This is a genomic window from Echinicola soli (genome assembly GCF_006575665.1).
In the GTDB taxonomy this organism is placed as follows: domain Bacteria; phylum Bacteroidota; class Bacteroidia; order Cytophagales; family Cyclobacteriaceae; genus Echinicola; species Echinicola soli.
The window spans coordinates 4,509,531-4,740,216 of sequence record NZ_CP041253.1; the positions used below are offsets into that span (position 1 = coordinate 4,509,531).

The 230,686-nt window shown below is 43.6% G+C and carries 164 protein-coding genes and 1 riboswitch (2 of these 165 only partly in view); of the genes, 74 read left to right on the forward strand and 90 right to left on the reverse strand.

The window, feature by feature from the left end:
* A protein-coding gene (locus FKX85_RS17690) for a hybrid sensor histidine kinase/response regulator transcription factor (protein WP_229239669.1) crosses the window boundary here: on the reverse strand, positions 1-79 show its beginning. 4,052 nt of this gene lie to the left of the window's left edge; the window shows 79 of its 4,131 coding nt (coding positions 1-79); the start codon lies at positions 77-79; the stop codon falls past the left edge of the window.
* 672 nt (positions 80-751) lie between these two features.
* A riboswitch (cobalamin riboswitch) is annotated at positions 752-949 on the forward strand.
* Positions 950-1,131: 182 nt separating this feature from the next.
* Between FKX85_RS17690 and FKX85_RS17695 the strand changes: the two genes are divergently transcribed.
* The 8 genes from FKX85_RS17695 (at position 1,132) to FKX85_RS17730 (ending at position 10,673) form a co-directional block, all read left to right on the forward strand.
* A complete protein-coding gene (locus tag FKX85_RS17695) occupies positions 1,132-3,039 on the forward strand; it encodes a TonB-dependent receptor plug domain-containing protein (protein WP_141615994.1) in 1,908 nt (635 codons plus the stop codon).
* 576 nt (positions 3,040-3,615) lie between these two features.
* On the forward strand, positions 3,616-3,966 hold the full coding sequence (locus FKX85_RS17700; protein WP_141615995.1) for a DUF5522 domain-containing protein: 351 nt from the start codon (positions 3,616-3,618) through the stop codon (positions 3,964-3,966).
* 167 nt (positions 3,967-4,133) lie between these two features.
* Positions 4,134-4,643, forward strand: coding sequence for a bifunctional adenosylcobinamide kinase/adenosylcobinamide-phosphate guanylyltransferase (locus FKX85_RS17705; protein ID WP_141615996.1), 510 nt, complete (start codon positions 4,134-4,136; stop codon positions 4,641-4,643).
* Between the two features lie 172 nt (positions 4,644-4,815).
* Positions 4,816-5,550 carry a Dph6-related ATP pyrophosphatase gene (locus tag FKX85_RS17710; RefSeq protein WP_141615997.1) on the forward strand — a complete coding sequence of 245 codons (735 nt, stop codon included), beginning with the start codon at positions 4,816-4,818 and terminating at the stop codon, positions 5,548-5,550.
* A complete protein-coding gene (gene cobT / locus FKX85_RS17715) occupies positions 5,547-6,596 on the forward strand; it encodes a nicotinate-nucleotide--dimethylbenzimidazole phosphoribosyltransferase (RefSeq protein WP_141615998.1) in 1,050 nt (349 codons plus the stop codon). Before FKX85_RS17710 ends, cobT begins: the two co-directional genes overlap by 4 nt.
* 26 nt (positions 6,597-6,622) lie before the next feature.
* Entirely contained in the window at positions 6,623-7,429 is an 807-nt protein-coding gene (locus tag FKX85_RS17720; RefSeq protein ID WP_141615999.1) for an adenosylcobinamide-GDP ribazoletransferase, read from the forward strand.
* Positions 7,414-7,947 carry an alpha-ribazole phosphatase gene (gene cobC / locus FKX85_RS17725; RefSeq protein ID WP_141616000.1) on the forward strand — a complete coding sequence of 178 codons (534 nt, stop codon included), beginning with the start codon at positions 7,414-7,416 and terminating at the stop codon, positions 7,945-7,947. Before FKX85_RS17720 ends, cobC begins: the two co-directional genes overlap by 16 nt.
* Before the next feature lie 356 nt (positions 7,948-8,303).
* The gene (locus tag FKX85_RS17730; protein WP_141616001.1) at positions 8,304-10,673 is read left to right on the forward strand and encodes a TlpA family protein disulfide reductase; all 2,370 of its coding nucleotides are present in this window, start codon (positions 8,304-8,306) and stop codon (positions 10,671-10,673) included.
* 699 nt (positions 10,674-11,372) lie between these two features.
* On the opposite strand, the gene FKX85_RS17735 is transcribed toward FKX85_RS17730, so the two are convergent.
* The 5 genes from FKX85_RS17735 to FKX85_RS17755 all read right to left on the reverse strand — a co-directional run bounded on the left by FKX85_RS17735 (position 11,373) and on the right by FKX85_RS17755 (position 16,736).
* Complete coding sequence (locus FKX85_RS17735) at positions 11,373-12,404, reverse strand: SMP-30/gluconolactonase/LRE family protein (protein WP_141616002.1); 1,032 nt, start codon at positions 12,402-12,404, stop codon at positions 11,373-11,375.
* A gap of 3 nt (positions 12,405-12,407) precedes the next feature.
* Positions 12,408-13,730: a GntP family permease gene (locus FKX85_RS17740; RefSeq protein ID WP_141616003.1), complete on the reverse strand. Its 1,323-nt coding sequence runs from the start codon at positions 13,728-13,730 to the stop codon at positions 12,408-12,410.
* A gap of 474 nt (positions 13,731-14,204) precedes the next feature.
* Positions 14,205-15,365: a galactonate dehydratase gene (gene dgoD, locus FKX85_RS17745; protein ID WP_141616004.1), complete on the reverse strand. Its 1,161-nt coding sequence runs from the start codon at positions 15,363-15,365 to the stop codon at positions 14,205-14,207.
* Entirely contained in the window at positions 15,358-15,993 is a 636-nt protein-coding gene (locus FKX85_RS17750; protein WP_229239670.1) for a bifunctional 4-hydroxy-2-oxoglutarate aldolase/2-dehydro-3-deoxy-phosphogluconate aldolase, read from the reverse strand. The genes dgoD and FKX85_RS17750 overlap by 8 nt, the downstream gene beginning before the upstream one ends.
* Before the next feature lie 2 nt (positions 15,994-15,995).
* Positions 15,996-16,736, reverse strand: coding sequence for a FadR/GntR family transcriptional regulator (locus tag FKX85_RS17755; RefSeq protein ID WP_141616006.1), 741 nt, complete (start codon positions 16,734-16,736; stop codon positions 15,996-15,998).
* 493 nt (positions 16,737-17,229) lie between these two features.
* Here FKX85_RS17755 and FKX85_RS17760 point away from each other — a divergent pair, with 493 nt between their 5' ends.
* The gene (locus FKX85_RS17760; protein ID WP_141616007.1) at positions 17,230-20,064 is read left to right on the forward strand and encodes a glycoside hydrolase family 2 protein; all 2,835 of its coding nucleotides are present in this window, start codon (positions 17,230-17,232) and stop codon (positions 20,062-20,064) included.
* 326 nt (positions 20,065-20,390) lie between these two features.
* Entirely contained in the window at positions 20,391-21,017 is a 627-nt protein-coding gene (locus tag FKX85_RS17765; RefSeq protein WP_141616008.1) for an HPP family protein, read from the forward strand.
* Between the two features lie 341 nt (positions 21,018-21,358).
* On the opposite strand, the gene FKX85_RS17770 is transcribed toward FKX85_RS17765, so the two are convergent.
* From FKX85_RS17770 to FKX85_RS17890, 25 genes are all read right to left on the reverse strand, one after another.
* Positions 21,359-22,873 (reverse strand): sulfatase, encoded by a 1,515-nt coding sequence (locus tag FKX85_RS17770; RefSeq protein WP_141616009.1) that lies wholly within the window; start codon positions 22,871-22,873, stop codon positions 21,359-21,361.
* Positions 22,874-23,083: 210 nt separating this feature from the next.
* Positions 23,084-24,217: a family 43 glycosylhydrolase gene (locus tag FKX85_RS17775; protein ID WP_141616835.1), complete on the reverse strand. Its 1,134-nt coding sequence runs from the start codon at positions 24,215-24,217 to the stop codon at positions 23,084-23,086.
* Complete coding sequence (locus FKX85_RS17780) at positions 24,207-25,517, reverse strand: sulfatase family protein (protein WP_229239671.1); 1,311 nt, start codon at positions 25,515-25,517, stop codon at positions 24,207-24,209. Before FKX85_RS17780 ends, FKX85_RS17775 begins: the two co-directional genes overlap by 11 nt.
* A 747-nt stretch (positions 25,518-26,264) precedes the next feature.
* Positions 26,265-27,728: a RagB/SusD family nutrient uptake outer membrane protein gene (locus FKX85_RS17785; RefSeq protein WP_141616011.1), complete on the reverse strand. Its 1,464-nt coding sequence runs from the start codon at positions 27,726-27,728 to the stop codon at positions 26,265-26,267.
* A 12-nt stretch (positions 27,729-27,740) separates the two neighbouring features.
* Complete coding sequence (locus FKX85_RS17790) at positions 27,741-31,085, reverse strand: SusC/RagA family TonB-linked outer membrane protein (RefSeq protein ID WP_229239672.1); 3,345 nt, start codon at positions 31,083-31,085, stop codon at positions 27,741-27,743.
* A 339-nt stretch (positions 31,086-31,424) separates the two neighbouring features.
* Positions 31,425-32,489, reverse strand: coding sequence for a FecR family protein (locus FKX85_RS17795; RefSeq protein WP_141616013.1), 1,065 nt, complete (start codon positions 32,487-32,489; stop codon positions 31,425-31,427).
* 9 nt (positions 32,490-32,498) lie between these two features.
* On the reverse strand, positions 32,499-33,119 hold the full coding sequence (locus FKX85_RS17800) for an RNA polymerase sigma factor (RefSeq protein ID WP_141616014.1): 621 nt from the start codon (positions 33,117-33,119) through the stop codon (positions 32,499-32,501).
* 296 nt (positions 33,120-33,415) lie between these two features.
* On the reverse strand, positions 33,416-35,116 hold the full coding sequence (locus FKX85_RS17805; protein WP_141616015.1) for a capsule assembly Wzi family protein: 1,701 nt from the start codon (positions 35,114-35,116) through the stop codon (positions 33,416-33,418).
* A 32-nt stretch (positions 35,117-35,148) separates the two neighbouring features.
* Positions 35,149-35,817, reverse strand: a complete 669-nt coding sequence (locus FKX85_RS17810) for a hypothetical protein (RefSeq protein WP_141616016.1) — start codon at positions 35,815-35,817, stop codon at positions 35,149-35,151.
* Between the two features lie 14 nt (positions 35,818-35,831).
* Positions 35,832-37,340, reverse strand: coding sequence for a DUF4301 family protein (locus FKX85_RS17815; protein WP_141616017.1), 1,509 nt, complete (start codon positions 37,338-37,340; stop codon positions 35,832-35,834).
* A 148-nt stretch (positions 37,341-37,488) separates the two neighbouring features.
* Positions 37,489-38,886 carry a UDP-glucose 6-dehydrogenase gene (locus FKX85_RS17820; RefSeq protein ID WP_141616018.1) on the reverse strand — a complete coding sequence of 466 codons (1,398 nt, stop codon included), beginning with the start codon at positions 38,884-38,886 and terminating at the stop codon, positions 37,489-37,491.
* 562 nt (positions 38,887-39,448) lie between these two features.
* On the reverse strand, positions 39,449-41,296 hold the full coding sequence (locus FKX85_RS17825) for a heparinase II/III domain-containing protein (RefSeq protein ID WP_141616019.1): 1,848 nt from the start codon (positions 41,294-41,296) through the stop codon (positions 39,449-39,451).
* A 49-nt stretch (positions 41,297-41,345) separates the two neighbouring features.
* Positions 41,346-42,236, reverse strand: a complete 891-nt coding sequence (locus FKX85_RS17830) for a hypothetical protein (RefSeq protein ID WP_141616020.1) — start codon at positions 42,234-42,236, stop codon at positions 41,346-41,348.
* A gap of 6 nt (positions 42,237-42,242) precedes the next feature.
* Positions 42,243-43,685 (reverse strand): MBOAT family O-acyltransferase, encoded by a 1,443-nt coding sequence (locus tag FKX85_RS17835; protein WP_141616021.1) that lies wholly within the window; start codon positions 43,683-43,685, stop codon positions 42,243-42,245.
* A gap of 84 nt (positions 43,686-43,769) precedes the next feature.
* Positions 43,770-44,540 carry a WecB/TagA/CpsF family glycosyltransferase gene (locus FKX85_RS17840; protein WP_141616022.1) on the reverse strand — a complete coding sequence of 257 codons (771 nt, stop codon included), beginning with the start codon at positions 44,538-44,540 and terminating at the stop codon, positions 43,770-43,772.
* A gap of 1 nt (position 44,541) precedes the next feature.
* Positions 44,542-45,708 (reverse strand): glycosyltransferase family 4 protein, encoded by a 1,167-nt coding sequence (locus tag FKX85_RS17845; protein WP_141616023.1) that lies wholly within the window; start codon positions 45,706-45,708, stop codon positions 44,542-44,544.
* A gap of 136 nt (positions 45,709-45,844) precedes the next feature.
* On the reverse strand, positions 45,845-46,969 hold the full coding sequence (locus FKX85_RS17850; protein WP_141616024.1) for a polysaccharide pyruvyl transferase family protein: 1,125 nt from the start codon (positions 46,967-46,969) through the stop codon (positions 45,845-45,847).
* Between the two features lie 33 nt (positions 46,970-47,002).
* Positions 47,003-47,995: a glycosyltransferase family protein gene (locus FKX85_RS17855; protein ID WP_141616025.1), complete on the reverse strand. Its 993-nt coding sequence runs from the start codon at positions 47,993-47,995 to the stop codon at positions 47,003-47,005.
* A 39-nt stretch (positions 47,996-48,034) separates the two neighbouring features.
* Positions 48,035-49,453: an O-antigen ligase family protein gene (locus FKX85_RS17860; protein ID WP_141616026.1), complete on the reverse strand. Its 1,419-nt coding sequence runs from the start codon at positions 49,451-49,453 to the stop codon at positions 48,035-48,037.
* 26 nt (positions 49,454-49,479) lie between these two features.
* Complete coding sequence (locus FKX85_RS17865; protein WP_141616027.1) at positions 49,480-50,385, reverse strand: polysaccharide pyruvyl transferase; 906 nt, start codon at positions 50,383-50,385, stop codon at positions 49,480-49,482.
* Positions 50,386-50,388: 3 nt separating this feature from the next.
* Complete coding sequence (locus tag FKX85_RS17870; RefSeq protein ID WP_141616028.1) at positions 50,389-51,939, reverse strand: MATE family efflux transporter; 1,551 nt, start codon at positions 51,937-51,939, stop codon at positions 50,389-50,391.
* A 47-nt stretch (positions 51,940-51,986) separates the two neighbouring features.
* Entirely contained in the window at positions 51,987-52,988 is a 1,002-nt protein-coding gene (locus FKX85_RS17875; RefSeq protein WP_141616029.1) for a mannose-1-phosphate guanylyltransferase, read from the reverse strand.
* Positions 52,985-53,929, reverse strand: a complete 945-nt coding sequence (locus tag FKX85_RS17880) for a UDP-glucuronic acid decarboxylase family protein (RefSeq protein WP_141616030.1) — start codon at positions 53,927-53,929, stop codon at positions 52,985-52,987. The genes FKX85_RS17875 and FKX85_RS17880 overlap by 4 nt, the downstream gene beginning before the upstream one ends.
* A gap of 467 nt (positions 53,930-54,396) precedes the next feature.
* Positions 54,397-56,823 carry a GumC family protein gene (locus tag FKX85_RS17885; RefSeq protein WP_141616031.1) on the reverse strand — a complete coding sequence of 809 codons (2,427 nt, stop codon included), beginning with the start codon at positions 56,821-56,823 and terminating at the stop codon, positions 54,397-54,399.
* A 7-nt stretch (positions 56,824-56,830) separates the two neighbouring features.
* Positions 56,831-57,652 (reverse strand): polysaccharide biosynthesis/export family protein, encoded by an 822-nt coding sequence (locus FKX85_RS17890; protein ID WP_141616032.1) that lies wholly within the window; start codon positions 57,650-57,652, stop codon positions 56,831-56,833.
* A gap of 1,926 nt (positions 57,653-59,578) precedes the next feature.
* Here FKX85_RS17890 and FKX85_RS17895 point away from each other — a divergent pair.
* On the forward strand, positions 59,579-60,295 hold the full coding sequence (locus FKX85_RS17895; protein ID WP_141616033.1) for a LytR/AlgR family response regulator transcription factor: 717 nt from the start codon (positions 59,579-59,581) through the stop codon (positions 60,293-60,295).
* Between the two features lie 187 nt (positions 60,296-60,482).
* On the opposite strand, the gene FKX85_RS17900 is transcribed toward FKX85_RS17895, so the two are convergent.
* The 3 genes from FKX85_RS17900 to FKX85_RS17910 all read right to left on the reverse strand — a co-directional run bounded on the left by FKX85_RS17900 (position 60,483) and on the right by FKX85_RS17910 (position 64,381).
* The gene (locus FKX85_RS17900; protein WP_141616034.1) at positions 60,483-61,550 is read right to left on the reverse strand and encodes an NAD-dependent epimerase; all 1,068 of its coding nucleotides are present in this window, start codon (positions 61,548-61,550) and stop codon (positions 60,483-60,485) included.
* A 91-nt stretch (positions 61,551-61,641) separates the two neighbouring features.
* Positions 61,642-62,358, reverse strand: a complete 717-nt coding sequence (locus FKX85_RS17905) for a sugar transferase (RefSeq protein WP_141616035.1) — start codon at positions 62,356-62,358, stop codon at positions 61,642-61,644.
* Positions 62,359-62,653: 295 nt separating this feature from the next.
* The gene (locus tag FKX85_RS17910; protein WP_168196288.1) at positions 62,654-64,381 is read right to left on the reverse strand and encodes a capsule assembly Wzi family protein; all 1,728 of its coding nucleotides are present in this window, start codon (positions 64,379-64,381) and stop codon (positions 62,654-62,656) included.
* Between the two features lie 387 nt (positions 64,382-64,768).
* Here FKX85_RS17910 and FKX85_RS17915 point away from each other — a divergent pair, with 387 nt between their 5' ends.
* The 3 genes from FKX85_RS17915 (at position 64,769) to FKX85_RS17925 (ending at position 69,386) form a co-directional block, all read left to right on the forward strand.
* Entirely contained in the window at positions 64,769-65,668 is a 900-nt protein-coding gene (locus FKX85_RS17915) for an NAD(P)/FAD-dependent oxidoreductase (protein WP_141616037.1), read from the forward strand.
* 339 nt (positions 65,669-66,007) lie between these two features.
* On the forward strand, positions 66,008-68,350 hold the full coding sequence (locus FKX85_RS17920; RefSeq protein WP_141616038.1) for a type IA DNA topoisomerase: 2,343 nt from the start codon (positions 66,008-66,010) through the stop codon (positions 68,348-68,350).
* A gap of 640 nt (positions 68,351-68,990) precedes the next feature.
* Entirely contained in the window at positions 68,991-69,386 is a 396-nt protein-coding gene (locus FKX85_RS17925; RefSeq protein ID WP_141616039.1) for a response regulator, read from the forward strand.
* A gap of 427 nt (positions 69,387-69,813) precedes the next feature.
* On the opposite strand, the gene FKX85_RS17930 is transcribed toward FKX85_RS17925, so the two are convergent.
* Both FKX85_RS17930 and FKX85_RS17935 read right to left on the reverse strand, forming a co-directional pair.
* Positions 69,814-70,305: a VOC family protein gene (locus FKX85_RS17930; RefSeq protein ID WP_141616040.1), complete on the reverse strand. Its 492-nt coding sequence runs from the start codon at positions 70,303-70,305 to the stop codon at positions 69,814-69,816.
* A gap of 56 nt (positions 70,306-70,361) precedes the next feature.
* A complete protein-coding gene (locus FKX85_RS17935; RefSeq protein WP_141616041.1) occupies positions 70,362-70,784 on the reverse strand; it encodes an SRPBCC family protein in 423 nt (140 codons plus the stop codon).
* A 364-nt stretch (positions 70,785-71,148) separates the two neighbouring features.
* Here FKX85_RS17935 and FKX85_RS17940 point away from each other — a divergent pair, with 364 nt between their 5' ends.
* Positions 71,149-72,234 carry a phosphatidylinositol-specific phospholipase C1-like protein gene (locus FKX85_RS17940; RefSeq protein ID WP_141616042.1) on the forward strand — a complete coding sequence of 362 codons (1,086 nt, stop codon included), beginning with the start codon at positions 71,149-71,151 and terminating at the stop codon, positions 72,232-72,234.
* Positions 72,235-72,380: 146 nt separating this feature from the next.
* Positions 72,381-74,057, forward strand: a complete 1,677-nt coding sequence (locus FKX85_RS17945; RefSeq protein ID WP_141616043.1) for a S41 family peptidase — start codon at positions 72,381-72,383, stop codon at positions 74,055-74,057.
* A 93-nt stretch (positions 74,058-74,150) separates the two neighbouring features.
* Here the strand turns inward: FKX85_RS17945 and FKX85_RS17950 are convergent, their stop codons facing one another.
* A complete protein-coding gene (locus FKX85_RS17950; RefSeq protein ID WP_141616044.1) occupies positions 74,151-75,725 on the reverse strand; it encodes a sulfatase family protein in 1,575 nt (524 codons plus the stop codon).
* A gap of 459 nt (positions 75,726-76,184) precedes the next feature.
* Between FKX85_RS17950 and FKX85_RS17955 the strand changes: the two genes are divergently transcribed.
* Positions 76,185-76,991: a 3'-5' exonuclease gene (locus FKX85_RS17955; RefSeq protein ID WP_141616045.1), complete on the forward strand. Its 807-nt coding sequence runs from the start codon at positions 76,185-76,187 to the stop codon at positions 76,989-76,991.
* A gap of 172 nt (positions 76,992-77,163) precedes the next feature.
* On the opposite strand, the gene FKX85_RS17960 is transcribed toward FKX85_RS17955, so the two are convergent.
* Both FKX85_RS17960 and FKX85_RS17965 read right to left on the reverse strand, forming a co-directional pair.
* The gene (locus tag FKX85_RS17960) at positions 77,164-77,898 is read right to left on the reverse strand and encodes an EcsC family protein (protein ID WP_141616046.1); all 735 of its coding nucleotides are present in this window, start codon (positions 77,896-77,898) and stop codon (positions 77,164-77,166) included.
* A 129-nt stretch (positions 77,899-78,027) separates the two neighbouring features.
* Positions 78,028-78,531, reverse strand: coding sequence for a metallophosphoesterase family protein (locus FKX85_RS17965; RefSeq protein ID WP_141616047.1), 504 nt, complete (start codon positions 78,529-78,531; stop codon positions 78,028-78,030).
* A 177-nt stretch (positions 78,532-78,708) separates the two neighbouring features.
* On the opposite strand from FKX85_RS17965, the gene FKX85_RS17970 reads away from it, so the two are divergent.
* The 4 genes from FKX85_RS17970 to FKX85_RS17985 all read left to right on the forward strand — a co-directional run bounded on the left by FKX85_RS17970 (position 78,709) and on the right by FKX85_RS17985 (position 84,062).
* Positions 78,709-79,575: a DUF808 domain-containing protein gene (locus FKX85_RS17970; RefSeq protein ID WP_141616048.1), complete on the forward strand. Its 867-nt coding sequence runs from the start codon at positions 78,709-78,711 to the stop codon at positions 79,573-79,575.
* Between the two features lie 198 nt (positions 79,576-79,773).
* Positions 79,774-81,135, forward strand: a complete 1,362-nt coding sequence (locus tag FKX85_RS17975) for an NAD-dependent succinate-semialdehyde dehydrogenase (protein WP_141616049.1) — start codon at positions 79,774-79,776, stop codon at positions 81,133-81,135.
* A 726-nt stretch (positions 81,136-81,861) separates the two neighbouring features.
* Positions 81,862-82,140: a hypothetical protein gene (locus FKX85_RS17980; protein WP_141616050.1), complete on the forward strand. Its 279-nt coding sequence runs from the start codon at positions 81,862-81,864 to the stop codon at positions 82,138-82,140.
* Between the two features lie 941 nt (positions 82,141-83,081).
* On the forward strand, positions 83,082-84,062 hold the full coding sequence (locus FKX85_RS17985; protein WP_141616051.1) for a pyruvate dehydrogenase complex E1 component subunit beta: 981 nt from the start codon (positions 83,082-83,084) through the stop codon (positions 84,060-84,062).
* A gap of 93 nt (positions 84,063-84,155) precedes the next feature.
* Here the strand turns inward: FKX85_RS17985 and FKX85_RS17990 are convergent, their stop codons facing one another.
* From FKX85_RS17990 to FKX85_RS18000, 3 genes are all read right to left on the reverse strand, one after another.
* Positions 84,156-84,839 (reverse strand): hypothetical protein, encoded by a 684-nt coding sequence (locus FKX85_RS17990; RefSeq protein ID WP_141616052.1) that lies wholly within the window; start codon positions 84,837-84,839, stop codon positions 84,156-84,158.
* 731 nt (positions 84,840-85,570) lie between these two features.
* Positions 85,571-86,821 (reverse strand): acyloxyacyl hydrolase, encoded by a 1,251-nt coding sequence (locus FKX85_RS17995; RefSeq protein ID WP_141616053.1) that lies wholly within the window; start codon positions 86,819-86,821, stop codon positions 85,571-85,573.
* A 244-nt stretch (positions 86,822-87,065) separates the two neighbouring features.
* On the reverse strand, positions 87,066-89,582 hold the full coding sequence (locus FKX85_RS18000; protein ID WP_141616054.1) for a TonB-dependent receptor domain-containing protein: 2,517 nt from the start codon (positions 89,580-89,582) through the stop codon (positions 87,066-87,068).
* Positions 89,583-89,882: 300 nt separating this feature from the next.
* Between FKX85_RS18000 and FKX85_RS18005 the strand changes: the two genes are divergently transcribed.
* From FKX85_RS18005 to FKX85_RS18020, 4 genes are all read left to right on the forward strand, one after another.
* Positions 89,883-90,959, forward strand: a complete 1,077-nt coding sequence (locus FKX85_RS18005; RefSeq protein WP_141616055.1) for a sensor histidine kinase — start codon at positions 89,883-89,885, stop codon at positions 90,957-90,959.
* A complete protein-coding gene (locus FKX85_RS18010) occupies positions 90,956-91,687 on the forward strand; it encodes a LytR/AlgR family response regulator transcription factor (protein ID WP_141616056.1) in 732 nt (243 codons plus the stop codon). The genes FKX85_RS18005 and FKX85_RS18010 overlap by 4 nt, the downstream gene beginning before the upstream one ends.
* Positions 91,688-91,839: 152 nt before the next feature.
* Entirely contained in the window at positions 91,840-92,316 is a 477-nt protein-coding gene (locus FKX85_RS18015) for a nucleoside deaminase (protein WP_141616057.1), read from the forward strand.
* Between the two features lie 55 nt (positions 92,317-92,371).
* A complete protein-coding gene (locus tag FKX85_RS18020; protein WP_141616058.1) occupies positions 92,372-93,784 on the forward strand; it encodes a pyridoxal phosphate-dependent decarboxylase family protein in 1,413 nt (470 codons plus the stop codon).
* 121 nt (positions 93,785-93,905) lie between these two features.
* Here FKX85_RS18020 and FKX85_RS18025 read toward each other — a convergent pair whose 3' ends face one another.
* Positions 93,906-94,583, reverse strand: coding sequence for a hypothetical protein (locus tag FKX85_RS18025; RefSeq protein ID WP_141616059.1), 678 nt, complete (start codon positions 94,581-94,583; stop codon positions 93,906-93,908).
* A 275-nt stretch (positions 94,584-94,858) separates the two neighbouring features.
* Positions 94,859-96,415, reverse strand: coding sequence for a hypothetical protein (locus tag FKX85_RS18030; RefSeq protein ID WP_141616060.1), 1,557 nt, complete (start codon positions 96,413-96,415; stop codon positions 94,859-94,861).
* A gap of 143 nt (positions 96,416-96,558) precedes the next feature.
* Between FKX85_RS18030 and FKX85_RS18035 the strand changes: the two genes are divergently transcribed.
* The gene (locus FKX85_RS18035; protein WP_141616061.1) at positions 96,559-97,731 is read left to right on the forward strand and encodes a 2-isopropylmalate synthase; all 1,173 of its coding nucleotides are present in this window, start codon (positions 96,559-96,561) and stop codon (positions 97,729-97,731) included.
* Between the two features lie 85 nt (positions 97,732-97,816).
* Here FKX85_RS18035 and ffh read toward each other — a convergent pair whose 3' ends face one another.
* Positions 97,817-99,157: a signal recognition particle protein gene (ffh, locus tag FKX85_RS18040; RefSeq protein WP_141616062.1), complete on the reverse strand. Its 1,341-nt coding sequence runs from the start codon at positions 99,155-99,157 to the stop codon at positions 97,817-97,819.
* Positions 99,158-99,784: 627 nt separating this feature from the next.
* On the opposite strand from ffh, the gene FKX85_RS21935 reads away from it, so the two are divergent.
* Positions 99,785-99,976 (forward strand): GIY-YIG nuclease family protein, encoded by a 192-nt coding sequence (locus FKX85_RS21935; RefSeq protein ID WP_394345021.1) that lies wholly within the window; start codon positions 99,785-99,787, stop codon positions 99,974-99,976.
* Here FKX85_RS21935 and FKX85_RS18050 read toward each other — a convergent pair.
* Positions 99,973-100,503 carry an MscL family protein gene (locus FKX85_RS18050; RefSeq protein WP_141616063.1) on the reverse strand — a complete coding sequence of 177 codons (531 nt, stop codon included), beginning with the start codon at positions 100,501-100,503 and terminating at the stop codon, positions 99,973-99,975. The two genes, FKX85_RS21935 and FKX85_RS18050, sit on opposite strands and share 4 nt — an antisense overlap.
* 689 nt (positions 100,504-101,192) lie before the next feature.
* Here FKX85_RS18050 and smc point away from each other — a divergent pair.
* The gene (gene smc, locus FKX85_RS18055; protein WP_141616064.1) at positions 101,193-104,747 is read left to right on the forward strand and encodes a chromosome segregation protein SMC; all 3,555 of its coding nucleotides are present in this window, start codon (positions 101,193-101,195) and stop codon (positions 104,745-104,747) included.
* 222 nt (positions 104,748-104,969) lie between these two features.
* Here smc and FKX85_RS18060 read toward each other — a convergent pair whose 3' ends face one another.
* From FKX85_RS18060 to FKX85_RS18070, 3 genes are all read right to left on the reverse strand, one after another.
* The gene (locus tag FKX85_RS18060; RefSeq protein ID WP_141616065.1) at positions 104,970-107,144 is read right to left on the reverse strand and encodes a B12-binding domain-containing radical SAM protein; all 2,175 of its coding nucleotides are present in this window, start codon (positions 107,142-107,144) and stop codon (positions 104,970-104,972) included.
* A gap of 64 nt (positions 107,145-107,208) precedes the next feature.
* Positions 107,209-107,919 (reverse strand): DsbA family oxidoreductase, encoded by a 711-nt coding sequence (locus FKX85_RS18065; protein ID WP_141616066.1) that lies wholly within the window; start codon positions 107,917-107,919, stop codon positions 107,209-107,211.
* Between the two features lie 493 nt (positions 107,920-108,412).
* Positions 108,413-109,483 carry a Fic family protein gene (locus tag FKX85_RS18070; protein ID WP_141616067.1) on the reverse strand — a complete coding sequence of 357 codons (1,071 nt, stop codon included), beginning with the start codon at positions 109,481-109,483 and terminating at the stop codon, positions 108,413-108,415.
* A gap of 675 nt (positions 109,484-110,158) precedes the next feature.
* Here FKX85_RS18070 and FKX85_RS18075 point away from each other — a divergent pair.
* The 11 genes from FKX85_RS18075 (at position 110,159) to dprA (ending at position 121,518) form a co-directional block, all read left to right on the forward strand.
* On the forward strand, positions 110,159-110,833 hold the full coding sequence (locus FKX85_RS18075) for a GNAT family N-acetyltransferase (protein ID WP_141616068.1): 675 nt from the start codon (positions 110,159-110,161) through the stop codon (positions 110,831-110,833).
* 9 nt (positions 110,834-110,842) lie between these two features.
* Entirely contained in the window at positions 110,843-112,042 is a 1,200-nt protein-coding gene (gene argG, locus FKX85_RS18080; RefSeq protein WP_141616069.1) for an argininosuccinate synthase, read from the forward strand.
* Entirely contained in the window at positions 112,035-113,003 is a 969-nt protein-coding gene (gene argC / locus FKX85_RS18085; RefSeq protein WP_141616070.1) for an N-acetyl-gamma-glutamyl-phosphate reductase, read from the forward strand. Before argG ends, argC begins: the two co-directional genes overlap by 8 nt.
* A gap of 232 nt (positions 113,004-113,235) precedes the next feature.
* The gene (locus FKX85_RS18090; protein WP_141616071.1) at positions 113,236-114,378 is read left to right on the forward strand and encodes an aspartate aminotransferase family protein; all 1,143 of its coding nucleotides are present in this window, start codon (positions 113,236-113,238) and stop codon (positions 114,376-114,378) included.
* Positions 114,379-114,529: 151 nt separating this feature from the next.
* Positions 114,530-115,471 (forward strand): N-acetylornithine carbamoyltransferase, encoded by a 942-nt coding sequence (locus FKX85_RS18095; RefSeq protein ID WP_141616072.1) that lies wholly within the window; start codon positions 114,530-114,532, stop codon positions 115,469-115,471.
* A gap of 30 nt (positions 115,472-115,501) precedes the next feature.
* Positions 115,502-116,302 carry an acetylglutamate kinase gene (argB, locus tag FKX85_RS18100; protein ID WP_141616073.1) on the forward strand — a complete coding sequence of 267 codons (801 nt, stop codon included), beginning with the start codon at positions 115,502-115,504 and terminating at the stop codon, positions 116,300-116,302.
* Between the two features lie 183 nt (positions 116,303-116,485).
* Positions 116,486-117,562, forward strand: a complete 1,077-nt coding sequence (locus FKX85_RS18105; RefSeq protein ID WP_141616074.1) for a M20 family metallo-hydrolase — start codon at positions 116,486-116,488, stop codon at positions 117,560-117,562.
* Positions 117,563-117,685: 123 nt separating this feature from the next.
* Positions 117,686-117,928 (forward strand): four helix bundle protein, encoded by a 243-nt coding sequence (locus tag FKX85_RS21685; RefSeq protein ID WP_229239674.1) that lies wholly within the window; start codon positions 117,686-117,688, stop codon positions 117,926-117,928.
* A 257-nt stretch (positions 117,929-118,185) separates the two neighbouring features.
* Complete coding sequence (argH, locus tag FKX85_RS18115; protein WP_141616075.1) at positions 118,186-119,520, forward strand: argininosuccinate lyase; 1,335 nt, start codon at positions 118,186-118,188, stop codon at positions 119,518-119,520.
* Positions 119,521-120,062: 542 nt separating this feature from the next.
* Complete coding sequence (locus FKX85_RS18120; protein ID WP_141616076.1) at positions 120,063-120,416, forward strand: MerR family transcriptional regulator; 354 nt, start codon at positions 120,063-120,065, stop codon at positions 120,414-120,416.
* Positions 120,397-121,518 carry a DNA-processing protein DprA gene (dprA, locus tag FKX85_RS18125; RefSeq protein ID WP_141616077.1) on the forward strand — a complete coding sequence of 374 codons (1,122 nt, stop codon included), beginning with the start codon at positions 120,397-120,399 and terminating at the stop codon, positions 121,516-121,518. Before FKX85_RS18120 ends, dprA begins: the two co-directional genes overlap by 20 nt.
* A gap of 79 nt (positions 121,519-121,597) precedes the next feature.
* On the opposite strand, the gene FKX85_RS18130 is transcribed toward dprA, so the two are convergent.
* Positions 121,598-122,443 (reverse strand): hydroxymethylglutaryl-CoA lyase, encoded by an 846-nt coding sequence (locus tag FKX85_RS18130; protein WP_141616078.1) that lies wholly within the window; start codon positions 122,441-122,443, stop codon positions 121,598-121,600.
* A gap of 1,298 nt (positions 122,444-123,741) precedes the next feature.
* Between FKX85_RS18130 and FKX85_RS18135 the strand changes: the two genes are divergently transcribed.
* The 5 genes from FKX85_RS18135 to FKX85_RS18155 are packed head-to-tail and all read left to right on the forward strand — an operon-like array spanning position 123,742 to position 130,012.
* On the forward strand, positions 123,742-126,177 hold the full coding sequence (locus FKX85_RS18135; protein WP_141616079.1) for a YfhO family protein: 2,436 nt from the start codon (positions 123,742-123,744) through the stop codon (positions 126,175-126,177).
* Complete coding sequence (locus tag FKX85_RS18140) at positions 126,161-126,871, forward strand: class I SAM-dependent methyltransferase (protein WP_141616080.1); 711 nt, start codon at positions 126,161-126,163, stop codon at positions 126,869-126,871. The genes FKX85_RS18135 and FKX85_RS18140 overlap by 17 nt, the downstream gene beginning before the upstream one ends.
* Positions 126,872-126,892: 21 nt before the next feature.
* Positions 126,893-127,750 carry a glycosyltransferase family 2 protein gene (locus tag FKX85_RS18145; protein ID WP_141616081.1) on the forward strand — a complete coding sequence of 286 codons (858 nt, stop codon included), beginning with the start codon at positions 126,893-126,895 and terminating at the stop codon, positions 127,748-127,750.
* A gap of 51 nt (positions 127,751-127,801) precedes the next feature.
* Positions 127,802-128,518: a class I SAM-dependent methyltransferase gene (locus FKX85_RS18150; protein WP_141616082.1), complete on the forward strand. Its 717-nt coding sequence runs from the start codon at positions 127,802-127,804 to the stop codon at positions 128,516-128,518.
* A gap of 3 nt (positions 128,519-128,521) precedes the next feature.
* The gene (locus FKX85_RS18155) at positions 128,522-130,012 is read left to right on the forward strand and encodes a lipopolysaccharide biosynthesis protein (RefSeq protein WP_141616083.1); all 1,491 of its coding nucleotides are present in this window, start codon (positions 128,522-128,524) and stop codon (positions 130,010-130,012) included.
* 59 nt (positions 130,013-130,071) lie between these two features.
* Here the strand turns inward: FKX85_RS18155 and FKX85_RS18160 are convergent, their stop codons facing one another.
* The 9 genes from FKX85_RS18160 to FKX85_RS18205 all read right to left on the reverse strand — a co-directional run bounded on the left by FKX85_RS18160 (position 130,072) and on the right by FKX85_RS18205 (position 141,185).
* Positions 130,072-131,178 (reverse strand): DegT/DnrJ/EryC1/StrS family aminotransferase, encoded by a 1,107-nt coding sequence (locus FKX85_RS18160; RefSeq protein ID WP_141616084.1) that lies wholly within the window; start codon positions 131,176-131,178, stop codon positions 130,072-130,074.
* Complete coding sequence (locus FKX85_RS18165; RefSeq protein WP_141616085.1) at positions 131,153-132,463, reverse strand: glycosyltransferase family 4 protein; 1,311 nt, start codon at positions 132,461-132,463, stop codon at positions 131,153-131,155. Before FKX85_RS18165 ends, FKX85_RS18160 begins: the two co-directional genes overlap by 26 nt.
* 98 nt (positions 132,464-132,561) lie before the next feature.
* Positions 132,562-133,716, reverse strand: a complete 1,155-nt coding sequence (locus FKX85_RS18170; RefSeq protein ID WP_141616086.1) for a glycosyltransferase family 4 protein — start codon at positions 133,714-133,716, stop codon at positions 132,562-132,564.
* Between the two features lie 266 nt (positions 133,717-133,982).
* Positions 133,983-136,931: an FAD-binding and (Fe-S)-binding domain-containing protein gene (locus FKX85_RS18175; protein ID WP_141616087.1), complete on the reverse strand. Its 2,949-nt coding sequence runs from the start codon at positions 136,929-136,931 to the stop codon at positions 133,983-133,985.
* A 137-nt stretch (positions 136,932-137,068) separates the two neighbouring features.
* Positions 137,069-137,803 carry a class I SAM-dependent methyltransferase gene (locus tag FKX85_RS18180; protein ID WP_141616088.1) on the reverse strand — a complete coding sequence of 245 codons (735 nt, stop codon included), beginning with the start codon at positions 137,801-137,803 and terminating at the stop codon, positions 137,069-137,071.
* On the reverse strand, positions 137,793-139,139 hold the full coding sequence (locus FKX85_RS18185) for a DUF2254 domain-containing protein (RefSeq protein ID WP_141616089.1): 1,347 nt from the start codon (positions 139,137-139,139) through the stop codon (positions 137,793-137,795). Before FKX85_RS18185 ends, FKX85_RS18180 begins: the two co-directional genes overlap by 11 nt.
* Positions 139,140-139,200: 61 nt before the next feature.
* A complete protein-coding gene (locus FKX85_RS18190) occupies positions 139,201-139,584 on the reverse strand; it encodes a VOC family protein (protein WP_141616090.1) in 384 nt (127 codons plus the stop codon).
* A gap of 542 nt (positions 139,585-140,126) precedes the next feature.
* The gene (locus FKX85_RS18200; protein WP_229239675.1) at positions 140,127-140,756 is read right to left on the reverse strand and encodes a cation transporter; all 630 of its coding nucleotides are present in this window, start codon (positions 140,754-140,756) and stop codon (positions 140,127-140,129) included.
* 57 nt (positions 140,757-140,813) lie between these two features.
* On the reverse strand, positions 140,814-141,185 hold the full coding sequence (locus FKX85_RS18205) for a hypothetical protein (protein WP_141616092.1): 372 nt from the start codon (positions 141,183-141,185) through the stop codon (positions 140,814-140,816).
* A gap of 393 nt (positions 141,186-141,578) precedes the next feature.
* Here FKX85_RS18205 and FKX85_RS18210 point away from each other — a divergent pair, with 393 nt between their 5' ends.
* Together FKX85_RS18210 and FKX85_RS21790 are read left to right on the forward strand one after the other, a co-directional pair.
* Positions 141,579-141,932: a single-stranded DNA-binding protein gene (locus tag FKX85_RS18210; protein ID WP_141616093.1), complete on the forward strand. Its 354-nt coding sequence runs from the start codon at positions 141,579-141,581 to the stop codon at positions 141,930-141,932.
* A gap of 98 nt (positions 141,933-142,030) precedes the next feature.
* Positions 142,031-142,162: a hypothetical protein gene (locus FKX85_RS21790; RefSeq protein WP_262711613.1), complete on the forward strand. Its 132-nt coding sequence runs from the start codon at positions 142,031-142,033 to the stop codon at positions 142,160-142,162.
* Positions 142,163-142,492: 330 nt separating this feature from the next.
* Here the strand turns inward: FKX85_RS21790 and FKX85_RS18215 are convergent, their stop codons facing one another.
* The 5 genes from FKX85_RS18215 to FKX85_RS18235 all read right to left on the reverse strand — a co-directional run bounded on the left by FKX85_RS18215 (position 142,493) and on the right by FKX85_RS18235 (position 147,957).
* The gene (locus FKX85_RS18215) at positions 142,493-143,125 is read right to left on the reverse strand and encodes a carbonic anhydrase family protein (protein WP_141616094.1); all 633 of its coding nucleotides are present in this window, start codon (positions 143,123-143,125) and stop codon (positions 142,493-142,495) included.
* 223 nt (positions 143,126-143,348) lie between these two features.
* The gene (locus FKX85_RS18220; RefSeq protein WP_141616095.1) at positions 143,349-144,995 is read right to left on the reverse strand and encodes a SulP family inorganic anion transporter; all 1,647 of its coding nucleotides are present in this window, start codon (positions 144,993-144,995) and stop codon (positions 143,349-143,351) included.
* 133 nt (positions 144,996-145,128) lie between these two features.
* A complete protein-coding gene (locus FKX85_RS18225) occupies positions 145,129-145,446 on the reverse strand; it encodes a hypothetical protein (RefSeq protein WP_229239676.1) in 318 nt (105 codons plus the stop codon).
* Between the two features lie 611 nt (positions 145,447-146,057).
* Positions 146,058-146,954 (reverse strand): aldo/keto reductase, encoded by an 897-nt coding sequence (locus tag FKX85_RS18230; protein WP_141616096.1) that lies wholly within the window; start codon positions 146,952-146,954, stop codon positions 146,058-146,060.
* Between the two features lie 16 nt (positions 146,955-146,970).
* Positions 146,971-147,957, reverse strand: coding sequence for an aldo/keto reductase (locus FKX85_RS18235; protein WP_141616097.1), 987 nt, complete (start codon positions 147,955-147,957; stop codon positions 146,971-146,973).
* Between the two features lie 175 nt (positions 147,958-148,132).
* On the opposite strand from FKX85_RS18235, the gene FKX85_RS18240 reads away from it, so the two are divergent.
* Together FKX85_RS18240 and FKX85_RS18245 are read left to right on the forward strand one after the other, a co-directional pair.
* Positions 148,133-148,525: a Dabb family protein gene (locus FKX85_RS18240; protein WP_141616098.1), complete on the forward strand. Its 393-nt coding sequence runs from the start codon at positions 148,133-148,135 to the stop codon at positions 148,523-148,525.
* A 52-nt stretch (positions 148,526-148,577) separates the two neighbouring features.
* A complete protein-coding gene (locus FKX85_RS18245) occupies positions 148,578-151,301 on the forward strand; it encodes a tetratricopeptide repeat-containing hybrid sensor histidine kinase/response regulator (RefSeq protein ID WP_141616099.1) in 2,724 nt (907 codons plus the stop codon).
* A gap of 211 nt (positions 151,302-151,512) precedes the next feature.
* On the opposite strand, the gene hslV is transcribed toward FKX85_RS18245, so the two are convergent.
* A complete protein-coding gene (gene hslV, locus FKX85_RS18250; protein WP_141616100.1) occupies positions 151,513-152,055 on the reverse strand; it encodes an ATP-dependent protease subunit HslV in 543 nt (180 codons plus the stop codon).
* Between the two features lie 327 nt (positions 152,056-152,382).
* Entirely contained in the window at positions 152,383-154,047 is a 1,665-nt protein-coding gene (locus FKX85_RS18255) for a pyruvate dehydrogenase complex dihydrolipoamide acetyltransferase (RefSeq protein WP_141616101.1), read from the reverse strand.
* A 123-nt stretch (positions 154,048-154,170) separates the two neighbouring features.
* Here FKX85_RS18255 and FKX85_RS18260 point away from each other — a divergent pair, with 123 nt between their 5' ends.
* The 10 genes from FKX85_RS18260 to FKX85_RS18305 all read left to right on the forward strand — a co-directional run bounded on the left by FKX85_RS18260 (position 154,171) and on the right by FKX85_RS18305 (position 169,587).
* Positions 154,171-155,130: a YheT family hydrolase gene (locus FKX85_RS18260; protein ID WP_141616837.1), complete on the forward strand. Its 960-nt coding sequence runs from the start codon at positions 154,171-154,173 to the stop codon at positions 155,128-155,130.
* A gap of 26 nt (positions 155,131-155,156) precedes the next feature.
* A complete protein-coding gene (locus FKX85_RS18265; RefSeq protein ID WP_141616102.1) occupies positions 155,157-155,855 on the forward strand; it encodes an SOS response-associated peptidase in 699 nt (232 codons plus the stop codon).
* A 203-nt stretch (positions 155,856-156,058) separates the two neighbouring features.
* A complete protein-coding gene (locus FKX85_RS18270; protein ID WP_141616103.1) occupies positions 156,059-157,057 on the forward strand; it encodes a 3-oxoacyl-ACP synthase III family protein in 999 nt (332 codons plus the stop codon).
* Between the two features lie 10 nt (positions 157,058-157,067).
* Positions 157,068-157,637: a hypothetical protein gene (locus FKX85_RS18275; RefSeq protein ID WP_141616104.1), complete on the forward strand. Its 570-nt coding sequence runs from the start codon at positions 157,068-157,070 to the stop codon at positions 157,635-157,637.
* 100 nt (positions 157,638-157,737) lie between these two features.
* Positions 157,738-159,324, forward strand: coding sequence for a toxin-antitoxin system YwqK family antitoxin (locus FKX85_RS18280; RefSeq protein ID WP_141616105.1), 1,587 nt, complete (start codon positions 157,738-157,740; stop codon positions 159,322-159,324).
* A 482-nt stretch (positions 159,325-159,806) separates the two neighbouring features.
* Positions 159,807-161,045 (forward strand): ROK family transcriptional regulator, encoded by a 1,239-nt coding sequence (locus FKX85_RS18285; protein WP_141616106.1) that lies wholly within the window; start codon positions 159,807-159,809, stop codon positions 161,043-161,045.
* 72 nt (positions 161,046-161,117) lie between these two features.
* On the forward strand, positions 161,118-163,445 hold the full coding sequence (locus tag FKX85_RS18290; RefSeq protein ID WP_141616107.1) for a PIG-L family deacetylase: 2,328 nt from the start codon (positions 161,118-161,120) through the stop codon (positions 163,443-163,445).
* A 90-nt stretch (positions 163,446-163,535) separates the two neighbouring features.
* Positions 163,536-164,411, forward strand: a complete 876-nt coding sequence (locus FKX85_RS18295) for an ROK family protein (RefSeq protein ID WP_141616108.1) — start codon at positions 163,536-163,538, stop codon at positions 164,409-164,411.
* Positions 164,412-164,930: 519 nt separating this feature from the next.
* Complete coding sequence (locus tag FKX85_RS18300) at positions 164,931-168,236, forward strand: VCBS repeat-containing protein (RefSeq protein WP_141616109.1); 3,306 nt, start codon at positions 164,931-164,933, stop codon at positions 168,234-168,236.
* 7 nt (positions 168,237-168,243) lie between these two features.
* Complete coding sequence (locus FKX85_RS18305) at positions 168,244-169,587, forward strand: vanadium-dependent haloperoxidase (RefSeq protein ID WP_141616110.1); 1,344 nt, start codon at positions 168,244-168,246, stop codon at positions 169,585-169,587.
* A 109-nt stretch (positions 169,588-169,696) separates the two neighbouring features.
* Here the strand turns inward: FKX85_RS18305 and FKX85_RS18310 are convergent, their stop codons facing one another.
* The 10 genes from FKX85_RS18310 to FKX85_RS18355 all read right to left on the reverse strand — a co-directional run bounded on the left by FKX85_RS18310 (position 169,697) and on the right by FKX85_RS18355 (position 189,542).
* Positions 169,697-170,209 (reverse strand): cupin domain-containing protein, encoded by a 513-nt coding sequence (locus FKX85_RS18310; protein WP_015267655.1) that lies wholly within the window; start codon positions 170,207-170,209, stop codon positions 169,697-169,699.
* 51 nt (positions 170,210-170,260) lie between these two features.
* Positions 170,261-172,567 (reverse strand): GH92 family glycosyl hydrolase, encoded by a 2,307-nt coding sequence (locus tag FKX85_RS18315; protein ID WP_141616111.1) that lies wholly within the window; start codon positions 172,565-172,567, stop codon positions 170,261-170,263.
* 89 nt (positions 172,568-172,656) lie between these two features.
* Positions 172,657-174,069, reverse strand: a complete 1,413-nt coding sequence (locus FKX85_RS18320; protein ID WP_141616112.1) for a sugar MFS transporter — start codon at positions 174,067-174,069, stop codon at positions 172,657-172,659.
* 152 nt (positions 174,070-174,221) lie between these two features.
* Positions 174,222-175,121 carry an ROK family protein gene (locus FKX85_RS18325; protein WP_141616113.1) on the reverse strand — a complete coding sequence of 300 codons (900 nt, stop codon included), beginning with the start codon at positions 175,119-175,121 and terminating at the stop codon, positions 174,222-174,224.
* A 32-nt stretch (positions 175,122-175,153) separates the two neighbouring features.
* Positions 175,154-177,448, reverse strand: a complete 2,295-nt coding sequence (locus FKX85_RS18330) for a GH92 family glycosyl hydrolase (protein ID WP_141616114.1) — start codon at positions 177,446-177,448, stop codon at positions 175,154-175,156.
* A gap of 543 nt (positions 177,449-177,991) precedes the next feature.
* Positions 177,992-179,620: a RagB/SusD family nutrient uptake outer membrane protein gene (locus tag FKX85_RS18335; protein ID WP_141616115.1), complete on the reverse strand. Its 1,629-nt coding sequence runs from the start codon at positions 179,618-179,620 to the stop codon at positions 177,992-177,994.
* 12 nt (positions 179,621-179,632) lie between these two features.
* Positions 179,633-182,701, reverse strand: coding sequence for a SusC/RagA family TonB-linked outer membrane protein (locus FKX85_RS18340; RefSeq protein ID WP_141616116.1), 3,069 nt, complete (start codon positions 182,699-182,701; stop codon positions 179,633-179,635).
* A gap of 827 nt (positions 182,702-183,528) precedes the next feature.
* Positions 183,529-184,563, reverse strand: coding sequence for a LacI family DNA-binding transcriptional regulator (locus FKX85_RS18345; protein WP_141616117.1), 1,035 nt, complete (start codon positions 184,561-184,563; stop codon positions 183,529-183,531).
* Between the two features lie 270 nt (positions 184,564-184,833).
* Positions 184,834-186,441, reverse strand: a complete 1,608-nt coding sequence (locus tag FKX85_RS18350; protein ID WP_141616118.1) for a SusD/RagB family nutrient-binding outer membrane lipoprotein — start codon at positions 186,439-186,441, stop codon at positions 184,834-184,836.
* Between the two features lie 2 nt (positions 186,442-186,443).
* Complete coding sequence (locus tag FKX85_RS18355) at positions 186,444-189,542, reverse strand: SusC/RagA family TonB-linked outer membrane protein (RefSeq protein ID WP_141616119.1); 3,099 nt, start codon at positions 189,540-189,542, stop codon at positions 186,444-186,446.
* 547 nt (positions 189,543-190,089) lie between these two features.
* Here FKX85_RS18355 and FKX85_RS21815 point away from each other — a divergent pair.
* The 4 genes from FKX85_RS21815 to msrB all read left to right on the forward strand — a co-directional run bounded on the left by FKX85_RS21815 (position 190,090) and on the right by msrB (position 194,229).
* Entirely contained in the window at positions 190,090-191,442 is a 1,353-nt protein-coding gene (locus FKX85_RS21815; RefSeq protein ID WP_141616120.1) for a DUF6600 domain-containing protein, read from the forward strand.
* Between the two features lie 359 nt (positions 191,443-191,801).
* Entirely contained in the window at positions 191,802-191,981 is a 180-nt protein-coding gene (locus FKX85_RS18365) for a histone H1 (RefSeq protein ID WP_141616121.1), read from the forward strand.
* 1,140 nt (positions 191,982-193,121) lie between these two features.
* Positions 193,122-193,691 carry a peptide-methionine (S)-S-oxide reductase MsrA gene (gene msrA / locus FKX85_RS18370; RefSeq protein ID WP_394345022.1) on the forward strand — a complete coding sequence of 190 codons (570 nt, stop codon included), beginning with the start codon at positions 193,122-193,124 and terminating at the stop codon, positions 193,689-193,691.
* Between the two features lies 1 nt (position 193,692).
* Positions 193,693-194,229, forward strand: coding sequence for a peptide-methionine (R)-S-oxide reductase MsrB (gene msrB, locus FKX85_RS18375; protein WP_141616123.1), 537 nt, complete (start codon positions 193,693-193,695; stop codon positions 194,227-194,229).
* Positions 194,230-194,555: 326 nt separating this feature from the next.
* Here msrB and FKX85_RS18380 read toward each other — a convergent pair whose 3' ends face one another.
* The 4 genes from FKX85_RS18380 to FKX85_RS18395 all read right to left on the reverse strand — a co-directional run bounded on the left by FKX85_RS18380 (position 194,556) and on the right by FKX85_RS18395 (position 202,539).
* Entirely contained in the window at positions 194,556-196,688 is a 2,133-nt protein-coding gene (locus FKX85_RS18380) for an FN3 associated domain-containing protein (RefSeq protein ID WP_141616124.1), read from the reverse strand.
* Positions 196,689-196,835: 147 nt separating this feature from the next.
* Positions 196,836-198,290 carry a DUF1501 domain-containing protein gene (locus tag FKX85_RS18385; protein WP_141616125.1) on the reverse strand — a complete coding sequence of 485 codons (1,455 nt, stop codon included), beginning with the start codon at positions 198,288-198,290 and terminating at the stop codon, positions 196,836-196,838.
* A 1-nt stretch (position 198,291) separates the two neighbouring features.
* A complete protein-coding gene (locus FKX85_RS18390; RefSeq protein ID WP_141616126.1) occupies positions 198,292-200,607 on the reverse strand; it encodes a PSD1 and planctomycete cytochrome C domain-containing protein in 2,316 nt (771 codons plus the stop codon).
* A 1,287-nt stretch (positions 200,608-201,894) separates the two neighbouring features.
* Positions 201,895-202,539, reverse strand: a complete 645-nt coding sequence (locus FKX85_RS18395) for an SDR family oxidoreductase (protein ID WP_141616127.1) — start codon at positions 202,537-202,539, stop codon at positions 201,895-201,897.
* 161 nt (positions 202,540-202,700) lie between these two features.
* Between FKX85_RS18395 and FKX85_RS18400 the strand changes: the two genes are divergently transcribed.
* A complete protein-coding gene (locus FKX85_RS18400; protein ID WP_141616128.1) occupies positions 202,701-202,985 on the forward strand; it encodes a hypothetical protein in 285 nt (94 codons plus the stop codon).
* A 27-nt stretch (positions 202,986-203,012) separates the two neighbouring features.
* Here the strand turns inward: FKX85_RS18400 and FKX85_RS21795 are convergent, their stop codons facing one another.
* From FKX85_RS21795 to FKX85_RS18435, 8 genes are all read right to left on the reverse strand, one after another.
* On the reverse strand, positions 203,013-203,135 hold the full coding sequence (locus tag FKX85_RS21795) for a hypothetical protein (RefSeq protein ID WP_262711614.1): 123 nt from the start codon (positions 203,133-203,135) through the stop codon (positions 203,013-203,015).
* Between the two features lie 221 nt (positions 203,136-203,356).
* Positions 203,357-204,820, reverse strand: coding sequence for an alpha-L-fucosidase (locus FKX85_RS18405; RefSeq protein WP_141616129.1), 1,464 nt, complete (start codon positions 204,818-204,820; stop codon positions 203,357-203,359).
* 593 nt (positions 204,821-205,413) lie between these two features.
* The gene (locus FKX85_RS18410; RefSeq protein ID WP_229239677.1) at positions 205,414-206,556 is read right to left on the reverse strand and encodes a family 20 glycosylhydrolase; all 1,143 of its coding nucleotides are present in this window, start codon (positions 206,554-206,556) and stop codon (positions 205,414-205,416) included.
* Positions 206,557-206,638: 82 nt separating this feature from the next.
* A complete protein-coding gene (locus FKX85_RS18415) occupies positions 206,639-208,150 on the reverse strand; it encodes a sulfatase-like hydrolase/transferase (RefSeq protein WP_141616130.1) in 1,512 nt (503 codons plus the stop codon).
* A 123-nt stretch (positions 208,151-208,273) separates the two neighbouring features.
* Positions 208,274-209,869 (reverse strand): sulfatase, encoded by a 1,596-nt coding sequence (locus tag FKX85_RS18420; protein WP_141616131.1) that lies wholly within the window; start codon positions 209,867-209,869, stop codon positions 208,274-208,276.
* A 195-nt stretch (positions 209,870-210,064) separates the two neighbouring features.
* Positions 210,065-210,310 carry a YtxH domain-containing protein gene (locus tag FKX85_RS18425; protein ID WP_141616132.1) on the reverse strand — a complete coding sequence of 82 codons (246 nt, stop codon included), beginning with the start codon at positions 210,308-210,310 and terminating at the stop codon, positions 210,065-210,067.
* Positions 210,311-210,457: 147 nt separating this feature from the next.
* Positions 210,458-210,904, reverse strand: coding sequence for a hypothetical protein (locus tag FKX85_RS18430; RefSeq protein WP_141616133.1), 447 nt, complete (start codon positions 210,902-210,904; stop codon positions 210,458-210,460).
* Positions 210,905-211,169: 265 nt separating this feature from the next.
* Complete coding sequence (locus FKX85_RS18435) at positions 211,170-212,162, reverse strand: 2-hydroxyacid dehydrogenase (protein ID WP_141616134.1); 993 nt, start codon at positions 212,160-212,162, stop codon at positions 211,170-211,172.
* 776 nt (positions 212,163-212,938) lie between these two features.
* On the opposite strand from FKX85_RS18435, the gene FKX85_RS18440 reads away from it, so the two are divergent.
* On the forward strand, positions 212,939-213,328 hold the full coding sequence (locus FKX85_RS18440) for a hypothetical protein (protein ID WP_141616135.1): 390 nt from the start codon (positions 212,939-212,941) through the stop codon (positions 213,326-213,328).
* Between the two features lie 129 nt (positions 213,329-213,457).
* Here FKX85_RS18440 and FKX85_RS18445 read toward each other — a convergent pair whose 3' ends face one another.
* Positions 213,458-215,938 carry a T9SS C-terminal target domain-containing protein gene (locus FKX85_RS18445; protein ID WP_229239678.1) on the reverse strand — a complete coding sequence of 827 codons (2,481 nt, stop codon included), beginning with the start codon at positions 215,936-215,938 and terminating at the stop codon, positions 213,458-213,460.
* Between the two features lie 311 nt (positions 215,939-216,249).
* Between FKX85_RS18445 and FKX85_RS18450 the strand changes: the two genes are divergently transcribed.
* From FKX85_RS18450 to FKX85_RS18485, 8 genes are all read left to right on the forward strand, one after another.
* The gene (locus tag FKX85_RS18450) at positions 216,250-217,512 is read left to right on the forward strand and encodes a hypothetical protein (RefSeq protein WP_141616136.1); all 1,263 of its coding nucleotides are present in this window, start codon (positions 216,250-216,252) and stop codon (positions 217,510-217,512) included.
* A gap of 72 nt (positions 217,513-217,584) precedes the next feature.
* Positions 217,585-218,625 (forward strand): sensor histidine kinase, encoded by a 1,041-nt coding sequence (locus FKX85_RS18455; RefSeq protein ID WP_141616137.1) that lies wholly within the window; start codon positions 217,585-217,587, stop codon positions 218,623-218,625.
* 30 nt (positions 218,626-218,655) lie between these two features.
* On the forward strand, positions 218,656-219,423 hold the full coding sequence (locus FKX85_RS18460; protein WP_141616138.1) for a LytR/AlgR family response regulator transcription factor: 768 nt from the start codon (positions 218,656-218,658) through the stop codon (positions 219,421-219,423).
* 463 nt (positions 219,424-219,886) lie between these two features.
* On the forward strand, positions 219,887-221,602 hold the full coding sequence (locus FKX85_RS18465) for a thrombospondin type 3 repeat-containing protein (protein WP_141616139.1): 1,716 nt from the start codon (positions 219,887-219,889) through the stop codon (positions 221,600-221,602).
* A 171-nt stretch (positions 221,603-221,773) separates the two neighbouring features.
* Positions 221,774-222,508: a hypothetical protein gene (locus FKX85_RS18470; RefSeq protein WP_141616140.1), complete on the forward strand. Its 735-nt coding sequence runs from the start codon at positions 221,774-221,776 to the stop codon at positions 222,506-222,508.
* Positions 222,509-222,511: 3 nt separating this feature from the next.
* Positions 222,512-225,277, forward strand: a complete 2,766-nt coding sequence (locus tag FKX85_RS18475; RefSeq protein WP_141616141.1) for a TonB-dependent receptor — start codon at positions 222,512-222,514, stop codon at positions 225,275-225,277.
* 6 nt (positions 225,278-225,283) lie between these two features.
* The gene (locus tag FKX85_RS18480; protein WP_141616142.1) at positions 225,284-226,456 is read left to right on the forward strand and encodes a DUF4249 domain-containing protein; all 1,173 of its coding nucleotides are present in this window, start codon (positions 225,284-225,286) and stop codon (positions 226,454-226,456) included.
* A 4-nt stretch (positions 226,457-226,460) separates the two neighbouring features.
* Positions 226,461-228,104: a hypothetical protein gene (locus FKX85_RS18485; protein WP_141616143.1), complete on the forward strand. Its 1,644-nt coding sequence runs from the start codon at positions 226,461-226,463 to the stop codon at positions 228,102-228,104.
* A 165-nt stretch (positions 228,105-228,269) separates the two neighbouring features.
* Here the strand turns inward: FKX85_RS18485 and ggt are convergent, their stop codons facing one another.
* The gene (gene ggt, locus FKX85_RS18490; RefSeq protein WP_141616144.1) at positions 228,270-230,018 is read right to left on the reverse strand and encodes a gamma-glutamyltransferase; all 1,749 of its coding nucleotides are present in this window, start codon (positions 230,016-230,018) and stop codon (positions 228,270-228,272) included.
* 365 nt (positions 230,019-230,383) lie between these two features.
* On the opposite strand from ggt, the gene FKX85_RS18495 reads away from it, so the two are divergent.
* Together FKX85_RS18495 and cas9 are read left to right on the forward strand one after the other, a co-directional pair.
* Positions 230,384-230,635 carry a hypothetical protein gene (locus FKX85_RS18495; RefSeq protein WP_141616145.1) on the forward strand — a complete coding sequence of 84 codons (252 nt, stop codon included), beginning with the start codon at positions 230,384-230,386 and terminating at the stop codon, positions 230,633-230,635.
* Between the two features lies 1 nt (position 230,636).
* On the forward strand, positions 230,637-230,686 hold the 5' portion of the coding sequence (cas9, locus tag FKX85_RS18500; protein WP_141616146.1) for a type II CRISPR RNA-guided endonuclease Cas9. Its footprint extends 5,374 nt past the window's final position; the window shows 50 of its 5,424 coding nt (coding positions 1-50); its start codon is at positions 230,637-230,639; its stop codon lies off the right edge, out of view.

Here is a 230,686-nt window from a genome sequence, read left to right on the forward strand (position 1 = left end):
TACCCTCCTGCGCATAGGCACTGGAAAGCCCTATCAGCAACAAATAAATATAAAGCAAGTTTGCACAAAAAAGATTCATCTGGCTATTGGGGTCATTGGGTCTTCCCAATATAGCGTAAACTTTACGTCAAATCAACTAATTTGATGGGGCTTAAAGAACAAGTTAAATTATTTCGTTCTGATTTCATGGATTTTCACAGGTAACATTTCACGACTTCCGCAGGGAGTGGTGACTTCAATAGTCCCTTATGAATGCTACGTTCCGTAGGAACATAAATGATCTCGGCTCTATATGGATTATAGTGGGTAAAGATAAGAGGCCAGTTATTTTACAGTTGATTCATGATTCTTTCAAGGAAGAGTTTTCTGTGCTGCCTTTAGGTATTTGAATTTAAAAAATCAAAGAAGAGGGACGGAAAAGGCGCAGTATTACCTGTCAATTGTTTGACTAGATGGAAGGACTGAGCTGGGCTTTCAGCCTGCGTTGGAGGAATGTTTTTGAGCTTATGCCCCCAAGGCAAGACCTCGGGTTAATGTAAGGAAGGCTTTAAGCCTTAATGACTACAAACTATTTTTCTGATAACAGAACTCATTAACAGGGGATTGGGTGAGGACTTAACCATTCCGTCCAAGGATCAATCCTTGGACGATGAAAACACGGCTAGATTTGCAACCTCAAAGGGACTGATTTTTTAAATGTGCTTGCCCTGTTAAAACCAATCCCTATTGCGACTTCCCAATAAAAACCCCTATCTTTGCGCCAGTTTTTGGCACCTATTCGCCCTAAAAGGGGAATGGTTTAATAGGGAATCCGGTGAAAACCCGGAACTGTACCCGCAGCTGTAAGCTCCCAAAAGCAACTGGTAACCAAGCCACTGTCCACCAAATCGGATGGGAAGGCACCAGGTGTGGAGCGAGTCAGAAGACCTGCCATCAACTGCTACATTCAGAGCTTTCGGGTGAAAGGCTATGAAACTTCAAGGGTTCCCATCGATGATGAGGCCTTTAGAGGTTCCATGTGGGCAATGAATTCAATCATTGCGTTCATGAAAATATCCTTAGCGCTGAGGATATTTTTACAGTTTTACCAGAAAGTTCATAGTGTCCAATTATTAACACATTAAACACGCTATGAACAAGCACATTATTTCTTTCCAAAAAAAGAAGGGACTACTCCCCCTCCTTGTCGCAGGCATTTCCCTCTGGAGTGCTCCTGCCAATGCACAAAATGCCCAAGACCTCGATGAAATCGTCGTTACCGGAACCAAATTTGAAATTCCGGTCGAAAAATCAGGAAAAACGATTTATCAACTTAGCCAAGAAGACATCCAGCGAAATGCGGGAAAGACCATCCCTGACCTGCTCAATGAAGTACCCGGGATCCAGATAGATGGTAATTTTGGTTCACCTGGCACCAATGTTAGTTACTTTGTCAGGGGGGCAAGCAGTAAAAACACCCTTATCCTCATCGACGGCACTCCGATCAATGACCCTTCCCTGGCCGATGCCACTTACGACCTTCGGCTCCTCCCACTGGACCAGGTCGAATCCATCGAAGTGCTCCGCGGTGGCCTGAGCACACTCTATGGTACCGGGGCCTCCGCAGCAGTGATCAATATCAAATTGAAATCCGGTAGCAAGGCCAAAAAATTCGGTGGATCAGCTGACTTCAGCGGTGGGTCTTTTAATACCTACCGGGGAAACATCAGCCTAAACGGCCAAACCGATCAATTCAATTACTTGGTGTCCGGAAGCCTTCACAGTTCAGCGGGGTTTTCATCAGCCATGGATACTGCAGCTACCGCTGCCTTCGGCAAAGATGGCATCAATCGAAAAGACCTCATGGTCAAAATGGGCTATGCTTTTTCGGATCGATTCAGGATGGATTTTATTACCGCCTATGATGACATGGAGGCGGATTATGACAATGGTCCCTTCTTGGATGCCGATAACACCCAAACAAGCAATCAGCTGCGGTTTGGCTTGGCACCTACCTATCAGTATACCAAAGGTAATATCAAACTCAAATCCGTCTATAATGTCAGCGAGCGGGAGTTTATCAGTAGCTTCCCTTCCGAATACAAAGGCAGAAACCTTCAGCTAGACCTGACCCAAGAGCACCAAATCATCAAAGGACTGAAAGGACTGTGGGGTGTAAATCTCCAACAATTATCCTACGAACAACCGGGAGAACTAGCTTTTGACAATAACCAGTTTACGCTATTGGATCCTTATGCTTCTTTCTTCTATGAAACTGCCAGTGGCTTCAATGTCCACGCAGGAGCCAGGATAAACACCCATTCGGAATACGATGCCAAGTTCATCTATAATGTCAATCCAAGCTACCTTTTTGAGGTTTCCGATCAAGTGTCCACAAAGATCCTAGCATCCGTGGCCACCTCCTATGTCACGCCTACCCTCTATCAACTCAATTCACCTGATTACGGAAACAGTGCGCTGAATCCCGAAGAATCCCTCAATTATGAGCAAGGCATTTCATTTTATATAGGAAATCAATTTACCTTCAATTTGGTACATTTTACCAGGGATGAATCCAGTCCGATTGAATTTGTATCACTCTATGACGAGAATGGCGGGTACATCGGCGGTGAATACCAAAACACGACCGATAAACGAAGGGTAGAAGGATTTGAAGCAGATTTCTCCTGGCTGGTTAACGAATACTTCAGCATGACAGCTAATTTTGCGCATGTAAGCACCGACAAGCCTGAAACCTTTTATCGTGTACCGGGTAGCAAATGGGGCATGGCTTTTAATGCCAAACCTGCCCAAAACACCCAAGTCTCACTAAAATATAACTACACCAGTAAGCGTACCGTGTATGATTATGGCGTGGGAGGAGCATTTGACCTGGATAGCTATGGATTGGTGGACTTATTCGTCCAGCAGGCTGTTTTGGAAAATAAACTCAACATTTATGGTGGGGTAAACAACTTGCTTGATGAAGACTTTACCGCCATCTATGGTTATACCACCAGAGGTAGAAACTTCAGCATCGGAGCGCGATATCAGTTTTAAGGTATTCGTATTAAGACTTGAATAGTATATTCCTTCCCTTTCTGTGGAGATTAGGCAGGGTTCTTTTGGAGCAAAGATAAACCCCAGAGAGCCTGCCTGGCATCAAACAGGCTTGCCTTTGGCTTGTAGACAGGCCTGCCTGGCATCAAACAGGATTGCCTTTGGCTTGTAGACAGGCTTGCCTGGCATCAAACAGGATTGCATTTGGCTTGTAGACAGGCCTGCCTGGCATCAAACAGGATTGCATTTGGCTTGTAGACAGGCCTGCCTGGCATCAAACAGGATTGCATTTGGCTTGTAGACAGGCCTGCCTGGCATCAAACAGGATTGCATTTGGCTTGTAGACAGGCCTGCCTGGCATCAAACAGGATTGCCTTTGGCTTGTAGACAGGCCTGCCTGGTGTCAAACAAGTTTTCAACTCAGCTAGTTGATCCTGTAGCCCAACTTTCATCATTCCGGGGCACAGCCCTCGTCAAAAACAATACTGAGCAAAAGGCTCAATTAACACCTTCCATCAGTTTAGCTATTGGGACAACCGGATAAATCCTCCCGAAAATAGGGAAAAAGTAAAAACAATGAACAAAGAAAAGCGCTGCCCAAATTGCCAAAAAGCTTTTGCCTGCACTACGGAATGTTGGTGCAGTGCTTTTCCTCCTATTGTCCCACTGGAAGAAAACAAGGGCTGTCTGTGCCCTGACTGCCTAAAGTCCGCCATACAGGACCGCATCAGCCACTGGACAGCACACCTCAGCCCAAAAAAGATCAAAACGATCCAAAAAATGGGGAAACCCACTTCCCTGATCGAAGGCATCGACTACACGGTCAATGACCAGGGATTTTATGTATTTTCGAGTTGGTACTTGCTCAGGCAAGGGAAATGCTGTGGCAATGGTTGCAAAAATTGTCCCTATCAAAAAAAGAATTGATATTGAACCAGAAATCATGAACAACAAAAGACAGCACAGCTTTCCTATTGAACAAGGAGATGGCCTATCCAACTGTAACCTACGACTACTTCCACTAATCCAGGATAGCAGCCAGTGAACTTTCAAGTCAATAGCCTAACAACTTATAACTATCCGCACCATAAACCATGATCTATTACATTACAGGCGGTGAACGCTCGGGAAAAAGCAACTATGCCCAGCAGTTGGCCGAAAGCCTATCAAAAACACCATTGTATCTGGCCACATCAAGAATTTGGGACCAGGACTTCCAAAAACGAGTGGACAGGCACCAAGCAGACAGGGACGAACGCTGGACAACCATCGAAGAAGAAAAACACCTCGGCCAAGTAGATATTTCTGGAAAAGTAGTTGTCTTGGACTGCGTGACCCTCTGGCTGACCAATTGGTTCTCCGATACAAAAGGTGACATTGCAAGTTGCTTGGACCACTGCAAATCAGAACTGGACCTGTTGTTTGATTCCGCTCAAAACGGTACCTTGATCATCATTTCCAATGAAATCGGCATGGGACTGCATGCCCAAACGGAAGTAGGCCGAAAGTTCACCGAACTCCAAGGCTGGATCAATCAGTACATTGCCCAAAGGACCGATAAAGCTACCTTTATGGTTTCTGGACTTCCTTTAGAACTGAAGTGATGATTGGGCGAGATGTGAGACTTGATCCATAAGAGACGAAAAAAGAACGGCCGCATTTTTATCAGAATAAATTAATTTCATGACAAGAAAAAACAACCTTAATGAATCATAGCTATCAGCGTCATCTGTGTGCCATTAAAATCAATAACCTTTCAATTTTACTATTTCCAAAATGATCAAAAGTGTATTCAACTGGAGTGGCGGCAAGGACAGCGCATTGGCCTTATACCATGTAATGCAGGATGAGGAGATTCACGTGGACAGGTTGATGACCACGGTGAATGAGGCCTATCAGCGAGTTTCCATGCACGGTGTAAGAAGAGAATTGCTACAGGCACAGGCCAGGTCTATTGGCCTTCAGGTGGATGAGCTCTTACTCCCCGAGATGCCCAGCATGGACACGTATAACCAGCTTATGGGGGATAAAATGAGAGAGATTAAGGATGCCGATATCACCCACAGCATCTTTGGCGATATTTTTTTAGAGGATCTTAAGAAATACAGGGAAGAAAAACTAGCCGAAGCAGGGTTAAAGGCCTTGTTTCCACTTTGGAAAAGAAATACCACCGAGCTTATCCATGAATTTTTGGACTTGGGTTTTAAAACAGTCGTCGTCTGCGTAAAAACTGAGCTTTTACCCAAAGAATTTGCAGGAAGGGTGATTGACGAGGATTTTTTGAAAGACCTGCCATCATCGGTAGATCCCTGCGGGGAAAATGGGGAATTCCACACCTTCGTATTTGATGGGCCGATCTTCTCGTCTCCAGTGCACTTTGCCTTGGGCGATAAAGTGTTTCGCAGCTATGAAGCACCAAAAGACAAAAAGGAAGGCTGCTATTCCTTTTCCCATGAGCAACCAAAAGAAATTGGCTTTTACTTCCAGGACTTAAAACCTGCAGAAAAATGATAGATTTTCACATTCCGCCATTAGACCATTCGCTTGAAAAAGCTCTACAGCAAAAAATTGATCTTAAAACCAAGCCCATCGGCGCTCTTGGTGATCTGGAAAACCTCGCCCTACACATTGGCTTGGTCCAACAATCGCTCAGCCCTTCGCTAAAACACCCACATATTTTGGTATTTGCGGGGGACCACGGGATCGCCAAAGAAAACCTGGTCAACCCTTATCCGCAGGAAGTAACCTATCAGATGGTCATGAACTTCTTGGAAGGAGGAGCCGCCATCAACATATTTGCCAAACAGCACCACTTGGCACTAAAAGTCATAGACGCTGGAGTCAACTATGATTTTACCGATCAGCCCAATTTGATCCATGCAAAAATTGCCAAAGGAACGGCCAATTATCTCCATGGTCCGGCCATGACCGAAGAGCAATGTTTGGGCGCATTACAAAAAGGTGCCGAGCTAGTGGACCAGGTTTACCAAGAGGGCTGCAATGTGATTGGCTTTGGTGAAATGGGCATTAGCAACACCTCTTCTGCGGCCCTTATCATGCACACCATCTGCGGTTTACCCCTGCAAGAATGCGTGGGAAAGGGCACTGGCACTAATGATAATCAACAAAAAATCAAGCTTCAAACGCTATCAAAGGCCATTCGTTTACATAACCAAATTGACAAGAAAAATCCTGTGCAAATTTTGAGTACCTTTGGGGGCTTTGAAATTGCACAGTTATGCGGCGCAATGCTAAAAGCTGCGGAAAGGAAGATGGTCATATTAGTGGATGGTTTTATCACCACAGCAGCTGTACTGGTTGCGAAAACAATAGATGCCAATCTACTTTCCTACTGCATTTTCACACATTGTTCACATGAAAAAGGCCATGCTGCCATGCTGGAGTATTTCAAGGCAAAACCATTGCTTAGGTTAGGAATGAGACTTGGCGAAGGTTCTGGTGCCGCTTTGGCCTACCCTTTGGTAGCATCGGCTTGTGGGTTTCTGAACGAAATGGCGAGTTTTGACAGTGCAGGGGTAAGTAAAGAAAGCAGATAAATCAAAGGACTTTTAACCATGATTTTATGATGAGAGAATTACAGGCTTTTTTTACGGCATTAATGTTTTACACGCGGATCCCCTGTCCGTCATGGGTGGATCATTCAGAAGAATACCTGCGAATTTCCAGAAAGTACTTTCCTTTTATAGGGTGGATAATTGGAGGGGCATCGGCCATTACATTGCTCTTATCCTATCAGGTTTTACCTGTTACCCTTGCCCTGTTTCTGTCCATTGCCATTTCCGTCATCCTCACCGGGGCATTCCATGAAGATGGATTTGCTGACACCATGGATGGATTTGGAGGAGGATGGACCAAGGAAAAGATCCTCCTGATCATGAAAGACAGTCGGATTGGCACTTTTGGAGCTGTCGGCTTGATTCTCCTTTTGGCCATCAAGTTCCTTGGACTAATGGAATTGGCCAAAATTATTCAAAAAAACAGTTATAGCTTTGAGTTTTACCAATGCATCTTTGCTTGCTATATCTCAGGACACTCGATAAGCAGATTTGTTGCACTTACTTTTTTCAAAACCCACCAATATGCCAAGATAAACGATGAAATCGGCAGCAAATCCAAGCCCATAGCCAAAGGGGACTTCCCAACCAGGGACTTGTTTGTCGCTTCTGTTTTTGCCTTTCTCCCCTTGGCACTCTTCCAGAATTACGCAGTTTTCCTGGCTATCATCCCGTGTTTTATGGCCAAATGGTGGATGGGCAGGTGGTTCCAAAAATGGATCGGGGGCTACACAGGAGATTGCCTGGGAGCTGTCCAGCAAGTCACGGAAGTCGTTTTCTATCTGAGCCTACTCATCATATGGAAATATATCTGATCCGCCACACCAAACCGGCCATAGCCAAAGGAACCTGCTATGGGCAGACAGACCTCCATCTAGCAGACAGTTTCCCGGAAGAAGCCAACATCATCAAAACAAAACTGACGGGACAAATCACTTCAATACAGGTTTTTAGCAGCCCACTACTTCGCTGCTCTACATTGGCCAAAGCCCTTTTCCCCACTGTCTCCATCACCGAAGATCCGCGCTTGATGGAATTGGATTTTGGCAATTGGGAGATGCTCGCTTGGGATGATATTCCCAAGATAGAAATCACCCCCTGGATGGAAGACTTTGTCCAAGTTCCCTGTCCCGGGGGAGAAAGTTACCGGCAGCTTTATGATCGCTGTGTGGCCTTTATCACCGAGCTCAAAAAGCAACAAATCGAAAAAGCCATCATCATCACGCACGCAGGCCCCATCCGCGCCATCCACGCCTATTTTAATAATATCGCACTTAAAGACTCCTTCTCACTGAAAGTGGATTATGGGGAAGTTATAAAATTAGGAAATTGAAAGATTGAAAGATTGAGTCATCTTCGCTAGCAACGAGGATGTTCCCAACCTTTGTGTCAACTCCTCCCAATTTGCCAAAAGGATGCCGAAGCAGGGCATTTGCAATGCCCCACGATCAATCTCGTGTACATTCCCTGAAATCCTTCGGGACAGCCTGTGTAATTTGTGGTTCTACCAATAATCCTGCTTTCTGCTAGGTGAAAGTTACTTATAACACTTCACTTTTTTCTATTTTTATGCTCCTATCGATCAAAAAAGTAAATTGTGTTTATTTATAAACTATCCAATTAGGTTTTAAACTATTTTTTTCGTTTTTTAAAACAAAAGTCTACCAAAAGAACATAACCACACACACTATGAAAACGTTATTTTTATTATTTCTCACTATAATTACAAGCTCCTACCATTCATTCTCCCAAAACACTGTTATTGAGAACCCAATTCATGGAGGAACCACCTCTCCTTATGTAAAAATAACCCAACTGGAGCTAAGGGACACGACCACAGTCCTGCACTTTAGGGTTACCTACCGGCCGGGGTGGTGGATCAATGTAAGTTCCTCAGAAACCCACATCAAAAACAGTACCGGAGGAGAAGGCCATTATGTGCAGAAAGCGGAAGGCATCAACCTGGATGAAAAACACACCATGGATGAATCAGGTGTGCACCAGTATACCTTATATTTTCCTGCTTTAGAAAAGGGTACCGAAAAAATAGATTTTCTCGAGGAGCAGTGGAAAATTTACGACATTCATCTAACAGCATCTCCTGTTTCCACATCACCTATTCCGGAAGCATTGCTCGGTAACTGGATCCGTACAGACGGCAGCAATGAATGGGTATACGGATTTGACAAGGACAAACTCATCATGGATGGTCAGGTATTTCCCATTCATGCAGTAAATGTCCAAAACAGCAAAGGGGAAATCACCTATAAAGCGAATGGAATCACCAACTCCCTTTATTATCAGAAAAATAAAGACGGTAAAATAGGGATAGGAAAAACACCAAACTCTCTGGAGCTTTTCAGTCAAACATTGACCAATAGTCCGGACTACAGTCTTGATAATGACGAGTTTTTTCAAGAGCCGATATTTCAAAAGGATAGTGCGACATACAAAGGCTATCTCAAAGGTTATCACCCCAAAATGGGAATGACCGGAAAGGTGTATTTAAATAATATCCTAACAAGAGATCAGGAAGGTTACGAGGTCATCATAAAATCAGACGGAACTTTCCATGCCAAATTCCCCATGATCTATCCGGAGCAAGCTTTTATCCGGATACTGGGCAATTCCCATACCGTCTATTTCGAACCGGGGAAAACTACCTTTGAGTTCATCGATCTCACTACCCACAGCATGCTTAAATATGATAAGTCAAGATACCAGGAAACCACTGGCTATCGATTTATGGGAGACAATGCCAAAGTCAATACGGATCTTGAAGGCATGAGTGATATTCAGAATTTTGATTTTAATTATGTCCAATCCAATATCCTGGATATGGAAAAAGAAGCTTATAAAGCTTATTGCCTGGATATCCTAAATAAGGATATGGAAGACTTCAATACCTACGTAAACACTCATCAGGTAAGCGAAAAGGCCCGTTTTATCATGGAAAAATTTATTAAATTCAATATCTATTCACAGATAATGACTTATAACATGTACAGGTCAAGCATCCACCGAAGAAAAAACCGGGAGGCCAAACCTTTGGAAAGGACAATGCTGGATAGTAGCTATTTGTCCTTTCTCCGGGACATTGACCTTAACTCCCCGTCAAACCTGGTCGCTACAAATTTTGACGGCTTAGTCAACCGCGTCATGTACTCGAATATCATTAGAGGACAAGAATTCAGCAATCCATATGAGAACCTGGAAGCTGAAATGAATAAAAATGAAATCCCTCTTACGGAAGAGCAACGCTCAGCAATCAAAAGCATCTCTGAGGCAAGTTCATACGATGAACTCGATAGTACACTAAAGTCCAATAAGCCTGTAACCGACCCATTGTTTTCAGCTCACAAAACTCTGATTACTATTCTCCAACTATCAAATTCCCATCAAAAAATTACTGATCGCCTGGAAAAATCCCTGGGTATAAAAGAGGGATTATTTGCGGATTGTATGCTTTCAAAAGAAATATATGCCAAATCAAAATCAACCTATACCCCCTATTCCAATGAGGAGGAAAAAGTAATTCCTTCCCTGTTTGAAAACCGCTTTATAGCAGACTACTTTTTGGAAACCAACCAAGATTTCAAAAAAGAAATAGCTTCAATTGAGGAAAAAAACAAGTCAGCCGAAGGTTATCATATCAATGAAATACCAGAAGTCAATGCCGACCAGCTATTTGAGACCATGATGGCCCAATTCAAAGGAAAAGTGGTCTATGTGGATTTTTGGGCCACTTGGTGCGGTCCCTGTATCTCGGGAATAAAACAAATTGCCCCGCTAAAAGAAGAAATGAAGGATGAGGATGTTGTATTTGTCTATATTACTGATCAAAGCTCTCCTGAAAAACTTTGGAACTTCAAGGTGCCGGGCATCAAAGGAGAACACTTCCGCGTAAACAATGATCAATGGAATATCCTTTCCCAAAAATTCCAGATAAGCGGTATCCCCCATTATGTACTTGTGGACAAAGATGGGAAAGTGGTCAGAAACAATTTCCGTATAAGTAACGCTGAAACAAAAAAACTGATCGAAGAACACCTGAATTAATATTCCCCACTAGTCCTGCTTTGTCAAATTAAGAAAGTACCTTAAAAAGATCTCTTGTTCCTCGGTATGACAGCGTGTTTTGTCTCCGATACATCGGGAAGGAATCTCCTAAAATAACCGAACATGAAGTAGGATTAGAAAGGATGCAGCACCAAATTTTCCTGATGCTGCATCCTTTTATAAAAACGGCTTTCATCCTTGTGTATTAATGAAGATAAATCGAGATTGGCATTTCTAATGTTTATCTAAATAAAAATCGTGAACCAAGCAATATTTCTGGGGGATGAGAGATTTCTAGGTGGTTTTGGCAAGCATATTTCTCTTTAATCTAGCAATAGAAATGCGTGCTCCGGTATAAAAAAAATCAGCGAGAATCTGGCCAATCAGCGTCATCTGCGCGCTATCCAAAAGCGAAGCTACATAGCCCCCCTCTTTTCCGCTGGTCCCAAAATCCAACTAAACCTTTTTGTGCCTTAGAGCCTTTGTGGCATTTATCATAGAAGCCACGGAGTTGCCAATCCTGTCAGGGTTTATTTGTCGTCTCTTGGCTTTTCAAATTTTTAAATAGAATCGGCGAGAATCTGGCCAATCAGCGTCATCTGCGTGCTATCCAAAAAGCGAAGCTACATAGCCCCCGGCTTTTCCGCTTGATCCAAAATCGTGTAATCCGTGGCCTAAGTTTCCGCGGAAACAAACCATTCACTTCAAGTCCACGCGCAAAATATCCCCATCCGCTGTCAGGTAAAGCTGCCGCAAATCGGCAGAAAAGGCACAATTGGAAATCAACTGGCCTGTATGGATCTTTGCCAACACATTGCCCTCAAGATTGAATATCCACACGCCATCCGGCCCTGAAGCAAACAAATAACCTTCTGGATGCATTTTCATTCCATCCGGAAGACCGTTGCTGCCCCCAAGTTTGACTTTGTCTGTAGCATCAAAGAACAATTCACGCTTTACTACCTCACCAGGATTTTCTATGACATAACGAAACCAAGCGGCTTTTTTCTCATCAGAATTGGCCACAAACAGGTACTTTTCGTCTGGCGACAGCGCTATCCCATTAGGCCTGGACAGAGAATCCACCAAGCGCAAATCCCCATCATTCTTCAAACAATAAATACCCTGAAAGGACAATTCCTTTCCTGCATATTCCGGGGGTAAACCATATGGAGGATCAGTAAAATAAAGATTGCCTTGCCTATCAAACACACCATCATTGGGGCTATTGAAGCGCTTGTCCTGATAGCTGTCAGCCAAACTGGAAAACTCAGAAGATGGAACATCAAGGCCTGCCATCATTTTGGCCACCCGCCTGTCTCCATGCTGCATCAATACCAGTTGGCCATCATTATCCAACAAAAGGGCATTTGAACCGGGTTCTCTGCTGTATGTACCTTCTCCCGAATAGCCCGACTGATGAAGATAAATGCTGGTATCACCATTTGCTGTCATTTTGTACACTTTGTTCTGGGGAATATCCGAAAACAACAGGAAACCGCCTTCCTCAATCCAAAGCGGTCCTTCCACCCATTCAAAGCCTGAAGCCATCCGATGGATCTTGGCATCTGGAGCAATCACCTGCAAGGCTTCATCATCCAGGATTTCTATGGAAAAGGATGAAGGTGATGCTGATTCGATTTCCTGCTTTATATTATCGGATGTTTTGCTGTTTGAGCAAGCCACGGCTGCCCCAAGCGAGCATCCCAATAGTACTTTCCTTATGTTCATTTTCTATGCTAAAATTTGAGTAACAATATAAATCAACAACATGGCACTTACACCAAAAACAAAAGTACCTGCCGTCTGCACCTGATACCCTTGCTTCACATTCATACCTGTCAATTGCGTCAGCACCCAAAAAAAACTGTCATTCACATGCGAAGCCACCGATGATCCCGCACCAATCGCCAGCACGGTCATCGTCTGCATAAAAGTGCTGTCAAGCCCTAGAAAGGACATCAATGGAGCACAAATAGATGCGGTCGTCACCAAGGCCACGGTACTGCTTCCTTGGGTAGTCTTTAAGCAAGCAGCCAAAAGAAAGGGTACAAAAATTCCCCATTTGGCACCTTTAAATCCCGCTGTGACCGACTCGGCCAAGCCTGATTCCTGTAGCATCTTACCGAATATTCCTCCGGCACCTGTAATGAGAATGATTGGGGCAGCCACTTTTAGGGATTCCCCTACCCAACCTGACGAAGAAAAAACAGCTTCATCCAGCTTTTTGGGCAATAGCAAGGAAAGGATAACCCCTACCAACAAAGCAATTACCGGCGTTCCCAAAAACAAGAATATTCTCACAAGAAAGCCACTCCCCGGATTCACAGCAGGATATTCCAGTACCGATTTCACCAAGATCAATAGCAGGGGGATTAAAATGGCCAAAAGTGATTTCCATAGTGCTGGTTGCTCCTCAGGCCGACTGGGAACCTCCACTTTTACGGACACCTTAAGTTTGTCAGCTACAGACCTGGCGTACCAATAACATGGAACCAATGCCAAGCAACTTATCAATAGCCCCCAAAGAATCACATCGCCCAAGTTGGCACCAAGAATCCCTGCTGCGGCAATTGGTCCTGGTGTGGGGGGCACCATCACATGGGAAGCGGTCAAGCCCATCGCCAAGGCCGCTGTCGTTCCGGCGAAGGACACACCAGCTTTTTTTGAAAGCATCTTATTCAATGGATTCATCATCATCAAAGCGCTATCTGCAAATATCGGTATGGACAGTACATACCCTGTTAGCATCATCGCCAGGTGTATGGACTTTTTCCCGATCAGCTGCAATATCCGATTGGCAATGACCAATGCCCCGCCTGACTTTTCCAGAATGGTTCCGATCGTCACACCAAAAAGAATAATCAATCCAATTTTTCCCAAGATCTCCCCAAAACCTATATTGATTGCTTCTACCATTTGCTGTGCAGACATCCCCGCAGCAAAACCATAAGTAAGCGCGGCAAGCAGCAACATGAAAAAGGGATGTACTTTAAATTTTATGATCCCTGTAATCAGTACCGCCAGCGAAAGGATCAAAGCAATCAAATAGGTCATTGGAGTTTAGGGTTATGGGTTATATATTATTGGGTTGAAAGTTTCTAAGGTTGAAAGGTTTCAACCCGAAATTAATGCCGTTTAGCTAAGAGCGGACAGTGACAAGGTTATCATTCCGACGAATAGCCTTTCCCGATCTGTCGTCAGCCCCGCATGACTATCGGGGACATACGTTAACTAAACGGCATTGAACCCGAAATGTCACGTCCTGAATTTAGTGGACACTTTTATCACTTACTATTCTTTATATTTAATTACTGGAGTCTGAGTAAATTTCAAATATGATCAAAAACTGTCTTTAGATAGAAGTTTGAGGGTTTTTATTCCAATTCCTAAAATGCCCCCATCCCCTAAAGGGGAGCTTTAGAAAGTCCCCTTTAGGGGATTTAGGGGTGTAAACAGTTGATTTTTTTTCAATTTGACGATTGTTTTCTCAGACGCCAGTAATATTTAAATTGGGCCTAGATATTCACCTCACCATTCTGCAAAGCTTCCATCGGTATTTCTCCATACGGGGTTTGCCCAACTGTGCCCTATTTTCTGTCCTTCCCGCAATTTCTCTTCATCCATTTCCACTCCCAACCCCGGCCGATCAAACAATCCAATAGCCCCATCTTTTAGATCAAAGACTTCAGGGTTTTTCACAAAATCCAACAGGTCAAATCCTTGGTTATAGTGAATTCCCAAGCTGCTCTCTTGGATAATCGCATTGGCCGAGACAAAATCCACATGCAACGCTGATGCCAAGGATACCGGACCAAGAGGACAGTGTGGTGCCAAGGTAATATCATAGGCTTCCGCCATTGCAGCTATCCTGCGCACTTCGGAAATTCCTCCAGCATGGCTCAAGTCCGGCTGAATGATATCCACCACGCCTTGGTGCAGGATTTCCTTGAAATCCCAGCGGGAGAACATCCGCTCTCCCGTGGCTATGGGAATGGATGAATAGCTATAGATATGCTTTAGTGCATCATTGTTTTCAGCGAGCACGGGCTCTTCAATAAACATGGGGTTATACGGCGTCAGTTCATCAATTAACCGCTTGACCATGGGCTTGTGCACACGACCATGAAAGTCAAGGCCAATATCCAGCTGGTCGCCAAAATGCTCACGAATCAGTTGGATGTTTTCAACCACTTTTTTGGTTTCCCTTACCGAGGACACCCAGTCCATCTTTCCTGTGGCATTCATTTTGACGGCCCTGTATCCCGCATCGACCTTTTCCTGCGCTTGTTCCAAAACCACCTCGGGATGGTCTCCTCCGATCCAGCAGTACATTTTCATCTTTTGGCGCACAGCCCCACCTAACAATTCATAAACCGGCACATTCAGGTGTTTCCCTTTGATATCCCAAAGTGCCTGGTCGATACCTGAGATGGCACTCATCAAGATCGGCCCTCCACGATAAAATCCACCCCTGTAGAGCACTTGCCAAATATCTTCGATCTCATTGGCCTGTCGCCCAATCAGGTACTGTTCCATCTCCTTCACGCATGCCGCTACGGTGTCTGCCTTCCCCTCCACTACTGGCTCTCCCCATCCTATCAATCCTGATTTAGTGGTAATTTTCACAAAAAGCCATCTTGGCGGCACTTTGAACAGCTCAATACGTGCTATGGCTAGCGCTTTATTCATATTGCTTTATTTTTTCTACATACTTCCTGGCATTGTGGGCGACGATTTCTTCTGTAAGCTTGAGGCCATCGATATGTGTCAAAACACTGCCCAAGCCTAGCCCATCGGCTCCTGACTCCATCCATTTCTCCATGTTCTCCAGATGGATACCTCCAACGGCAAAAAAGCGCCCCTTATCAAAAGGTGCTTTGATCGCCTTTAAATAGCTTGGCCCAAAATTTCCTGCGGGAAACAGCTTTATGATATCTGCTCCCTGTTCTAGCGCTTCCCCTACTTCAGTGGGTGTCAAAGCACCCATTACGACCGGAATATTGTGATCATGGGCTACAGAAATGACTCCAGAATGGGTGTTTGGGGAAACCAAAAACTGGGCTCCCGCATCTATGGCCTTAATGGCCAGATCCCTGTTGGTCACCGTGCCCGCACCAATCAAAATATCTGGATATCGCTCCCTGTTTTCCTTGATCTTTACTGTAAAATCAGGGCTATTGGTAGTGATTTCCAACACGCTTATACCTCCAGCCACCAGCCCGGCAATCAACACCGGAACGTTACCGGCATCTCTGACACGGACGATCGCAATAAGTTTTTCCCGTAGGATAATTTCACAAGTCTCTTCTCTGGTCATGCTTATGATCGGTCAATGGATTTGGTAAAATGAAGATAATTTTTGCGGGTATCGTGCAAATGCTTCTCCATGGCTTCCTGAGCCCCAAAAGGATCTTGGCGGATCACCGCTTCCAAAATTTCTTGATGATGGCTGAGCATATTGGCTTTTTCGCCCTCCAGGTTACCTGATGCGGGCTTGGCAAATACATCCATTTTGAATTTTGGCATTAGGCCAAACACGGGACTCAGCAGCAATTCCAGTACACTATTATTTGTAATGGAAAGCAAAATTCTATGAAAGTCATTATCCAATTCCGCTTCGTGCTGTTTATCCTCCAAAGCACACACTCGCATAGCATTCATATTCTTTTCCAACAGTTGGATATCTTGATTGCTACGTTTCATGGCTGCTTCAGCAGCGATTCGCGGTTCCAGTACACGCCTGGCCTCAATCGTCTGCAGCATCAAATCCGAATCAGAAGAAAGTTCAAAGAACATATTCAACATCTCTGACGCATTTTGCACACTTACTTCTGATACAAAAGCTCCGCTCCCCTTTCTCACTTCGACAATTCCCCGTGCACTCAATGTCTTGACGGCCTCTCTGATGGCGGTCCGACTGACATTAAATACCTCACACAGTTCCTTCTCAGTAGGGATTTTTTGTCCTGGAAGGTATTTCCCTTCCCTTATAGACCGGGTCAGCACTTCCTCTACCTGTGCACTCAGGGATTTCCGTTTACCTATCTCGCTAAATTCCATGAACGATAATTTTCATCAAGATATAAATTTGTCATACATCATACAAATTACAGGAATTTAAAAGTTATAAAATTGAAAGATTATAAACGTCAACGATTAATATCCAATATATTCTAACAGGGGATTACAAATCCCCTTCATCGGGAGTTCCTGAGTACAAATCAGGAACAGCATGCTCTTCCTTTCGTCAGACATACAATTTCGGCTCTTCATATACCCTCAAACTATATGAGCGGAAAACTTGCTAGGTCTTACAGGCTCTCTAGGGTTACGCTTTCCTTCAAAACACCCCCACCTAACCTCCCCGCCGCAGCGAGGAGTAAATTGACTCAATACTCCCATCTAGGTGCTTTTGTCTTTAATCTTTCTTACCCGATACTTGATACTTTTCTTCCTGGTTCTTTTCCCAGCCTCCCCCCCCAATGCAGAACAGTTTTGTCGGAACAATGTGCTTTTTTTGAATCTAATTGGTACTTACAACCCATAACATTCAATGACAGTAGATATGATACCCAAACGCATGCAAGCGTGTGTAGCCAAATCGACATGGTTACTTTTTATGTTTTTGGCCTTTGGCCTGAATGCCCAACAAACAGAAAAACAATACCTCAGCGGCACCGACAGTAAAAACACCGTAGAGTGGGATTTTTTCTGCACAGGAGGTAGAAACAGTGGTGAATGGACGACGATCAGTGTCCCTTCCCATTGGGAGCAAGAAGGATTTGGCACTTATAATTATGGCCGGGACTATGTGACTTACGGCAAAAATTTCCGCTTTGCCGATGAGCGGGGAAAATATAAGCATACTTTTAAAGTTCCCTCGGACTGGAAAGGTAGCACCATTGAATTGGTTTTTGAAGGCTCCATGACCGATACGGAAGTAAAAGTAAACGGTCAACTGGCTGGTGATATCCACCAAGGTGCCTTTTACCGGTTCAAATATGACATCACCGACAAACTCAAATTTGGCGAAGAAAACCTTCTCGAAGTCACTGTGAGCAAAATGTCAGCCGACCATTCAGTCAATCGTGCTGAGCGTTACGCTGATTATTGGATCTTTGGCGGTATTTTCCGACCAGTTTACCTGCAGGCCATGCCAAAGGAGCACATCGCCCAAGCCGCCATCACTGCGGAAGCTGACGGCTCATTTAGTGCAGAAGTGACACTGGAAGGGCTGGAGAAAAATGCCGAATTAGCCGCAACGATTACAGATCAGTCCGGCAAGATCGTCAGCCAGTTTAAAACAAAGACTAAAAAGAATGACCAAAAGGTCGTTATTTCCAAAAAATTGGACAAGATAAACACTTGGACTTCAGAAACGCCCAACCTCTACCACCTTACACTCAGTCTGAAGCAAAAAGGAGAACCACTCCATGAGATCCATGAGCGCTTTGGCTTCCGAACCATCGAGATCAAACGGGGTGATGGCATTTATGTAAATGGCACCAAAATCAAGCTGAAAGGTATCAATAGGCATGCTTTTTGGCCTGAAACCGGGCGATCATTGACACCAGAAATAGACCTTAACGACATCCTGCTCATCAAGGAAATGAACATGAATGCGGTAAGAACGGCACATTATCCTCCTGACCCTTCCTTTTTAGACCTTTGTGATAGCTTGGGGCTTTATGTAATGGATGAACTGGCGGGGTGGCAAAACGCCTATGACACCGCTCCTGGTGAGAAATTGGTCAAGGAACTGGTCGAAAGAGACCTTAACCACCCGTCCATCCTCTTTTGGAGCAATGGTAATGAGGGTGGAACCAATAAGGAATTAGACGATGATTTTGGGATGTACGATCCTTCGGGAAGGCCAGTCCTTCATGCCCATCACCGCCCTGGGAATTCCCACAATGGTGTGGACACCGACCACTATGAAAATTATAAAAGCCTGCAGAATAAACTGCAAGACACCCTCATCTACATGCCCACCGAATTCCTGCACGGCCAAGATGATGGTGGTGGAGCTGCAGGACTTACTGATTACTGGGAGCTGATGTGGAAATCAAAGCTGTCAGCGGGAGGCTTTCTCTGGGTCCTGTCCGATGAAGGCATCATCAGAACGGACATCCACAATAAAATAGATGTAAATCGATTGAATGCCCCTGACGGATTGGTCGGCCCATTCCGCCAAAGGGAAGGTAGTGTTTACGCCATCAAGGAAATATATTCGCCCGTTCACATTGAAGCTATTGATGATATTTCCAATTGGGACGGGGTCCTTAAGCTAGAAAACCGTTACCATTTCACCAATCTTGCTAAAGTTTCATTTCACTGGAAGTTAGTATCATTTAACGATATTGGGGATCCCAAAACTGGTTATGAAACAGTGCAATCTGGCCAGCTACAAGGCCCAGACCTAGCCCCTACCGCGTCCGGCACGCTAGCGCTTCCATTACCAACCAACTGGAATGAGCAAGATGCGCTAATGCTCACCGCGACCGACCACCATGGTGAGGAAATCTATACCTGGTCTTGGCGCATACAGCCCAACCAGAATTTGATCAAGGAAACCATTATGGCCAAAGGGGATGAAACCAGCAAAGTGGAAGATAAAGATAGCGTCTTGACCATTAGCGGTGGCCAGTTTGCCCTGACCTTCAGCAAGGCTGATGGGAAACTTATCCATATCAAAAAACCTTCTGGCCCTGAACTGTCATTCGGCAATGGCCCTGTCTTCACAGAAGGAGAAATCAGCGTCAACGACGTTTCCTACGAAGAAAAAGACGGAAAGGCCGTATTTAGGGTAAATTATAAAGGTGCTCTGAAGTATGCCGATTGGAGCATTGCCGACAATGGCTGGGTGACACTCAATTATGAATATGAATTGCCTGAAGGTGATTATGCTTATCCAGGCATTAGCTTTGATTACCCTGAAGCCAATGTCATCAGTGCCAAGTGGCTTGGAAAAGGCCCTTTCCGTGTATGGAAAAACCGCCCGCAAGGAAGGTTTGACGAACATCAAAACATGTACAACGACACCCACACTGGAGCCACTCCATGGGAATATCCTGAATTCAAGGGATATTTTGGTGACATTGCCTGGATGGAAATCAACACGGCCCAAGGTAAATTCTACGTCGTGGCCAAAGAGCCTAATCTTTACGTCCGTTTATTTGACTTCTATGGCATCTCAGGACCTAGCGGCTATCCTGCCCTCCCAAAGGGTGATATTTCTTTCTTGGACGGAATTCCAGCTTTGGGCAGCAAACTCGCCCTAGGGATCACTGGAAACGCCTCTGTCTATGGGCCAATGGGCCAAAACAACCACATGGATGGCCCCGTAAAAAGAACCTTGTATTTTTACTTTGGTATACTGCAAGATTGACCAATAACCACCATCTATTACTGTACCATCAAGGGGTTACTTCATCCTATTGGGATCCTGTTGGGATAGGCTGTCTTTTCGACGGCAGGAAAAATCTCAAAACCTATTTATAAACGAATTTGTATTTGAGATTTTTCCTGACTTCAGAATGAGTCGAACTGAGGTTATGAGATAGTTTCTATTTTTATACCGTTCGCCCATTGTTAGCCCTATGCCATTACCATTCGTTATGGGCGATAAAAATAAGGATGGGCTTGAAATCTACAGCATTGTGCCAATTACCAAAAGCTTCTTTATTTTTGCACTGCCATCAATGTAACCAGCCAGTGAAAAAAGTGAATCGAGGGTACAGAAAAGCCCGATACGTAGTTTATAAACAGACCATACTTAATCCTATCGATCATCTTTGGACTTTTGTGGGTGGTTTTTTGGGTATTGGTTGCATTGCTTTTATCCAGTCGGAACTGCATCATTTCAATGCTTTGGAAAAGGTCTTCCTGATTGGTTCCTTTGGTGCTTCTGCAGTACTGGTTTACGGTGCCACCAATAGTCCACTTGCCCAGCCCAGAAACCTGATCCTTGGGCACACGGTCAGTGCTTTTGTAGGGGTTACGGTGATGAAAACCGTTGGTCAATTTGATGTTTTTTGGCTGACTTGTGCCACGGCGGTTTCACTGGCTATCATTGCCATGCAAATCCTAAAAGCACTCCATCCACCAGGTGGAGCGACTGCCTTGATCGCTGTTATTGGTACCACTAAAGTAAAAGAACTTGGCTTTTTCTATGTGCTCAGCCCTGTATTCACTGGTGCGCTCATCTTGTTGGTGATTGCTCTTTTGATCAATAACATCCCCAAAGACCGCCACTATCCCTACAATCCAAAAGTATCGCCCTACATGGGCAGAAGAAAAAAATATTGGCTTAATATCCAGCGCACCTTGGGGATAAGGTAAGCCTTAAGAGTTATCTTTTAAAAAGTGCTAAACACAATGTACAAGATCAAAAAAGAAGCCTACCTTGAAAATTGGTAGGCTTCACGATTTCCGGTTATCCCGCCGTCTCTGACGCGGGATCGTGATGGGCAGAGACCCGGAACGCACCCCGGGATCCGATAGGATGGGTCTGTGGTATTACTATCGGCTACTACCTTGGATTTTTTTAGTAGAACAATTCGACATTGGTTATTAAGTTATTCGTTATTGGATCCCTGAGCAAAGCCGAAGGGTGGTTATTGGTTACTCGACACTCAAGTCTGCTTACTTGCTTTTGGCCTCATCCTTCCCTGCTGGCTAACTTAAGGAATCCTCTTTGCTTTGGGATACTTGGCCAGTCTGGCTTCCAGTGCTTTCACCACTTCCGGATGATCACCTGCAATATTTTTAGTTTCCTGGGCATCTTCCTGATAATCGTAAAGTTCATAGATCACTTCTTTATCTTTATCTTGTGTATGCGTCCAACGCACCATTCTGTAGCGGTCGGTTCTAATGGCTTCTCCCAAGTATCCTCCACGGTTATAGGCATGATAAGCGTGATCCTTGATAATGGTCTGGCCATTTTTTAACGTTGGCGAAAGGTCAATGCCATCAATAGGCTGAGGTCCCACCGGTCGGCCCAAACCTGCCAGGGCGGCCAATGTCGGGAAGATGTCCACTGTTTCGGCAAACTGCTTGGTACTGCTTCCACTGGCAGTCACACCAGGAGCCCTGAAAATGATCGGGATTCTATTTGCTTGCTCATAATTGGTGTGCTTGGTCCAAATGGCGTGGTCCCCTAAGTGCCATCCATGATCACCCCAAAGCACCACAATGGTATTTTCGTCCAAATCCAATCGCTCCAATTCCTTCAGCACTTTGCCCACCTGGGTATCCATATAGGTCAAACTGGCATAATAGCCATGTATCAGCTTTCGCTGCAAATCATCTTCATAAATGTGCTGGTGGTTAGGAATGGGAAAAAACTGGTTGATCTCCCCTCCTCTTTTGACGGCAAAGTCAGGAGCTCCTTCCGGGCCTTCTTCAAATTCCGCTAGTGGAAGGGTTTCGGGATCATACATGTCCCAGTATTTTTGGGGTACACTAAAGGGCAAATGCGGACGGGCAAAACCTACTGCCATAAAAAACGGTTGATCCTGATCCTTGCTCAAGTCCCGCAACCGGTCAATGGCATGTCGAGCCACCCGTCCATCGGCATAGGCTTCATCTGTCACGTCCGGACTTTCCCAGGCTGCCCCCCGTGGCAACTCGTGATTTGGAGGAGTATCTTCAATGTACATGCGTGTGTTTTCAAAAAATGCCTCTTCACGGGTTAGCTGTCCATTGGTACTTTCTGGTTCCACATATTCGATCACTTTTTCTTTCCAGTGTGGAATACTCCAGGAAGCCTCGTCATTGGTGTTGCCATGGCCGATATGGAAGACCTTGCCCATGCTTTCGGCATGATATCCAGCAGCCCTAAAATATTGGGGCATGGTCACCGCATCGGGAATGACATCTCTAAATTCCTTTCCAAAATCATACAGTCCCGTACTTGTAGAACGAGAGCCCAAGATCAGATTATACCGGCTGGAAACACAAACAGCCTGATTACAGTAAGCCTGGTCAAAGCGCATTCCGCTATTGGCCAATCCATCGATATTTGGACTGATGGCATGTTCATCTCCAAAAGCGCCCAAATTGGGTTTGAGATCATCCACAAGGATCAACAGGATATTGGGTTTTTCATTTTGTTGGGCCATCGCCATGGTAACTGCAAATAGCAGTATTACCAAAGGAACCCAGTTCTTAATTACTTTTAAACAACTACTTTTCATAGGATATTTTCAACTAAATCTTTGTTATTTTTTTTAAGCTTCAAAACGGACTCATATGCAATTGGTCTTCGTCATGGTCTCTCCTAATTATTATTGCGGGAAAGAGTAACGACAAAGAAGTAATCTCACCTATCGAACATGAGATTGCTTCACTCCACTACCGTTCCGTTCGCAATGATGTTTTTACATCATTTTACTGCAAAACAGGCATTACTCAAACCGCTGTGCCTCATCCGGACCAGGCTGGGCATAATCGGGGTCAATCGCACGGATATAAATTTCACCATCCTCCAAAACCTTCACTTCCAAAGGCACAATGGTCGTCCCTTGTTCATTGATTGTTTGGGCAGTTTCCCCTAAATCCTTGTTTTGGATTCCATCCTTACTTACTGGAGGCACATTTCCATTGTAAAATGCCGTACACCACCATCTGCCATCCTTGTCCTGAAATGGAGTTCCATGCCCCAAAAAGCGTCCTACAAACTTCCTTGGCCCGTAAGGTCCGGTGATGTTATCAGCGGTACAATAGTATAGGTTATAGGAGCCTTTTCGCATCTTGTCTGTAGACCAGGCGGTTCCAAAATGCACGTACTTATCTCCTATTTTTCTCAAGGTAGCTCCCTCATGACCGATTACTCTGTTGGCGGGATCGATCCGTTTTGGTTCTGCCGCTAGCCCTGAGAAACCGGGTTTAATTGGTGCAATAAAGGTGTTTCCCCAAAGCAAATACCATATTCCATCATCGTCTTTGAACAAACTTGGGTCATGTTTATTCTGCATATCATCCCCCATGGGAAAGGAAAAAGGCCCAGCCATGTGCTCACCTTCCGAGATCGCTAAATTAGCCCCACCTCTGACAGGATCCGGTGAAGTATGCACATAGATCCATTTGCCATCTATATGGTACAGTTCCGGAGCCCACAACCTCCAGTCGCTCGCCGGCTTTTCGTTCAGTTTATCCGGCATTTTTTGGGCCCAGTAGCCTTCGGCGAGATCGAAAGGCTCACCAAGTGACTCCCAGTGCAGCAGGTCTTCACTCCTCCAAACCCTGATCTTGTGCCCCACAATGCTAGGTTTTCCAAACAGCTCCATATTTTGGGCGTCCAGCCCTGTATTATAAGGTTCTGTCTCCTCTCGTGGATCATTGGGCAAGGGCGTAGTGCCTGTAAGATAATAATAGCCATAATTGTCCAAATAGATATAAGGGTCACGGATCCATCCATCTTTCAAATAAATGGCCTCATCATGCTGCTCAAAGATCGCCTTTTTTGAATGCTGCCCACAACCAGAAAGTGTCAGCACTCCACCGAACAAGGCTAAAACAACTTGTTTCTTAATGTTCATTTTTTCGTTCTTGTATGGTTTTTCCATTGGGTTTGGGACCAGGAAAGTAGTAAGGTTGCTTGTACAGTTTCTGTTCATCACCTTGTGCTACCATCCAATTGTCCAATTGCTTTTTCATTTTGGTCACTAAAGGCTGATATGCCAACTCATTGGCGAGATTATGCTGCTCGTTGGGGTCATTGGCAAGATCATAAAACTCCACTGCCGGACGGACAAAATACCGCTGGACCACCGCAGCTGCCAAAGGATCCTGTGCGGCTTGATCATCCCAGCTGTCCCAAAAAGCACCCGCCCCGTCTTTCCTCAAAATATCCGAATGGTTGGTGTGATAGGCATTGGGTATCAGATTGACAATGAGTTTGTAGCGCTCATTGCGAATGCTCCGCATTGGATAAACATTGAAGTTGCCGTCACCAGTGTGGGTGGTATAGATTACATCCCTGAAATCATTGGTATTCCCTTTTAGTACTTCCGAAAAAGATTTTCCGTCCAAATTATGGGGGATTTCACTACCTGAAACATCCAGCAAAGTCGGTAAAATATCCACCCAACTCACCATCGCTTTCGTTCTGGTTCCAGGGGTGATCTTACCCGGCCACTTTACGATCAGTGGTGTCCGGATACCCGCATCATAGAGATTCCACTTCCCAAAGGGCCACTGTGCGCCGTGGTCACTGGTAAACAGTGTAAGAGTATTGTCATCTAACATCTCATCAAGATAATCCAGTACCTGTCCCATTTCACCATCCATACCGGTCACATCGGTATAATACCGTGCTCGATGCTCCCTGGTAGATTTGGTATTGATGAAATATGGGGGCAAATCCACTTTTTTAGGATCATAGTCCAACTTATCGGTCCACCATACATGAGGCCTTCGGTCTCCGACAAAAATACAGACAGGTCCTTCCACTTTGGTGCTATCAAAATATCCGCTGATATTGTCGTACAGGCCGGTCTGCTCATCATGGTGAAAGTCAAAGCCGCACTTTTCATTACCACCATAATGAGCCACCTTTCCAAAAGCAAAAACCGAATAACCATTGTCCTTAAGCTGGCCGATCAAATACGGAATAGCTGGTTTGGGAAATGCATGATTTACCTCAGCGCCATTTCTAGCAGGCATCAGGCCGGTCAGCAAAGCCGCCCTACTCGGCGCACAGGAAGGCGAAGCTACAAAAGCATTGTCAAAGGTCATTCCCTCATCGCTGAGCTTTTCCAGTATTGGGGTCTTTACCACATCCGCTCCATATACCGACACATCCAAGTAGCCAAGGTCATCGGATAGATAAACGATCATATTGGGTTGTTGCCTTGCCGATGATTTGAAAATGATGAAAATACTCAACAGCAAGCAACATCCACAAACGGATAAAACGCGCCAGAGGTCTTTCGAACCCAGTGGTATAAAGGAGGTGTTTTTTGTTAGGTTATTTGGTTTCATTGTGTAATTGTACTGGTCATTGGTTTCCTATTTAAATATGCACAAACCATTGCTGGATGAATGTCATGGATCCCACAATTATTAACACAAATCCGTCAAATCCCCCATCCTTGGTAAACCAGGTTGTGAAACAGGTCCAAATCTTCCAGCTTGGACCTAAACCCACCAATATATCCAGACATTCATCCAGCCAAGCATCCAATCGAGTGGGTACTTATCTCCACTTATTCTTCCCTAAAGCACTTAACCTCCCCTACCAGGAGAAGGATGTACTTCCCTGATTATAGTTGACTGGATTAATCATTGGGTTTCATTGTCAAACATAGTAATAACTGGTCTTTCCCTAGATTGAATTTTAGACCAATTCCTTCCAAACTCCTCCGGACTTTTGCTCATTATTGGTTATGACGGGGGCTGCAACCATCCATAACGAATTGTGCTTGTCCCGGAGGCTATCGGGAACGAGGCAGTCTCGTCTAAAGAGAAGGAGATTGCTTCACTCCGTTGCTCAGCGTTCGCAATGAGGTTACACGTGTCTTAAGTCTCAAGTCTTAATACTCAATACTCATCTCATTACTTGATACTGACTACTTTCACCTTCCCTTAATATCCATCATTCTGCACCAACATCTCATTGGCATCCAGCGCTGCTTGAGGAATCGGGAAAAGCACATGGGTAGGTTTGGCATTGGTGACGCCTCGATCGATGGCTGAGGAAACAAATGTTCCCATCCTGATCTGGTCTTCACGACGCTTGCCTTCGGAATAAAACTCCCAAGCCCGCTCATTGAGTAAATGCTGCCTTAGCTGTGCGGTAGACATAAAATCGCTCAATTCCAACGGATCCAAGTCTGCCCGATCCCTGACCATATTGATCAGGTCGATGGATATTTGGTTAGGGCCGTTTAGCTCATTAAGGGCCTCGGCCCTGCTCAAGAGAATATCTGCATAGCGAACTCCTGGCACATCATTACCATGCTCATTACCAAGTCCATTGGGATCAGGCCAGTATTTAAAGGAGCGAGTATTGTCATTGTTCAGCAGGGAAACCGTATTGCCCTGACCATTGACGTAGCTTTCGATAATCAGGCCCATTCTCGCATCACCTTCCTCAAAGGAATTGTAAAAGCTATCGTACAACCGGTATTGTGCTGCCCAATTCCTCCAGGAATTTTGGAAAGTCAAGCCTGTCTCGGGATGATTGGCAAACCCCTCTGGAAATGCTCCATTCATATAATTGTTTCCTGGACTATTTGGGATCTGAGGGTAAGCAAGTATGAACTCGGAATTCTGTTCATTTTCCACTCTGAAAAGCATTGCATAGTCTGGATACAGACTATAATCCCCCATATCCATCACCTCTTGGGCCATATCGGCTGCCTTTTGCCATTGCTTGGTATTGAGGTAGAACTTTGTCAACAGTGCTCTTGCACCTCCATTTGTAGCTCTTCCATAAGCTTGTTCTTCACCCGGAGCAGGCAAATCAGAAATTACTGCCAAAAGCTCGGACTCAATAAACTGCCGCATTTCTTCTTCCGAAGGTCGTGCCAAGTAAATTTCATCTTCAGAACTTTGCCGCAATGGCACCGGACCAAACCAGGAATGTAAATAGTAATAACTCAACGCCCTGATAAACCTCGCCTCGGCAGCATAGGTTTGTTTCAGCTCATCACCGATATTTGCAGATTTCACGTTTTCGAGCACGACATTCGCATTTCGAATGGCCCGATAAGGCTTCAGCCACATATCACCGTACATCCAACCTACTGATGCATCCCAGGTAAAATCGATCATCAGGACAGCGGTACGGTTTTCGCCTCCACCGGTCTCCCACTCGATATCAGTACACCACTCTTCGATATTGCGCACACTGTGGTGGGAATATCCGTTCAGATAACCTTCGGCATATGCGGCATCCAAGGTCGATTTGATTCCCTCTTGGGTGGTCAAGTAGTTTTCCGGGGCCATTTGGGAAAACAGTTCCTCATCCAACATACCTGAACAGGCGCACATCAATCCCAAGCACAATGCGATCAGTTTATACTTTAGTATTTTTATAGTTTTCATGTCCTTTTCTGTTTAAAATCCAAGTTTTACACCTAACAAAAACGAAGTTGCGGTAGGATAGGCATTGTAATCAATCCTGATATTGGCATTACCATTGGGATTGACTGCCGGATCCACTCCATCATAATCGGTAATGGTCAACAGGTTGGTTCCTGTTATATACACCTGTGCATTGCGAAATGTACTGCTCTGCATCGGAATGGTGTAATTTAGCGTAAGGGTATTTAACCGTAGATAGGAAGCATCCTGAATAGTGTAGGAGTTGACTTCCTTTTGTCCCTGAGCCGTTGGATTGACAAAAGACGGGTATTCATTGGATGGATTTTCGGGTGTCCATCTATTGAGATAAGGCTCCGCAAACTTATTTCTTCTAAAGTTGATCGGGAAATAGGTGTCCACAAGGTTATTGTTCAGCATGCTGATGCCGTGCACTCCTTCGAAGAATACATACAGGCTAAATCCTTTGTATTCGAAGGTATTGGCAATAGAATAGGTGAAATCCGGAAAGGAATTCCCCAACACCTCTCTATCGTCCGCATTGACCGTTTGGTCACCATTGATATCGCGGAATTTCATATCTCCAGGCACCACGTTATCGGTCGTTTGGTCAAAGTCGTCGCCTTCCTGCCAAACACCATCTACTTGGTAGCCATAAAAGGAATACATGGGCAATCCTTCTTTGATCATCCAAATCTGATTGGCAAAACCCGCACTTCCACCGATAATCTGATCCACGCCTCCAAGGCTCGTGACCTCATTTTTCACAGTAGCCAGATTAAGTGTTGTGGTCCAGGTAAATTCCCCATCAAAATTTACCGAAGTAATAGCTGCTTCGATACCTGAATTTTTTACACTTCCGATATTGGTGATCCTATTGGTATATCCTGTAGAAGTAGGGATAGGCAGGTAGAGGAGCATATCATAGGTGTTTTTAACGAAATAGTCCAGGCTACCAAAAACCCGATCCCTAAAAAGTCCAAAGTCCAATCCAATATCCCATTGCTCTGTGGTCTCCCACTTCAGGTCGGGATTGGGAATACGGGCAGGCTGGGTGGTGGATACTTTTTGATCATCAAAAACAGCATCCGGCCCGGGCACAAAAGTACTGATGGAAAGATAATTACCGATTTCCTGGTTACCGGTCTGACCCCAACTGGCCCGAAATTTAAAAGTACTTAATGCTTCCAAATCCTGCATAAAAGATTCCTCTTTCACTTTCCAGGCAAAAGCACCAGATGGGAAATAGCCGTATTTGTTATTTTCACCAAACCTCGATGAACCATCTATCCGTAGCGTTCCAGTAAATAAATATTTATCCTTCAACGTGTAGTTTACCCTACCTAAATAGGAAAGTAAACGGTTAGTGGCCTTAAAACTGTTGATATTAAACTGGGTAGGGTCACCTAGGCCGATGTTATCCGTTCCTGTAGCATCAGATGGAAAACTCTTGCCATGACTGGTAGTATTGGACATGGAGAATTTTTGAGTGGTCACTCCGGCCAATGCAGTAAGATGATGGTCTTCAAAGGTCTTATCATAAGTGGTAGTTAACTCCATCAGGTAGTTGGACTGACGCTCTTGCAAAATCGTTGCGATGCCACCATTGGCAAGGCCATCCAAGGTAGATCGATCGATATAGACATCTCTTCTCTGGTTGGTCACATCTGTACCAAAATTCACTTTTACAGACCACTCAGGAAGGATTTTATAGTTGGCATAAGTAACAGCCATATTGCGATACCGCTCGATCATCGCATTTTTACCATAGGCCAAGGCCAGGGGATTATCGATCGAAATATAAGGTGAAATCCTGTAGCGACCATCATCGCCATAAATGCTCAATGTCGGATCAAAATTATACGCTGCATACAAGGCTCCATTGTTTTCATTCACCCCAAAAGACTGGGCTGGCACTTGGTCATTTTCACTGAATGAAGTGTTCATGTTCAGTCCCACAGTCAAGCGGTCCGAAAATTTGGTTTCCAGATTTAGCCGTGCGCTGTACCGCTCAAAAGCAGAACTCTTGACCACTCCTTGCTGATTAAAGTAATTGAGCGCTGCGAAGTAATTGGTCTTTTCATTTCCTCCTGAAAAAGACAGGTTTTGATTGGTCACCGGAGCACTTGTACGGAAGAGTTCATCCTGCCAGTTGGTACCGCCATCTTCGATAACATCGACCGTCTGGTCTGCTATTCCGCCACCATCGGCAATGATACCGTTCATCACCATTTGGTATTCCTCAGCACTGAGCACATCCAATCTATTGGCGACATTCTGGACGCCCACATAGCCATCATAATTGATTCTCGTCTGCCCGGATTTACCTTTTTTGGTAGTCACCATGATCACGCCGTTGGCCCCTCTGGCACCATAAATGGCCGTTGCAGAAGCATCCTTTAAGATCTCGATGGACTCAATGTCATTAGGGTTTATAGCCGCCAAAGGATTGGTGGGAGATCTCGAATCAGGGTAATTTCCCCCACCACTGGTGGTCATCGACGAATTGTCAATGGGCAGTCCGTCAATCACGTACAAGGGTCCCGTACCTGCGTTTACAGAACTGGCACCCCGGATACTGATGGAGATCCCTCCTCCAGGTTCTGAACTGTTCTGTACCACATTGACGCCGGCAGCCTTGCCTTTCAGTAGTTGGTCCACGGAGGTATTGACGCCTTGGTTTTGCTCATCTGATCTCAAAGAAACCACCGAACCGGTCAAATCGCTCTTTTTCACGGTTCCGTATCCCACGACCACTACTTCTTCCAACGCTTGGGTATCTTCCTTCATGATCACATCAATGGTCGTCTGATTACCGATCTGGACCCGCTGGGTCTGAAAACCGATAAAGGAGAATATCAGCACATCGCCTTCTTCTGCTGTGAGCTGGTAATTCCCCTCCAGGTCCGTGACAGTACCTTTTCCCGAACTCTCGATCTTGACCGTCAGTCCGGGCAAGGCCATTCCCACCTCATCAACTACCTTTCCTTTAATGGTGATTTCAGCAGCCTCTTTGATCGCTACTTTCCCTTTATTCTCATTTTCACTTACGTGAATATTATTATTGATCTGCGTGAAGCTCAGGCCACTTTCTCGGGACAATACAACCAGTAAATCATATACAGAACCCGTGAATTTATCAGAGGCCATTTTTTGGTCGGTATCGACACCATTTGTATCAAATGTAAATCTGAAGTCAGTCTTACGCTCCAGGTCTTTCATAACTGCCTGCAGAGTCCGATCCTGCAGACGGACATCCACACGCACATCTTCAATGGTCTTCCGCTGAGCATTTGAGGTATTGGCCAGCAATACCGTGCAAAACACCAACTGGATAAGAAACCCATATAAAACTCTCATAGACATCTTTATTAATTGTCTCAGTATTTTTTTTTGCATAGTTTTAAATGTTTTAAGTGATTACTGCTTAAGCTTCCTGTCTGTACCGGCGAAAGTTCACGACAGGAAAAAATGTTGGCAGTGGGGAATTTACAGATTCCTTGCTGCCACTTTTTTCTAACTGGAATTGGGGATTTTCATAGTATTAGGGTTAGGTTATTGGGTTATTTTGTTTTTTGGTCCCTGAGTTATGGGCTTAATAAGTTCGCTGCTCGGGATTTGATACCCCGTCCATCTTTAATACTCGCATCTTGCTACGTGATACATTTCTATGTCTTGTTACGCTTGCTATCTGCCCTCCTAGCTCCTGCCTTTCATCAACTTGACCTGTTTTCCTTCCATTTTATAGTCGATACCAAGGGTCCTTTTGATTCCTTTCAGGACGTTTTCGAGTGATTCATTCTTATATTCTCCCGAATAGGCCCACGAACGCTTAATGCGGGGATCGCAGGTGACTTCCACTCCGTACCAGTCGCTGATCTTTTGGATGATTTCTTCTTTGTCTGACTTTCTGAAAACCAACACCTTGTCCTTCCACCCGGTGACTTCCAGTGAATCGAAACTCGTCAGGGATAACTTCCCGTTTTGATGGATACTAAGCATTTCTGTAGGTTTTAGGATAACTTGATTGCCTACTTCATCCTTTACCTTTACTTTGCCCGAAATCAATGCTACAGAAAGCTCACCGTTCATAGGGTTACGTACATTAAATGTCGTTCCCATCACTTCTACTTGTCTACTGCCCAACTCTACAATGAAGGGTCTTCCATCTTCCTCAATATCAAAAAAGCCCTCTCCTTCAAGCCTTACCAGGCGAATGGAATCTGAAAAATGCTCAGGAAACGACAACTTACTGTTTGCATTAAGGCTGATCATACTGCCATCTCCCATCCTCAAGGTCGAGCGTATCCCTGGTGGATTTTCACTGATTTCCCATGCCACTTCTGTAATAATTTCTTCTTTTTGAGGATCGATAATATATACCTGAACTACTACCCACGAACAAAAAGCAAACATTAGAACTGCAGCTATTTTTTGAATTCCAAACCATGATCGCCAAGAAGATTTCTCTTGCTGTGGGCGATCTTCATTTTCTGACCGAGGGTCGGATCGGAGTACATTCTCAAAAATATCCAGGTAAGCTCTATCCGATAGTTGAGGTCTTTTTTTATACGTCAGGGAACGTACCATAGAAGCTGCTTCCATAACCATTTCTCTTTTAATGGCATTTTCAGCAATCCACTTCTCCCAGAAATGTCCTCCCTCACCATCGGGGTTTTTAGCCCAGGAAATAAAAAACTCATCTGCCAGAAAATCTTCCAGCTCATAGTCCCTGTATTTCAATATGTTTTTATCCTTGTTCATGTACTTGGTTCACTTTTTTAGGAAGATCTCTTTCAAACTGGAAAGTGCCCTATAAACGAGCTTTCTGGCTGATTTAACGTCTGTAAAGCCCATCACTTCTGCGATTTGGCGATAGCTCATTTCTTCTTCATAGAGCAGCAGCAGTGCTTGACGCTGCCTCACTGTCAACTGGGCCAACGCTTGGTTCACTCTCTTTTGTTGTCGTTCGCGATGTTCGGATTCTATCAGGATCGTTTCGGGAGAGAGTGCAAGTGCGAAGGAGTTCTTATAATGCATTTCATCGGTGTCCATTAACTGCCCTCTTTCCTTCAATCTTTTAATGATTTCGCAGCGAATGCACTTAAAGAGGTAGGACTTAATGCTACGAACTTCTCCAAGATTTCCCCTCCTTTTCCGGAGATATATAAAAAGGTTCTGGATACAATCTTCCACCAAATGGGCATCGCCACAGAACTGGTAACCAAAAGCAAAAAGATCAGCAGCGTAATTTTTATACAGGAAACTGAAAGTGGACTCATTGCCTTTGTTAAAGGACGCCCACACCAGTTCATCCGGCATTTCCAAGTACTCCTTTTCGGAATACCGGATTAGATATTTATCGGTTACCTTAGGTGCTTTTTTGGGTTTCATTTCAATTTTTATTTGGCTTTTTAGCCATCTCGTAACATAAAGAGATAAAAAAACCCACAAACGACCCCACAAATCAGAAAAATTTCCGTAAAAAATAAAACTTTTTCTATTTCAACAAACTAAGGACGTGATATTTAACGATTTAGCAATCATTAAAAATAATAAATATAGCTTCTTCAGCCTGAAAAAAACACAAAAAAAGAGGAAGCCATTTGGCTTCCTCTTTTCTCCCATAAGGTCTTTTTCAATCTATCACTCAATCATATCAGCTGTGCATAAATAAAAACCCTTCCTCCTTATTTTAATAAATACATCAAGCTTAAATGTCCCACTAAATTATTTTTGTCAAGACCAGAGACCCAATAGGTTCCATCAGTGCTATTTTCCAGGTACCATTTATAGTTCCAGGAATTGACATATTGGATTTTGGCGGATACCAAAAACCGGTATACCTGCCAATCTGCTACAAACGAAGGTACCAAATCCATATACTTTCGCCGCCAATCTTTGATTTCCTCGAAGCGTTTATAGTAAAAGTCATTGTTATAGACGATTCGTTCGAGTTGAATCCCCAGCTTGGTAAAATTTCTGTTCCAGCTGACTTCAGCGAAAATCACGTTGCTCCCCGGGCCATTGCCTGCCCCCATGACTTGGCCATTGTTGGTATAGCCGTGGCGGACATATGGATGCGTATACCAACTGTTTTTTGCGAGGATATTTTCCCTTACCGTCTGTCCCGTCTGGGTAGTTTCGAATTGTACCCCCAGATAAGTATCCGGATCCTTTAGCTGGATATATTTGGTAAACCCTAAGGTAAAGGCTCTGTTCAGGTCTGGATATATAAACATCTCCCGGAAAGGCTTACTGTTTCCATTGGTGCCATATTCTCCATAAAATTCAAATAACTTTCCCGGACTGGCCCATCTGAAAAACCCGGCGCTTAACTGATTACGTTGCTCCACGTCCAGGTCTACCACAGCAGCAGGTCTTTTGCCGCTATTAAAAATGGGCAAATAATCATCGAAACTATCCATATCTTCTCGATACATCTGGGAAACACTGCTATACCCTACCGTCAGACCAGGGAGCCATTTGGGCTGATAGTTTATGATAATCCCTGCCATATAACGCTCATCTTCATCCCGTTTGGGAATATATAAAGGCGTTTGCCTGAATGTATAATCTGAGCCGGGAGGAAGGTAACCCGAGTTCCTCAATTTTCCGACAACCAACTGCCCCTCAAACCTACCAATATCCGTTTCGAAGGGTTTGCTCGTCTCCAAGGTTGCATGCAAAAAACCCGGTGCATTATTGCTCATCAGCAGGGAATTTCTCCTTCCCGGTCCCCACCAGATATTTTCCGATGAAACACCGATGGCTAGATTCTTATAATGGTATTTAAGATGGGACTGCCCAAGCAAATATTCTACATAGGCATAAGGCCCAAACCGCTCGACAATGTCAGAAGTATTTAACCATTCATAATACTGATCCCAAGTAGTCCCCCAATGCTGCTGCGGAAAACCATCGTACGGTAAATTCTGTGCCGTGACCAATTCAGGCTGAAACTGTAAGCTCCACGGGCCATATCTCAGGTAAAAACCAGCACTGATCAAGGTCTGTAAGCCCGTATTCGGTATCATGGCTCCATCATTGACACCAAAGGCATAATCCGAATTATATTGGCCCTTTATCATCTCAGGAAGCATCTTGATACTGCCTTTTCCATGATCAAAGGTCAATGCCTGTTTTTGCCCGTAAATCGCCCCATACCAACCGTTCTTCTTGTGCTCAGTAATTTTTAAATCAGTTAATTCTGGCGTCAGTGGAAGTATCGTCAGCGAATAGTCCGGATTAAAATTCCCGATCAACTGCTGTCTTCTTAAGTATTCCTTTAGAAAAGGAGCATTCAAGTTGGTCGTTTGCCCCCTGGTAAAATAGGCCACTGACAACAGTAGAAGAGTTAGCCCTATTCCCTTTTTTATCTTGGTAAACATAGATTAGTTATTCTTCTTCTTATCCGGTACAGTTATTCTACCAGACTTACTTTGATATTGGACAATGACCAGCTCTCATCACAAATCTGGGAACTGTTCAAGTGCTTTTGCACCGTTTTATCTCCACAGACCACTGTAACCTGATCTCCCTTGTGACGGATGATCTTTGAAATACTGTATTTCGTCGTCCATCCCAGGGAATCGGCATATTGGCAGAGGCCTGGAAGTTCAGTTTCAAGCGCGGCCGTTTTAGGGTCATTATGCCTTCCGTACGGATCTGGATAGGATTGGCTTAAGCACCACGTGGACTCACATGGCTGGTTGGAAAAGGTGGCGTTTACCAAGGGCTGGTCATCCACGTTCAAATACCAAATATCCGGTCCACCCGAAGGACCGGCATTACCATCCCAAGAATCGTGGAGCAATAGGTCTACAGTGACTTTCAGCATTTTATGGGAAGGCAAATTGTCTACTTGCACCGCGATCTCTTCATTATTATAATTGCCCAATACAGAAGTTCCATCAAAACTCCGCAACCTTCCATTGCGAATTTCCTGTGGGTTTTCTCCAGAAAAGTCATTTTCGTACACCACCACTTCTTCGTCGGGTTCCAACCCTTCCTGACATGCATTCAGCCCACATATCACACCCACTACAAACACGCCATACCATCCTATTCTATTCATCAATCTTTCCTTCATGCTTTATTTTCCATTTATACTACTGGCTGATGCTCTGCTCTCAGCAGGTCATTAATGGTCTTTACTGGAGTAAACGTCTCCAGTGGTACTTCCACGAAAATTGTATTCCAGTCAGACATGGCGCCATTCCACAGGCCCGGTAATTCCAGGGCTTTCAGCGCTTTTCCGTTCAGGGACTTCTCACTGATCAGTCCCGCCTCTTGGTCCGTAAACTGGTGTAGGGAAAAGTTGCTACCATCCCGCCTTTTGATGGAACAAACCAAGTCTACCGGATTGAAGTGGGTGCTTTCTGTCAATAATGCATCCTGCTTTTCGGGATCTATCTGTGCCTTTTCTACGATCTGGAGAGAAACTGTACCGTCCGGATTCTTGGCCCAAAATGGCCCTCCTCCTGGTTCACCTGTATTTCTCACCATTCCACAAACACGGATAGGCCTTTCCAGCTTCCCCACAAGAAACGATCGCTGCTCCAGCAATGAGCTGTGCCAATAATTTTCTGGAAGCACCACACACAGTTCACGCTGTAAAAAATCTTCAATTTCTTCTTTTACCCCATCCCTACCCTCGTGCAGGGCATCCAAATAATCAAAAATTTGCTGTTGGATGGTAAGGAGTAATCCTCCCATGGCCATTTTATATTCTTTTGAAATCAAACTGGCCCTTTCTCCAGCGACATTGTCAATGTTCTTGATATAAATCAAGTCACCGTCAATTTCTGCCAGGTTGCTCAACAAGGCCCCATGTCCTCCTGGCCTAAACAGCAAACTTCCGTCATTCTTGAGAAAAGGGGTGTGGTCCACATTGACAGCGATCGTGTCGGTAGAAGGTTTTTGCTGGGAAAAGGTCACTTCAAATGTGATCTTATGGTCCTTTTCAAGCAAGGATTTTACCCGGTCACACTCTGCTTTAAATCCTTCCAAATGCTCTTTTGAGACAGTAAAATGCAGGTTTACCTTGCCCCCTTTGCCCACTCCATAGTGCAGGCCCTCTACAAAATGTTCGTGTACGGGAGTCCTTTCATGATCTTCATACCGGTGAAACTTCAATAAGCCCTTTGGCAAGCTTCCATATCCCAACCCGCTGTTGTTTAAGAATTGAGAAATGATCAGTTTAAAGTCTTTATCCTGTAATGCCAGCCCAACATAGCTTCCGATCCCAGCAAGGCTTTTGTCGAGATCTTCATAAAAAGGGAAGTTTTTCAGGTATTTTATAAATTGCTCGGCATCTTGGTTATACGCCAAGTAGCCATCACCATCCAAAAATTCGAAGAGCTTCTTAAACATTCTTGATGCTGCTCCACTGGCTGGTACAAATTTGACAATATTGAGGCTATTGCTTTGCGCTAAATAGTGCTCTCCCAACCTTTTGATTTGCCCTTCAGACAGCACTGTAACTCCATCAGTAGCTTGGGCAGGACGGACAATGGACAAATAAGGAAATCCTTTGGCAAACCGGTTGATCTGATCCATAACAGTTGGTAAGGATTTACCCTGTATAGAAATTTTTTCTGATAATGCTTCCATAAATTTAAAATGCTTTAGATGTGGTGTGGTTAAATCTGTCGTCAAACTCAGTGGCAATATCCCGTAGAAATAGCCCAAAAAGGAAAGCCCTCAATAAAGGACTTCCCTTCTTTGAACTACACACTTACTACACACGGCAGAAAAAATATCAGGCCGTTCCAATGGTATACACCCTGAAACCAATATCTCTCAACTTTTGCTTGTCCAGCACACTTCTTCCATCAAAAACCTGGGCGGGCTTAAGCATATTGTCATAGATTTTTTGCCAATCATAATCGATAAACTCATCCCATTCGGTCAGTACTGCCACAGCATGGGCACCTTTACAGGCCTCGTACGGACAAGGCTCTGCTTTCATGAGCTTTCTATTGTCCACCTTGTTTCTGGAATTAAGATAATCCAAATCACTGTGCATCTGTTCCTCTCTTACTTTTGGGTCAAACACCGTTATTTTGGCATCCTCATTGAGCAGGTGGTCTGCCACATAGATCGCAGCGGATTCACGGGTATCGTTGGTATCCTTTTTAAAGGCCCAGCCGAGGAACGCTATTTTTTTGCCGCTGACCGTATTGTATAGTGAGCGGATGATGTTTTTGGCAAACCTTCCTTTTTGGTGATCATTGATCTTGATGACTTGCTCCCAATAATCGGCCACACTGGTCAATCCATAACTTCGGCTGATGTACACCAGGTTGAGAATGTCCTTCTGAAAGCAAGATCCTCCAAAGCCTACAGAGGCTTTTAGAAATTTACTACCAATTCTACTGTCGGTGCCAATGGCCCGTGATACCTCGTTAATATCCGCTTCAGTACTTTCACACAGCTCAGACAGGGCATTGATGGATGATACTCGCTGTGCCAAAAAGGCATTGGCCGTTAGTTTCGAAAGTTCTGAGGACCAAACATTGGTCGTCAGGATTTTCTCCCTTGCCACCCAGTGGCCATAAACATCCACTAATGCTTCCATCGCCTCACGCCCTTCGGCTGTTTTGGTATCCCCACCAATCAGCACCCGGTCTGGATCCATCAAATCTTCGATGGCCGTTCCTTCGGCCAAAAACTCGGGATTGGAAAGGATCTGAAACTTAGTACCATTACCGGTGTTTTCCAGAATGTCCCTGATGGCTTCTGCAGTACGCACAGGCAGCGTGGATTTTTCCACCACAATCTTATCGGATTCCGCTGCTGCAGCGATCTGACGGGCACAAAGCTCGATCCACTTCAGATCAGCTGCCTGGCCTTTTCCTTCTCCATAGGTCTTGGTGGGCGTGTTGACAGAGATAAAGATCATGTCTGCTTCTTGGATGGCGCCTTCCACATTGGTGCAGAATCTAAGGTTCCTGCCCCTTGCTTCGGCGACTATCTTGTCCAAGCCCGGTTCGTACACCGGAAGATTGTCCAAATTTTCGTCGTTCCATGCTTTGATTCTTTCTTCATTGATGTCCACTACGGTCACGTAGATATCCGGACATTTTTGGGCTATTACAGCCATGGTGGGACCGCCAACGTATCCGGCACCAATACAACATATTTTTTCGACTTTCATTCGATTAATTAATTGATGGTTTAAAAACAATGAACTAAACAGTAGCGCTGTAAAAACATTGGGAAATTCCCCTTAGGTATTGGGTTATCGTTTTTATGTAAAAGGTGAATCGATTCTTGTGTTAATGACCGTATTATTCTTTTTAAAGCTAAAGTTCCAAGGCCGGAAAGGTGTACCGTTTCAAGGTCTGCCGACAGTAATGTATGATCCTTACTGAAGGGATAATTGAGTGTAGTTTGTAACTACCCCCAGATAAGAGTATCAAATAACAAATAGCCGCACCCCTTATCCCGACTCTGTCCTGCCTTGGCAGACAGGCTCAATATTAGGAAGTGCCACGTCGGAGACTTGCCACAACCGGAGAATAACTCCATGGCAATTTCTGCCTACCATGCCGGTAAGCAGGCAACTTATGCCTTAGGAATCAACTTAATTATTACAATGGGCTTCTCCGTCCCAGCAGATACTAAAATTTCGCCCCACTGGGGTGCGACGTCTCACGCTCTTCCGTCTCTTCATCTTCCACGGTCATATGACACCGGACACCCCACACCCAACGCTTTCACCATTCGGACAGTGGAAGAGACCGGAATTCGGGTGGGACGGAGACTGATCCTGGGATCAGCAGCACTTCTATCACTGCTGACTCTTCTTCTTTGACATCAATGTCAAATCCAACCAGCTTTGCTCCCTTATGGGATACTTTGGACTGACCGTGGTTATTTACCGGCCGGATGTGAATCTTGGCATTTTTGGGGGATGATATTTTAAGACGAAGCGTTTTTCCTGCTTTTTCCAGAATGGCTTCATTGTCTTTTACTTTTATCCTCGCCTTGGTTACCATCTTCCAACAAACATTTACTCCTTTGTCAGAAGCCGCTATTTCATCCCGGATGATCACGTATTCTTTTTCTTTGATCCCTACACCTCGATTGATTTTTCTGTCTTTTCGCAAAAAGGTATCGCTCAGATCACCGATAGCAAATTGAAAACCCTCTCGATCACCCCATCGAATCAATTCCGCTTTTCCACCCACATCCATCAGCGAATCATCCAATGTCAGGGTATTATGGCCATGGTTGCTGGTCCTGGTTAGAGACCATCGGTCTCCATGCTGCTTATCATCCCAAAGCTTGACGTGCTTGAAGACAGCTGCATGATAATTTTGCATTGGCATGTCGATGGCCCACCGTACCCCATCCGCTTCGAGGATAAAAGACCCCATATCCATATGTCCATGATGTTCCCGGGGATTGCCCAGCTTAAATCCCAAAAACAGGGCCGAGGGATCCTCCCATGAAGACCGCATCACGGCCATGGCATTTGTTCCATTTCCTGCCCAACAAAGCCCGTCAGGATAAGTGACCTTCTCCAAAGGAAGCGAAGCCCCCATTAGTAGGGTCACCGGAAGCAACCGGTATTCTTTTAAATCATCGGTTTGTTGATTTTCGAGTAATTGCTTTTCATTCCATAAGAGGGAAAGATCTCCCAACTCCTTTGCCATCCAGAAAATAGCCGGATTGAAACTGGTGACAGAAAATACATCACTCCAATTGAAAGGTTCCCCAGTCTGACCTATCATGTGGGTATAAAAAGCTCCTGATTTTAAAAAACACTCTGGAAGTTGAGCCTTTTTATACTGTAAATTTTCCAACGTATAAAACATCATACTGCTGTACGAACTACCATATATCCAGTACATAAAACCTTCCGGATATATCCCGTCCGGACAATACTCCTCCAAGGCCCTGTCTGTGAGCCTCAGTGATCGATCGATGGTCTTTTGTGCGATGTCGGGATAACTTTCATAAACCGACACCGCCCCCAAACATAAAGCAGCATTGATGACTTGGCCCCAATTATTGTTTAATTGTTGAAAATCGCTGTAGCGTTGATCATAGGAAGGCTCCAGTCCTTTTTTCAGAATGGATCTGCTGACAAGCCCCCTTTCCTCCTTCGACAGCTGGGGATACAGCCAATCATATCCTACTGCAGCCGCCATGGTGATCTCTGCCAAGTCCAAAAACACCTCCGGATTCCAATCCTCAAAACTACAGATATTAAGCAATTCCTCTTTGGCCTTTTTCTGATACGCAGGTTGCCGGGTCATATGATAGGCATAGCCCAAAAACAGCACACGCCTTATCGCTTCCCGAGATTGGTTGATCCTGTTTTTTCCCTGTATCTTCCCTGTCAATTTTGGACTGGAAAGTAATTTTTCCGCCTCCCCCATTACCAACTTGTCCAAATCTTCCCAATGCGCATTCTTGCTGATCTGGCCTTTCAGTTCCGCCATCGCCTCTTTCTGAAAAAAGATTCTCGGATGGGCATAACGTTCAATGCTGTTTTTATCAGTTGGCTGGCACCTTACCTGCTGAAGGGTTACCCCAAAAAGGATTCCTATCACCATCCATTTTTTGAAGATGATGAATGGCTTGATGATTGGGAAAAGCCGTAAACTATTGACTAAAAGAAATACGATAATCGTCCAGGTTATCTGTAATCAGGTTTGAAAATATTTTTCCGCCATCTTCATTGAGATGGTCTTCATCCGAAAACAAATCATTTCTTTTCAAAAATACTTTTTGAAAGTCCAGTACCCTACAGCCATGCTTTTTGAGCACCTCGTCTGCACCGAAATTGGCCGAACTCATCGCGGTATAGTAAGCAGAAGTGAGGGGATATTTCATACCGATTACCTCTACATCATGGGCTTTGCACATCTCAATCATGGTTTCCAGGTCTTGGGCTAGCTTATCGGACTTTCTCAAATTACTGAAATGTAAATCGACCCGTTTTCTACCCAGAAAAGCCTTGTTTTCTTTTTCATTCCACTCTTCCCTGACCAAATTATTTTTCAAAAAGGACTTCGTTCTTGCCAAAAATATATCCCTGTTTTTGGGACTTATCAATGAGAAGTACCTTTTTATGTATTTCAGGTAAGTGTATTTCCAAAAACCATATGCCGAAGTCACTTCATCCACATAATTGAGTGATGCTTCAATGTTATTTAGATTTTCACGATAATTGGATAAAAGGTGATTATCCACAGAGATAATCACATAATCCATGTCATGATTCTTCAGGTAATACTGCAGTTTGTTCCTCATATCCTCATAAGAATCACTTCCCCATGATACATTGACAATCCCCTCGTCCTTTAGGGTTTGTTTCAGAGGAAGGCCATGGGAATCGGCCATGATGATACCCTTTAGTTTTTGGTCTTTGATCTCTCTGATCATCCTGGTATAAGGCTCGTAATATAGACCGTCCACCACAAAGGTCACCAGAATATTGATGGCTAATACCCCCAGTAAGAATGGAGATAATTTTTGAAAATATTCTTTCATGATTATCTAAAATTGGAAGTAAATAAACTCGATTTCATTGGAGTAGTTGCCGGCAAAATAGATCAGTATAACAACCCCGTAATACACGCCATATCGCAATGGACGTCTCCATTTCACTCCTATGGATTGGATCGCAAAATCTTCCTCTTTTCCTAGCCATTCGATGGCTACAAATAATACCACCAAGGCCAAAATCCCTATAGGAAACACCTCCGGCTTAGCTAAAATGGAGGCTGAAAATATATTGGCAATGTAATCAATGGCCATGGCCACGCTTTCGGCTCTGAAAAACACCCACGCAAGACAGGTAAGGCCAAAGGTTACCAGGATTTGTCCTGCCTCTTTCCATGTCGGGAACAATTTTCCTTCCGCTGCCTGATCCAAATTACTTCTGTTCTTACCAACCAACATCAACGGCAAAAAATAGAGTGCATTCAAAGCTCCCCAAATGACAAAAGTCCAGTTGGCACCATGCCAAAATCCACTGACCAAAAATATGATAAAGGTGTTCCTGATTTTCATCCATAATCCTCCCCGGCTTCCTCCCAGTGGAATGTACAGGTAATCCCTGAACCAAGTGGAAAGCGATATATGCCACCTCCTCCAAAACTCAGCAATATCCCTGGAAAAATACGGAAAGGCAAAATTCTTCATAAGGTCAAACCCAAACAACCTGGAAACACCGATCGCTATATCAGAATATCCGGAAAAGTCCCCGTAAATCTGAAAGGCAAACAGCACCGCCCCCAAGACTAAGGTGCTGGCAGAATACTCCTGGTAGTTTTGAAAGATTATATTGACATATTCGGCGCAATTGTCCGCTATCACCACCTTCTTAAAGAACCCCCAAAGAATCTGTTTGGTACCGTCTGCAGCTAATGCATAATCGAATTTTCTTTTGCTGTAAAACTGCGGCAATAGGTGTGTTGCCCGCTCTATTGGCCCGGCTACCAGCTGTGGAAAAAAACTTACAAAGGTGGCAAAACTCACGAAATCCTTTGCCGGTTCCAGTTTCCGCTTATAGACATCGATCGAGTAACTCAACGTCTGAAAAGTATAAAAACTGATACCGACCGGAAGCACTATACTGATGGCTCGGGGGTGGATTTGCTGCCCAAATAAGCTGAACATTTCCGTAAAACTGTCAGTAAAGAAATTGTAATATTTAAAAAATCCCAAGAATCCCAGATTGACCAATATGCTGCAGGTCAACAGCCATTTACGTTTGGGCTCATCATCTGTCTTATCCATTCCCCTGCCAATCAGATAATCCAGAACCGTACTGAACAAGATCAGCGATAAAAACCTCCAGTCCCACCAACCATAAAACACATAGCTGGCTGCTAATAACAGGACGTTTTGCTGTTTGATGTTTTTAGGAAAAACAAACCAATAGAGAAAAAACAGCAATGGCAAGAAAACAGCAAAATCTAGTGAATTGAACAACATTCCCTATAATGTTTATCGATAAGTTGGGTGAATAAGTCAGTTACGATAGAAGGAATTTTTGGGTGTACTGGGAAATGTGGTTGGTTAGGACTTTATCCGCTTAAGTGGAGGTTTTCTGAGATCACTGGCTGCCAGCCTAAAGATATACCACGGCTCGATCAAATAGCGAAACCAAAACCTATTGGGATCTTCCTGTAGCCTGTATAGCCATTCGAGCCCTGTCCTGCCCATCCATCTTGGAGGAGTGCTGACGGTGCCCGCCACGTATTCTATGGCGGCTCCACAAGTCATGATTACCGGGGCATTCAGTTCATCTTTATTGCCAAGGATCCAATGCTCTTGTCGCGGCATTCCCATCCCCACGATCAGAATATCTGGATCATACGTATTGATCATCGTCACTATATCATGGTTTTCCTTGCTTTCTTTTTGGCTGTCAAAGTATCCGTGACGATAGTTTATTTCCAGTCCTTTATACTTGTCTTTCAAAATCTTAACACCTTTGGAAACACTGACTTCATCTGCTCCCAAGTAAAACACCTTCAGGTTTTCGTCCCTGACACGTTCCATTAATGGGTCCATCAGATCCACCCAGGTCAGGCGGTTTTCTTTGGTAAGCGGATAGCCCAACGCTTTTCCCAGCCATACCAACGGCATACCGTCTATGCGCTTTCTGGCAATGGCATAGAGGCTTTTGAGCTGTTCCGAATTTGATTTGTGATAGGTATAGATCCCGTGAAGATTTTGGCTGAGGATGATATTTCTTTCTTTTGATCGCGCAGAGTGGACCATAAAATCGAGCAGTGAAGACAAGTTAAAATCATCCACTTCTGTTCCTAGTAGTTGGTAGGCCATATCAGTTTAGTGTTTTCGTTTCTTTCAAAATGTATTCGATCCTGGATTTCCAGCTGTGGGATTTTACGACGGGCTGCCTGATGGTATCCACATCAAACTTCCCTTCCTGAAAAAAGCGGTATGCCATGCGGATTTTTTCCACTAAGTCCTCCACATTTCCTGACTTGAAACAAAAACCGTTATTCCCATCCTGGATCATATTGGCGGCATCCTGGAATTTTGCCGCAATAACGGGCTTGCCCATAGAAAGGTATTCGTAAATTTTTAATGGTGAATGGTACATCTTCCCTGATGTGGTGGCCACCTGGCCTGAATAGCACACATCAAAACCACCGATGTAACTCGGAATCTGGTTCCATGGTTTGCGGCCGACAAACCTAACGGTATCTTCCAGTCCGGCTTGCTTGCAGTCTGCTTCCCATTCATTCTTTTTCAGCCCATCGCCTACCACCGTTACCTTGATTGGAATTTCCTTTCTAAGGATTTCTACAGCTTTGATCAGCACATCCACTCCGCACCAGGCGATCACGGAGCCCACAAATCCTACAGTAAATTCTTCATGCTCACGGATGGGAGCCACACTGTTCGGATCAAAACGGTCGGTATCCACTCCATTGGGCACGACAAATATTTTGGCAGGATCAATATTAAAATGGTCCAGAACCATGGTTTTCAGCTCATCTGTAACACAGATCAAGTAATCGCACGAGGCGTATGCTCTGGCTTCCATTCTTTTGCAGACACCTGAAAGGATAATGCTTTTTCGGTCATTTTTTGCCTCTTCGTAAAGCACACTGTTGGTTTCCAAGATCCAGGGCACACCGTTTTTCCTAAATTTCATTCCCATAAGCTGAAAAGCACCCAAACGCTCATATACGCAGTCGACATGGCGATGCTTCCGGTAAGAAAGTCGGGTATTGTACATACCGTAAGTAATCCGGATGATGTCAGCCGCCAGACGCTTAAAAAAACTCTTGGAGAGGCTTTTCTGAAAATCGGTCTTGTGACCGGCTTTCATGATTCTGTTACCCACGATGAATTCGGAGACATCCCAATTAAGCGCTTTGAAGCCATTGATCACCCCCAGGATATGCGCCCTTGCTCCTCCCGCGTCGGCTTTTAGTTGAGTAGATACTCTTGGAGCTCCTGACAAGTAAAGTAATTTCATAATTGTAGTGGTATCGGTTTAGAGATTTGAAGGTTATAGGGTTCTAACGTTTGAAGGTTGTCTTAATTCAGGCTTATCCTTCGGCTCGGTCTGACATCTTGGTGAATTTTGATAACTACACGGCCTTGATTCCTCATCATCTCAGTGCCCTTTGCATACTTTCGGTAGTTAAAGCTTCATATCGCTTTTCCAGGTCATCAAGTTTTCGGAATATCTCCTCTCGTTGATGCAATAGCATATTCACTTTCTGAAGCAATGCATCATTGCTTTGGCCGGCTTCAAGGAGTAAATCACTCAGCCCTGCATCTTCGTAAATTCCTTTGATCTTAAGGTGCCTGTCAATATCGGTCAATACCAACGGCAACACATCGTACTTTGCGGCCAAAAGTGCCCCATGGAGGCGGTTGGTAAGAATAGCGACACCATTTTGATAAGCTTCCCCGGCGGTTTCAAGGGTGATCTGTTCTTCCATAAAACTCACATCGTAACCTTTTTCAAGAAGAATTTCATACAATGCCTTGCAGAAATCATAATCTCCAGCCACTTGATAGGTGATTTTTAACCTATACTGTCCCTTCAGGTGATCGATGATATACATCAGCCGCTCAATGAGCGCATCTTTGTATCGCTGTCCCGCATCGTCTTTGTAGATGGAATCACGGAAACTAAAAATGATTTCATCCTTATTTGCCTTGGACAGGTCTACGCCATTGGCATGATAAGTCCACGCCAGATCCGGAAAAAAACGTGCTTTTGGTATACCGATCGAGTGGGCCAATGACAATGAGATAGAATCCCTCACCCAATAATGATGGGTAAACCAGGCCCTTACCCGCTCACTCACTGCCTGTTGCTTGCCAATGGGGCCCATCGAAAACCCCATCCTGACGATACGGACCCCCATGAGCGTCAGCATGATTAAAAAAACCGAGTATTCCAGGTTCTTTTTGATTTTCTCCCTGGAGTTTCCAAAAATATGTCCGGGAGGTCCTGCTACCATGACCACCTTTTGGCTCTTCTTAAACATGCTGCTCAGTGCTTTCCCGAACAGCTGCCTGTAAAAACTCCCCTTTCCATTGGAGCTGGCTTCTTCTTTTTTTAATTCCAAGGCTGCTTTATAAAAATCCGGTAGCTTCTGGTCATTGAGCACTATCTTTCCATAGTTTCTGAAGAGCTCAATGAGGGATTTATTGATGAGCACATCACCCGTATTGTCAAATTGGGTATTGCCCTGAAAATAAGTAGTAACTGTAGGTTCCATAATTGTGCTCGGTTATGTACTTCTTTTATTGAATTATAGATTATGTGACAAAAATTCAGAAAATTTGCTCCAGGTATATTCACCAAAAAAAGCCCTCACTTTTGCCTTATTTTCTTCAGGGCTTACCGCCTGTGCTGATTCCAGGTAGTTTTCCAGGTCATCCATGACATCATAGCTGAAAATCAGCTTTCTGTCCGACAGTTCTTTAAATGCACCCACACGAGGACCAATGATAGGAGTCATCCGTGGAATGGAAGAAATCAGTGCTCCGGAATTGAGCACACTGGATCCAGTGTAGGGGAAAAAGACGAATTTGGCTTCCCGGTGAAGGGCATTTAATTCTTCCTCGGTCACAAAGCGGTCTTCAAGAAGTAAATTGTCATGGCTGTACTCCCTTAGATACCCCGGGAAAGTACCCTCTTCAAATTTTCCCACCACACGAACACGGTACTTTTCAAAGAGTTTTCTCTCTTTCATGAATTGAAGAAAATCATCCACTCCTTTGCTCTTTCTCACTCGTCCCCATACCAATATATCGGTTGTCTTTGGCACGTCCTGATCCTCCAAAAAGAGCGGATCCCTGTCAAATAGGGGATGAAAAAAATAGAGCATCTTACCGATCTCCCTCGAGGTAAAGTGCTTTTTGCTCTCTTGGGTATGTATGATGATTTTATCGGATTTATCTTTGATGGTATCCATCAAAAGTCGGCACACAAAGCTATTGGCCTTATGCGGATGGACATTGTGATGGGTCCAGACGATTTTCTTGCTGTTGAGTTTTAGCCAATGAATGGACAGCCAAAGTACCCAACCTTGAATACCTGTTTTGTTCTCTGCCCAGTTAAACATAAAAATATCTGCTTTTCTGGAATTGAAAAAAATGTCCATCACCCCCAACTTCGGCTTACGTCCATAGTTGATCACTTTAAATCGTTCCGACAGGTACTTGGTCAGGTGATTGATATAGGGGCTTTTTTTCTCAAGGTCTTCCCGTCTCCGCATTGGAAAGACATATACGCTTCTCATATGCTATTAAATAATTTGATTTTTATAGGCAAAAAGAAATCATCCATTGGCTACTTCTTTTGCTGATCTCAGCAGCATAATATTTATTAGCTGCTGTAGTTCCTCTCTCGAATAAGAAAAATAACACAGGGCGAAGGCAGTGGCCATGATTTCACGGTAAAACGGTGCCCATCCGAAGATGCCATATAGTATAAACGCTACCAAAACCCCGACAAAGGTCAAATTCAGTATATCGGGAATCATCACCTTCGTTTTGATGACTTTCAAACGTCCCAATATCTTTGATCGGAAAAATGCAAGCCAAAGACCAAAGCCCACCATTCCCGTTTCACTTAGTACAATCATATGGATATTGTGAATGGGATTAGTGGTCAAAAACTCCAGGATAAACAGGTCTTCTGTGATTTTCAGAAAATGTGCCATATAATAGACATGGGAATTTATCCCTACTCCAAAAACAGGGGCAACCTTCCAGATTTTGTACCCCAAAAGCCAAGAGGATAGCCTCACCTCTATCTGGCTGTCAAAATCACTCCCCAAAAACAATTCGCTCAAAGGCGTCAGGTATAAGATAAACAGCAGCAGGGCTATGCCTGTGGTGGTCAATATTATATTTTTCAGGGAAAACACACTGGATTTGCTAAAAAAGGCTACCATCATAAATACCAGTACCAAAACACACGTCATGTAAGTGGTCCTGGAAAAGGTAAATAGAATAATGAAGATATTGGCAAACAGCAACCCAAAAGACAGTTTCCTACGATAATTATTTAAATAACAGGCAAAAAAGAAAATCCCAACATACAGGCAGTATACTGCCAACGGGCCCGGGTGACCAAATATACCGATGGCCGAAACATACCCTTCCCTCTTTAACGAAGCTTCTAAAGTAACCTCTCCTTTAAAAAGCGTTGCAAAATAGGATACGTTCAAAATAGGATAGAAAACGGTAATGATCGCCTGCAAGACAGTAACGAACAAGAATCCGAAAAACAATCCTTTGAAAATGGTGCTACGCTTAAAATTGGCTTTTAGATAAGCCAGGGAAAACAAGAGCTGAAAGGCATAAAATACAAATACCCACACGGATAAGGGAAATGGATTAATGGGATTTAACAAAGAAATCACGACAAAAGCCACCACCACCCACAACCAGAAATTTTTCCAGTTTCCTAATTTAGGCAACTTATAATGTCCCAGAAACATGCAGAGTGGGACAATCAGAAAAAATGAATTCAGCCGGTAGCGGTTTCCAAATGCCCCCAACTTATCCACCTCCATATCGCCAAAATCAAAAGCTACAAAGTAAGAATAAATAGGATAGCTGAAATTGAAGGCAATCAGTATAACAAAAAGGCTGATCAAGAATTGATTGGAGTGCTCCCCTTTGTAGTTATGATATGCCCACTTGAGGATGCAAAACAGCACAACAATTCCTGCGATTACAAACTTATTCATCCCGGTCTATCGGTACCTTTGAAACCTTATAAATACTGTGCCTTAAAATCGGCTATCTTTTGATGGATTTTGCTGTCTATCCCCCCGATGGTTTCGTCCGTGGACAAATAGAACATATCTATATCCTTGAGTTTTTCCTTTACCTCTTTGCTCACTTTTTGCTTTGGAAGATACTCCAGCGAAACATGGTTTTTGGTCAGCAGTTTGGTCAGTTTGCCAATTGGCCCCATTTGATAAAAAGGAATATAGGTGCTCTGAGGAAATGGTATATCGATCGACATCAGCCAATCCGTCCACTTGAAATCAGATATTCTTCCTCCCTCGGTGTGTGGTGTCGAAAGGATAAATCTATGCCATGGCACCCGCAAAGTATCCGCCATGATCGCTCCGTGCATGGCCTCTGTGATAAGGCATTCTGATGCAGCTATTTCCTGAAGTGTAAATTCAACTCCTTTTTCTGAATGCGGCGATATATAATGATAACCTAGTTGGTCACAGATCTTTTGCCAATCAAAGTAATCGGTAGAGTGAAAATAAGGCATCAGGCTTATTTTATATTTTTTAGGCTGTTGGCTCAGCTTATCAAAATCATCCAGCAGCCTGATTGCATAAGCCGCATCGGTAATATAAGGATCTTTTCTGTTTAGTTCCCCGGACGACAATGGGCCACGAAGAAACATCACATCCCAAGTATCATCAAGGCTCATTTTGGCATAGACCTTTGAGGGTTTTACCCCGGTGCCAAAGACTACTTTTCTTCGTCCGGCATCCAATCCCTTCACCACATGGCTGTCATTATGCAGCAAGGAGCCAATGCCTACAAAATAAAAGTCACTGGATGATCCGTTAGTGCCAAAAAGCTGTGGCCATAACCAGCCGTTCAAATCATCGCCGAAATTTCCTTTTTTCGACTTATAGTATAAATATTCCATAGATCAGTTATTTAAAAGCCAGTTCCTTTTTTTAGTTATTTTTTGCTTGATTTTTAATAGTCCCTTGGTGACAATTTCCTTCTCGTCATCACAAAGTCCCCAGAAGTTTATCGCAATAGCAGTTCCGATGGCTGCCAAAACAATGGTCAGTAAAAATCTAAACTCAAAGTCAAATATATTGATGGACAACAAACAGGTCCCCACCAAAACCATCAGGGGAATGATTTCCTTGAGGATCACCCTGTCCATATATTGACGGACAGAAAGCCCTGCCAATCTATTAAGAAAATATAGCCTCAGGCAGCATGCGATAAATTCCACTACGATATACCCCACCAAAACCGAATAAGCTGCGAAGCCCATTTTCAGTAATAGAAATGCCAAGGGAAGGTTCATCAAAAGTACCCCTCCGACAGTGGCTTGATAGGCCTTTATTCGCCCCGTCGCCTGAATGGCAGACTGAAGTCCAATGGTCAGCTGATTGATAATGGATCCTACCAATACCATTTGACAGAATATCGCTGCATAATCAGGGACATCCTTCAGCCAGACGGACAAAATATTGTTCATTTCGAATATGAATGGAACGGCCACAATGCTCAACAGAAAAAAACCAAACTTGCTGGCGATCATCGCCAGCCGCAGCATGCGCTTTCGGTCCCCATTCCCTTCACTCTTCATGATCTGTGGGTTGATGGATTTTAGCATGGTGGAGGATAAAAACATCAGTTGCCCACCTACTTGGTTGGCAATGGCATATGCCGAGTTAATGATGGCCCCAAAAAACAGGTTCAAAATCACCGCTAATCCTTGTGTCCTGCCCAAGCTGCACAGGGAACCAAATAAATTCCAGCTGGCATATGCTCCCAGTTCCTTCAACAGCGACGTTTCGATCCCCGTCCGGTTTTTTATCTTGCATTCTTGATAAGCCCTGGTACAGTAAATGGCATAAACCATAAAACTGACGCTACTGATTCCGGCCATCAATAGTCCATAAATCACGAGTTTGCTGCCTATAGTATGATAAAGGAAAATGGCAATGGCCAGTTTTAACAATACCTCTAAGATGTTTACCAATGCCACATAGATCATATTTTCATGTGCCACCAGCGAACCATTATAGGGCACGGATAAGATGAGAAAAAACACATTGACTATCATGAAATGATAGACCTGTTTAGCCTCATCCAGCTTGTTCAGGGGAATATTGAGAAAACCATCAAATAGGAAAAGTCCAGCAAGCTCCAGCAATACCAACAATACAATCCCCAACAAGAAGTGGAAGAACAAGCTGTTCCAAAATATTTTAGCCTGCATCACTTTATCTTTTTTGCCCTGATAAAATGACAAAAACCGCTGGGTAGAGGTGGCCATGGCATTTTTCAGGAAAGAAAGCATCACAATCACCCCAGCAACCAGATTAAATATCCCATAGTCCTCCGCTCCCAATGCATCCAGGACAATCCTCGTCGTAAACAGTGAAATCCCCACCGAAACGATTATCCTGCCATACTGGATTCCTGTATTAAAGACTACCCTATTTGCTGCGTTCATGTTTAATGGATACTATTTGGTACGTGGCTCCTCGACTGGTGAGATCATTACATGACCAGTTCTGGCCGTTCGTTTTCCAATCGCTGAAACACTTCTTTCACCTCTTGGGAATTTTCTTTTTTCAATGCCAACACCGCATCATTGGTAAATATCAACAGCGTATTGCTAAGCCCTGTAAATTCAATATGAGTATCAGTCCCGATCACCATATTTCCTGATCCATCCAGATAATGCCCTTTCTCCTTGAAGTAATCATAAATTGCCTCAAAAGACCCCATATCTGACCAGTCAAAGTCAGCGGAAACTACCTTTATCTTCTTTGATCGCTCCATCACCGCATAATCAACAGAAAGTGACGGGATTTGAAGTGATTCTTCTTGAGGCAGAAAAATTTCCTTCTTGAGCATATAGGCACCGTAAGCTTGATCAAAAATCTCGGTCTCATATCTTCTCAGCTCCTCAAGAAATACACCTGCCCTAAAACAAAACATCCCTGAATTCCACAGATAACCTCCGTTTTCAAAAAAGTAATTGGCTCTTTCCTGCCTTGGCTTTTCATGGAATGCCTTGACATCCTCTCCCGTAGCTTCAATATAGCCATAGCCCGTCTCGGGATGACTAGGCTTCAGACCGAAGGTCACAATATTACCCTGTGTGGCCAGCTCAATCGCACGCTTTAACGCAGCTTCGTAGGCATCCCCCGGCGTGATCAGGTGATCCGAGGGCGTCACAAAAAGCACATCCTCTTCATGGCTGTGAAAAGCCGAAAAGGCAATGGCAGCGGCGGTATTTCTTGGACTGGCTTCCACGAGCTCCGTGTATGCGGCAAGATTGCTCCCATCCATATCCTTTCTGGACAACTCATAGTTATCCTTATTACCCACCACCAGTATCTCATCAGCAAACGGCCGATTTCTACACACAGTTTTTTGGAACAACGTTTCTCCATCAAAAATAGGCAAATACTGCTTTGGACGGCTTTTTCTGGAAAGCGGCCATAGCCTACTCCCTACACCACCTGAAAGCACCACATTAACAATCCGGTTCATACGGGTACTTTTAGAATTCTATCAAAATAATTTATGGTCTCTATCAAGCCTTCTCTCAGCCTTACTTTAGGTTCCCAGTCCAACTCTTTCTTTGCCATGTGGATAATCGGTTGACGCTGCATAGGATCATCCTGAGGAAGTGGCAAAAACTTCAGTTGACTACCGCTTCCTACCAAATCCAATATCTCCTGCGCCAATTCCAGCATGGTAAATTCTCCAGGATTTCCGATGTTGACAGGCCCTGTAAACCCCTCTCTGGAATTCATCAATCGGTACATTCCTTCGATCAGGTCCTCCACATAACAAAAGCTTCTGGTCTGCATCCCATCCCCAAAAATGGTAATGTTCTCCCCTTTTAGCGCCTGAACGATAAAATTGCTCACTACCCTTCCATCATTAGGGTGCATCCGGGGGCCATAGGTATTAAATATCCGCATGACCTTGATATCCACGCCATGCTGTCTGTGGTAGTCAAAAAACAAGGTCTCTGCACACCGCTTTCCTTCGTCGTAACATGCCCTGATCCCAGTGGTGTTGACACTGCCTTTATAGCTTTCAGGTTGCGGATGCAATTCTGGGTCGCCATACACCTCTGATGTACTGGCCTGAAGGATCCTTGCCTTTAGCCTCTTTGCAAGCCCCAGCATATTAATCGCCCCGATGACTGAAGTCTTGGCCGTCTGCACGGGATCAAACTGATAATGAACCGGACTGGCCGGACAGGCTAGGTTATAAATTTCATCTACTTCCACATATAGCGGAAAGGTGATGTCATGCCGGAGGAATTCAAAGTTTTTCTCATCTAACAAGTGATGAATATTTGATTTTCGACCGGTAAAAAGATTGTCCACACAGAGTACCTCATTCCCTTCCTTTAACAGTCTGTCGCAGAGGTGGGATCCTAAGAATCCCGAGCCTCCTGTCACTAAAATTCTTTTCATCTTTTGCTTCAAATGGTGAATAATTGGTAAAGTTTCTAAGGCTTCCGGAGCTACCTGCTATTGACAGACAGGTCACTGTCATAAATAGTTACTGGGTTGCCTTGACGTTATGAGTCGATTATGTGCTGCCTGGATACAGCTTCGCCCCGTCAGTCCCATTTTTCATGAACTTAATGAAGACGTTATAAAAACTATTATTTATAAATATAATATTAAAAAACACCAATTGAATATGTTTTTTAATATAAAATCAATGATTATTAATTAAATGATCTAATTTGATAATTAAGTGAACCAGTCTGCTTTAGGGCTTTTTATCATGCTGCCAAAAGCGTTAATCAACTGGTGTTTTTCAGTAAAATCCACCATCAAAGTACTTACTCGCTCTGATTTAAGAGCGCCCCGGACATTGCCCGAGACGCCTGCTAAATCAACTATCAACAAATGCTGAAGAGGCTATAATGGGTTTATTTTTTACCAACTAGTTTGCCTAGCCAATTAGATTCTTCTCTGTCATTCTCATGGTATCCATTTGACCCGTAACCGTATCCATAGGCATAACCATACTGTCCTATTTCAAAATCGACGTCATTTAATAGCGAATACATCTTTTTCACTCCGCCTTTTTCTACCAATCCCTTTAAGAGTTGGATGTTTGCTTTAGGCGAATAGTTTTGTCTAAACACGTACATATTGATATCGGCCAGAGAGAACAGCTCCTTTGTTTCTGAAACAAGTCCTACAGGTGCACAATCAAGGATCAACACATCATAATTTGCTTTGATGTCTCCGATCATTTCTTTAAAATAACCTTGCGCCAAAAGCTCCGCCGGATTTGGTGGGACAGGACCGGAAAGGAGCACATCTAGGTTATCATAGCCAGATGGTTTGACTGCCTCTTTCCAGGGCATTCCTACACTCAGACAAGTACTCACTCCACGGTCGTTGATCATTCCGAATTCCTCTGCAATCTTTGGCTTCCGAAGATCCAAACCGACCAAAATGGTCTTTTTGCCCATCATGGCATATACCGAGGCCAAATTGACAGAACAGAATGTTTTACCTTCCCCTGATATCGATGAGGTAAAAAGTATGGTCAGCTTCTTTGCACCCGGGCTTAGAAAGGTCATATCTGCACGGAGGCTTCTGAAGTTTTCCGAAATAGTGGATTTTGGCTTTTTCATGACAGTCAGGACATTTCCCTGTTTCGACGGACTTTTCCCTATCATTCCTATTAGCGGGGTAGGAATCTGTTCCTCCAGTTCCTTGGGATCCTCTACCTTATTATTGAAAAAGTTTCTAACGAAAATAAACCCTACAGGCAAGATCAAACCGGCAAATGCCCCCAGGACTAGATTGATGAGGGTTTTAGGTTCCACTGGTTTTTCAGCTGCCCTTGCGGTATCCAATATGGAGTTTTTAGGTGTATTGGAAGCCAAAACGATCTGAGACTCCGCCCTTTTCTGGAGCAAATACAAATAGATGTTTTCATTGATAGAAAACTTTCGCTGTATCCCCAACAGGTTTCTCTCTGTCTCTGGCAGCTTGTTAATTTCCTGTTCCACTTGATTGATACGATTAGTAATTTCAGCCAGCGAACTTTTCGTGTTATTTTTGGCTGACTTAGTATTCTCCAGAACCGACTGTCTTGTGGTTTTGATCTGCGTATTGATCTGTTCTAAAGCCGGTGTGGATGATGAATAGGTGGATTTTAACCTCAAACGTTCAGTCTGAAGTTCGGACAGTTTGACTACAAGGCTGTTTAATAATGGATCAGTATTTCCAATGATGGATGGGGCCACCAGCCCCTCTTCAGTTTCTCCCAGAAGGTAATCTTCCAAGGTGTGGTAATAATCCAGTTTCAGTTCGATTTCACTCCGTTGTTTTTCATAATCTTGGAGTCTTTCAAAAATCATCACGCCTTCCTCACTGAGATTAAACACATGATTTTTGGTCCTGTATTCCTGAAGTCTATTTTCAAAATAGCTTAGGGAATCCGTAATTCCATTGAGCTGATCATCGATAAAACTTATGGTATTGGCAGTAGCCTTATTTTTTTCACTAAGCTCCCGCTCAAGATAGACGCGCATAAGGCTATTGATGAAGTCCTGCCCCAATTTCCTAATGGGCGTCTCCATGCTGATCTGAAGGATGGATGCCAGTTTATTAGTAGGTGCGACACTGATGGCTTTTTGGTATTTGATCACCTGCGAATGAGTGTCGGAAAACTTAAAAAACAGAATTTCTCCAGGCTGACCGGAAATGTTGTTTACCTGAAATTCGAAATAGTCTCCTTGTACCGTCTCACCAAACTTATGCTCTCCTGTCAATCCTTCCAATTCTTCCTCCAACTCCTTTTTGAAGTAGGGATCTTTAGGATTGTAGATATAGAGAGCGTCATTATCGATAGATAATTGGTAAGTTTCTTCACTGAGCACTTCCAGTGCCAGCATCCCCCCTACCAGCTGTTCCCTATTCCAGTTTACAGTGATATTAAGTGGAATATTACCGTATAAGCTGTTTTTGGAGAAAACACCCTCTTCAAAATAAGACACGTTTAGCTTTAGCTCCTCCACGACTTGCTCTGTCAGCGCATAGGAGGTAAGAATCCCAATTTCATTTTCGATATTATTCTTTGGCTGAAGCAAAGAACTCGCCCCCAGAAAGTCCGCGCCTAGATCTTGGGACTCTTCTCCTACCAGGACAGAGCCGTTCACCTTATAAATAGGAGTCATCACTTTACTAGCAGCATAGGCCAAAAGAATCCCCAAAATAGTGCAGGCCACAATTACCTTCCAGTGCCTCAGGTAATTATTAAGGATGGTCTTGACGTCCACATCTTCCTCCTGATTAAGCTCAGGCAGCTGATTTACATGGGTGTTCTTCGCTAACATAGGTTGGTTAATTAAAAAGGTTAAGAAGTAAAGCCAATGCTGTAATGGATGAAGTAATCAGGGTCAACGTCTGGGTGGCATTGACACCTGAGCCTATCTCTCTCACTTTCATGGGCTCAGCATAGATCTGATCGTTTGGTTGGATAAAATAGTAGGGAGATTCAATGATATGCCGATCATTCAAATTGATCCTATGTAGTTTCGTTCCTTCAGGGTATTGACGGATAAGTAATATTTCGTCTCTTTTGGCCACCGTGCTCAAGTCACCTGCTTGGGCAATGGCCTCAAAAATGGTCATTCGGTCTTGCAGGACCACATACTTGCCAGGATGCCTGAATTCTCCTATGGCTGAAAAGCGTATTCCTCCGAGCTTCACTCGCACGTAAAACTCGGAAGAAAGAAAGTCCTTTAGCTTTTCCTGGACTTTTACTCTCACCTCTTCCACTGTAAGGTTCATGACATTCAGCTCTCCTATGATCGGAATGCGCACATTTCCTTTGACGTCGACAGAGTAACCGGTCATATAATACACATCACCGCCTGTCTGTGCTATCTGTCCCATCATCATGCTGCTAGTGGAACTGGACTGACTGCTGTTAAACCCATATTCGATGAGATCTTCAGCTGTCATGACCTGAATATCTATAATGTCATTATACTGTAAATGGTACTCTGGCTGTTCGTAGCTAATGAGTTGTTCATCAGGAATCGGCTCTTTACCTTCTTGGTTTTGGAGGTAAATCACTTTCTCATTAGGAACACAGGAAAACACTGCGAAACAAAACAACAATACCAGTGGCAATGCACAGGCTCTAAAGTTGGTGGTCATAATAGTTAGTTAAATAAAGGCTATGTTTTTTGAATGATTTTTATAAGTCATTCATATATTCCCTCTAACAAATTTCAGGGATTGGAAGTAAGTCACTGTGGTAAACAGGTTATTTGAATGCTTACTTCAACAAGGCTTCTGGGCTATTGACAAGTGAAAATTGGAACGAATCATCCGAAAAGTGAAATTTTCAAAAACATATGACAGATTTTGTAAACCAAACGTACAAGGCGTTGTTTTCAAGTCTTCATGAACACCCCATTTCACCGAAAATCACACAAAAAGTAGCATTTACACCATTTTTCAGCCTTTAACCATCACCTTAATTCTAAAACCTAACTTAACCCAGCCTATATATCAATGTTTATTTACAAAAACTACCCTTTAATATCAAACAAACAATAATACAGTATAAAAAATATCATTTTTATATTCTTTCATTCCAATTATTACAAAAACAAAAACATAATAATCTTTTACTGACATCCGACTAAATTTCAAATATGATCAAAAGCTCTCTTTGTATAGAAATTTGAGGGTTTTTATTCTAATCCCTAAAATGACCCCGTCCCCTAAAGGGGGGCTTTAGAAAGTCCCCTTTAAGGGATTTAGGGGTGTAAACAGTTGATTTTTTTCAATTTTACGATTGTTTTCTCGGACGCCAGTAATAATCTTAATGACTATCGGTAATTTTACACGTAGTGGTACCATTCCAAAATGTGATTTGGAAAGTTAAGGAAGTCCCTTGGTGAGACCGGTTTAAGAAAAATGAGCAGGCCGTTAAGAAAATGAATTAGCTCGCGTCGTGGAACAGCGAGATCCATTCATTTTCAGGCCGGAGCAGTTTTCTTAAATTAAATTGGGTAACGTATTGTCCTCCCTGGAAAACGTGTCCTTCCCAATTTAAAGGGCTCACCACCGGACTGGATTTTCCGTCCTTTTCATCAAGGGAAATGCGTAGCATTCATGAAGACCCATTAAAAGCAATTTTGCACCTGAATAAAAGGACGGAAACACTATTTATTCAATTATGCTTGACTACTTGTATGATTGCCGTGACTCATAATAATATTTCACTTTTTCCAAAACTGGGATTTCACGCAATAATTTGCTTATAAAACTATTTTATCCAATATCACCAATTGGTGACAAAAAATCCCTCGATGTGCCTCTTCCCTTCAGTGATGTGTAGGTTTTATTGATTAAAAATACTGATCAGGAAACATGCCTTCAGTACATGCAAATCCAACCGAACCTTACAAAATCGATCGTTTACGTTTTTTTTACCATAAATAAGTATTTTATAAAAATATTGAATACTTCAATAAAAAGGCATTTGTTTTGCAATTCGTTAACCAAAACCAATCGATCGTAAACAAAAAACAACAAATAAATTACATTATTTGCACTTTATTAAATAACCGACAAATAAAAAAACCTGCAATTACAATTTATTTACAAATAAATACCGAACATTTACGAATAACTACAATTACTAAAATAAAATTCTTATTTTTATAATAAATATTAATAATCATTGAAAAATATATATTTATATGACAGGACAAAGAGAAAAAACCTAACCACCAAGACAAACAAGTGCCAAAAGCACCTTACAGTACCTTTGACCGTCATTCCACTACTCCATTTAGCGTACCCATTTTGTAGAACTAATACGCAAATATTGACACAAAGAACACTTACCTCCAACACGGCCCAAAGGTTTTAGAGAACACCACAAATAATTTTAATTGCGCATCAATTCACCCAAAAGCATACCTAAAAGTCAACTGGAAATTACACCAACTTCTTCCAGTTATAGACAAACATAGCTAACAGCGCTACCTCCTGCCTTTTTGAAAGGGTCAAGGGAGCAAGCCATTAGGAGTAAAAATTATTTGACCACGCATTTAGACTACCACGACTATGAAGAAAATTTTAATCGTTGAAGACGAATTGGATTTGGGGGAAAACCTGGAGGAAATTTTAACTGTCCTAGGCTATAATGTATCTCCCGTTATCTCAGATGGCAATATGGTTTTGGATTATTTGAGGTTTAGCCAACCGGACCTCATCCTCATGGATGTGCTTATCGATGGGGACATGGATGGAATAGAACTGGCAAAAAAAATAAAAGAAGCCTATCATATCCCCATTATTTTCTTAACCGGTTATTCTGATAAAATGATACTTGATAGAATTTCCAAAGTTATGTATGAAGGATATCTACTAAAGCCATTTCATATCGAAACCCTTAAGACCTGCCTTTATCTTACCTTTAAAAATCAAGAAGGTCCCAAGAAAAAAGCCAAGCCACAAACCCTGAAAATAAGGGATAAAGGCTTTATGGTCCCAGTTCCCGTCGAAGACATCACTGTTTTGGAAGCAGATGGGCTATATACCAAGATTTACACATTGTCCAAGCCCTACACGATTCGGGATATCCTAAAGGATGTCACAGAAAAACTGCCTGATGAGACATTTCTCCGAATCCACAAATCCTTCACCATCAATGTAAACCATATCAATGCCTATAATGCCAAAGAATTAACCGTCGGTGGCCAAATAATTCCTATGAGAAGGGGTTTTCTGAAAAAACTTAAAGGTATTCTGGAAGAAAGAAAAGTGCTGTCAGTCAATTAGCCCGGATCGCTGGCATCCACCTTTTGGTGCTGATGCCTACTCATGGAAAGGATCCATCGAGCAAGCAATAGGAGGCTGTTCCATAACCATCAAATCCACTACCCTTTCTCCAGCTGTCTATAGGAAAAAGTGATGATGGAAATTTATGAGACAGCCTCCTTTTATCACACCACAGGCCAATTTATTCTTAGGTCTCGGAATGAACATTTTCAGGATAATAGCAAGAATACCAATCCACGAATTGCCTCACCCCTATTTCCAGGGGGGTATCTGGCCTATATCCTGTATCTGTTTTCAAATCCTGCACATCTGCATAAGTAGAAACCACATCTCCGGCCTGCATCGGCATCATTGTCTTTTTGGCACTCTTCCCCATCGCCTTTTCTAAAGCATCAATATAATCCATTAACTTGACAGGTTTGCTGTTCCCTATATTATAAACTTTATAAGGAACATATGAAGTGCTTGTTTTTGGGGAATTATGCCAGTTCTGATCTGGCCGGGAAGGCCTTTCTGCCACTTTCACCACCCCTTCTACAATATCATCTATATATGTAAAGTCCCTTTCCATCCTACCGTGATTAAACACCTTGATCGGCTCTCCTTTTCTAATGGCATCAGCAAAGAGAAACATCGCCATATCCGGCCTGCCCCATGGGCCATACACCGTAAAAAAACGCAATCCCGTGGTAGGAATCTGAAACAGATGGCTATATGTGTGAGCCATAAGTTCATTGGATTTTTTGGTTGCAGCATACAGACTTACGGGATGATCGACAGCATGCTCTGTCGAAAACGGCATCGCTTTATTTGCCCCATAGACAGAACTCGAGGAGGCATACACCAAGTGCTTAACAGGATAATGCCGGCAAGCTTCCAGGACATTTAGAAAGCCTTGGATATTTGCCTGCACATAAGCATCTGGATGCTCTAGAGAATACCTTACTCCTGCCTGCGCCGCCAAATGGATGACCACATCAATCTCATTTGCAGCCATCAATTCCAAAAGGGAAGATTTATCTGCCAAGTCCATCTTTACAAAGGTATAATTTTCATAAATGGTGGACCGAATGTCTTTTCCACTATCTATCTGGTCACGCGAAATGCCCGTTGCCTCCAATCGGGCATACTTTAGGTTAACATCATAATAATCATTAATGGAGTCCACACCGATTACCTCATCCCCTCTTTTCAGCAATTTCAAGGCTACATGAAAGCCAATAAATCCTGCAGTGCCTGTCACTAAATACTTCATTTATACTGCTTAAATGGTAATAAATCTATTTTTCATTAAAAAAGTCCTTCAGCTGCGAAGGACTTTTTTTATTTGAAGCTATATGCCCTTATTAATAAGCGTTTTCGCGGTCGAGCACTAGGCTCAAAAAGGTCATCCAAATGATCTTGTAATCCAAGACTGGATTCCACTTTTTAAGGTAAAAAATATCCATGCGGTACCGAGCATACATTTGGTAAAACTCAGCGGTTTCTCCTCTGTAGCCTTTGGCCTGCGCAAGTCCGGTCAACCCTGGCTTTGAGTGATGCCGTGACATGAATCCATTGATCTGAGAAGAGAATTGCTCATTTAAGGACACTGGATGAGGACGTGGCCCTACGATGGACATATCACCTTTAAATACATTGATCAACTGCGGCAGCTCATCAATACTGGTCTTCCTGATAAACTTTCCCACGCGGGTTACCCGTGCATCATTCTTCGTGGCCTGCTTGATATCAGCTTCATGGTTTACGACCATGCTTCTAAACTTATAACAGAAAAAAAGCTCATTGTCCTTCCCGTGACGCTTTTGCTTAAAAAACACCGGTCCTTTGGAATCCAATTTTATCAAAATTGCAATGATCGGAAACAACCAAAACCCTATGATTAACATAAACATCAGCGCTATAAAGATGTCTGAAGCCCTCTTCACCACCAAATTTGCCTTGTTAAAGCCTGATGATACCATTGGAGACTGCTCTCTCCCTGCATTTTTTTCCACATGTGGTTTATCCATTAACCCCACATTGTTCTCACTTTCTCTGAAATGTACAACTGAACCATTCATAAGACATTAAGTTTTGGTTTTAGACAGAAATAATTCATTTAAAAAAAAACCAGGTGTTCGTGCTGATTTATTAGGCTATAAAGGGTTCACCCGAAACGCATCCGGTTTTTTGGCCGGACACATACCGCATATGACAACCGTATTGTTAATTTAAAACATATATTATTATTTAAATAATTAAAATAATAATAGGTAAACTAAATGAATATTTTTTATAACTAAATGTTATTATATATCACTATAAAGCTTTATGTAGTTCATTTATGGCATCACCTTAGCCGACCACTTCTCTGGATTAAAAAAGATAGGAAAGTCCAATATTCGTGTTTAAGTTTAGGGCAGGATCTCCCCGATAACGGCCATCTTTTTCATTGTAGTAGGGAGCATAAAAATTATAATTCATGCCCTTGATCAGCCTCATTTGCACTTGTAAAAGCAGATGGTCAATTACTTCATCTTCATATTTTCCCCCAACAGCAAAATCAATCCATGGTGCCACCTGCTCTCCATTGCTATTGGCGTATTGGTAAAAGTTCTGATCACGAGCATAACGCTCCAGTTGCAAAGCGATCTTTTTAAGCCCTTTTACATGGCTGATTTCTAGAATTTGTATATTACCGCTCCTTCCCAATCCTGATCCAAGGACTTGCCCCCTGTTCGTTACCCCATGGATCACTTGGTAATTATCATAGAGCCCACGTCCCCTGTTCGGCAAACCATCCCATCTGATAATATTGTTAATGGAATTCTGTGTCTGGGTCATCTCTAAACTGAGTCCAATAAACTGCCCATTGGCCATCGGAATATATTTGCTTGCCCCTATCACATAGCCGCGGGAATGCTCTAAATTCAAAATAGTTTCTCTCCAGTTTAAGGAGTGATCAGTACGCATAAATTCAAAATAGAGCTCACTGTGTGCCTCAGGTATCGCCCATCTGAAATAAAACTCCAGCACTTGGTCTTCTCGTCTATTAACATTCTCCAGCACACCCTCTCCATCTTTCGGAAGGGGGGAGAATAGCGGAACCCAAGCTCTAATATTGTCTTCCATATCACCTCTATAGATCTGGAAGGCGCGGCTTGCCCCCAGTGAAAGTCCTGGTAGCCACCTGGGAGAATACGAAACAGTGATCCCCGTAAAATACCTCCAATCATCTTCCTGAATAGGCTTAAAAACAGATGAATAGGCCTTATCACTATAATAAGTATGGCCAGAACCTTCCAGGCTTCCCATAATATATTGCCCTTCAAAATGTCCCAAAAAGGTCTTTACAGGCTTGGTGGTATGAAGGGTGGCATGAGGAAATCCCTGCGCATTGTCTCCGATCATCAGCGGATTATATCTCGCAGGGCCCCACCAGATATTTTCAGTGGAGACTCCTGCTGCAAATCCCCCAAACATTACTTTTACATGTGAATTCCCCGGCAACAACTCACTAATCGGACCATCTCCATATCGCACCGGCAAATCAATGTCACCCACTCCTCGCTCCATAAACTCAAAAAAAGTAATTGGCGCATCTTCAGGATATTCTTCAAATGGCAGATTCTGTGCATAGTGGTATTGTGGATAAAGCTGAATACTTACAGGACCGGCCTGCACATGAATCCCTGCATTTAACAGAAACTGTTGGCCCTTTGCAGGTACTTCGGCTCCATTTCCCCAACCATATGGGTAATTTGAATTGAATGAATGGGTCAGAGTTGCTGGCATCACTCGAAGGACAAATGACTTCTTGTCCACTACTTTCCCCAACAGGCCTTCTGCCATCAGCTCACTGTACTTGCCATCTTCGATTTTATTCAAGTACAAAGGCCGGACATTAAAACTGACAGGACCACTTGTGGTGTCGATAAGTTGCTCCCGGCGGATATAATCTTGGAAAACAGGCTGGTTTAAGGGCAAGCTCTGAGCATAAATCCCCTGAACAGACAAAAACAAGAAAAGCCCTGTAAGCAGTACTACAATGGTAAAATAAAGATCTGCCTTACCACTACAGGAATTACATTTTTCTTTGAACATCACTAAAATCATTGAAAATAAACTAATCAACACACCTGATTATTGCAAAAAGTTAGATAAACGCAGGAAAACTTAAGGGTAAATTGTAGCGAATCGTAAATAAAAAGTCATCACCATAATAGCTTCATGCTAACCATCGGAAACTAACGTAAATAAAAAGTAAAATCTGATTATCCCTCCGTGAGGTACCCAGAAAAACTCCCCGTCACAGATAGCTAAGTTTTTGCCTTCAATGCCGGTTTCTTTACCCAATGTAGAACCAAGAAAAATATACACCACCTCATATTTAAGCAATCAAAAAATCCCTGTATCAAAAAGCTTGAAACTTTAATTAACGCAATAATGTTGCATTAACTACCAGCTCTATTTTAAACTTAAAATCACATCATGAAAATAAACACTTACGATGCTATCATTATCGGCGGCAGCTATGCGGGACTGTCTGCCGCCATGTCTCTGGGACGCGCTTTGCGAAAAGTCCTTATTATAGATAGTGGTAATCCCTGCAACAAACAAACTCCCCACTCACATAACTTCCTGACACAGGATGGGAAAAAGCCAAGCGAAATTGCTGAAATAGGCCTAAAACAGGTACTCAGCTACTCTACCGTGGAAAGTATGAATGGAAAAGTAATCGGTACAACAAAATCCAAGGATGGTTTTGACGTGCAGTTGGCTACTGGTAAAAGCTACTTTGCGAAAAAGTTACTTTTTGCTACTGGCATAGCGGACCAAAAGCCCGCTATAGAGGGATTTGCTGACTGCTGGGGCATTTCGATCATCCATTGCCCTTACTGCCATGGATATGAGGTCAAAGGCCAGCCCACAGCTATCATGGCCAATGGTGACAAGGCCTTCCACCTGAGCAAGCTCCTCCAAAATTGGACAAATGAGCTCACTCTTCTTACCAATGGCCCATCAGAGCTCACCGCTGAGCAGCAGGCAGCACTAAAGGCTAATGGCATTCCTATGATTACGGATAAAATCACCTCCATAAGCCATAAAAATGGACAATTGGAAAGTATCCATTTTGAAACAGGGGCATCCATAAGCCTACCGGTGATGTATGCAGCCATTCCCTTTTTACAGCATACTGACCTTCCAGAAAAACTAGGATGTCAAGTAAATGAGCACGGCTACTTGGTGATCAATGAAAAACAGGAAACTACCGTACCAGGCATTTATGCAGCTGGGGACAATTCAAGCCCGCTCCGTGCTGTCGCTATGGCAGTAGCGGGAGGATCAAAGGCCGGGGCCATGATCAATTTTGATCTGGTGATGGGATAAATAGAGTGATTTGCTTTTCATGTTTCCTAAATGAAATCACAGGATATGATAGCCCTTTGCCCATATTGCAAGACCAACCTAAAAACCAATTAGTAACATTGACGGCTTACGCAAAAATGAACTGTCACAATAAATAAAGGAAAAGTTGGGGCAAATTACTTTCCTTGACTAATTTTAAGATTCAATTTTGGAACTGTCCCATAAGCCAGATTAATTATCATTCTGACGTCAATGCCTGTCCCGGTCCGTATCGGGAAAGAATCTCAACTACGTATTTACAAGGAAATACAAGGTTTTAGAATGACTCCTTTTGAGACAGCCCCTTTTATCATTTTTGGAATGAAAGTTTGTATTGCCGAAAAACCAAGTGTAGCCCGAGAAATAGCCCAAGTCATTGGAGCCAAAAGCCGCAAAGAAGGATATTTCGAAGGCAATGGCTATCAGGTTACCTGGACCTTTGGCCATTTTTGTTCCCTGTATCCCCCGGAGGATTATGATCCCACTTGGAAACGTTGGGACCTCTACACCCTTCCTATGCTGCCCAAGCGCTTCGAAACGAAAGTCATAGCAGATAATGGTGTAAAGAAGCAATTTAAGATCATCCGAGACCTGGTAAACAAGGCCCAATTGGTGATAAACTGTGGTGACGCCGGCCAAGAGGGCGAACTCATCCAGCGCTGGGTACTAAAACAAGCGGATTATCAAGGGAAAGTACAGCGGTTGTGGATTTCTTCACTGACCGCAGAATCTATCCAGTCAGGTTTTGAAAACCTTAAGCCGGCGGAGGAATTTGACAATTTATACTATGCAGGAAGTTCCAGGGCGATCGGCGATTGGCTGCTCGGCATGAACGCTACCCGGCTTTACACACTCAAGTACGGCGGTTATAAGCAAGTCCTCTCCATCGGCCGTGTCCAGACTCCTACCCTGGCCATACTGGTCAACAGGCACCATGAGATCGAAAATTTCAAACCTGAACCTTACTGGGAATTACAGACCCATTACAGGGACACTATCTTCAACAGCACCGAGGGGAAATTTCTCAAGAAAGAGGATGGGGAAGCCTTACTGACCCAAATCACAGGGAAGGATCTTTTCATCACCGCCATAGACCAAAAAGAAGGAAAAGAATATGCTCCAAAACTTTTTGACCTGACCAGCTTACAGGTCTACTGCAACAATAAATTTAACCTTACCGCTGACAATACCCTCAAGACTGTCCAAAGGCTGTACGAAATGAAAGTGGTCACTTACCCAAGGGTGGACACTACCTTTCTTCCCAATGACATGTACCCCAAGATCCCCGGGATACTAAGTGGGCTCAGCAGTTACCATCAATTTACGGCGCCCTTGTTGGCAAAGAAGATCAGAAAATCACCAAAGGTCTTTAACGACAAAAAAGTAACCGACCACCATGCAATTATTCCTACCGGCGAAGAAAAACAACTGGGCCACACCGAACAGAAAGTCTACGACATTATTGTCAGGAGGTTTTTGGCCGTTTTCTATCCCGATTGTAAAGTAGCAAAAACCCAAGTAACCGGAGAAATAGAAAACACCAGCTTCACCGCTAAAGGAAAGGAAATCCTGGAAGAAGGATGGCGGGTACTTTTTCCCAAGGACAACAAAAAAGAAAAAGATGACGGTGACAACAAGGAAGACGAAGAAGAAGGCATCCTCCCAGCATTCGAAAAAGGAGAACATGGACCGCACCAGCCTACGCTAAAAGAAAAAACTACCAAGCCTCCCAAAAATTACACAGAGGCCTCTCTGCTCAGGGCGATGGAAACAGCTGGCAAACAAGTAGAAGATGATGAGCTCCGGGAACTCATGAAGGCCAATGGCATAGGAAGACCTTCCACACGGGCCAGCATCATCGAGACCCTTTTCAGGCGTAAATATATCGAACGGCGAAAAAAACTGGTTGTACCCACAGAAATGGGTATTCAGCTCATTGGTACCATTCAAAACGACCTTCTGAAATCAGCTGAACTTACTGGCCAATGGGAGAAGCAACTGAAAGAAATCGAGGAAGGAGAATTCAGTGCCATCCAGTTTATATCGAACATGAAAAAAATGGTGGCAGGGCTGGTCATGGAGGTAAAGCAAGAATCCAACAAACCGCGCTTAGCCTCTCCCTATGCTTCGGACAGCAGCAAAAAAAACACCCCAACCAACCCTAAAAAGGGATCTTCCAAACCGGCTGCAAAAGGGTTTCCTGAAGTTTCTTGCCCAAAATGCGGTCAAGGAAACATCATCAAGGGCAAAACGGCTTATGGCTGTAGCCAATGGAAAACAGGATGTGACCTACGCGTTCCTATGAAAGTCATGGGCAAAAAACTAACAGACAAGCAGATCCAGCGTTTAATCGAGAAAAAGGTTACCACCAAACTCAAGGGCTTCCAAATGGATGGACAAAAGGTGGAAGGAATTTTAAGATTAACCGACAACTTCCAAGTGGATATCGATCTCAAATCCTCTCCCACCAACAAGCCCAGCCCCGAACAAATGCCTCCTTGCCCAAAATGCACAAAAGGAACTATCATCAAAGGCAAGACTGCCTATGGCTGCAGTGAATGGAAAAATGGTTGTGACTTTAGGTTTACTTTTAAGGACATCAAAGGAAAGGCCAATGGGCGTCCGCTTACCAAAGAGTTGGTGCTTGAAATCATTAGCCAATAATACTATCCCCACGACGGGCATTCATAATACTCGTGGATTGACCAACAACTAGTACTACCCAAGCATCCTTTTGATGAACACAACGTTTAATTAGGAATTGTAGGGAAGCCTGAAATGCAAGAAAATCAGTTAGTTTGGAGACAGAAGCATAGCATCGCTATGATGATGTTGAAAACTAAAGCAAAGCGTCTGATTTTAAAGTAGCTTCAGGTCGTAATAAATAGGCTAATGCATATTTCATGTTTAAGCTAATCTGCCAGTAGTTTTTTGCCTGATAGAAGCATTGCTCGAAAACTAAATAAAACCTTATACTCAACACATTACACAATATCTCCCACTTAAGAACAATTATTTAATGGCGAACAATCAGCCTTTACGAATTAGACAACCTTAAAAATGTATATTTACTCTAATTTAACACCAGACACTAGTGATTTCCTCTCTATATATAATATTGGTGACTTAGAAGTTTGAAATATTCGATAAATATCTGGTTTTAGCTAGTAATTTTACTTGGAATATCATAGATTATGTCTTTTGAGAGTATTCAAAACAAAAGAAACCAATAGTACTGTAGCCCTAAACGAGAAAGTGGAAAGAAAACACATTTAGAATTACTTACTGAATTAATCAATTTTTGATGACAAGTATAAAGAGCCTTTGTATAATAGACGATGATCCTATATATACTTTTGGAGTAAAAAAAATCATTGAGATGGGAAATTTCAATGTAAATGCCATGTTTTACCAAAATGGCCATGAGGCCTATGAAGGCTTATCGTCAAAAATCGATAATGGGGAATCCATGCCTGATATGATCCTGTTGGATATAAATATGCCCATTTGGAATGGATGGAAATTTCTGGACGAATTTCTTAAAATCCAGCCCGACACCAATATTACCATTTACATTATTTCCAGCAGTATTGACCCCAACGACACTAAAAAGGCAAAAGAATATAATATTATTAAAAATTTTATAGTTAAGCCTATCTCTATTGAAAAAGTAAAGGAATTATTGGAACAGAATACTTGACACCATCCACTTTGCTTCCAGCTATCAGGGGCTTGGCGCCCCCTTATACATACTAATTTGCCAGTTGGACAGTGCATATACCGGCTTTGATAACGTTAATACCCATCTATTCTCCGCTGGTTTCATTTCCCAAGGCAGTAACATACCCCATGCTGCAATGCAGAAACCGGGTGATCCCTATTAGCCTCAGTTCAATTCTAACCACCATCACTGCGAGGCTTGAGGGATGATTTGTGTGCATTGGAAAAGGGCCTGAATGGCGCAAACAAGCCTGCTTGGCTTCAGACAAGCCTGTTTGGCACCAGACAAGCCTGTCCCGGTACTTTCGGAGACGTTTCAATACCAATTATAAGTCGAGCTCAGGTTATTAGTTGGCTTTTATCCAAGGCATTATTTAATACTCCTTTCACAGGACTATTGGACACAATCAATCTTCAAAAGCCGCTTTAAGTTTTTCAATTTCCAGTTTTTTCATTTTCATCACTGCTTCCATCATTTTCTTGGCTCCATTTACATTTTTGGAGGAAAGCATTTCCCCAAGTTCTTTGGGTACAATTTGCCAGGAAAAGCCATACTTATCTTTCAGCCATCCACACTGGGATTCCACCCCTCCATAATCGATTAATTGGTGCCAATAACGGTCTATTTCCGCTTGGTCTTCACACTGCACGAAAAAGGAAACCGCTTCATTGAACTTAAAATTGGGACCTCCATCGAAGGCATGCACCCGAAGTCCATTGATGACAAAATCGCCAATCTGTACCGTACCGGCAGGCATCGGCCCTCCTTCGGGCCATTTGGTCAATTTCTTGATTTCCGAGTTGGGAAATAATCCTGTATAAAAACGGATGGCTTCTTCAGCCTCTTTGTCAAACCATAGAAATGGGATAATGTTTTGGGTTGTTTGAATGGTGCTCATGGTTGGTTATTGAGTTATTGAGTTAATAGGTTTTGGGAAAAAGAACAGGCTGCAGGTTACGACTCCTGCATTTTGGTTTCGACATATTTTTTAAAATTGTCCAAAATTGCCTGCCAGCCTCCTTTTTGCATTTCGATGGGATTGGTCTGTTCAGGATCAAAGGTTTCTTTGATCACTGTTCCTTCTCCCTCTGGCGTAAAAACGACCTCTACTTCCCGGCCATCATCCAGTGCATAAGAAAGCATCTTTCCTTCATGAACGGCCTGATAGGTCCCCGAAAAGTCAAAGCCGATAGTTCCATCTTTTGACTCCATCCTAGAGGTAAAAGCTCCTCCTTCACGAAGGTCATTGCTGGCATGTGGTGTATGCCAATCATCAGATGCATTGTTCCATCTCATGATATGCTCAGGGCCAGTCCAATAGGCCCAAACTTTGTCTACTGGTGCATTTACGCTCGTGGTTACTGTGATCTTTTTCATGGTATCGCTATTTTGGTTTCAGTAAATTATCATTCTGATAACCTACTACTACAAATATCATACATAAAATACTTTTAGTGGCGGTACAAAAACGGCGATCACAAGGGGCAATCACGTCAAGCCCCTTCCCCTAGCTGCATTTATATTTTCCCAATACAATACTATCCACGAAATCCGGCGGAAAATCTTTTATTTAAAAAAATGAATCAGGCACCAGAGAAGTCTTTGAAAGCCTATTCCCACATCGGAGCATACTGGCATCATTATAGTTAATTAAAAATTAATAATTCCTTCACTGAAAATAATCGTAATTCAAGCTGAACACATGCATTTTCGCTTCTATTTTAATGTAAACAGTATAATCATGAAGAGTGTCAAATTACTTATTGTAGGAGCTATCACGGCACTAATGCCTGCTTGTAACCCATCCAAGGAACATAAAAATGAAGCTATACAGCTAAATGACATCCAAGTAATCGGCAGTCACAACAGTTATAAAATCGGAATTGAACCTGAAATAATGGCCATCATTGCTGAAAAGGACTCCGGTACGGCCGTTGCCTTAGAATATGACCATATTCCACTAAACGAGCAGTTGGAATTAGGTCTGCGCAATTTGGAATTGGATGTATTTCATGATCCAATTGGCGGCAGGTACAGCCAGCCAAAAACCTTGGTAAACCTTGACTCAGCAGGGATTCCCCATTTACCTTTTGATGAAGCCGGCAAACTCGACCAAGCAGGACTAAAGCTATTCCACGTCCAGGACATAGACTTCAGAAGCCACCATTTGTTGTTTAAAGACGCCCTGAACGAGCTTTCCAATTGGAGCTATTCCCACCCAGAACACACCCCTATCATCATCCTGATCAATGCCAAAGATGGCAATTCGCCCCAGATGACACCTGCACTTCCCTTTACGGCCGCTGCACTTGACAGTATTGACAAAGAAATCCGATCGGTTTTTCCTCAAGAAAAATTGATCACACCGGATTTGGTACGAGGAGAATATGCTTCATTGGAGGAAGCGGTTTTGACTGAAGGCTGGCCGATACTGGAAAAAGTAAAAGGGAGATTTTTGTTTGTATTGGACGAAAAGGAAGAAAAAAACAATCGCTACCTCTCTGTCCATCCTAACTTAGAAAACGCTGTACTCTTTATCAATGTCAAGGAAAGAGACCCAAATGCAGGTTTTCGCATCATCAATGACCCGATCGAAAACCATGACTACATCAAAGACCTTGTCGCCAAAGGTTATATGATCAGAACCCGAGCAGATGCTGGCACCATGGAAGCCAGAAACAATGACTACAATCGATTTGAAAAAGCCAAAAGTTCCGGTGCTCAGGTGATATCTACTGATTATTATATTCCAAGTAGCTTGTTTGAATCCAATTATAAGGTGGTATTCGAAGGAAACGGATACGAACGACCGCAATTGAAAAATTAGTTTTTCGTTGAATTTAACATCTATTTATAAAATAAAATTCCGATTTAACAAGTTTTCACATAAAAAACAGAAACAATTATATCAATTTAGGCTAATTTTAGATGTATTATTTCTCGCATTTATTATTTTCCTAATATAATTAAAAAATGAAACGTTTATTTCTAGCAGTTATCTTAACCTTTTTTGCCATCCTTTTTACACACGCTAGAGAACTCACTCCACTTAATGAATCACAAAAATTTAAACAGTTCGGCTTAGTTTGGGGTCTAATGAAATACCACCACCCTTTAGTCAGTAAAGGAAAATATAATTGGTCTGAAGTATTTGTGAAAAATGCAGAAAAGTTAGAACGCATAAAAAACCAGGAAGAGCTTAACTTTTTTTTGCTAAACTTTATCAACTCCTTTAAATCTTCCAAAATCAAAATATCCAATGATTTTGATGGATTGTTCACAAAAAATTATGACTATGATTGGATAGCAAAATTCCAACCAACTTCAGAACTTTATAAAAAACTAAATGAGCTAAAATTAAACACCAACATCAATGATTATTATGTATCCATTGGGAAGCTGTCAGTAATCCCGACTTTTGAAAATGAAAAGGCACTGGAAAAATTCGACTTCTCAATAAAAAGCCACAGACTTTTAACATTATTCAGTTTTTGGAATGCTATACAATATTTTGATGTCAACAAATATTTAATGGATACTGACTGGGAAGACACCCTGGACAAACTTATCCCCGCATTCTTAACCTGCGATGCTGAATTAAATTATGAAAAGCTTAAAGCTGAAATGGTAAGAGCCTTGGATGACTCTCATGCGTTTTACTTAAATCAAAATTTACTCGATTCATTGTTTGAATATAAACCATCATTTGTGACAAATCTAGTAAATGACACCTTAGTGGTTATTGCAACATTTGACAAAAACGTGGACGAATATAACAATATCAAACTGGGAGATAAAATTGTCAAAATTGGGGACAAAAGCATTAAAACAAGCATTTTGGAAGACTTAAGTCCATATATCTCTGCTTCTAATTACTCATTTTTAAAAAGATTAAGTAACTGGGTATTGCACGGTAAATCAGACTCGCTCAAAGTAACAATAGCTAGAAACGATTCTCTCTTTTCAAAAAATCTACCACGCTATAAAGACTTCACAAATACAAACCCAAAAGTATTATCTAGAGATACTCCAAGGAAAAAATGGCAATTTATAGAGGACGATATAGGCTACATTAATCTAAAATCCATTTCAAAAAAAGAAATAAAAACTGCTTTTTCCAGCTTCTCTCAAACTAAAGGAATAATCATAGATTTAAGGAACTATCCTAATAATTTAGCATTAAATGAACTTACCCACTATCTGTATCCAGAGAGAAAAACGTTCATTCATGTACTAGGCCCAATTGCAAACAGACCCTCTTTAGCTAAACATGTAAAATCTCCGCTAAAGCTAATTATTGATCCATTTAAGACAGGACATAAAAACCGTAACTTTTATAGCAAAAGAATTGTTTTGCTGGTAAATAACAACACCATGAGTCAATCCGAATATATCGGCATGGCGATCCAGGGCTCTCCAAACTGTCTAACAGTAGGAGAAACCACTGCTGGTGCTGTCATGAACATCGCTGCCTTTACACTTCCGGACGCCACGGAGGTGAATTTCACTAGCTTAGGTGCGTTTTACCCAGACGGCAGTGGAGCACAAAGGAAAGGTCTAAAAATAGATCACTATGTAAATGAAACCACTTCAAATTTCTTAAAAGACCAATATGTTCTGAAAGGAATAGAATTGATTAAGATGAAATGACAAAATAAAATTCAGCATTTGTTTCCCCCTCCCAGAAGATTAACACAGATATCATAATTTTCATCTGTGTTAATCCGTGGCTTTTCACCAGTTTTACTTTAGCTCTAGCTGTTCTGCTTCGCCTTGATCGCTTCCTCTTACCTTTTCATATGCTGCCACCATTTCTTGAAGCTTTTCAGGCTTGGATTGGGCTAGGTTCTGCTGTTGGCCAATATCTTCTTTCAGGTTATAAAGTTGGTATTCATCATCATTCCCTATTTCTATATTGACCGATTTGATTACCGCTTGTCCTCCATTAGGTGGAATCATCGCCCAGTCCCCTTTACGGAAAGCTGTGCGGCCAGTAGCTTCAATGATCAGTTCATTCCTGCCTTGTTGGCTTTTTCCCATAAACGCATCCAGCAAAGCTTCACTATCCGGGCCTTGCTTATCACTGCCCACCAAGTCGGCCAATGAAGACATCAAATCCACTTGGCAAACCAAGGCATCAGAAACTTGTGGTACTATTTTACCTTTCCAGTATACCGCAAAAGGCACCCGGGTTCCTGCCTCAAACAAGCTGTACTTCCCACCCCTCAGCGGTCCCGCAGGCTTGTGGTTACCTAATTTTTCTACCGCATCATCATAATAACCGTCGTTTAGCACGGGACCATTGTCACTCGAAAATACGATCAGGGTGTTTTCTAGAATTCCCTCTTCCTCCAGTGTCTTCAGAAACTCCCCAATACACCAATCCGCTTCAGCAATCACGTCACCCCTAGGCCCCATTCCTGTGGCCCCTACAAATCTTGGGTTTGGTGTACGAGGTACATGGGGCTGCTGTAAGGCATAGTATAAAAAGAAAGGTTCTTCCTTATGTCCCTTCACAAATGCTTTGGCTTTTCCCAAAAAGTGGTCAGCCATATCCACATCACTCCACCTGGCTGCCTCCCCACCTTTCATAAAACCAATTCTCGGTATACCATTTACGATGCTGTTATGATGCCCATGATGCCACTTCATGGTCAGCATCTCCGGATTATCCTTTCCTGTAGGTTCTCCTTCAAAGTTCTTTTGGTAATCCACTTCAACAGGGTCACTGGGATCGAGGTTTACCACATGGCCATTTTCGATATATACCGTCGGCACCCGATCCTGTGTAGCTGCCAAAATATGACTGTAATCAAATCCAACCTCATTGGGACTGGGGCTGATCTTCTGGTTCCAATCTACATTTCCGTTGCCCAGACCGAGATGCCATTTTCCTACAATGCCGGTATAGTAACCGTGCTGTTTCAGCATTTTCGGCAAGGTCATTTGTGCAGTGTCTATCAGTAAAGGTGCTGTACCAGGCAAAATTTTAGCATCCTTATTCCTCCATGGGTACATTCCGGTGAGTAAAGCATAGCGACTCGGTGTACAGGTGGCCGAAGAAGCATAACCATTGGTAAAGCGAACACCTTCATTGGCCAGTTTATCCATATTAGGAGTACTGATCTCTGTGGCTCCATAGGCACTCATATCACCATAACCGAGGTCATCCATGTAAATGACCACAATATTAGGATGATCAGGTGAGGATTCTTCCACTTGTTTTGATTGCTTATTGGAATCACAAGCCATTAACAAAAAAACAGGCAATGCATAATAGAGACGGCTGAAAAACGTGGTTAATTTAGTCTTATTCATAAAATTATTCAATGGAATGATGTGTAACCGAGGTGTCACGACTACGTTTGTAATAATTCAAAGCTACATCGAAAGATATCAAAAGAAAATTGTATTATAAACTACAACTCACAATTTTTATTACTGGAGTCCGAGAAAACAATCGTCAAATTGAAAAAAACCAACTGTTTTCACCCTAAATCCCCTAAAGGAAACTTTCTAACACACCCTTTTAGGGGATGGAAATGTTTCCCCAGACGATCTATAAACTGACACATACCTCCTTTAGGACGCTCTTTCTTGAAAGGTCCAAAGAACACTTTTTAAAAAAGGAGGATTGCCTACTGATAACAATCCTCCTTTTTTATTTAAATGACAGAGATGGATTAAATCCTAATCATTATCTTTGGAAAGTAATCGAAATTTTAACGGAACATTCCAATTAGGGAAGTCCAAATTCTCCTGTTAACCCTTCTAAAGATGAATTTAAACTTAAAAACTCCCATTGCATTTTTTGACCTAGAGGCTACTGGCATCAATATTTCTACTGACCGAATCGTGGAAGTGTCCATCGTAAAGGTACATCCGGGGGGAGAAGAGGAAACCAAAACCATGCAAATCAACCCGACTATTCCGATTCCAAAGGAAGTTTCCCTGATCCATGGTATTTATGATAAAGACATTAAGGATGCCCCGACTTTTAAAGATGTCGCCAAGGAACTTCACCAGTTTTTGGAAGGGGCTGATTTGGCCGGATTTAACGTCCTTAAGTTTGATATCCCACTTTTGGTAGAGGAATTCCTGCGTGCCGGTATCGACTTTGACATCGAAAAGCGAAACCTGCTGGACGCACAGAAAATTTTCCACATGATGGAAAAGCGAAACCTTACGGCTGCCTATAAATTCTACTGTGGCAAGACCCTCGAAAATGCCCATAGTGCAGAAGCCGACACTATAGCCACCTATGAGGTATTCAAGGCACAGATAGAACGGTATAAGGATGAAGAAGCCTTTGACCTGCAAGGAAACAAGCTTGGTGTGATTGAAAATGACATGAAAAAAGTCCACCAACTGATCAACGAAAAAATGGTGGACCTGGCAGGAAGATTTATTTTCAACGATGAAGGGGTGGAATGCTTTAACTTCGGCAAGCATAAAGGCAAGCCTGTCGAGCAGGTACTGAAAGAGGAGCCAAACTACTACGACTGGATGATGAAGGGGGATTTCCCGCTGGACACCAAACGTAAGTTTACCCAAATCAAACTCCGGAATTTTAATAATCGGTAGTAAGATGTTAGTATTGAGTCTTGAGACTTGAGAATTTTGTTCCTCCCCGCCGCTGCGGGGAGGTTAGGCGGGGTACTTTTGGAGAAAAGTCAACCCTCGGAGGGCTGGTATGGTAACCAACAAGTTTTTAGCAATTATTAAAATCCTGCAATCTTTTAATTTTCCAATCGATTCACTCCAGCATTCCCTTTCGATCAAAATACCTTAACCGGTAACACTGCATGGCCGTTTTCCCCAAATGGTCGGAAAGTTGCCAATTGGCCACTGCCCCCACTCCTGCTCCGATGACAGGAATGAGTTGTGCCAACTTCGCCAAATCCATGTAATCGCGATATTCGATCTGAAAACTCCTCCAGTCAAACCCATCCTCTTTTACTGGAAGGCTCTCTTTGTGGTTATTCCAATTTTCAATGATGCCAATCAGCTCATTCCTTTTCTTCTGGCTACAAAAGGCAAGTTGGAAAACGTGCAGGATAAAGAGCCGTTCCCTAAAATCCTTCACATCATGGCCATAAAGAGAGGCCACTTCAAACATCATTTTCATTTTGATGGTAAGAAAGGCCGGAAAATCTGCAAAGCCCATCAAAATTCCGCCTGCACCAGTCACCGCGCCCTCCACTGAAGCGGTGCTCTTATACCATTTGATCTTATTTTTCACTTTCCCTTCCCGTTTTTCAAAGCTCACTTCCCGAGGCACAGAAGCATTGATATAGCTGGAGCCATAAAGCACCCCTTTCACCATCTTTTCGATAGCATAGGTGATCGCCTGGTGCACCTTTTCAGGAATGATATTATTGATCCGGTGCTGAACACCTTTGGCCATTCTATTCATCAATGAAGGGCTTTTCTTCATTTTTTGAAGCCAAGCAATCATTTCATAAAAAGCAATTTCTTCGTATAGCAACATCGTTGTCAGTTAATGGTTGACTGGTCACTGTCTACTGATATTGGTAAAACTTCCACGGTCCTTGGCTGACTGACCAGCACCGAATTCATAATTGGTTATTCGTTACTGGCTATCAACTTACCGATCTCCTTACACACCCCCACGTTTCCCTAATTCAACGACCCTGAGATTTTTTGGTTGGCCAGCCTCTAAGTTAAATTTCAGGAGGGTCTTTACTTGGTGAAAGCCATGATTGCCCACTGCCCCGGGATTCATGTACAGACAGCCCAGCTCTTTGTCAAATTCCACTTTACAAATATGGCTATGACCACAAATGAAAATGGTTGGCTTTATTTCTTTTATGTGCTTTTTGACTCCTGCGGCGTACCTTGGCGGCTTGCCACCGATATGGATCATCATCACTCTGGCACCTTCCAGATCAAAAATCAATTCCTCAGGATATTTTTGTTGACAGGCCAAATCATCAATATTTCCGTAGACAGCCCTGACTTTTTTATCCTTGGGTAAGGCCTCCATGACCTTTTCATCCCCTATATCACCTGCATGCCAGATTTCATCTACATCTTGCAGATGGGAAAGTATCTTGTCATCGATAAAACTGTGTGAATCAGAAATTAAAGCAATTTTCACCATATTGTCTACTGTTAAAACCTAAAGTAAAAGCAACTTGGAGACTCCCAAGCCGATAACAAAGAAATGGAATTTAACGACGACACAAAAGATAAAGACTAATTCACTCCCTGTCCGTTCTTTTCTGTGAAGTATTTTACTATTTTTAAACCTTGTAAAAACAATTATACTTAAATCAATATGGCTTCAGGCTTTTTTGCAATTCTAGATGATATCGCCACGCTGATGGATGATGTGGCTTCCATGACTAAAATAGCTACCCGAAAAACAGCGGGGATACTGGGGGATGATTTGGCCGTAAACGCCGAAAAGGCCTCAGGTTTTGCTTCATCCAGGGAAATCCCAGTTCTCTGGGCCATTTCCAAAGGGTCCTTTGTCAATAAACTTATCATCCTTCCCATTGCATTTTTGCTGAGTTCGTTTTTGCCTTGGGCAGTCACTATCATCCTACTCATTGGTGGAGTATATTTGGCCTATGAAGGAGCGGAAAAAGTGTACCATTTCTTTGTACCCCACCTCCATTCCAAAAAAGAGGCCATCCAAGAAACACGCACCAAAGAAGAAATTCTGGAAGTGGAAAAAGAGCGAATAAAATCAGCCATTGTAACCGATTTTATCCTTTCTGTGGAAATTGTCATCATTGCCTTGGGAGCCGTAGTAAGCGAACCACTCGTCAATCAGATCATCATTGTCTCCTTTATCGCCCTTCTGGCCACTGTAGGAGTCTATGGAATAGTAGCTTTGATCGTACGAATGGACGAGACTGGCTATAAGATCATGGCCAGAAGTAAGGAAAAGTCAGGCTTTCTCTTCACCGTCGGCCAGGGTTTGGTCAATGCCCTCCCTATTGTCATCAAAGCCTTGGGAATTATCGGCACGCTAGCCTTGTTGCTCGTAGCCGGGGGGATATTTACCCACAATATCGAATTTCTCCACCACTTTGCCCCCGTGGTACCCGGCATGGCCAAGGATTTTGTTGTTGGCCTAATTGTTGGGTTTATTGCCTTGCTGATATTCAAAGGTGTGACAAAGTTGATAGGAAAGTAGGCCTGAAAATGCACATACAGTCTGTGATGCAGAACCTCAATGAATAAAAAACTGTGTTTATCAGCAAAACAATCCATAAGGTACTATTTTGATGCTACTGCTTTCTCGCAAATTGATGAATAAGCCTTATTTTCACATTGGTCCGTTATTTAATTTTGGACCTATGTTTATTAGTTGTTAACCACTGAAACCCATCCTATGAAATCGATCAATCCATATACAGGAGAACTTTTGGAAGAATTTGCTGAATTCACTGAAAAACAAGTGGAATCAGCGATACAATCAGGACAAAATGCCTTCTTTTCCTGGCGAGAAATGCCAATTTCACAAAGGGCAGAACTAATGAAAAAGGCAGGACAAGTCCTTAGGGACAATGTCAATAAATACGGGGAAATCATTTCCCTTGAAATGGGAAAAGTCATTACAGAGTCCAGATCCGAAGTGGAAAAATGTGCTTGGGTATGTGAATATTACGCCGAAAAAGCAGCGGAAATGCTTGCTGATGCCCCCATATCCCTACCAGATGGGAAAAAAGCTAAAGTGGTGTATAATCCACTCGGCATTGTGTTGGCCGTGATGCCATGGAACTTCCCTTTTTGGCAAGTATTTCGCTTTGCCGCTCCGAACCTGACCGCAGGCAACGTAGGACTGCTAAAACATGCCAGCAATGTCCCCCAATGTGCCCTGGCCATAGAGGAAGTATTCACCAAAGCCGGATTCCCGGAAGGTGTATTCCAAACCCTTTTGGTCGGCTCCGACAAGGTTGCCAATATTATCGCCCATCCTGATGTGAAGGCCGCCACCCTTACCGGAAGCGAAAAAGCAGGCCAAATCATCGCAGCCCAAGCAGGCGAACAGATCAAAAAAACAGTATTGGAACTGGGTGGAAGTGACCCCTTTATCGTACTGAAAGACGCTGATGTGAAAGAAGCCGCTAAGGTAGCTGCCAAAGGACGCATGATCAACTTTGGCCAAAGCTGCATTGCGGCCAAGCGCTTCATCATAGAAGAAGCCATTTATGACGAATTTGTTATCAATTTTAAGTCAGCCATAGAGTCCTATTCACCTGGAGACCCGCTGGATGAAAATGCTGGATATGCCTGTATGGCCCGTCCCGACCTGGCGATGGAACTTTACGAGCAAGTGGAAGCTTCCATCCAAAAAGGTGCGGAGGTGATTTTGGAAGGAATAAAACCAGAAGAAGGCAAGGCGTTTTTTAAGCCCTATATCCTAGGTAATCTCTCGTCGGAAATGCCAGCATACAGGGAGGAGCTTTTTGGCCCCGTAGCTTCAGTATTCAAGGTAAAAGATGAAACAGAAGCCATTGCCATTGCAAATGATTCTGATTTTGGGCTGGGCGCTTCCCTGTGGACCAAAGATCCAGAAAAAGCCGACCAACTGAGTCGGAAGATCGAAAGTGGTGCGGTATTCATAAATTCCATGGTAGCCTCCAATCCCTACCTGCCCTTTGGTGGCATCAAGAAATCAGGTTATGGCAGGGAGCTGGCCGAAAATGGCATCAAAGAGTTTATGAATGTGAAGACCGTTTATATAGGGTAAGTGAATAGGATTGTTTTGGCTCAAGCGAAACATAGACATGCTCAAATATGCCCTTAGGGCTCTAAATGAAATTTATCATATTTGTAATATGAATAAGAAAAAAAATGGCTCTATATGGATTATAGTGGGTAAATATACAAGGCGTTTTTTTCCAACTGTTTCACACTCCTTAGTTAAGGGGAGAATCTCCTTTCTCAGGTATTTGACGTTGAAAAATCAAAGAAGCGGGCAAATAAAAAAGGCTATCTCTTAAGTTAAGCAAGTGAATTAAGTCCCAAATAATTTTTCTTAATTGGCTTGACCCATAATACAATATTCAAATAACAATTTTGACGATACGGTTATTCATTACTACTGAAAGCGGGGCGGACGACATAGCAGCGAGGCGGCGGCTGGTTTGTGGGTTGAAGCATTGCTATGTCTTGATTTTTTCGTTCTTTTTTATCAAGAAAAAAGGACAAATAGTTTCCAATCTTATTACATGAAAATGCTTCTTTTCACGTTTCCAAAAATATAAATGCTCAATCTGTACTAACATATATAAATTCAGCATATACAGTAAATCATATAGAACCAAAAAAATGATATTTCCGTTCAAATCAAAGAATTCAAACGTAGGTTAAAGTCACAGATGCCTCATGTTCGAAAGGAAATTTCGATTTACTAAAAAAACGTTGCATTAGGTATACAAAAAAAACACCCTAAACCTTCTCCTAAATTTAAGTAATGGCATTGCCAATACTTTTAGTAATAGGGGGATGTAATGAAGCTGAAAAATCCACTTATTCTCGAACGTTGCCCCCTGAATCCATCGATATTTTTGATTATGACAAACATTTCTTGCGAATATACGAATCGCTGATGTCCTCGGAATTTCAGGACATGATGGCTCATAATATGGCTTTTCGGGAGTTAGAGCAAAAAACGGATATTGCTATCAAAAATGGTCAATCTTTTGCCTATGAAACAAATTTCCACTCCACTCTATTGGCCGAACATTTTTAAAAGTAGAGGGTATGAAATAAGCCTAATTTATTTGGTTCTGTATGATTTACTATGGATAAACTGAGCGCTAGTGGGCTATGGAGATCGAAGAATCGCGTGGATGGATGAATTTGGGTGCCCATGCTCCTGATGCAGTCGATAATGATATTTGTTTTCCTTGTCCATGGTCAGTACCTACGGCACTGTTAGGATGCTGTATCCAATTTCTGTTACCAAGCTAATGCTCCTAACGGAGCATCCCTGCCGACACTTCTGTCGGCTAAAATAGAGAGGGGGGAGTCCTGGCCAATGCCACTAGGCATTTAAGCTTGGTAAGATCAGGTTGCCTCTAATGGTCTTTGTGCCGTAGGAACAAAACTATTCCCCTGATCTATCCGCACAAGTGGGACAGTCCCGTGGATAATTTACCCACAGTATTCCATATAGAACCATTTATTTTTGCTTAGATTCAATAGAAAAGGCGAAAAGAAGGGTAGCGATTCGTGTAGAAAATAACGGTCACCATGTTCCAGATCATGAAATTGAAAAAAGATATATAGAAGTGTTTAATAATTTAGATGAACATTATACTTTTTTTGATAACCTCCATGTTTTTAACAGTTCCTTCTATAACGCTCCTCCTGAAAATTGTTTTTCAATGAAAAAAGGAAGGCTTGTGATGATGGAAACCCTTCCCTGATTTTTAAAGAAAGTTTCACCCCTTATGTACCAACGCGTAACTTCAGAAGCTAAATCCCTTTAAGAAAAACCAAAAGCAACAGTAAAGATTAATAAAGAAATGATTTATTAAGTTTAAGCACTTGGTTTTCTAAAGCACGTTCATTAAAACACTAAAACCTTTAAACATTCAAACCTTCTAACATTCCTAGGTTAATTCCGCAATCGACTTGGTAATTGAAGGATTACTTTCTATTTTTACGAGCGAAAATTTTGGCTAAAAAATGAGAGAAATACAATTTAGAGAAGCATTAAGAGAGGCCATGTCCGAAGAAATGAGACGCGATAAAAACGTGTTTCTCATGGGTGAGGAAGTGGCCGAATACAATGGAGCCTATAAAGTAACCCAGGGCATGTTGGATGAATTCGGGCCGGACAGGGTGATCGACACCCCGATCTCAGAAGGCGGTTTTGCCGGACTGGGCGTAGGTGCCGGAATGAACGGTCTGAGACCAATCATCGAATTCATGACGTTTAACTTTTCCTTGGTGGCCATTGACCAGATCATCAATTCAGCAGCAAAGATGTACGCCATGTCTGGCGGTGCTTACAATGTGCCTATCGTATTCAGGGGGCCTACCGGTAATGCCGGACAATTGGGTGCTACCCACTCTTCCAACTTCGAAAATTGGTTTGCCAATACACCAGGACTGAAAGTAGTGGTTCCCAGTAACCCTTACGATGCAAAAGGTCTGCTAAAAGCAGCCATTCGTGACGATGATCCTGTGATTTTTATGGAATCTGAGCTGATGTACTCCGATAAAGGTGAAGTACCTGAAGGAGAATATCTCTTGCCCATCGGTGTAGCGGAGATCAAGCGAAAAGGAGCCGATGTGACAATTGTCTCTTTTGGCAAAATCATGAAAGTGGCCCTGGAAGCAGCTGAAGAGCTTGCCAAAGACGGTATCGAAGCTGAGGTAATTGACCTTAGAACCGTTCGCCCTATCGATTATGCCACGGTGTATGAATCCGTAAAGAAAACCAATCGATGTGTAGTGGTAGAAGAAGCCAACCCTGTTTCCTCACTGGCTACCGACCTGGCTTTCAACATCCAGAAAAACATGTTTGACCATTTGGATGCGCCAGTACTTAGGGTAAACTCCATGGACATCCCATTGAGCTATTCACCTACTTATATCGAGGCTACCCTTCCAAATGTGAAAAGGACCATAGAAGCGGTGAAGCAAGTGACATATGTGAAGTAAAACAATACCGTTTTGACTAAAAAAAGCACGCTAAACAGTTTTAGCGTGCTTTTTTTATATAAAAAGAAAATTATCCAATATTTCCTTGCTTACTCATTTATCATTCTTCTTTATCAATGTAAAAAACAGTGCAATACGATTGGATTTATACTTCCGCTTGAAAGGGTAGGTTTCACCATACAGCACGTAGCCATCGCTCAGACTACTATCGATATTTCGTACACTAATATAGGCCAGTTCGAACCGATGGTAATCCAATGAAACACCGTAAAAGTAATTGGTATAACTTTTTTTGGGAATGGTAATGGCGGCATTTAGTGCTGCTACTTTTTCCTCTGACCAGGTCTCCCCATCTGGAACTTTATCATAATGATAGGCACTTTTTGCCGTTATTACAGGAGCAATGCCGCCCAATAAGTTTAGTTTCATCCCTTTGTATTTCATTAAAACATACCTTACAGTAAAAGGAATTTCAAAATTCCTGACTCCAACCGAAGTGCCTTTCTCTGAAAGATTTAAATTGTTATTCTGGGGATATGGACTGGGTGCATAATTACTTGCAATACCGATGGTTATACCTGTCCAATGATATTGTAAACCAGTGGCCAAACTAAACCTATTATTTATAATCCATTTGTATTCTATCGCAGGCATTAATCCTGGGCCACCTTGGAGATAATCCTCATAAACATAAATATCCCCTGAATGAATCACCGTATTGCTATAGACCGGATATCGTGGGATATAACCAAAGCCTAACTTTAATTCCTGTGCCAAAGAAGCTAAAGGTAATGCAATAATAAATAGTAAAATTAGCAAGCCTCTTATCATTATTTAAGGGTTAATACAAAAATTAAATCGCCAGTATCATATACTTCTATATCATCACCACTGGTTTTGTCACAATAACTCACTATTTCCTCTCTTAGAGGATTCACTCCTACTATCTGTAGAAATGGATTTCTTGATCTGTTTCAAATATGATGTACTTGAATTTGTAAAGACAATAAAATATATCTCAGGAGGGCCATGTACCCATTTTTCTGCATTCATAAATTGATTGTGTGGATGCACCATCAAACTGTTCATCCACTTTAGTTTTGACAAAGCTCCTTAGATCAGGGTTTTCAAGTCCTTGGGAGAGTGCCTTGGCAAATAAGAACCCAGGCTCTGATTCATCTACCTCATACTTTTCAGATGGGATATTTGCCAACGGTTTATACTCCTCTTCCGAGGAACAACTAGACAACCCTAACAGTACTATTGAGACTACTAATAATGCAATTAAGTAGTGTTTTCATAAAAATAATATTTTAAAATTAACAATTACTCATTAGTTACAAATTAAAACCAACAATAAAAACAAAATTATATTTTAAAAAAATAATTACTAAAAAATATTATTTTATACTTTTTATAGGTGTTAATTACAGACTCATATCTACTTAAGTTTTAAATGTACTCGTACGCGTATACTTTATTATACATCTTACTAAATACTTGATACTCTAAAATGGCCGCTTATTTCCAAAAGTATACCCCATCCCAAGCATTAGGAAATTGGCCTCGCTAAAGTCCTTGAGGTTATAGCCAATATGGATAAAGGCACTTCTGCTCACCCGCGTCTTTAGCAAAAAAACCTGGTATGTTCCCTTGAAATCTCCTCCCCTGTGCATCACATTCGTTCCCAAACCTACTCCCACAGAAAATACCGGCATGACAAATTCCGCACGGGCAGACACCCCAAGCGCCAGTTGATAACTTAGGTCAGGCTTAATGAAATCTGGAGGATCATAAGGCCCTCCTATTGGCTGGATATAATCATCTGCATACACATTGGCACTTCCATCAAACAGCGGATCCAGAGAAAGCCCTGTCCGGAATTTATGGCTGACATGGTACAGGGCACTAATATTTGCCCCGATGACTGGATAAGAATCAGGGGAAGGAATCCGCTCTCCATTAAAGGCCACTCCCTTCCTACGCCAAGAACCAAAGAGCACCACATCATAACTCATGTGTCGGGGGAACATCAAATCTGAAGAAAACTGTTTTGATTCATCATATTGACGGCGACCAAAATCTCCCAACCGGTACACAGCACCCAGTTTTCCGCCAAGCATATTGACACCGGCATTGGGATAGACCGTGTTGCCATTGGAAAAATGGGTAAGATCAGATCCTAGTGTAAAATAGAGATGGTCACTATGCCTCCACTTGAGCTGTATTCCAGCGTTGATATAGGCATTGTAACGGGAGCCGACGGTCTTATTGTTCGGATTACTTTCCGGATCATATGGATTCCAGCCACCGGACAGTCCAAAATTCCATTCAAAATCCAAAGTAACCTTTTGAGAGAGGTTGGCTATCCGTGCACCTTGGTACAGATATAGTGCGACGGGATTTCCAAATTCTTTTGGATTTCCAAAATAAAACCGGGCCAAACCAATCCCCCAATAAGTGTCTCCATACACACGATAGCGTTTGGTTCCATCAGGAAGGTAAAATCCATACCGCAAATGTGCAGAAAATGCACTTTTGGCCAGTCGAGACGGGGGCTCCTCATTTCTGTAAAAAGACTTAGGTGGAAAAACATAAGCATAACGCATCTCCGCCCCGAAACCATGCAAGTATTTTTTTGAAGTGAAAGTATTTACGGAATCAGTATCTGGGTCATCCTGCGCAAAGACAGGGGAAAACAAACAAAAAAAGTAAAGCGATACGAACACGCCAAAAAGCCACACATTACGCTTCTTCATTATGGACAAAATACAGTTTTACAAATACCTTTGGAAGGCTAATATACAGCTTTTAGCCAAACCTGATTTTACACGTTGAAAAATCTTGTTTCTATAATAATTTACCTAGGCCGAGCTGATCGGAAATCCAGCAAAAAAGCCTGCCAGAATATTCCAACAGGCTTTTCTACTTAACCCTTTTAACATTAACAAAGAGGGTATGCTACCCTCATTCATTCTATACTTGATACTTAGCCAGCGCCCTTTATTGAGTCGGCCCCATCATTCCTCCGCCACTGTCACCGCCTTTAAGGTCTTCGTTTTCGATAGAGCGTTTCTTCCTTTTTGGTGATACACTCATTTTACCGATTCGATAACTGAAATTGATCTTAAAGTTCATGTTCCTCATGATATTGGTACTGTGCTGGGTGATGGTAGGTGAGGTAATCTCATTTTCCATCTTAAATTCTGGCGTGAAGAAGTTCTCTGCACCAAAACCAATACTTCCCTTCTTTTCAGCAAATTGTTTGTTGATATTAAGGCCATAGATGGCAAAACCAGTTTCATAGCCCTGTAAATTCACCCTTCGACCTCTTGCAAAAGCAAAGCCTTGCAGCACCCAGCTGTCGGTGATATTGTAATTACCAAACATCCTTCCACTCACCACAAAACCTTCATTGGAGGCATTGTAGAGTGGATCGTCTACGTTATTATCGATCATGGCATAATAGGTATCAATGCCACCATTAAAGGAAAGCTTATTGGAGATATTGATATTGGCAAAGAGGTTTAACCCCACTGCTTGCTCACTACCGATATTTTCATAGGTGGTGTAGATCACTCCGTCATCCAATACGCTCCTGATTGGCTGGATTGATCCGGAAGTATTGCGATAGAAACTGGCGATATTGATGCTGGCGGATTTGAAATAAGTGCTGTATGCCAATTCGAAATTATCAGTGTACTCTGGATCCAAAAGAGGATTTCCTTGTGTAATCTGTGTGGGGTTGGCCCCTTGGATATTGGGATTTAAAAACTGTAGGGACGGCCGCTGGATTCGGCGGTTATACGCCGCTTTGATCATATTTCCACTTTCAAATTTACGGCTCAGGTTTACACTGGGTACCAGCACGCCATAATCCGGAATATCCTCCTGAACTTCCCCTGTTTTGAAATCTGCATTAATAGTAGTGTATTCATACCTTGCTCCTACTTTTGCAGTGTAATGTTTAAGAAAACCTTGAGTATAGGAAACATATCCTGCAGTCACATTCTGGTCGTAATCAAATTCATTGGAAAAATCCGCATTTTCATTTTCCACATATTCACCATCATTACCCGCTGCTGTAAAATAAGCATAATCACTGCTTACTCTCCTCAGGATATTTTTGGCTCCGTACTCCAGAATCTGATCTTCACCGTCACCCAAAGGCGTGATATAATCTACCTGAAGGGTAAATTCCTGGTTATTGGAAGCATTTTCATTTTTTGTGCGTTGCTCCACTTCTTCAAAATTGCCATCCAATAAAGCCTGAACAAAGTCATTGGTGCGGTTATTTCTGCTGTAAAGCCCCATGATGCTAAATTCCTTTTGGGGCTTTTCATAAGTTCTGGTGTAGTTTAGGCTTACATCCACGGTATTGGAAAGATTTTCCATATCCACGGTTCTCATCAGTGCACTTACTAACTCATCATCCAGGTAGTTTTCTGTCAAAAGATTATCCTGGTTGTTCTTGAAATTAAACATGCCAAAATTAACAGATGCTGCCAACCAATTATATTTGTCAATTTCATAGTCTGCCCCAAAATTATAGCGTCCCATCAGCATATTGGTACGGGTATCGGTATTTTGCAGGATATTGGATACTGATCCATCAGGATTTGTTACCAATTGGCTGTTTTCGAAGCCACCATTGATATTATAACCAGCCCGGCCAAAACCTCCCAGGTTAAATCCCCATTTGCCTTTTCTGGCGCTGGCGTTAAGGCCAAGGTTACTTCCTCTCATCCCTGCTGATGTGTTGATGCTCAAGGAAGTGCCTTGAAGGTTGTTTTTCTTGGTGACAATATTGATCACGCCTCCTGTACCTTCTGCATCGTATTTGGCAGATGGAGAAGTGATCACTTCCACCGATTTGATCTCATCCGCAGGGATTTGCTTCAAAGCATCCGCGATGGAACTTGCCGACATGGTAGAAGGCTTATTGTCAATCAGCACCCTGATATTACTACTTCCTCTCATAGACACATTTCCATCCAGGTCCACCGAAAGCATCGGCACCCTTCTCAGTACATCGGTAGCATCACCACCTACAGTGGTTTTATCATTTTCGGCATTGTAAATAGTCCTGTCTACTTTTTCAGTGATCAGTTCCCGCTGGCCTTGGACAGTTACTTCGTCCAGTGAGACGGATTCCTCAGCCAGCCCAATTTTGCCTAGACTGATTTCTTTCTGACCATTCGCCACCTTGATCCCTGACTTATGATAAGGTGCAAACCCCACGAAGTTAACTTGAAGTTTATAAGCCCCAGGGCCAAAACCGGTGATAAAGAACTTCCCTTCATCATCAGCCACTCCCCCAGACACTTGCTTATCAGTCCCTTCCTCCAGTAAAAGCACAGTAGCATAAGCCACAGGAGCTCCGCTTTCAGCTTCCACCACGGTACCTGTCAGCTGGTAGTCCTTTCCACTGCTTTTGGAAGTCTCTTGGGCCTGTGCCATATATCCCGTTCCTACCAGAATGAGGATCCACATTCCCATTTTTTGAATAATTGATTTCATGTATATCACTTTAGGTTTGAAAGTTCATTTAACTGGATTTAGCCTATCTCTTTTTGTGGCTAGGCAAAATTCAAAAGCAAAGTAATTCTATTCGAAACCACAAAAAAACACAATAGATGACAAGCGGTACTTTATCGACAAAAGTGGCATTACAATAGATAGTTGGACTGGAGCCCTCTCCAAATCACTTCCAAAGACCCAATTCCCCGATCTATAGGGAAAAACCCCTATTTGGACGATTATACTTTTCAATATTGGGGACTTTGTTTTATGTTTATCAAATAACTAATCCCCTCACGCATGGACCAAGGCCTCAAAATGCACAGGAATATCTCCTTCCTCATCCATATCCTTGCTTGGATCTTGATCGGGGCGGTGTTGTTTCTTTTGGGACCACTCTCTTGGAACACCACATTGCCAATGGAGTTTTGGTACAGGCAATTGACCCTTATGGTAATACTGGTAGCTTTTTTTTATACCAATAAGGACATCTTTGTTCCACTGCTTCTATTTAAAGGAAAGACCTGGTTTTTTTTACTGCTTATATTTGGCTTGTGTTTCGCCCTGATGTATGCCATGGAATATTTCGAAAACCTGATCCATCTTCCGGAACTGATGCACAAAGCCTTTCATCCAGATGATAACAAGCCCTTTAAGCCCAAAAGGGACTATATTGATATTTTCATGCTGTTAGTGCTGTTGTTGGCAGCGGGAATCAGTACGAGTGTGGCCGCCGTGCAAAAATGGCAGGCAGACGAGGCCCTGAGAAGGCAATTGGACCAGCAGCGGATCAGCTCTGAACTTTCCTACCTTAAGGCCCAAATCAACCCCCACTTCTTTTTCAATACACTGAACAACATCTATTCACTCACCAGTATCGATGTGGAAAGTGCTCGCATAGCGCTGCACAAACTTTCCAGAATGATGCGCTATGTGCTCTATGAGACTGAAAAAGACCAGACCCTGCTTAGCAAGGAAATCGGCTTTATCAAGGATTTTATCGAATTAATGAAACTGAGGATTTCAGAAAAGGTAAAAATCCAGCTGGATATTGCCGAAAACTTTGAAGACCGTGTGGTCGCACCTATGCTGCTTTTGCCTTTTGTGGAAAATTGCTTTAAACACGGTGTCAGTAGCCGACAACCAAGCATCATTTCCATAAAAATCCATGCACAGGAAAATGTTCTCACTTTGGAAACTTCCAACAAAATCGTCCCTAAAAATCCGGGAAGCCCGGAATCCGGCCAGCAAGGAATCGGCTTGGCCAATACAAAAAGGCGATTATCTTTGCTTTATCACCATAAGCATGAGCTCACCATCGATGATCAAAACCCGGAAAACGAGTACCATGTCACCCTCAAAATCAACCTTGCATGATGCTAAAATGTATTGCTGTCGATGATGAGCCTTTAGCGCTGAAGATGCTTTGCAACTTTATCGAACAAACGGCCTTTTTGTCCTTGGAAGCTAAATTTGAAAATGCCATTGATGCACTTTCCTACACACATAAAAATGAGGTGGACATGATCTTCTTGGACATCCAGATGCCCGACCTCTCCGGGATGGAACTGGCCCGCGTGCTGGAAAGCAAAAAATCTTCCAATAATACCCGTATTATTTTCACGACTGCTTATAATCAATTTGCCGTGGAAGGATATAAGGTGGATGCATTGGACTATCTTCTAAAGCCCTATAACTATGAGGAATTTCTAAAAGCAGCCAGCAAGGCCTACAAATATTTCGAAGCGCAGCACCAAACTAGCGCTCAAGAAACCCATAAAAAAGACTTTATCTTTCTGAAAGTAGAATACCAACTGGTCAAGGTAATGCTCAACGATATTCTTTACCTAGAAGGGTACAAGGATTATGTAAAGGTTCACCTTATGGGCAAACCCTCTCCCACTCTCTCTTTAACCAGCCTAAAAAACATGGAAGACATTCTTCCTGATGCACAGTTTATGCGCATTCACAGGTCATTTATCATCTCCCTTGACCACATTGACTCGATCACACGGAACACAGTTAACATTGGCAATACAACCATTACCGTAAGTGACCACTATAAGGAAAATTTTCTCCAGTTTGTCAACAAGTGGATTGGATAAAACTTGAATAAAAGCGAACATTCCCCTTTTTAAACTTCAGTATCTTAGCCCCTTAAATGCCTTTTATTTTTTTGGTTTTATTATTCACCAAACTATTCTAATTTAGAACATCTAAACCTGTTTGGTATTTAAACGCTCACTTTGTAACTAACATGACAGATCTTCAAAAAACATTTATGGAGATGGCCATAAGCCTCTCGCGTGAGGGAATGGTTTCCGGTAAAGGAGGCCCGTTTGGCTGTGTGATCGTCAGGGATGGTGTGGTGATCGGAAAGGGGAACAATCAAGTCCTGAGCACCAATGACCCCACTGCCCATGCTGAAGTAGTCGCTATCCGCGAAGCCTGCAAAACGCTCCGCACCTTTCAGCTGGATGGGTGCGAAATCTACACTTCTTGTGAACCTTGCCCCATGTGCCTGGGTGCTATCTACTGGGCCAGGCCTTCCAAGGTATTCTTTGCCAATACCAGACAGGAAGCGGCTGAAGCCGGGTTTGATGATGATTTTATTTATCAAGAACTTCCACTACAGCCATCCGAAAGAAAAATTTTGATGATCCACTCCCCTGACAAGACCGCATTGGATGTGTTCCAAGAGTGGATTTCCAAAGAAGACAAGAAGGTTTACTGATTCTCTGCAAAACCTGGAAGAGCCGGGATATGCCCACTGGCTAAAAGAACTACCAATGCACAAAATTTTAAAAACTGAGCTCAATCAGCTTGATGAGCTACTTACCACAGCAAAAGAAAAAGGGATGGCCTACCTTAACTCCCTTTCGGAAAGGCCTAATTCCTCGACTCATCAAGTTACCGGCAGCATAAGTTTACCGGAAAAAGGACCAGGCACCCTTAAAGCGCTAGATCAGTTCAGTCTACGCTATGAACCACTTATGGTTGCTTCCTCTGGGCCACGCTTTTGGGGTTTCGTCACAGGAGGCACCACACCAGCTGCTATTGTCGGAGACTGGCTTACCTCCATATACGATCAAAACACTCAAACCACAAAAGGCCATGGCGATGTATCTGCCACCATCGAAAGGGAAACCATCCAGCTACTCCTTGAGCTTCTACAGTTGCCCAATGATTACTTGGGAGGATTTGTTTCTGGAGCGACGATGTCAAACTTTACCTGTCTGGCCGTGGCACGGCAGTGGGCCGGTCATCAGCTAGGAAAGGATTTCGCCAGGGACGGCATTTCGGAGGCCATCCCTGTCCTATCAGCCACGCCACACTCCTCATCCATCAAATGCCTGGCGATGCTCGGTATTGGCAGCAAAAACATCATAAAGATTAAGACCAAAAGTGGCAATAGGGAGGCCATGGATATAGCGCACCTTGAAAGTACCATTGCAAACCTTGATGGCAAACCCTTTATACTCATCTCAAGCGCTGGAACAGTAAATACAGTGGATTTTGATGATTTTTTGGCCATTGCCAAAATCAAGGAAAAGTACTGTTTTTGGTGGCACATCGACGCAGCCTTCGGTGGCTTTGCTGCATGCTCACCATCGTATAAGCAGCTATTGACAGGCTGGGAAGTAGCGGATAGTATCACATTAGATGGCCATAAATGGCTTAATGTCCCCTATGAAAGCGGTATCTTTCTGGTAAAGGAAGAGCATCATTATCTCCAAGTAGCCTCATTCCAAAACTCCAATGCGCCCTACCTGGGAGATCCCATGGAGAATTTTAATTATCTCAATTTACTTCCAGAAAATTCGAGGCGCCTCAAAGCCCTTCCTGTCTGGTTTAGTCTCATCTCTTATGGACGAGAAGGATATCAGGCCATTGTTGAAAATTGCATCGCACTGGCAAAAGAATTTGGTCAGGCAATTCAGGAAAGCAAACGATTCGAGCTCTTGGCTCCCATTAGACTGAATACCGTCTGTTTTTCCTTAAAAGACCAAGCCCATACGGCTTCATTCTTATCTTCCCTGAATGCAACGGGTAACGTTTTTATGACCCCTACTGTCTATCAGGGGAAGGAGGCCATCCGAGCAGCATTTGTCAACTACAGAACAACAAAAAATGATATAGTGTCTGTCTTAAAACTTATGGAAGAAATCGGTTTTCAGCTACACGCTGGTGGGGAATTTTAGCACCGAACTTCATTAGAATAACAGAACCTGGATTTAGCACTTCACTTTCATAGAAGCATTGCCCCCCCCTTTTTGCGTGTAGGTGCTGTTGGTGGCTTGTGTTCTTGTCTGTACCATTTCGTTACCAATTTTCAAATCGTGTATTTTTTAACCAATAGTCATAATAGTCAAGCATTTCCTTAATTTCCTTTTTCTTGGTTAAATAGTCTTTTAAGTCAATTGTCCCGTTTTCTCTTTGCTCTTCAAGGTCTGCTTTTTCTTTTCTTTTGAACTGTCTTTTTTTTACGTTTTCGTAATGCTCAAAATCCTTTTTTTGTTGTTCAACAATATCTAGTCTAAATCTATTAGGGTTGGCTTGATCAATCGTTTGTTCTAGTGAAAATCCACATCTCTCAATAAATGAAATTGTCTGTCCGAATTGAAAAAATGGTTCTTGCCTAATCCATTGTGCAAATTCTTCTGCTTCTAATTCAATGTCGCCTTGTTTAGTAATAATTGTCCATTGAAATTTGTTGTCTGACTTATTCAATTCAATATCTTCAATATCAATGGCTTCGTCAAAAGCAGTATCAATTTCAAATTGAATGTTACTAATTTTCTTAAAAATCAAAGTCGCAGGTGCAACCCAAAAAGTAAATGGCAAACCTTCAATGTCTGGCTTATTCCAATTTAAAATATAGTCAATGTCTAATTCTAAATCGTCTGTCAACCTAATTTTATATATTCGGCAGTCGTGCCAACCCATATTTTTAAAGTCGGCTTCTGTCCATATTTTCTTTTCAAGTTCGTATTTTTCCATTTATTTTCGTTTGTTTCTGACGTCCGTTACACTTGCCACCAACGGTCAATAATTGTCATTTTATTCAACCGGAGACTAAATGTCTTTTAGTACTGTCTCGTATTCTTTATCCTTGGCTATCGATACCAATGCTAGCCTTTCACCCACGGTTCCACTATAAGGGGAAGACCTAGCCCGGATAAAGCCCTGTTTGCAGATAAGAAAACCCCTCGTAGTATCTTGATACTTGCATCACTTTGTCTTTGATCTTTACTCTAATCTTGATGATTTCAAATTTACTTTTCCCTCACCATCTTCTTCTGAAACTTTTCCCTGATCACCTCTTGAACAGGGCGGTTCTGGATTTTACTGTCCAGCCAGGAAATGATGTCCAAGTACAGAAAAGCACGTTTTTCATAGGGGTGGTTTTCGTATTGCACCAGCTTGTCCCTTAATTCCTTAAAAGCGGATTTTAGTTCATATTCATAAATTCTGTTGAGGTTCCTGACGAAATGCATCATCTCCTGCTGTACCAAATGCAAATCCTGCATTTTGATCAAAAACTTATAGACATTCCTGATCTGCTGCTCCAGGTTATCATCCAGTCCCTCCTCATAGCTGGCAATCAACTTCAGGATATGCGCAAAGCACTGCAAATCCTCTCTCAGCCCATCACCAGTGTGGCTAATCACTTCATCCAAATGCCTGATGGCTCCCATATTATCCCCACTTCCAAAATACAAACAAGCAATCTTATAGTGGAGAACGACCACATGGTGCACATCCAATTTTGACCGAAGGTCGCGCATTTCGGCCAGCAAAGGAGGAATGACTTTTTCCACCCCCAAACTAAAGTCACCAATTAAAAAATAATAATTGATGCTATTCGAATAATAATAGAGAAATGCCAAGATACGGCAGTTATCGTCCATTCTAAAATCATCATTTTCCAAACTGTCCTTAAACTGTTCAAAGACGACAATAAACCGCTCATACTGTTGCAAATAAAACAGCGTATCCAATAAGTAATGGTAGGCTTTCAGGTAATTGCCAGTGGCGACCATTTTCATTTGGGAATGGTTTTGGTACAGTCCCACCCACCGCTGCGCAGCACGATAGCAAAGGGGGAAATCCTGTAGAATATGATAGAACCAAACCTGAGACTGGAAAAGGTACAGTTTTTCATAAAAATTCAGTTCCTCCAGCTCGTATTCTGGCATATTTTTTAGATAATATGCCTCTACCAATCTCCTGTCATACTCATCCTTGACGTGGCCCATTTTGAGGTACAGGCCATAAAGCTGCAAGGAAAGATTACTCAGTGTGTTCTTCAGTGAGGCACTGCTGACAAGACCGTTTGCTTCATTGGCCAGTATCTCTGCCCGGTCGCGCATACTACGCGTGATATGCTGCGACTCTATCACCTTCTCCAACTCCACAATCCGCAGCATGATCGTATCCAAAAAATACTTTTTAGCTGTTTGCTTGGCCTTGTCCAGCAGCTTTAAACTCTGCTTATACAGCCCCTTGTTATATAAAATCCTCGCAAAATCAATCTGCTCATTCAGCTGCAATTCTACATTGTGATCCGTATAGATCAAACGTAGACTGACCAAAATCTGCTTATACAAATGGGATTTCATATTGGCCAATTGCTTCTTGGTCACCGGAGTTTTTTCTATCAGCCACTTTTCATCATATACCTGCATCTTGTCCATGACATCGAATAGCTTTACGAACTTGGCATTTTCATTGGCACCAAAGCGTCTTACATAAAGCTTAAACCCACGCTTATCAGAAGCGCTCAGGGACTTGATCAAAATAAATACACTATCTTTTTCTTTGTCAGACATCGGTAAATAAATAGATTCAATTATTTGATTATCAATAACTTAAAAAAACAAATCATTCATTAGACATTGGACAATTAAAGTTAAACCAATTTACAATCAATCCATAAGATTTTACTTTAGATTTTAGAATAAAAACACAGATTATGGATAAACGACAAGTATTGATCTTTGACACCACGTTGAGGGACGGAGAACAGGTCCCTGGCTGTAAATTGAACACCCCACAGAAAATCGAAATTGCACGACAGCTGGAAAGTCTGGGTGTGGATGTTATCGAGGCGGGATTTCCGGTTTCCAGTCCAGGCGATTTCAAATCAGTCGTAGAAATTTCTAAAAGCGTTTCCGAACCTATTATCTGTGGCCTTTCCCGTGGTGTGGCTAAAGATATAGAAGTAGCTGCTGAAGCCCTAAAATACGCCAAACGACCGCGTATCCATACGGGAATCGGCACATCCCCTTCCCATATCAAATACAAATTCAAGAGCACGCCCGACCAAATCCTTGAACGGGCCGTTGCTGCTGTAAAACACGCTAAATCTTTTGTTGAAGACGTAGAGTTTTATGCGGAAGACGCCGGAAGGACAGACAATGAATATCTTGCCCGCATATGTGAATCAGTAATCAAAGCCGGCGCAACAGTCCTTAATATTCCTGACACTACAGGCTACTGCCTTCCTGATGAATATGGCGCAAAAATAAAATACCTCATGGACAATGTGAGAGGCATTGAAAATGTCATCATTTCTGCCCATTGTCATAACGATCTAGGACTGGCCACAGCCAATTCCATATCTGCTGTCATGAACGGTGCGCGGCAAATCGAATGCACCATCAATGGCATAGGCGAAAGGGCCGGCAACACTTCTCTGGAAGAAGTCGCCATGATCATGAAGCAGCACCCAAGACTCGATGTCTATAACAATATCAACTCCAAACTGCTAAATCCAATTTCAAGACTGGTTTCTGAGCGCATGGGCATGCATGTCCAACCAAACAAGGCCATCGTTGGTTCGAATGCCTTTGCTCACTCCTCCGGTATCCACCAAGACGGTGTCATCAAAAACCGTGAAACATACGAAATCATAGACCCTGAGGAAGTTGGTGTTCACGAATCCATGATCGTTTTGACCGCAAGAAGTGGTCGAGCAGCATTGGCCTTCAGGCTCCATAAGATTGGCTATACTGTTACCAAGCTCCAGCTGGACGAAATCTACCAACTTTTCCTTGAGCATGCCGATTTGAAGAAAGAAATTACTGATGATGATCTTCATGAAATCATGAAAATTTCCAGCGTCCCCGGAAGTGTAGAAGCCTAAAAATGCTGAAGATCAATTATCCAAAAAAAATCCAGTAGGTGATAACTTACTGGATTTTTTTATGGTTTGAACGAAAGAGGAGGTTTTATTTTCCTCCCATATTGTTAGGCATCAAATTACCCAAGGCCCGTTGAGCTCCCCCCATTTTATTCATCTGTTTCATCATCTTTCTCATGTCCCTAAACTGCTTCATCAGGTTATTTACCTCCTGGATAGATCTACCACTGCCATCCGCGATTCGCTTCCTCCTACTTCCATCGATTACATCTGGATTATCTCTTTCCAAAGGCGTCATACTTCTTATAATCGCTTCTATCGGCTTAAAGGAATCATCATCGATATCCAGTCCTTTGATCATTTTTCCCATACCGGGAATCATCCCCATCAGGTCTTTTAGGTTCCCCATCTTTTTGATCTGCTCGATCTGTGAAAGGAAATCATCGAAGTTAAACTGATTTTTACGGATCTTTGCATTGATACGCTTGGCTTCATCTTCGTCAAAAGACTCTTGGGCACGCTCCACCAGGGAAACCACATCCCCCATACCAAGGATCCGCTGAGCCATCCTGTCTGGATAGAAGATGTCCAAGTTTTCCATTTTCTCACCAGTAGAGATAAACTTGATCGGTTTATCCACTACGTGACGAATGGAAATGGCCGCACCACCACGGGTATCGCCATCCAACTTGGTAAGCACCACCCCGTCAAAGTCCAAGCGCTCATCAAAGGTCTTGGCCGTATTCACCGCGTCCTGACCTGTCATGGAATCCACCACAAACAAGGTTTCCGCTGGATCAAGATGCTTCTTCAAATCGGAAATCTCATTCATCATCTGTTCATCAACAGCCAGACGGCCCGCTGTATCGACGATGACATTCTTCTTTCCATTTTTCTTGGCATATTCGATTGCCCTATTGGCAATATCCAAGGCATTTTTATTTTCAGGCTCAGCGTAAACTTCTACACCTATCTGCTCACCCAGCGTCTTCAACTGCTCGATAGCCGCCGGACGGTAAATATCACAGGCCACTAATAGCACTTGGCGACCTTGCTTCTTCAAATGCGTTGCCAACTTACCGGAAAAAGTGGTTTTACCGGATCCTTGAAGCCCTGAAATCAAAATCACATTGGGATCCCCCTTGAGACTGATGTCCTCTTTGGTTCCTCCCATTAATTTGGTCAGTTCTTCCTGTGTGATTTTCACAAGCAACTGCCCAGGAGAAACAGAGATCAACACATCTCTTCCTAGCGCCTCACTCTTAATCGTATCAGTGACTTCCTTGGCTACTTTATAGTTTACGTCAGCATCGATCAACGCCCTACGAATTTCCTTTACTGTCGTGGCTACGTTGATTTCGGTAATCTTACCCGTACCCTTAAGGGTCTTAAATGCTCTATCTAGTTTATAACTAAGATTATCAAACATGTCTTCTTTCCTTCTATTTTACTGCAAAAATACAATAAATTAATTTCTATCGAAGGCCTAGGGTATTTATTCGTCCAATTCTTTTGGTTTCCAAACCTAATTTCTATTTCACTAGGAAAATTTTTATCGGAAGCGATCCCCATTTGCTTTTAAATTAGCATTCGGCTTAAAAGCAATCTAACCAAAATAAAGCCACTTATAATTTCAACACAAACATCAGTATTATCCCCATATCAAAAGTGAAAAATTGGACATCAACCACCCATCTACAATAAAAAATCAAAAAATACCGTAATTACGGTATTTTGTTTTATCAAATTATCTTGTACCTTAGAAGTACTGTTTCACTTTTTTAAATCTAGAAGTAATATTAAATACTTTTAATTTTTAATCCTTAAAAAGGAAAAAACCGCCGATTGAATCGGCGGTTTTTTTTCATCATTAAAAGGTTGGAATGGGGAAAAATTAGAAGGTTGATTCGTTCAATTTATCCGTCAATGCGAACCTAGCAGTAGCGGAGTGAAGCAATCCCGGCTAGCTAAACGTCATAGCGAATGGAATGAAGCAATCTCGTTTTCTTAATACGGGATTGCCACGTCACAAGCTCCTCGCGTATGACGTAAAAGAATATACGAACACAAATTAGCTGAAAACACTAATTCCTTTACTAAAAGGTACAATTTAAACAAACTGGTTTACTATGAGGCTTTTCATTCCATTGAAGAGGCCATTATTCGAGAAAAACAAATCAAGAGTGGTAACCGATTAAAGAAATCTGTATACTATAGCTTTCACCTTGTGCGCTGTACACACCATTAAAAATATTTACGGTTTAGGATTTCAGAAACCACTACTGCGTCCTTCAGTGTCTGCGGATCCTTGAGTATTCTTCTATATCGGTTGGTGCCGGCATTTTCTTCTGCCACATCTTCTACTTCCTTCAGCAGTTTTTCATTGGCTTCCAGATCCACCTGATCATCTAGTTTTACCAGTTTTTCTCCATAAGTAGTATGATCTGCCTGATAAGTCCCTTCATAATACTGTGTCTCCGGTTTAGGCCGCTCTTTATCAGGGATTTCCTCTAATACTTCATTGGTAGTTTTGGGTGGTTCAGGAACTTTCTCAAACTGCTTTTGTCCGGATTTCTCCAGATCGGCCTGACGTTCATGCTGATTTTGACGGATCTCTTTTAGCAATTCATCAAAAGAAACCTGTTTTCGTGGCGCCTCTTCTCCCTCAGGCAAGTCAAAATCTTCCTGCCCCTTATCCTTTTTCTTCTTGGTCAAAGCCTGAATCACAAAAAACACGATCGTCAGAATGATATATATCAGCGTTCCGTTGTCCACTTTAATTGTTGTTTGATCCAATGCAAGGTAAGAAAAAAAAACAAAACCATTGCTTCGTTTTAATCACCATCCAGCAAAAGTCTTTAATTGACAAAGTCAATTATTTAGTATCATGCTATAGATATCCTGTGCTATTATTCTGCGGTTATAGGAACATACCAACTTACCGAAAAGGATCAGCGAAATTGTTTTTAAATCTAAAGGAAAGGGGTGCTTAATCCAGCCCAATGAAACGCATTGGGCTAATAGGGATTGTAAAGGAACAAAGCTGGAAGATTTCGAGCAATCCCATGAAAAAGCTAAAGAAATATTTAGTCAAAACTCAAAAAAACAGGATGTTTTTCATCCATGATTTTAAAGAATAATCTCATTTTTTTTACTGGCGTCCGAGAAAACAATCGTCAAATTGAAAAAATCAACTGTTTTCTTCCTAAATCCCCTAAAGGGGACTTTCTAAAGCTCCCCTTTAGGGGATTTAGGGATTGGAATAAAAACCCTCAGATTTCTATTTAAAGACAGTTTTTGATCATATTTGAAATTTAGTCGGACACCAGTAATTTTTTTGCAAGTCACAAGTCCTGGCATTACTCCCAAGGGAAATCATATCATCTACTTACACGTCCTCCCATTTGCTTATTGCCCTGAACTGATTAATTTTGTTTGTCATATTCTATTTTAATTGAGCGTACATGCAGCTGACCAAGCTTGAGATCAAAGGTTTTAAGAGTTTTGGGGACAAGGTCACCATTCATTTTGACAAAGGCATTACCGGTATCGTAGGGCCTAATGGCTGTGGCAAGTCCAATGTGGTGGATGCCATTCGCTGGGTGCTGGGCGAGCAGAAGACCAGAATGCTGCGCTCCGATAAAATGGAGAACGTGATCTTCAACGGCACCAAAAACCGGAAGCCTACCAATATGGCGGAGGTTTCCCTCACTTTTGAAAATACTAAGAACCTCCTCCCCACCGAGTATACCCATGTGACCATCACCAGAAGGTATTATCGCTCAGGAGACAGCGAATACCTGCTCAATGGCATCGCTTGCCGTCTCAAAGACATCAACAACCTCTTCATGGACACGGGAATCCAGTCCAATAGCTACGCGATCATCGAACTAAAAATGATCGACGAGCTGCTCAATGACAAAAACAATTCCCGTCGTGACCTATTTGAGGAAGCTGCTGGAATCTCCAAATTCAAAACCCGTAAAAAAGAAACACTCAGAAAGCTTGATGACACGGATGCTGATCTGGACCGGGTGGAAGATTTACTTTATGAGATTGAAAAAAACCTGAAGTCCCTGGAAAAGCAGGCCAAGCAAGCTTCCAAGTATTTTGACATCAAAAAGTCCTACAAAGCTTCCAGCATAGCACTCGCCAAAAAGAGTGTAAAGACTCATACTGACAACCTGATCAGTACCAATGAAAAAATAACGGCCGAAAACGACCGAAAACTTCAGATAAACAACGAAATCACTACCAAGGAGGCAGCACTAGAAAAATTCAAATCAGACCTCATTCATAAAGAAAAACTCCTTTCTTCCCGCCAAAAAAGCCTTAATGAGCATGTTAACAAAATCCGGCAATTTGAGAGTGAGAAGAAAATCAAGAATGAACGACTCCGCTTTCTGGAAGATCGGGCCCTGAAGCTTCGCGACCAAATCGACCAAGACCGTAAGTCCAACGACCGAGCAGGATTCAGCATCCGATCCCTGGAACAGGAAAAAGAAGTCGCCGAAAAGCTACTTGCCGAGAAGGAACACACCGTACAGGGACTCAAGGAAGAATACGAAGAGCAAAAGTCTGCCCATGCCATTCAGCAAGAACGCCAGAAAGTACTCGGCAAAGACTACACATCCCGAAAAGAAACCATCTACCAACTCAGTAAAGAACTGGAGATCAAACAGATCCAACTATCATCACTTAAACAGGAGCTGGAAAAAACCGCTTCTGACGATGATAGTCAAGAAGCCAACCTGGCGGACTTTGAGGAAAAGATGGTGGTACTCAAAGACGAGCTGGACACAAAAACAGAACAGCTCCAAAAGCTAAAAGCCCAAGAAGAAGATCAAAACCAAAAGATCGAAGACTCCAATCGTACCATTGAGCTGATCCGCGAAGAGGTTACCCAACTGGGCCGAAAACTGGACGCTAAGCAGAATGAGTTTAACCTGACCAAATCATTGGTGGAGAATCTGGAGGGTTTTCCGGAGGCCATAAAATTCCTGAAGAAAAAGTCCAGTTGGGGAAAAGATACCCCGCTGCTTTCGGACATTCTCACCACTAGCGAAAACTACCGTGTTGCGATCGAGAACTACCTTGAAAGCTACATGAACTATTATGTGGTGGAAACAGAATCCCAGGCCATTTCCGCAGTCAACTTACTGAGTGATGCCGCCAGAGGAAAAGCCAACTTCTTCATTTTGGAGCACTTTGAGCGATTTAGGCCTGCCCAAAACAAACTTTTCCCCAATGCCATCGCTGCCACAGAAATCATCGAATACGATGAAAAGTACAGCAAACTGATCAGCTACATCCTTGATGATGTCTATATCGTCAGGGGAGAAATCACCGATGTTCCCCAAGACAATGACGCCATATTCATTACTGAAAGTGGCAAGTTCACAAGACGTAAATTCAGCATTTCGGGTGGTTCAGTAGGACTCTTTGAAGGCAAGCGAATCGGTAGGGCCAAGAATCTCGAAAAACTGGAAGTAGAGATAAAGGAACTCAATAAAAAAGTAAGCTCTGCCAGATCAAACCTTGATAAAAATGTCAGTGATCTGATGAAGCTAAAAGAGGTTTCCTACAAAAAGGATATCGAAAACCTCCAAAGTGAAATCAGCGAAGTCAACCAACAATACATCTCCATCAAAACAAAAAAGGAGCAGTTAGCAGAAATGCTATCGACCAATGCCAACAAGCGGGAAGATATCTTGGAGAAAATCGAAAGCCTCAGTACAGAGGTCGATAAAATCGGGCCTCAGCTGGACGAAGCAAAAAGTGGCTTTGATGGCATGGAAGAAGAGCTGGAAGTCATGAACGATCAATTACTCCAAGAAGAGGAAAACCTGGCCGTCCGCTCCAGCAATTACAACCAAGAAAATATACAATACCACCAACACCTGAACAAAGTCAACAGCCTGGAACAGGAGATTTCCTTTAAGAAAACGGCTTTCGAAAACAGTAAGGACAGGATAGAAAAATCACAGGGCGAACTCAGTAGTATCGACCAGGAAATCAAGGGATTGCTGGACAATAATGAGATCAAGGATGATGAACTGATCGAGCTGTACGCTGAAAAGGAATCTATCGAAACAGGCGTAACCGAAGCTGAGAAAAATTACTATGCCTCCCGTGGGGATATCGATGAAATGGAAAAGGGTATCCGTGCCATATCCAAACAAAAAGAAGGTATCGACACCATCATAATGGAGCTGCAAAACTCCCTGAATGAGGTTAAACTCAAACTTTCGAGTATGAAAGAAAGACTGAGTGTGGAGTTTGAGATTGACCTTGACTCGCTCATGGAAGAAGATCCTGAAGTAGCTCCCGAATACCAAGACCAATCCACAGACCAAATCCGTGAAGAGGTCAGTAAAACCAAACAAAAACTGGAAAAAATAGGCCCTATCAATCCAATGGCCATGGAGGCCTATGATGAGATCAAAGAACGACATATCTTCATTACCAGCCAAAAGGAGGATCTGGAGAAGGCCAAAAACTCCCTGATGGACACCATTAAGGAAATTGACACCGTAGCCAAAGAAACCTTCCTGGAAGCCTTTGATCAGATCAAAACGAATTTCATAAAAGTGTTCCGAAGCCTGTTTACGGCCGAAGATGACTGTGATCTGAAACTCACCGATCCCGACAACCCGCTGGAAAGCACCATTGAGATCATGGCCAAACCGAAAGGCAAGCGGCCACTCACCATCAATCAGCTTTCGGGAGGTGAAAAGACGTTAACAGCCACTTCCCTACTCTTTTCCATCTACCTGCTGAAGCCCGCTCCATTCTGTATTTTTGACGAAGTGGATGCCCCGCTGGATGACGCCAATATCGACAAATTCAACCAGATCATCCAAAAATTCTCACACGAATCCCAATTCATCATCGTGACGCACAACAAGCGCACCATGGCCAGCACGGACATCATCTATGGCATCACCATGATCGAAGCCGGTGTCTCCCGGGTGGTCCCAGTGGATCTCAGGGAACTGGAGGATATTATTGAGGATTGAGACTTTAGGATTGAAAAATTTCAAGATTTCAGGATTGTGGTTCGCCGAAAACACGTCCAACTAAATGAGGCTGCCCCATAAGTTGTCATGTCGATTTACCTCAGCGGACAGGCTAAAGAAAAGTCTCATTAATTTGGTTTACCTTGATAATCGGATATGATTATACGCTTTTCTGCCAGCTAAAGAATATCCATAAAACTACCTTATATCAATCAATGATCATCAAAAAACCAGCAATCCCTGCTCTCTTAAAATCTCCCAAACCTCTGACTCGACCAATTCTTCAAAATCCCCTATTGCCGCCTCGTATTCCTCCCAGATCACCTGAAGTCGATGAAGTGGTTGGTCATAAGATACCCTAGCCAAAAGACCAGCTATCCACTCCCCAAATTCCAACGGCAATTCCATAACAAAATCCTCTTTCTTGCCTGAAAACACCAATTCCATAAATCCTTCCTCTTCGCCATCCTGGATATCCGGCTGCACTCCTATCCAAACAATCCGCAGATGCTTCTTATAGGTAAACGGCGGCTCATCCAGTAACTGCTGCTGGATATAATTCTCGGAAATAGTGGTATTTGGAATTTCAAAATCAAACCACTGCTCCAATGGCATGTCAAAGCCAACTCCATGCATATAATTAAACAAGGATTTGCGAAGCCCTTCCGAAAAAGCAGCATGATCCACTCCAAGAGGATCTTCATAATCCACCTCATTATTGGCAAATGGTGCCGAACTCAAGTCCGTACGATGGACACCAAATGCTGCAGGATCCAGTCCTACTGGGCTATGGGCCGTCATGGCAAACCGATGCCAAAAACCAGACTGCAACACGCCCTCTTCAAAAAGCTGTCGAACCATTTCCAAAGAATCCACTGTCTCCTGGGCAGTCTGCGTAGGATAGCCGTACATCAGGTAAGCATGCACCATGATGCCCGCTTGGGTGAGGTGGTTTGTCACTTGGGCTACTTGGGCCACTGTCACCCCCTTCTTGATCAATCCCAACAAACGATCAGAAGCCACCTCCAACCCGCCTGAAATAGCAATACAACCTGAAGCCCTGAGCAGCCTGCAAAGGTCTGCAGTGAAATTGCTTTCAAAACGAATATTGGTCCACCAGACCACCACCAATCCTCGCCTTAAAATCTCCAACGCCAAATCCCGCATCAAGGCAGGAGGAGCCGCCTCATCCACAAAGTGAAACCCGTTGGTTCCTGTCTTTAACATGATCTCTTCAATGCGATCACAAAGCATAGAGGCGGTAATTGGCTCATATCGACCAATATAATCAAGCGAAATATCACAGAAAGTACATTTGCCCCAGTAGCACCCATGCGCAAGCGTCAGTTTGTTCCATCGACCATCACTCCAAAGACGGTGCATGGGATTGGCCACCTCGATCACTGAAAGATAATTCCCCAAGGGCAAGTCGCCATAGTCAGGCGTCCCTACTTCCCGCTGTGAGACATCCTTGACAGAAGGATTATCCATCATCTTCACTTCACCGTCCAAACGTACGAAAGTACGCTTCAGCTCCTCCATTGGTCGCAGACCGTCCAGGTGCTCTAACAGCAAACGCACAGGAGCCTCGCCATCATCCAGCGTGATATAGTCTACATAATCAAATATCCTTGGATCCTTCAGCGTCCTGAGTTCTGTATTCGGATAGCCTCCACCCATCCATATTTTAATGTTTGGATGCTGATCTTTGAGGTATTGTCCGCACTTGAGGCCACCATATAAATTCCCCGGAAAAGGAATTGAAAAAGCCACTGACTTGGGTTGAAACGCTTGTATTTTCTCCTCCAGTACATCCAAAAGTATGGAATCGACCAAGGTCAAAGGCGCTAGCAAAGCAGCTTCCATCCCATCAAACGTACTGGCCGACATGCCCAATTGCTCTGCATAACGGCTAAACCCAAAATGAGGATCAATGGCCTCTGTGACCAAGTCACCCAAATCCTCCAAATATAAAGTGGACAGATAGCGAGCTTTGTCCCTTAGCCCCATACTTCCAAAAGCCCAATCCACATCATCCAGCTGTGCAAAACGATCCGCTTGGGGCAAGAAATTCCCTTCGGAAATATGGTAAGCCAACGTAGGGTTTTTATCCTGCAAAAAATCGATCACCGTATCGATGGTTTGCATATAGGCTGCCTTCATCCTGATAATCCGCTGTACATTTTCTGAATAATCCAGGCCTTGCTCCTCAGCCAAATCAAATACTTGCGACAACCCTTCCCTGGAAAATAATCGCAATATCACCTCCAGTCCCAAATCGGCCTGATTGGAATCAATATTTAGTGTATTCAGATATCCCTTAAGGTAAGCGGTTGCTGGATAAGGGGTATTGAGTTGAGTAAATGGCGGAGTGATAAATAAAACTTTTGTTGCCAAAACGGAGCGGTTTGATACGGGGCAAAGTTAGAAAGAATAGATGGAATATTGCATCATCGAAAACTCAGCAATTTCCATCTACATCACATGCTGCTCCATCACCATTTCCACTGAGATCCTGGACAGAAGGTTTGTTCTCCGCATATTCCTTCCAAGCGGTTTCCAATGCTTGGGAAAAAGTCTCCTTAGGCTGTGCCCCCGACACCCCATACTTCTCATTCATCACGAAAAAGGGCACGCCCCTTACGCCAAGCTGATGGGATTCATAAATATCCTGTGTCACCAAAAGGTCCAAATCCCGGGAATCAAGTGCTTCTTTTGATTTCTCCACATCCAGCCCCACTTCCGCAGCCAAGTTCACTAAAGTTTCCGGATCAGCCGTATTGGCTCCTTCGGTAAAATAAGCCTTAAAAAGCCTTTCCTTCATAGCATCTCCTTTCCCTGCGGACTTCGCAAATTGTAACAGACGATGTGCCACTCGTCCATTGGCCACGACCACTTTGTCAAAATCATATTCCAGTCCTTCCTCCCTGGCCATTTCAGCAACTTGGTTACCGGCCTCCCTGGCCTGTTCTACGGTCCAACCTTTGGTCTCTGCCAGGTATTGGGCAATGCTCTTATCAGGATCGGTTTTCATATCTGGATTGAGCAAAAAACTCTTCCAAATCACTTCTACCTCATCCTTGTGTGGAAATTCTGCCAAAGCAGATTCCAGCCTTCGCTTGCCGATATAACAAAACGGACACATGATGTCCGACCAAATCTCTATTTTCATTTTTTATTTAATTTTAATAGCTAAATCAATTGAAGGGAATTTGAGTTCCCGGTTGTTGGTTTCTTTTAGAAACGTCCATTCGTAAAAGCCATCAATAACTTATATCTTAGTAACCCAACAATCACCCTTTGACAATACTAAAGGGACCAACACCAAGTAACTTAATAACTAATATGAAAACCAAAGAATGCCCCTCCTGCGCTATGGAAGTAGATGCCAAATCCAACGTCTGCCCCATCTGCAAATTTGAATTCCCACAACGCAGCCCCATTATCCAATGGGTGGCCATTCTGTTGGCGATATTGTTTGTTTTATTGTATGTTTTATAGTCTTGAGTAATGAGCTGGGCGACACTAAGTAATATCACATTTATTAATAAGCAAAAAAATCATAACTCATCCTATCGATCAGCGTCATCTGCGTGCTATTTTTATTCCTCAAACAACACTAAAAAAGGGACTCCTAAAAGCCCCCTTTTACCTAAAACCACCCTCTAAAGCATCTCCAAATGCTGCTGCAGGGAATCCTTCACCGCATCCGCCACCAGATGATAAAACGGCACGGGGTCATTCTTGACCTGAACAGCCTCCAGGGCTTTATAGTAAGCTAGCCGGGAAGCCTGATCCCCTTTCAGGTTAGCAATGGTATATCCATTCCCTACCAGCACCAGATTCATGATCAAACGGCTAGTGCGGCCATTGCCATCCACGAAAGGATGGATACTTACCAGCCGCTCATGCATCTCAGCGGCTAAAATTACCGGATGCAGCACGTTCTTTTGCTCCCGGTAATGGACAAAATAATCTTCCATCATCTTATCCACCAGATAAGGCTGAGGCGGAACATGCTCACTTCCGGCAATCCTCACGGGCACCGAACGGTATTTCCCTGCATTTTCCCTATCTATTCCTTTCAGCACCAGATAGTGCAGCTCAAGCATAGTCCTATTATAGATATCACCCTTCATACTGATCAGATCTTCTAGATAATCCACCGCCTCAGCATGATTGATCGCTTCCAGATGCTCCCGCATGGACTTCCCACCGATGGTAATCCCTTCATTGACCACCAAATGGGTTTCCTGAAGGGTCAAGGTATTACCTTCTATCCGGTTACTTTCAAAAGTATAGGCCACATTAAAATATTCTTTCATCTTTTGCAGCTGAGTGCCCCCCAACGGACGTCTTTGCTGCCATTGATCTTTAAGCTGATCGATTTCCTCCAGCTTTTCCTGTACATGGGCAGGGATTTTATCCATTTCCAGTGCCTTCTCTCCTGCAAGGTATTCCACCCTGCTTTCTGCCAAAGCCAGGATCTCGTCCGCATTCACTTCGTACTGAACCAGCTCCAGGACTTTCTCTGCCAGCCACTGCTTCTTCAAATCTGCAAAAGAAAGCTGATAGGCCTCCGAAAAAGCCTTGAGATTGGCAGCTGCTGGTATTCTTTTGCCCCGCTCAAATTTACTGATCAGCCCTGCATCTATCCCGGTACCCTTCACCGCATCTTTTAGGGTGAAGCCTTTTTCCTCTCTGGCTTCTTGTAAGATTTGTGCAAGGTATTTCATGTTTTTGACTATTTCATTTTTGACAAATTAAGTCAATATCTGGAATTTTACAATTTTTTTCTCTTCCTATCCTTAAGTTTTTTATCAACTATTAATTGAAAACCACCATCTTTAATATTCTCGGTACAAAAAATCGATAAACGTAACTATTTGGCAATAAATGAAATAAAATTTTACACATTTAAAAACCCACCCTGTTCACACCCCCTAATCAGGCCAAAAAGGCTGTTCACCCAAATAATCATCGGTAAAAAAATACATTTATATAAAAGAAATTCAGCAATATCAGGAAACCCACAAAGCAAACCAGAACAACAAGTCTGATTTCATAAAATTTATCGAAAAATATTTTGTATATTTAATTTTTAATTCGAACATTTGTACCGTATTAGAAAATGAGCAATTTAATTAACATAGCAACCTTTAACAGCAAGTTGGATATCCTTTCCATCAACAGTATTGCTATGCCTATTTTTTCGCCCAGGAAAAACTTCAGGAATCTTTTTAGGGCCTAGTCCCTACTATATTATTTGACGTCCTACGTGGATGTCAGCCTTCAAAATCATAATCAAATTTATTTCTTAGAACATTCAGGAGTCAATTATTGGCGATCCCGATAGCTATCGGGATTGGGGGATTTTGTGTCAATCAGGACTCTGTTGATAAATACCAAACATGACAAAAAGTCAATTTATCATACAAACTGCGGGAGTGCAGCACTGTAAATACGCTGAAACCATCGTAGATGAAATGGCTCTTTCGGCCAAAGCGAGGGGTACTGGTATTGCCAAACGCTCACCCGATTACATCATTCAAAAGATGATGGAAGGAAAAGCGGTCATTGCCCTTTCCAAAGAAGGCGAATGGGCGGGATTCTGCTATATTGAGGCCTGGGGCCATGGTAAATTCGTGGCAAACTCCGGCTTGATCGTATCACCCAACTTCCGAAAATCAGGCTTGGCAAGGGATATCAAAAAAGCGGTATTCAAACTCAGCCGTACCAAATTTCCCAATGCCAAAATCTTTGGGCTGACCACAGGGGCTGCAGTAATGAAGATCAATTCAGAGCTAGGCTATATACCGGTAAGCTACTCGGATCTTACCGACGACGAAGAATTCTGGAAAGGCTGCCAAAGCTGCGTCAACTATGAAATACTAAAAAGCAAAAACCGCCAAAACTGCCTCTGCACCGCCATGCTCTACGTCCCTAAGGACCAAAAGAAAAAAGACGTGGCCATGAAAAAAGATTTTGGCAAAAACCTCAACCTGTTCGAACGATTGGTACGTATGAAACGTGCGGTCTTTACAGGTTTAAAAAAAAAGACAATAAAGACCTTTGAATTAATATAAACTACACACATGAAAAAAGTTGTTTTAGCATACAGCGGTGGTTTGGACACCACTTTTTGCGCCATTCATCTATCCCAAGAAAAAGGCTACGAAGTACATGCCGTATTGGTCAATACCGGTGGGTTCAGTGAAGAAGAGCTTAAAACCACTGAAGAAAGGGCAGGCAAATTGGGCATTGCCTCTTTTGAAGTATTGGACGTCACCCAAACGTACTATAATGAGGTGATCAAATACCTGATCTTTGGCAATGTGCTAAAAAACCAAACATATCCGCTTTCGGTCAGTGCCGAAAGAATCCTTCAAGCAAAAGCCTTGGCCGAATATGCCAAAAAAATAGGCGCTAAGTCGGTAGCACATGGAAGTACTGGAGCTGGAAATGACCAAGTCCGTTTTGACATGATCTTCCAGACCATTCTTCCCGAAGCAGAAATTATCACCCCTATCCGTGACCTCAAACTCAGCCGTGAAGCTGAAATCGAGTACCTGAAAAAACACGGTGTGGAAATGAATTTCGAAAAGGCAAAGTACTCCATCAACAAAGGCATCTGGGGTACATCTGTGGGTGGCAAGGAAACACTTACATCTGGAGACACGCTCCCTGAAGAAGCCTATCCTACCCAGCTGACAAAGGAAGAACCTGCCAAAATCACCCTTCAATTTGAAGCGGGAGAACTGGTAGGGGTAAATGGTGAAAAATTCGATAATCCAGTTGATGCCATTCTAAAAGTGCAGCAATTGGCAGATCCTTATGCCATTGGCCGTGATATTCACGTGGGAGACACTATTATCGGTATCAAAGGCCGTGTGGGTTTTGAAGCAGCTGCTCCGTTGATCATCATCAAAGCACACCAACTACTGGAAAAGCACACCCTTACCAAATGGCAAACCTTCTGGAAAAATCAGCTTTCCGAATTTTATGGCAACCACCTCCACGAAGGACATTACCTGGATCCGGTAATGAGAAACCTAGAAGCCTTCTTGGAAGACACGCAACACTTCGTGACTGGCGAAGTCAAAGTGGCCTTGAAACCATACCAATTCCAGCTGATCGGTATCGATTCTCCACACGACTTGATGTCTGCTAAATTTGGTAGCTATGGAGAAATGAACAAAGGCTATACTGCTGAAGATGTAAAAGGATTCACCAAAATCCTGGGCAACCAAACTGCGATTTTCCACAAAGTGAACCAAACCTTAGACAATGACTAAAATCAAAACTGCCATTATTGGTGCGGCGGGTTATACCGGCGGTGAACTACTGAGAATTCTGGTTCACCATCCGAATTGCGAATTAGTATACATCCACAGCAACAGCCAAAAGGGCAAAAAAATAGATGAAGTACACCCTGACCTGATCGGGGATTCCAATCTGGTCTTTACAGATGAAGTAAAAACAGAAGGGCTGGATGCCGTTTTTCTGGGCTTGCCCCATGGACAGGCCAAAACTTTCCTGGAGGAAAATGTATTTGATGAAAATACCGTTATCATCGACCTGAGCACGGATTTTCGTGATGAGTCCAATGGCTTTCTGTACGGCCTTCCGGAAATCAATGCCATGAAGACCAAAGGAGTCAAACGGATAGCCAATCCTGGCTGTTTTGCCACTGGTGTCCAATTGGCCCTAGCACCGGCCATTGCTGCAGGGCTAGTTAAGGCTGACCTCCATATTACCGGTATCACCGGAAGCACCGGCGCCGGAAAAAAACTAAGCGAAACCACCCATTTCAGTCAGCGAAACCAAAATGTATCGGTGTACAAGCTCTTCACACACCAACACTTAAAAGAAATCAAACAAACTTTTGGACAACTACAGTCAGGGTTTGACCAAAACCTACTGTTTGTCCCCTACCGGGGCAATTTCTCCAGAGGAATTTGGATAACGGCGTATTTCCCATTTGATGGTTCACTGGATGAAGCCTACAAGGTCTACCTTGACTTCTACGCTAACGCTGCCTTTACACATGTTTCGGAAAAGGACATTGACCTGAAGCAGGTGGTCAGTACCAATAAATGCATAGTCCACTTGAAAAAAGAGGCCGGACAACTAGTGATATATTCGGCCATTGACAATTTGCTGAAGGGTGCTTCTGGCCAAGCCGTCCAGAATTACAATCTTGCCTTTGGGCTGGATGAAAAAGAAGGCCTCAGGCTCAAAAGCCTTGCCTTTTAAGCCAGGCCCTAAGTCATTTAGTTAACTATATTTCTGGATTGTCAGCTCAGGTAGCCATCAAAGAAGGTCGAAGTCCCAAGATACCCTCCGACTCCGCTCAGGGTGACACGCGGTTTGTCAGGTCGAGCGGAGTTGAGCCCCAGTCTCTTTGACAAAATTATACAGTGTTTGACTTAACCGAAATTGATTGGCAGTACAACCCCAATCCCTTAACAACTTTATATCCTAACACATGAAACCATTTGACGTATACCCCCTGATCAATGTCACTCCGGTAAAAGCTTCCGGAAGCAAAATCTGGGACGACCATGGCACTGAATATTTAGATCTATATGGTGGTCATGCTGTGATCAGCATTGGACATAGCCATCCGCACTATACCAAACGGATCAAAGAACAGTTGGATAATATTGCCTTTTACTCCAACTCTGTCCAGATCCCGATCCAAAAGGAATTGGCCATGAAACTCGGAGAACTTTCAGGCTATCCCGATTACGACCTTTTCCTCTGCAATTCTGGCGCGGAAGCCAATGAAAACGCCTTGAAGCTCGCTTCTTTTGAAACAGACAAAAAAGGATTCATCGCCTTCACCAAAGGCTTTCATGGCAGGACTTCTGGAGCGGTAGCCCTCACCGACAATCCCAAGATCATTGCGCCATTCAATGAACACGAAAATGTACACATTTTACCTTTCAATGATCTGGAAGCAGTGGAAAAGCAGCTGGCAAAAGGAACTATTGCCGGTGTGATCGTGGAAGGCATCCAGGGAGTTGGAGGAATCCAAGTACCTGATCCAGCTTTCTTGCTGGGCCTTTCCAGATTGACCAAACAATACGGTGCCAAATTGATCCTGGATGAAGTACAGTCCGGCTATGCCCGTACAGGAAAGTTCTTTGCCCATCAATGGGTCGATGGTCTAAAGCCTGACTTGATCACTGTAGCAAAAGGAATGGGCAATGGATTTCCGATCGGCGGAGTACTGATCAGCCCTGAATTCAAGGCTTCACATGGCCTGCTGGGAACCACCTTTGGAGGAAACCACTTGGCGTGCGCCGCCGCTTTGGCGGTGCTTGAAGTGATCGAAGAAGAAAGCCTGATTGCCGCAGCAGCAAAAAATGGAAAAGCCATCATGGCGGCATTGGAGAAAGTAGATGGCGTGACAGAAGTACGGGGGCGGGGACTGATGATTGGCTTTGACTTGGAAATCGAAGCCGCACCGGTTCGATCCGCCCTGATCCATGAGCATAAAATATTTACCGGAAGCTCCGGAGGAAAGCATACCATTCGGTTACTCCCTCCACTGAATATTGAGCCAAAAGCCTTAACTTTATTCGTGGAGAAACTAGAAGAAGTACTGAAAGTCAAACAGGCATAATTTCACCAACTCATCGAACCAAAGATCAAGGTGACTTCTTGCAATATTTCACCAGAGTAATTGAGTTAAAAGAATAGGAAAAACACAGCAAAACCGAAAAGACCAAGTTAAATGATGCAGTCCTTGAGGCTTTGCTAGAAAACAAAAAAGCATGAAATATTACACCCAATTTGAAAACAAATCCCTTGCTGATCAGCTTATTAAAAAAGCCTTGGAATACAAAAAAGAACCACTTTCTGATAGTAACCTTGGTAGGGGCAAGCGAATTGGATTATTATTTCTTAATCCTAGCCTAAGAACGCGCCTCAGCACTCAAATTGCTGCATCAAACCTTGGCATGGAGTCCATTGTCCTGAATATGGATAAAGAAAGCTGGGCACTGGAAATGGAAGATGGAGTGATCATGAACCAGGGCAAAGCCGAACACATCCGGGATGCAGCGGGTGTATTGGGAAGCTATTTCGACATCCTGGCGCTGCGGGCTTTCCCCTCTCTTAGCAATAAAGATGAAGATAGTGAAGATTTCATCCTCCATCAGTTCGCAAAGCACAGTGGGCTGCCATTGATCAGCTTGGAAAGTGCTATCCGCCATCCTTTGCAGAGCTTGGCCGATATGGTAACCATTGATGAGCACAAGAAAAAAGACAAGCCTAAAGTAGTCCTTACCTGGGCTCCGCATATCAAAGCTATTCCGCATGCTGTAGCCAATTCCTTTGCCGAATGGTCCATTGGATGTGGCCACGATGTGACCATCACCCATCCGGAAGGATATGAGTTGGACGAGCGCTTCACAAACGGGGCCAAAATCGAACACGACCAGGACAAAGCACTGGCCGATGCCGATTTTGTTTACGTTAAAAATTGGAGTGCCTTTAATGATTACGGGAAAATCCTTTGCACCGATGAATCCTGGATGCTCAATGAACAAAAACTTGGGCAGGCACCCAATGCCAAAGTAATGCACTGCCTTCCAGTGAGAAGAAACGTAGAGCTTTCGGACGAAATCCTGGATGGACCAAGAAGCCTTGTCCAGCACCAAGCCAAAAACCGGATTTTCGCTGCCCAAGCAGCCATTAGTGAGCTTTTGAAATAATCCCGTGACCATCACAACCTATTACCTGATATGAATATAAGCATTGTCAAAATCGGCGGGAACGTCATCGATGACCCCCAAAAGCTGGATGAGTTTTTACTCCTGTTTTCCCGCTTGGAAGGAAAAAAAATCCTCGTTCATGGAGGTGGTGTCATGGCTTCCAAATTTGGCTCAAGCCTGGGAATCGAACCAAAAATGGTCGATGGCCGACGGATTACCGATGCGGATACCCTGGACGTGGTCACCATGGTCTATGCCGGTCTGATCAATAAAAAGATCGTGGCCAAACTCCAGCAATTTGAGCAAAACGCCATGGGATTCACTGGTGCTGACGGAAATCTTATTCGTTCAGCGAAGCGTCCGGTAAAAGACATCGACTACGGATTTGTAGGAGATGTCAAAGAAATAAATACCGAACTGATGGAAGTGCTATTGGAAAAAGATGTCGTGCCGGTATTTTCGGCCATCACGCACGATCGAAAAGGCAACCTGCTAAATACCAATGCGGATACCATTGCTTCTGAAATCGCCACATCCATGTCCGTAAAGCATACCGTAAGACTGTATTTCTGCTTTAATAAAGCCGGGGTACTGATCGATGAAAACAATGATGATTCACTCGTCCCCAAAATCAACGAGGACATTTATGATGAACTCAAAAGGGACAACGTTATCCATAGCGGCATGATCCCCAAGCTGGACAATGCCTTCAGTGCACTTCACAAGGGAGTCAGCAATGTGTGGCTGGGCAAAGCAGAAAACCTGATCTTAGCCTCCAAAGGCAAAAAATCAGGCACCAATATCGAGCGACACCGGTACGATCTTTATTGATATTATAATGAATGGAATTACAGATGTAAGCGTCAATGTCGTTTCCTTTTTGTTAATGCCCCTTGTAAGTGGATAAAGAAAAAGTAAGCAAAAAAGTGTCAACTGAATTCAGGACGTGACAGCAGCAGATGCCTTTTGATTCATTACTTTTGACACTACACTTGAAATAGATACTTAACAGACATGCCCTACCCAATCATCCATGAACTTAAACAAGAAGCCAAACAACTTCTACAACAACTAATAGAAACCCCTTCTCTTAGCCGGGAGGAAGAAAACACCGCACAGCTGCTGGCAGATTACCTGACCAAAAAAGGCGTCCAGGTAAAGCGGTTACAAAACAATGTTTGGGCAGTCAATAAGCATTTTGATCCCAAACTGCCCAGCATCCTTCTCAATTCCCACCATGACACTGTAAAACCCAACAATGGCTACACCAAAGATCCTTTTAAGGCCATTGTAGAAGATGGGAAACTATACGGGTTGGGCAGTAATGATGCAGGAGGATGCCTAGTCAGCCTTATCGCTACCTTTGTCCATTTCTATGAGCAAAAACTCCCTTACAACCTCATTTTGGCAGCCACCGCTGAGGAAGAAGTAAGTGGAAAAAATGGCATTGCTTTGTTACTGAAAGAATTGCCAACGATAGCACTGGCCATCGTAGGAGAACCAACACTGCTGGATGTGGCCGTTGCTGAAAAAGGGCTGATGGTCATCGATGCCACCGTGACGGGAAAAGCAGGTCATGCTGCCAGAAACGAAGGCGTAAACGCACTCTACGAAGCACTTCCCGACCTCAATGCCCTCAAAGATTATAAATTCAAAAAAGTATCCGATTACTTGGGCGAAAGCAAAGTATCAGCCACCATCATCCAAGCGGGTTCACAGCACAATGTCGTGCCGGACAAATGTGTCTATACAATAGACGTCAGGGTCACAGACAGCTATACCCTTCAGCAGGCCTTGGATGAACTCAAGGGCTTCCTAAAAGCTGATCTCCAACCAAGATCCATGCGGCTCAACTCTTCCGCATTGCCAAAAACCCACCGCATCTGGGAAGTAATCGATCAATTATCACTCAAATGCTATGGCAGCCCAACCCTATCTGATCAGGCATTGATCCCTTACCCGTCGATCAAAATCGGCCCCGGTGATTCTGCCCGTTCACACAGCCCGGATGAATTTATCCACCTCGACGAAATCGATCAGGGAATTGATCGGTATGTGGCTATTTTAGATACATATGTACATTTGAAATAAAACACCATGTAGTCAGCCGTAATATAGTGATCAGTGACCATTAATCGGTGATCCGTAATCAGTGACCGGTATCGACTTCTACAAAAGATTAAGTCGGAACATATTTATTTTGTAATTTCATCTATGGATTATGGTAAGAGTTTTAAAGAATTACAGGTTTACAACATATCTAAGCAATTGACAGAGGAAGTTTTTAAGATAACTAAAGAATTTCCAAAGGAAAAAACTTATTCTCTCACAGACCAAGTAGGACGATGCTCTCGATCCATTGGAGCGCAAATAGCGGAAGCTTTGGGAAGAAGAAGATACGAGAAACATTTTATCAGTAAATTGACTGACCCAGATGCAGAGCAAATAGAGACATAACACTGGATTGAAACAGCTTTAGATTACAAATACATTTCTAAGGAGGCTTCGGATGACTTAATAGATCTTTGTAAATCAATTGACAAAATGCTAACTGCTATGATGACTAAATCAGCATCATTCTGTAGTTAGCGACGGAATGAAATTAAACTGAATACCGATCACTGATTACCGACCACTGAATACTGATTATCCCAAAAAACAAAGATTGAAATAGCAGTTTTCGAATCAAATAACATTAACGACAACAATTCCCCATGAAACTTTGGCAAAAAAACACCACCAGCACCAAGGAAGTAGAACAGTTCACAATTGGACGTGATCCTGAATTTGACATTGTGCTGGCTCCTTTTGATGTACTGGGTTCTTTGGCACATGCGACCATGCTCGAGAGTATTGACCTGCTTACTAAAGACGAACTGGCAATTCTTAAAAAAGGACTGAAGGAAATCTATCAGGAAATCCAAGAGGGTACTTTCAAAATCGACCCAGGGGTGGAAGATGTCCATTCTCAGGTAGAGTTTCTGCTGACCGAACGCTATGGTGATGTCGGAAAAAAACTGCATAGCGGTCGCTCCAGAAATGATCAAGTAGCGGTAGACCTGAAACTATACTATCGTGCTGTCATCCAAGAGGTATTGGAAGATGCGAAGGCACTCTTTGACCTGCTGATCACCTTAGCCGATAAACATAAAAATGACCTTATGCCGGGTTATACCCACACCCAATTGGCCATGCCGTCTTCTTTTGGACTGTGGTTCGGTGCTATGGCGGAGTCCCTGGCAGAAGACATGGAACTCTGGCTGGCCGCTTACAATCTGTCCGACAGAAATCCTCTCGGTTCAGCAGCAGGCTACGGTTCCTCATTTCCGCTAAATCGAACCATGACCACCCAACTCCTTGGCTTCAAAGACATGCACTATAACGTCATCAATGCCCAAAACAACCGTGGCAAAACGGAGAAGGTCATAGCCTTTGCCATGGCAGGAATGGCTGGCACATTGAACAGGCTTTCTGCGGACATTATCATCTTTATGAACCAACATTTTGGCTTTGTAAAGTTCCCGGACAATCTCACGACAGGATCCAGCATCATGCCTCACAAAAAGAACCCTGATGTCTTCGAGCTGATCCGTGCCAAGGCCAACCAGATCCAAAGTGCCCCTCAAAACCTGATGATGCAGATAACCAATACCACTACAGGCTATCACCGTGACCTCCAACTGCTGAAGGAAACGACTTTTCCCGATTTCGAAAAGCTCAAGGATTGTCTGCAGATCACCAAGTTTATGCTTGAGCACATCGAGATAAAAGCAGGTATCTTGGATGATAAATTCTACAAGCACCTCTTCAGTGTGGAAGTGGTCAATGAACTGGTTTTGCAAGGTGTGCCCTTCCGTGACGCCTATAAAAAAGTAGGCCTGGATATCGAAAGCGATGATTTCTCGCCAAACCACGCTGTCAACCACAGCCATGAAGGCAGCATTGGGCAGCTTTGTCTCGATGAAATCAAAGAAAAAATGGAAACCGCATTGACTAAATTTGATTTTAGTGCGATTGAGGCTAGTTATACGAAATTGCTTGAAGCATAGCCAATAGACACTGAGCGGAGCCCTGGAATAGCCTTCGAATCCATCCGGCTAGGCAGGTCCGCTCAGTCTACGGTTTTCTTTGTTTTGTTATTTTTTCATCTCCTTTATGTCTATAACATTGGACAGAGAAATATCCTAACAGCCATTAATCATCTATTACAATAAATTTCTTACACATATTCACGTTACCCGTGGATTACAAATCCGCCTTATCCGACATCCGGATTGCAAATCTGGATGAGCAATATTGCCACGTCCTGAATTTACTTGATAATTTTTTTCTTCAAAATCGGTCACTACGAACCTGTCTACAGCCAAGCAGAGAGGAATGACGAAGCAGTCTTCTCACAAGAGAAGGAGATTGCTTCACTCCGTTACTCTGCGTTCGCATGACGTTACCGACAAGTTACTTTGTCATTAACTGTCTTTGCTCTTTATTCTTTTCTCTATCTTGATACTTACTACTTGATACTAAATTCCCACCTTCCATTGCCATCTTTCTCCAAAATTCGTTATTTTGGGTTTTAAAACATTTTAGAAAGGTGCCGTACAAAGAACGAGAAATAGAAAAGAAATACTACTCCATTGGTGAAGTGGCCGAGAAGTTTAGCGTAGCCACATCACTGATCCGTTATTGGGAAGGGGAATTTGACATCATCAAGCCCAAGAAGGACAAAAAAGGCAACAGGAGGTTTACCAAAGAAGACATCGAAAAGATCGGACTGATTTTTCACTTGGTAAAGGAAAAGGGCTATACGCTCCAAGGTGCTCAGGAAATCATTAAAAAAGACCAATACGAGGTTTCTGACAAAGCCGGAATGGTCAACCGCCTAAAAGAGATCAGGGATTTTTTGTCAGAAATCCGCAATAACATCCATGCAGAAGACACCCCATGAAACACTACTTTATACGATTGCATTAAGTCTGATTCCCAAACTGGGTCCATACGCCTTCAAAAACATCATAAGCTATTGTGGGTCAGCAGCCAATTTTTTCACCATGCCAAAGGGACGGGCCGCAAAAATCCCGGGAATTGGCAGCATGCTACTGGCTATTCGAAACCAAAAAGATGCCTACCTAAAAAAGGCAGAAAAAGTCTTAGAAGATTGTGAAAAACACCAGATCACAATCCACACTTACCTTGACCTTTCCTACCCAAGCAGACTAAAATCCTTTATGGACGCTCCAGTTCTGCTGTTTACCAAAGGCCATATAGACCTTAACCCTAAGAGAAGCATTGGTATTGTGGGCACGCGAAATGCTTCTGATTATGGGAAAAACACCACCCGGAAGATTGTTGAAGCACTGGCTCCCTTTCAGCCAACAGTCATCAGTGGCCTGGCCTATGGCATCGACATTACCTCACACAGAGCAGCCTTGGATTGCGGCCTGCCCACCATTGGAGTATTGGGCAATTCACTAGAGACACTCTACCCTGCCGCCCACAGAAGCACTGCTGAAAGCATGGCCAAAAACGGTGGATTAACTACTGAATATACTGTCGGCACCACCATGCATCCCAATAATTTCCCCGCACGAAATCGGATTATCGCAGCCCTTTCGGATGCACTGATCGTAGTAGAAGCTGCCAAAAAAGGAGGTGCGCTCATCACTGCAGAAATTGCCTACAGCTATAACCGGGAAGTCTTCGCAGTACCCGGTAACCTACAAAACACTTACAGCGAAGGTTGTAATAATCTGATCAGATCGATGAAATCCAGCATTTATACCGGTCCTCGTGATATCCAGGAGGCACTCTCGTGGACCACCAGTGAAGACAACGCAGACCAACCGAGCAAAAACTCCATTGAGCTCAAACAATATACTGAACGGGAACAGCAAATTCTCCGCATGCTTATGGAAAAGAACCCGTTGGAAATCGATCAATTGAGTTGGCAAAGCCAAATTCCCGTTTCCCAAGTGGCCTCGCTCCTGCTTGGCCTGGAGTTTCAAGGTGTTGTTAAAGCACTTCCCGGCAAAAAGTATCAACTAGTGTAAATAACGATTAGAGGTTAAAAGTTTTTGGTTTGGAAGTTGGCCACTGTAAACCTTCAAACATCTCAACCTTTTCACATCACTACTGAAAAACAAAATTGGCCAACTTAAATGCTTCCCCAAACTCTTCTTTGTTCAATCCGAGGTCACCGTGATTTTGTTCTAAAACATCAATCAGTGTTTCGGTGGCTACATTTCCTACCAGCTCATCATTAGCCATCGGACATCCACCAAATCCTTTAATGGCTCCATCAAACCTTTTGCAACCTCCTCTGAGCCCAGCTTCGACCTTTTCTGCTGTGCTTTCTGGCCTGCTGTGAAAGTGGGCACCAAACTCAATGTGTGGAAAGGCTTCGATATTAGTCCTAAAAAGTGCTTCGACCATCTCGGGCTTTGCCACTCCAATGGTATCTGACAAAGCAATAATCTTAACGCCCAGTTCATCTAGTCTCCCGACAAATTGGGCTACAATATCCGCAGAAAAGGGCTCTCCGTAAGGATTACCAAAGCCCATACTCAAATAGGTTACCAATGTCCTCCCCTTCACCTCGCACATATTTTGAAGGTTTTCGACCACTTCTAGGGCCTCTTGAATGCTTTTATTGGTATTTCTTTTTTGAAACGTTTCGGATATGGACAATGGAAATCCCAAATAATCGATCTCTTCAAATTGCAAGGCATCTTGTGCCCCGCGAACATTGGCCACAATGGCCAAGAGCTTGGACTTAGCATGGAACAAATCCAACAGGTCGAGTACTTCAGCTGTGTCACGCATCTGTGGCATGGCCTTTGGGCTCACAAAACTCCCAAAGTCCACCGTGTCAAATCCTACTTCCAACAGCTGATTGATATAAGCAGCCTTGATGGCCGTATCGATAAATTCCGCTCGTCCCTGCATGGCATCCCTAGGGCATTCGATGATTTTCATGGTAGTAAATTTATACGTTTGTGACCGATCGAAGGTATAAAATTTATGTGACTATCTGTGACTTACCAACTACCGATGCAGGGTAAACGCAGTAAAAAATTCTCCCAGTCTAATCAGCATATATAGATCCTCGAATCTTGTAAAATGAATCAGCAAAAATCAGCCCAATCTGCATCTCCTGCGTTCCATCAACAAAAGACTCTGTCAAACAGCCAATTTTCCCGCCTAATCCTACTTTATTCGGATCAAGCAATATTTCTGGGGGCGGGAGAAGATTTATATTCATTTGGTATGTCGCCACGAAGTCGCCAAGACACGAAGTGTTTTGTAGGCGGATTCCAAATTTCATGGAAAACAAACAGCTTTGGGTCTTAGAATCTTTGTGGCAAAAAAACAAAAAAGAAATCCTATTAAAATAAAGGGATTCATGCCCTCAACTTTTTCGCTTGCCTCCTTTTTAGCACATTTTGAGGATCAAGCAATATTTCTGGAAGATGAGAGATTTCCAGGTGGTTTTGGTAAGCATATTTCTCTTTAATTTAGCAATAGTAATGTGTAGATTATAAAATCAGTATAAATCCGTCATAGCGAGGAAGTATAGCCTGTCCCGACCTATCGGGAACGTGGCAATCCCGTATTAAGAAAACGAGATTGCTTCACTCCGTTGCTCTGCATTCGCAAGGACGGTATTTTAAATCGCGTTTATTATAAAAAATCAGCGTAAATCTTATTAATCTGCACCATCTGCGTGCTATCGAAACCAACCCTAATCCCCCCAACTTTTCCGCTTGATCCCTTTATCCACAGTATTTCATACAGAGCCATAAAAAAGCTATGAAACAACGTCTCATAGCCTTAGTCAATTAATAATAAACCCATAAGTTAAATTTCGGACGTTACCTCTGAGCAGTAAAGAAGTACTTCAACTACTTTCATCTTCAGTACAACTCAAAATTAGACGCCAATCCCAACGTCCTTACATCCAACTAAGCTAACTATTCAAATTTATAATAAATACTAATATCAAACATTAGTTATTTGAAATATTCCACATATAAACATTAGATCAATAAATTTTTTACCAAATCAACGTAAAAGCAAGCAAAGCACCTTAGCCTCAAAGCAAAATTTGGCGTTAACTACCAATATCTTTCAAGCAATTGATAGAACAAAGATCAAAACGCATAGATACAGGTACTGAACACCTGATAACATCTCGCTCATTTTCCCTATTAGAAATCCCTATTAATTTTTAATTTGCATATCGTTTTGATATAGCGCTAACCAAACCAGCAAGCATGCAAGTCAACTTTAAGCAGCAAATACTGCCGCATCTTTTAGGGATCGTTTCTTTTTACATCCTGATCGTAATGTACTTCTCTCCGATCCTATTTGACGGAAAGATGATCTTCCAAAACGACATCCTCCAATGGGAAGGCTCTGCGAAGGAAATGATTGACTTTAGGAAGGAAACAGGAGAAGAAGGATTATGGACCAATAGCATGTTTGGCGGAATGCCGGCCTATCTGGTCAACACAGAATATCCTGGTGATATTTCGAGGGCGGTGATAAGCACTATAACATTAGGGCTTCCCCACCCCATCAATGGGCTATTCTTTGGAATGGTCAGCATGTACATTTTGCTAATGACCTTTCGGGTAAGGACAGAGATTTCGATAATGGGTGCCTGGGCCTTTGCCTTTAACACCTTCCACATGCTCAGTCTCGAAGCAGGGCACAATGCCAAAATATGGGCTATATGCCTTGTTCCATTGATTTTGGCGGGGATCAATATGGCCTTTAACGGTAAAAAACTCCTGGGTTTTGCCATTACGGCTATGGCCTTGATGCTACAGATTCGCTTTAATCACCTCCAGATCACCTACTATACCCTGATCGTGGTCCTGATTTATGCTATTGGCCAATTAACCTATTATATCAAAGAGAAAAGATTGCCGGAATTTGGGAAAATCGCCGGAATCCTCATTATCGGTGGACTGATCGCGGTCGGGGCGAACGCTAACAGGCTTATGTCTGTGCTGGAATATGGAAAATACTCCATTCGCGGTGAAAAACTCCTCGAAACAGCCGATGAAAATGAAGCAGGCCTTAGCAAGGAATATGCCTTTAGTTGGTCTCAGGGGAAATTGGAATCCCTCACCCTCTTGGTGCCCAACTTCTCTGGTGGTGCCAGTCAAGAGGGGCTCGGATCTGACTCAAATGCCGCTGAAGCACTCCAGCAAAACGGGGTCTCTGGTGCACAACTATCCAATTTTCTTCAGGGTGCCCCTACCTATTGGGGAGATCAACCCTTTACAGGAGGCCCCATTTACGGTAGTATCATTATGGCATTCCTCTTTGTGATTGGTATCATTTACGCACCTAAGCGATTTAGAAACATCTTTGTAGCCATCACTGTACTATCACTCATGTTAGCTTGGGGAAAAAATTTGGCATGGTTTAACTATACACTATTCGATATACTGCCTGGCTACAATAAGTTCAGGGCGGTTTCCATGGCGCTAGGCATTACCTTGTTTGCGGTGCCCGTTTTGGGATGTATCGGCTTGGAGCATTTATATGCGGACAATGACAAACAGAAAAAAACCAAGGCATTGCTACTTTCCATCGGGATGGTGGGTGGATTTGTTTTATTGCTGATCCTCTTGGCGGGAGCTTTCGGATTTAAAGGAGCCGCAGACGCGAGCTTCCCCAACTGGCTGACCGATGCCCTGCGTGAAGACCGAAAAGCCATGTTGCGCAATGACGCCCTGAGAAGTTTGGCTTTTATCCTTCCCAGTGCTTTGCTCATCTTCCTTGCTATCAAAGGAAAAGTCAACTACCGCTATGCCACTTTGGGAATTGCCATTTTAGTAGTCGCTGATGTATGGACCATCAATAAACGCTACCTGAACGATGACTCATTGAAGAAAAGCCCAAGTGAAAGTTATTTTGCCCCTACCCCTGCTGATAAAAAGATCATGCAGGATGACGAGTACTTCAGAGTGCTCAACCTCCAAAACACCTTCAAAGAGGCAAGGACCAGTTATCGCTTCCATAGCATCGGAGGTTACCATGGTGCCAAAATGAGGCGATATCAGGATTTGATCGACAGGGTACTTCAAACAGAAATTTCCCAATTCGTAAAAAAAGCCCAAGAAGGTAATTTTGACTATGCCAATCTCCCTGCGCTCAACATGCTCAATACCAAGTATATTCTGGCGGGTAATAGTGAAAAAGCAGTATTCCAAAATCCCGAAGCCAACGGTCCTGCATGGTTTCCCCAAGAAATCGTATCAGTAAACAGCAATGATGAAGAAATCAGTAAAATTTCACAAATCAACACCAAGTCCCAAGCCACGATCAATACCAATGAATACAAAGCGGAAGCTGGTGCAGGAACGGTCTCCATCAAAAGCCACCAGCCCAACAAGTTGGAATATACCATAAATGCCTCCAAAGCAGGACTAGTGGTATTTTCAGAAATCTATTATCCCGAAGGCTGGACGGTGACCATAAATGGTGAAAAATCAGATATTTTACGTACCAACTACCTATTGAGAGGATTAGTAGTACCTAAAGGTCAGTCAGAAATCGTATTTAAATTTGAACCTACTAGCTATTATCGCGGTTCTTTTATTGCGGTATCATGCCAATATTTTATTATATTAGTTCTAATTGTAGGGTTCATTTTACCGTTCACCAAATATGCTAATTATGGAAGAAAAGGATAAATACATCAGTTTTTATGATCAATTTTCGACTGATTCCAGAAAAAAGGAAATCAGTGCACTGAACGTATGTATTCTGGAAAAACTAATGGCAGAAGGGCTTAAATCCAACCATAAGATCGTCGAAGGAGGCTGTGGACTAGGTGAACTGAGCCACTTACTTGCTAACAAGGTGAAAAACGGCAAAGTCCTTGGAGTGGACATCAATGAAGACACGGTACAACGTGCCTCAGAACTTTGGAAAAAACAGAAAAACCTGGCATTTGTAAAGGCTGAGATGAAGGCTTTTGAAAACCGGGGGGAAACCTATGATTTCTTCATCCTCACTGATATCCTGCAACAAGTTTCAACAGACAAACATTTACGTCTTTTTGAAGCGGTAAGGAAACATTCACACCAAGACACCACGGTATTTATCAATCTACCGACCCCTCCATTCTCTGAATGGAACGCACACAATGACCCTGAAAGCTTACAGTTTGTAGAGTCAACAGTAAATATCGCTGGATTGATCGAAAGCCTCACCGTAAATGACTATTACTTGGATAAGGCCGTTTCCTATAGTGTCTTTTACGAGGAAAATGATTTTCAGTATTTCATTTTCAAACCACTTACGAGAATCGCCGCTCCTACTCCTAAGAAAAAGTGGGCAAACCTCAAAGAAAAATTGCCAACCAACTTACTAGGGTTGCTGTAGTAAGGCAGCTCCAGTCATATTATGCTAGACTATTGTGTTATCATCCCTGCACACAACGAGGCGCAGTATTTGCCTAATTTACTCGATTCTCTTACCCAGCAAGCACTACTTCCCAAGCAAGTAATCATAGTCAATGACAATTCCACAGATCAAACGGAAGCCATCATCGACCGATATGCCAAAGACTTCTCCTGGATCACCAAGGTCAATAGCCGGACAGGGGTTTCTCGCCTTCCGGGCAGCAAAGTGGTGGCAGCATTTGAAAAAGGATTTAAGGAAATCAACCAGCCTTTTGATATTATTGTGAAGCTTGATGCCGACCTTATTCTTCCCAAAAATTATTTCGAAAAGATCACTAGCGTTTTCCTAGACAACCCCAATGCCGGCATCGTAGGAGGGTTTGCCTATGAAAAGGAAGGTACTGAATGGAAACTCAACCACCCCATGGACAAAGACCATGTCCGGGGAGCATTCAAAGCCTATCGTAAAGAGTGCTTTGATAAAATGAATGGATTACGGTGTTCGATTGGCTGGGATACCATGGATGAGCTTTTGGCGCGTTATCATGGCTTTGGAATAGTCACCGTTCCTGCACTAAAGGTAAAACACCTGCGTCCGACTGGCTCTTCCTATTCCAAAAAAGCAAAATACATGCAGGGTCAGGCCATGTACAAAATGCGCTATAGCATTGGTATCGCTTTTTTATCCATGGCAAAAGTCAGCTGGAAGCAGCAAAAACCACGCTATCTTTGGGACAGTATGGTAGGATACGTGGCTTCATTTTTTGATAAAACCGAAAGGGCTGTCACAAAAGAAGAAGGTAAATTTATACGTTCTTACAGATGGAAAAACATCTTTCAAAAGATCAGCGGTAAATAACCTGATTTTTTATAAGTTTGGTCACCAAAAGCAAAAGATTTCTAATCAAGCATGGCAAATCCTATCATTGAACAACTACAAATAGCCCAACAAAAGAGTATCCTTCCCAACAAAAACTGGAAGAGGGATAAAGGTGCCAGGCTGGAATACCTCCGGTACAGGATTTGTCGCCCACTGATAAAGGGAGCATTCTACACCTATCGCTGGTGGAACAAACCGGCCCCTTGGTTTGCTCCCTCTGCTGTCAACTTCCTTAAAAGCTGGCTGGATCAAGAAATGGTGGGCTTGGAATTTGGCAGTGGATCGAGTAGTAAGTTTTTTGCCTCCCGTATCAAAAAACTTGTGAGTGTAGAACACCATAAAGGCTGGTACACCCATGTTCATCAGTGGATGGATGAAAATGGTTTGGAGAATATCGATTACAGATTTATAGCGGAAAATGAAGTCGATAAACCCAAAAGCCTCCCCACTTTCTTTAGCACCCATCAATTAACCGAAATAGACTATTCCTACAAAAAAGAATTTTGGGACTATTTTCATGCCGCTGACGAGTTTTCAGATGGGTATTTTGATTTCATCTTGATAGATGGACGTGCCCGGGTGGCATGTCTGCTCAACTCCCTGCCAAAATTGAAAACTGGTGGTTTGATGATATTGGATAATTCCGATCGGCCAAGCTATGAGCTGGTCTTTAAGGTACTAAAGGATTGGGATCATTTCACCTGTACGACTGGACTTTCTGACACCACTTTCTGGATAAAACCATAACGTATGGGCATCATCAGGACACAGTCTTCACAAACGACCATTATCGCTTATGCAGGGATTCTGATCGGCTTTGTGGGGTCTGCTTTGTTACGCCCAAAAATCCTCACTGAAGGTGAAATTGGCCTGCTCCAACTGGTACTCAACACTACTGCTCTTTTTGCTTCTATCTTTACGCTGGGCACCAATCTCACCACCCTAAAGATGGTCCCTGAGTTTAAAACCAATCCGGAAAAGAAAAAGCGTTTCATTACCTTTTCACTTCTTGTGGGAATGATGGGCTTGCTCTTGGCTGTTCCTGTTTTTTTACTGGTGAAATCATTTATCTTCCAGACCCAAGATGGAGGCTTTGAAGGATTTGACTACAACAATGAGTTTTACCTTGGTATGCTAGTGGTCATTGGTTTTAGGATTTTCCAGTACATCCTGGACGCCTATCTCCGCACCAATCACCAGCCACTCCCTGGTGTGGTCGCCGAGAGCATCATCCAAAAGGCACTTCCTATTCTTGGATTGGTGTTGTTCTATTTTCACTTGATCGATTTTCAGGAACTCATCTACATTAACCTGGCTATTTTCATCCTTCCAGTCTGTATCTCTTTCATCATGCTAAAGCGTGCCAACGTCTTTACGCTGGGAAAACCAGGGCCATTCACGCAGGAGGAAAAAAAGACCATTGCCGGAATTTCATCCTCGGGAGTGCTGGAAATTTTAAGTGGTGGTTTGATCCTGTACATTGATACATATATGGTACAGTGGCTGATGGGTGAAGATGCGGTCGGCGTCTATACCACTTTGTTCTTTTTTGGCGTGGTCATCAGTGTCCCGGCCAAGGCCATCAGAAGAGTATCTATCGTGACCATTTCAGAATCGATGGCGCAAGGTGACTATTCCACGATCCAGACTATCTATAAGAAAAGTAGCCAGACCTTGCTGGTGGTAGGTGGATTGCTGTTTTTAAGTATATGGTGCAACCGCTACAGCGTGGGAGCCTATCTTGGAGAAAGCTACGCGGTGGCCATTCCTGTTTTGCTCTATATCGCTTTGGCGCAGCTCGTGGATTGCATCACCTCTGTCAATTACCAAATCATTGCCGTCTCTAAACACTATTACTACAATTTGTTTATGGGCTTCTTGACCTTGGCCTTGCTGATCGCTACCAACTATCTCCTGATCCCTGTCATGGGTGTCACCGGTGCGGCAGTGGCCTCACTTATCAGCATGACCTTGATCAATGGCCTTCGCTACCTCTTTCTCCGTCAGAAATACCAGCTCAGTCCATTCACCACCGAAAACCTCAAAACCATCCTGATCATAGCGGTGGTCTGGGCAATTACGGACTGGATACCAAATATGGAAAATTTTTACCTGAATTTGATTCTAAAAAGTGCCATCGTACTGATCCTGTATATCCCAGCTGTATATTTCACCAAATGCTCTCCGGACTTCAATGTCGTGGTCAATAAGTATTTGAGCAAAATCGGTATCATCCACTAAATACTGTCCAGTGTCTCCAGACTTAGATCGCAACTCCCAAAAGTCTTCTGACATTATACCTATCCCAGCCTTGCAGAAAAAAAAAGCTGAATCTCCTCACAGACTCTCCTCACCTCATCTTCCCGAAGATAAGGATGCAAGGGAAGCGAAAGGGTGGATATAGAAAGCTTAGAGGCTACTGGAAAATCCTTTTCCCCACCAAACGCCTGCATGACTGGAACAGGAAGTGGATAGTGGACAGCAGTACCAATCCCCTTTTCACCTAAATAAGCCTTTAACGCATCCCGTTCATCAGTCTGTATTGTGAAGAGATGGGCATTATGAGCTGACTGAAGGATGCTTGAAGGAACCACAACTCCCTTTAGATGCTGCAAATGATCAAGATATAGTTTTGCCAAGGCCTTACGTTTTTGCTGCCAAGCCTTGAAACAGGAAAACTTCACATTTAAAAAAGCAGCTTGAAGCGTATCGATTCGGCTATTTCTTCCGATAATCTCGTGCCTATCCCGTTGAGCTTGTCCATGATTTAATAGTAATCGTAGTCTTTCTTCCAATAAAGGGTCCTGGGTGCTCAAAAGTCCCGCTTCTCCCAGTGCTCCAAGATTCTTGGTGGGATAAAAGCTGAAGCAACCGATCTCTCCAAGTGCTCCTGCACTTTTCCCCTGCTGAAAAGCACCAAAAGCCTGAGCGGCATCTTCGATGACTTTAATTCCCATTGATCGCGTGATACGAAGCAATTGGTTCATCTCCACCATCTTCCCGTAAAGATGAACAGGAATAACAGCCTTGGTTGAAGGAGAAATCAAATTTTCCATTTGCTTGATATCGATCAATCCATCGGTATCAACATCACAAAAAACCACTTCCGCTCCCACCATTTTCACCACTTCTGCTGTGGACACCCAGGTCAAAGCCGGAACGATCACCTCGTCCCCAGGGCCTATCTCCAGCGCTCTCAATGCCAGCTCCAGGGCATCTGTCCCGTTGGCACAGGGGATAACATGGGATATTCCCAAAAATTCCTGCATCGTTACCTCCAGTGCTTCGACTTCCTCACCACCCGAAAATAAACCTTTCTCCAACAGCTTAGCAAATTTCGCCTTAAGCTCATCGGCCAAATCGGCGTGCATCGGAGCTAGCTCAAGAAATGGAATCGATCTGTTCATCAAGCAATTGGGCTAGTTTTTTGGTCAATGTTTTGCGCTCAAACCGTGTCATGTCACGATCTGCCGATGTCTCTTCTCCCATCAGCACCTGATCATTGAGATATTGTTTTACTCCGGACACATCTTCATGGGAAAACACACTTCCTGCCCCGGCTTCATTGATAATAGTAGCAGCATCCCCTTTTGGGTCTCCCAAGGCTACGATTCTTCTCCCCGTGGCAATGTACTCAAACAGTTTTCCTGGAATATTTCCCTTTGCATTCTTAGTGTTCGTCAGAATCAATAGCAGCATATTTGAGCGTTCGTAATAGGCAAAAACGTCCTCATGTGAGACATATCCGGCAAATTCCACCCGCTCATTAAGCCACGGGTCATTTTCGATAAAATGGGTCACTTTCTCACTCACCCGCCCTACAAAAGTTAACTTCACTTCCCGGTCACCTGCTTCAAATGCTTCTTTATATGCTTCCAAAAAGGGCAATGGGTCCCGTATCGCGTCGATGATCCCTGTGTAAACAATCTCAAAAACTTTGCTTTTTTCCTTTTGTTTTTTGAATCCAACGGGCAAATCGTCTGAATCAAACCCATTGGTGATCAGATCGATATCACGACCTGCAATTTTCCGCAACTCTCCTTTAAACGTGGGAGAAATGGTCACCACCTTTTCTGCTTCGCTGAACACCGACCTTTCTAATTTTTCATGTCTTCTACGGATACTTTTCATCATCGGCAGGGTATCCAAAAACTCCCAAGTGGACCATGGATCCCTGAAATCTGCTATCCAAGGCAACCCGGTCTTTCGCTTCAGGTTACGACCGATCAAGTGTATGCTGTGTGGCGGACCCGTGGTAATCACGGCCTTGATATTGTTTTTCTTGACGATATCCTCCAAAAACTCCACGGAAGGCTTCACCCAAAACACCCGGGGATCAGGTACGATGGCATTGGCACGGAGCCAAATGGCTGTCTGGTCAAACCAATTTTTCTTCCGCTTTTCAATCAACTTGGAAGGATCGGCCGCTTTGCCCTCTTTTTTTTTCTTCAAGAACCGAAACACGCCATAAGGTTCCCAAATTGGGAATTTGATAACCTCCCAGTGAGGTGATACCTCCTTGTTCATGGTCTCATCTTTCAGCTCAAAGTCAGGGTTCTCTGGTGTAAAAACCACCGGCTCCCAGCCAAAATCGGGTAAGTATTTGGCAAACTTTAACCAGCGTTGCACACCAGACCCGGCACTCGGCGGCCAGTAATAGGTAATGATCAATACCTTCTTGGTGTCTTTCATATTGTAAAGATAGAAGGTTATTGGAAGATTATAGATTGGAAAATCGTAAAATTTGGAATGCTATACAACCAGTAAATCATAGCTTACTGAATACTTGGTTACTGATGACCGATCAATTTGTGGTATTTTTCCAAAATCAACGCATGCATCCTTCTTCGGTCGTACTTTTCAACCACTTCCTTAAATAATGCATCTGCCAATTCCTGCATGGATTCTCTCTTGACAAAGGCAAACTCCAATGCATCTTTCAGCACCGACACATCCTTTACCGGAAATACCAATCCGGTTTTCTTATTTCGAACAATGTCCGTGTTGCCAGGAATATCAGCGCAGATCACCGGGACTTGCATGGCTCCAGCTTCCAAAATAACATTAGGAAAACCTTCCCTGTGTGAAGCATGAACCAATACATCGGATATTGCCAAATAGTGTTCCACATGATCTGACCAACTTACCTGAACAATCCTTGGGTGATCTTCTATTTTTCGAATAATGTTTTCATCCAGTGGATCCAGGTTTTGCTCATAGTCGCCCAGCAATACCAGTTTGGACTTGTTTACAATCCTTGATTTCAGGAATGCTTCCACCAACTCCTGTATGCCTTTATCCTTCACCAACCTACCAATGGCCAAAATTATAAAGTCGCTCTCTCCAGGCATTACACGCATCGTGGCAGCCACCAAATGATTCTCCTTGAGATTTTCCCGACTAAAGCGGACGATATCCACACCGTTGGAAGAACCATTCCCCAACACCTCCAATTTTTCGGGACGGGCAAGTAGTTCTTTAGCTATAAATGATTTGAGAGAATGGGCATTTGGCCACACATGAGTGGCAAATTTAAAAGTCCAACGCTCAGCATTTTCCAGCATTTTACGCTTATTATCCTTGGTCACCACATAAGGCATTCCTGCCACAGTATGTATACGGGTCTTCACCCCTGCCAATTTAGCTGCCAACATCCCCAATAACCCCGCCTTTGGCGTATGGGTATGTACAATATCTGGCTGTTCGCTTTTCAGAAATTGATAAAGCTTCCAAAGGCATACCAAATCCTGCAAAGGGGTAATTTGCCGAGTAAACGGAATACGATGGTGTTCGCATCCTTCTTTGGCTATGACTTCATTGACTTCCTTTCCATCTGCACTGACCATCTGCACCTCCCATCCTGCGGCCTTCATGTACTTCATTTGACCCGAAAGCAACAACTTTAAAGAAAGGGGAACAGTGGTAATCCGTATCAGCTTTGGCATGAACTTTTACTTTAAAAGCACAAATATATACCTAAAAAGTGAAGGAATATATTTTATTATGTGAATAATAACAACAACAAAACGGACACCCTCAAATATGTTACCAAAGAATAAAAATCAAGGATAAAAGATAAGGCTGTCTCATAAGTCATCTCGTTCATACTGAAGTCAGGAAGAATCTCAAACACACAATTTTTAATGAAATAAGGTAGATGAGACTTCTCCTAGAATCGAAACAACAAGATATGTAACAGCCTTATCATATTTTATATACCAGCAGCATCAAACAAAATCTCTACCGGATGCAAAGCCCTTTTGCCCGTTCCATCAGCAATCTGGTGCCTACAGCTAGTTCCTGGTGCGGCCACAATAATCCCTTCATCAGCTTTGCGAACGGTAGGAAAAAGCACCAGCTCTCCCACATTCATGCTTACCTCATAATGCTCCTCCTCATACCCAAATGATCCCGCCATACCACAGCAGCCGGAAGGGATGGTTTCAAGGCTATAATTTTCTGGTAAAGTCAGCAGTTTTTGGGTAAACGACACCGAAGAAAGCGACTTTTGATGGCAATGTCCATGAAGCAAAATCTTCTTGCTGGTTTTGGTAAACTGCTCAGCAGAAATGTTTCCCCGCATGGCTTCCTTGGCCAAAAACTCATCCACCATCATGCTGTAACGCTTCAGCTTTTTAGCATCTTCCACTAAGTCCTGATCCACCAAACGAGGATATTCGTCCTTGAATGTCAGGATCGCCGATGGTTCCACTCCTATCAAGGGCTCTTCCATGGTCACCTTGTCTTTGAAAAGGCTGACATTCTGATTGGCCAGTTTTTTTGCCCTGTGGAGAAGTCCTTTGGAGATCGCTCCCCTTCCACTTTCCGGATGATCAGCCATCTTCACTTCATACCCCAAATGATGCAAGAGCTTAATGGCTTTGATGCCGATTTCAGTGTCATTAAAATTGGTAAACTCGTCACAGAAAAAATTGACAGCTCCTACTTTCTTGGAAGGAGGAGGCAAATGTTTATAGTGCTTTTTGTACCACTTTCTAAGGTTGACTTTGGAAATAGTGGGTAAATTTCGCTTTTCGGCCACACCTAAGACTTTCTTCATCATATTTCCCGTAGACTTGTTGGTCATCAGGAAATTGGTCATCCCCGGTACCACGCTGCCCAATTCATTCAGGTTATTGATGTAGGCAAAGGCCTTGCTCCGCAAAGGTACGCCGTGGGTTTTGTGATATTGATGAAGAAATTCCGCTTTGAGGCTGGCCATGTCCACATTGGAAGGACACTCTGATGTACAGCCTTTGCAGGACAGGCACAGGTCCATCACTTCTTTGATCTCGGGATGGTCAAATGGATTTGGCTGGGTATTTTTGGTCAAAAATTCCCGAAGTGTATTGGCACGACCACGAGTGGTGTCTCTTTCATTTTTGGTTGCCATGTAGCTGGGACACATAGTGCCACCAGAAACAGGCAGTTTTCGACAGTCTCCGGAACCGTTGCACTTCTCTGCTGCACGCAGTATTCCTCCTACATGCCCAAAATCCATGGTGGTCTCAAATTCCGGTGATTTCACGTCCCGCTCATAGCGCAGAAAACTGTTCATGGGAGCTGTGTCCACGATTTTTCCTGGATTGAAAATATTATTGGGATCCCAAGCTTTCTTGATCCTTCGGAAAAGCTGATAATTCTCTTCTCCGACCATAATAGGGATAAATGCTGCCCTTACTCGACCATCGCCATGCTCTCCACTGAGTGATCCATCGTATTTTTTCACCAGCTTTGCGACTGACTCAGTGATCTTATAAAAGTCTTCCACATCCTCGGACTTTTTCAAATCCAAGATGGGACGCAAGTGGATTTCTCCAGCCCCAGCATGAGCATAGTGCACAGGCTTTTGGCCGAATCCTTTCATGATCTCCCCAAATTCTGCAATAAAATCGGCAAGATCGTCAATATCCACTGCTGTATCCTCAATACAAGCCACCGCCTTTTTGTCTCCTGGAATATTGGCGAGCAAGCCCAGACCTGCACTTCGCAACGTCCAGACATTTTTTGTACGCTCACCAGTAATGATCGGAAAGGCATACCCCAATCCAGCCATCTTCATGGCATCGATCATTTTTTGGGCTTGCCCGAGTGCCCCTTCTTCTGTTTCGTCCCTAAACTCTATCATCAGGATTCCTTCCGGATCACCTTCCACAAAGTACCGGTTCTTACTTTGCTCGATGTTCTCTTTGGTACAGTCCAGTATGATCTTGTCCATCAACTCACAGGCCGTGGGATGGTACTTCATCGCAAGCTGTGTTGCCTTCATGGACTCATGAATCGTCTCAAAATGGGCGGCCACCACCACATCCTTTGGTGCTGGTAGTGGATCCAAATGGATTTTGATTTCGGTAGTAAATGCCAAGGTACCTTCAGAACCACACAGTAACTTACAAAAATCAAAGGCTATATTATTCTCAGAAAACACCTCCGTCTCCAACAAATAATCCACTGCATATCCTGTATTACGGCGCTGTATGGAAGGTTTTGGGAATTGTTTTCTAATACTTTCCTGATGGGCTGGCTGGCTGAGCTCCTCAAAAATCCCTTGATAAAGCTGCCCTTCAAGATCTTTTTGTTTCCTTTTCTCTTCGAATGCTCCCTTCGAAAGCTGGCTAAAAGTCACCTCTGAGCCATCACTCAAGAGAGTCTGCAATTCCAACGTGTGCTCGCGTGTGGAACCATAAATAATGGAAGTGGTTCCGCAGGAATTATTACCTACCATTCCTCCTATCATCGCCCTATTGGCGGTAGAAGTTACCGGGCTGAAAAAATAGCCATGGGGCTTTAGGAAAGCATTCAGCTCATCTCTGACCACGCCGGGCTGCACACGGACCCAAGCTTCTTCTTTGTTAAACTCAAGGATTTGGGTAAAATATTTAGAAACATCCACTACGATGCCATCACCCACGCACTGTCCTGCCAAGGAGGTTCCTGCTGTCCGCGGGATAAGGGAAGTTTTATGGATATTGGCAAAATGGATAAGTTTTTTGATATCCTCTTTGGTCTTTGGTAACGCTACTGCCAAAGGTAATTCCCTGTATACCGATGCGTCCGTTGCATACAAGGTTCTCATTAGTTGATCGTAGTATAAATCACCTTTCAATTCTTTGGCCAATGCTACCAAAAATGGTGACAAATTCGCTGGTTCGTTAGACATGCCATAAAATTAAAACAGTTCGTGCAACTAATAAATAATAAAATGAAATATCTGTTGAAAAAAGTTGACAGTCCACAGTCCACAGGTAATAGTCAGTATCCAGACTGGGCATCTGAATACCAGCCACCGTAAGCCGATCAACGATTACGCCCAACCTTCAGAATAAGAGGGAAGGTCACTTTTCTTAGTGTTGATTGTCCCCAGGCTTTGTCCAAGTCTACCTTTATGATCTCCAATGGATTGTTACCTCGGTCTTTTTCATAATGCTTGACGGCAGACCAGGTATTGAGATATCCCATCAGTTGGTCCTTGCTCCAGGCATATTCCATGACCAGGAAAGGTGGCTGGATTTCTTCAAAGTCAAACGGAATGGTTTGGTAGTTGGCTTCTATGTACTTTCGCTCTGGATCCCAATATGTACCGATGATCTCTGCATAAAACATCTTTATCAGTTCCGTCAGCCCTTCCACCGCCAGTAGACCATAACCAACGAGCACCAATAATCCATTTGGTTTTAGTACCCGCCTTACTTCCTTAAAAAACCGGTCAAAATCAAACCAATGAACCGCCTGTCCCACCGTAATCAGGTCAAAACTTTGATCTGTGAAACCGGTCTTTTCCGCAGGCTGGACGGAATAGCGGATATTGGACACTTTGGGTGCCTGATGGAGTTGTTGTTCACTGATATCACTGGCCTCTACCCAAGTAAAGTTATTGCTCAGCATCTCGGCCATCTGCCCATTTCCCGTGGCACAGTCCCAAGCCCTTTCCCTTACTGTAACATGCGTCAAAATAAACTCATAAAGCGCATCTGGATACAAAGGCCTAAATTTGGCATAATCCGAAGCATGACCAGAAAAGTTATCTTTCATCTTTTTGATTGGTAGAAATTGGAGTTTCCATCTGTTGATAGCGCTCTTCCAGATCATTGAAGTCATTGCGCTCGCCAAAATGTTCCTTGGCCGCATGATGGATCATTTTTGCATGTTTGAGAATCACCTGTTTGTGCTCAGAGCGCTGGGACAAGTTATGAATGGTCACCATAGCGCCCATTAAATGAATGAGGACTGCGGGACTGCTTTGACCAAATTGGCGAATCTGGTTAAATGCCACACCGACTACTCCGTCAAAACTCATTGTTCTTAAAATTAAGCGCAGTTTTTCATCTTCATCAAAACGGTAAGGCCCCGGCAAGTCCACAGCTGTCAAATAGCAAATGGAATCGGTCAACTTATCGATGCAGGTAATGGCAGTATAGGGGTCATTCACCCCTGGTGACAGTGCCCGGGAGGCCACTTCTACCATCTGCCTGATGGCAAATTCACTGTCCTGGGTAGAATTCCTTTTGTCACCTATGATCAAAGAAGACAAAAGCCGTCCTTCAAATCCCTCTTCCAACTCCTTATCACCATAAACAGCAAAAACTTCCTGCCCCTCCACTAAAAAATGACCGGCGTGTTTTTTCATTTCTATAAATCCTTCTATTTCCTTTGCCAGGCTGATCAATCGTTCCCTATTGACCACCTGCAAGTATCCACTACTTTTGACCCTGTAGATCTCTTTATAGCGGGCATTTTGCTTTAATTCCTCAATTTTTCCCGCGGAAATTTCCAATGCTTCTTCTTCCTCTTCTTCTCCTTTAGGAAAAAGCCTTCGGAAATTTTCGTTCAGACTACTATTGACGTTGGAGACCACCTGATCAGCTTGAATATTGATGGAAATATGATGGATAAAAATCACCAGTAAAAAAATATTGACCAATGCCAAAATAATGGCAAAACCGACAGAGATAGTAGGCAGAAATTGCAAACTATCGCTGGACTTGACAGTGCTCAGCACTACCAAGCAATACGTAAAAGTGGCAATGTAAGAGCCCAAAACCACCTGATTGAGCTTATCATGCATAAAATTCTGCAATAGCCTCGGCCCAAACTGGGAGGATGCCAAGGTCAAGGCCACCAATGTAATGGAAAACACCGTCCCTGCCACACCGATCATCGCCCCTGCTATCGTAGATAAAACGCTCCTGGCAGAATCTGCGCTACCGATCAAAAAATAACTAAAAAGCCCTGAAGGCTCCATTTCCACAGCATCATCCAAAAAAACCAATCCAAATGCCGCCAAAATAGCGCAGAGGATAAGGATCAGCGGCACAAACCAAAAGCTTGATTGTAGATTAGACCAAAAATAAATGAGTTTTGCTTTCAATGGTTGATCTTTTTATGGTTTCTTTTTGAGAACTATCTCCACCTAAGGCTGGTTTGGTCGCCTATTCTTGAAATTGGTGAGATAGTAAATTGAGCGTTGCTCCACTGGGTTCCTTCACAAAAAAACGCCTGACGCCCCAACTTTCATCCCGAATATCATAAACAATCGAGTAATTCATATCCTTGGCTCGTTGATACATCAAGTCCACATCCGGAACCTCCACGGACATAAAAACCGCTTCGTTATTAACAGGGACACCACCATCGTTCTTGAAAAGGTTGATTTGGGCAGTGGGGTTTTCCGTTGAGACAAAAGTCACCACCCAACCTAAATCCATGGCCAGTTCCATGCCTAAAAACTCATGATAGAATACTTTGGAAGCTTCTATTTGATCGGAATAGATATTTGGGACAATTCTTCGAATTCCCTCTACGGCCTCCTTCATGGTCATTGTAGGTTTTGGTCATTGAAAATAAAGCTGAAGTTTTCCATTTTTGGAAATACCCTGCTGGTCAATGTTGGGTAGCGGAATCAACTGTTTTTTCTTTCTTACTAAAAATCCATTTCACCTTTTTCCAATTAGTAAATAAGGCTGCAAATATCATTTCTATCAGTATGGCCATAATTGAAGGATTTTTAGTTTATTATACGTAAAAGTTAAGAATTGTTTTTCACATTATGGCGTATTTCAAAATCGAATTCAGATTTTTCAGATTCAGCTAAGTATTTAAATTCAGATTCCTCTTTTACTGGCGTCCGAGAAAACAATCGTCCAATTGAAAAAAATCAACTGTTTTCACCCCTACCCCCCCTAAAGGGGATGGGGGCATTTCAGGGATTGGAATAAAAACCCTCAAATTTGTATTTAAAAACAGTTTTTGATCATATTTGAAATTTAATCGGACGCCAGTAATTCCTTTTCTTCTTTAATATCAAAATCATCTTGAAGTCCGAGCCGGAACTTGGCAGAATTCCCAAAACATTTGCTTAATCGCAGCAGCAATACCGGTCACTCCTGGCCTTTTCGAAACACTCCCTCCCTTCCTTAAAAGCAAAATAAGACAGTCCAAGCGTGCCTATACTGTCCACATACGGTAACCCAAACCAAGCATACAGCCCACTGCTCACGAGCAAAATCACCGACATATAAACACATACCAGTGTGCAATTGGCATCAGCTAGAATCGGCTCAGACTGGAGCTTCTTCCCCACTTTTCGCTTCCAGAGGACCAATGCCCACATCACCAAAATAGAAACTCCGGAAATGACCACACCCCAAAAAGTAGTGATCGGCTGGTGGCCAGTCCAAATATTATAACAACTCGTGATAACCAAACCGGCTACCAAAATATAGAACGCAAAGCCTGTAATCCGCAAAGCTGTCCGCTCGAACTCATCCCGCTTACTCCCTGGATTACGCCGGATCCTGATCACCATATGGGCTATCCCCAATCCGGAAATCACTTCTATAAAACTATCTGTCCCAAAACCAAAAAGCACCAGGCTCTCATCTGTAAAGCCCAGATAAGTCGACAAGATCCCTTCTGCCAGGTTATACAAAATGGTAAACACCGCCAGGCCAAAGGCCACTTTATAATACCGTTTGTGATCATCCATAGATATCATTGCGTAAGGCAATTCCTCTGACTAATGTATTCAATTATGCCCGGCATTTCAAACCCCGCCCTTTTCCCGGACAATCAAATACCATTCACTATCCAGCTGAAGGTACCCATAGTCATAGCAATAAATGTAGGTGTCACCTTTCTTATTGACAAATCGATGGGTGTGATACTTGAACAAGAACCCTTTCAGCAATAGCTGCTCACGGGAGATCGTAATGGTCTCCCTCACCCCGGAAAGAGCATTTTTCAGGATGTTTCGGTTCTTTTTTAAGGCGTTGTTGATCTTCCTGACGGTATGGTAACTTCCGGATTTAAGGTGATTGTTATAGGCATTCCGACAAAAATCATCACAAAACTTCTTATCCGACCTCCCCTGTACAGGCTTTTGACAGTTAAGACACTTCCTCTCTTCTAAAAACATCGTATACTCTTCTTTATCAATGAAAAATATACGGAATATACACATTTTTAAGCATTTCACCAACCACTTACTTCCAATTGTAAGCGGTTACAAACGTTTACAAACGACTACAAACGTTTAACAACCGACTCCTATCTCCTAAGTAAATCACTTTTGTAAAGCATCAAACGGATATAGGCCGGATCACTTTAACCGCCATGATGCATTGGGAAGTTTTAGCGAACGCACAAGAGATTTTCTCATGAACAATTTTACGATTTGTATCGGGGCAGGCTGAGTAAATCCGTACACACTTATCTGCCGTGATGGATCCGCCGACGATCTTTTCAACAATCCTATTGCTGATTCAAGTCTAAAAACGATATCAAATTTTCAACATAACCTTTACATATTATGAATACCTTAAGAAACAAAGTACAACTGATCGGAAGGCTGGGAGCCAAAGCAGAATACAAGCTCCTGGACAATAGCAACGCCATGGCACGGCTAAGTCTTGCTACCAACGAGGTTTATAAAAATGCCAAAGGCGAGCGCGTGGAAGACACCACTTGGCACCAAGTCGTCGCTTGGGGAAAAATAGCTGAAATCATCCATAAATATACCGACAAAGGCACCGAAATAGCCATCGAGGGAAAGTTGATCAACAGAACCTACAATGACGCCAAAGGAGAAAAGAAATACATCACCGAAGTTCAGGTCAAGGACGTAGTCCTGCTGGGCGATAAAAACAATGTTCCAAAATCCTAACTGATCTGGTTCATTGATATCAGCCCAATAAAAGGTCAGTCAGAAAATGGGGATTTCCACTAATGTAGATCTCCCAGTTCGATTTAACCATGCTATGTATGATGAATCGTAGTAGCTTGTTTTCAGAGGAAGGCATTTATAGTGATGGAAGCCGCAGCACATTGCTGTGGCCTTTCCAATCCCCAAACAATCAACGACAAGGACGTCCCGTTGGGGCAATGAAAGATTAAAACCATTTTTAGCTAAACTCAAGTTAACAGCAATGAGGGAGCACTTTTGGGACTGGTGCTGATTAGCCCGTGAGTTTTCAGCAAAGGACTGAAGGCAAAGCCGAATCAAGGGGATATGGGCTGATGCACTCCATTGAGTTCCTTGCTATAAAATCCTGTGACAGGATGAAATAATCATCCTGCCTGCTTTTATCCAAAGCATGTTAGAAATCAAAGTAGTCTTGCCCCAACTTTTCCGCTTGGTACCTTCTTTACCCCTAAATAAAATTAAAAAAAAAGGGCTGTTCCTTTCGAAACAGCCCTTTCCTATTACAATTGAATACTTCTTTATTATTTAAACATCTCTTTGGTAACAGTCACCTCACCCGTCTCCACATTATAATAAGCTCCGGCAAGGCCTATTTTACCTTCATCAAACAGTTCTTTCAGGACATCGCTTTTCTCCAAAATCACATCCATCGTATCAAGGACATTTTGCTTGGAAACTTCCTCTACAAATTCGGGATCAGTATGTTCCTTATCGGACTTTTCACTCACCGTTTTAATAGAAGGGTTTACTTTTTCCAGAAGTCCTGTTAGATTGCCCATTTTCACTTCTGAACAGGCTCCTGTAACAGCCCCACACTTGCTATGGCCCAATACTACGACTAGCTTTGATCCGGCTACTTTACAGGCATACTCCATACTGCCAAGAATGTCTTCATTGGCCACATTTCCAGCTATCCTTACGCTGAAGATATCCCCTAGTCCCTGATCAAAAATCAATTCTGCAGAAGTCCTACTGTCGATACAACTTAGTACTATGGCAAAAGGCCACTGTCCATCACGGGTATCGTTTACTTGGTTAAGAAGGTGTCTGTTAAACTTAAGATTGCTTACAAATCGTTGGTTCCCTTCTTTCAAAAACTCCAGTGCTTTTTTGGGAGTTACTGATGCCTGGGTTTCCGCAGTATGTGCTTTCATATTATTTTGGTTAGTTTAGTTAAATACTTTAAATAATCACGCGATCGTATACACAACTAGGTATGAAATTCATTAAAAAGAGGTTGGCTCATAATATCCCCCCCCTTTTAACTTAACTTAAAATGGTTATTGAGATGTTTCCCTTTGTCAAAATGACAATAAAGATAAATGAGCCAGCCTCCTCTTACATCACCTGAGTGATGACAGTTTCTACAATACTAATTTAATTATTTCCGTTGATTAAATCAGAAATCACCTCACGGTGAGAAGTTTTTCCTCTCTTTCGGTAACTGATGATATTTTTATGTTCCATAGACACATGATTGGATTCATCCATATCATTTTCAAGATTATATGCATCTTTAAACCCTACCAATTTCACGGAGATTTCTCTTTCCGGCGCTTGAACTTTTTTAAATTCCCTGATCAATTCCAATACATCGTGTGCCACATAAACAGTATCCGAAGCGTCGATCACGACACTCGCACCCTCTGGAATATGATTCAAAGTCTGCTTGATGGCCGCCTTATTAAGAAATGATACTTCCTGGGCCAAATCCACATGAATCACATCACCATCTTGGTAACCTTCTTTGTTAAAATAGTAAACTCGTCTGGAATTTCCTCTAAGGATAAAGAATACACTGATGACCAGTCCCAGTGCAACCCCTTTAAGCAAATCTAAGAATACCACCCCGGTAAGGGTCGCTATAAATGGGATAAACTGATATTTACCCTGATTCCAGAAATACTTAAATGTGGCAGGATTGGCCAATTTATATCCAATCATCAGCAGGATAGCTGCCAAGGTGGCCAGAGGTATCTTATTCAGTATAATCGGTATCGTCAATACACTGGCCAGCAAAAAGGCACCATGAACTACAGCTGACATTTTTGATTTAGCACCTGCGTTGATATTGGCCGTGGTACGCACCACCACAGATGTCATGGGCAACCCACCTATCAGGCCACTGACAATATTCCCTATTCCCTGCGCTTTCAGCTCCACGTTGGAATTGGTCACCCGCTTCATCGGATCCATGCGGTCGGCTGCTTCTATACACAGCAAGGTCTCAATAGAGGCTACCACAGCAATAGTCGCTGCCACTATCCATACTTCAGGGTTACCAATCGCTGAAAATTGCGGCATGGTAATCAAGCCTTTGAACTCTTCAGGAGTGGTGGGAACAGGAAGACTTACCAAGTATTTCTCACCAATAGCCAGCGAGCTCCCGGTCATGATAAAAAGCTCATTGACCACTACGCCAATGACTACAGCTACCAATGCAGGCGGTATCAACTTTAGCCGCTTCAAGGCTGGGATATTTCCCCACGCGACCAATATGATCAATGAAATGGCCGTTACCAAAATCACCCCTGCCTGAACCCCCGTAAAAGAGGCTGCCAGGTCAGTAAAAATCGCCAAGCCGGAGCCTATTTCAACATCTGAGCCCAAGGCTACCGGAACCTGCTTCAGGAAGATAATCACCCCTATCCCCGCAAGCATTCCTGTAATCACATTACTTGGAATATAATTGGAGACACTTCCGGCTTTTAAAAAACCCATGGCCAACTGTATCAGTCCGGCCAACACAACCGCTACCAGGAAAATTTCGAATGCCCCCAAATCCTGAATGGCCACCAGTACAATGGCTGTCAATCCGGCCGCTGGACCTGAAACACTTACATGGGACTGGCTCAGAAACCCTACCACTATACCTCCCACAATTCCTGTAATGATCCCTGAAAACAACGGGGCTCCAGAAGCCATGGCTATTCCCAAACACAAGGGAAGGGCCACCAGGAACACCACTAATCCCGATGGAATATCTGACTTAAAATTAGCAAAGAGATTTTTCACCTTTGTCATAAAATTTATTCGTTTTGTTTTATTTTGCAATCGATTGATCTGCGCCAGTAAAGACCTTAGCGCAAAGCTGTTACACATCTTTGCTATACAGCTTTAGGACCGGATAATCCGTTCCAAAAATAACGAGTAAGTTTTAAGACAATTCAGGAGGTGGACAAAACTGATCTCCCAAGACAAAGGCATAATCGATTTCCCGATGAAACCCAACGTTGATATCTTCGTCAGCCATCATCATCGATAATGCCATCATATCATAACGCTTAAAAAATGATGACTTTTCCGATTTGTGGTTTTCGGAATTTTCCTCTTCTTCTACCACAGAGTAAAACATGGACACATCAGACTTTCCATCTATGATCGTAACGACCATAGGTGTAAAAACAAACCCCGTAAACAATACCAAAAGAAGTACTGACAGGCATTTCCTGATATGTTGTTTGTAAATCTTCAAAATAGTTAGTAAAAACTACCACTTAATTTCAACGTCAAAAATAGGAAAAAGTTCGAGGAATCAATAACTTCAGGGAGTTTAAGCTTCGGTATTTTACAGCTATAATGGATTTTTTGGTAACAGCGGTCGTTATTCCTTCATCGCTGGTTTTGATTTTCAAGTAACTACCAAAATAATCACCGATTGATTGGTGTTTATTGAGAAAGTGATTTTTCTCTTCATTGATAATCTATAAAATGACTATCGGTAATTTTACACGTAGTGGTACCATTACAAAATGCGATTTCGAAAGTTAAGGAAGTCCCTTGGTGAGACCGGTTTAAGAAAAATGAGCAGGCCGTTAAGAAAATAAATTAGCTCGCGTCGTGGAACAGCGAGATCCATACATTTTCAGGCCGGAGCAGTTTTCTTAAATTAAATTGGGTAACGTATTGTCCTCACTGGAAAACTTGTCCTTCCCAATTTAAAGAACTCACCACCGGACTGGATTTTCCGTCCTTTTCATCAATGGAAATGCGTAGCATTCATGAAGACCTATTGAAAGCAATTTTACACCTGAATAAAAGGACGGAAACACTATTTATTCAATTATGCTTGGCTACGTAAATGACTCATCGGTGCGTTTCGTAGAAATTTTGTGCTAGGTCACTTTTAAGCTGCTGTATAATGGCATCCACCTCCTTTTTAACCTCCAGTGCTTCCAACGTACTTAACAATTGCTCAGAAGTGCGGATCCCTGAAACCACGGATGCCACTGCTTTGTGATCCAACGGATACTTAAGGGCCACTTTCTGCTGGATTTTCGTGTCTTTGCACAATGCCTTCACCTTGTCCTTTATAACGCCCACTTCTTTCTCTGACCAGTTGAGGTATTCTTTTGCCGGCTTATCCAGCAGAAGCCCTTTGGCGTATCCACCTCTTACCAAAACACTGATCTGATTTTTTCCCAACAAGTCCAAAACAACTTCCTCCGGCCTTCTATCCAACAGGCTGTACTGCATCATCACCCCGGCAATGTTGGATTTTTCCACGTATTGTCGAATGACATTTGGACGGATGGAAGAGATGCCATACTCCCTGATTTTTCCTTGCTCCTTGAGCAATTCAAATGCCTCAATGGTTTCATCAATTGGATCCTCCAAAGTTCCTCCATGCAACTGGTAAAAGTCAATAAAATCGGTCTGTAAGCGCTTCAGGCTTTTTTCAATGGCCTTTAAGATATAGGATTTTCGTGGATTCCAGTCCCATCCACTTCCATCGGCCCTCAGCTCATTTCCTACTTTAGTGGCCAGTACTATGTCATGACGCATGCCCTTAAGTGCTTCTCCCACCACTTTCTCATTTTTGCCTGCGTCATATAAGTCCGCAGTATCAAAATAATTGATGCCATGCTCGATAGCTTGGTGGATCAATTGTACATTTTCCTTTTTGCTGCCCTTTAGTGACATACAGCCAAAAGAAACTTCACTGACCTTGATAGTTGATTTCCCTAATTGATTATAGTGCATATATGCTTATTTTTTTTTACCACAAGTGATGTACATCTGCCTTGATGTATTGCGCATAGACTGCCCTTACAGCTTCTAACTGCTCATGAGTCAAGGCTGGTAATGCTGAAGACAGCAAGTTTGCTTTTACTTGGCTAGGCCGTGAAGCACCTGGAATAACGGTACTCACTTCGTCAAACATCAATATCCATCGAAGGGCCCAGGCAGCCAATGGCTCATCTTCTCCGAAAATATCCTTAAGCGCTTCCACCGCATCCAATCCTTTTTCAAAATCGACACCCGAGAAGGTTTCCCCCTTGTCAAAGGCCTTTCCCTCTCTATTAAAATAACGATGGTCGTTCGTATCAAATTCCCTTTCCCGACTCATCTTACCACTGAGAAGACCACTCGCCAATGGCACACGTACGATGATGCCGACATCTTTCCCTTTTGCTTCTTCGAAAAAGGTGGCGGCAGGTTTTTGACGGAACATATTGAAAATAATCTGCACCGTTTTCACATTTGGGTACTTAATGGCCAGCTGCGCTTCCTCTACCTTCTCTACACTAACACCCAGATGCTTGATCTTACCTTCTTCTTTCAAGCGATCAAAAAGCTCAAAAATCTCATCTTGCTTATACACTGCCGTCGGTGGACAATGCAACTGAATCAAATCCAACGATTCGATTCCGATATTTTTCAAACTGGCTTCCACGTATTTCCTAAGTACTTCAGGAGTATAGCCCTCACTCACATGTGGGCTGATCTGCCTCCCGCATTTACTGGCCACAAAAATCTGTTCTGATCGCTCCTTGAGAAGCCTGCCCACGGCAGCCTCGCTCTTCCCATCATCATAAACATCCGCGGTATCTATAAAATTAACTCCACCATCTATGGCCTCATGCAAAATTTTAGCTGCTGCCCTTTCATCGAAGTTTCCTCCCCAGCCTCCGCCTACTTGCCAAGTGCCAAGTGAAATTTCTGAAATGTTGATATCGGTGTTGCCCAGTTTTCTATAATTCATATTAATGATATTTTATCCTTTTTTTATACATTAGCAAAGTAATAATGAATAAAATTCATTTATACAGCATGTATAAGCAATTAAGTTTATTTATTAACTGATGACTCAAAGATGTTTAAGTAATTCCTAAATTACCACTCATTTTTTCAATAATATTCAATAAGAAACAACAACTATGAAAACAAGAAGATCATTTCTAAACCGATTGGGAATAGTAGGAACGAGCCTGTTCTTTCCTCTGAGCGCCAATGCTGCACCAGCCAAAGATTTCTTGATCCATCAAGTATATTTTTGGCTCAAAAACCCAGAAAAAGACACGAAAAGCTTCATCAAGGGCTGCGAAGGCCTCATTAAAATAGACAGCATTAAAAAAGCCTATATCGGAAAACCTGCCGCTACTACCAGAAGGGATGTCGTGGACCACTCTTTTCATGTGTCGCTCACGATCCATTTCAGGACAATGGAAGATCATAACATCTATCAAATCCATGAAACCCATAAAAAATTCATCGCTAAGCATGAGGAAAAGTGGGAAAAGGTCCAAGTCTATGACATGAAAATCGAATAGCATTTCACCTCTCCTTTAGCTCAATTTACGCGATCCCCTGCAAAAAAACCGGATGAAACTACTACGTTTCATATTGCTATTTCAGCTCATTTCGATGATGCCAGTCCTTAAGGCGATGCCCTTTCAGGTCAATTCGCCACATTTGGCAATGTCTATGGAAGGTAAAATTGACAGCCTTAACAACTGGGCTGAAAAAAACATTGAAAAAAACACCAAAAAGGCACTTGACAATTCCATTGTAGCACTCGATCAAGCACAGAAGATCAACTATAGCTTAGGAGAAGCCGAGAGCATGATCAATTTGGGCTGGATTTATTACCGCATGAATCAGTATTCACTGGCGATTGAATATGCATTTAAAGGGCACCAAAGTATTGTCCCGCTAAACAATCAAAGGCTATTGGCGAAGTCCCTGCTGAACATAGGGGCTATCTACAGTGGAAGTACAGACCAATTAGCTGATGCACTCGAATATTTTGAGCAAGCTTATGAAAAAAGTAAGCCCCTTAATGACAATATGCTTACGGGAAGGGCACTTAACAACATTGCCTGGATACTGACTCAAATGGGCAATTATGATGAGGCTCGGGACCTGATCACACCTTATGTTAAAAAAAATGGAAACCAATTTCTTAGCTCATTTGCCCACAGGACATTGGGAGATATTAATGTGGCAGAAGGTGACACCACAGCTGCCATTGGCAATTATAAAGCTTGCTTTGAAATCCTGAAAAGCGAAAACGCTTACTATTTTACCACGGTCAGTGTCATTATCAGATTGTCACGTCTCTACCTGGCAAGGGACCAATATTACATGGCCAAGCGCTATTTGGACCAAGGCAAAAATATCAGCACCGAAAATCACTATCGTGAACATATGGTGGAGATAAACCAAATGTACGCGCAGTATTACGAAGCAATCGGCAACTGGAAGCAAGCGCTTAACTTCCAAAAAGAATACACAGCCCTTGTAGATAGCCTTCATGGTAAACTAAACGCCAAAAGCATGGGCAAGCTGGAAGCTAAGTTTGACTTTGACCAGCGACTTGACGCCATCAATACTGAAATGGCCCTTAACGAAAAGCTGATTAATGAAAAATTGCAGCAACAGATCTTTAAGCGAAACATTTTTCTGATCGGGTTCATCCTCATGATTATCCTGGCTACTTTTATTCTATTTAGTACATACAAGATTAGAAAGACCAAACAACAGGCCGAATCTGCTAACCGGGCAAAGTCCGATTTTATCAGCAGCATGAGCCACGAAATACGAACACCCCTCAACGGCGTCATCGGTTTCTCGGACTTGCTTAGCTCCACCACCTTGGACGCTAGCCAAAGGCAATATATCAACCTAATCAATCAGTCCGCAAAGTCCTTAATGGAAATCGTCAATGACATCCTGGACTTTTCCAAAATAGAGGCAGGCAAGCTTGAAATAGAAAAATCACCTACCTACATGTATGACCTGGGCATTGAAGCCATTAATCTTATTGCTTTCCATGCCCATAAAAAGCAACTCGAACTGATCCTGGACATCGATGAAGACATTCCCTTCTCGGTGATGGCGGACCAGTTAAGATTAAAACAAATTCTCATTAACCTCCTGAGCAATGCCGTAAAATTCACTTCCAAAGGCGAGATCATCTTAAAAATAGAATATGTCCGATCACTTACCAACGGTGAAGCTACCATTCGTTTTATGGTAAAAGACACCGGAACGGGCATCAACAAAATAAATCAAGCAAAGGTTTTCAGTGCCTTTACCCAAGAGGATTCTTCCACCAGTCGAAAGTTTGGGGGAACTGGACTTGGCCTGACCATTTCAAAAAAGCTACTTGAGATGATGGACAGTGAGATCCACCTGGAAAGTGAAATGGGAAAGGGCAGTGCTTTTTGGTTTGATTTGGACTTCGTCGTACTAAAGAAAAAATCCGATAAGAAAATCTCTCAGATCCTAATCGGTCGAAAGACACTTATCATTGATGATAATAACATACACCGTCATGTCATCAGCACGGTTATCCATAAACTTAACGGATCCATTGAACAGGCTAAAAACGAGAAACAAGCCCATGCCCTATTGGAGAAGGAAGCACCTTTTGACCTTATTTTGATCAATCAAAACCTTTACAGCATTGACGGCATGACCTTGGCCAAAAAGCTAAAAGAAAGCTCACAAATTCCCGCTACCACCAAGGTCATATTGATGCACAATGCCTTTGTGCGTGACATCACCCTTCCAGAACACGTCGACGCATTTCTTATCAAGCCTTTTAAGAAGCCTGATTTTCTGGATATTGTGCATAAGTTGTTTAACACTGAAAAAGACCATACACCTGAGACCACTTTCTTGGTCCAACCAAATGACCTGGAAGGGCTGAAAACCATTTCTCCTACCATTCTAATTGCAGAGGACAATATGGTAAACATGATTCTGACCAAAAAAATGCTCCGATCTCTAGTACCAAATTCAGCTATTTTAGAAGCAAAAAATGGTAAACAAGCAGTGGAAGTATTCCAAACCAATGATGTGGACATCATTTTTATGGACATTCAAATGCCCGTGCTAAATGGATATGAGGCTACCCGAATGATCCGTAAATTGGAAGGAATGGATAGGCATACCCCTATCATTGCGCTGACGGCGGGAATTCTTAACAATGAAAAACAAAAAAGCCAGACAGCAGGCTTAGATGATTTTACTGCAAAACCAATGGACAAAGAAGCCATCACCAAAATACTCCTTTACCACCTCACCCAGCAAGTAAGCTGATATAAGCAGGGCCAGGATAGATTTTGAAGAAGCCTTGGGTCGCAACAGATAGGCTAATGCATATTTTAGGCTAAAAACACCAAAGTTAAAAAGGGAAACCCCGTTAACCTGATTTCGGCTTAAGATTAGCACTATAAACATTGGGAGCTTGTCTAAAGCCAAGCTCCCAAGCAGGTTCACAGTGACGATTTTTGTTATCTAACTGAGGTTGTTAAGAAGTTACTTTTTCCACCACAAGATTATGATTGGTATAAATACAGATATCAGCGGCTATGTTAAGGCTTTCTCTTACCATCTCTTCGGCGGATAGCTGGTTAGCAAATTTCTTTAGCGCCCTGGCAGCAGACTGTGCGTACATACTCCCAGAACCTATCGTAGCGATTTCCATATCAGGTTCGATCACATCACCAGTTCCTGAAATGATCAACACATCATCTGCATCTGCCACGATCATCATCGCTTCCAGTTTGCTCAGCATACGATCGGTCCTCCACTCTTTGGCCAGCTCCACCGCAGCTCTCTTCATATTGTTTCCATAAGCGCCGAGCTTCTCTTCAAATTTTTCCAGAAGGGTAAAAGCATCTGCAGTAGAGCCTGCAAAGCCAGTTACTATTTTCCCTCCTTGGAGCTTTCGCACCTTATTGACACTGCTTTTAGCCACAGTGTTGCCCAAGGTGGCCTGGCCATCTGCTCCGATGACCACTTCTCCGTTATGCTTAATGGCCACAACCGTGGTGGATCTTAATTTTTCCATGTTTATTATGTAGTTGTAATGTTTTAAGGTTTCGGGGTTCAAATGTGACGAAGGTTACAACATATTAAAGTTATGATAAAATGTAACTTCCTTCCCGATCAAAGCCCTTATTATCTTTTACTTGTAACGCCTAAATTATTTCCATAAAATAGGGGAAAGGCATTGACACTTTTCCATTTGCTTTTTCTCTAAACTTGATACTTGTGTCTTGATCATTTATACTCCCCTAATTGGCAAAAACCATACTAAAAGAAAAAGCCCTGTCAGGAATGCACCGAACAGGACTTTTTGACATATTTTACAGCATCATTGTGCCGTTTGATTACATTATATCAGGATTCTCACAGGATCTTCCAGTAATCCCTTAAGTGTTTTAAGGAAACCAGAACCTACAGCACCATCAACCACTCTGTGATCACATGACAAGGTTACTTTCATCACATTTCCTACTTGCATCTGACCATCCTTCACGATCACTGTCTCCTTAATACCCCCTACGGCCAGGATACAGGCATCCGGTGGATTTACGATCGCCGTAAACTCTTCGATGCCAAACATTCCAAGATTGGAAATGGTAAAGGTATTTCCTTCCCAATCTTTAGGCTGAAGCTCTTTGTTTTTAGCCTTTCCACCCAAAGTCTTGGCTTCCTGGGAAATCTGTGACAATGTCTTGCTATCTGCAAAACGGATCACTGGTACCAAAAGTCCTTCCTCCACCGCTACGGCCATGCCGATATGAACATGCTCGTTGTAGCGGATTTTGTCTCCCAGCCAGCTGGAATTCACTTTTGGGTGTTGCCTCAATGAAGCAGCCACTGCCTTGATCACCATGTCATTGAACGATATCTTCACGGGAGCGATTTCATTCATACTCTTACGTGCTTCGATTGCCTTATCCATATTGATCTCCATGGTCAGGTAAAAGTGCGGAGCGCTGAACTTACTCTCCGCCAATCGCTTGGCAATGGTTTTCCTCATTTGGGAAACCTTTTCTTCAGTATAAGATTCTTGTCCTACTGCTGCTGGAGCGGCTGCACCGGATTGGGCAGCAGGCTGTGCTGTAGCAGGGTCGAAGCTCTCTACGTCGCGTTTGATTATTCGTCCACCTTCTCCGGATCCTTTGATCAACGCGATATCCACTCCTTTGTCCTCAGCCAGTTTCTTGGCCAATGGAGATGCTTTGATCCTTCCGTTTTCAGAAGAACTGCTGGAAGAAGTGGTTTTTTCTGATGCTTCTTCTTTCTTTGGTTCGGGCTTGGATTCAGTTTTAGGTACTTCCTTCTTTTCTTCCTTAGTAGCTGGCTTTTCTTCATTGCCGCCATTGGACTTTTGCTTGTGCGCCTTTAGAAGCTTCTCATAATCAGCACCTTTCTCTCCAATCACCGCGATCACTCCGTCGATCGGCACACTATCTCCTTCTTGGACACCGATATGCAGGAGCACACCGTCATCGTAAGATTCCAGTTCCATGGTAGCCTTATCGGTTTCCACTTCTGCTAGAATGTCCCCTGACTTCACTTCGTCGCCTTCTTTTTTAAGCCAAGAAGCGATGGTACCTTCCTGCATCGTATCACTCATTTTGGGCATGGTGATCAGGTTGGCATTGACATCAGATGTATCGATTTCCTCAGCAGGTGCAGACTCACTGCTGCTCTCCTCTTTTTTATCTTCTTTTGGTGCTTCTTCTTTAGCAGCTTCGGCATCTCCATTGCCTCCACCGTCTAAGTCTTTGAGCAGGTCATCGATGTTTTCTCCTTTTTCACCGATAATAGCGATTACTCCATTTACTGGAACAGCGTCTTTCTCTTCCACTCCAATGTGCAGCAACACCCCTTCATCATAAGACTCCAGCTCCATGGTAGCTTTGTCAGTTTCCACTTCTGCCAGGATGTCCCCAGCTTTTACATCGTCTCCTACTTTCTTTAACCAAGCTGCGATCACCCCTTCTTCCATGGTGTCGCTCATTTTGGGCATTCTTATTACTTCGGCCATAAGTTTTCTATATCCTATTCAATTTTACGCAAGTCAAAAATAGTTCTTAAAATATCTTTATTCAAATTTAATAATGGTAATTTCATGACTGCAAATCATGAAAACGTTTCGATTCTTTCTAAAATGCCTTTGATTACCAACACCACTTATGCCGGACCATCGGTCCTGTTCAATGGTCATTTGCAAACCATCTTCCCCGCACTATTCAGAAAACACCTTTCATTACCCTTTGACAGAGAAAGAATTACCACCCCCGATGGTGACTTTCTCGACCTCGATTGGTTGCGACAAGATAGTAAAAAACTTGTCATTATCTGTCATGGTCTGGAGGGAGATAGCCGAAGGCCTTACATGCAGGGAATGGCCAAACATTTTTTTCAAAATAAATATGATGTCCTGGCGTGGAATTTCCGAGGCTGCAGTGGGGAACTCAATATCAGGCCTTTTTTCTATCACTCAGGGGCCACCTATGATTTAGAAACGGTCATCAACCACGCTGAGGATAAATATGAGCAAATCTACCTGATAGGTTTTAGCCTTGGTGGAAATCTCACCCTAAAATACCTGGGAGAGCTCCTTCCCAAAAGCCCAAAAATCAAAAAGTCCGTCGCCATCTCTGTTCCACTTCACCTCAAAAGTAGCTGCAATAAAATCAGCAGTGGAGAAAACCTGATCTATTCCAACCGATTTTTGAAAACACTGAAGGAAAAAGTCCAGAAAAAAGCTCTCATGTTTCCCGATGACCTCTCAACAGCGGAACTGCACAAAATAAAAACGCTCAGGGAGTTTGATGATAAATTCACCGGCCCTATGCACGGCTTTAGGGATGCCAGTCACTATTATGACCAATGCTCCTCACTCTACTTTCTCGAAGGGATTACCATCCCTACCCTGATCCTAAACGCTAAAAACGATCCTTTCTTGAGTGAAAAATGCTTCCCGGTGGACAAGGCACATGCGCTGGAAAATGTCTATATGGAATTCCCTGAAATAGGTGGACATGTGGGATTTAGCCCTCGTAAGCGGAAAGAAATCTACTGGTCAGAAAACCGAGCATTTGAATTTATCGATTCCGATGATTAATTTACACGAAACTCCCACTAACCATCATGTGTGAACGATATTCCTTAGCCACGACCAAACAAGATCTGGAAACCCGCTTTGACGCGGAGATGTTGGATAATTTCCAGCCCAGGTACAATATTGGCCCTACCCAACTTCTTCCGCTCATCACCTCTGAGAGTCCCCGGGGGTTTTCACACTTTTACTGGGGGATGACACCGGAATTTTCTAAGAACAAACCTGTCTCCCTTAAATACATTAATGCAAAAGCAGAAACCGTTAACCTAAAAGCTTCCAGCAAATCGGCTTTCCAAAGAAGAAGGTGTATTATCCCTGCCGATGGGTATTATATGTGGAAAAAAGTGGGCAAAAAAACTAAAATCCCCTATCGTTTCACTTTTCATGACAAGCGGCTTTTTAGCTTTGCAGGGATATGGGAGGAATTTGAAAACGAAGCAGGCGATATTAACCACACTTTTTCTTTACTCACCACTGAAGCCAACGCCCTCCATAAGGATTTTGGCGATCGAATGCCGGTAATTTTAGAACGAGACCAAGAAACAATCTGGTTGGACAAATTTAAAGGAGCCGACCAGCTGCTTGCCATTCTTAGTGGTCAAGATGCAGATGCCATGACCGCCTATACCGTCTCCCAAATGGTCAATCAAATCAGTGTGGATTCGGAATTCCTCATCAAAAAAACCAGTCCCATGGACCAATTTGGGAATTACACGCTCTTTGGTTAAATACCTGGAACCTTTGAACCTTGCAAGCTTATCCTTGGGACGATTTTTTCACCTTGACAAAGCCCTCTCCATAAGCGTATCGGCATCCGATTATTTAGATTCTCCATGAACTTTTGCCAAAGATGGTGCATATTTGTACTCTAGGTCACGATAATCAGAGGACCTTTGATGACTTTAAAGGCAGCAATTAACCAAAACTGATCATGAAAAAATCCAGGATAATCGGTGTGGGCCACTATGTCCCCGAAAATGTCGTCACTAATGACGATCTCACCAAAATGATGGACACCAATGACCAATGGATTACTGAAAGAACAGGCATTAAGGAAAGGCGCTGGTTTACGCCTGGCGTGGATACCGTAGCCAATATGTCTACCAAGGCTTCCAAAATGGCTGCCGAACGTGCAGGAATCACTCTTAAAGACATTGATTTCATTGTTTTTGCGACCAGCACTCCCGATTATTTTGCCCCCGGTAATGGAGTGCTGCTTCAGCGGGAGCTTGGCCTTCAGGGCATTGGCGCTTTGGATATAAGAAATGCTTGTTCTGGTTTTATTTACGGGCTGTCCGTCGCGGATCAGTTTATCAAAACAGGCATGTATAAGACCATCCTGTTGGTCGGCGCGGAAATCCAATCCTCTGCTTTGGACAAAAGTACCGCGGGAAGATCCAATGCGGTCATCTTTGCCGATGGTGCGGGTGCTGCGATCATCCAGGCGGCTGATGGTGACCATTCAGGGATTCTCTCCAGTCACCTGCATGCGGACGGGGATTATGCAGAGGAGCTTTACCTAAAAGATCCCGGTAGTAGCCGTGAAGTGAGACTTTCACCAGATATGGTGAATGAGGACAGCTTCAGGATGCAGATGAATGGCAATGTGGTCTTTAAACATGCCGTGGTCCGTTTTCATGAAGTCATTCAGGAAGCCCTTATGGCCAATAACAAAACGGTCGCTGACCTGGACCTCCTCGTCCCCCATCAAGCGAACCTGAGGATCAGCCAATTCATCCAGCAAAAGTTTGGCTTAACAGATGAAAAAGTTTTTAACAATATCCAACGCTATGGCAATACGACTGCCGCTACCATTCCACTTGCTCTGAGCGAAGCCTGGGAACAAGGTAAGATCAAGGAAGGCGATTTATTGTGCCTGGCAGCATTTGGCAGTGGTTTTGCCTGGGGATCAGTATTGCTTCATTGGTAAGCAGCCTATCATGGAAGAAGGAATAATAGACCTCAAAATATTGGAAGACGAAGAACTGTTTTTGGGCATCCACCGGCTCAAAGAACAATTCGTCTCCTTGTTTTCGACCATAGCCAATCAAATCAGCGATCAAGAACTGACCACCTTTCATCCCTATCCCAAAGGCAAAAAAATCACCAAAGGCAATGAACTGCAGCATTGCCCTTACCAAGTATTGGACCTAGTAAGAGACTTTGACAAAAAAGATGGGCTTAATATCCGCTTTATCAATTGGTGGGGAAATGGACTGTATCTCTTCGTGTTCTTTGGCATCGACCGTCTCCCGGAAGAAAGTGTTTTTAAAAATTACACCAACCATGGGTTCGAAATTTGTCTTACGGGCTCCCCCTGGGATTATACCGGCATTGTAAAGCATCACCGGCACACCTCGGCTATCCAACACGACGATCTCCCCAATCACACTAAACGATATCACCACCTACAGTTAATGAAGCATATCCCATTCCATAGCGATATTGAACAACTTCAAAGACATATTTTCTCAGAATGGCATGCTATGAAGAAGTTTCACCATGTCTAATCACTTTTTTTAAAGAATTAATTCTAATTTAGAAACAAGAAAAGAACAGAAAACGTAAACCCCACTTACAAAAAACGATCAAAAACGCTTTATAACGCTAATGAAGTATCTTTTTATAATATGTTGTCTTTTAGCGAGTACATCCCTGACCTATTCGCAAAAAAAAGCTGTACGAATATACAATGCCGATTCCTCAGTGGTGGCTTCGGGTGTAGTCGTGGACGGTGAGATGGAAGGATTATGGCAGCTAAGCTCTCCGAGGACCAATAAACTCCTGGAAGAAGGTTATCTAAAAGCAGGCAAAAAGGATGGGAAATGGACAACCTATCATCCTAACGGCACCAAGCATATCGTTGCAGAATATAGCAACGGCAAACTCACAGGACCTTTCAAAGAATACGACAAGGAAGGCTACCTGCTGGTAGATGCCACCTACAAGGACAGTGTATCGGTAGGAGAGTACAAAGAATACTATGGCGCAAGTGTGGCCCTTTACGGTTTTAACCCATCCAAAAGAAGAAAGCGAGAAGGCCAGTTCAAAGATGGAGTGATCGATGGTGAATGGCTTTCTTATTATGAAAGTGGTCAGTTGGCCATCAAAAGCACCTACAAAGAAGGAGAACTACATGGCCCATACCTGGAGTATAGCCGTGAAGGCCAGCTCGTCGTTGAGGTCAATTATGTGGAAGGAGTTCCCGACGGTACATTTACCCGCTATTCGATCGATAATGTGGTAGAACAAACCGGTGAGTATAAAAATGGGAAGAAGACTGGCCAGTGGATCACCTATTTCCCTGGAACCAAAACAATCGCTTCCGAGGAAGAATACGACAAAAACGGCAATAAAACAGGCACATGGAAACATTATTATGAAAACCGAAGGCTAGCCAGAGTAGAACGCTACGAGAATGACATTCCAGTTGGTACTTGGGAAGAGTATTTTCCCAATAAAAACCTCGCCAAACGCAAAACCTATGAGTTGGGAATGCCTGTAGGTGAATACCAAGAGAACCACGAAGATGGTGAACCCTCCGTACGAGGTCAATATTCCGGAGGCGTGAAAGCAGGCCTGTGGAAAAGCTATTATACCGATGGACAGCTTTATTCCATTGGTGAATACAAAAATGGAGTGAAAACGGGGCTTTGGAAATATTTTAACAAAATAGGCATTCTCATCGCCGAAGGTGAATACGAACTGGGCTCTGAGCATGGTCAATGGTTCTATTACTATGATGGTGGTCAGCTAAAATCCGTCGGTAGCTATTTTTATGGATTTGAAGAGGGAACCTGGGGGCTGTTCTATGATAACAAAAAACTTACCCAAGAAGAATATTGGAGCAATGGCAGACTAATGAACGTAAGCGAGTATCATGCTTATGACGGGAAGAGTACCTTGGACAAAGGAACCCTTAAGGATGGTGAGGGAACACGCTACACCTATTATGTCAACGGCACCAAAGAATCAGAAGGCACCTATCTGTTTGGCAAGCAAACGGGAAAATGGACCTATTATCATGACAATGGAAAAATCGCTTCTTCTGGAAACATGGAAGATGGTAAGAAAGAAGGGAGATGGAACTATTATACCAGGTCTGGTAAATTGGCTGAAATCATCAGATACAACGATGATGAGATTGTCCCCGACCAACTGCCCGAACCAGACCTTCCCTTCCAGACATTTGACTAAAACATATCACAATATTTGGCATTTAAGCTGATATAAATGCCCCATGAAAAATGCGCTCAATCTAGCCCAATGAATCCCATTGGGCTATCATATAGATAGAATTTGCTCCGCTCCTTAGGGGCTAATAATCCTAGCTTTTAAATTAAAAAAGGGGCTTTCAGAGTATTGAGCTAGGCTTTCAGCCTTTGGTTCATGTTAGGTTTAGAGTTGACACTAAACATCCCTGATAGCAAATCGTTTTTTTAACCCAAGCCTATTTTTCAAAATTTTCATCTTTCCATCAAAACTTCATTTATTCAACACTTTAGTACTTCATATTTCACCATTATTTGAGTATATTTCTTAACAATCTCTTAAATAACAACTCGGACCAATCAATATTTTAACATAAACCCGTAAATCTTTTTTAATTTTTTTATAAAAGTATTTTTTATATTGAGGCATATTTTGTTTATTTGAATACCCTAATAAATAAAACACACATGAATTTAATCGATCCAAAAAAGAGCCTCGATGAAAAAGAAGGGGTAGTAGAAATTAAAAACTACCTCAACAAAATCAAGATCATTAAAAATCTGTATACGAACGGCAGCAATACCGCGAGTGAGATTTGTAATGAGGTAGGTATCAGTTTGCCTACGGTAAACTCATTGCTAACTGATCTGATAAAAGCCGGTAAGCTCGTCAAGCAAGGCCGTGCAGAGTCACAAGGTGGCCGAAAACCAGACCTTTATAGATTGGCGCAGGATTCCTTTTATGTCTTGGCACTTGATATTAGCAAGTTCGCAGTGCGTGCAGCCATCTATGACAGTGCTAACAAAGCGGTCACAGAAACCGGCACGTTCAAAATCACCTTAAACAATGAAAAGTCCACTTTCGATAAAATTGGTGATTTCATGGAAACTTATATGCAAGAGTCTGGGATTCCAAGTAACAAAATCATCGCCATAGGCATATCCATGCCCGGCTTAGTGGACTCCGTCAATGGTGTAAACCACACTTATCTGAAATTTGGCAAGAAAAGTCTGGTAGAAAACTTTGAAGCACGTTTTGACAGAAAAGTGTTTATAGAAAATGATGCCCGCGCTATGACGTTGGCCGAATTCAAGTTTAGCCAAGATCAAAAATATAACAATGTACTGGGCATTTTCGTGGGTTGGGGCATCGGCCTGGGAATCATCATCGGCGGCAAACTCTACAGAGGAGGTGCTGGCTTCGCAGGTGAATTTAGCCACTCCCCTATTTTTGAATCCCGTGAGATATCTTGCACTTGCGGCAAGAAGGGCTGCCTGGAAGCCGTAGCTTCTGGAACTGCCATGGTAAGAATGGCAGGGGAAGCCATTGAAAAGGACAGCGATTCTATCCTAAGCCGATTGGCCAGGGAACGTGGAGAGGGAGTTGATCCTTCACTGATCGTCGATGCTGCACTAGCAGGTGACCAAAGGGCCATCACCATTCTGTCTGATGTTGGACTGGATTTGGGAAGGGGAATTTCCATCCTTATCCAATTACTGAATCCAGACTTGATTATAGTGGGTGGCAGCGTGGCAGAGGCTCAGCAATACCTGATCACGCCGATACAGCAGGCACTGAACATCTTCAGCATGGCCAAGTCCCGTGAAAAATCGGAATTGACCCTGTACAAACTAGGACAGGAAGTAGGGCTCTTGGGAGGTGTCGCCGTAGTGATCGAAAATATATTTGAAGATATTATCAACTGATCCAGGTACCAGCAAATTCTGCATGCCTGAGATCATTTTGAACATAGCATTAACATAAAAAACAACTTTAATATGCTAAGCAACTATCCTTTATCGGAAGTAGAAGAATGTTTCTTAAAAGAGTCAGGAGTGAAGGAGATCACCACAAAAATCCCTTACCTGACTGTAGACAATTTCCCCAAGCTTGGGTTATTGACGGCATGTAGGTTCCTGGAATGGGCTGCCCACAATCCTAATGGAGTGATCAGCTTACCAACTGGCAAAACTCCTGAGTTTTTCATCAAATGGACCCAATTTCTGCTTGAGAATTGGGATAGCAAAAAAGGCAAGCAAATTCGCGAACAGTATGGGATGAGCGACCTCAAAAAGCCGGTGCTTAAGGACCTGCATTTTGTCCAGATCGATGAGTTTTACCCTATCTCTTCTTCCCAGCACAATAGTTTCTACCATTATGTAAATAAATTTTACATTGATGGGTTTGGACTGGATCCAGAAAAAGCATTATTGATCAATTCCGATGACATTCCATTGGCTGAGGGCAAGCACTTTTCTGACGTATTCCCAGACCTGAAAGTAGACCTTTCGCTAAGGTTTAGAGAAGCTACTAACAAACAAGAAAAATTGCAGCAGGAGTCTATCTTCCTGATCGACAAATGGTGCGGTGAATACGAGCAAAAAATCAGAGAAAAAGGCGGGATCGGTTTCTTCTTGGGCGGTATTGGCCCTGATGGACACATCGCCTTTAACACCAGGGGATCTGACATTTTCTCCACCACAAGGCTGACAGAAACCAACTTTGAAACCCAAGCTGTAGCCGCCGGTGACCTTGGGGGCATAGAAGTATCTGCAAACCGACTGGTCATCACCATTGGACTAGACACCATCGTCTACAATCCTGAAGCAGTAGGCATCATCATCGCCGCCGGTGAAGCCAAAGCACAAATCGTAAAAGACTCACTGGAGACAGACCTGACCAATATTCATCCGGCCACGGTACTCCAAAAATTAAAAAATGGTAGGTTCTACCTGACCAAAGGAGGGGCTTCCAAGCTTACGGATAGCATAAACAGTTACTATAAGACAGGCGAATGGACACAGGCCAAGACTGAGAAGTCCATCCTTGAGCTATGTAAGAAACTGGGCAAGTATGCCAGTAGACTGAAATTGGAAGACCTGAAAAACGATCCTTATACGTCCCTTATTCCTAACCTTTCAGAAAAGACAGTGGCTTCGGTAATCCAAAGCACCATCGATAAGCTGAACAGGGGAATTGAGAAGGAAGAAAATGAAGTGCTGCTTCATACAGGACCGCACCATGATGACATCTCCCTGGGGATTTTGCCTCATATCACCAACCAACTGAGCGAAAAAACCAACGAAGCCCATTTCTCTGTATTGACTTCTGGCTTTACAGCGGTGACCAACACGTTTGTGATCGACACGTTGCTGTATACCAAGAAGCTGCTGGACGAAGACCAAATCCAAATGGTCAATTATGAGGACTTCTTCCAGACAGGATACAAGCTGAAAATGGACAAGGATGTGTACCACTACCTGACCAATGTCGCTTCAGAAGATCCTGAACAGCAAAAAAGAGGGCTTTGCCACAGAGTGGTAAGGGCCGTGGTGGAAGTATTTGATGTTAAAAATAACCAAAAGCTTCGTGAGACCATCAATGATGTGATCAGTATTCTTAAAAACTCTTACGACGGAGAGAAAAACCCACCAAAAATCCAGAAGCTGAAAGGCATGATCCGTGAGTTTGAAGAGGAATTGGTTTGGGCGCACTTTGGTGTGAAAGTAAGAAATGTACATCACCTGAGACTTGGGTTTTATACAGGAGACATCTTCACTGAGCAGCCAGACAAAAAGCGTGATGTGGAACCTATCGTAGAGATGTTCCGCAAGATCAACCCTACCAAAATCAGCTTGACGCTGGATCCGGAAGGAAGTGGGCCTGACACACACTACAAAGTACTGCAGGCCACTGCCGAAGCGGTAAGACAGTGGAGCAAAGAAAAAGATCTGAGCGATCTGCGAATCATCGGTTACAGAAACGTATGGTTTAAGTTTGAAGCAGCGGAATCCAATGTCATCGTACCGGTTTCTTTGGGAGATCTTTCAGTGATGGAAGACTCATTCGCCAACTGCTATCTCAGCCAAGTAAATGCATCTTTCCCTAGCTACGCTCACAATGGTAAATTCAGTACCATTGCCAAACGCACTTGGGTAAACCAGCTGAACGACGTGCAGCTATTGCTCGGAAAAGACTATTTCTACCAACACGATATGGCTAAGGTAAGGGCTAGCCACGGCTTGATTTTCTTCAAGGACATGAATGTTGAGGAATTCATTGCCCACGCAAGAGAGTTAGAAAAATCAATTGAAGGGATGATCTAATCTCAGGCTTTAAACCTTACGCCTGATAATTATTAAGGTATCCGAGGGCGTAACTGCCTTCGGATATCTTTGGTTTTTAAACGTAAATACATGAAAAAAAATCGGCTGATTCTAGGACTTGATATTGGAGGGACATCTATTAATGCCGGTATTATGAAAGATGGGGAACTGATCGAAAAACGGGAAATTCCCACACCTTCACAAGAACCCCAAGAAGTAATATTATCGACCATCGCTGACTTTATCGCTTCCTACTTTTCCCATGAGATAGATGGAATAGGTATAGGTATTCCCGGCTTAGTGGATGCTGAAAAGGGGATCGTTTATAACCTAGAAAATATTCCTGCTTTCAATAAAGTCGCCTTGAAAGATTACTTGGAAAAAGCACTGGAAAAGCCAGTGCATATTAATAATGACGCGAACTGTTTTGCCCTTGGCGAATATAAGTTTGGTGGTGCCAATAAGCATCGGCACATTGTGGGAATCACATTGGGGACAGGGATCGGCACCGGTGTCATCACCAATGGAGAGCTTTATCCAGGATTTCTATGCGGAGCTGGTGAATGGGGTGGTGTACCTTACCGTGACAGCAATTTTGAGAACTATTGCAGCAGTAAGTTTTTCCGAAATCTCCATCATACTACTGCAAAAAAACTTGCTGCAAAAGCTGCAGAAGGGGATCAGGAAGCTTTAGATCTGTTTTATGAATACGGCACACATATCGGAAACCTAATCAAGTACATATTGTTTACCTATGCCCCAGAGGCAATCGTCATTGGGGGATCCATTAGGAAAGCATTCCCTTATTTCTCCAAAGGATTAGAGGAAACAGTGAGGACTTTCCCTTATTCCTCCATTAGTGACAACCTGACCATTTACACTTCATCATTTAATGATTCGGCCATTATGGGAGCCGCTGCCCTGTTGACAGAAGCAGAAGCCCATGTCGCCAACGTAGCCAAATAAAAAAGCTGTCTCATAGTCCATTATCAATGCCCGCAAATTGAGCTGCCACTGCGAAGGATGCATTCCTGATGGGATAACACACCATAGAAGGCCTCCTCTGGGTAAGGTGAAAATTGATTTATGGGACAGCTTTATCTCTTAAAAGGAATTGCTTCCTTTTTTTTTTTCGACTTTTTATCTCCTCAGATCCTTTCTCCTTACAATGTTTTCTGAGTGTCCATTTTTGGATATTATGATTATCTGCTTTCCGCCAATTAAAGAATATTCAGCAAACTGCCTTATATCAATCAATGATTAATAGAAAAATTCGTAGTCTTTCTTCAAAATAATTTGATTACTGGCACGGTTCCGTATCATCACATTAGGAATTGCAAACTCCTCACTACCTGGATAAAGCTGTTAATATTTTTGTTTAGCAACGTAACTTATTTTAAGCCTTCCAAACCATTGAAAAAACAAATTATCCTTTTATATTATGTATACTTAATTCACACCATTATTTACTCACTTAATATAAAAATGTTTGTAAAATACTTTACAATAGCAGTAATATCAATAAACTTATCTTCTTTAGGACAAACCAGCCGGGCACAAGAAGTCGCTCAGACTATTACCTATCAAGAAAAAAAGCCAAAAAAGAGTGGTGTAACGTTCAAAAATCAAATCAAAGAAGACGAAAACCACAACATCCTGACGTATGAATATTTTTACAATGGCGGCGGTGTCGCTGCTGGGGATATCGATAATGACGGGCTTGACGATATTTTCTTGACAGGAAATATGGTAGAAAACGCACTTTACCACAACCAAGGTGATTTCAAATTTAAGGACATTAGCAAAAAAGCAGGTATAAAAGGAAAAGGCGGCTGGACCACTGGTGTCACCATGGCTGATATCAATGCTGATGGACACTTGGACATTTACGTCTGCTATTCTGGTGATGGGGATACCGAAAGCCGAAAAAATGAGCTTTATATCAATAATGGTGATCTCAGCTTTTCGGAAAGCGCAGCAAAATATGGCTTAGATGCTTCTTCAAACAGTACACAGGCACTCTTTTTTGATTTTGACAAAGATGGCGATCTCGACATGTTTTTGCTAAACCACAATATCGAAGTAATTCATGAACTGGAATTTGCTGCTGCCAAAACCGACCGCCACCCCACTGCAGGAGACCGGCTTTATAGAAATGATAATGGTACTTTTACGGACATTAGTGAAGCAGCAGGCATCATCGGAAACGCCCTTGGTTTTGGGCTGGGAATTATTTCCTCTGACATCAACGAGGACGGCTGGCCTGACCTGTACATTTCAAACGACTATGTAGAGCATGATTATCTTTATATCAACAATCAAGACGGCACCTTTTCAGAAAAGCTGGTGGAAAAGCTACAGCACATCAGTCATTTCAGCATGGGACTGGACATCGCCGACATCAACAATGACGGCATGAAGGATATCTTTACCTTGGACATGCTCCCTGAAGACAATAAGCGCCAGAAATTACTCTATGGTCCTGAGAATTACGAACATTATGGCCTGATGCTGGCAGAAGGGTTTCACCACCAAAACATGCGGAACATGCTCCAAGTCAATAACGGCAACGACACATTCAGTGAAATTGGCCAGCTGGCGGGCATCTCCAATACAGACTGGAGCTGGTCTTCCCTTTTTTTTGATGCCAATAATGATGGATACAAGGATCTCTACGTGACCAATGGCTACTACAGGGATTATACCAACCGTGATTTCCTGAAATATAAAGGGGACTATTATTTCCAAAAGGCCATCAATCGTGAAAAAGCAGACACCTTGGAACTGGTCACTTCCATGACCTCCACTCCCATCCCCAACTATGCATTTCAAAACAATGGTGACCTGACCTTCAGGGACGTCTCCGAACAATGGAATCTGGCCAAGCGTGGTTTCTCCAATGGAGCTGCCTATACAGATCTGGACAATGATGGATTGCTGGACTTGGTAGTGAATAATCTTAACGACTTTGCCTCCGTTTACCAAAACACCTCCACTTCAGGTACCAAAGGAAATTTCCTGAAAGTAACACTGAAGGGAGAAGCCGGAAACACCTTTGGCATCGGTAGCCAAGTGACATTATATGCTAACAACCGCACGCTAATGCTCGAGCAAATGCCCACAAGAGGCTTTCAGTCTTCCATCAGCTATACGTTGCATTTTGGATTGGGAACTATTGAAAAAGTGGATTCCTTGCGGGTTATATGGCCTTCGGGGAAAACACAACTCCTCCAAGGCATTTCCCCCGACCAAACCATAGCCCTGGACGAATCCCAAGCTTCTGCGCTGGAAAGTACTGATAACCCACGCGTTCAAACTGCCTACTACCAATTGGCTCCCTCTCCTGTCCAATATGACCATAAGGAAAAAGGGTATAATGACTTTAAGCGACAGCCGCTTTTAACAGAAATGCCCAGCCACCTAGGCCCTAAACTCGCCTCCACCACTACCTCGGACGGCAGTATACTATTATACATTGGGGGCACAAAAGGTAATCCCGGAAGGCTATTTAAAACCGATACTTCTGGAGGACTTTCACCAACGACAGACATCCTACCAAGCGATGAATTCACAGACGCAGACGCTATCTTTCTGGACGCCAACCAGGACGGTCATCCCGATCTGTATGTGGCCAGTGGTGGCTATCATAACTATACGGCAAACGATGAAGCCCTGCAAGACCGCCTTTACCTTAATGATGGTACAGGAAAACTGATCAAAAATAAAGAAGCACTGCCAGCAATGCTCACCAGTACCGCCGTGGTCAGGAGTGCTGACATCAATCAGGACGGATTTCCTGATCTCTTTGTAGGAGGACGAATTGTACCGGGAAAATACCCGGAAACTCCTGAAAGCTACCTTCTGATGAATGATGGTACAGGAAAATACAAGGAAGCCACCACCGCCCTTGCACCAGACCTGCGCAACGTAGGTATGGTGACTGATGCCACATGGACCGACATTAACGGTGACCATTTTAGTGATCTCATCATCGTGGGAGAATGTTTGCCATTTCAGGTGTACATCAATCAAAATGGCCAACAACTGGTCAATCAGACTTCCCTATGGCTGCCTGAATCCCCTCATGGACTCTGGAGCAGCTTGGCAAAAGGGGATTTTGATGGAGATGGAGACGATGATTTGATCTTGGGAAATTATGGGCTTAATTCACAATTAAAAGCTTCCAAGGAACAGCCCATGACTTTGTATTACGGAGACTTTGACAAAAATGGATCCGTAGATCCGCTGATGGTGAGGTATGTGCAGGGTGAAGCGTATCCTTTTGCCAGCCGTGACGAGCTGCTGGACCAGCTATATGGCATGCGGAGTAAGTTTACCGATTATGAAACCTACTCGCAGGCGAAAATTGAGGACATTTTGACACAAGAACAACTAGATACTGCCGAAAAACTCACTGTTAATGAACTCCGGACACTATACCTTGAAAACACTGGCAATGCATTCTCGGTCCATTCCCTACCAATTGAAGCGCAGTTTGCTCCTGTATACAGCATCGAAGTAATGGACTTTGATGATGATGGCACCTTGGATGTGATCCTTGGCGGAAACCAGACGCATACGCGACTGCGCATTGGTGTCATGGACGCGAACTTCGGGCAGGTATTTCTGGGTGATGGCAATGGACATTTCAGCTATATCCCCCAAAACAAGTCCGGACTTGCCATCAAAGGCGATATAAAGTCCATCCTTCCCCTTACCTTGCCCCAAGGTCAATTTCTCCTCTTTGGCCTGAATAACCAAGGCGTCATTGCCTACAAAAAAGTAAAGTAATCCCATTATGAAAAAGTACACTCCTCCTGCTTGCTATGCACTACTATTGGGACTGCTTCTATTCCAGCTCCCTACCAGTGGATGGGGACAGACCCAGCAGCAAAAGGTCAACCTATATGTGGACAATCTGTTTGAAACCACTAAAATCATGGTTTCTGATGTAACTTCTCCCACAGGTGCGGCACGATTCTACGCCTACATCACATTAGGTGCATATACGGCATTGAATCAGCCGGTTCGTATTGAGCAATCACTTCAGCAGGATTTTATTGCTCCATTAAACATTCAATATCCAGCAGCTGCAGAAATAGACAGTACTTTTGCAGCCATTTATTGTCTGCTCAGCGTGGGCAAAGGGATAATGCCCTCCGGGGTCACCTTAAATTCCGCACAACATAAGTTCATTGGCCGCTACAAAACCAACAAGTGGATCTCTGCCAAAAAGCTTCAAAACAGTATTGCATACGCAGACAGCATTGCCAAGCAGGTATTGGCCTACAGTAAAAATGACGGCTATGGCAAACTCAGCGCCTTGCCACGCTATTCGCCTTCCAAGGAGCCGGGAACATGGTACCCTACCCCTCCTGCTTACCTTGGAGCCATCGATCCCGAATGGAAGACCATTCGCCCTTTTTACCTTTCTAATTTAAAACAGTTTAAACCTGCTTCTCCTGCTCCATTCTCCGTGGACAGCACCAGTGTTTTTTACAAGTTGACCAAAGAAGTCTATGACACTACCAAGGTGCTAAACAAAGAAAAGCGATTGATAGCCAACTTTTGGGACTGCAATCCCTTTATGGTTTCCTATAGTGGCCACATGGCCATCGGGCTAAAAAAAATCAGTCCAGGTGGCCATTGGGTAAATATCGCCGGAATCGCCTGTCAGAAGGCCGACATCACCTTTGCTGAGGCCGTTGAAGTGCATACACTCCTTTCCACTGGGCTACATGATGCCTTTATCAGTTGCTGGGAAGAAAAGTATGACTCCGACAGGATTAGACCGGAAACGGTCATCAATCGGCACATCGACCAAAAATGGCGACCTATACTCCAGACGCCTCCATTCCCTGAATATACCAGCGGACATAGCGTGATCTCCAGAACAAGTGCTACCCTCCTCACCTACTATTTTGGAGATAATTTTGCTTACACGGACACGTCTGAAGAATATTTTGGCTTACCCCCGAGGAAATTTAAATCCTTTCTCCAAGCCTCCGATGAGGCGGCCATTTCCAGGCTCTATGGTGGAATTCATTACCGTGATGCCATCGAAGTGGGGGTAGAACAAGGTGCCAAAATCGGGAGGTATATTATTGGTAAAGTAGAAGACGAGAATTTGGTAGTTGAATGATTAGTGGAAATAAAAAGTGTAAAAAAAGAAGAACCTCTTCAAGTCTGTATGAAGAGGTTCTTTCGCTAAATCAATCTAATCTAATGTCTTCTATCTACAATTATAAGCATTACTTCCGCTGAAAATCATCTTGAACGCGGACAATATCTTCTTCATTGGATGGATTGGAAGGATCTGTGTGCATCCAGATTTCGGCCACTACGCCCCAATTGTCCATGCCCACCAAACGGTGCCTTTCGCCTTTGGCAAGCTCCACTACTTCTCCCAGCACCAATGGCTGCAATTCACCTTCTTCGTCTGTCGGGCTGGTCACGATCCCGCCTTCTCCACCTACCAGTTTCCATATCTCGGCTCTTCTGTGGTGATATTGCCACGAGAGTCGTTTCTCAGGACCTACGATCAAGATCTTTGGACTTAGCTTTTGCTTAAGCTGCTCTTCTGAAAACTCCACACTGGCAAAAAACTGTGACCTGAATTTAGCGATCTGGCTTTCCTCAATTACAAAAAAACCGCCCCAAGGTCTTTCTCTATCCTCTGCGGCTACTTCATATCCGTTAAAATCCAACCAGTCTTTGATCTGCTTAAAAATAGCTTCCTTTGAAGCACTCTTTTCTATCTTCATATTGTTCTACGGTTTAATAGATTCACTCTTAAAATTAGGAATTGCTAAAGATTAATCCTTGGAAAAAATCTTTTTATTCGGCCTTCTCTTCATAATAAATGTCAATTTGCCCCCTTTCATGATATCGGCATGTTGGATAAACGGCTCACTCAACAATTCTCCATTAAGGAGTACCTTGCTTACATACACGTTTTCGTCCGTTTGATTTTGGGCCTCTACGGTAAATGTGTTGCCATTTTCCAGATTAATCGTCGCTTCCTCCACGAGAGGACTACCCAAGGCATACTCCACTGATCCTGGTGCCACTGGATAAAAGCCCAATGCACTGAACAGGTACCAAGCACTCATCTGGCCAAAGTCATCGTTTCCACCGAGGCCGTCGGCACCGGTCTGGTACATAGCCCTGAGGATCATGCGAATTTTGTCCTGGGACTTCCACGGCTGATCCGTCCAATTGTAAAGGTAGACCACATGGTGGGAAGGCTCGTTGCCATGTACATAATTTCCGATAATCCCCTCGCGCGAAATGTCTTCTGTATTAGCAAAGTACCTGTCCGGTAAATCCATGCTGAACAAGGAATCCAAATGCTCCACAAACCGGACATCCCCTCCCATCATACCGATCATTTGCTCCGGAGCATGGGGAACATACAAGCTGTAGTTCCAGGCATTGCCTTCGATAAAGCCCTGTCCATGGGTATCAAGCGGATCAAAACCTCGCTTCCAGCTACCATCCTTTAGCTTGGGGCGCATAAACCCAGATTGGCTATCAAATACATTTTTGTAATTTCCTGCACGCCCCGTAAATTCCCGGGCAATTTCTTCCTTCCCTATTGCTGAAGCCATCTGGGCAATCGCCCAATCGTCATAGGCATATTCCAGGGTTTTGGAAACAGAAGCTCCACTGACATCTTCGGGCACGTAGCCCATCTCCATATAAGATCCGATGCCATCAAAATAAGCTGTCTTAGCGGTGGTCACCGCAGCATTGAGGGCGTGGTCCAAATCTGATGTCACCGTTCCTTTGACCACAGCATCGGCGATGACCGAAGCACTGTGGTACCCGATCATACACCAGTTTTCATTGGCATAATGGGACCAAATCGGCAACATCGGATGGACACTTTGGTCAAAATGTGCCAACATCGATTTTACCATATCACGGTTTCGAGCTGGCTGCAGCACATTGAAAAGTGGATGCAGTGCCCGATAAGTATCCCAGAGGGAAAAGCTGGTATAGTTGGTAAAGCCATCAGCTTGGTGGATATTCATATCCAAACCGCGGTATCTGCCGTCCACATCACCATAGACCGTTGGTCCTAAAAAGGCATGGTACATTGCCGTGTAGAAATTCACCTTATCCGAATCACGGATGGTACTGACCTGCACCTTGTTCAGTTCCTTGTTCCAGCGGTCGACACCTGCTTGACGAATGGCATCAAAGTCCCATCCTGGGGTCTCTTCCTGCATATTTCTGATAGCTCCTTCCGTACTTACCGGTGAAATGGCCAACTTGGCGATCAGCTCATCACCATCTTTTAGGTCAAAATCAAAATAAGCCCTGATCTTCCTTCCAGCGATTTCAGGAAAATTCTCGGATTCATTAAATCGTCCCCAAAAACCTCTATAAGCCTGTTTTTCATCATATTTCCGATTGCCGTAGTGGGCAATGGGTTTGTCAAAAGAAAGGGCAAAAAACACCTTCCTCGTCCTGGCCCAACCTGTGGTTTCACGAAAACCGGTAACAAGGGTATCATTTTCTACCCGCATAAAAGTCCAGACATTCTTATCATCGTAATTGTAAATACCGGACATCAGGTCCAGGATCACATGGGCATCTTCGCCTTCAGAAAATGTATAGCGGTGTACGCCTACCCTTGTGGTGGCTGTCAATTCTGCATTGATGTCATAATCATCCAATTCCACCTGGTAATAAGCAGGAGAAGCATTTTCCCGGTCATGAGAAAACCGGGAGCGATAACCTGAATCAGGATCCATCGCTGTTCCTGGATTGAGCTGTAAGGGACCACTGGTGGGCATCACCAAAAAGTCGCCCAAATCAGAGTGCCCTGTACCACTAAAATGGGTATGGCTAAAACCAACAATCGTGGCATCATCATATTGGTAGCCGGCACAATATCGATAAACTTCCGGATTATACCGACCATTTACTTCGTAAGGAATCGTATCCGTATCAGGGCTCAGCTGGACACTGCCAAACGGAACCGTGGCTCCTGGATAGGTATGTCCCATTTTGGCCGTTCCGATCATTGGATCCACATACTGGGCGAGATCCTCTTGAGCCTGGATGCCCAAGGCCGAAAGAACCATAAGGCCTGTAAACAGTATTTTTTTCATTGGGTTGTTATTCTATTTTTGATCCTTTCCCATCCTTGGAGGCATTTTTAGTGTGAACAGGGATCCCTCCAAAGGCTTGGGGAAATTAATTAATGCTCTTCCTTCATTTTATAGCCACTTACGCCATAAAAAACAATATAAAGATAACAGACCAAAGGAACCAGAAAAGAAAGCTGTACACTTCCTGTCAAATCGGCCATCAATCCTTGCAATAACGGTACTATTGCCCCACCTACAATCGCCATCACGAGCAATGAAGATGCCTGTGCGGTATATTTCCCCAGTCCCTTGATGGCCAGTGAGAAGATAGTCGGAAACATGATGGAATTGAATAATCCCAAGGCTACGATCGACCACAGGGCTAATTGGCCGGAGGTCAGCAAGCCAATGATCAGCAACGCAATTCCCGTAATGCCAAAAAGCCAAAGGGTGCGGTTAGGGATGAATTGGCCAATGATGATCACCAAAATATTCAATCCGATAAAGGCCAAGGCATAAAGTGCCATCTCACCTCCATAAACATAATGAATGGAGACATAAGAAATCGCCGTGATCGCTCCAATGATCAGAAAACGGTTTAGGTTGTTCTTAAAATCTGCCAAGGCCACCGCGCCAAAGAAACGCCCCACCATGGCACCTCCCCAGAAAAGGGCCAAGTAATGGCTAGCTTCTGCTTCGTCCAATCCTGCAATTTCTGGCAGTCGTGCAAAGTTTATCAAATTACTTCCCACCGTTACTTCTCCACCTACATAGGCAAAAATAGCCCCTATTCCCAAGAACAGGTGACGATGCTTCAAAGCACCACTGTCAGAGATGATTACTCCTTGCGATCCGATTTCAGGTAATTTAAATAGCTTAAAGATCAAGGCAATCAACAACAAGGTAAGCGCCAAGGCCACATAGGGCATTTTTACCGAGTCCGCGCTAATCTCCACTTCCCCGATCGTCCCAAAAATCAGGTAACCACCGATCAAAGGGGCAATGGTAGTCCCCAGTGAGTTAAATGCCTGTGTCATATTCAATCGGCTGGAAGCACCAGAAGGCTTCCCCAAAATGGTCACATATGGATTGGCAGCGATCTGCAAAATGGTAATTCCAGATGCCAGCACAAATAAGGCAAACAGGAAAAAACCAAAACTCACCAGACTGGCTGCTGGATAAAAAAACAGGCATCCCACTGCAGAAATCACCAAGCCAAGGATAATCCCGTTCTTATACCCTATCCTTCCAATCGGATCTCCTTTGGTAATGGAAATCAAGTAATACCCTAGGGAAATAAAGAAGTAAGCCCCAAAGAAAGCTGTCTGGATCAGCATAGCCTGCCAGTTTTGCAACGTGAATACTTGCTGTAAATGGGGAATCAAAATATCGTTCATGCAGGTGATAAATCCCCACATAAAAAACAGCATGGTGACCAAAAACAATGGCCCCAAATATTTCTGACCGGAATCAAATTCTACGTTGTTATCTTCGGTCTCTTTTGAAATGCTAACTGACGCCATGGGCTTATTAGTTATTGAGTTGAACGGTAAATTAAGTTATAGGATTAATAGTTGTTTTCAGGTGGCATTTGGTAGTCTGCGGTGGGCAGTAGGCAGTACATGAGGGCACTGCCTACTGCGAGCTACCAACTGATTTTTCCATACAGGAAGCCCTACTTTATTCTTGACTTGGAATGTCCATTTTCTTTTTGGACTTTCCAGCTACATGCAGCTCCTATCAACGCCGCCTGCTCGCCCAGTTCGGTAATTCTAATAGGCGTAGCCAGGCCAGCTCGGTCAAGCTCCTCCTCCACAATCGGCAGAAAAAGCTCCTCAGCTTTTGAAATATTTCCCCCAAGCACAATGACCTGGGGGGATTCTTTTTTTATAAAATCTATGAGAAAACGTGCCAGGTTTTCACCAAATTCCCTGAAAATATCGGCTGCATATGCTTTGTTTTCTTCCTCCAAAGTCAGCTCTCTGACTTCGGCGATTTCCTTACCGGTTTTTTTCTGATAAGCTTCCACGAACCATCTTGTGGAGACATACTCCTCCACGATACTTCCCTGAAATGGGCTGCACCATAAGGCGGCATCTTCGGCAAATTCCCCATGATACCGGGAACTCCCCAGTCCCGTCCCAAGGGTCAGGCCGATCGCATGGTCAAATGAGCGAGCGGCGCCGCTGGCCACTTCTCCCTGCAAAAAACAAGCAGCGTCATTTTCGAAGTGAATGCTTTCCGTATCACAGCCCAAGGCTTCTGCAAGCATCTTTTTCACTTCCAAGCCATACAAGGAGGCGTATTTCCCTTGCTGCTCGATCAGTGAAATCCCATTTGGGTAATCAAAAGGCCCCGGCATGGCGATACCAATTTTTAGGTGCTGGAGTGAATATCCCGGAATGGCCTCTATGGCTTTTTTCCATTCACCGATAATAGAGACAGCACTACCGGAAGAATCCACCTCCCTTCTTACCAAAGAGGCCTCATCCAACACATTGGTATCAAGGTCCACCAATCCTGCGGTAATGTGAGACCCACCGATATCTACTCCTACTACATTTCTTTTATTCATCTGTGATCGTTGCTCTTGTATTGATCTGCCTTTTATTCGTTAGAGAGTGAAAAAGGAACGTCTCCTTTTTTAGTACCTCGCTTTTTATTGGGAGTAGCTGACATATCGAAGTCCAGCTGGGCACCTTCCATCAGCTCCTTGTGACTTAGCCAGTTTTTCGAATAGCTTTGGCCATTTACCTTCAGTCCATCAATATACCGGTTGTCTGCACTGTTTTCAGGAGCACTGATCACCACTTCTTTACCATTCTGAAGCGAGAGGATAACCTTCTTAAAGAGCGGCGCACCAATAACATATTGGTCGGTACCTGGACATACGGGATAGAAGCCCATGGCTGAAAACACATACCAGGCAGAAGTCTGCCCATTATCTTCATCACCACAATAGCCGTCAGGTGTAGGCATATACATGCGGTTCATCGTCTCTCTCACCCAATGCTGGGTCTTCCAAGGTTCTCCTGCATAATTATAAAGGTAAATCATGTGCTGAATGGGTTGGTTTCCATGGGCGTATTGCCCCATGTTTGCGATCTGCATCTCTCTGATCTCATGGATCACACCTCCATAATAGCTGTCGTCAAACACCGGCGGCAAGGAAAAAACCTCATCCAATTGTGCTACAAATTCGGATTTTCCTCCCATGAGGTCGATCAGGCCCTGTATATCATGGAAAACAGACCAGGTATAGTGCCAGCTGTTTCCTTCGGTAAAGGCATCTCCCCATTTGAAAGGATTAAAAGGCGCCATAAATTCGCCATCCTTGTTTTTACCACGCATCAGCTTAGTTTCAGGGTCATACAGCTTTTTGTAGTTCAGACTTCTTTGCTTGTACAGCTCGATTTCCTCTTTTGGCTTGTCCAGGGCTTTTGCTAATTGGTAGATGGTAAAATCATCGTAAGCATATTCCAGGGTTCTTGCGGCATTTTCATTGATACCAACATCGTAAGGCACATAGCCCAATTCCTTGTAATATTCAGCACCAGCACGTCCTACTGCAGTCAACGGCCCTGCATTATTGGCCCCATGGATCACTGCTTCATACAGTGTCTCGATATCATAATCGTAATCTCCTTCGTATTTCAGGTAAGCATCTGCCACTACTGAAGCGGAATTATTGCCCACCATGACATTACGCAGACCAGGGCTGGCCCACTCTGGCAGCCATCCACTCTCCTTGTAGGCATTCGCTAAGCCTTCCTGCATCTGGGCATTCAGCTCTGGATACATCAAATTCAGGAAAGGAAACAATGACCGGAATGTATCCCAAAAACCCGTGTCAGTAAACATATAGCCTGGCAGTACTTCACCATTGTAGGGACTGTAGTGGACCACATTACCATCCGCATCGTATTCAAAGAATTTTCTTGGAAACAATAAAGACCGGTAAAGACAAGAATAAAAAGTCTCCATTTGATCTTGGGTACCTCCAGAAACTTTGATGCGGCCAAGCTGCTCATCCCAGGTTTTTCTTCCTAGCTCTTTTAAGGCATCAAAGTCATGATTTCCGATTTCCTGCAGGTTGATAGCTGCTTGTTCATAGCTGATAAAAGATGAGGCTACTTTGGCATTCACGACCTCCCCTTTTGCTGTCTTAAAACCGATAACAGCTCCTGCGTGATTTGCATCAGCTTCGAGTGCCTCTTGGAGATTACCGTCCTTGAAGGTCTTGGTGAAGGTGAATTCCTTATCAAATTCCACCACGAAATAATTGCGGAAATTATCTGGTACTCCGCCGCTATTTCGCGTGGTATAACCGATAATTTTGTTTTCTCCTGGAAGGACCTTTACATATGATCCCTTATCAAAAGCATCCAATACCACAAAAGCATCATCGGTCTCCGGAAATGTAAACCTGAAACGGGCAGCCCTTTCAGTCGGCGTGATCTCAGTGGTCACATCATGATCGGCCAGGTAAACACTGTAATAGTATGGCGTGACGGTTTCGGCCTTATGGGAAAACCAGCTTTGGCGCTCTTCTTCTTTAAATTTGGGTTTGCCAGTCACCGGCATGATGGAAAATTGTCCATAATCATTCATCCATGGAGATGGCTGGTGGGTTTGTTTAAATCCTTTGATTTTGGTGGCATCGTACATATACGCCCATCCATCGCCCATTTTACCCGTTTGGGGTGTCCAGAAATTCATCCCCCAGGGCATGGCAATAGCTGGATATACATTACCATTGGATAAACTGTAGTCTGAGTCTGTCCCCATCAAGGGCTTGGCATAGTCCACCGGATGGTCCACTTGCTCGACAAGATCAGACTGCCCATAAGCTGCTACGGCCATCGTCATCATTGCCAAGGTCTTGGTCAAAAATGTCTTCATATTAGTGATTGGTTATTTAGTTATTTGTTATTTGATTCTCTGGAACAAACTGTCCATTCCCTAGCCACAAAAGTGCTCAATCCAGCACACAATCATAAGCACCTCTGCTACGAGACACTAGTACTTGATTTTTTCACACTTCGCATTCGGCACCAGTGATTTTACAAATATATTACCTAAACGTTAAAAAGCTAAACCCTTTTAGTTTTTCTTTTTGATTAACTTTTGGGGTATAATATTAATAGAATTATGAATAGATAAATATTTTCATTTCCATTTCTAGGTAAAAAAGCCAAAAGAAAATGCATGATGAAGATGCTCAGGTTGGGAAGATTGCAAAAAAGGAATCTGCCACGGCTGACAAATCCCGAACAGTGACAGCCAATCGGGTATCCGTGGCCACTACCGGCAGATCCTTAGTGACAATAAAAGCCACAGATACACGGATGATCGATGGACAGCGGTGCTTTTTGGGCAACGTCCATCTTTTATCCGTGAATCCGTGGCTTAACTATAATTTGCCTAGAACTTTATCCTTGCGGCTTATTGGTTATAACCGGGATTTTGCTCTAGATTAGGATTAAGTGCTGTTTGGACGTGAGGAATTGGAAACAACTCCCTATTGGGGTCGTTAGTAGCCTCATGATCCCACCAGCTTGCCTGTGTAAAATCACCAAAGCGGATCAGGTCCGTTCTTCTCTTACCTTCGAAGATAAACTCCCTGCCACGCTCTGCAAGAAGTTCCTCCAAGGTCAACGTGGAAGTCGTGTACATCGCATCCGCCCAGTCGGCCTCTGTAAATGCTCGCTGTCTACTGGCATTGATCAAGTCCACTGCCTCTTGTGTAGTGGCACCTCCATTTTGGCGGATAATCGCCTCAGCTTTATTGAAGTACAACTCCGTCAGTCGGTAGATGATATAGTCATTTTCCCAATAATTCTCATCATCCTTGGTGCCTGCGCGGTATTTATTGAAGCGTGCGCCACTGTTTTCCTCTCCTTCGGTCATGCTGCCTTCACCAGTAGCCCCTTCACTATTTCTACGGATGGTATTTACATATTCCAACGGCTGCCCATCATACTCCTCTGTACCCAGTACGGGTTCGTTGGTACCGTATTTATACTGTGTCCCAAAAAGGAACCATTCTTGTTTCCTCAGGTCATTTTCCTGATAGGCATCAAAGGCAGAAGGAATCACCACGAAGGCATTCCAGCCACTGAAAGTAATATCCCACACTTCGGACATATTGCTATAGCCGATGTAAAAACCTCCCCAGTTAAACTCAAAACCGCCTTTTCTGCTAAATGCAAACTGGAAGATATTTTCTGGTGAAGTATGGTTGGTATTACTAAATGGTCCAAGGATATCAGGATCCAATTCCATGGTACCGGTAAGGCTCCCTCCTTCTCCGTCGATTACCTTATCACTGTATTCGATACACTTGTCATACATCGCAGTGCCCGTCCATTTTTCGGCATTCAGGTAAAGCTCCGAAAGCATGGTATAGCCTGCAGCCTTGGACACACGGCCTACCATTTTTTGGGACAGCGGTTGCAACAGTTCCACATTATCCAGCAGCTCCTGTTCCACAAAAGCAAAGACTTCTTGTCTGGTAGCCGATGGAGGGTTTAAAGGTTCTCCCACTGTGGTTACGATAGGTACATTACCCCACATATCCATTATTTTCAGATAATGATAAGCATGCATGACCTTCAGCTCTGCTAAAATGGTGGCCTTATCGTCAAGCGTCATTCCTATACTTTCAAAATCGAGCTCTTCCAAATCAGCAATTACTGAGTTCACATAGCCTAATCCTTCCCACATCAATGCCCATGAACCTCTCAATCTTGGCTCTTGTGATGTCCAGGTGTGGTAATGCATCCGGATATGATCTCCTCCATCATATCCATGACGTCCTTTCTGGGGCCAGGCTACTTGATCAGCGGCCATTTCACCGTGATAATAGTATCCACTCTGTCCAGTAGGAGCTAACCAAGCCTGCATATGGGTAAACGGACGAAGCACGCCCTCCATCACCTCTGTTTTATTGCTATAAAAGCTATCTTTCGTTAATTCATTGTAAACAGTTTCATCCAAATCCATACAGGATACCGTTCCCAATATCGCTGCCGGAGCAAGGATTGCTGCTATTTTATTGATGTATTTTTTCATGATTTCCTCGCTTTAAAATCCAACTTTTAGACCCAATGCAAATGATTTCGTTCTAGGATAGAAGCCTCTACCATCTATACCTGTATTCAACCCAACATCTTGTAATTCAGGGTCTATACCAGAATAGCTAGTAATAGTCAGTAAATTTCTCCCCGTAGCATAAACCCGTAAATTCCTGAAATACTGACTATTAAGCTCGAAATTATAGCCTAGTGTAATATTATCAAGCTTCACAAAGCTTCCGTTTTCCAAATAGTAATCTGAAAACTGTGGGTCGTCATTAAGGTCGGCATGCGTAGTGATCGCACTTTCTAACAGGTTATTTGGCAACCACTTCTTGTTACCAAAATATAGATCTTTGGTATTTAAAATATCAAAGCCAAACTTCCCTCTGAAGAACACCGTGAGGTCAAAATTCTTATACGTAAACGTATTGTTCAGCGAAGCCATATACTTCGGAACTCCGTTACCGATGACTGTAAGGTCTTCTGTGGTCATATCTCCAGCCTCACCAATGGTCCCATCTGCTTTGTAAAATTGCCACTTACCATCTTCAGTAAATCCTGCGAATCTCTTTCCATAAAAGTTACCGATGGGGCCGCCATCTTCTATCCTAATGGCGTTTCCAAGATTTCCAGGACTAGGCAACCCTCCTTCTTCAATCCATGAAATGGTAAACACATCATTTGAAAGAGATGTTACTTTATTTCGTTGCGTATTGGCTGTAAGATCTGCTCTCCAGCTAAAATCTGTATTTTTTATTATGGTAGAGGTCAGATAAAGTTCAATTCCTCTATTGTTGATACTACCAACATTTGTCAAAAGTCTATCCTTGGCATATGCCGGCTGTTGAGAGGTATATTCATAAAGTAAATCTACCGTTTCCCTATTGTACAAATCCAAAGAACCGCCTACTTTATTATTGAACAATAAAAAATCAAACCCTAAATTCCATTCTTTTTTCTTTTCCCATCTCAAGTCAGGATTTGGATTTCTTGATAAACCATAAGTTTGATAATAAATCCCTTCCTGTGGATAAACGCCCCCTTCTGAAAGAGTAATTAAGGATTGATAGTTGTCTATTCCTTGATTTCCAGTAACGCCGTAACCTAACCTCACTTTTAAGTTGTTTACCGCTGTGCTATTAGCCAGGAAACTTTCTTTGGTCAATTCCCAACCTACGGATACAGCGGGGAAATTCCCCCATTTATGGTTGGCTCCAAATCTTGAAGAACCTTCTCTTCTTAAGGTCGCTTGTACGAAATATTTTTCTTGGAATGCATAACTAACCCTTGCAAAAAAGGCTATTAAGGTATTATCCTCTTTAAAACTATCCATCCCTGGACGCGGAAGCTGGGTATTGTTTATGGCACTACCTGCACTCAGATTCCAGTCAAGGAAACCATCTGTTGTAAAACCATTATTGTTCACATTGAATTCTTCTGTAGTAAAATACTGGTAACTGTACCCCACAATAGCATCAAGTGAATGATCGGTATTGAAAATCTTCTTGTAGTTTAAGGTACCTTCAAAGGTATTGGACCAATCCAAATGATTGAATTTGGAAGCATAGCCCATACCTTGGTATTCAGATGTGGGACGATTGGCAAAATCATTCATCGACTGATAGTACCGGTCATTATAATTGTTCCTGATATAAGCACCAAAAGCGGATGCTTTTAGCCCATCCATGATTTCATATGTCAATCGCATATCCCCAGAAAATGTAGACTTATTCCTTTCATCTATTCGATTTGCATAGCGAGAAAGTGGATTGTAGTTGTTATAGGCTTGTGTCTCTACAAATGATCCATCAGGATTAAAAATAGGAGCTGTGGGATTTCGCTGAATGGCCTGTTCAAAATCTCCACTCTGCCCACCTAATCTGTTGGCATCACTAAAGTTTACCGCAAGGTTGGATGCCAAGGTAAGTTTATCTTGAAATCCTGTCTGGCTAAAGCTTATCCGGCCACCAAATTGTTTGTTGCTGTTTTCCTGGGCAATTCCTTCAGCGCCATTATAGTAAAATGAAGCTCGATAGGTGGAATTTTCACCCCCACCAGAGGCAGCAAAGTTATGATATTGACTAAGGTTCTGTTTGTTCAGCAATCGATCATAGAGATCCGTGGAACTACCAAGGTCATTGCCCCCATCGATCAGCCCCTGATCGATCAGGCCACGATACTGATCAGCGGTAAGAAAATCCGGTTTTCTGTCCACATATTCCCGCTGGAAATAGGTGGAATAATCAAATTGTGACTTGCCGGCTTTTCCCTTTTTGGTAGTAATCAGGATTACCCCTGCATTGCCCCGGGTACCGTAGATGGCTGCAGCAGATCCATCTTTCAGTACATCAAAAGAGGCAATATCATCCTGCTGAAGCAGATCCAAACTCCCTCCAGGAATACCATCGATAACAATCAATGGACTGGTCGTACCCACTAAGGAAGTCAAGCCTCTCAACTGGATGTCCGTTCCCCCATTAGGGTTGTTTCCTTGGGGGCGGTTGATGTTCAGACCGGCCACTTTACCCTGGATCAGTTCCATGGGGGACCGCATACCGCCCTGCACAAAGTCATCTTCCTCCACATTGGCCACCGCTGAAGTAATCTCTCGCTTCTTCTGTGAACCATATCCGATCACCACAAATTCCTCCAAGGACTCGGTATTGGAAGTCAGCTCCACATCAAGGGTCGACTGACTGCCAACGGGAACTTCCTGACTGGCCATCCCAATAAAACTAAAGACCAAAACAGATTCATCGGAGGCTACTGTGATCTTATAATTTCCGTCCAAATCTGTCACGGTACCATTGGTAGTGCCTTTTTCTAAAATGGAAACTCCCGGGAGGGGCTCACCGGATTCATCGGTCACTGTCCCGGTCACTTCCTTGGCTGTGGCCTGAAAAAACGATACTCCATCAGCAGTGTTCGTTTCACCAGTCACAAAAACTGCTTCCTCCGCTTGCGTGACGGAACTTAAGGCTCCTGAGAAAAGCATCATCAAAACGCCTCCTCTCAATTTGCGAAAGCTAATGCTGCTGCCGCTCATGCGACTGGCAGCTGGTAACTTTTCTTTCATTTCTTTGGGTTTTAGGTTATCAATTAATTTTAGGTGATTCACGCTATCACAGGACATTTCTTATAAATGACCGGTAATGAGACACAAAAATCTCCGATAAAGCTAAACCCTTTTAGTTTAAAAGCAAAGCCACTTTAACACTACGTAGTATGACTAATTATTTGGTTCAAAAAACAATCGTCCGAATACGGACAAAAAAACGCCTTTAATACCCGTTAAAATTTATTTCATGTAATTAGTGTAAAAATACCATTTTTTCCATCTTTAATTTTAAATAAAAAAATATTGATAATATCTATTGAATTCCACTTCTATTAAAAAGATGGTTAATAACAACCATTTTTGTTAAATTTTATCAAAAACACCTACTTAATCACCTAAAATTTACTGGCATTTTCCTAGAAAAAATTTATCCAGCAAAGCACTACTAAGTATACAATATATTCTCCAATAATAATTTCACTGATAAATAGCATATCGTTAGAAAAACAACCGTATAAACCATAAAAAACCAGCAATAACCATACATAAAAATACTATATTTCAGGAAGTTAGACGATGTAGATTCTTAAAACAATGACCAATGGCCAATAGTTTTAAGGAAATACTAACCTTTCCAGAAGCTACTGCATAATCCGTGTTCAATCCTGTTCAGTCAGTGTGTATTTAGCTGAAAATTAATGTTCCTATAGGAATCATTATGGCTAGAAATTAAAACCATGATTTTCTCGCATACGGCCCGCGGTATAATTATTTGAGTAATACATCTAAACAGGCAGTTCTTCATCTTTCAAAAAACAACCCATAGTCAATCCTGTCGAATCCTTCTATTTTTTTGATTTATTGGTTGACTCTCTTTCTTTTAGTGACGCATGCAAGACTATTTTATTGGATTCTCGTTCTCCTTGAGGAGTGCTGATGGATTGCAGCATGGATTGGATGAGGCCTTGAGCGATTTCTTCCTTTGGCTGAACGATACTTGATACAGAAGGGGTATTGAATTTAAAAAACTCATTGTCATCAAAAGCAATCACAGCAAGATCGTTGGGGATCTTCTTTCCCACTTGCTTGATCACCTGCATTCCCTTCATGGCCAAATAATTGGTTGCAAAGAACACTGCTTCCAAATCACCATTTGATTCAAAATACGCCGTCATGGCATTCTCTGTCTCCTGAGAAGAATAGGTATCATAGGGGATTTCCAAAATTTGCTCTTCGATCCCTTCTTTTTCACACATTTGGATATATGCTTCCCTCCTGTCATGCATCTGCGACTGATCTGAGTCAATGGTCACAAAACCAATTTTCCTCAGCCCATTTGCCAAAAACAAATCCAGCCCTTGCTTGGCCCCTTGAAAATTATCGATCACCACATAACTGCAATCCACCTCTGGCAGGTACCGATCAAAAAGAATCAGCGGGTTTCTGTCCTTGGACAATTCTGTCAAAAACCCCGCATCCATCCCTACTGGTGGTGTAAGGATATAACCATCCACCTGCAAATCCCTAAACATGCTGATCAGGCCCATGGTCTTAACGGGATCGTTATTGGTACTGGAATAAATGATTTTGTAGCCATCCTTAAAGGCACGGTCTTCGATCATTTTGGCAATGGTCGCAAAAAATGGATTGGAAATATCTTCTACCATAAACACGATGATATTGGACTTCCCGGTCCTGAGGCTCTTGGCCAATTGACTAGGCTGGTAACCGATTTTCTTTACGTAAGCCTGTACCTTATCGATCAGTTTTTGACTTATCCTGTTTTCTTCTGCTTTGCCATTCAAAACAAATGAAACTGTCGTTACCGAAATATTCAGCTCCTTGGCAATGGCTTTTATGGAATGTTTCTTTTTCTGCATCCTGTGTGGTTGTACGAAAACTATCTCCCTGCTTCCAGGGATTATAAAATCTGGGAAACGTCAAATATAATTGATTCTTGCGTTTTTATTGTGATCAATTATCTTAGAGTTAATCGAAAATGGTTAATTGGGAGATTTCGGATAAAAGATAATGGAATATAGGGTTTTCAACAAATTGATAAAAACTTTTAGAAAGATTTAACCAAACAAAAAAGGTTGCCCTCCTTCAAGGGCAACCTTTGTAACTTATTTTAACATAAGGCAACTAACTCATTCAATTCCCGGATCCCACCATGTAGTGGTCGTCCATGTATCCCCTCCCATATTTGAAATAGCATCATTCAAGTTTTGAGGATTGGTGGTGCCTTCCGAAGAAGGGTAAATCTGTCTCCGAGGAATCTCACCATTCGAGAAGTTACCGGTATAATCAACGGGTGTAAGCATTGGGTATCCCGAACGCTTCCAGTTGTTCCAAGACTCTACAAAATTCGCCAATAATCCAGTTGTGACCCATATCTGCTCGTTGATCATTTCCATGGCACTTTCTGTGGAGCTCATGTCCAATGGATTGGCAACTGCATAGTCGCCAGCATCATCACTGGAAACTACTCCTCCACCAAATTTCCCTATAGTGGTCATGGCACCCAACACTCCTGCTTCATAATGTTCCGCTGCTGTTCCTGGCACATTGTACCCTCTCACAGCTGCTTCTGCTAGCAAAAACTGCACTTCTGCATACGTAAGAAAGAAAATCGGTGCATCCCTGTCTCTATAAATCCCTGTAGGACGGGAATACTTCCCGATAGGCGCTAGGTCATCCCCTTCACCTGTACCGCCAGGATAGTTTGGCTCATTTTTAATATCCGTAGCCCCTCCTTTCAGGTCATAGCCATTGGGCAGACCAATCTGTACAGCAGGATCATTATCTCCGACCACATTTCCATCTTTATTAGCCGCGAGGCCAGCGGGCGGCACTTCAGCAATGACCGGCAGTCTAGGATCGTCCGTCGCCTGAAGGTAATCGATCATCGCCTTGGACCAGCGAACTTCGTAGATATCATCCTGTACATTCAAGGCATTTGCGCTGGAGTTGGCATATCCATTGTTTTGATCTGAAAACATCAAGGCATCATCTGCAGCAGCATCAAATACCCCTCCAGCTACGGCCTTTTCCACATAGCTCTGGGCGGATGTAGGATCCACCTCCACCATGCGCATGGCCATCTTAAGCATTAGAGAATAGCCGAATTTTTTCCATTTGGCTATATCACCATCATAGATTACATCATTGGTGATCTCATCACTGCCACTTCCAAGGGTATTGATCGCATTTTCTAGGTCAGCCAACATGGTCATGTATACTACCGACTGCTGATCATACTTGGGCTGTGTAAGTCCCTCTTGCCCTTGCAAAGCCTCTGTATAAGGAATGTCTCCATAGATATCCGTCACAAAAGACAAGGTCAGTACTTTCATGATATCGCCCACAGCATTGAGATTGGTCAGCCCTTTGTTCATGGCCAATTGCTGCATCTGGTTGATTCTGGAAGATGCTTCATAGCCTTGGTTCCATACACCTTGGATATAATTATTGGTACTCCCAGAAATGACATATTTATCGGCATTGGAATAGTAATTGGCCCCTCCAGTGGATGTCGAGGCCAATACCTGAACCCACATGCTCTGAAAAAGTACCGGACCAGTATATCCTGTCACCATGTTTCCATAATTATAGGAAACGGTCGGCAAAATCAAATTCGGATCAAAGAGATCACCATCGGCCTGGTTAGGGTCGGTATTGATTTCTTCAAAATCACCATCGCAGCCAGTAAAAGCCACAAACAGCCCTACCAGTATTAAACTTATATATCTTTTCATGATCAATTCAATTTAAATTTAAGGTTGAATCCGTAGGATCTTGTACTTGGCAAACTGGTCCCTTCGATACCTGTATAGTTGATATTCGAACCAAAAGAGGCTTCAGGATCAATATTCTCAGCATGACGCATCAAAATCGCCAGGTTTCTAGCCACCAACGACACGTTTAAACCTTTGATTACCGGTGTATTGGCAAACCATTTGGCAGGCATGGAGTATCCCAGTGTCAGTTGTCTCAACTTAACAAAATCGCCATCTACTACACTAGTGCTTGTCACGTTTTGGGCAAGCGCTTTATAATAATCCTCTGCTGTGGCGGTATTCCCATCATTGGAAACCCCGTCTTCTCGTCCCACTAAGGTATTTTTATTTAACCCTCTCCAAGTGGAATAATATTCTGTAGCAGACAGCACCTTATTACCAAAGCTATAATCTATTAGGAATGAAAATGTGATTCCGTTATAAGAAAGGGTGTTATTCCATCCGCCATAAAAAGTAGGCAGTACTGAGCCATAATTTTTCAATTCCCCTCTTATCGGTAGTCCAGAATCATCCACCATGATGCTTCCATCTTTCTTATAGGCATAATCATATGCCCTGATCTGCGGGCCAGACTCTCCTACCACAAAAGCCGTCACGGCATTTCCCAGTGTTGCCCTGTTTTGTCCTAAAGTAATGGGGTTATTATCAGGACCTGTGCTAAGCACCTCATTTTTCACATTGGTCATATTCACGGAAGTTCTCCAAGTGAATTTTGGTGTTTGGATAGGCATACCTGACACCAAAACTTCCAAGCCTGTATTTGATACCGAACCGGTCGCTACCACGCCACTGTTAAAACCAGAGGTAATGCTATAAGTAGCATTCATGATCTCATCATGGGTGGTCTTGGTAAAGTAGGCAATGTCAAAACTCAACCTATTCTTAAAGAAACTCATGTCCAGGCCAAGCTCCACTTCGTCTGTCGTAAAGGGCTTCAGCTCTTTGTTTGGTAACGAAAGTGGTGCGGATCCTGCAGGCACACCGTTAAAGGCATTGGCCGAACTGTAATAGAATTGGGTCCGATATGGCTGTGTCGGCTCACCACTGGTCACAGCATAGGAAGCTCGGAACTTACCAAAATCCATTGCATCGACATTTAACAAGCGATCAAACACAAATGCCAAGGCGACAGATGGCGAAAAGATACTGTTATTTTCCGGATTCAATGTACTGTACACATCATATCGACCAGTAGTGGTCAAGGTCAAGAAATCCTTGTACCCAAATCCTAGTGAATAATATGCAGAATGCACCTCTCGCTCTTGGTAATTCAGTGTATTGTCATTCCTGTTAAAAATCTCTGTATTGTAAGGAGAATATAAATATGGCAACACAAACCTACTACCGCTCAGTCCGATTGACTCGAATTTGTTTTTCCGCATATTCACCCCAGCCAATGCATCAAGCTCGATATCCTCAGTCAGATCCACTATAGCCCCCAAAATACCATCGATGTTTAGTTCTGATCGGGTCGATTGACCGCGATTATTCAGTGCTCCCTGCAAATCAGCCGTATAAGCCAGGCCGTACGGTTCCACTGTATTTACTTTGTCATTGGAAACATCATTTCCCAGCCGAACCATCGCATAGACATCAGGTGTAAAATTATACTTCGCAGACAAGGCAGAAATCGTACGGTTCCTTTCCAGATCATTGATTCCCCTTTCTGTGATGAAATAAGGATTGGTTACATAAATATCATCGCTGAATACTGTCTCCGCTCCCGTGTCGGGATTGTAACCTGGTGCAAAAATATTATGATCGATATTGGGTGCCAAGAACAAGAAGTTGTTAGGGTTTCTTGGCCCATCACTGAGATATGGGATATTGGTCGACAGCTGGTTCACATAATTTACCATCGCGGTAACATTCAGCTTATCGGTAATGTTCTGTTCCACATTTAGGTTAATCGTCTTTCTATCCATCCCACTATTAGGAACAATGGAATTGGCATCGAGATTGGAGAAGGAAAGCCTAAATGAGCCATCATCTCCCAATCCTTTTGACACAGACACAGTATTGGTGAAGTTGGTCCCTGTCCTGTAAAAATCGATATAGTTTTCACTTGCAGGGGAATAGGGGTAATTATCCCCATCAAAACCAATAACCTGGCTGCCATCCATCCTGGCTCCCCAAGCCAATCGGCCTGTAGTCTGGGCATCACTGGCAGTTGTTGGTTTGAGCCCTCCTGTTCCTTGGCCATAAACATTTTGGAAATCGGTAAAGTCCACTCCTTGTTCTGCCATGAAGTTCATGGTATAATCCAAGGACCAATCTCCACCTTTTTTCCCAGCTTTTGTAGTGATAAGGATCACGCCATTAGAAGCCCTCGACCCATATAGTGCCGAGGCAGCTTGTCCTTTCAGGACGGTCATGGATTCGATATCATCGGGACTGAGATTACCGATACCGTCACCATTATCACTGCCGCCCCACTGGCCGGCAGACCCTCGCTGGGTATTGTCCATCGGGATTCCGTTTATGACATAAAGGGGAGATCCAGTCCCACTGATACTCGGGAGTCCTCTGAGGGTAATCTTGGAGGTACCTCCAGGGCCACTGCTGGTACCTTTTACTACCAGTCCAGCTACCCGGCCCGCCAGGGAATTGGCCACATTGGTCTCCCGTGCCTCGTCTAACGTTTCACTGCCCACTTGGGTCACAGAATAGCCCAGTCTTTCTTTTTCTTTACTGATACCAAGCGCCGTCACCACTACTTCGCCCAACTCCTCAGTATCCTGAGAAAGGGCTATGTTGATGGTGGTCTTGCCTTGGACAGCCATTTCCTGGCTGGTGTAACCTATAAATGAATACACCAAAGAAGCGTTCTCCGGTATATTGGTCAAGGTGTATTTTCCGTCTAGATCAGTAGATGTACCAGTAGTGGTGCCTTTGATAAAGACATTTACGCCCGGGATGGGCTCACCACTATCTGCATCAGTCACCGTACCAGAAATGGTTTTGGTTTGGGATGCACTCGTAATAGATTGGGTTTGGGCAATTAATAACTGCCCTCCTACCAATACCATGAAAAACATGGTCAGTAAAACTTTTCTCATAGGAAAAAGGGTTTTAGATTAGGATTAAGTTCTTTACTTCACGCAGCTATCTAATAATGGCAACATGCAAAATCGCATGACCATGAAACTTGATCGCCTTTAAATCAATACCTCAAACAAAATTAGGACAAACGGAAAATTATTAATTTAAACCATTGAAATAATGTTATTTTCGGTAATCAATTATCGCTATTAAAGATAGTAAATAGAAAACAAATACAAAATAGTTGTTTGTTTTTTTAGTTTAGTTAATATAAATAAATAATTTTTAACACAAAAACAGCTAACTTTATTTATTTTTTAATAAAACAACGTTATATAAATATATTTTTTCACACAACTATTTCATGAAGGAGGATTATGGACCGTTATGTTTTTACTGAAATCAATAAAAATTCGCCTCTCAAAAAACTATAAATCCATTTAGCAGTTTTCTTTTTGTTCTGTATACCCAAACTGGAACGGTTTTAGCTAACATTGCTAATAGAATACGGTTCAGCCCGTATGACACGACCAACCTATTATTAACTTATTAAATACAGGAAACATGAACAATACAAGAAACTTAAAATGGATAGGTGTATCGCTGGTTCTATGGTTGGTGTTAGCGGTTAATTCTAAGAGAGCACAAGCAGAAACTCCTTACGGTGTATCTTTCCAAGTGTTTTATGACGAACTCTCCCCTTACGGTGATTGGGTAAATGACCCTAGGCACGGATACATCTGGTTACCATATGTAGACGGTGATTTTCATCCATATGGATCAAATGGCCACTGGGCCATGACAGAATATGGTAATACCTGGGTATCTTATTATGACTGGGGCTGGGCTCCATTTCACTACGGAAGATGGCTCTTTGATGACTATTATGGTTGGGCATGGGTCCCTGGCTATGAATGGGGGCCGGCATGGGTCAATTGGAGAACAGGCGGCGGTTATTATGGCTGGGCACCATTGGGCCCTGGTGTATCTATAAATGTATCTGTGGGCATTCCGAGTTTCCAATGGGTATTTGTGCCAAGAAGCCGGTTTATGAATAGACATGTCTATCGATACTATGCTCCTAGACGAAATATTGTGAACATTTACCACCGGACTACCATTATAAATAATACAATTGTTTATAACAATAATCGGTATGTAGGCGGCCCTCACAGACGAGATATCGAACGGTATAGTAGACGTTCTGTGGAAACATACAGGATAAACAATACTAGAAATGCAGGAAGGGCTTCATTATCCAGGTCCAGGAACACCCTAAATGTTTACAGACCGAACTTAAGAACAGCCCGAAATGAAAGCGGGGTTAGCGGAAAACCCGGTAGGGTTACTTCCCGTGAACAAGCGAGATCAAGCCGTTCCAAAATGGGTAGGTACAATTCAAACAATAGTACCCGTTCAAACAATGCATCGCCTTCAAAGAGACAAAGCAGTAGATCGAATGACAGAGGCGTAACACCCTCTAACAGATCTTCAAACTCGTCTTATGGTAACGGGAGCAGGTCTTCTAGAGAATATAATAATACTAGAAGCTCCACTAGCGGTTCAAGAAGTACTCCGCGTGAAAAGATAAAAACCAATAAGAGCAGGAGTAATTCTTATGAAAAAAAACCCACTGAAAGCAAGAGCTATGGGCAACGTTCATCAGGAAGGTCCAATGCACAAAGCAGGTCATCAAGACCTTCTCCAAGTAGGGAATCTGTGCGTAAGCCTTCGAGCTCAAGAAGTCAATCATCAAGGCCTACTGCTTCTCCATCAAGAAGTAGAAGCAATTCTTCTGTCAGTAGAGGCAGCTCTTCAAGCGTAAGCAAATCGTCAGGATCTTCTTCTCGAAGCCGAGGCAGCTCAAGCAGCTCTTCGAGGGGAGGAAGCAGTCGCTCAAGGGGAAATAATCAATAAAAAATAGCAATGGATTTTAATGTTAGGTGATAGATTACAGAAAAGCACGACTGGATGTCTGGTCGTGCTTTTTTAAAACTTACTGAAACGGGAACAAAGACAAGTCACATCACTTAAAAACAAATCAAACAACAGACTATCAGCACGTTACAACCAAACATCAGTAAGACGGCACAAGGACAATTTGAAAGTATCCTTATCATCAATGTTAAATTTTGATAAAAAACAGCCTAAAATGGGCAAATAAGCCGAATAAATCGATTAAATTAAATGCTAATTCTCGTGAAAGGGTTGTTGAATACTAAATAAACTCCCTATATTCACGTTTTTAATGACATAAACTTAAATAATTTAACACTATGAGCAGATTCACAGAAGTAAAGGAACTAGTTGATTCATTGGAAGACGATTTTGCCAAATTCTACGAAAAAGGTAACAAAGCAGCCGGTACAAGAGTTAGAAATGGCATGCAGGCTATCAAAACCCTAGCTCAGGATATCAGAAAAGAAGTTACTGATATCAAGAACTCAGAGAAATAGTCTTCCAGCTATTATATATAGCATGAATCAAATAAAACAGCCGCTGATCATCAGCGGCTGTTTTCGTTATTGACTTTTATGACTATCCGCGACTTTGCACGTAGCCTCGAAAAAACAAAATATTCATCGGGAAGCCATTATTCGGCCTTTGGTCCCGGTCGACCGGGATTAGGACAGTTGATGGGGGCGTTAAAAAAATGAGTTAGCTCGCGCAGTGGACAAGCGAGATCCACTCATTTTTAGCCCACGGCAATTGGCACAAAATCAAATTGAGCCAAACGAAACTGTAATCGAAATACCAAATTCACTCAATTTGAAAAAGGCTCCAGGGCCTAGATTTTTGGTTCTTTTCATCAATGGAAATGCGTTGCATTCATGAAGCCCTTTTGAAAGCATTTTCACACCTGAATAAAAGAACAGAAAACAATAAGAGCCTTTTTAATATTTGCTTACGTGCAACATTGCGGATACACATATTGACTTTTTTCTGGTAAAGCCCACCTTTTCCGGGGGTCAAGTGAAAAAGCTGGGGGATTAGGGTTTGTTCCGATAGCACGCAGATGGCGCAGATTAATAAGATTTACGCTGACTTTTTTTGCTGGAGCACGCATTCCTATTAATAAATAAATAAAAGAGAAATATGCTTACCATAGCCACCTAGAAATGTCTATCGGTTAACCACATAAGCGCCTAGGCTACAATAAGACTATACTTCCCCAGTCGACTTAGCTGCGCACTTTATGCATTAGGTGATGACCACTTGAAATGTATCTGTCCTCAACTTTTCGCTTTATCCAATTTATTTGCATCCCATCCCACAAAAGAGAATGGCTTCGTCCAGCCTTTGTGATTAAAAAAATTAGCGAATATCCTCTCTATCGGTGCCATCAAAAATGGTTCAGCCCCCTTTCCTCCGGATACCATTGATATATTCATATAAGCATTACCTAATTTGGTCCTTCTGCCTATTCTCTTATAGGTTAAAAAACGTTAAACCAAACCATTTTGGTGGCTTTTCTCGTATTAAATAATGAACCAACAAGAAACTTACGATAAAAGCGTATCAACCCTACCCTTTATTACATTATGAAAAACCTGATTTTAACAACAGTATTTACCTGTTTGTCCTTGGTGTTTACTATGCAATACGCCCATTCAGCTGAAATGGCCAAAAAGGATACTGCTACCTTTGCCGCAGGATGTTTCTGGTGCGTAGAGGCGCAGTTTCTACAACTTGAAGGTGTCTCAAAAGTCATATCAGGATACACAGGTGGCCATATGGCTAACCCCACCTACAAAGCCGTTGGTACCGGTAAAACAGGACATGCCGAAGCCATTTCCATTGTTTATGACCCTGAGGTGATCACCTATGATGAGCTGCTGGAAGCGTTCTTTGTCGCGCACGACCCTACGCAGCTAAACCGACAGGGAAATGATGTAGGAACGCAGTACCGAAGTGCCATATTCTACCATTCTGCCGCGCAAAAGGAAAAGGCAGAATACTATATCAATAAACTCGACAAGGAGAATATCTATCCCAAAAAGATTGTTACAGAATTAGCGCCCATGAAGAAATTCTATGTAGCGGAGGATTACCACCAGAATTATTACAATCTCAACAAAGAACAGGGTTATTGCCGCTATGTCATTACTCCGAAGCTGGAAAAATTCCAAAAGATATTTAAAGATAAACTGAAGGAAGGAAAATAATATGAAAAGAATACTAATGATCGGTATCATGCTGACAGCCATTATAGGCTGCAGCAAGGGCCAAAGCAACCAAACCCAAGGCACCCAGAAAGGCAAAACAGCAAACCCCTACTATTCCAAAACGGACACCACCAAACTGGATGTTTCGGATGCGGAGTGGAAAAAAATCCTACCGCCGTTCCTTTATGCCGTGGCCAGGGAAGCGTCTACTGAAAGGGCCTTTACGGGCAAATATTGGGACAGTGACACCAAAGGCACCTATTACTGCGCTGTCTGCGGCAACAAACTGTTCCTCTCAGAGGCCAAATTTCAAAGTGACTGCGGGTGGCCGAGTTTCTTTGAGCCGGTGCGCCAAAACAGCGTGATCTACAAAGAAGATAACTCCCACGGTATGAACAGAATAGAAGTACTTTGTGGCAGGTGCGATTCCCATTTGGGCCATATCTTCAACGATGGTCCTCCTCCTACCCATAAAAGGTTCTGTATGAATTCAGTTTCATTGGATTTTGAGCCTTTGGGAACAGTTGGGTTAAATTGACGGCAATCACAGCAATTCGGAGCAGGAATTGGTCTGGTCGGAAAATAATGGAATGCGGATAATCATCTATTTACCCTGTCTCTAGCCTGCCTGGACAGGCTAGAGACACATCCAAACGGCGTCACTGGCTTCGTACCAACAAGCATTCCGAGTTCTTTCGAGCTGTCCCGAGCTAGGTCAACTAATTCAACATTACAGCGGGGAGAGACTCTCTATTAGTCCCGAAGGGATATCTATAGCACAAATCAAGAACGGCTGAGGCTAAAGTTTCAACTACCCAAGTTTATCTCATCCCTATCGGGACAGCTACTGCTTAGTATTTTCAATTAATGCAGCACCACCTCATCCACAAACACCCAAGCCTTGTCCCCTGCTCCCCTGTGCCATGAAGGCAATCGCTGCAGCGGAGTTAGCTTCAGACGGAGCTTCTTATAATTTCTCTCCGGTATTGGGTAAACCAATTGGCCCATCCTGTTTTTATCCAGCTTTTTGGGCATTTCCGGAGAATCAGTTACGATCACTTTCCAGGAATTTTCGTTTTCCTCCATCGCCGACACCTCTACTTTGGCAGGAGGAAAAATATATGCATCTTCATGGTACAGAAGGCTGACAGCTACGGTTTCCACTTTGCTACCGTCCATATCCAGCACCAAATCCAACGGCTCATCTTTAAACCCCAACCAACCTCCTGCTGTATGGGTATCTCCCCCTTTTTCCAAATCAAAGAGGGTTTCTTCCATCTTTGCTTGGTATTGCTTGGCCGGCTGGGTCTGTAGTTCTACAGCGAATGGGGAAACCCCTTTGCTGTAAAAAACCTCGGTAGTAAATTCACTTGTTTTCCACCCCTTTGCATAGGCGATGGCCTTTAGCTGACCTGTTCTATCCAACTTTATCGGCCCTTCATAAGGAATGCCGCTCAAACTATCCGGGTCTGAACCATCCAGTGTATATCGTATTTTGACTGTCCCAATAGCATGCTTCAACGTCACTTCTTGCTCCCCCTCAAAGATCACTTCTTCTAATTTCGCTTCCGGTGGATTAAGCTGATAAACCGAGTCATTTCCTATAAAACCCCACTCCAAATAGACATTGGAGAGGGTTTTTTCATGGGGTTTGGCATTTTCTTGCCCTAAGCCCGTGTTCCACAAACTCACAAACTCCAAAGATTTGATCTCTAAAAGGATATCGAAGATTTTAGGAGAAAGCTCGTTTCCTGACAGGGACAGCCTTTTCAGTTCCGGTAATCCGGAAAGTACTTTCAACTGTTCCTCATCGACTCCGGTGAAATTAAGCTTTAGGTCTTCCAAATGTTCAAAGTCTTTTAACCAAGCCAGGTCCGATCCTTTCAGGGGCATCCAGTTCAAGTTAATGCTGACCACTTGATTGCTGATTTTACGTAATTCTTTCAAGGATTCCGGATCAAAAGCCGCTACCCCAAAATAAGATACCTCCAGGGCCGAAGATTCCGGAAAAATGGGTTGAACCAATCTATAAAAGTTATTTAAAGCCTTTACATCTTCTTCATCCGCTGCCGGAAAATCATACGGATCCTCCTTTTCCAATTGCAGGCTCGCCAATTGGTACAGTTGGCTTTCCTTGCCTTTGTCCACGACTTTTCCTTCAAAATCAGTTCCTTCCTTTACCCATAATCGAAGAATGTCCAGTTCTTCCAGTGTCAACTGTGCCTTTCCTTTTGGCGGCATGTGCCCTTTTTCTTCCATGGGAAGCTCGATATGGTGAACCAATAGTGATTTTTCCCAATTAGCCGTATCGAACAGGCTGCCCGACTCTCCTCCCTGTTGGATCATGGCCACTTCATCCAGCCTAAGTTTTCCCTTGCTCTTGCTCGCCTGATGACAGTTAACACATTTTTGCTCTAGAATAGGCTTGACCAAATGCTGGAATACTTCGGCTTCCTCCAAGGCCACCTGTGCGTTTTCTTCTGTCCGCAGAGGTGCCATCAGAAAGTCACTGCCATGGGTCAGGTCTGCTCCCAAATGGCCCGCTCCAATCAGCAGGAACAACAGTATCAGACCTATTGGCTTCACTGTTTTAGGCCACCTGTCCATCGTGAAATACACCAGTAAGCCCAAAAAATAAACCGCTACGCCCAGCCATTTGTGCAAAGTCAAATTATCTCCTTCATAGCCTTCTTCCTGGCTGAGCACCCAGCCACTGAGGACTGCTATTCCTGCAAAAAATATTGCCAGCAGCAGCGCCCATTTAGTAATTTTCTTCTGGTGCACCTCCGGCATGATCCCCGGAATAAGCATAAAAGCCAGCGCCGCCAACATCAAGACAATGGGAAAATGCAACACCAGGGGATGGCTCCTTCCTAGCACCTGAAGCAGCGCAGGCACGATCAACCGATCGCCCGCAAAAAGAAAAATAAGAATAAACCCGGTGAAAACGATCAATGCATTTTCAATCCAACCCTGTAGCTTACTTTTTATGTTCATGAATGGTTATTTCTTCGTTTTTTTATGACTACTCTCCTCCCCCCTAAAATGGGGAACTTTGGAGAGCAGGATTACAAATCCCACTCTGTTCTTTGTGCTGAATGATAAATCGGAACAGCGATTCTTCCCATCTTGATACTAAATTCCTCAAACCAAAATATCCTTCATTACTTTACCGGCCACATCGGTAAGCCGGTATCTTCTTCCGAGGTGTTTATAGGTGAGCTTTTCGTGATCTATGCCCATTAAGTGCAAAACGGTGGCTTGGAAATCATGGACATGCACAGGGTTTTTGGTGATGTTATAGCCAAAATCATCCGTTTCTCCATAAACCATTCCTGACTTCACTCCTCCACCGGCCATCCAAATGGAAAATGCCCTTGGGTGATGGTCTCTCCCGTAGTTATCGACGGACATTTTTCCCTGGCAGTAATTGGTACGACCAAATTCACCGCCCCAGATCACCAAGGTTTCATCTAATAGCCCCCGCTGTTTCAGATCAGTAATCAGGGCGGCAGAAGCCTGGTCTACATCCTTGGCCTGTCCCGCCATTTCAGAGGGCAAGTTACCGTGCTGGTCCCAGCCCTGGTGATAAAGCTGCACGAAGCGTACGCCATTCTCGGAAAGTTTTCTGGCCAAAAGGCAATTGGCAGCATAAGTGCCCGGTACAAGACAATCTGGGCCATATAGCTTGATAATGCTGTCCGGTTCATTGGAAACATCCGTCACTTCCGGCACGGCGGTCTGCATGCGGAAGGCCATTTCATATTGTTGGATTTTGGCTTGGATTTCCGGGTCACCATATTGATCGTAGGACATTTGGTTCAGCGAGGCAATTTGGTCCAGCATTCTCCGACGGTCGGCCCTTTTCATGCCATCCGGATCGCCGAGATAGAGTACAGGGTCTTCGGAGCTGGAGAATTGCACGCCCTGATGAACTGAATCAAGAAACCCATTGGACCAAAGTTTAGAATACACACCCTGCCCATTACCTTTGCCCCTGCTGAGCAATACGCAGAAAGCCGGCAGGTTATTGTTTTCACTTCCCAGCCCGTAGCTGAGCCAAGACCCCATACTCGGGCGGTTGCCCACCTGCGCCCCGGTTTGGAAAAAAGTAAGGGCAGGATCATGGTTGATCGCTTCGGTGTGCATGGATTTTACGATGCAGATATCGTCCACGATCTTGGATGTGTGCGGGAAAAGCGAACTCACCCAGGCCCTCGCTTCGCCATATTGCTGGAAATCATAGTATGATCCTACTAAGGGAAAAGAACTTTGACCAGATGACATACCGGTAAGCCGCTGTCCCATACGGATACTCTCCGGTAGATCCTCCCCCATCCGTTGCTTCAGCATGGGTTTATAATCAAAGGACTCCAACTGACTGGGTGCACCATTTTGAAAAAGGTAAATGACCCTTTTTGCCTTTGGCGCAAAATGGGGCACCATTGCCATGATTTCTTCCTCAGCAGAAGATCTTCCAGAAAAAAGGTCGGGGATCAGTAGTGACCCCAAAGCCATACTTCCTAGCCCCAAACTCATTTTGGACAGGAATTTCCTTCTATTTTGATTCAATCCGTGCTCTAATAGTTCCTTTTCCATCTTATATCTTTGTAATCGTTTCTTCTAAATTATATATGGTCACAATGACCTGCATCATGGCTGCGGCATCAGGAGTTATCGTCGGTTCCTTCAGCGGTTTCTCCCCTACTTCCATCGACACTTTCACCAATGCCGGCTTTTCTTCAAACCGCTTTTTTTCCTCTTCAAAATAGTTTATCAGCAAGGTTTTCTCTTCCGCTTTGATATCCCTGCAAACGATCTTTTTAAATGCCCAGGCTACGCCTTCCTCCGGAGATAAGTTTTCTTTTTCTATTTGTGAAGCCATCACTCTGGAAGCTTCCAGTACAAAAGGATCATTGAGCATCACCAATGCCTGTAAAGGGGTGTTGGTTCTGCCACGGGTCATCTCGCAGATGTCACGGTTACTGGCATCAAAGATGATGGCTTTAGGCGGCGGTACCGTCAGTTTGATAAAATGGTAGAGTCCCCTTCTGTAAAGGTCTTCCCCTTTGTCCTGCACATATTTTGCGAGCGATCCCCGCCCCGAGGTAGCTGCTTCCCAGAGGCCATCAGGTTGATAGGGTTTGATGCTGGGACCGCCTATTTCTGTATTGAGCAATCCACTGCTGGCCAAAACTAGGTCTTGGATGCTTTCTGCTGTCAACCGAAGCCTTGAAGCCCTGGCCAAGTAAAGGTTCTCCGGATCTTTTAAGCGTTCCCTTTCCTCTATTTCAGAATTCTGTCGATAGGTGGCTGACATAAAAACCTGTTTCACTAGCCGCTTAATGTCCCAACCATTTTCCATAAAATCCACGGCCAGCCAATCCAACAGCATGGGATGTGTCGGCAGATCACCCTGCATACCAAAATCCCCCGCTGACTTTACTATTCCATGCCCGAATATTTCCTGCCATATCAGGTTGACAAATACCCGTGCAGTAAGTGGGTTTTCCTCATCAGTGGTCCATTTGGCCAGTCCCAGCCTGTTCTTGGGCAATTCCTCTTCAAACGGCATGATGGAATTTGGTGTGTTTGGACGGACTTCCGTGGTCGGCGCATCATACACTCCGCGGTCCAAAACATACGTCTTCCGCAGGGTATCCAGCTCTTCCATGACCGACACCATGACCTTACTGGTATCCTGGTGGTTGATATAGTCAAGGATACCTTCCCTGCTCAAATCCTTCTGGTCAATCCATAAAATGGGGGTTTTGGCTGGCTTGCTATTAGCGACATCCCCTTCAAACCCCTTCTCTGGCGTATTGTTAAAAAAGGCATAAAGCTGGTAATAATTTTCCTGAGAGAACGGATCATACTTGTGGTCATGGCATTGGGCGCATTCCATGGTAATCCCTAGTATGCCTTTCGAAAAAGTATTGGTCTTATCCAGGACGTACGTCACCCGGTATTCTTCATTAATGACACCTCCTTCTTCAGTGATTTTATGGTTCCTGTTAAAAGCCGTTGCCAAAATCTGCTCTTTCGTGGCATTGGGAAGCATATCTCCTGCCAACTGCCAGGTAAGGAACTTGTCATAAGGCATATTTTCATTAAAAGCATGGATCACCCAGTCCCGGTATGGCCACTGGGTCCGGATTTCATCATCCTGATAACCATAGCTGTCGGAATATCGGGAAACGTCCATCCATAGCACAGCCAGCTTTTCTCCAAAAGCTTTTTTGGCCAATAACTCGTCCACCAAAGCTTCATAACCCAATTCATCCATTTCCTTGTACTTTTCTAGCATCGCCGGAGAAGGCGGTAAACCGGTGATATCGAGACTCAGCCGCTTGGTCAATGTCTGATTTTCTGCCTGCTTATTGGGAGAAAGCCCTTTCTCCTCCATTCTGGCTAATGTAAAAAAGTCTATTTCATTCTTTGTCCATTCTTCCTCTGCAGCCGGAAGTGCCGGCTTCTCTGGAGGGACAAAGGCCCAATGGGGTTCATACACAGCCCCTTGCTCGATCCATTTTTTGAGAATGGCAATCTCGTCGGGATTCAGCTTTAAATTGGAAGCTGGAGGAGGCATTAGCTCAGCGGGATTTTCCGAAGTGATTTTTTGAAAGACAAGGGATGCTTCAGGCTCTCCAGGCACGATCACGTGCTGAGAGGGATCATCCTTTAATGCTGCATAGGCCCCTTCCTCGGTATCCAAGCGTAACCCAGCTTCACGCTTATTCTCATCAGGACCATGACAGGCGAAGCATTTGTCCGAAAGGATCGGACGAACATGGAAATTATAACTGATCTGATCCGAGGACCTTAACCGCTTCTCCTTGGTATCGGCGGATTGACAGGATATCAGCAGTCCCAGCACAACGGAGCAAATGACGATAAATGAGGAGGTTAAACGCATTTTGAATTATTTTGGGTTATTGGCCTAATTTAGCAAAAAAATTAGAGCAAAACCAGTTTTTCAACTACAAAAACAAACAATCAAAAACAAATCCTTACGTTAACTTACTTTTACAGTACATCATTATGGTATTCAGCTCACGCAATGCACAGATTCCAGCACGTCATCGCCCCAGAGGGACAACAATGTCACGAACAGAGCGGCAGCGTAGTGAAGCGATCCCGTTTCATGATTACAAGATTGCTTCACTTCAGCTCCTTTTTGTTCGCAATGAACGAATCCCATTTCATCATCGCGAACGTAGTGGTAACACAGCAAAGCCATCCCGTATGTACGAAGGGAGATCGCTTCGTTCCCAATAGCTACGGGACAGGCTATTCCTCCTCGCTCACATGACGGCTTTTTTATGCTATCCGAAGATGGCCCTAGGCTCCCAACTTGGACCATCTTCGCCCCTCCAAAGTCTCAGACTCGACCAGTAATCCTTTCTGCTCATCTGCCGTAGGCAGTAAAGCTTGGTAAGTAACTCCGCATCTCTCATCTGGGCGATGTGCCGTAGGTACATTACTTAACGATAAAAGGTAGCTGATGTACCTACGGCACATGAGTCGTTTTTCGTAGTTCTTTTATTACCAAGCTTGCCCACCTACGGCGGGCATTATCGGGAAGTCGGTAAGCTGTGATCAGTGGACTGTGGACTATCGTCTCTTATTTACTTATCCACACCGGGTGACAGCGCAATGAAGCGCCCTCACATGCTGAATACGACATCGCCTCGGTGCAAGCTCTCTGTCTTTGGCACCAGGCAGGCCTGTTTGGCACCAGGCAGGCTCGCAATGAACGAATCTAGTCTGTCATCGCGAACGTAGTGGTAACACAGCAAAGCCATCCCGTATGTACGAAGGGAGATCGCTTCGTTCCCAATAGCTATCGGGACAGGCTATTCCTCCTCGCTCACATGACGGCTTTTTTATGTTATCCGAAGATGGTCCTAGGCTCCCAACTTGGGCCATCTTCGCCCCTCCAAAGTCTCAGACTCGACCAGTAATCCTTTCTGCTCATCTGCCGTAGGCAGTAAAGCTTGGTAAGTAACTCCGCATCTCTCATCTGGGCGATGTGCCGTAGGTACATTACTTAACGATAAAAGGTAGCTGATGTACCTACGGCACATGAGTCGTTTTTCGTAGTTCTTTTATTACCAAGCTTGCCCACCTACGGCGGGCATTATCGGGAAGTTCTCGTATCATCGCTGAAATTAGCAGGTTAAGAAGCTGTCCAGTCCCTTTCTTACAGCCTTCCAAGGGCATCGGCAATGGGCTCCTCTCCACTGACCAAGTCGAATGCCTTTTTTACGGTGTGGTTATTTTGTAGTACGGCGATGACCGTGGCAGCGACATCTTCACGGGGGATAGTGCTGCGCTCAACGGTGGCTGCGGCATGGACTTTGCCATTTCCGGGCTCATTCAGCAGGCCTCCAGGGCGGATGATGGTATAATCCAGGGAACTTGCCGCCAGCATCCGGTCGGCATAGTGCTTCGCCACGTAGTAGGGCCGCAGGGTATCATTCCAGTTTTCACGGTTATTTGCCTGCAAGGCACTGATCATCACGAAACGCTTGACACCAGTCTTTTCGGCCGCTTCTACGCACTTCACGGCGCCGTCCAGATCGATCAAAAGGGTCTTGTCTGCCCCGGTCGTGCCGCCCGATCCGGCCGTAAACACCACCGCGTCACTCCCTTCCATAGCTTTGGCCAAGTCCTCCACCGACCCTTCAAGGTCTGCCAGCACACTGTCAATGCCCTTCTCCTTAAAACCTGCCACCTGCTCTTCTTTACGGATCATGGCTACGGGCGAAAAATCACCGGCCCCTTGAAGTTTGTCCACGATCAACTGACCTATTTGTCCATTTGCTCCTATCACAAGTACTTTCATTGTATCCTAGTTTTTTGGTTTACCTTAAAGTTAGAAAGATCAGGGAGACTACGAAATGGTTATAAGGTTAGGAAGGTTGAAATGTTGGAAAGTTAAAAAGGTCCTGCTCTTATTTAAACGGCATCCAAGAAGGCATCTACAAAGAGCACAGCCATCTTTTCGTGGCTGGAAAGCAGGCCTCCAAACTCAACCTGATCTTTTACAAAGAGGAGCTCTACAAAATCCGATGGACCTATAGAAAGGAAGATTTCAAAGACCTGGCATCCCTGGCCAAGTTTCTTAACCTGTATTTCACCGAACAATTTGGAAAGCCTGATGAGGTCATCTTCGGCGATACCTTTATCTGGGAAGAAGACAAAAACTACCTCCAGGCCTTCCTCGACCAAAACGTCTATCAGATCGAATTGAGGGATAAAGAGATCGAGAAAATTGTTAATGATCTTTAGAGGTAAATGGGATTGGGGGAAATAGCATTAATCAGTAACCGATGGACTGTCCACCGTCGACCTGTAATCCTTTTTGCCCATCTGCCGTAGGCAGTAAAGCTTGGTAAGTAACTCCGCATCTCTCATCCTGGCGATGTGCCGTAGGTACATTACTTAACGATAAAGGATTGCTGATGCACCTACGGCACATAAATCGTTTTTCGTAATTCTTTTATTACCAAGCTTGCCCACCTACGGCGGGGCTTTATTGGGAAGTAGGTAACCTGTGATCAGTGGATTGTGGACTGTCGAATGTAGATCGATACCGTTTACTCAATACGAGATTGCTTCACTATACATCCGTTTCGTTCGCAATGACAGGTTTACCCCCCTCACTCCACATCGGTCATTCGAAAACTCCAGGCGTGGGCGCAGGGCATTTCGTTGGAGGCCAGGCGGGGCACTTTCACCAAGAGGTCATTCCCTTGCTGCTCAAAATCAAGCGGGGCATCATATCCCAGCAAGGTCACCTCGGTAGACGCTGAAGCGTGGATCCCTTTGATCAAAAGCTGATCGGCAGGATAAATGGGACTGATGGCATACACATCACCTTCCTTTTGGGTGAAGAAAAGCTCTTTCACGGCCTTGCCAGGAGTGGGATCTACCGTTTGCTTGAGGATATAGTCACCTCCAAGGTAGCCCTTTTCGTGGTTGATCTTTCGGTCTCCTTCCGACCACTGGGCAGCTTGTGTCCACTTTCTGGTGCCGTAAATCGCCTCGCCGTTTACCTGCAGCCATTCCCCGATTTCCAATAATCGTTGCTGCATGATCGGTGGGATACTCCCCCTTGCATCCGGGCCGATGTCCAGCAAGAGGTTGCCGCCATTGCTCACGATATCCACGAGCATCAGGATCAGCGCTTGGGTGCTGTTATAGTCCTGTGCATCCTCATTTTGGTTATAGCCAAAAGAAAAACCCATGCCGCGGCATTCTTCCCAAGGCTTGTCAAAGGTCTTCCCGGCCTCATATTCGGTGGTGTAGTAGCCACCGTGCTTTTGGCGCAGGCCCTTGCCCCAGCGGTCATTGACGAGGATATGGTCTTTGGCAGCGGATTCATTGTATAGCCAGGCCAGGAATTCCTCGCTTCTCCATTGCTCACCCTCCATTTCCCACTCGCCATCTGTCCATAGGATGTCTGGCTGGTAGCGTTGGACAAGGTCCTTGATCTGGGGCAAATAATGTTCGTCGACAAATCGCGCTTTATCATTTTGCCACCATGGATGGTACCATTCATACAGGGAATAATACACCCCCATCTTCACGGGAGTTTTCCTGACAGCAGCGGTCAGCTCCCCTACCAGGTCACGCATTGCTCCCACTTCCATGCTGTTCCAGGCAAACCCACGGTCATTGGCCTGCTCATTGGGCCAAAGAGTGAAACCGTCATGATGTTTGGAGGTCAGGACAATGTACTTGGCTCCTGCTTTTTCGAAAAGCGCCGCCCACTCCTCTGGATCAAAAAGGTCTGCGGTAAACATTTCCCCGAAATTGTAATAAGGAAAATCCTTCCCATAAGTGTTGACATGGTATTGGTACACCTCATCTCCCTCAAAATCCCCATTGCCAAACAGCTTTTTACTCTGAAGCCAATACTGGTACCATTCGGTATACGTGCCTTTTGGTGACCATGCGGGCACCGAATATGGTCCCCAATGGATGAAAATCCCGAATTTGGCATCCTCAAACCACGTGGGTACCGGACGCTGGTCAAGTGACTCCCAGTTGGCTTCGTATTCCTGCGCCTGAAGCGAACCTATCGCCACCATCAGGCAAAAGAGGATCAATGTTTTTTTCATTTTCTTAGATTTAGGGTGTTTGTTTTTAATTTAATTATTAGTCTTCCCGGAAAAGCATTTTCGTAATTATCAGTCTCCGCAATCATACACGTAGCCAAGCATAATTGAATAAATTGTGTTTCCGTCCTTTTTATCAATGGAAAAGGACCAAAAATCCAGTCCGGTGGTGAGCCCTTTAAATTGGGAAGGACAAGTTTTCCTGTGAGGACAATACGTTACCCAATTTAATCTAAGAAAACTGCTCCGGCCTGAAAATGAATGGATCTCGCTGTTCCACGACGCGAGCTAATTCATTTTCTTAACGGCCTGCTCATTTTTCTTAAACCGGTCTCACCAAGGGACTTCCTTAACTTTCCAAATCACATTTTGGAATGGTACCACTACGGGTAAAATTACCGTTAGTCATTTTCGTAATAACGGATGGGACAACCTACTACATGCAATACGTTATCGCAAACCTAGTGAAGCGATCCCGTATGCTAAACATGAGATCGAATCGTCCTCTCTTCTCGCGATGACGTTGCCCTATCGATGGGCCGTCGACTGTGATCCGTGTGCCGTCTCGTCAGTTGATTGAGGCCTCTCATTCCCTTTTAGGGATTAGAAAGTGTGTTTTGCCCTTCCAGTTCATTCACCTTGTCAAACATCGCCCGGAAGGTATGCCAAGCGGTTTCGTTGCCGCCTTCCCTGTCGGGTTTGTTTTCATAAAACCCTTCCATAAAACTTCCTGCTCCTGACCAAACTGTCTGCATCATTCCATAAAAGTTGGGTTTCATTTCCTTAGTGGCCGATGCCCTGAATCGATACATGTCCTCCACTTGCTTCTCGGACACCTCAGGTTTCCGCCAGTTACAGGTCAGCACACGGAAACCTTTCATGGCGAAGTAAACTGCCGTCTGGTCGGGTCTTTCATAATGCCAGTCTCCGATGACCACATCCTTGGGAATCATGTCGATGGCGCGATGGGTATTGTTCATGCTGGCTTCCCACATGCCCAGGCCAGTGGTCTTGCCATCCAGCAAGCGGTCTCCCCAGATCCAAAGCGTACGATCGTTTTTAGCCAAGTGATTGCGGATTCTCCATACTTCATCAGCAAAGAGCTTGGCCTTATCCCTGCCGCCACATCGCGGACACTGGTCATCCCCGATATAAAACACCTCGTCCATCCCCGCATGGAAAGCGTCTGCCTCGAAGACCGCACAGATCTCATCCACCAGATCAAAGACCACCTGATGTACCTCTGGGTGCAATGGACAATAGCTTTTGCAATAGAGACCGTCCTGATTGGGCCATTCGTATTTCTCTGGCAATTCGATGTGAGGGGTTTCGTCGAACTCCGGATAAACTTCCAGAAGCTTGCCCAGGTTGCTGTGCCATGATTGGTGCCCCAGCAGGTTGATCTGGGGAATGATACGGATGTTGTGCTTTTTGCAGATAGCCACCATTTGTTTTGCCTGAACTTTGGTCAATATTTCCCCATTCCTGAGTTCCGGATGGCTTTGGTATTCATACCCATAATCCACCCGAAGGATCAATACATTGATATTTCTAGGCCCAAGCTCTTCATCGATAAATGTCACGAACTGTTCCACTTCGTCCGGAGCAGGTGCAGCTATCGCAAAAGCCCTTACGGGCAAAACATCAGGAGCTGTCTTCTGGGCCTGTACAGGCAATATGCTGCCCAGCCCCAGGATCAGTAAACTCCAGAATCCAATCAAATGCTTCATCGTTTTCATTTTAATTCGTTTTATAAAACTGACATCAGTAACCTGATCATCAATGGGATCGTTTGATCCTCATCTGACCATAGCCGTTCACTCAAAATCGTTCTTCGAAAATACTGCTTAGGTCCAGCGGATCTCCCATCTGCTGCTGCAATTGCATCAAATCCTCAAAGAGGCTTTTCACCCGTTCCTGTTGTTCAGGTGCATTCGCCAGATCATGCATTTCCTGCGGATCATTCTTCATGTCAAACAACAGCACTTTGCTAATCTTAGGATACACCAGCAGCTTGTAGCCGCCTTTTCGGATCATCCGCTGATAATCCACATAAGCACCATAGATCCCCTCCTGATAATAGCCAGCATGCTCACCTTTTGCCAATCCCAAAAGGCTGTTAAAGTCTACGTAGGATGGTTTTTTGATCTCGGCCAGCTTCAGTGCCGTGGCCATGATATCCTGTAGATAAACGTCCGCATCCACCCGTTTGTCCTTTGGTACACCTGGACCTGCCATCATAAGTGGCACGCGTATACTGTGGTCAAACATACTCTGCTTACCCAATAATCCATGATGCCCCACTGACAAGCCATGATCACCGGTAAAAAAGATATAGGTATTTTCCAATTCCCCAGAAGCTTCCAACGCATCCAGGATTTCACCAATCTGTGCATCCATATGGCTAATGATGGCGTAATATTCTTTCAAATGCGTCTTTACCGCCAATGGTGTCCGTGGAAATGGCGCCAAGGCCTCATCCCGAAGACCGACCGAGTTACCAATGGCATCCTTAAAGGGGTATTCAAGTAGAAAGTTGTCGGGCACCTTCATGTCCTCCAAGGGATATTTGTCCAAATATTCTTGTGGTGACTGTCTCGGATCATGGGTGGCATTGAATGCCAAATACATAAAAAACGGCTTATCAACACCCTTGGAGGCATCCAAAAAGTCTTTGGCATCATCTCTGATGATCTCGCTCCAGTGTTTGCCGCCTTCCCAAAAACCTCCATTTGACCTGTCTGTAGGATCCCAGAGCGTATCATTTTTGTCAAGTGGTCTGAAATAGCCTTTTGGGCGCATATCCCGGATATCTTTTCCCTGCTCCATCGCCTCAAAAAGGGGCTTTTTATTTTTCACCTTTGTCCAAAAGTCCCTGGGCATTCCCGGTCGGATGTTTTTGGCCGTTTGGAACACCACCTCAGCAGGCGCCTGCACATGCCACTTTCCCGTCATGTACGTTTGGTATCCAGCATTTTCCATCAGCTTTCCCCAGCTTTGATATATTGCCGTGGAATCCCCTTGGTTCCACTCAGTGGAGATGTCCTGTGCATTCCAAATACTCCTTCCTGAAATCATCATGGCCCTGGAAGCCACACAGATAGCTCCATTCCATCCGCCCATGTTATAGGCATGGGTAAAGGAGGTTCCCTGACCTGCCAGCCTATCCAAATTTGGTGTCTCGATCGTTTCATTGCCCAGTGCATGGATGGCCTCATAGGTCAAATCATCGGCAAATAGAAAAAGTATATTCGGTTTTTTGGGTTCCTCTTTTTCAGCTGACTGACAGGAAAACAATACCAACCCAATCAATAAGGAAAGTAGGTTTTTCATCTTGTTATTTTCTTTGAGTGCTATTTGTTTTATTTGCTTTCCACCCCTATTCTTTATTGGTACGATCACCTAGGAGCAGCAATAAGGTTCTGTCTGCGGCTTTTATTTCTACTTACTCAATATTCAATCCCTGGTCACCTTACTCCCCCACCAATCGGCATTGGGCTGCCATCCTGGCATAAGCATGTTATCCCGCTCTTCTTCCAGCCTTTTTAATCGCGCTGTCCTGGCCTGCGTCAGCACTTCTGCTTCCTTACTGGCGTCATAACCGGGATCAGGATAGGGATAATTGGCCTGATGGCTCTCCAGGTAAGCCAACAGCTTTTGGGTAAGTTTTTTCACCATTTTCCCCTTTGATGCAGCCACATTCTGCTGCTCATAAGGGTCTGTAGATAAATTGTACAGTTCGGACTGCTTGTTTTCCCAATAATAAATCAACTTCCAATCTCCACTTCGGATAATAGCACTGGGATCGCCTCCCTGGTTTCCGTAATGTGGATAATGCCAATAGAAATCGCGCGATTTCATCTTCTTCCCTTCCATTGCAGGAACCAGGCTTAATCCTTCCACCGCTTTCATACCCGACTGTCCCCCTCCTGTCAATTCCATCAGAGTAGGTAAAAAGTCGATGTTACTGGCAGGGGTTTTGATATTTCCTCCCGAAGTGCCAGGTACTTTAATAAAGAAGGGCACGCGAAGTCCACCTTCCCATTGGTAGCCTTTCCCCCCTCTGAGGGGTAAATTGGAAGTGGAAAAGTTATCGCCTGAGGCCACGCCGCCATGATCAGACGTGAAAATCACAATGGTATTATCATCTAGCCCCTGTGCTTCCAATGCCTCCATCACGATGCCCACTGCCTCGTCCATCGTTTCCACTAAACCTCCATAAACGGGATTATCCTGTTCCTGTCTAATGGGCAGCCTCCGCTCCATGGCATAACCATGATCGGCAATACCCGATGCCTCGGCCTTCTTGCGATATTTGGCCCACTTTTCGGCTGTCGTCTGTATCGGTCCATGCACAGCATAGAAAGAAAGCATGGCAAAAAAAGGCTTTTGATGTTCCTGCTCTATAAACGTAGCCGTTTCTTTTGCTAGGCGAATGCTGAGATTTTCACCATTGGGGCCTTGGCTGAGCTTGGGATTATCATAGGGTGCAAAGTAACCGCCCTTAGGGCTTCCCCCTTCATAACCGCCGACATTGGTATCAAAACCATGGTCTTCAGGATAGGAACCTGCCCCGCCTAAATGCCACTTCCCGGCAAAAAACGTCTCATACCCATTGGCCTTCATGGCTTCTGGAAGGGTCAATAGATGCGCGGGTAATGAATGGTTATATACAGGAGGCAGCAGCTGTGTATGCCTACCGTAATTCCTCCAAGCCTCTCCTTCCGGTGCACCTATCCAATCGGTAATGCCATGAACTGCAGGTGTTACCCCTGTCATCAATCCAGCCCGGGAAGGGCTACAGACACGCGATGAAGCGTATCCCTGCACAAAACGAAATGACTGCTTCCCTAACCGATCGATATGGGGAGTTTCATAAAATTCACTTCCCGTGATTCCCAGGTCATGGTATCCCAGATCATCCACCAAAACCAATAGGACATTGGGCTTTTCATTTACTTGCCCATGTGCAGGGGCCTTTGTAACACCCCACAAAAAAGAAAGGCACACTATAAACAAGAGTGACTTCCCCTTAAAAACAAAATCAATCATAACACCCAAATTATCTACTTCCTATACACACCAACAACATACAAACTTTACACTTTCGAAACACATGAAAACATAAGTTTTTAAAGAGATCGCAAAAAAATGCGCAAGATTAGATAATCAAAAAAGTCCCCGATTAGTAAATCGGGGACTTCGATCTGAATGTTAACCTTCAGTAATTAGTATGTCGTTAATAAATTAAGACTCTTTAGGAAGTACGGCATCTTTTTGTGCCTTTACCTTCTTGCTTAATTCAGAAATAGAACCTTTAAGCTCATCAAATTTCTTGTCTAATCTTCCGTTTAGGGTATGCGCCAAATCCTCACCTTGTTTTTGGACTTTCTTTCTTGTTTTGCCTCCTTCATCAGGAGCAAACATAATTCCCAATGCAACTCCGGCTGCTAGTCCGGCTACTACACCCAATAATACTTTTCCTTCACCCATAATTTTACAATTTTTAGTGATTTAAACTAGTTTTAATTTAATTTTACAAAATTACGCACCATGGTTAAAAACCTATATACCAAATGGATACGCACAAACATTATCAATCAACAACCATGCTAGAATTCATCATAACCCCTGAAAATCTTAATCATTTTCTTTTTTAAGATAGCATAGTCCTTCTTCTGTTATGGTGAAAATCTGCTTTTTCAATTTTCTAAAATCCTTTGCAAACAGGGCCACCAATTCTTCCAATTCCTCTTGGCGCCTGAAGATTTCCCTTGTCATGGGGTCACCTGCATAACACTGCTGACTGATGTCGTGGAGTTGACGGCTGACCTTATCATCTACCTCCTCCCTTCTTCGATCCAGTATCGCTAATCGATTTTCTATTCTTCTTGAAAGATTAAAATCGAGCTCTTCCAAAAAATGATGAAAATAACCCTCCATTAATTCTTTCAGAAAACGAATTTCATCTCTGTAAAAGGCCAAATCAGACCTCCAATGTTCACCAAGTGCATAAAGCTCAGTGCTCATGTCACGATTCTGGTGGTTTACCAGCACTCCGTCTTTGGCTCCAAAACCGGCTTCCATAACATTTTCGGTAGAAGTAAACTAAAATCAGCCTTTTAAATCCTTATTCACTTTGGCAGCCTTCATTTAAGGTCGCCCATATTGATTGAATTTTGAAGAGGTCTCCCCACCAAAACCTCCCTTTTGCCCACGATGGCACCGAATGGCGTCACATCGTTTCTGATAGGATATAATTTAACCAAATGAATACCTATTGGCAACAAAAACTTTAAAAATAAACGCAATCACCCTTAATATTCATGTGATCAAGAGTATTCCGAGAGCCTTATCCGCCCTTAAGTTCATTGGGGCTGGGCTCGTTATTGGTCCAGCAGTTAAGGTTATAGGCGGTGATATTGGCTATTTTTGCCAGTGCTTCCTTTGTCAAAAAAGCTTGGTGGCTCGTGATCAGGACATTCTGGAACGTGAGCAAGCGGGCAATGACATCGTCTTGTAGGATATCTTCCGAATGGTCTTCGAAGAAAAGGTCTTCCTCCTCTTCATATACATCCATTCCGAAACTACCTATTTGACCGGTTTTTAAAGCTTCGATGACTTCTTTGGTGTTTACCAGGGCACCCCTGCTGGTGTTGATGAGCATCACTCCCTTTTTCATGTGATCGATACTGGAGACATTGATCATGTATTTAGACTCTGGAGACAGTGGAAGGTGAAGGGTAATGATATCTGATTTGTTACAGAGGGTTTTAAAATCCACATACGTTATCGCCACTTCTTCTTTTAACCCCTCATTGATATATGGGTCATAGGCCAGTAGACTGCATCCAAAGCCACTGAGTGTCTTGGCCACTTTGCCGCCTATTTTCCCCGTACCGGCGATCCCAATGGTCTTCCCCTCCATGTCAAATCCCACTAAGCCATCCAGGGAAAAATTCAAATCCCTGACCCTGTTATGTGCCTTGACCAGTTTACGGTTCAATGCCAACATAAGGGCGACGGTATGCTCGGCGATGGCCGCTGGAGAATACTCAGGCACCCTGGCTACTTTTATACCCAGTTTCTCGGCCACCGAAAGATCCACATGGTTAAATCCAGCAGAGCGCAATGCCAAAAACCTCACCCCCATCTCCTTCATTTTTTCCAATACTGGCCTAGAGCAATTATCGGTCACAAAAACAGCCACTGCATCACTCCCTGCGGCCAGGCCTACAGTATCCATGGTCAGCCGCATCTCCAACAGCTTAAGCACATGTCCTGAAAGGGCTTCCTGTAAATAACTATGCTCAAATTTATGGGCACTAAATGCGGTGATCTTCATCGTCAACGGAATTAAAAGGTTTGTATTTTCTAGTCCTACCTTGTCAAATTAAGCGGTTGGATTTATACGATTCCTCCTACCTCGGGAGAACAATCGTTTTGTCATCTCACCATGGTGAGGGAATCCCCGTAATTAACCTGAACCTGACAAAGTAGTATTAGTGATTTCAGGACTATTTACAATACTCTGCACACCTCCCGAACCTGTAAAAATTACTTATGAAAAATAGCCAATTTTAAGTTTACTTCAAAAACATCAAGCTCCAAAATTCAGGTAAACGCGGTCAAAATCATTTTAAACTATCATATCAGCCTGAGCGAACCTGTCTAGCCAAATAGAGTCGAAGGCTAGACATTTGACCTCTACTCCACCTCGAGGACATATTATGGTATTTTTTCTTTACATACAGTATTTCACTTAGCCTTCCGCTAGTACTGGTATCCATTAACCAAGCCCCCACTGCCGTAGTAAAAACAAGTGGCTTAATATTGGGTTTAAACAGCGAACTAAAACAAACGAAACACTTAAATTATTCAAGAAGGTGATTTAAATAATTGCCTTTTACTTTAAAAAATTCAATTTTATTTGTTCATTCACAACTGAAAACCAGGTAAAAATACCCAAAAATAAATAACCCCTAATTATTATCAACATGGAAAGGAAACGAACATCAACATACGCCAAAAACGGGAACATCCAACTCCCGATCAGCTTAACACAAAAATAAAGCGGCATTTAAATTGTTTATGTACCTAAGAACCTCTCCAATTTATTTTATGGCTGAAATTGTAATATTTGAAAAGGACCTTGATCTGGCCGACAATATTTGTGAAATCCTTAAATATGGTAATTTTACCACTGTCGCCCTTAAAGTAATCCCAGAAAGTCCGGACATTCCCGCGCTTAATCCCTCCCTGTTTATTATTGGAGAAGAAGGCAGAAATGACCAAGAATTAATGGGAAGAATAAGCAAATTGTGTAACCACTTCCACTGTCCTCTGGTAGTGCTTTCTTCCGGTCTACATTCAGCTCGTGATAAGAATCAATGTGCCTGTACCCTAAAAACAGCCATTGTAAACAAACCTTTTACTTTCCGATCATTGCACTCCGCGATCAACAAGTTACTTAAGGGACAAGGCACCAAAGCTACCATGTACATCAATTGATGTGCAAAATGGGAACGTGATTCCTAAAACGAAAGAAGGCTGAAGCAAAACTACTCCAACCTTCTTTTCATGCAATCCTTGCCCACAGGAAAAGAACTGCCATCAATTAACAAAAACCCAAATAACGAATTAATTATCTTTAACGAAGACGTTTACCCACCTGGTCATGGTGTGGCCTTCCTTATCTTCGACGTTGACTTTTACGGCGGCCAGTCCAGTCTCGGCAGCCGTGAATTTCAAGTGATCATCCTGTATGGAGAAAGGTCTGTCCTTGGATCGGCCTTCCAGTGAAAAGCGAAGCCCCTCCTCAAATCCCCTGAACAAAACTTTGAGGTCAAGGTTTAGCGCATCACCTTTCCCAAGAAAATAATGCGGCCTGGACATCCAGTCCAAATAATCATCTAACTGCGTAAATCCATTGCGATCTTTATCCTGATTGGCATCCGAAAAGTCACCATTTTCACTGTCAGGGTTCAATCCCCTGGCTTTCTCCCACCAATCGGGCAAGCCGTCCTGATCAGTATCCCATTTTGCTGGACGATGTACCTCGGGATATACTTCCCAGCCTCCCACATCCTGCTCGGTATCCGGCATCCCCGGAATGCCACTCAGGCTGCCTTTGTAAGTATAAGTGCTGTCCAAGGTTTCTCGGATGATCCTTTGGTCATGATCATCCAGCACTGGCTGGTTGGCACCGACATCTGATAATACTATTTTATATGCTTCTCTGGCAGGCTGTGTGGTGATGTATGATGGGAAAAACGGCTCATCTACAAAACCCTCGTACTTTTTATAGTCTCCATTATGGTAGCGTTCCCTTCTCCCCTCTTCCTGATTATCTTCGTCAAAATAGCCTGGCATGACATTGCCGGAGAAATAGCCCCGCTGCGTGCCCAGCCCCACTCCCTCGTGATCGATGGTCAAGGCGATAAAATGTTTGGTGCCCGGTCCTGGCTTGTAATAATTATTGACAAAATTCACCTCATGGGATCCACCATCTGTCGTTCTGCTGCCCCAATTGTAGACCACGTTGTTTCTGATGTCCAGTTTACCTTTGTAGTAGGCATTGCCATCCAGTCCACTGCCCATACTCCAGTTTCTGCCGTAGTTGTGGGCCAGTAAATTATGGTGGAAGCTTCCGATATCACCACCGATCGTTGCGGCATATCCGTGCATTTTTCCTTGTTCATATTTGCCATGATCAGCTATATTGAGGGCTTCGGCGATCAAGGTTTTCTGTAAAGTAATATGATGCGCTCCCCTAGAGCTGAAGGATTCATCAATGGTCCACCGGATGGAACAATGATCAATAATGCTGTAATTGGCTCCCGTGAGTCCCATTCCGTCAAAAGTACGTCCTGCACCAATCCCTACCCGAAGGAAACGGGCCACTCCATCATTACCTGTAATGCCCAATGGGGCCCTTTCGATCATGATACCTTTTCCAGGGGCCGTTTGTCCCGCGATGGTCACATAGGGCTGGTTAGAAACCAGTCTGGATTCCAGTTCAATGGTCCCTCCCACGGCAAAAACAATGGTTCTCGGCCCTATATCATTGGTCACGGCTTCCCTTAGACTTCCTGGACCGCTGTCGTTTAGATTGGTCACGGTGACTACTTTGCCACCTCTTCCCCCTCGGGCATAGCGACCATATCCCTCTGCTCCTCGGAAAGCTAATTGCGCTGGCCGGAAGTACCACACATTTCCTTTGGTTACTTCCCCATTTTGGTCCACTTCGTCCACCCTCCAGTAATAGGTATCCATGCTGTAAAGATCCTTGACCTGATATTGGTTAGTACTGAGCGCTCCTTGATAAGCTACATCTTGGGGAGTAGCGCTCTCCACTGCTGTTTTAGATGTACCGAAGTACAATTGGTGCTGTACATCTTCTTCGGCAGGTTCCCACATCAGCACTACGCCATTGCCCGCTTCCACGTGCTCATCACCATCTTCGGGCATGGGGTTTTTCGCCTGTCTCTTTATATTGGGCCTGTTGAGTTCAAATCCATTCCAGACCAAGGCCGCTGCATTAGCTTGGCCCTTGGGATCGTTCACCATCCTGATGGTCACTGCTTCACCTGCTGCTACCTCAAATGTCAAATATCCTGTAGCAGTAGCGGCACTGCTTTCTGCCCTATTACTGGGCATCAAGTCATCAATCTGCAATTCATCATTGACATAAATATCAATAGAGGAAAACGTATGGTTTTCTGGATTATCAAACGTATTGTAAAAATTCATCAGGGAATGCTTGCCAGCCGGAAGTCCATCAATGGTCAAGGTTATTTCCTCATTCGCCACCACACCATCATTGCTCAAACGAGCGTAAAACGGGGCCTGGATACCTGCCTTGTACCAACTGGAATGTAGCACATCCCCTTTGACGGTAAACTGTATATTGGAAAAGGTAGCTTCCGCTTTATTTCCTTCTTCCACAACCCAAGAGGTGTAGCCTGGCTCATTTACCTCTCCTAGCTTCCGTCCTGCAAAATCAAAATCAACTTTTAATGTTGGCGATTGTGCATAGCCTAGGGTAGCCGTAAGCCCTAAAAAGGCCAAGCAAGCCAATTTATAAACGTATTTTTGTAAAGATGTAATCGTTAGCTTCATAATTATGCTATTGGTTATTTTTAGTATTGGACGCATCCTGATTCAGGCAATAATTGGCGTCCACTAGCTTTTTTGGATAACATGAAAGTACTATCAATTTTTGCTTTAAATGAGTGTATTACTACCAAAAAGGATATTTATCCGCTGAACCGGGAAATAAAGCGGCCGAATGATCATCTTAAATCCCGCACCGCCACCGCTTCACTTCAGCCTTTTGACATCCCGATTCAGCAAGCCCCTATCCCTGTTAGAAGATTCCGAATTGTCAGTAGCGGTATTTTTTCCTTATTTCATACATTCGTAAATCCAATATGTACATCCGCTTGATCTATATTCGGTCCATTTTACTATTAATCACATCATTAATCCTTAGTGCCCCACTAACGGCGCAGCAGGAGGCATTTATTTATGGCGAAGTCGAACTCCGTGATGAATCGAGACTAACAGGGAAAATCACTTGGAGTGCCGGCCAAAGCCTTTGGGTGGACCTCCTGGTAGCTGAAAAAAAAGATAACACTATCCTCGACCACCTCAGCCAAGACGATATCGCACACCTTAGTGCAGGCGAAAAAAAAACAGACTGGGGATTTATGGCCCTTTGGAAAAACCAGTATCCTTCTCGTAAACTCACATTCCGAAGTCAATTTGGGAATCTTCTGGAAATTATGGTTACAGGGGATGCCGATGCTACCATCGTACTGAAAAACCATGAGAACATTCGGGTATTTTTGGATGGCGACCAGGAATATGATCATCAACTGGGCGAATCCATCACCGTTCAGCTCGAAAACGGGAAAAAGAGGACGCTTTCGTGGAGAAACATCGAACGTGTTCGATTTCAGAAGACACCCGCAAAGCTGCCAAATTTTGAAAGCAGCCCTCTTTATGGGCATGTAACCACCAGGACAGGCTATGCCTATGAAGGCTTGATCAAGTGGGACATGGACGAACACCTCGATGACCAATACCTGGACGGTACCACCATCGATGACCGCAGGGCACGCTATCACTTTTACGAGGTAAAATCCATTCGCCCCAAAAACAAAGGTTCCCTTATCCAGCTACAATCCAACAAGGAAATTTACCTCCACGAATTCACCAATGTCACCAACAAAAATACCGGTATACAAATACGTAATCCCCATTGGGGGCAGATAGCCCTAAAATGGGGTGATTTTAAAACGGCCCATTTCACACCCTATCCGGCCGGATCGGCGTTTAGCTATGATGATTTTACATCTCCCAGCGCACTCCATGGCACTGTAAAGCTAAAAAGTGGACAGGAAATCACAGGATCCATTTACTACGATCTGGATGAACATTGGAGCATAGAAACCTTGGATGGCTGGGCGCAAGGTGGCGGTTTAAGGCAAATCCCTTTTTCTCTGATCAAGGAAGTGTATCCGGTAAGTGACACCCATACAGCGGTGATCCTGGTGGATAATGAAAAAATCATCCTTGGAGAACGGAGTGACGTGGACCAAAACAACTGGGGCATCATGGTCAGGTCGATGAATGGCCAGTTTAGCTATATCCCTTGGCAAAATTTACAGAAACTAAAATTTGATCACTAGGCCACTTTTAGTGCTTTTTCAATGCAAAGATTTAAATTGCACTACAATTTGGTTATTATTTCTTCAATCTGGATGGAAGTAAAGAGGGGTTTTAAAAACAAAAGATGGTTCATCAGCATAGCTGCCGCCGTAGTACTGCCGGTGCTGGGGCTGTTTGCTCTTGGAGAGACCAGTTATGCCGCTGCCCTGTTATGGATCATTGCCGTCCTAACGCTCCTGGTCTGGGGGAATATCAAAATCCATCAGCTACTGGAAAAAGTCCATCCCTGGGGAAAGCTTCCCTTGCGTCGCTTTCTGATACAGTTTTTGATCAGTGGAGCCTATTCCCTGGTCTGTATCAATCTCTGTTACTATTTTCTCAAAACGCTTTTTATCGGATTGCCTCCTGATGGTGAACAAATGCTCCTTTTGAACATTTACGGCTTGCTGTTTTACATCCCGGTAATGTCCATTAATTTTGGCGTTTACTTTATGCAACGGTGGAAAAAGGCTGCGCTCAGGTCCGAGCAACTCCAGGCCGAAAACCTAAAGAGCCGGCTGGAATCCCTAAAAATGCACATTGATCCCCACTTCTTGTTCAACAACCTTAATGTGCTTTCCTCTTTGATCGATATTGACACGGCGGATGCCCACAGGTTTCTGGACAAATTTGCGGAAGTTTACCGCTATGTCCTCCAGCACCGAGATGAGGAACTGGTCGAACTGGATACGGAGATTGAGTTTATCCACTCCTATATTTACCTCTTTCAGCAGCGTCTAAACCGACAATTGAAAATCTCGATTGACTATCACCCGTCCAAGGCCACCTTTTATATCCCCACCTTGGCGTTACAAATGCTGCTGGAAAATGCCATCAAACACAATATCGCAACCGTTTCCCAACCATTGACCATCAATATTTTCATGGAAAACGAACGATACATCATCGTCGAAAATACGTATCAGCCCAAAAACCAAGCATTTTCCTCCCTGCCAAAATCCGGGCTGGACAACATCATAAAAAGATTGGCCTATTTCTCTGATGAGGAAATGGTCATCTCCCAAAACGATACTAAATTCACCGTTAAGCTTCCCCTGTTAAAAGAGGACAGCCCTACTAGCGGAAATCATTAAATATCAAAAAAACCATCAACCCTATCCATCATGAAGGTACTGATCGTAGAAGACGAGGATTTAGCTGCTGCAAAATTGATTAAAATGCTGGAAAAATACGACAGCGCTATACAAATTTTGGATAACCTTACCGCGGTAAAGGATACCGTCCAATGGCTCCGGAAAAACCCTGCACCGGACTTGATCATGATGGACATCCGGATAGATGACGGGGTCTGTTTCGAAATCTTCCAACAAGTGGAAGTCACCAGTCCGGTGATCTTTACCACAGCTTACGATCAATACGCCATCAAAGCCTTTCAAGTCCACAGCATTGATTACCTCCTAAAGCCATTTTCCTATGAAAAGCTGGAACAGAGCCTGGAAAAGCTAAAAAAAATCAACACCCTTGCTCCTCCACCTTCCCCGACCATCAATGTAGAGGAACTGCTTCAGGCCCTCCAGCAGAAGGAGCCTTCCTACAAGTCTCGCTTTTTGGTAAAAGCAGGGACCAAAATCCGATCCATAAAAACCGAGGACATCGCCTACATCTATACAGACAGGAAGCTAAACCTCTTGGTCACGAATGAAGCGGATCGTTATCCGCTGGACCAATCCCTGGACGAGCTTGGCCAGGTGCTCAATCCCGACATCTTTTTTAGGGCAAACCGGCAACTGATCCTTCATATCGATGCGGTATCCGCTATCCATCCCTATTTCAAAGGCCGGGTAAAGCTAGACCTTACCCCACCGCTAGACGCTGAAATCATCATCAGCAGTGAAAAGACCCCTGATTTTAAAGCCTGGCTGGACAGATAGCCGTTTAGGGAGAAAGTAATGAGTAATGAGACTTGAGATATGAGCCAAATTGTTCCTCCCCGCTGCGGGGGGAGGTTAGGTGGGGTAGATCGTAGAAAAGAGAAAATGCAGATAGCAAAAATATAAGGTTGAGGCGGGAGACTCAGTCTTTGTGCTCCCGCGTCAGAGACGGCGGGACAACGCTAAGACGTGGTTGTACCGAGGGCTGTGCCCCGGTACAGAATAACCTTGAACCTGTCTACGCCAAGCAGACTTGACCGGTCAGACAGGTCTCGGACTCAATAATAAAATTGTCATTGACTCCAACGCAAAAATATCCCAGTTCGAAGAAAGATTTTCCCTTTTGAAAGGCTTTTGGTTACAGGCTTTTATCAAATAAAGTAAGTTAGCATTACTTTAAAACAGGCAATAAGGACCATAATCCTATTGCCAAATCCTAAAAAGAACAATAAACCAAATTGCAATGCTAAAGAATAGAATCAGCTTTTTATGCTTGGTCATCACCTTCCTATCTTGCTCGAAAGTGTTTGCCCAGTACCCAGACGTTTCTTCGGAAGAAAGGGCGAAGGCAGACTCCATCAAGTCAGCAGCATTACAGCATTCCGATGAGGCCTGGGAAAAAGCCCGAATAGCCGTTTATCGAGAAGAAATGCAGGGCAAGCCTTATATTCCTTGGGCAGCCCGCCCCACAGACCTTCCCCAAGCAGAAATTCCTGCATTCCCTGGAGCTGAAGGTGGCGGGATGTACAGCTTTGGTGGCCGAGGCGGTAAAGTAATCACAGTCACTAGCTTGGAAGATCATGGTCCCGGCACCCTCCGGGAGGCTTGTGAAACCGGCGGTGCCAGAATCATCGTGTTTAACGTAGCCGGCATCATCAAATTGGAAACGCCATTGATCATCAGGGCACCCTATGTGACCATCGCCGGACAAACTGCGCCAGGTGACGGAGTTTGTGTAGCTGGTGAGACGGTTTGGGTGGACACCCATGATGTGGTCATCCGGCACATGAGGTTCAGAAGAGGGGAAACATTCGTAGGCCGAAGGGATGATGCCATAGGCGGCAATCCTGTCGGAAATATCATGATCGACCACGTTTCTGCCAGCTGGGGATTAGATGAAAACATGTCCATCTATCGCCATATGTACGATCCCGGAGGAGGTTATAAAAGAGAAAAACTCCCCACTGTCAACATTACGATCCAAAACAGCATCTTCTCCGAAGACCTTGACACCTACAATCATTCCCTTGGTAGCACCTTGGGGGGTGAAAACTGCTCTTTTATGAGAAACCTTTGGGCCAGCAATGCCGGCAGGAATCCTTCCATTGGCTGGAACGGTATCTTCAATTTTGTCAATAACATCATCTTCAACTGGTCCCACCGGACCACTGATGGTGGCGATTACAAGGCTAAATACAATATCATCAACAACTATTATAAACCAGGGCCCGTGACGGATCTGAGCAGGTCGGTAAGCTACCGAATCCTCAAACCAGAAGCCGGAAGAAGTGACTTGGATTCCATGGTTTTCGGAAGGGCATACGTCGAAGGAAACATCGTAGAAGGCAATGAAGAAGTCACTGGGAACAATTGGAACGGTGGCGTGCAGATGGAAGGAAAAGATGGCCAGCTGATGACCTATCAGGAAGCAAAGCATTACTTCCCTCGAATGAAATCCGAGAAGCCTTTTCCGATGCCGCACTTGACAATTATGCCTACTGAAGAGGCTGTCGAGTTTGTCACGGAAAATGCAGGTGCCACCTTGCCTAAAAGGGATCCGGTAGACCAACGAATCATCCGTACCGTCAAAACAGGAAAACCCGAATATGTAAAAGGCCTCGATCCGGAATCCTTTTACCAGTTTGAACACAGAAGGCTTCCAAGAGATGCTTATAAGAAAGGAATTATCACCGATATCAGCCAAGTAGGCGGCTATCCCGTATACAATGGCTCCCCGTATCAGGACACTGATAAGGACGGTATGCCCGACGAGTGGGAAAATAAATACGGCCTAGATCCTAATGATCCTACCGATGCCAATAGCGACCTCAATGGTGACGGCTATACCAATATCGAAAAATACATCAACGGAATTAACCCTAAACTAAACGTTGATTGGACCAATCTATCTAACAATGAAGACACTTTGGCCAAAAATGGACTTTCAGTGGATAAATAAAGGTTAATGATTTCAACAAGTCCTAAAAGAGCCCGGTTATGCTGGGCTCTTTGTATTTTTACCTCCGCCAAAATCGGGAATAACGGCGCCTATTGTTAACCACTTATCACTGAATTAAAACAATTAATAAACTCTTTTTCATTTTAATAAGCGAATTATCTAATTTGCTTTATGATCAACTACTTTTATTTAGGAACTACCGTTTTTGTTTTATACTTCCTTTCCCTGACAGGCTATGCCCAGGATGCTCCATCTGGCGAATTTCTTCTTCAGAAGGTCTATAATGACAAAATCCCCTTCCCGCAAGAAACCTCCACAGGAGGGCAATATGAAGTAGGCGGTACCTTTCACGTCGATGGGACGCCATTTTTGGTTTCATCTGAGTACGGCGAGGGCTCAGTGACCATTAACGGTGAGCAATTTGACCACGTTTTGCTCAATTTCGATGTGGTAAAAGACCAACTGATCACCTACCATCCCCGAAACTTCCAGCAGATCATTTTGGACAACAGAAAAGTACAGGCATTCCAGCTTAAAAATGGAAGAAGATTTATCCAGCTACCGGATATACCGGGGTACTCTTGGCATTTCAACGGCTACTATGAAGTCCTTTGGGACGACCAAGTCACCATCATATCCAAACATTATAAGGAAGAAGAGATCAAAAGAGATTTTGGTTCCTCAGATAAATCATTTGAATTTGAAAATCACGAAGATTTCTTCGTAAAGACCGCGGATGGCTATCATCGCATTACGCGTAAAAAACATATTGAGGAGTCCATGGGAATTCCCAAAAAACAAGTCAACAAAATTATCCGTAAAGAGGGATTACGCTTTAAAAAACAGCTACGTCAAGCACTGATAGCACTGGGCAATTTTTACACTTCCCAATCAACCAACTATTAATCTATGAGGAACAATCTACAGCAGTTACTTTTATGCACGGCCCTTACCCTGCTTTCCCTCCAGGCACATGGACAGGATGTGCAGAAGGAAACCATTTCGGGCTTATTCCCAGGTGTCCGCTTTTCCCAATTTGTCAACACTGTGGAAAACAAAACCCACTACCGATTCTTCTATCAAGACGCTGATGTGGACACCTTGTCTGTAAACATCAGTGCCAAAGAAAATGAGTTAGAGGATGTCTTGGATCTGATTTTCGAAAAAACTCCCCTTCATTACTCTATTGACGACCAACAGCGTGTTTTTATCCATCAAATGGAGCAATTCCACACCGCATTATCCAAAGATTTCTTTGACCCGGAACAGTCTGCCGATAGCCTTGCCCACACACAGGACGAACGCGACCTGGACAGGGCCTATACGGGCAATAAGCTTTGGATCATCGGGGAGGCTGATGGTCAGGATAACCGGGATGTCGCCACACTCAGTGGGAGGATCTTCAGCCTAAAGAACGGTGAACCGATCATCGGCGCAGTGGTGTTCGAAAAACAACAATACACCAGGGCGGTAACAGATGAAAATGGACGTTTTAGCATCACCTTGCCAAAAGGAAGGCACACCCTCCACGTGCAGCATCTGGGACAGTATCAGGAGCAGCGTCAAGTGGAGCTATTGGGTGATGGAAGCTTGTTAATGCAAATCGACGAAAGCATCGTTTCGCTGGATGAAGTCATCGTAAGCTCTGACCGATTGTCCAATATCAACCGTACAGAAATGGGCGTGGAAACGATGTCCATAGCGTCCATGAAAAGGCTCCCTTCCGTCATGGGTGAAGTGGATGTCATCAAGAGTATCCTCACCCTGCCTGGCGTAAAAACCGTCGGTGAATCCAGTGTAGGATTTAATGTCCGAGGTGGTGCTGCCGATCAAAACCTGATTTTACTGAATAATTCCACTATCTATAATCCTTCCCACCTTTTTGGATTTTTCTCCTCCTTCAATGGTGATATGGTGGAAGAAATAGAACTGCACAAGGCCGGCATGCCCGCCCAGTATGGCGGCAGGTTATCATCTGTCCTGGACGTAAAAGGGAACTACGGTAACCGGGAAAAATTCCACGGAAAGGGAGGGATCGGACTGCTCACCAGCAGATTGACTTTTGATGGCCCAATTAGTGATAAAACCACCTTCTTGGTCAGTGGAAGGGCCACTTATAGCGACTGGCTCCTCAATCTGGTCAATGAGAAATCCGACCTCAATGCTGCCAGTGCTTCTTTCTATGACCTTAACCTTAACCTCAAACATTATTTTAATGATAAAAACGAACTGAGTTTTTCTTCCTACTGGAGCCAAGATGACTTTAACTTTGTCGCAGACACCCTGTTCAACTACAGCAACCGCAATGCAAACCTCAACTGGAAGCATTATTATAATGATCGGCTTGAAAGTGAAATTATCGTGGGCATCGATCAATATGAATTTGGTATCGAAGGATATGAAAATCCACTGAACGCCTATACTTTTGATTTTGACATAGTGCAATACAACTTCAAGGCGCATTTCACTTATGAGCACAATGATCAGCATACCTTTCATTTTGGCATGGATAATATCTATTATGATATGAATCCAGGTGATATGGTCCCTTTGACCGACGAATCCATCATAATACCAGAAACAGTAAATAGGGAAAAGGCGCTGGAGACGGCTTTTTATCTGGGAGACCGCTTTGAGATCAACGATAAGCTGACCGCAGACTATGGTGTACGATATGTGATCTATAATTTTCTGGGACCAAATCAACTCTACACCTATGCAGATGGACTGCCCAAAAGCGAAGCGACGATCACTGGAGAAGAGTTTTATGAAAACAACGAAGTCATCTCTACCTATTCAGCTCCTGAAATAAGGGTGTCTGGGCGGTATATCATTGATAATTTCACTTCCATCAAGGCAGGATACCATACTACAAGGCAATACATTCACTTACTTTCAAATACCTCTTCAGCCACGCCTACAGATACATGGAAGTTAAGTGATCCCTATATCAGGCCCCAGCAAGGCAATCAGTTTTCATTGGGCTTCTATAAGGACCTTCTTCTAAAAGATGACAAATTAGAAGCATCCGTGGAAGTGTATTACCGCGGACTCAAAAACCTCATTGACTACAGAAGTGGTGCAGAATTGCTCCTGAACAATGACATCGAGCAAGATGTGCTCAATACCGACGGGCGAGCCTATGGTCTGGAGTTTCAGGTGAAAAAATCCACGGGCAGGTTAAATGGATGGCTGAGTTATACCTTCTCCAGATCAGCGCTGCAAACCGCTGGTGATGAACCTGCTGAGAAAGTCAATGGAGGCAGTTGGTATCCTAGTAATTTTGACCAACCCCATGCTGTAATGCTCGCCATGAACTATGAACTTTCCAAACGTGCCAATGTCTCGTTAAACACCAATTACAGCACAGGAAGGCCGATAACGCTTCCTGTCGCAAAATTCTACTATAATGGAGCGGAACAAGTTTACTTCTCCGACAGAAATGCCTACAGGATCCCAGATTATTTCAGAATTGACCTGTCCATGAACTTGGAAGGCAATCATAAAGTGGACAAACCTGCGCACGCCTCATGGTCACTTGGGGTGTACAACCTGCTCGGAAGAAGCAACCCCTACTCGGTGTATTATACACCTGTCAATGGTAACCTCAGGGGCTACCAACTATCAATATACGCCCAGCCTATTCCGTACATTACCTATAATTTCAAATTCTAATTGGACATGAAGATAAACCAACTCCTCTATTCGCTCATCATCTCCTCGTTACTGCTGAACAGTTGTCGTGAGCCCTATGATCCCGAGATCAACCAAGAAGACCTGGGTATTTTAGTAGTGGAAGGGCATATCGAAACTGGAGGTGAGGCCACCGTGATCAAACTCAGCACGACAGGGTCATTAAATGATGTTCTGACCTCATATATCCCTGTCTCCAATGCCCAAGTATTTATCGAAAGCCAATCTGGAGAGACTTTTCCACTCCCCAGTACTGAAGAAGGCATCTACAGCGAGGCGCATTCCCTCTCCAATGATCAACAGTACAGGCTGAACATTGAAGTGCCGGATCAAGGACTATACCAAAGCGATTGGCTGACACCGCTCATTAGTCCGGAGATTGAAGAAGTGGGGATCAAGCGAGCCGAAGATGAGCGGTCATCCGCAGAAGTATATATCTCCACACATGGTGATGATGAGGTTCGGTTTTTTGCATGGGAATATGAAGAGACGTGGGTATTCAATCCTGAACTGATCACCTTTTTGAAATATGATCCAGCGCTGGACTCGATCGTTTACCGGGACAGCCCTGAAGAACGGATCGATCGCTGCTGGCGTACCGAATATTCCAACACCATCAATATCGCCTCTTCAGCACAATACCAAGACGAATACATTTATGAAAAAGTACTCCAAAACGTCCCCTTTGGATCAGATAAATTCACCCGTAGGTATTCTATCAACGTACATCAACGGGCCATCTCCAAGGAAGCATTTACGTTTTATGAAATATTGGACAAAAACACCAATGACATGGGAGATATCTTCAGTCCGCTGCCTTCTAACCTGAGCACAAACGTACATTTTCAGGGCAATGGTAATCACAAGGCCATCGGTATGGTCACGGCGGGTGCATCCACCTCCAGAAGGGTCTACTTTGACAGGTCGGACATTGGCTATTGGATCGTTTCTAATCCTTTTTATGCAGGCTGTGAATTGAATAGCGACACTGTCTTTTTAGCAGAGGTGACCGCAATATTTTCGAGTGGCAGGACTGTACCAATCACTTCTGTAGAAGGAATGGGCTCCGGAGGCATCATTGGCTATCGTAGCGGAAGTAGAAGATGTGCTGACTGCACCCTTAGGGGCACTAATATTCAACCTGACTTTTGGGAAAATTAATTTGATGATGAGATTATTTTTACTGTTTTTATTCGGAATATTGGGATCCAACTTGCTAGCGCAACAAACCCAGCAAGTCCCCTTACTGCCAAAAGAGATCGTCTACGTTCACAGTGGTCAAGCGATAGCTGTGGCTGGAGAACGGTTGCCGCTGTCCATCAGCATTACCATGGACCAAGCACCTACCAAGTCGAATTTTGCGTATGCGGATTTGATCAGCCGATCGGGAAAACGCTTTGGTGGTGCTGTAATTCCACTGGAAAATGGCAAAGCGGATGCCTATCTGACCGTGCCTGAGAATACACCTTCAGACCATTACCTTCTAAGGGTTTATTCACGCTATGCCGCATCCCTAAATGATGCTGCCCAGTACCATCAAGAACTGATTACTGTGATCAACCCGGCAGTTTCTCCCTCACCAAAAAGTCCAGGAAAATCACTTGATGGTAATGGGGACTCCAACACCTCGTCCAATACCATTGCCATTCAACCTGAAAGTACACAACTCACACTTGGAGAGCAGTCAAGCCTGACATTGTCCGCCAGTCCAAACAGCCAAGTATCCATTTCCATCAGCAGAAAAAATCCTTTCCTTGATGGCCAACGAATTATCCAAACATCCCCTGCAATAGACAAAGAAGCCAATACTGCCGACCTTTTACCGGAACTGCGCGGCCACATCATAAAAGGTAGGCTGACAGAAAAAAAAGCTGATACTACCAAGCTATACTTCCTTTCTGCCCACGGTGACCAATCAGCCCTGTATCTGGGAACGGCAAATAAACAGGGGGAAATCTTTTTTGACCTGGGAGCCCTGAAACACTACGAATTTCTGCTGCTCCAATCGGATGTGGATTCAGTACCTTTTGGCCTGAACTTGGAACTGCCTTTTGCAGAAGCTCCTGCTGGGGAAACATTGGATTTTCCGCAACTGGAAATAAGACCAGAACATAAAACACTATTGGACAATTTGGTATTAAGTGCCAGCACCACCACATACTTCTACAAGCCAACACAAAAAAGCCTGCAACCCATAGTCACCGGCTATGCTCCTGATCGTGGCTACAACCTGGATGATTATAACCGTTTTGAGGATTTGGCCACTACACTAAAAGAATATATGCCTACGGCATTGGTCCGAAAAAATAAAGGAAAATATTTCTTTAAGCTGACCAATATCCCTGAGCATTCGGTCTTTGACGGCAATCCACTGATTCTCGTGGACGGGATGCCCGTCTTCGACAGTGACAAACTTGCCCAATTTAGCCCTGAAAACATCAAAAGGGCCGAAATCATCAATCGCCGCTTCTATATCCTCAGCTATGGCTTTGATGGAATCCTGAGCTTCACCTCATACGACAATGATTTTGGGGAGTACCCCATTCCAGAACATGCACTTTACTTAGAATATCCACAAATCCAACAGCCTGTAAACTGGCAATTCAATCCAGGCAAAAAGAGCGAACACTTTCCCGATTTCAGGTCCATATTACTATATCAAGAAAATGTTCAGTTGGACAATAATGGAAAAACAACCCTTCGGTTTTCTGCTTCCCAGATACCGGGAGTGTATGAAGTCAAGGTAAGCCAAATCACCCCAGATGGACGACAGGTCTGGGCAACGATGGAATTGGAAGTATCCGATTAAGTAAACTGTAGTAAGCGGTATTGGGTATTTATCATTTAGTATGTGGTGGTATTATGTACGACGTATGTTGAGTGAGGAAGTGGTGGGGTTTGGCTTAGTAGAAATCCCACCACTTTTTTACTATCCACGAACAGTCCAGCCTTCAAACATTAAAACCTCCAACCTCTAATACCCTGCAGCCCAATCATCACCCCGTGGATCACCAGCTCCTTCCAGTTTGCCGTCTATGCCTACCAAAATAGCATCCACACGGCCGATGCTTCCCCTCTCTTTGATTTGGTGCCCCATTTTCTCAAGTGCTTTTTTGGTGAATGGATCCAGGGCATCCCTTTCAGGAAAGATAAAATTGGGCTTCCACTGGTGATGCACCCTTCCAGCGGTCACCGCATCGGTCATGTTCATCTGATGGTCCAGTACGTTCAAGACCACCTGATATACAGAAGTGATGATCGTGCTTCCACCGGGTGTTCCGACCACCATTTTAAGCTTTCCATCTTTTTCCACAATGGTAGGTGTCATGGCACTGAGCATCCGCTTTTCAGGTTGGATGGCATTGGCTTTACCTCCAAGCAGACCATAGACATTTGGGACGCCAGGCTTACTGCTGAAATCATCCATCTCATTGTTCATCAAAAAGCCCGCTCCGGAAACGAACACCTTGGATCCATAACCTGAGTTGATGGTAGTAGTAACGGACACGGCATGGCCATTGGCATCTACGATTGAGTAATGGGTGGTCTCCTCGCTTTCCTTATGGTTTAGTTGCATGGCAAGTACCTTTTCACTGTCCGTGGCTTTATTAGGATCAATTTGTCTTACACGCTTGGAAATGTATTCATCATCCAACAATTCCTCCTGGGGCACGTCCCAAAAATCAGCATCTCCCAAGTGCTTTGCCCGATCCGCATAGACCCTTCGCTCCATCTCGGTCATCAGATGAATGGTTTCAGGAGTATGAAAACCCAATTCACCAATAGGAAAATGTTCGGACATTTTTAACAACTGCATCAAAGCAATGCCTCCACTGCTTGGTGGTCCCATGCTGTAAACCGTCGCTCCCCTGTATTTTCCAGTGACTGGCTCACGCCACTTCGCTTCGTATTTGGCCATATCTTCCAGTTCGATGATGCCATTCCCGGCTTTCATCTCTGCCACCAGTAGTGCTGCTGTCTTACCTTTATAAAACCCATCGCGTCCTTCATCCTGAATGCGTTTGATGGTGGCTGCCAAGTCTTTTTGGACCAATAGGTCTCCTTCTTCCCATTTGCCATCCAACTTCACTAAGGGAATCACTGTACTGTCCCGGTTATGTTCGATGAATGTGTTACGGTACCGGTTGTAGTTATTGGCTTGCTTTGCAGTAACGGGAAAGCCACTTCGGGCAAGTTTATAGGCAGGTTGCAACAGTTTTTTTAGGGGCATCGTGCCATAGCGGGCATGGGCAGTGAGCATACCGTCCACCGAACCGGGCACACCGGAAGCCATTGGCCCGGCCAGGCTCAAACCATCAATGATATCGCCATTTTCGTCTTGGTACATTTCTTCGTAAGCGGCCATCGGCGCTTTTTCACGAAAATCAAGTGAAACCACTTCCCCGTCCGGCTGGCGATACATCATAAATCCCCCGCCGCCCAGGTTCCCAGCAGCAGGATAGACCACGGCCAATGCAAAATGCACGGCCACCATCGCGTCAATGGCATTTCCCCCTTGCTCCAACACCTCCACTCCTACTCTAGTGGCCTCTGGATGAGCAGATACCACCATGGCCTTGTCACCATGGACGGTTTTTCCTTCCTGGTAATCTTTTCTTCCGATTTTGGCACAGCTTGAAATATAGGCCACCACCAAAAATAAGCTGATCACTCTCAAGTAAATTCGTTTTTCAGCCAACTGCTGCAGTAATTTCAAGTTCATAAAGGGGACTTGGTTTTAGTTTATTTGTACGCCAATTACTATTATGTAAGCTAAGGCACGTCATACCTCCGTAATACCCACAAAATATCAGCAAAAAAAGCGGATATTTTGTTTCCATTGGTCAAAAAAATAGGGGAACCTTACACCATATACTACCAAAACTTAAAAAATACTCCATTTTGGGTATTTTATAAGAAAACCAAAACCATTATTTTGAGGATGAATAAAAAGAAAAGATAAATCAATAACATAAAAAAAGGCGAGTTGCCCCGCCTTGAATGTTTTCACAACGGAATAATCCTTATTGTGAATTGCTTTCAGAAAGGCAAGATACAAATTGGACCATAATAACCAAACTACTTCTCATGAAAATTGATAGAAAAGAATTTTTAAAGGCATACGAAAATATTGTTTTGCCGAATTTGATGGATGCCGAAGCCAAATTAGAAAGGCGAGTCACGCATAACCAATCACTTTATAAAGTCAACGTTGGCATTTGGACAGACTTGGTTGTGAATCCCCCTACAGCAAGTGACCTTCCCCTAAGTGATCAGCCCGCTGATGATACAGATGACATTAATAGAAGAAGAACAATCTATGATATTAAAGTAAGATAGGATGAAAAGAATATTAGGACTTGATTTAGGAACAAACAGTATTGGCTGGGC

What these genes read in the sequence shown, in the direction of transcription:
- FKX85_RS18435 (WP_141616134.1), bottom strand. Translation starts at nt 212,162, where the DNA reads ATGAAGATCACCGCATTTAGTGCCCATAAATTTGAGCATAGTTATTTA.
- FKX85_RS18030 (WP_141616060.1), bottom strand. Translation starts at nt 96,415, where the DNA reads ATGTCTGACAAAGAAAAAGATAGTGTATTTATTTTGATCAAGTCCCTG.
- FKX85_RS18155 (WP_141616083.1), top strand. Translation starts at nt 128,522, where the DNA reads ATGGGCATCATCAGGACACAGTCTTCACAAACGACCATTATCGCTTAT.
- FKX85_RS17800 (WP_141616014.1), bottom strand. Translation starts at nt 33,119, where the DNA reads ATGAAACCCAAAAAAGCACCTAAGGTAACCGATAAATATCTAATCCGG.
- FKX85_RS17760 (WP_141616007.1), top strand. Translation starts at nt 17,230, where the DNA reads ATGACAGTAGATATGATACCCAAACGCATGCAAGCGTGTGTAGCCAAA.
- cobT (WP_141615998.1), top strand. Translation starts at nt 5,547, where the DNA reads ATGATAGATTTTCACATTCCGCCATTAGACCATTCGCTTGAAAAAGCT.
- FKX85_RS21815 (WP_141616120.1), top strand. Translation starts at nt 190,090, where the DNA reads ATGAACAATACAAGAAACTTAAAATGGATAGGTGTATCGCTGGTTCTA.
- FKX85_RS17845 (WP_141616023.1), bottom strand. Translation starts at nt 45,708, where the DNA reads ATGAAATTACTTTACTTGTCAGGAGCTCCAAGAGTATCTACTCAACTA.
- msrB (WP_141616123.1), top strand. Translation starts at nt 193,693, where the DNA reads ATGAAAAGAATACTAATGATCGGTATCATGCTGACAGCCATTATAGGC.
- FKX85_RS18445 (WP_229239678.1), bottom strand. Translation starts at nt 215,938, where the DNA reads ATGAAGCTAACGATTACATCTTTACAAAAATACGTTTATAAATTGGCT.
- FKX85_RS17735 (WP_141616002.1), bottom strand. Translation starts at nt 12,404, where the DNA reads ATGAACATAAGGAAAGTACTATTGGGATGCTCGCTTGGGGCAGCCGTG.
- FKX85_RS18230 (WP_141616096.1), bottom strand. Translation starts at nt 146,954, where the DNA reads ATGCACTATAATCAATTAGGGAAATCAACTATCAAGGTCAGTGAAGTT.
- FKX85_RS17900 (WP_141616034.1), bottom strand. Translation starts at nt 61,550, where the DNA reads ATGAAGTATTTAGTGACAGGCACTGCAGGATTTATTGGCTTTCATGTA.
- FKX85_RS18260 (WP_141616837.1), top strand. Translation starts at nt 154,171, where the DNA reads ATGCCTTTGATTACCAACACCACTTATGCCGGACCATCGGTCCTGTTC.
- FKX85_RS17720 (WP_141615999.1), top strand. Translation starts at nt 6,623, where the DNA reads ATGATGAGAGAATTACAGGCTTTTTTTACGGCATTAATGTTTTACACG.
- FKX85_RS18430 (WP_141616133.1), bottom strand. Translation starts at nt 210,904, where the DNA reads ATGGAAGCCGGTTTTGGAGCCAAAGACGGAGTGCTGGTAAACCACCAG.
- ffh (WP_141616062.1), bottom strand. Translation starts at nt 99,157, where the DNA reads ATGTTTGATAATCTTAGTTATAAACTAGATAGAGCATTTAAGACCCTT.
- FKX85_RS18480 (WP_141616142.1), top strand. Translation starts at nt 225,284, where the DNA reads ATGAAGATAAACCAACTCCTCTATTCGCTCATCATCTCCTCGTTACTG.
- FKX85_RS17860 (WP_141616026.1), bottom strand. Translation starts at nt 49,453, where the DNA reads ATGAATAAGTTTGTAATCGCAGGAATTGTTGTGCTGTTTTGCATCCTC.
- FKX85_RS18135 (WP_141616079.1), top strand. Translation starts at nt 123,742, where the DNA reads ATGCAAGTCAACTTTAAGCAGCAAATACTGCCGCATCTTTTAGGGATC.
- FKX85_RS17955 (WP_141616045.1), top strand. Translation starts at nt 76,185, where the DNA reads ATGAATTTAAACTTAAAAACTCCCATTGCATTTTTTGACCTAGAGGCT.
- FKX85_RS18145 (WP_141616081.1), top strand. Translation starts at nt 126,893, where the DNA reads ATGCTAGACTATTGTGTTATCATCCCTGCACACAACGAGGCGCAGTAT.
- argH (WP_141616075.1), top strand. Translation starts at nt 118,186, where the DNA reads ATGAAACTTTGGCAAAAAAACACCACCAGCACCAAGGAAGTAGAACAG.
- FKX85_RS18215 (WP_141616094.1), bottom strand. Translation starts at nt 143,125, where the DNA reads ATGAAAGCACATACTGCGGAAACCCAGGCATCAGTAACTCCCAAAAAA.
- FKX85_RS18000 (WP_141616054.1), bottom strand. Translation starts at nt 89,582, where the DNA reads ATGAAATCAATTATTCAAAAAATGGGAATGTGGATCCTCATTCTGGTA.
- FKX85_RS17890 (WP_141616032.1), bottom strand. Translation starts at nt 57,652, where the DNA reads ATGACCACCAACTTTAGAGCCTGTGCATTGCCACTGGTATTGTTGTTT.
- FKX85_RS17810 (WP_141616016.1), bottom strand. Translation starts at nt 35,817, where the DNA reads ATGAAGGAAAGATTGATGAATAGAATAGGATGGTATGGCGTGTTTGTA.
- FKX85_RS17910 (WP_168196288.1), bottom strand. Translation starts at nt 64,381, where the DNA reads ATGTTCAAAGAAAAATGTAATTCCTGTAGTGGTAAGGCAGATCTTTAT.
- FKX85_RS17790 (WP_229239672.1), bottom strand. Translation starts at nt 31,085, where the DNA reads ATGAGAGTTTTATATGGGTTTCTTATCCAGTTGGTGTTTTGCACGGTA.
- FKX85_RS18005 (WP_141616055.1), top strand. Translation starts at nt 89,883, where the DNA reads ATGGACCAAGGCCTCAAAATGCACAGGAATATCTCCTTCCTCATCCAT.
- FKX85_RS17820 (WP_141616018.1), bottom strand. Translation starts at nt 38,886, where the DNA reads ATGAAAGTCGAAAAAATATGTTGTATTGGTGCCGGATACGTTGGCGGT.
- FKX85_RS18090 (WP_141616071.1), top strand. Translation starts at nt 113,236, where the DNA reads ATGAAACCATTTGACGTATACCCCCTGATCAATGTCACTCCGGTAAAA.
- FKX85_RS18065 (WP_141616066.1), bottom strand. Translation starts at nt 107,919, where the DNA reads ATGAAAATAGAGATTTGGTCGGACATCATGTGTCCGTTTTGTTATATC.
- FKX85_RS17925 (WP_141616039.1), top strand. Translation starts at nt 68,991, where the DNA reads ATGACAAGTATAAAGAGCCTTTGTATAATAGACGATGATCCTATATAT.
- FKX85_RS18190 (WP_141616090.1), bottom strand. Translation starts at nt 139,584, where the DNA reads ATGAAGGAGGCCGTAGAGGGAATTCGAAGAATTGTCCCAAATATCTAT.
- FKX85_RS18405 (WP_141616129.1), bottom strand. Translation starts at nt 204,820, where the DNA reads ATGAAAAAAACATTGATCCTCTTTTGCCTGATGGTGGCGATAGGTTCG.
- FKX85_RS18325 (WP_141616113.1), bottom strand. Translation starts at nt 175,121, where the DNA reads ATGAATAAAAGAAATGTAGTAGGAGTAGATATCGGTGGGTCTCACATT.
- FKX85_RS18425 (WP_141616132.1), bottom strand. Translation starts at nt 210,310, where the DNA reads ATGGGTGAAGGAAAAGTATTATTGGGTGTAGTAGCCGGACTAGCAGCC.
- FKX85_RS18265 (WP_141616102.1), top strand. Translation starts at nt 155,157, where the DNA reads ATGTGTGAACGATATTCCTTAGCCACGACCAAACAAGATCTGGAAACC.
- FKX85_RS17930 (WP_141616040.1), bottom strand. Translation starts at nt 70,305, where the DNA reads ATGAGCACCATTCAAACAACCCAAAACATTATCCCATTTCTATGGTTT.
- FKX85_RS17825 (WP_141616019.1), bottom strand. Translation starts at nt 41,296, where the DNA reads ATGGTGATAGGAATCCTTTTTGGGGTAACCCTTCAGCAGGTAAGGTGC.
- ggt (WP_141616144.1), bottom strand. Translation starts at nt 230,018, where the DNA reads ATGAACTTGAAATTACTGCAGCAGTTGGCTGAAAAACGAATTTACTTG.
- FKX85_RS17770 (WP_141616009.1), bottom strand. Translation starts at nt 22,873, where the DNA reads ATGAAAAGTAGTTGTTTAAAAGTAATTAAGAACTGGGTTCCTTTGGTA.
- FKX85_RS17755 (WP_141616006.1), bottom strand. Translation starts at nt 16,736, where the DNA reads ATGGAATTTAGCGAGATAGGTAAACGGAAATCCCTGAGTGCACAGGTA.
- FKX85_RS18385 (WP_141616125.1), bottom strand. Translation starts at nt 198,290, where the DNA reads ATGGAAAAGGAACTATTAGAGCACGGATTGAATCAAAATAGAAGGAAA.
- FKX85_RS17980 (WP_141616050.1), top strand. Translation starts at nt 81,862, where the DNA reads ATGGCATTGCCAATACTTTTAGTAATAGGGGGATGTAATGAAGCTGAA.
- FKX85_RS18270 (WP_141616103.1), top strand. Translation starts at nt 156,059, where the DNA reads ATGAAAAAATCCAGGATAATCGGTGTGGGCCACTATGTCCCCGAAAAT.
- FKX85_RS18450 (WP_141616136.1), top strand. Translation starts at nt 216,250, where the DNA reads ATGTACATCCGCTTGATCTATATTCGGTCCATTTTACTATTAATCACA.
- FKX85_RS18280 (WP_141616105.1), top strand. Translation starts at nt 157,738, where the DNA reads ATGAAGTATCTTTTTATAATATGTTGTCTTTTAGCGAGTACATCCCTG.
- FKX85_RS17815 (WP_141616017.1), bottom strand. Translation starts at nt 37,340, where the DNA reads ATGGAAGCATTATCAGAAAAAATTTCTATACAGGGTAAATCCTTACCA.
- FKX85_RS18160 (WP_141616084.1), bottom strand. Translation starts at nt 131,178, where the DNA reads ATGAACAGATCGATTCCATTTCTTGAGCTAGCTCCGATGCACGCCGAT.
- FKX85_RS18345 (WP_141616117.1), bottom strand. Translation starts at nt 184,563, where the DNA reads ATGCAGAAAAAGAAACATTCCATAAAAGCCATTGCCAAGGAGCTGAAT.
- FKX85_RS18020 (WP_141616058.1), top strand. Translation starts at nt 92,372, where the DNA reads ATGCACAAAATTTTAAAAACTGAGCTCAATCAGCTTGATGAGCTACTT.
- FKX85_RS18475 (WP_141616141.1), top strand. Translation starts at nt 222,512, where the DNA reads ATGAGGAACAATCTACAGCAGTTACTTTTATGCACGGCCCTTACCCTG.
- FKX85_RS18200 (WP_229239675.1), bottom strand. Translation starts at nt 140,756, where the DNA reads ATGGATGATCACAAACGGTATTATAAAGTGGCCTTTGGCCTGGCGGTG.
- argC (WP_141616070.1), top strand. Translation starts at nt 112,035, where the DNA reads ATGACTAAAATCAAAACTGCCATTATTGGTGCGGCGGGTTATACCGGC.
- FKX85_RS18130 (WP_141616078.1), bottom strand. Translation starts at nt 122,443, where the DNA reads ATGAAAATCATCGAATGCCCTAGGGATGCCATGCAGGGACGAGCGGAA.
- FKX85_RS17960 (WP_141616046.1), bottom strand. Translation starts at nt 77,898, where the DNA reads ATGTTGCTATACGAAGAAATTGCTTTTTATGAAATGATTGCTTGGCTT.
- FKX85_RS18420 (WP_141616131.1), bottom strand. Translation starts at nt 209,869, where the DNA reads ATGATTGATTTTGTTTTTAAGGGGAAGTCACTCTTGTTTATAGTGTGC.
- FKX85_RS17885 (WP_141616031.1), bottom strand. Translation starts at nt 56,823, where the DNA reads ATGTTAGCGAAGAACACCCATGTAAATCAGCTGCCTGAGCTTAATCAG.
- FKX85_RS18205 (WP_141616092.1), bottom strand. Translation starts at nt 141,185, where the DNA reads ATGTTTTTAGAAGAGAGGAAGTGTCTTAACTGTCAAAAGCCTGTACAG.
- FKX85_RS17875 (WP_141616029.1), bottom strand. Translation starts at nt 52,988, where the DNA reads ATGAACCGGATTGTTAATGTGGTGCTTTCAGGTGGTGTAGGGAGTAGG.
- FKX85_RS17730 (WP_141616001.1), top strand. Translation starts at nt 8,304, where the DNA reads ATGAAAACGTTATTTTTATTATTTCTCACTATAATTACAAGCTCCTAC.
- FKX85_RS17705 (WP_141615996.1), top strand. Translation starts at nt 4,134, where the DNA reads ATGATCTATTACATTACAGGCGGTGAACGCTCGGGAAAAAGCAACTAT.
- cobC (WP_141616000.1), top strand. Translation starts at nt 7,414, where the DNA reads ATGGAAATATATCTGATCCGCCACACCAAACCGGCCATAGCCAAAGGA.
- FKX85_RS18295 (WP_141616108.1), top strand. Translation starts at nt 163,536, where the DNA reads ATGAAAAAAAATCGGCTGATTCTAGGACTTGATATTGGAGGGACATCT.
- FKX85_RS18290 (WP_141616107.1), top strand. Translation starts at nt 161,118, where the DNA reads ATGCTAAGCAACTATCCTTTATCGGAAGTAGAAGAATGTTTCTTAAAA.
- FKX85_RS17915 (WP_141616037.1), top strand. Translation starts at nt 64,769, where the DNA reads ATGAAAATAAACACTTACGATGCTATCATTATCGGCGGCAGCTATGCG.
- argG (WP_141616069.1), top strand. Translation starts at nt 110,843, where the DNA reads ATGAAAAAAGTTGTTTTAGCATACAGCGGTGGTTTGGACACCACTTTT.
- FKX85_RS18315 (WP_141616111.1), bottom strand. Translation starts at nt 172,567, where the DNA reads ATGAAAAAAATACTGTTTACAGGCCTTATGGTTCTTTCGGCCTTGGGC.
- FKX85_RS18340 (WP_141616116.1), bottom strand. Translation starts at nt 182,701, where the DNA reads ATGAAAGAAAAGTTACCAGCTGCCAGTCGCATGAGCGGCAGCAGCATT.
- FKX85_RS18390 (WP_141616126.1), bottom strand. Translation starts at nt 200,607, where the DNA reads ATGCGTTTAACCTCCTCATTTATCGTCATTTGCTCCGTTGTGCTGGGA.
- FKX85_RS18320 (WP_141616112.1), bottom strand. Translation starts at nt 174,069, where the DNA reads ATGGCGTCAGTTAGCATTTCAAAAGAGACCGAAGATAACAACGTAGAA.
- FKX85_RS18150 (WP_141616082.1), top strand. Translation starts at nt 127,802, where the DNA reads ATGGCAAATCCTATCATTGAACAACTACAAATAGCCCAACAAAAGAGT.
- FKX85_RS18220 (WP_141616095.1), bottom strand. Translation starts at nt 144,995, where the DNA reads ATGACAAAGGTGAAAAATCTCTTTGCTAATTTTAAGTCAGATATTCCA.
- FKX85_RS18105 (WP_141616074.1), top strand. Translation starts at nt 116,486, where the DNA reads ATGCCCTACCCAATCATCCATGAACTTAAACAAGAAGCCAAACAACTT.
- FKX85_RS17750 (WP_229239670.1), bottom strand. Translation starts at nt 15,993, where the DNA reads ATGACCAGAGAAGAGACTTGTGAAATTATCCTACGGGAAAAACTTATT.
- FKX85_RS17835 (WP_141616021.1), bottom strand. Translation starts at nt 43,685, where the DNA reads ATGTTGTTCAATTCACTAGATTTTGCTGTTTTCTTGCCATTGCTGTTT.
- FKX85_RS21790 (WP_262711613.1), top strand. Translation starts at nt 142,031, where the DNA reads ATGATGAATCGTAGTAGCTTGTTTTCAGAGGAAGGCATTTATAGTGAT.
- FKX85_RS18210 (WP_141616093.1), top strand. Translation starts at nt 141,579, where the DNA reads ATGAATACCTTAAGAAACAAAGTACAACTGATCGGAAGGCTGGGAGCC.
- dprA (WP_141616077.1), top strand. Translation starts at nt 120,397, where the DNA reads ATGCAGAAGACACCCCATGAAACACTACTTTATACGATTGCATTAAGT.
- FKX85_RS18245 (WP_141616099.1), top strand. Translation starts at nt 148,578, where the DNA reads ATGAAACTACTACGTTTCATATTGCTATTTCAGCTCATTTCGATGATG.
- FKX85_RS18015 (WP_141616057.1), top strand. Translation starts at nt 91,840, where the DNA reads ATGACAGATCTTCAAAAAACATTTATGGAGATGGCCATAAGCCTCTCG.
- FKX85_RS17830 (WP_141616020.1), bottom strand. Translation starts at nt 42,236, where the DNA reads ATGAAAGAATATTTTCAAAAATTATCTCCATTCTTACTGGGGGTATTA.
- FKX85_RS18235 (WP_141616097.1), bottom strand. Translation starts at nt 147,957, where the DNA reads ATGAATTATAGAAAACTGGGCAACACCGATATCAACATTTCAGAAATT.
- msrA (WP_394345022.1), top strand. Translation starts at nt 193,122, where the DNA reads ATGCAATACGCCCATTCAGCTGAAATGGCCAAAAAGGATACTGCTACC.
- FKX85_RS18410 (WP_229239677.1), bottom strand. Translation starts at nt 206,556, where the DNA reads ATGAAAACGATGAAGCATTTGATTGGATTCTGGAGTTTACTGATCCTG.
- FKX85_RS18460 (WP_141616138.1), top strand. Translation starts at nt 218,656, where the DNA reads ATGAAGGTACTGATCGTAGAAGACGAGGATTTAGCTGCTGCAAAATTG.
- FKX85_RS17700 (WP_141615995.1), top strand. Translation starts at nt 3,616, where the DNA reads ATGAACAAAGAAAAGCGCTGCCCAAATTGCCAAAAAGCTTTTGCCTGC.
- hslV (WP_141616100.1), bottom strand. Translation starts at nt 152,055, where the DNA reads ATGGAAAAATTAAGATCCACCACGGTTGTGGCCATTAAGCATAACGGA.
- FKX85_RS17805 (WP_141616015.1), bottom strand. Translation starts at nt 35,116, where the DNA reads ATGTTTACCAAGATAAAAAAGGGAATAGGGCTAACTCTTCTACTGTTG.
- FKX85_RS18455 (WP_141616137.1), top strand. Translation starts at nt 217,585, where the DNA reads ATGGAAGTAAAGAGGGGTTTTAAAAACAAAAGATGGTTCATCAGCATA.
- FKX85_RS21685 (WP_229239674.1), top strand. Translation starts at nt 117,686, where the DNA reads ATGGATTATGGTAAGAGTTTTAAAGAATTACAGGTTTACAACATATCT.
- FKX85_RS18485 (WP_141616143.1), top strand. Translation starts at nt 226,461, where the DNA reads ATGATGAGATTATTTTTACTGTTTTTATTCGGAATATTGGGATCCAAC.
- FKX85_RS17995 (WP_141616053.1), bottom strand. Translation starts at nt 86,821, where the DNA reads ATGAAGAAGCGTAATGTGTGGCTTTTTGGCGTGTTCGTATCGCTTTAC.
- FKX85_RS17780 (WP_229239671.1), bottom strand. Translation starts at nt 25,517, where the DNA reads ATGATCGTTTATCTATCCGATGACCTTGGCTACTTGGATGTGTCGGTA.
- FKX85_RS18335 (WP_141616115.1), bottom strand. Translation starts at nt 179,620, where the DNA reads ATGAAAAAATACATCAATAAAATAGCAGCAATCCTTGCTCCGGCAGCG.
- FKX85_RS17855 (WP_141616025.1), bottom strand. Translation starts at nt 47,995, where the DNA reads ATGAGAAGCGTATATGTCTTTCCAATGCGGAGACGGGAAGACCTTGAG.
- FKX85_RS18415 (WP_141616130.1), bottom strand. Translation starts at nt 208,150, where the DNA reads ATGAAAAACCTACTTTCCTTATTGATTGGGTTGGTATTGTTTTCCTGT.
- FKX85_RS18010 (WP_141616056.1), top strand. Translation starts at nt 90,956, where the DNA reads ATGATGCTAAAATGTATTGCTGTCGATGATGAGCCTTTAGCGCTGAAG.
- FKX85_RS18440 (WP_141616135.1), top strand. Translation starts at nt 212,939, where the DNA reads ATGGCTGAAATTGTAATATTTGAAAAGGACCTTGATCTGGCCGACAAT.
- FKX85_RS18070 (WP_141616067.1), bottom strand. Translation starts at nt 109,483, where the DNA reads ATGAAATACCTTGCACAAATCTTACAAGAAGCCAGAGAGGAAAAAGGC.
- FKX85_RS17775 (WP_141616835.1), bottom strand. Translation starts at nt 24,217, where the DNA reads ATGAACATTAAGAAACAAGTTGTTTTAGCCTTGTTCGGTGGAGTGCTG.
- FKX85_RS18170 (WP_141616086.1), bottom strand. Translation starts at nt 133,716, where the DNA reads ATGCCAAAGCTGATACGGATTACCACTGTTCCCCTTTCTTTAAAGTTG.
- FKX85_RS17695 (WP_141615994.1), top strand. Translation starts at nt 1,132, where the DNA reads ATGAACAAGCACATTATTTCTTTCCAAAAAAAGAAGGGACTACTCCCC.
- FKX85_RS17710 (WP_141615997.1), top strand. Translation starts at nt 4,816, where the DNA reads ATGATCAAAAGTGTATTCAACTGGAGTGGCGGCAAGGACAGCGCATTG.
- FKX85_RS17985 (WP_141616051.1), top strand. Translation starts at nt 83,082, where the DNA reads ATGAGAGAAATACAATTTAGAGAAGCATTAAGAGAGGCCATGTCCGAA.
- FKX85_RS17785 (WP_141616011.1), bottom strand. Translation starts at nt 27,728, where the DNA reads ATGAAAACTATAAAAATACTAAAGTATAAACTGATCGCATTGTGCTTG.
- FKX85_RS17935 (WP_141616041.1), bottom strand. Translation starts at nt 70,784, where the DNA reads ATGAAAAAGATCACAGTAACCACGAGCGTAAATGCACCAGTAGACAAA.
- FKX85_RS18355 (WP_141616119.1), bottom strand. Translation starts at nt 189,542, where the DNA reads ATGAGAAAAGTTTTACTGACCATGTTTTTCATGGTATTGGTAGGAGGG.
- FKX85_RS17865 (WP_141616027.1), bottom strand. Translation starts at nt 50,385, where the DNA reads ATGGAATATTTATACTATAAGTCGAAAAAAGGAAATTTCGGCGATGAT.
- FKX85_RS18165 (WP_141616085.1), bottom strand. Translation starts at nt 132,463, where the DNA reads ATGAAAGACACCAAGAAGGTATTGATCATTACCTATTACTGGCCGCCG.
- FKX85_RS18350 (WP_141616118.1), bottom strand. Translation starts at nt 186,441, where the DNA reads ATGAAAAGATATATAAGTTTAATACTGGTAGGGCTGTTTGTGGCTTTT.
- FKX85_RS17940 (WP_141616042.1), top strand. Translation starts at nt 71,149, where the DNA reads ATGAAGAGTGTCAAATTACTTATTGTAGGAGCTATCACGGCACTAATG.
- FKX85_RS18305 (WP_141616110.1), top strand. Translation starts at nt 168,244, where the DNA reads ATGAAAAAGTACACTCCTCCTGCTTGCTATGCACTACTATTGGGACTG.
- FKX85_RS17740 (WP_141616003.1), bottom strand. Translation starts at nt 13,730, where the DNA reads ATGACCTATTTGATTGCTTTGATCCTTTCGCTGGCGGTACTGATTACA.
- FKX85_RS18285 (WP_141616106.1), top strand. Translation starts at nt 159,807, where the DNA reads ATGAATTTAATCGATCCAAAAAAGAGCCTCGATGAAAAAGAAGGGGTA.
- FKX85_RS18175 (WP_141616087.1), bottom strand. Translation starts at nt 136,931, where the DNA reads ATGTCTAACGAACCAGCGAATTTGTCACCATTTTTGGTAGCATTGGCC.
- FKX85_RS17870 (WP_141616028.1), bottom strand. Translation starts at nt 51,939, where the DNA reads ATGAACGCAGCAAATAGGGTAGTCTTTAATACAGGAATCCAGTATGGC.
- FKX85_RS17970 (WP_141616048.1), top strand. Translation starts at nt 78,709, where the DNA reads ATGGCTTCAGGCTTTTTTGCAATTCTAGATGATATCGCCACGCTGATG.
- smc (WP_141616064.1), top strand. Translation starts at nt 101,193, where the DNA reads ATGCAGCTGACCAAGCTTGAGATCAAAGGTTTTAAGAGTTTTGGGGAC.
- FKX85_RS18495 (WP_141616145.1), top strand. Translation starts at nt 230,384, where the DNA reads ATGAAAATTGATAGAAAAGAATTTTTAAAGGCATACGAAAATATTGTT.
- FKX85_RS17895 (WP_141616033.1), top strand. Translation starts at nt 59,579, where the DNA reads ATGAAGAAAATTTTAATCGTTGAAGACGAATTGGATTTGGGGGAAAAC.
- FKX85_RS21795 (WP_262711614.1), bottom strand. Translation starts at nt 203,135, where the DNA reads ATGTACCTACGGCACATCGCCAGGATGAGAGATGCGGAGTTACTTACC.
- FKX85_RS18365 (WP_141616121.1), top strand. Translation starts at nt 191,802, where the DNA reads ATGAGCAGATTCACAGAAGTAAAGGAACTAGTTGATTCATTGGAAGAC.
- FKX85_RS18180 (WP_141616088.1), bottom strand. Translation starts at nt 137,803, where the DNA reads ATGAAAGATAACTTTTCTGGTCATGCTTCGGATTATGCCAAATTTAGG.
- FKX85_RS18310 (WP_015267655.1), bottom strand. Translation starts at nt 170,209, where the DNA reads ATGAAGATAGAAAAGAGTGCTTCAAAGGAAGCTATTTTTAAGCAGATC.
- FKX85_RS18025 (WP_141616059.1), bottom strand. Translation starts at nt 94,583, where the DNA reads ATGGAAAAATACGAACTTGAAAAGAAAATATGGACAGAAGCCGACTTT.
- FKX85_RS18035 (WP_141616061.1), top strand. Translation starts at nt 96,559, where the DNA reads ATGGATAAACGACAAGTATTGATCTTTGACACCACGTTGAGGGACGGA.
- FKX85_RS17945 (WP_141616043.1), top strand. Translation starts at nt 72,381, where the DNA reads ATGAAACGTTTATTTCTAGCAGTTATCTTAACCTTTTTTGCCATCCTT.
- FKX85_RS17905 (WP_141616035.1), bottom strand. Translation starts at nt 62,358, where the DNA reads ATGAATGGTTCAGTTGTACATTTCAGAGAAAGTGAGAACAATGTGGGG.
- FKX85_RS18075 (WP_141616068.1), top strand. Translation starts at nt 110,159, where the DNA reads ATGACAAAAAGTCAATTTATCATACAAACTGCGGGAGTGCAGCACTGT.
- FKX85_RS17850 (WP_141616024.1), bottom strand. Translation starts at nt 46,969, where the DNA reads ATGGAACCTACAGTTACTACTTATTTTCAGGGCAATACCCAATTTGAC.
- FKX85_RS17950 (WP_141616044.1), bottom strand. Translation starts at nt 75,725, where the DNA reads ATGAATAAGACTAAATTAACCACGTTTTTCAGCCGTCTCTATTATGCA.
- FKX85_RS18380 (WP_141616124.1), bottom strand. Translation starts at nt 196,688, where the DNA reads ATGAACATAAAAAGTAAGCTACAGGGTTGGATTGAAAATGCATTGATC.
- FKX85_RS18095 (WP_141616072.1), top strand. Translation starts at nt 114,530, where the DNA reads ATGAAATATTACACCCAATTTGAAAACAAATCCCTTGCTGATCAGCTT.
- FKX85_RS17920 (WP_141616038.1), top strand. Translation starts at nt 66,008, where the DNA reads ATGAAAGTTTGTATTGCCGAAAAACCAAGTGTAGCCCGAGAAATAGCC.
- FKX85_RS17840 (WP_141616022.1), bottom strand. Translation starts at nt 44,540, where the DNA reads ATGGCCTACCAACTACTAGGAACAGAAGTGGATGATTTTAACTTGTCT.
- FKX85_RS18275 (WP_141616104.1), top strand. Translation starts at nt 157,068, where the DNA reads ATGGAAGAAGGAATAATAGACCTCAAAATATTGGAAGACGAAGAACTG.
- FKX85_RS18240 (WP_141616098.1), top strand. Translation starts at nt 148,133, where the DNA reads ATGAAAACAAGAAGATCATTTCTAAACCGATTGGGAATAGTAGGAACG.
- FKX85_RS18300 (WP_141616109.1), top strand. Translation starts at nt 164,931, where the DNA reads ATGTTTGTAAAATACTTTACAATAGCAGTAATATCAATAAACTTATCT.
- FKX85_RS17975 (WP_141616049.1), top strand. Translation starts at nt 79,774, where the DNA reads ATGAAATCGATCAATCCATATACAGGAGAACTTTTGGAAGAATTTGCT.
- FKX85_RS17795 (WP_141616013.1), bottom strand. Translation starts at nt 32,489, where the DNA reads ATGAACAAGGATAAAAACATATTGAAATACAGGGACTATGAGCTGGAA.
- FKX85_RS18330 (WP_141616114.1), bottom strand. Translation starts at nt 177,448, where the DNA reads ATGAAGACATTTTTGACCAAGACCTTGGCAATGATGACGATGGCCGTA.
- dgoD (WP_141616004.1), bottom strand. Translation starts at nt 15,365, where the DNA reads ATGAATAAAGCGCTAGCCATAGCACGTATTGAGCTGTTCAAAGTGCCG.
- FKX85_RS18470 (WP_141616140.1), top strand. Translation starts at nt 221,774, where the DNA reads ATGATCAACTACTTTTATTTAGGAACTACCGTTTTTGTTTTATACTTC.
- FKX85_RS17880 (WP_141616030.1), bottom strand. Translation starts at nt 53,929, where the DNA reads ATGAAAAGAATTTTAGTGACAGGAGGCTCGGGATTCTTAGGATCCCAC.
- FKX85_RS18465 (WP_141616139.1), top strand. Translation starts at nt 219,887, where the DNA reads ATGCTAAAGAATAGAATCAGCTTTTTATGCTTGGTCATCACCTTCCTA.
- FKX85_RS18140 (WP_141616080.1), top strand. Translation starts at nt 126,161, where the DNA reads ATGGAAGAAAAGGATAAATACATCAGTTTTTATGATCAATTTTCGACT.
- FKX85_RS17965 (WP_141616047.1), bottom strand. Translation starts at nt 78,531, where the DNA reads ATGGTGAAAATTGCTTTAATTTCTGATTCACACAGTTTTATCGATGAC.
- FKX85_RS18395 (WP_141616127.1), bottom strand. Translation starts at nt 202,539, where the DNA reads ATGAAAGTACTTGTGATAGGAGCAAATGGACAAATAGGTCAGTTGATC.
- argB (WP_141616073.1), top strand. Translation starts at nt 115,502, where the DNA reads ATGAATATAAGCATTGTCAAAATCGGCGGGAACGTCATCGATGACCCC.
- FKX85_RS18255 (WP_141616101.1), bottom strand. Translation starts at nt 154,047, where the DNA reads ATGGCCGAAGTAATAAGAATGCCCAAAATGAGCGACACCATGGAAGAA.